Below are 229453 nucleotides of genomic sequence, written 5' to 3'. Positions count from 1 at the left end.
AGACCAAAGTGGTCATCGAGGCCGCGCTGGATCTGGGTCACGTCGTGGTCGGCAAGCAGAAAGAAGAAATCTGCGAGCTGGAACTGGAACTGCGCGAAGGCGAGCCGGCCGCGCTGCTGGAACTGGCCGCTGAACTGGCCGAAACCCTGGCGTTGATGCCGTGTGACATCAGCAAGGCCGAGCGCGGTTATCGTCTGCACGACGCCAACAGCTACTCGCTGAGCCTGCCGGCGCCAGAGCTGACGCCGGAAACCCAACTGGACGATGCCTTCGCCGCGCTGAGCTGGCACTTGCTCGGCAGCAGCCAGCGTCTGGCCGAACAGTATCGCTTCAACGGCCATTGGCGCCTGCTGCTGGACTGGGTCGAGAACCTTGCCGAAATGCGCGCCCTGCTCAGCAGCCTCGGCCAGGCGGCGCCGCGTCAGTCGACCCACGATCTGCGCGTGGCCCTTGATGCCTTGCTGGAAGACTGGCGCCCGCTGGTGCAGGTCGGCATCGAAGACGAAGACGTGCGCAAAGCCGCCCCGGAGCAGTTCCTCGAAGAACTCGAAGACCCGCGCTGGGGACAGTTCTCACTGAACGCTTCGCGCTGGTTGCTGGCCCGCACCTGGACCGTCGACCGTAACGTGCGCGGCAACCGCCAGGGTGGCGCGCAGTTGCACAGCTGGTTGCCGCGCCTGCTGGGCGAAGAAGCCACCGCCCTGCAATTGCAGCGTTATCAGCAGCAGCCGGAAGATCTGGCTGAGCAACTGCCGCGTATCGAGCGTATTCAAGTCTGGCTGCACCATGCGCGCAATGTGCTGGACATCGCGGAAATGGATCGCCTGTACGGCGAACTGAACAAACTGGCGCAACTGGCCAACGAGCCGACCATCACCGACGAACTGCTCGATGCGCGCAAGCAGCAGGCGATTGCGGTGTACCAGAACCGCGCGTGGAAAATGCTCCTGCGCATGTGATCCCCCTGTGGCGAGGGGATTCATCCCCGCTGGGTCGCGAAGCGGCCCCGCTCTTAAAAAAGCGGGGACTGCTGCGCAGCCCAGCGGGGATGAATCCCCTCGCCACACAAGCCATCCGCGCTACACGGGCAGGCTGGTGGTGGACTTGATCTCCGACAGCGCCACAATCGAGTTCACTTCCTGTATCCCCGGCACCAGCGACAGCTTTTCGAAGAAGAACCGCTCGTACGCCTCGATGTCCGCCGCGACAATGCGCAACAGAAAGTCCACCGCGCCCATCAACACATAACACTCCAGCACTTCCGGAAAACCGCGGATCGCCTCGGTGAATTCGGTGAAGTTGGATCGGCCGTGGGCGTTGAGTTTGATCTCGGCGAAGATCTGCGTGTTCAGGCCGATCTTCTTTCGATCAAGCAAGGTCACCTGACCGCGAATGATGCCCTCCTCTTTCATACGCTGAATCCGCCGCCAGCACGGCGATTGCGACAGGCCCACCTGCTCGGCGATCTGCGCGCTCGACAGCGAAGCGTCTTCCTGCAGCAAGGCGAGGATCTTGCGGTCGTAGGCATCCAGATCGCTGTGCATAAAAAAACCTCAAAAGTCGTGTACTGCGAATTATCGCGTTCGATATGTCGCCAATAGCGTGGATCATAGCCAAGAAATACCCCGCACCGAATGTAAAAATTCCTCCAGTAATTTTGGAGACTCGCCATGCCGCACCTTGAAGCCGTGAACAGCACACCGACTCGCGCCGATGTCTGGAATATCAATAACGCGCACTGCCTGGCGCAGTACCGGATTCTCGCCGAGGCCGAGCCGGATCTGCTGGTGCGGGTGCTGAGTCTGTTCGCGCTGCAATGCCTGACGCCGGAGCAGGTGAGCGTGCAGCGGCGCGACGATCTGCTGTCGATCGACTTGATCATGAGCGGCCTGAGCTGGCATCGCGCGCAAGTGATCGCGGAAAAACTTCGTAACCTGATCAGCGTCTGCTCGGTGAATCTGCACAACGCCGACGCGACGTGGGATGCGCCAGCGCAGGCCGCCGGCTGACAAATCCGGCAACGGCTTCGTCGGGTAGTGGCCCAACGGTCAGCAGGGCCACGACTATCCTTTTGTGCATGACGCTCAAAAAGGAAAGCCGCATGTCCGTTCAATTTGTCACTCAGGACCGCTGGCTGGACCTCAACGAGGTATTACGTGAACTGGTCGCCCAAGGCTTCATTTGCCAGGACTCGGCGGAACAGGCGCTCAATGCCCGCCGTCGCCACGCTGCGCACGGCCAGATGCATCCACTGGAATTCATCGCCAGTCAGCAGCTCGACGACCTCAGCCGCCCGGGCAAACACCTTGACCTGGAGAGCCTGACCCTGTGGCTGGCACAACAGGCCGGCCAGCCGTACTTGCGCATCGACCCGCTGAAAATCAACGTCGCGGCGATCACGCCGCTGATGTCGTATGCCTTCGCCCAGCGCCACCGGATTCTCGCCGTCGCCGTAGATCGCGATTCGGTGACCGTGGCCAGCGCCCAGCCTTATGTCAACGGTTGGGAGGCCGATCTGACCCACGTGCTGAAGCTGCCGATCAAACGGGTCGTGGCCAACCCGGTGGATATCCAGCGTTTCAGTGTCGAATTCTTTCGTCTGGCCAAATCGGTCAGCGGCGCCAGCAATGCCGATGCTCAGGGCAGCAACCTCGGCAACTTCGAACAGTTGCTCAACCTCGGCGCCAGTGATCAGGAGCCGGACGCCAACGACGCGCACATCGTCAACATCGTTGACTGGCTGTTCCAGTACGCCTTCCAGCAGCGCGCCAGCGATATCCACATCGAACCGCGCCGCGAGCATGGCACCGTGCGCTTTCGCATCGACGGCGTGTTGCACAACGTTTACCAATTTCCGCCGCAGGTGACCATGGCGATCGTCAGCCGCCTGAAGAGCCTCGGCCGCATGAATGTCGCGGAAAAGCGCAAACCCCAGGACGGCCGGGTCAAGACCAAGACCCCGGATGGCGGCGAAGTCGAGCTGCGTCTATCAACGTTGCCAACGGCATTCGGCGAAAAAATGGTCATGCGGATTTTCGACCCCGAAGTGCTGCTGAAGAATTTTGACCAACTGGGCTTCAGCGCCGACGACCTGCGCCGCTGGCAGGACATGACCCGCCAGCCCAACGGCATCATTCTGGTCACCGGGCCAACCGGTTCGGGCAAGACCACCACCCTGTACACCACGCTGAAAAAACTGGCGACGCCGGAGGTCAACCTCTGCACCATCGAAGACCCGATCGAGATGGTCGAGCCGGCCTTCAACCAGATGCAGGTGCAACACAACATCGACCTGAGCTTTGCCGCCGGGGTGCGTGCGCTGATGCGACAGGATCCGGACATCATCATGATCGGCGAGATCCGCGACCTGGAAACCGCTGAAATGGCGATTCAGGCCGCGTTGACCGGGCACCTGGTGCTGTCGACCCTGCACACCAACGATGCACCCAGCGCCATCAGCCGCCTCCTCGAACTCGGCGTGCCGCATTACTTGATCAAGGCCACCGTGCTCGGGGTCATGGCCCAGCGGCTGGTGCGTACCTTGTGCCCGCACTGCAAGGCGCCGCTGACGCTTGAGGATGAAGACTGGCAAACGCTGACCCGGCCCTGGCAGGCGCCGCTGCCGAGCAATGCGCAGCGGGCGATCGGTTGCCTGGAATGCCGCGACACCGGTTATCGTGGACGCGCCGGGGTCTACGAAATCATGCAATTGAGCGACAGCCTCAAGGCCTTTATCACCCCGGACACCGACCTCACGGCAATCCGCCGCCAGGCCTTCAAGGAAGGCATGCGCAGTCTGCGCCTGTCCGGCGCGCAGAAAGTCGCGGCGGGACTGACCACGGTAGAAGAAGTGCTGCGGGTGACGCCGCAAAGTGAGTTGAAATAAGTCGGCACGGAACTGGATCGGGGGTTGGCAATCCAACGCCGTAGTTAATCCCCCAGGAGTCATCTCATCATGCGTCTCAAAGTTGCTGTCGCCACCCTGGCCCTGCTCTCGCTTCCCGTTGGTTCGGCCATGGCTGACAGCTTTTGGCGTAACGTCATTTCCTCCGGTGCCACCACCGGTTCGACCTACCTGACCTTCAAGGATCACAAGCTGATCGTCGCCGCTCAGGATGATGCCGGCAGCTTCGTAGCCAGTGACGGCGGCATTCGCGGCCCGTATCTGGAAGCGGCGATGCAGAAAGTCCGCGCCGACAACCCGGGCCTGCAGGCATCGGACATGGAATTGGCGAACGCGATTCTGGCGAAAAACGCCGTGGCGACCGAATAATTCGGTCGCACACAAAAATGCCGCTCGATTGAGCGGCATTTTTTTGCCTGCAATAAGCCGGGTTACCCGAGAGCCCTGTGGGAGCGAGCCTGCTCGCGAAGGCTTTCTGGCAGTAACCCATTGCCTGCACCACCGCTTTCGCGAGCAGGCTCGCTCCCACTATGAAAACGGGGCTTTGATGTCGCTAAAGGCTTACTCGCCGATGGCAGCCTTGTAGGCGCCGGCATCCAGCAGTTTGTCCAGTTCGGCCTTGTCGCTTGGCTTGAGCTTGAAGATCCAAGCGCCGTACGGATCGGAGTTCAACAGCTCCGGCGAGCCGCCCAGCTCTTCGTTGATCGCGATGACTTCACCGCTGACCGGGGCATAGATGTCGGACGCGGCTTTCACCGACTCGACCACGCCGGATGGGTCGCCGGCAGCAAACACCTTGCCCACTTCGGTCAGTTCGACGAACACCACATCGCCCAGCGCTTCTTGCGCGTGATCGCTGATGCCCACGGTGACGGTGCCGTCGGTTTCCAGGCGTGCCCATTCATGACTTTCGGCGAAACGCAGTTCGGCAGGGATATCGCTCATCTTTGGTGTCCTCAGCAATCAGGTCAGCGGTCAGGCCCGCCGGGAAAGGTTAGATCAAGGTTTTGCCATGGCGCACGAAGGTCGGTTTGACCACTCGCACCGGGTACCACTTGCCACGAATTTCCACTTCGGCGCGGTCGGCAGTTGCCATCGGAACACGCGCCAGGGCAATCGATTTGCTTAGCGTAGGAGAGAAACTACCACTGGTGATCTCCCCTTCGCCAACATCCGCGATGCGAACAACTTGATGAGCGCGCAAAACGCCGCGTTCTTCCAGCACCAGACCGACCAGTTTGTGCGCCACGCCAGCGGCTTTTTCCGCCTCCAGGGCAGCGCGGCCAATGAACTGGCGGGAGGCCGGTTCCCAGGCGATGCTCCAGGCCATGTTCGAGGCCAGAGGCGAAACGTCCTGATGAATGTCCTGACCGTAGAGGTTCATTCCGGCTTCAACCCGCAGGGTGTCGCGGGCACCGAGGCCGATCGGGGAAATACCGGCACCGACCAGATCGTTGAAGAAGCTTGGCGCCTGGTCGGCCGGTAACGCGATTTCCAGGCCGTCCTCACCGGTATAACCGGTACGGGCGATAAACCAGTCACCGTCGGTGTGGCCTTCAAAAGGTTTGAGTTGCTGGATCAGCGCGGCACGCGACTGGCTCACCAGTTCGGCGATCTTGTGCCGGGCTTGCGGGCCCTGGATGGCGAGCATGGCCAGTTCGGTGCGCTCATGCAGTTGCACGTCGTACTCGCCGAGCTGCGCGTTCATCCACGCCAGATCCTGATCGCGGGTCGAGGCGTTGAACACCAGCCGGTACGCCTCATCGAGACGGTAGACGATCATGTCGTCGACGATGCCGCCGCGCTCGTTGAGCATGGTGCTGTACAACGCTCGGCCGGGACTGTGCAGGCGCTCGACATCATTGGCCAGCAAATGCTGGAGCCAGGCCTTGGCCTGGTGGCCGCAAACATCGATCACAGTCATGTGGGATACATCGAACACCCCGCAATCACGGCGCACCTCGTGGTGTTCCTCGACCTGCGAGCCGTAATGCAGTGGCATGTCCCAACCGCCAAAATCGACCATCTTCGCGCCAAGCGCGAGGTGCAGGTCATACAGAGGCGTACGCTGTCCCATGGGTTTCTCCTTCCGGGCGTGGCGAAGGTGCGGACTGCCGCTGCACGGGCGAAAGCCTTGAATTACAGGCTTTGAGCCGATCCCAGCGAACAGGTCTGTCAGACGAACCGCACCGAATGCCGCGCATTGTAGCCGCATGATTCAGGACTGACGACTAAGTGTTTCGGTGCGCCGAGCGGCGGATCAAACCGATGACTGGCAACAGGCCGACCAGAACCAGGGTCAGCGCTGGCAGCGACGCCCGGGCCCACTCCCCTTCACTGGTCATTTCAAAGATGCGCACGGCCAGTGTGTCCCAGCCAAACGGGCGCATCAGCAGGGTCGCTGGCATTTCCTTGAGTACATCGACGAACACCAGCAATGCAGCGCTCAGCGTGCCGGGCAGCAACAACGGCAGATACACTTTGAAAAACAGTCGCGGCCCACTGACACCCAGACTGCGTGCCGCTTCGGGCAAAGACGGCCTTATACGCGCCAGACTGCTTTCCAGCGGCCCGTACGCCACCGCAACGAAACGCACCAGATAGGCCATCAACAACGCCGCCAGACTGCCCAGCAGCAACGGCTTGCCCGCGCCGCCCAGCCAGGCGGACAGCGGAATCACCAGCTCGCGGTCCAGATAACTGAACGCCAGCATGATCGACACCGCCAGCACCGAACCCGGCAAGGCGTAGCCAAGGTTGGCCAGGCCGACCCCGGAGTCGATCGCGCGGGTCGGTGCCAGTCGCCGCGCAAACGCCAGCAGCAACGCCACGCTGACAGTGATCAACGCGGCCATCGCGCCCAGGTACAGGGTGTGCAGGATCAGTCCGGCATAGCGCTCGTCGAGATCGAAACGCCCGCGCTGCCAGAACCAGACGATCAGTTGCAGCACCGGGATGACGAAGGCACAGGCGAACACCAGACCGCACCAGCTCGTGGCCGCCAATGCCTTGAACCCGCGCAAGTGATACAGCGCCTTGACCCGGGGCCGCTCGTTACTCGCCCGGTTCGCCCCACGCGCCCGGCGTTCGCCGTACAGCACCAGCATCACCACCAACAGCAACAGACTGGCCAGTTGCGCGGCGCTGGGCAGGCTGAAGAAGCCGTACCAGGTTTTGTAGATCGCAGTGGTGAAAGTGTCGAAGTTGAATACCGACACCGCACCGAAATCGGCGAGGGTCTCCATCAGCGCCAGCGCCACACCGGCGCCAATCGCCGGGCGCGCCATCGGCAACGCCACGCGCCAGAACGCCTGCCAGGGCGATTGCCCGAGCACCCGCGCCGCTTCCATCAGGCCTTTGCCCTGGGCGAGGAATGCGGTGCGTGCCAGCAGGTAAACATAGGGATAAAAGACCAGCACCAGCACCACAATCACCCCGCCGGTCGAGCGTACCCGTGGCAGGCGCAGCCCCGCGCCGAACCCTTCGCGCAGCAGGGTCTGCACGGGGCCGGCGAAATCGAGCAGGCCGACAAAGACGAACGCCAATACATAAGCCGGAATGGCGAAAGGCAGCATCAGCGCCCAGTCGAGCCAGCGCCGACCGGGGAATTCGCAGAGGCTGGTGAGCCAGGCAAGGCTGACCCCGAGCAGGGTCACACCGACACCGACACCGAGGATCAGCGTCAGGGTATTGCCGAGCAGGCGCGGCATCTGGGTTTGCCACAGGTGCGACCAGATCTGCTGATCGATGGTCTGCCACGACAGCAGCAGGACACTCAGGGGCAACAGCACCAGCGCGGCGATGGAGAAGACGATGGGATACCAGCGGCGTTGGGCGGGGTGGGCCAAAGAAACGATCTCGTTCAAATGATTGTGCCCACGCTCTGCGTGGGCACACATCCTGTGACGCTCCGCGTCACGCTTTCAGCGGCACGACGCAGAGCGTCGATGGATGCATTCCCACGCAGAGCGTGGGAACGATCAGTGTCGCGTGGCGCAGTATAAACGCCGGGTCAGTTCCAACCCGCCCGATCCATCATCCGGATCGCTTCAGCCTGACGCTTGCCCGCCACTTCCACCGGCAAGGTATCAGCGATGAACTTGCCCCATGCTGCGACTTCTTCCGAAGGTGCCACCGCCGGGTTGGCCGGGAATTCCTGGTTTACGTCTGCGAAGATTTTCTGCGCCTCAGGTGTGGTCATCCATTCGACCAGCGCCTTGGCCGCTTCCGGGTGCGGCGCATGCTTGGTCAGGCCGATGCCCGACAGGTTGACGTGCACGCCACGATCCGCCTGGTTCGGCCAGAACAGCTTCACCGGCAGGTCCGGCTTCTGCTTGTGCAGGCGACCGTAGTAGTAGGTGTTGACGATGCCGATATCACACTGCCCGGCGTTGATCGCCTCAAGCACCGCGACGTCGTCGGAGAACACGTCGGTGGACAGGTTGTTGACCCAGCCCTTGAGAATCTTCTCGGTCTTCTCGGCGCCATGCACTTCGATCATGGTCGCGGTCAGCGACTGGTTGTAGACCTTCTTCGCGGTGCGCAGGCACAAGCGACCTTCCCAGTTCTTGTCAGCCAGCGCTTCGTAAGTGGTCAGCTCGCCCGGCTTCACCCGTTGGGTCGAATAGGCGATGGTCCGCGCGCGCAGGCTCAGACCGGTCCAGGCGTGGCTGGAGGCGCGATATTGCAACGGGATATTGGCGTCGATGGTTTTCGAGGTGAACGGCTGCAGAATGCCCATTTGCTCGGCCTGCCAGAGGTTGCCGGCATCGACGGTGAGCAGCAGGTCAGCGGTAGCGTTCTCGCCTTCGGCCTTGATGCGCTGCATCAGCGGCGCTTCCTTGTCGGTGATGAACTTGATTTTCACCCCGGTCTTGGCGGTGTAGGCGTCGAAGACCGGTTTGATCAGTTCGTCGATACGCGAGGAATAAACCACCACCTCGTCGGCGGCCTGGGCCGTGGTGCTGCCGATCAGGGTCAAGGCCAGTGCAGTCAGAAGACGCTTGGGTGCCAACATGGGAGTGGTCTCTCGGTCGGGAATTGTGAGGCAAATGATAAGGACTCACATTTACCACCACAATCGAACACTTTTTGAAGGCGTTACCAGATGTTGCACAGGCTGAAATGTGCTGTGACTGGACTGGCGCCATCGCGAGCAGGCTCACTCCTACAGGGGAACGCATTCCAATTGTAGGAGTGAGCCTGCTCGCGATGAGGCCATCAAACTCAGTGCATATCTTAGGGCTTGGCGAGGGCCGGAAGATCACCGGTCAAACCGAGGGCCTCACGCACAAACAAAGCCTTCGCCTCGGGCATTTGATCTACCAGTTTCAGCCCGGTATTGCGCAACCAGCGCAGCGGCAGCGGATCGGCCTGGAACAAGCGTTCAAAGCCCTCCATCGCCGCCATCAGCGCCAGGTTGTGCGGCATGCGCCGGCGCTCGTAGCGGCTCAGCACTTTCACATCCGCCAGACGTTCGCCGCGCTCGTGCGCTTGCAGCACAACCTCCGCCAGCACCGCCGCATCGAGGAAACCCAGGTTCACACCCTGTCCCGCCAACGGGTGGATGGTGTGCGCCGCGTCACCGATCAGCGCCAGGCCTTCAGCCACGTAGCGCTTGGCGTGACGCTGACGCAGCGGCACGCACACACGTGGATCGGCACTGACGACCTCACCGAGGCGCCCTTCAAAAGCACGCTCCAGCTCGGCACAGAACGAAGCGTCGTCCAGCGCCATCAAGCGTTCGGCCTCGCTCGGCGTGGTCGACCAGACAATCGAGCACCAATCCTGCTGCCCGTCACGCTCAAGCGGCAGAAACGCCAACGGTCCGTGGTCGGTGAAACGCTGCCACGCGGTTTTGCGGTGCGGCTGGCGGCTGCGCACGCTGGTGACGATGGCGTGATGCAGGTAATCCCATTCGCGAGTGGCGACACCGGTCAGGCGGCGCACCGCCGAGTTCGCGCCATCCGCGGCAATCACCAGCGGCGCGCGCAACTGGCGGCCATCGGCCAGTGTCAGCAACCAGTCATCGCCGGAGCGGCGCATCTGTTCCAGACGGGCGTTGGCCAGCATGCCCAGATCGCAGTCGTGCAGACGGTCGAGCAAGGCGTCCTGCACCACGCGGTTTTCGACGATGTGACCAAGCACATCGGCATGCACGCTGCTGGCCGAGAAATGTATCTGCCCGGTGCCGCTGCCATCCCAGACGTGCATGTCGGTGTAGGGACTGCTGCGGCGCCCGGCGATGCCGTCCCACACGCCGAGGCGTTGCAGAATCCGCTGGCTGGCCGCCGACAAGGCACTCACGCGCGGCTCGAAAGGTGCGGCCGCGTCAAAGGGTTTGACGCTCAGCGGGCTGCCGTCGAGCAGCAGCACTTCCAGCCCGCTGTTCTGTAGCGCCAGCGCCAGGGCGCTGCCGACCATTCCGGCTCCGACAATCAGCAGATCTGCGCGCATTTCCATGCTTTAAGCCTGTCTCGCTTGCGGCTTGCGCCGCACGTAAAGGGTTTTACCGAGCGCGCCAGTTGGCGGCGCGATCCTGAAAATGAAAGTGCCGGTCAGCCACTCAAGCATCCGGACGCGTTCCCAACCCCATGGCCTGCCGGGCAAACCAGCGCTTGGCCGGAGGCAGCAGGTCGAGGCCGAGCAGGCCGATATTACGGCCCAGCGAGACCAATGGCTGCGTGCTGCCGAACAAGCGCGTGACCTGATCGGAGAAGCCGACGGTGAGGTCCTGATCCAGACGCTGCCGCTCGCGATACGCCTGCAACGTGGCAAAGTCGCCCAGCCCTTTGTCGCTGCTCAGCAGCGCGGCCGCCAAGGCATCGGCATCGCGCAGCGACAGGTTGAAGCCCTGCCCGGCGATCGGGTGCAGGCTGTGCGCGGCGTTGCCAAGTACGGCCAGGTGCGAACGCACTTGCTCTTCGGCCTCGACCAGCGACAGCGGATACAGATGCCGCGCGCCGACCTGTTTCAACGTGCCGAGGCGATAGCCGAACACGCCCTGCAATTCGCTGAGAAAATCACGCTCGCTCAACGCCGTCAGACGCTGCGCGTCCATGCCAAGCCGCGTCCAGACCAGCGCACAGCGATTGTCCGGCAGCGGCAGCAGCGCCATCGGCCCTTCGTCGGTAAAGCGCTCGAACGCCATGCCGTTGTGCGCTTCGCTCGGGGTGATGTTGGCGATCAGCGCGCTCTGGTTGTACGGCCGCTGGCGCACGCTGATCCCCAACTGCTCGCGCAGTCCCGAACGACCGCCATCGGCGAGTACCGCAAGGTCGCATTCCAGCGTGGTTTCGTCGTTGAGGGTCAGGCGATAGCCATCGGGCAACGGCTCCATCCGCGTGACCTCGGCCGGGCAGCGCCAACTGATCACGTCTTTGTCGAGGTGTTGCCACAGGCATTGGCCGAGCCAGGCGTTTTCCACCACGTAACCCAGCGCAGGCACGCCCTCTTCCATCGCCGACAGCCGGGCGGTAGAGAAACGGCCACGGTCAGACACATGAATCTGTTTGATCGGTTCGGCGCGGCGGGAGATTTCCTGCCACACGCCCAGGCGCTGGTAAATCTGCCGCGAGCCGAACGACAGCGCTGAGGAACGCGCATCGTAGCTCGGCTGCCAACTGTCGCCGGGGGCGAACGGTTCGATCAGCACGATTTTCCAGCCACGGGCCTTGGCTCCGGCCTGCAAGGCCAACGCCAGACTGGCGCCGACGAGGCCGCCACCGATGATTGCCAGATTGACTCGACTCATGCCGCGTGTGTCCTTGCTTGTGCCATCAACGCTTCGATCTCGGCGACGGTTTTTGGCACGCCGCGGGTGAGAATTTCACAACCGGTTTTGGTCACCACCACGTCGTCCTCGATGCGCACGCCAATGCCACGCCATTTTTTCGCTACGTTCTGGTTGTCCGGGGCGATGTAGATGCCCGGCTCGACGGTCAGCGCCATGCCGACTTCGAGTACTCGCCATTCGCCGCCGACCTTGTATTCGCCGACGTCATGCACGTCCATGCCCAGCCAGTGACCAGCACGGTGCATATAAAACGCTTTGTAGGCTTCGCTGGCGATCAATTCATCAACCCCGCCTTGCAACAAGCCCAGTTTCACCAAACCCGAGGTAATCACTCGAACGGTGGCTTCGTGCGCCTGGTTCCAATGCTTGTTCGGGGCGATTTCGGCGAACGCCGCTTCTTGCGAAGCCAACACCACTTCGTAGATCGCTTTCTGTTCCGGCGAAAACTTGCCGTTGACCGGCCAGGTGCGGGTGATGTCGCTGGCGTAGCAGTCGATTTCGCAACCGGCGTCGATCAGCACCAGATCGCCGTCCTTGAGCAACGCGTCATTCTGCTGGTAATGCAGGATGCAGCTGTTGCGACCGGCCGCAACGATCGAGCCGTAGGCCGGCATCTTCGCCCCGCCCTTGCGGAACTCGTAATCCAGTTCGGCTTCGAGGCTGTACTCATACAGCCCGGGACGGCTGGCCTGCATCGCGCGGATATGCGCCTGGGCCGAGATTCGTGCCGCTTCGCGCATCACCTTCACTTCTGCCGCCGATTTATACAGGCGCATGTCGTGCAGCAGATGATCCAGGGCAACGAATTCATTCGGCGGCTGCGCGCCAAGGTGGGCCTTGGAGCGGATCACGTTGATCCAGTCCATCAGGTGCCGGTCGAATTCCGGGTTGCTGCCCATCGCCGAATACACCCGGTCGCGGCCTTCGATCAGGCCCGGGAGAATGTCGTCAATGTCGGTAATCGGAAACGCATCGTCGGCACCGTAATCACGGATTGCGCCTTCTTGCCCGGCGCGCAAGCCGTCCCACAATTCGCGTTCGGCGTTGCGTTCACGGCAGAACAGGATGTACTCCCCGTGCTCACGGCCGGGCATCAGCACGATGACGGCTTGCGGTTCGGGAAAACCGCTGAGGTACTGGAAGTCGCTGTCCTGGCGGTAGACGTGCTCGACGTCGCGGTTGCGGATAGCCACCGCGGCGGCGGGCAGGATCGCGATGCTGTTGGGTTCCATCTGCGCCATCAGCGCCTTGCGGCGACGGCTGTATTCCGCTTTGGGGATATGGATCATGGGCAGATGGCTTTCCCTGACACGCGATTAATGCAGCGACGGCTTGGCCGCTGGCGGCACGTCGGCTTTCTTGGTTTCCGAGAACAGCAGCAGCGGCGCGACGCGCAGGTATTCCATGACTTCCATGTAGTCGGACTCGCCGTCTTCGGATTCCTCCAGTGCGTCCTGCACCTGAGAAATGGCTGCCAGATCCTGCAGCACTTCCGTTGCTTCAACACTGAGCATGCTGCTGTCGCGGCAGTTCAGGCCGAAGCCGCTGAGGAAGCCCTGACACCATTGGCCCAGTGCAGCGGCGCGCTCGGCCAGCGGTGCATCGTCGGTCGGCAGCAGCAGCACGACGGTGACGTCGTCGCCGGTCAGCTCGCCCTTGACCATCTCTTGCAAGCCGATCAAGGCGTTGCGGACGTTGTCCTGGAGATCGCCTTCGAGCAGTTCGGCGGCGTCGATCAGCCAGCCTTCGTGATCGAAGCCGGCGCCGGCGCAACTGCGTCCGAGCAGCAGGCCATGCAGTTCGGCAGGCGAGACGTTGTGGCCGCTGGTGGTCAGCAGGGTGGCAAAGGCTTGGTACGGAGAATTCTGAATGGGCATGGGCAGCTAGGCGCCAGACGGCGCTATGTCTAGAATGAAGGCCTTGTATCCTACATCGACAGCCCCGCCAAGACCATTAAAGGCTGTCCGCCAGTTCCCACCCATCAGACGAACACGTGGACCCAATGGAAGACACCGACCTGCAAGCGCTGATGGCCAGACTCGAACTGCTGATTGGCCGAGTCGAGCAACTAAAGAGTCAAAACGCACTCTTACTAGCTCAGGAAAAAACCTGGCGCGAGGAACGCGCTCACCTCATTGAAAAAAACGAAATCGCCCGGCGTAAGGTCGAATCGATGATTTCGCGCCTCAAGGCCCTGGAGCAAGACTCATGAGTTCAAGCAATAGCGTCACCGTGCAGATCCTCGATAAAGAGTATTCGATCATCTGCCCGCCGGAAGAACGCAGCAATCTGGTCAGCGCCGCGCGCTACCTCGATGGCAAGATGCGCGAGATCCGCAGCAGCGGCAAAGTCATCGGCGCCGACCGCATCGCCGTAATGGCCGCGCTGAACATCACCCATGACCTGTTGCACAAGGAAGAGCGTCCGGATATCCAGGCCAGCGGTTCGACCCGTGAGCAAGTGCGCGACTTGCTCGATCGTGTCGATCTGGTGCTCGCCGACGAGCAGAGCACCGGCAAGGGCTGATTCGACTGGCGGCTTGAGGTATACTCGCGGCACTCCCTGGGGTGCTTGCCAGTTGACGATGTCCCGGAGCCGATTCGCACTACCCTGGAAGTTGCACGTTGGGCTGGTGTGCATGTCCGCTAGACGGAAAGCCTTAAAGTCTACTGCTTCTTCCACCTTGAACTTTCGGGTTCAAGGGCTGAGTTGACAGCGGTACATCCGGGGAGCCTGATTCGAATCCGATGTCGGTGTATGCCGACATCGGATTTTTTATGCGTACGTTTTTGCATCCACCTGCCGAAGCCGAACCATGACCGAACCCGCGCTGCTGCCCCGCCCGCAACTCCGCCGCCTGCTGCGCAAGGCGCGCCGTGCCCTGACGCCGAGCGAGCAACGCCAGGCCGCCCAAGGCCTGTTCCGGCAACTGGCGCAAGACCCGCACTTTCGCCGGGCGAAACACATTTCCCTGTACCTGCCCACCGACGGTGAAATCGATCCGCGTCTGCTGCTGCGCGAAGCGCAACGCCGGGGCAAGGCGACCTATCTGCCGGTGCTCAGTGCATGGCCTCGGACCAAAATGGTCTTCCAGCGCATCCGCCCCGGCGAAAAGCTCATCCCCAATCGCTTCCGCATCCTTGAGCCACGGGCCAATCTGGCTCGGCAACGCAAGGTCTGGGCGCTGGATCTGGTGCTGCTACCCTTGGTGGGCTTTGACGATGTCGGCGGGCGACTGGGGATGGGCGGCGGCTTTTACGATCGCAGCCTGGCGTACCTGGCGCGGCGCAAAAAGTGGCGCAAGCCGACGCTGCTGGGCCTGGCCCATGAATGTCAGAAGGTCGAGCGGTTGGCGCAGGCAAGCTGGGATGTACCGTTACAAGGCACGGTCACCGACAAGGCGTGGTATTTCGCGGGATAGGACGCCGCGCAGAACAGCGGCGTCGAGCCAGTCGTTTCAGCGTTTGAACGCGGTCGACTGTTGAACCTGTTGCGCCACTTCAATCGGCGCATCGGTCTTGGCGGTCCACAGGCTTTGCGCATAACCGGTGGTTACAACGCCCAGGCCGAACAAAATTACCAAAGTCCATAGCAAATCCGGTTTGCGTTTCATCGATTGCCCCCCTCAAGGCACATCATCACGATGACAGCAGCGGTTTCCATTCGTAGGCCGTGCAGCAGCGTCAAGCTTTAAAGGCCGGCATTTTGCGGCAACGTGAACCCGCGCGCAAATGCTGACGTCAACCGACTGTCGGTTTGTCATAAAATTGCCCGACAACCTGCCCAATGACCGCTTCAGGAGCACACATATGGCTTACTGGCTGATGAAATCAGAGCCCGACGAACTTTCGATCAAGGCTTTGGAGAAGCTCGGCAAGGCGCGCTGGGACGGGGTTCGCAACTATCAGGCACGCAATTTCCTGCGGGCGATGGCGGTGGGCGATGAGTTCTTTTTCTATCATTCCAGTTGCCCGGAGCCGGGGATTGCCGGGATCGGCAAAATAATCGAAGCGGCCTATCCGGATCCGACGGCGCTTGAATCCGAGAGTCATTACTTCGATCCCAAGGCGACGCCGGAGAAAAATGCCTGGAGCGCGATCGATGTGGCGCACGTCGAGACGTTTGCACGGGTGTTGAAGCTCGATTATCTGAAGCAGCAGACGGCGCTGGCCGAGCTGCCGCTGGTGCAGAAGGGATCGCGGTTGTCGGTGATGCCGGTGACGGCGGAGCAGTGGGCGGCGGTGATTGCGCTCAAGCCGTAAGAAATTTCGCGGCTGAAATACAGCTATCGCGAGCAGGCTCACTCCTACAGGGGGAACGCATTCCAATTGTAGGAGTGAGCCTGCTCGCGATGGCGCCAGCCCGGACAACACAAGATTTATTGAATGATCAGGTTGTTGAACAACAGATCCTCAACCACCGGTTTGCCGGTCTCGTCATTCATCACTTGCTGGGTCTGCTTCAGCGCTTCCTGACGCAGTTTTTCCTTGCCTTCGATGCTGCCCATCGCCTCGGTGCTCTGCTGGGTAAACAGCGCCACCAGTTGGTTGCGGATCAGCGGCTCGTTGGCCTTGACCAGTTTGGTCGCCTCATCGCCCGTCACGCGCAAGGCCACATCGGCCTTGAAGACCTTCAGTTTCGTCGTGCCGTCCAGCCCATAGTTGCCGACGAACGGCGGGCTCAGAGTGATGTAGTTGACCTTCGGCGCCGCGCCTTCTTTGGCTTCTTCGGCCGAGGCTGCCAGAGGCAGAGACAGGGCCAGCAACAACATGATCCACGCTTTCACAATTCGCTCCTTATCCGGTTTGCGGCCTAGCATAACGACCCGCCGCGCAAGCACAAGCTTATGGCTGACTATCAGGGCCGGGCATGCTCGTTGACCCGTTGATTCACACACCTACACTTATCGGCCATCACTCCCAAAGGAATAGCCCTGATGAAAGCCGTGCTGTGCAAAGCCTTCGGCCCTGCCGAATCGCTGGTGCTGGAAGACGTCGCCAGTCCTGTCGCCAAGAAGAACGAAATCCTGCTGGACGTGCACGCCGCCGGGGTGAACTTCCCGGACACGCTGATCATTGAGGGCAAGTACCAGTTCAAGCCGCCCTTCCCGTTCTCGCCGGGCGGCGAGGCGGCCGGCGTGGTCCGCGAAGTCGGGGAAAAGGTCAGCCATTTGAAGGTCGGCGACCGGGTCATGGCCCTGACCGGCTGGGGCAGTTTCGCCGAGCAGGTCGCCGTTGCCGGCTACAACGTGCTGCCGATTCCTGAGTCGATGGATTTCAACGTCGCTGCCGCCTTCAGCATGACCTACGGCACCTCGATGCATGCGCTCAAGCAGCGCGCCAACCTGCAAACGGGCGAAACCCTGCTGGTCCTTGGCGCCTCCGGCGGCGTCGGCCTCGCCGCTGTGGAAATCGGCAAAGCCATGGGTGCCCGGGTCATCGCCGCTGCCAGCAGCGCCGAGAAACTCGCGGTGGCTAAAGCGGCTGGTGCCGATGAGTTGATCAACTACAGCGAAAGCAACCTCAAGGACGAAATCAAACGCCTCACCGACGGCCAGGGTGCTGACGTGATTTACGACCCGGTCGGCGGCGACCTGTTCGACCAGGCCATTCGTGCCATCGCCTGGAACGGTCGCCTGCTGGTGGTCGGTTTCGCCAGCGGACGCATCCCGGAACTGCCGGTCAACCTCGCCCTGCTCAAAGGCGCGGCCGTACTTGGGGTGTTCTGGGGCTCTTTCGCCCAGCGCCAGCCGCAGGACAACGCGGCGAATTTCCAGCAACTGTTCGGCTGGTTTGCCGAGGGCAAGCTCAAGCCGCTGGTGTCGCAAGTCTATCCGCTGAGCAATGCGGCGCAGGCGATTGATGATTTGGGCCAGCGTAGGGCCGTAGGCAAGGTGGTGGTGCAGGTGCGCTGATTCCATAGAGCGATCCGGATCAGCGATCCGGATCAGCGACCCGGATCGCTTTAGTCTTTGAGCCTCACTGCCTTCACTCCTTCCTTTTAGTGCGCAGGACTTTTCCCATAAAGCTGCCTTACTTCGATCCGCCAAACCGCAGAATCCCGCCCAGATGATTATTCCCACAACGTCCTCTGCTTATACCTGAGCGACATGTTCATAAAGGAACGCTCGACAGCTCAAATTTCCGCTGTTTTGCCGACGTGAAGCGGTGCTATTTTCGGTAACGAAACTGTAACATTCGCATCCGCAGTCAAAACAAGAAAATTGGAGCTCTTGAATGTTTGCTTTCTTTCGTCCTGCCGCACATCAGGCTCCATTGCCTGAAGAAAAAATAGACAGCACCTACCGGCGCCTGCGCTGGCAGATCTTCGCCGGCATCTTTATCGGCTACGCCGGTTACTACCTGCTGCGCAAAAACTTCTCGCTGGCCATGCCTTACCTGATCGACGAAGGTTACAGCCGGGGCGATCTGGGCCTGGCGATGTCGGCGATCGCCATCGCCTACGGCTTGTCGAAGTTCCTCATGGGCCTGGTGTCCGACCGTTCCAACCCGCGCTTCTTCCTGCCGTTCGGCCTGCTGGTATCGGCCGGGGTGATGTTCGTTTTCGGTTTCGCGCCCTGGGCAACGTCCAGCGTGACCATGATGTTCATCCTGCTGTTCATCAACGGCTGGGCCCAGGGCATGGGCTGGCCGCCAAGCGGACGGACGATGGTGCACTGGTGGTCGCAGAAGGAACGCGGCGGTGTGGTCTCGGTGTGGAACGTGGCGCATAACGTCGGCGGCGGCCTGATCGGCCCGCTGTTCCTGATCGGCATGGGCCTGTTCAACGATTGGCACGCGGCGTTCTATGTGCCGGCTGCCGTGGCGCTGGGCGTGGCGGTATTTGCCTTCATCACCATGCGCGATACCCCGCAATCGGTAGGCCTGCCACCGATCGAGCAATACAAGAACGATTACCCGGAAGGCTACGATGCCAGCCACGAAGACGAATTCAGCGCCAAGGAAATCTTCGTCAAATACGTGCTGCGCAACAAAATGCTCTGGTACATCGCGCTGGCCAACGTCTTCGTCTACCTGCTGCGCTACGGCGTACTGGACTGGGCGCCGACCTATCTGAAGGAAGCCAAGGGTTTCACCGTGGATAAAACCTCGTGGGCCTATTTCTTCTATGAGTGGGCGGGTATCCCGGGCACGCTGTTGTGCGGCTGGATGTCGGACAAGATCTTCCGTGGCAACCGTGGCCTGACCGGCATGGTGTTCATGGCACTGGTGACAGTCGCCACACTGGTTTACTGGCTCAATCCGGCCGGCAACCCGATGGTCGACATGATCGCACTGCTGTCGATCGGCTTTCTGATCTACGGCCCGGTGATGCTGATCGGTCTGCAGGCGCTGGAACTGGCACCGAAGAAGGCCGCAGGCACCGCAGCGGGCTTCACCGGTCTGTTCGGTTATCTGGGTGGTTCGGTCGCGGCCAGTGCGGCGATGGGCTACACCGTCGACCATTTCGGCTGGGACGGCGGCTTTGTGTTGCTGGTGAGCGCTTGCCTGCTGGCGATGGCCTTCCTTGCGCCAACACTATGGCACAAGCAAGTCGCCAGTCAGAGCCGCGAAGCGGTCGCCTGATCGCTGTGTGACTTACAGCGCTTGAGCCGCGCCTCCAGATTGCGGTCTGGCATGGCGTGGCTGCGCAGGGCGTGGGCGGTCTGCTCGACATAATCGCGAGTGGTGCCGTAACGCCCACAAGCGCTTGCGAACACCTGGCTCAGCACATGATCCGGCAAGTTGCCGGCATAGCTGGGCAGGTGTCGCTCCAGAACGAATCCCAAGGCCTGTACCCGAGTACCATCTTCGAGCCGGCAATTGAGCCAGTGCGGGCGATAGGAAGGGAACGGCATTTCACGTTTCCACAGGGCATACAGCGCGGTATCGAGATTGTCTTCCGGCAAACGGTAGGCAAAACCGCTGCAGGAACCGCCGCGATCCAGACCAAATACCAGACCGGGCATTTCCGGCGTACCACGGTGCTCATGGGACCAGAGGTACAAGCCGCGATGATAGCCATGCACACGACCGCGCATGCGCTCGACCGCTGTGCATTCCGGTCGCCAGATCAGCGAGCCATACGCGAACAGCCACACCGGCCCGCCCTTGTGGCGCGCCATGGTCGATTGCATGGAAGCGAGCAATTGTTCGTGCGTCAGCTGCGGCCCAAGATCGAGGCGCGGAGGGTAAGCCAGGTTCAGAATTGCGTTTTCAATGGCGCTCATGGCGAATAGCGTTCAGCTCCCCGCGGGTGAAGAATTACTTAATAGAACGCACCGCTGTAACAGTAAGGCACATATGTTTTAAGGCAAATTAAGTGCCACTGATTAATTGCCTGATTGATATATAACCTAGCGGTATTTATGTAATTACTTAAATACCGATCGGCTATATGCAGAGTTATAACGCATTACCAGCGCTACGCATAAAACCAAGGTGGGAGCGAGCTTGCTCGCGAAAGCGATCGGTCAGTCGACATCAATGGTGACTGATAAACCGCATTCGCGAGCAGGCTCGCTCCCACATTTTCAAGAGCGCGGTGCGTAGGCGAATACGTCAGCGCGCATCTGGTGCGCATCCATTCCCGCTTCGACCAGCGCGTCCAGCGTGCCGTAGACCATGGCGGGCGAACCGCTGGCATAGACGTGCAACGGTTTCAGGTCAGGGAAGTCTTCGCAAACCGCTTCATGCAGCATCCCGCAGCGCCCTTCCCAGCCGCACTGATCGCTGACCACTTTGTGCAGAAACAGGTTGGGCAGTTTCAGCCATTCGTCCCAATGTTCGATCTGGTAGAAATCCTCCGGGCGGCGCACGCCCCAGTACAGATGCACCGGATGCTTGAAGCCTTCAGCGCGGCAATGTTCGATCAGACTGTGAATCTGGCCCATGCCGGTACCGGCAGCGACCAGCACCAGCGGGCCGTCGGGCAATTCGGCAAGGTGGGTATCGCCGAACGGCAGTTCGACGCGCACCAGCGTGTTGCGTTGCAGTTGCTCGATCAGGCTCAGTGCACTGGCTTCGCGCGCCAGCACGTGAATTTCCAGATCGCGCCCGCCATGGGGCGCCGAAGCCATGGAAAATGCTGATTTCTCGCCGCTCTCGCGCTCGATCATCAGGTACTGGCCGGCGTGATAGCGCGGCGGTTTGCCCGCCGGCGCACGCAGACGCACCCGCCAGGTATCGCCGCCGACCTCACGGCATTCAATGACCTGACAGGACAGGCTGCGCACCGGCAACTCGCCCAGCGCCAGCACGCCATCCCAGAGCAGCACGCAGTCTTCCAGCGGCTCGGCGATGCAAGTGTAGAACTCGCCATGATCGTGCACGTTGCCCGCCTGTTCGACGCGGCCTTCCACCAGCAGCGCCGCACACACGTGACAATTACCGTTGCGGCAGCTTTGCGGGCAGTCGTAGCCCAGGCGCCGCGCGCCGTCGAGAATCCGCTCACCGGGCCGTATCTCAAGCACTGCTCCGGAGGGCTGCAAGGTTACACGCATCAATCTATTCCTAATTGATTCCATATGACATCGATCCGCTGGGTAACGGCGTCGTCCTTGACAATCACACGGCCCCACTCGCGAGTGGTCTCGCCCGGCCACTTGTGGGTGGCGTCCAGGCCCATCTTCGAACCCAGGCCGGAAATCGGCGAGGCGAAGTCGAGATAGTCGATGGGCGTGTTATCGATCATCACCGTGTCGCGCTTGGGGTCCATACGCGTGGTGATGGCCCAGATCACATCATTCCAGTCACGGGCGTTGATATCGTCGTCGGTGACGATAACGAACTTGGTGTACATGAACTGTCGCAGAAACGACCAGACACCGAGCATCACGCGCTTGGCATGCCCCGGATACGACTTCTTCATGGTCACGATGGCCATGCGGTACGAGCAGCCTTCCGGCGGCAGGTAGAAGTCGGTGATCTCCGGGAACTGCTTCTGCAGGATCGGCACGAACACTTCGTTGAGTGCCACGCCGAGAATCGCCGGCTCATCCGGCGGACGACCGGTGTAGGTGCTGTGGTAGATCGGCTTGATCCGGTGAGTGATGCGCTCGACGGTGAACACCGGGAAGCTGTCGACTTCGTTGTAGTAACCGGTGTGGTCGCCGTAGGGGCCTTCATCGGCCATCTCGCCCGGATGAATCACGCCTTCGAGGATGATCTCGGCGGTGGCCGGCACCTGCAGGTCGTTGCCACGGCACTTGACCAGTTCGGTGCGGTTGCCACGCAGCAGACCGGCGAAGGCGTATTCGGAGAGGCTGTCCGGGACGGGCGTCACCGCACCGAGAATCGTCGCCGGGTCGGCGCCAAGCGCCACGGACACCGGGAACGGCTGGCCCGGGTGCCTCTCGCACCACTCGCGAAAATCAAGGGCACCGCCACGGTGGCTGAGCCAGCGCATGATCACCTTGTTGCGGCCGATCACCTGCTGACGGTAGATGCCGAGGTTCTGGCGTTCCTTGTTCGGACCTTTGGTGACGGTCAGACCCCAAGTGATCAGCGGGCCGACGTCGCCGGGCCAGCAGGTCTGCACTGGCAGCATCGCCAGATCGACGTCATCGCCTTCGATAACGACTTCCTGGCACACCGCATCTTTGACGACTTTCGGCGCCATCGAGATGATCTTGCGGAAAATCGGCAGCTTCGACCACGCGTCCTTCAAGCCCTTCGGCGGCTCCGGTTCCTTGAGGAAGGCCAGCAGCTTGCCGATTTCGCGCAGCTCGCTGACCGACTCGGCGCCCATGCCCATGGCCACGCGTTCAGGGGTGCCGAACAGGTTGCCGAGCACCGGAATGTCGTAGCCCGTGGGCTTTTCGAACAACAGCGCCGGACCCTTGGCCCGCAGCGTGCGATCGCACACCTCCGTCATCTCCAGCACCGGCGAGACGGGAATCTGGATGCGTTTCAACTCTCCGCGCTGCTCAAGCTGCTGCACGAAATCCCGAAGATCCTTGAATTTCATTGACGATGGCACCCTCAAAATAGGCGTACATCCTACCTGCTCTGACGGGCAAACAGCAGCCCGTCAGTGCCCGGCAGCGCTCAATTTTGGCTTGCGCCCAGCAGCATCGGCGCAAACAGCGGGCTCAGCCGCGCGCTGCCGGCGTCGGAAAGGTGATCGGCGTCCTTGTACTGAGAATGGCCATCGACATCAATCATGCACAGGCCGTCCTTGCACATCAGCGGCGTCGGGTCGATGACGTGCACACCGGCATCCGCTGCATTCATCGAGCCGAACAGCTCAGTGAAGAATTGCTGGCGAGCCAGATGTTCGCCGAGCGGGCGACCAAGGCCTTCTGCCGAACGGCCGACGCGCGCCAGGCTGGTCAGGCGACCGATGTAACTCTTGTGCTGCAGCGGTACTTCCTTGAACAGCCAGACCTGCACGCCAGCCTCGCGCAGCTCGCCGACCTGCGCCTTGATCGCGGCCGCCATGCGCTTCTCGGATTGCGCAACATTGCGCGAAGGATCGAGCAGGAACTGCTTGTCGCCGTCGCCGTCCTCGCGGCCGTAGACATACAAACTCCAGTTTGCCGCCAGCACCACGTCCTTGATGCCCAGTTCGCGGACCAATTGCATGTTGCGCTGGTTGAATTGCTTGCACTGCGGGCGCAAGGCGTCATCGATGATCGGCGGGCATCCCGTGAGGCTGTAAAGCCACACTGGCTGACCGTCACGCTGGCTATTGCCTTCGATGGCCGGCAGCAGCGCAGCGGTATGACTGTCGCCCCAGAACATCTTCGTCGGGGCAATCTTCTGATCGCCGCCCACGCGACACGCCTTGTCCAGCGTCTTGTCCTTGCTCATGTGCATGCATTTCATTTGCCCGGCGTTCCATTCCTGGGACTGCGCATATTCGAGGGCCTTGCCGCTCAGACGCTCAGGCACGCCGTCCGCCGAACGGATGGCCGAGCCGACCACGGCCAGCGCAGTAATGGAAACCAGCCCCCCGACCAGCACCGAGTTACGGCTGGCAAACACGCGCTTCTCGCGAAACGGCAGCTCGACATAGCGCAGGCTCAGCCACGCCAGCGCCACTGCCAGCGCAATCCAGCCAACAGCTTCCAGCGGCTGAATGCCGTCGATAGAGATGGCGTTGGCATACACATAAATCGGCCAATGCCACAGGTACAGCGAGTAGGACAACAGACCGATCCACACCATCGGTCGCAGGCTCAACAGTTGGCCGGCCAGGGTCGGGCCACGTGCGCCCGACCAGATCAATGCAGTCGTACCGAGCACCGGCAACAACGCTGCCCAACCCGGAAACACCGTGGTTTTGTCAAAGGTGAACACCGCCAGCAGCACCGCCGCCAGTCCGGCCAGGCCGACCGTTTGCCGAACCCAAAGCCGCGGCGCGTGCTTTGCTGCCGGCAGTACCGCGAGCATGGCGCCGCAGAGCAGTTCCCAGGCGCGGGTCGGCAGAGAGAAGAAAGCGAATTCCGGACGGCGCTCGATGTAAACGATGTTCAGCCCGAACGACACCAGCAGCACCGCGAACAGCATCCAGCGCCAGTGCCGGACATAACGCATCAACAGCACCATCATTAGCGGGAAGAAGATGTAGTACTGCTCTTCTACCGCCAGCGACCAGGTATGCAGCAACGGTTTCAGATCCGACGCCGGCTCGAAATAGCCGTCTTCGCGCATGAACAGGATGTTGGAAATGAACAGCGACTGGTAACGAATGGTCCGCCCCAGATCGGACAGGTCCTTGGCCGTCAGCAGCAACCAGCCCAACGCTAGAGTCACCACCACGACTAGCGTCAGCGCCGGCAGAATGCGCCGGGCACGACGGCCCCAGAAATCGAGAAAGCTGAAGCGCTGCACAGTGATTTCACGGAACAGGATCGAGGTGATCAGAAAGCCGGAAATGACGAAGAAAACGTCGACGCCGACAAAGCCGCCGCTGAATGTAGTGAATCCGAAATGAAACAGCACGACGGGAAGTACCGCGAGTGCGCGTAAACCGTCGATATCACGGCGATTGCCAAACGTGTGCATGTAAAACCTTACCTGTTCTGGATACAGAGTCCCTTGAAGGCGCGAAGTTAGCAGCCGCGCAAGCTTCAATCCAGATACAAATAAAATCGCAGGCAAAAAAAAGCGCCCCTCGCGGGACGCCCTTTTCAACGACTTGCTGTTATTTGCGCTTCATCGACAAGAAAAACTCGTCGTTGGTCTTGGTCGTTTTCAGCTTGTCGACCAGGAACTCGATGGCGGCGATTTCGTCCATCGGGTGCAGCAGCTTGCGCAGAATCCACATGCGCTGCAGCTCGTCGTCGGCGGTCAGCAACTCTTCGCGGCGAGTGCCGGAACGGTTGATGTTGATGGCCGGGAACACACGCTTCTCGGCGATCCTGCGATCCAGAGGCAGCTCCATGTTGCCGGTACCCTTGAACTCTTCGTAGATCACTTCGTCCATCTTCGAGCCGGTTTCAACCAGCGCGGTGGCGATAATGGTCAGCGAGCCGCCTTCTTCGATGTTGCGCGCAGCACCGAAGAAACGCTTCGGCTTCTCCAGGGCGTGGGCATCGACACCACCGGTCAGGACTTTGCCGGAGCTCGGGATCACGGTGTTGTAGGCACGGGCCAGACGGGTGATGGAGTCGAGCAGGATCACCACGTCTTTCTTGTGTTCGACCAGGCGCTTGGCCTTCTCGATGACCATTTCAGCCACTTGCACGTGACGGGTCGGCGGCTCGTCGAACGTCGAGGCGACCACTTCGCCGCGCACGGTGCGCTGCATTTCGGTCACTTCTTCCGGACGCTCGTCGATCAACAGCACGATCAGATGAACTTCAGGATTGTTACGGGCGATGTTCGCGGCGATGTTCTGCAGCATGATCGTCTTGCCTGCTTTCGGCGGCGCCACGATCAGGCCACGCTGGCCTTTGCCGATCGGCGCGCACAGGTCGATCACACGGCCGGTCAAGTCTTCGGTGGAACCGTTACCGGCTTCCATCTTCATGCGCACGGTCGGGAACAGCGGCGTCAGGTTCTCGAAGAGAATCTTGTTCTTCGCGTTCTCCGGACGATCGAAGTTGATCGTGTCGACCTTGAGCAGGGCGAAATACCGCTCACCTTCCTTCGGAGGGCGAATCTTGCCAACGATGGTGTCACCGGTGCGCAAGTTGAAGCGGCGGATCTGGCTTGGCGAGACGTAGATATCGTCAGGGCCGGCCAGGTAGGAAGCGTCTGCGGAGCGCAGGAAGCCGAAGCCGTCCTGGAGAATCTCCAGCACGCCATCACCGGAGATTTCCTCGCCGCTCTTGGCGTGCTTTTTCAGCAGGGAGAAAATCACGTCCTGCTTGCGCGAACGGGCCATATTTTCTATGCCCATCTGTTCGGCCAATTCGAGCAGTTCGGTAATCGGCTTTTGCTTGAGTTCAGTCAGATTCATATAGGAATGACGTAATCATTTATGGAGGGGGGAAATTAAGCTTTTGGCTTAATGAGGCCGCGCCGCGGAGAAGGCGACAGGATCGCGAACTAATTCGAAAAGGAGTGCGTCGGCGACGGCTAGCAGGGGGCAGTGGAGAAACCAGTGCGGGGCCGAATGTACCACCTGAGTTTCGGAGCGTCTAGCCCTGAATACGCAAAAAGCCCCGCGAATTGCGGGGCTTTTTTTCAGCGTTTTACTGCGACGCTTAGATGTTGGCGTCGAGGAAAGCCGCCAGTTGCGACTTCGACAGGGCGCCGACCTTGGTCGCTTCAACGTTGCCGTTCTTGAACAGCATCAGCGTCGGGATACCGCGCACGCCATGCTTGGCCGGGGTTTCCTGGTTTTCGTCGATGTTCAGTTTGGCGACGGTCAGCTTGCCTTTGTAAGTCTCGGCAATCTCGTCCAGAACCGGTGCGATCATTTTGCAAGGGCCGCACCATTCAGCCCAGTAGTCGACCAGGACAGCGCCTTCGGCCTTGAGTACGTCGGCTTCGAAGCTAGCGTCGCTAACGTGTTTGATCAGATCGCTGCTCATGGAATTCTCCAGGTTGTAAGCAAAAAAACGTGGCCCATCATAGCCGCCCTTCCCTTGTTCAGGAAGTCGCAGATGATTGAGTGTTGCTATGGCCCCTGATGAGTTTCGGTATAGCTCAAATCACCCGGCGACGGGAGCGATGAAGGCGATTCCGGTACGCAGGGCCGCATTGCGCACGTGTTCCTGCATGGCTTTTTGCGCAGCCGCCGACGCACGGCGGGCCAGAGCGCGGAGGATCTTGCGGTGTTCCTGCCAGGTTTCCATGGCGCGCTCGGCGCGGATGAACGGCAGTTTCTGGCTTTCGAGAAAGATTTCGGCGCTGGCGGTGAGGATGCTCAGCATCGCCTGATTACCACTGGCCAGCAGGATGCGCCGATGGAATTCGAAGTCGAGTTTCGCCGCCGCTTCGAAGTCGCCGCCGCGCAATTGCTCGCGCATCGCCGCGACGTTGTCTTCCAGCGCATCCAGATCAAACGTGCTCAACGTGGTCGCTGCCAGCCCGGCGGCAAAGCCCTCCAGCGCGTAGCGCAGCTGGAAGATGTCCAGCGGCGAGGCCTGCTCCGCGAACGGCCAGCCCGGCGCTTCGCCGCGCGGCAGCTCCACCGGCGACTGCACAAACACGCCCTTGCCCGGTTGAATACTGACCACGCCCAACGCGCTCAGCGACGACAACGCCTCACGCAGCGATGCCCGGCTGACGCCCAGTTGAAGTGCCAGATCCCGTTGCGACGGCAAGGCAGCGCCAGCGCCGAAGCCCTGTTCGGTGATCAGTTTGCGGATCGCTTGCAGCGCCACTTCGGGTACGGCGCGGGAGATCGAATTCATGGTTTGCGGACGCGTCAGGGCCAAGGTGCGGCTAGTTGTAAAGCTATTCGCCGAGTCCGGCAAGTCGTGCCCCAGCGGGGTTCGGCGCGCACCATCGATGCGCCATCGCAGTGCGAAATGCGACCTGACTGTTCAGACCAGTAAGACCGAACGAAGCCGCTGATACTGCGGCTTGCGCAGGCGAATGCCACGCGTTGGCACGGCCCATGCTCTGTCCGATCGCAGAAACCACTTCCCGCCGATCCGGAGATTGTCCATGACCCAGCGTTACAGCGCCCTCCTCGCTTCCCTGTTTGCCGGCCTGCTGCTGTGCCAGGCTCCCGCTCATGCCGACGGTCTGGACGACGTGGTCAAACGCGGCACGCTGAAAGTTGCCGTGCCTCAGGATTTCCCGCCGTTCGGCTCGGTCGGCCCGGACATGAAGCCGCGCGGACTGGACATCGACACGGCGAAACTGCTCGCTGACCAGCTCAAGGTCAAACTTGAGCTGACCCCGGTCAACAGCACCAACCGCATCCCGTTCCTCACCACCGGCAAGGTCGATCTGGTGATCTCCAGCCTCGGCAAAAACGCCGAGCGCGAGAAAGTCATCGATTTCTCCCGCGCCTACGCGCCGTTCTACCTCGCTGTGTTCGGCCCGCCAGACGCCGCCATCACCAGCCTCGACGACCTCAAAGGTAAAACCATCAGCGTTACCCGCGGCGCCATCGAAGATATCGAACTGACCAAGGTCGCCCCCGAAGGCGTGACCATCAAACGCTTCGAGGACAACAACTCGACTATCGCCGCTTACCTGGCCGGCCAGGTCGATCTGATCGCCAGCGGCAACGTGGTGATGGTCGCCATCAGCGAAAAGAACCCGAAGCGCGTGCCAGCGCTGAAAGTGAAGCTCAAGGATTCGCCGGTCTACGTCGGTGTGAACAAGAACGAAGCGGCGCTGCTGGCCAAGGTCAACGACATCCTCAACACCGCCAAGGCTGACGGCGCACTGGAAAAGAACTCGCAGACCTGGCTGAAAGAGCCGCTGCCGGCCGATCTCTGATCGACTGCGCGGGAGACCTTCATGGCTTATCAGTTCGATTTTTTGCCGGTGGTGGAAAACACCGACCTGCTGCTGCGTGGCGCACTGTTCACCCTTGAGCTGACCGCCATCGGCGCGTTGCTCGGGGTGGGCGTGGGCATTGTCGGGGCGCTGGTGCGGGCTTGGCATATCCGCCCGTTCTCGGCGATTTTCGGCGTATACGTCGAGTTGATCCGCAACACACCGTTTCTGGTGCAGTTGTTTTTCATCTTCTTCGGTCTGCCGTCGCTCGGGGTGCAGATTTCCGAGTGGCAGGCGGCGGTGCTGGCAATGGTGATCAACCTCGGCGCCTATTCGACCGAAATCATTCGTGCCGGCATCCAGGCGATCCCCCGTGGGCAACTGGAGGCCGCCGCAGCCTTGGCCATGACGCGCTTCGAAGCGTTCCGCCACGTGGTGCTGCTGCCGGCGCTGGGCAAGGTCTGGCCGGCGCTGAGCAGCCAGATCATCATCGTCATGCTCGGTTCGGCGGTGTGCTCGCAGATCGCCACGGAAGAACTGAGCTTCGCCGCGAACTTCATTCAGTCGCGCAACTTCCGCGCCTTTGAGACCTATGCGCTGACCACGCTGATCTACCTGTGCATGGCGCTGCTGATCCGCCAATTGCTCAACTGGTTCGGCCGCCGGTTCATCGCCAGGAGCAGCCAATGAGCGACTTCACTTTCTGGGACATCCTGCGCAACCTGCTCACCGGCCTGCAATGGACGCTGGCGCTGTCGCTGGTGGCGTTCATTGGTGGCGGCCTCGTCGGGCTGCTGATTCTGGTGATGCGCATCTCGAAAAACACCTTGCCGAGCAGCATCGCCCGCACCTGGATCGAGTTGTTCCAGGGCACGCCATTGTTGATGCAACTGTTTCTGGTGTTCTTCGGCGTAGCCCTGGCCGGGATCGAGATTTCGCCGTGGATGGCCGCGGCGATCGCCCTGACCCTGTTCACCAGCGCCTATCTGGCGGAGATCTGGCGCGGTTGCGTCGAGGCGATTCCCCACGGTCAGTGGGAAGCCTCCTCGAGCCTGGCGCTCAATCCGCTGGAGCAACTGCGCTACGTCATTCTGCCGCAAGCGCTGCGCATCGCTGTTGCGCCAACCGTGGGCTTCTCGGTGCAAGTGGTCAAAGGCACGGCGGTAACGTCGATTATCGGCTTCACCGAGCTGACCAAGACCGGCGGCATGCTCGCCAACGCCACGTTCGAACCGTTCATGGTCTACGGCCTCGTCGCCCTCGGCTACTTCCTGCTCTGCTACCCCCTGTCCCTCAGTGCGCGCTACCTGGAAAGGAGACTGCATGCCTCTGCTTAGAATTTCCGCCCTGCATAAATACTACGGCGATCACCATGTACTCAAAGGCATCGACCTCAGCGTCGAGGAAGGCCAGGTGGTGGCGATCATCGGCCGCAGCGGCTCGGGCAAGTCCACGTTGCTACGCACCCTCAATGGTCTGGAGTCGATCAACGACGGCGTGATCGAAGTCGACGGCGAATACCTCGACGCCGCTCGCGCCGACTTGCGCAGCCTGCGGCAGAAAGTCGGCATGGTGTTCCAGCAGTTCAACCTGTTCCCGCACCTGACCGTGGGCGAGAACGTCATGCTGGCGCCGCAAGTGGTGCAGAAAGTGCCGAAGGCCAAGGCCGCGCAATTGGCGCGCGAGATGCTTGAACGTGTCGGCCTGGGGGAAAAATTCGATGCCTTTCCGGACCGGTTGTCTGGCGGTCAGCAACAGCGCGTGGCGATCGCCCGGGCTCTGGCGATGTCGCCGAAAGTCTTGTTATGCGATGAAATCACCTCGGCGCTCGATCCGGAACTGGTCAACGAAGTGCTCAGCGTGGTGCGGCAACTGGCGAAGGAAGGCATGACCTTGATCATGGTCACCCACGAAATGCGCTTTGCCCGGGAAGTGGGCGACAAACTGGTGTTCATGCACCACGGCAAGGTACATGAGGTGGGGGATCCGAAGGTGCTGTTTGCCAATCCGCAGACGGCGGAATTGGCCAATTTCATTGGCACCGTGGAAACCGCCAACTGACGCTGCACATACCTGTGGCGAGGGAGCTTGCTCCCGCTCGGCTGCGCAGCAGTCGTAAAACCCGCCGACCGCGAATGGCCGGGCTGTCGCGGTGAATGGTTTAAGGGCCGCTTCGCAACCCAGCGGGAGCAAGCTCCCTCGCCACAGAGGTTGTACCAAATCAAGGCTTTGCGCCATGTGCGTTGGCGCCAGCGTTTGATCGTGGCACGATGGCGGGGTTATCGACCGAGACCCCCTGACCATGCCGCAATCCCAAGCCAAGAATCTGTCCCTGATCGCCGCAATCGACCTGGGCTCCAACAGCTTTCACATGGTCGTGGCCAAGGCCCAGAACGGCGAAATCCGCATCCTTGAGCGCCTCGGCGAAAAGGTGCAACTGGCCGCGGGCATCGACGACGCGCGCCAGCTCAACGAAGAATCGATGCAGCGCGGCCTCGATTGCCTCAAGCGTTTTGCCCAACTGATCAACGGTATGCCGCTCGGCGCCGTGCGCATTGTCGGCACTAACGCCCTGCGTGAAGCGCGCAACCGCGGCGAATTCATCCGCCGCGCCGAAGAAATCCTCGGCCATCCGGTGGAAGTCATTTCCGGTCGTGAAGAAGCGCGACTGATTTACCTTGGCGTGTCGCACACCCTCGCCGACACCCCCGGCAAACGCCTGGTGGCCGATATCGGCGGCGGCAGTACCGAGTTCATTATCGGCCAGCGTTTCGAGCCGTTGCTGCGTGAAAGCCTGCAAATGGGTTGCGTGAGCTTTACCCAGCGCTACTTCAAGGACGGCAAGATCACCCCCGCGCGCTACGCCCAGGCCTATACGGCGGCGCGGCTGGAGATCATGAGCATCGAACACGCCCTGCACCGCCTGACCTGGGATGAAGCCATCGGCTCCTCGGGCACCATTCGCGCCATCGGCCTGGCGTTGAAGGCCGGCGGACACGGCACAGGCGAAGTCAATGCCGAAGGCCTGGCCTGGCTCAAGCGCCGGCTGTTCAAACTGGGCGACGCCGACAAGATCGACTTCGAAGGCATCAAGCCTGACCGCCGGACCATTTTCCCGGCGGGCCTGGCAATTCTCGAAGCGATTTTCGATGCCCTCGAACTGCAACGCATGGACCACTGCGACGGCGCCCTGCGTGAAGGCGTGCTGTACGACCTGCTCGGCCGCCATCATCACGAAGACGTGCGCGAACGCACCCTGACCTCGCTGATGGAGCGTTACCACGTCGACCTGGAACAAGCCGCGCGGGTGGAACGCAAAGCCCTGCATGCGTTCGACCAGGTCGCGGTGGACTGGGAGCTGGACGACGGCATCTGGCGCGAACTGCTGGGTTGGGCGGCGAAAGTGCACGAAGTCGGTCTCGACATCGCCCACTACCACTACCACAAACACGGCGCCTACCTGATTGAGCACTCGGACCTCGCCGGCTTCTCCCGCGAAGACCAGCAAATGCTCGCCCTGCTGGTGCGCGGCCACCGACGCAACATTCCCAAAGACAAGTTTGCCGAATTCGGCGACGACGGCATCAAGCTGATCCGCCTGTGCGTGCTGCTGCGCTTTGCCATCCTGTTCCACCACATTCGTGGTACTCAGGCGATGCCGCAGGTGGTGCTGCACGCCAATGGCGACAGGCTGGAAGTGGAATTCCCGGAGAACTGGCTGGAAGAAAATCAACTGACCCAGGCAGATTTCGGGCTGGAGGCAGATTGGCTGACGCGGGTCGGCATCGTCCTCACGGTTCACTGATACTGATCGTGGCGAGGGGATTTATCCCCGTTGGGGCGCGAAGCGACCCTTTCTTTGATCAAACCGGGCCTGCTGCGCAGGCCAACGGGGATAAATCCCCTCGCCACAGGTTGAATCAGCGCAATAAAAAAGGCGATCCCGAGGGATCGCCTTTTTTATTGCGCTGCCGGTCAGCTGCTCACCGGCAATATCGGACTGCCCAACCGCTCCAGCAACGTCGCCTGCGCACTGCGCGGGTTCTGGTTGCCGGTTGGCGTGTTGCGGATGTAACGGCCATCCGACTGCAAGCTCCAGCTGTGGGTGTTGTCGGTCAGGTACAGCTCCAGCTCTTTCTTGACCCGGGTCAGCAGCTTCTTGCCCTCGACCGGGAAGCACGTCTCGACACGCTTGTCGAGGTTGCGCTCCATCCAGTCGGCGCTGGAGAGGAACATCTGCTCCTCGCCGCCGTTGAGGAAGTAGAACACTCGGGTGTGTTCCAGGAAGCGGCCGATGATCGAGCGCACGTGAATGTTGTGCGAGACCCCGGCAATGCCCGGACGCAGGCAGCACATGCCGCGCACCACCAGATCGATACGCACGCCCGACTGGCTGGCCTTGTACAGCGCGCGGATGATCTTCGGATCGGTCAGCGAGTTGAACTTGGCGATGATGTGCGCCGGTTTGCCTTCAACGGCGAACTGGGTTTCCCGGGCAATCATGTCGAGCATGCCCTTCTTCAGGGTGAACGGCGCATGCAGCAGCTTTTTCATGCGCAGCGTCTTGCCCATGCCGATCAACTGGCTGAACAGTTTGCCGACGTCTTCGCACAAGGCGTCGTCGGAGGTCAGCAGGCTGTAATCGGTGTAAAGCTTGGCGTTACCGGCGTGATAGTTACCGGTGCCGAGGTGCGCGTAGCGGACAATCTCACCGGCCTCACGACGCAGGATCAGCATCATCTTGGCGTGGGTCTTGAAACCGACCACGCCGTAGATCACCACCGCACCGGCCGCTTGCAGACGGCTGGCCAATTGCAGGTTGGACTCTTCGTCGAAGCGCGCACGCAACTCGATGACCGCCGTGACTTCCTTGCCGTTACGCGCGGCATCCACCAGCGCATCGACGATCTCGGAGTTGGCCCCGGAACGGTACAGCGTTTGCCGTACGGCGAGCACATGCGGATCTTTCGCCGCCTGACGCAGCAGGTCGACTACTGGCGTGAACGACTCGAACGGGTGCAGCAAGAGAATGTCCTGCTTGCTGACCACGCTGAAAATGTTTTCGCTGTTCTGTAGCAGTTTCGGGATCTGCGGGGTGAACGGGGTGTATTGCAGCTCCGGATGACTGTCCAGGCCGGTGATGCTGAACAGACGCGTCAGGTTGACCGGGCCATTGACCTGGTACAGCTCGGTCTCGCTCAGGTTGAACTGCTTGAGCAGGTAGTCCGACAGGTGTTTCGGGCAGGTGTCGGCGACTTCCAGCCGCACTGCATCACCGTAACGCCGCGAGAACAGTTCACCACGCAGCGCGCGGGCCAGGTCTTCGACGTCTTCGGAGTCGAGCGCCAGGTCGGCGTTTCGAGTCAGACGGAACTGGTAGCAACCTTTTACCTTCATGCCCTGGAACAAGTCGTCGGCATGGGCGTGGATCATCGACGAGAGGAATACATAGTTGTCGCCGGGGCCGCCGACTTCTTCCGGTACCTTGATGATCCGCGGCAGCAGGCGCGGGGCCGGAATGATCGCCAGACCGGAATCGCGACCGAAGGCGTCGATACCTTCGAGTTCGACGATGAAGTTAAGGCTCTTGTTCACCAACAACGGAAACGGGTGCGTCGGGTCGAGACCGATCGGGGTGATGATCGGCGCAATCTCGTCGCGGAAGTAGCGGCGCACCCAGGTTTTGAGCTTGGTCGTCCAGTTGCGCCGACGGATGAAGCGCACCTGATGCTTTTCCAGCTCTGGCAGGAGGATGTCGTTGAGGATCGCGTATTGGCGGTCCACATGGCCGTGGACCAGATCGCTGATCCGCGCCAGCGCCTGATGCGGCTGCAGACCATCAGCGCCGGCCTGCTCACGGGCAAAGGTGATTTGCTTTTTCAGACCGGCAACGCGGATTTCGAAGAATTCGTCGAGGTTGCTGGAGAAGATCAGCAGGAACTTCAGTCGCTCCAGCAACGGGTAGGACTCGTCCAGCGCCTGTTCCAGCACGCGGATGTTGAACTGCAATTGCGAAAGCTCGCGATGGATGTACAGGCTGCTGTCATCCAGACCGGGAATGGCGATCGCCGGCACCGCCGCAACCGGTTCGGCCGCCGGCGCGGGTGGCGCAGGCTCCAGTTCCGGCGGGGTTTCGGTGACTTGCTCGACCACCGGCTGAGCTTCTTTTACGGCAACTTCAGTGAGTCCTTCGGTATTCATGGAATGTTCCTGGGAGGGCTATTTCTGCTCTCGTAACAATTGAGCGGCACGAACGGCAAAGTAAGTCAGGATGCCATCTGCACCGGCACGTTTAAAGGCGGTCAATGATTCGAGAATCACCGCTTCGCTCAACCAGCCATTCTGGATCGCTGCCATGTGCATGGCGTATTCGCCACTGACCTGATAGACGAAGGTCGGCACCTTGAAGGCATCTTTGACCCGAAAAAGAATGTCCAGGTACGGCATGCCCGGTTTGACCATGACCATGTCCGCGCCTTCAGACAAGTCCGCGCCGACTTCGTGCAGCGCTTCGTCGCTGTTGGCCGGGTCCATCTGATAAGAGGCCTTGTTCGCTTTGCCGAGGTTCGACGCCGAACCCACGGCGTCGCGGAACGGGCCGTAATAGGCGCTGGCGTACTTCGCCGAGTAGGCCATGATCCGCACGTTGACGTGGCCGGCGACTTCCAGCGCTTCACGAACGGCCTGGATGCGGCCGTCCATCATGTCCGACGGCGCGACGACCTGCGCGCCGGCTTCGGCGTGGGACAACGCCTGGCGCACCAGTGCGTCGACGGTGATGTCGTTCTGCACGTAGCCGTCGGCATCGAGAATGCCGTCCTGACCGTGGGTGGTAAATGGATCGAGCGCCACGTCGGTGATCACGCCCAGTTCCGGGAAGCGCTCACGCAACGCGCGGGTGGCGCGCTGGGCGATGCCGTCGGGATTCCACGCTTCGGCGGCGTCGAGGGATTTCAGTTGCAGCGGTGTGACCGGGAACAGCGCCAGCGCCGGAATGCCCAGCTCGACCCATTGGGCGGCTTCTTCCAGCAGCAGGTCGATGGTCAAACGCTCCACACCCGGCATCGAGGCCACGGCTTCGCGGCGGTTTTCACCGTCGAGCACAAATACCGGCAGGATCAGATCATCGACCGTCAGCACGTTTTCCCGCACCAGCCGCCGCGAAAAATCATCACGGCGATTGCGGCGCAGGCGAGTGGCAGGGAACAGACGATTGGCGGGGGTAAAGCTCACGGCGGACTCCTGAGCCCGCGCAAACGGGCGAGCGTGACAGTTATAGACGGCCATTATGACGAACGGATGACAGTTGTGTGAGAGCTGTGACAGGTAGCCGCATTCCATTCTCAGCGTAGGAATTGTTCACGTCGAGACACATTTCGATACTTTCCTGAATGTGTCCGAAGGGTTAGGCTGCGCGTTCATTTCGCCAGCACCCAGACAATGCTCCAACAATTTCTGCATGACTTCGGCTACTTTGCCCTGTTTCTCGGCACGTTCTTCGAAGGCGAAACCATCCTCGTGCTCGCAGGCTTTCTTGCGTTCCGTGGCTATATGGACATCAACCTGGTGGTGGTCGTGGCGTTCTTCGGCAGCTATGCCGGCGATCAGCTGTGGTACTTCATGGGGCGCAAGCACGGGCGCAAATTGCTCGCGCGCAAACCGCGCTGGCAAATGATGGGCGACCGCGCGCTGGAGCATATCCGCCGGCATCCGGACATCTGGGTGCTGAGCTTCCGCTTCGTCTACGGCTTGCGCACAGTGATGCCGGTGGCGATCGGCCTGTCCGGTTATCCGCCGGGACGCTATTTGCTACTCAACGGCATCGGCGCGGCGATCTGGGCAACGGCGCTGGCGGCGGCGGCGTATCACTTCGGCGCGGTACTCGAAGGCATGCTCGGCAGCATCAAGAAGTATGAGCTATGGGTGCTGGGCGCCCTGCTGTTGCTGGGCCTCGGCCTGTGGCTGCGTCGACGTTTCAAGAATGCCCGCCTGGCCAGACAGGTCTATCAGGACGAGCAAATCGCCAAAACAGCCCAGGCTGAACAATTGCGCGAGGCCGAGTCGGCCAATCCTGCCGAACCAAAGACGCCGGCTGACTGATCGCGGGCGCTTGCGCCCGACAGCCGGCAAATAATGAACACCTCGCCGTCGTTGCGATCCATTTAGAAAGCGCTCTGTCCCGGTGTTGACCGGCGCTTGCCGCTCTGGCAACCCGCAGCAATATAGTGGACATTGAGCGCCATGAATCTGGAGAGAAGCCCATGAGCAAAAAAGTTGCAGTGATCCTGTCCGGCAGTGGCGTCTACGACGGCGCCGAGATCCACGAAAGTGTCATCACCCTGCTGCGCCTGGACCAGCGAGGCGCGCAGGTGCAGTGCTTCGCTCCCAACGTTGCGCAGCTGCATGTGATCAACCACCTGACCGGTGAAGAAATGCCCGAATCGCGCAACGTGCTGGTGGAGTCGGCGCGCATTGCCCGTGGCAACGTCAAGGACATCCGCGACGCCGACGTCGATGACTTCGATGCGTTGATCGTGCCCGGCGGCTTCGGTACAGCAAAAAATCTGTCGAACTTCGCCGTCGAAGGCGCCGGCTGCACCGTGCAACCGGACGTGCTGGCCTTGGCCGAGGCGTTTGCCGAAGCCGGCAAACCAGTCGGGCTGATCTGTATCTCACCGGCACTGGCGGCGAAAATCTACGGACCGGGCGTGACCTGCACCATCGGCAACGATGCCGACACTGCCGCCGCAATGAGCAAAATGGGCGCGACCCACGAAGACTGCGCCGTGACCGAAATCGTTGAAGACAAGGCGCGCAAACTGGTCACCACGCCGGCTTACATGCTGGCGCAGACCATCAGCGAAGCGGCGTCCGGGATCAACAAACTGGTCGACCGCGTACTCGAACTGACCCACGAAAACGACGCATGATCCCTCCTCTCATCTGATCGTTCCCACGCTCCGCGTGGGAATGCATCTTGAGACGCTCCGCGTTCCGGTCTTGCCGCAAATATAACCTTGGGATCATCGGACGCGGAGCGTCCGGGGCTGCATTCCCACGCAGAGCGTGGGAACGATCATTCGTGCAAGTCTCAGGATGTGCGGGTGAGTCTGGTCAGAATCCGGTCCAGCGCATTGGCAAACGCCTGCTTCTCACGCTCGCCAAACGGCGCCGGACCGCCGCTCATCTGGCCCTGTTCTCTCAGGTCAGTGAACAGATTACGCACCGCCAGCCGCTCACCCATGTTTTGCGCATCGAACTCCTTGCCACGCGGATCCAGCGCCGCCACCCCCTTCTTCACCAGCCGGTCGGCGAGCGGAATATCGCTGCAAATCACCAGCTCGCCCGGTACGGCGTGCTCGACCAGATAATCATCCGCCGCATCTGGTCCACTCGGTACCACGATCAGTTTGACGATGGCCAGCCCAGGCTTGATCTGTGGCTGACCCGCGACCAGCACCACCTCGAACCGGCGCTTGAGGGCGAACTTCACCACCAGATCCTTCGCCGCCCGCGGACAGGCGTCGGCATCGATCCATACACGCATGTTCTTGCCTCCAAAAAATTCGCGAGCAGGCTCGCTCCCACAGGATACACACCGACCCTGTGGCAGCGGGCCTGCTCGCGAATGTGAGCGCAGCGAATGCCTTTATGCAGCCGAAGCGCGACGCTTCTCCGCCACCCAACTACGCCCGTACAGCACGATAATCGCCAGAATCGCCACCGCCTGCGCGGTCAGCGAATAGGCATCGGCATGAATCCCAAGCCAGTCAAATTCAAAGAACGCTACCGGCCGCGTGCCGAAGATTCCAGCTTCCTGCAAGGCCTTCACGCCATGCCCGGCAAACACCACCGACAACGCGCACAGCAGCGCGGCGTTGATGCTGAAGAACAGCGTCAGCGGCAGTTTCGCCGAGCCGCGCAGGATCACCCAGGCCAGGCCGATCAGCAGCACCAGCGCCGTCGCGCCGCCGGCCAGCACGGCGTCATGCCCGGCCGGGCCGGCCTGCAACCACAGGGTTTCGTAGAACAGGATTACTTCGAACAACTCGCGATAGACCGAGAAGAACGCCAGGATCGCAAAGCCGAAACGCCCGCCGCCACCGACCAGGCTGCTCTTGATGTAATCCTGCCAGGCAGCGGCATGGCGACGGTCATGCATCCACACGCCGAGCCACAACACCATGACGCTGGCAAACAGCGCCGTCGCGCCCTCCAGCAACTCACGTTGCGAACCACTGACGTCGATCACGTATGCCGCCAGCGCCCAGGTACCCAAACCTGCCAGCAACGCCAGCCCCCAACCCACATTGACACTGCGCACTGCCGATTGCTGGCCGGTGTTGCGCAGGAAGGCGAGGATCGCCGCCAGCACCAGAATCGCTTCCAGGCCTTCACGCAGCAGAATCAGCAACCCGGAAATGTAGCTCAGCGACCAGCTCAGCCCATCGCTGCCCAGCAGGCCGGCGGACTCCTTGAGTTTCGCCTTGGCCGCGTCCAGACGCTGTTCGGCTTGCTCGATCGGCAGACCATCCTGCAGCGACTGCCGGTACGCCATCAGCGATTTTTCGGTGTCCTTGCGTACGTTGGCATCGACGTTGTCCAGCGAGCTTTCGACCAGTTCGAAACCTTCCAGATACGCCGCTACCGACAGGTCATAGGCCTGATCATGTTCACCGGCGCGGTAGGCCGCGAGGCTCTTGTCGAGCGTGGCGGCGGTGTAATCGAGCAACTGCGCCGGGCCGCGTTTAACCTGCGGCGGTTGTGCGCGCTGGGCACGGAACGTTGCCGCGACCTGTGCGCCCTCGACAGTCTGTACTTCGGCCGGCGTCTGGCGCGCCAGATCGGCGATGTTGTAGACCTTGTCGGACTTGGCGGCTGCCGCATCGGCACTGAAGCCGGCGATGTAAGTGGCCAGATCCCAGCGCTGGCGATCATCGAGCTGATCGGCAAACGCCGGCATGTCAGTGCCTTCGACGCCCTGGCCAAGGGTGCTGTAAATCGCGTAGAGGCTCAGGTGATCCATCCGCGCAGCGTCGCGCAGATTCGCTGGCGCGGGCGTCAGGCCAACCCCGGCCGGGCCGTCGCCAGCGCCAGTGTCGCCGTGACACACCGAGCAATTCTGCGCATACAGCGGCGCACCCCGCGTCGGGTCCGGCGTGATGATCGGTGCCTGACTGACTTCATAAGCCACGGCCAGTTTCGCCCCCAACTGGCGAGCCTGACGGGCGACATCGGCGCCCTCCTGCTTCGCACTGATAGCGGCGTGCAAAGATTCGACGCCCTGCTCCAGCGCGGCTTTTTCCGGTTTCGCCGGCAGCGCGGTGATCAAGCCTTGCAGCACCTGCGTGAATTCCAGCTGTTCGCGGTATTCGCCGTCGTCGATGACTTTGCCTGCCGCGACGGTCGGCGGATAGTCGGCGCTGATGTAATCCAGCAGGTGCAGCGCTTGCGGCGCGCCGTCCACGCTATCGGCCAGCAGCGACGAGCTGCTCAGGGCGAATAACGGGAGCAGCAGCCAGGCCAGCAATCGGGACGAGGCAGTCATGAAAGAATCTCAAATGGAAATACGAAGTTACATATTGTTCACTTCGCAGACGTTTCTCTCAAGCTTTGTCGGCGTTTCACCTTGATAGGCAGGACATTCCCGGCAGACAGCAACAACGTCTGTCGCCGAGTATTGCCGCACGGCGCGCTGCCGATTGACCTTGGATGAAGATCGCAGCCATTTGCCATCACCCACCTTATACTGCCCGCCCCAGAGCATTTGCGTGCAAGGAACAACCTTAATGCGGAGTCTTCCGTTCGTTTTGCTGCTTTGCGTGGCTATTCAGTTGAGCGGTTGTGCCGCCTACCGCAACTACGATCTTGAAATGCAGCAGACCACCGAGCAAATGACCCGGGGCAATCTGAACGGGGCTCTGGCACTGGTGGAAATGCACAACCCGTGGGAAGACAAGGATCTGCTGTATTACCTGGAAAAAGGCGCAATACTCAGCGCTGGCAGTGTCCTGCCCGACAGCCAGGACGCCTGGCGCAACGCCGACCGGATGATCTTCCAGCGCGAGGAGGCCAACCCGTCCGGCGCGTTGAAATTACTGGCGCGCTTCGGCGATGAAATGGGCACGATGCTGGTCAACGACAAGTTGCGGCGCTACGAAGGCTACGATTACGAAAAGGTCATGCTGACCACACAGATGGCCTTGAACCAGCTGTCCGTCAATGACTTCGCCGGCGCCCGCGCAGACATCAAGAAGACCCACGAACGCGAAGCATTGATCGCCCGGCAGCGTGAACAGCAATACGAAGCGGCCGAGGAACAGGCCAAAGCCCAAGGCAAGACCCTGCATTACAAGGACCTGGAGGGTTACCCGGTCGCCCTGCTCGAAGCGCCGCAGGTCGTGGAGCTGAAAAACGGTTACCAGAGTGCGTTCGGCCACTATCTGGCCGGCTTCACTTACGAAGCCCTCGGCGAGCGCGCCCTGGCAGCGGCCGGTTATCGTCAGGCGATCGAACTGCGGCCGGACATGCCCTTGCTGCAAAAGGCCCTGCGCAATCTCGACAAACCGCCAGCGAAAGCCGATGAAAGCGATGTGTTGCTGATTATCCAGAGTGGCCTGGCCCCGGCTCGCAGCTCCGTGCAGGTGCCGATCCCGGTTCGTCTGAACGAAACGCTGGTCATCATTGCGCCCATTTCATTCCCGGTGATGGTGCCGGACGCGGTCACGCCCAACTTCAGCCATATCACCGTAGATGGTCGCAAGCAGCCGTTGGTGGTGATCAACAGCGTGACCGACATGTCCATGCGCACACTGCGCGACGACATGCCGGAAATCATCTCGCGCGCGATGTTCCGCGCCAACATGGCCGCCATCGGTCAAGCACAGGAAAACGAGCGCAACCCGGCGAAAGCATCGTTGATCGTCACTCAGCATGATCCGTTCGAAGAAGCCGACACCCGCACATGGCGAGCGCTGCCGGACAAGACACTGGTCGCCCGCCTGCGCCTGAAGAAAGGCCTGCATACCTTCCGTTTTGCGACTGCACCCATCGACCACCCTTTTGAATTACGCGTCGACCAGGATCGCCAGATTCTGCACCTGCGGGTATTCCGGGATCAGGTCTACACCGTTGGATCAGCCTTTGTGCCGAATCACAAACCTGCACCGGATAAACCCGCTTCTGCGGACAGGTGATGGCACAACCTCAGAAAATGCACCCAAAAAGCTATTACATAGCCATCACTCAGCGCTTATAATGCCGCGCCCTCGCCCAGCGAGCCGGCATCAAAGCTCCTCACGCATGAGGAATTGGCAGGAGGCCAGCGCCGCCGCCGATAGGTCACACTAGCCCGACCAGCACAGGCGGCTGTAGTTATCGCTACTCAGGGAAGAAGTACCTCCATGGCATTGCGCACTCCCACTTTGATCGCCCTCGGCGCGGTCACGTTGCTGTCTGGCTGTTCGGCGTTTCGCAACTACGATTCCGAGTTGGCCCAGACCAACCAGCAACTGGCGGCCGGCAATGTCGACGCCGCCCTGACCCTGCTGGAAAAGAACAACACCGGCACCGACAAAGACCTGCTTTATTACTTCGAGAAAGGTGAGTTGCTGCGCGCCAAGGGCGACCTGTCCGGCAGCCAGAACGCCTGGGGCAGCGCCGATCAGGTGGTCGGGCAGTGGGAAGACGCGGTCAAGCTCGACTCGGCCAAGTACCTGGCGCAGTTCGGTAGCTTCATCGTCAACGACAAGGTGCGTCGCTACGAAGGTTATGACTACGAAAAAGTCATGCTGACCACGCAGATGGCCCTGAACCTGCTGGCAGTCAACGACTTCGATGGCGCCCGCACCGCGATCAAGAAGACTCACGAACGTGAAGCGGTGATCGCCGACCTGCGCGACAAGGAATACCTCAGGAGCGAAGAACAGGCCGAGAAAGAAGGCATCAAGACCCAGTACAAGGATTTGCAGGGTTATCCGGTCGCCAGCCTCGACGCCCCGGAAGTGGTCGGTCTGAAGAACAGCTACCAGAGCGCATTCAGTCATTACCTGGCCGGTTTCGTTTACGAAGCCTTGGGCGAAAGAGATCTGGCGGCGCCGGGTTATCGCAAAGCCGCCGAGCTGCGCCCGAACACGCCGCTGCTCGAGCAGGCGCTGGTCAACCTCGACAAGCCTGTGAAGTCTGACGACAGCGACATCCTGATCGTGGTGCAAAGCGGTCTGGCGCCGGCGCGCGACTCGATCCGCGTGCCGCTGCCGCTGCCGATTTCCAACAACGTGGTGATCACCCCGCTGTCGTTCCCGATCATCAAACCGGACACCTCCACCGCGCCGTTCGCGCAGATCGGTGTCGACGGCAAGCAAGTCGACCTGACGGCCCTCAACAGCACCACTGCCATGTCCCGCCGCGCCCTGCGCGATGACATGCCGGGAATCATCGTACGCACCACGGTGCGCGCGATCACCAAGGGCGTGGCGCAGAAACAGATCAACGAAACCAACCCGCTGGCCGGTCTTGCCGTGGGCATTTCTTCAGCGGTGCTCGAAGGTGCCGATACCCGTACATGGCGCACCCTGCCTGACAACACCCAAGTGGTGCGTCTGCGCCTGAAAAAGGGCGAGCATCAGGTCACCCTGCCGAGCGCCGTCGGCGGCTCGGTGGTCAAGGTCACCGTTGATCAGCGTTATCAAGTGGTCAGCCTGCGTGCCGTGGGCAATCAGGTGTTCGCCGGCGGCATTGCCGCGCACGTGATGCCGAGTGCCGGCGCGACCAATGTCGCCAGCCTCAAACAACCTTAAGAACGGAGTCTTTGCAATGCGCTTGAAGATCATCGCCGTGGCCGCCCTCGCCTTGCTGGCAGGCTGTGCCACCCCGCCACCGCCGGAGCCGGGCAGCGCCGCGAGCAAGGTCGTGGCCATGGGCCCCCAGAAACACATCGTTGTCGGCGCCATGCGCGTCGCCCGTGAGAACGGCTTCATGACCGTTAACGTGCAGTTGAGCAACACCCTCAACAGCAACAAGATTTTCTACTACCGCTTCGCCTGGCTTGGCGCCGAGGGTTTCCCGGTGGCCGAAGAAGAAGTCTGGAAAAGCCAAATGATGTACGGCGCCCAGACCAGCTTCATTCAGGCCATCGCCCCGACTCCGAAAGCCGTGGACTTCCGTCTGGAAATCAAGACGCCGTAAGCCCGTCACCCTTTTTCTGATTTAGAGAGCACTCCCATGTTTGCACGCTTTTCCTGCATCGCCGTCATCGCCCTGCTGGCCTCCGGTTGCGCCAATACTTCGCCGACCCTGGGCAGCAAGAACATCAGCTACGGCGACACCAAAGCGGTTGAAACCGTGACCAATGAATTTGGTTCGACCGACCTGCAGATGATCGCTGAATCGATGACCCGCTCGCTGGCCCAGTCCGGCATTTTGCAGGGCCGTCCGGTGGTTCAGGTCTACGACGTGAAGAACAAGACCAGCGAGTACATCGATACCCGCGAAATCACCACCAGCATCAAGACCCAACTGATGAAGACCGGCGTGGCGCGCTTCGCCAGCGACAACACGGCAATGCAGAGCCAGGTCGACCAGCTCAAGCTGCAGAACCAGAGCGGCCTGTACAAGAAGAGCACTGTGGCCAAGACCGGCAACATGATTGCTGCCAAGTACCGCATCGAAGGCTCGATCAGCTCGATCGTCAAGCGCAGCAGCGACTACAAGGACGTCTTCTACAAATTCAGCCTGCAACTGATCGACGTCGAAAGCGGTCTGGCCGAGTGGATGGACGAAAAAGAGATTCGCAAAACCACGGAGCGTTAATCGATGCGCACATGGATTGGCATGATGGCCCTGGCTTGCGCGTTCAGCGTGCAGGCGGCCCCGAAAGTGGCGGTGACGGATCTGGCGTATCAGGAGCGCGTGGAGCAATACATCCACATCGTTTCGGCGCAGAGCAATCACCGCGAGAGTTATTACAGCGCCAGCGGTTCTTCGAGCTATAACGAAATCGAAGCGACCACCAGCTACATCGAACAGGGCGAACTGCGCAAATTCACCGGCGACATCAAGGGTGAAATCCTCCGTACCGGCATGTTCCAGCTGGTGCAGGGCACGCCATACACCGCCTCGTCCAAGGGCGATGTGTATGACGTGATCAAGCGCATCAAGGCCGGCAACTTCAAAGGCGCCGACTACGTGCTGTTCGGCACCGTGTCCGACATCGACTTCACCCAGGACATCAACGAGCTGGCGCACACCGACAGCTATTCGGCGGTGCTGGGCCTGACGCTGGTGGCGGATTTCAGCCTGATCAACACCAAGACTTTCGAGATCACTTCGGCTTTCACGGCGATGGGTGAAGCGCAGGACACCAAACTGGTGAACCACCGCGACATCAAGATCTCGTTGAACCGCCCGCGGGTGGTGCGTGACGTGTCCAAGGCGTTGGGCGAGGACGTTGCCGGGCAGTTGAGCATGCAGCTCGGTGGCGACGGTTACGAGCAACCGCGCGAGGCGCCGCAGCGCAATAACCTGCCGCGCGATACCGCACCGGTAATCCTGCGCTGAGGCCTGGATGAATACTCTGTGGCGAGGGGATTTATCGAAACGTCGCACCGCCCCGCTGGGCTGCGCAGCGGCCCCTTCTTTTAAGATCAAGAGGGCCCGCTGCGCGAGCCAACGGGGCGGTGCGACGTTTCGCTAAATCCCCTCGCCACAATCGAGTTCCAGTCGGATATCTCGCAGGTAATAAAAAAGGCGACCCGCAAAGGTCGCCTTTTTTTGTCTGCCAGGTTTACACCGCTGCTTTACGCAACGTCGCCATAAACGCCGCCGCACCGATGAACAGCCCGGCAAACGTGCGGTTCATGCGCTTCTGTTGTTTCGGTGTGCGCAGCAGGCGCAGCACCTTCGACGCCAGCCCGGTGTAGCCGGCCATGACGATCAGATCGACGCAGATCATCGTCACGCCAATCACCAGATACTGGATCAGCAGCGGTTCATGCGGGTTGATGAATTGCGGCAGCACCGCGAGCATGAACACCAGGGCCTTGGGGTTGCTGATGTTCACCAGAAAACCACGGAACACCAGCGCCAGCGGCTTGCCGATCGGTCGCACCGCTGCGTCATCGCTCATGTCCATGGGCAACGCGCGCCATTGCTTGATCGCCAGATAAACGAGATAGGCCACGCCGAACCATTTGATCGCATAAAACGCCGTGGCCGAGGCGGTGAGGATCGCACCGACACCGGCGCCGACAATGGCAATCTGCACGGCGAGGCCGACTTGCAGACCCAGGGCGTTCCAGTAACCGCGCCAGAAGCCGTATTGCAATCCGCTGGACATCGACGCAATGGCGCCGGCGCCCGGGGACAGACTGATCACCCAGCAGGCGGCAAAAAACGCCAGCCATGTTTGAAGCTCCATCGCACACCTCGACTGATGCTTGTGACAAATGCCTAAGCTAATGCGGCTTCGCGTGGATGACTACCGATTTCTAGCTGAAGGTTGCAGGTGCGGCTAATGGCCCCTTCGCAAGCAGGCTCGCTCCCACAGGAAAACGCATTTCAAATGTGGGAGCGAGCCTGCTCCGGGCGGCGTTCCGACGAAGGCGTCGGAACTGACGCCACGAAATTACTTCTCGAAGCCACTCGACGGAAACACATCCGTCCCGCGCCAGCGCCGCACCGAACGCTGGAAGAACAAGCTGTTCGGCACCTGCACCATCGCGCTACCCGTGCCCAACTCTTCCGCCTCGATCAACGTGGTGTAGAGCAGATTGATCGCCACCACCCGCCCTTTCACGCCCGGCTTGTCAGTGGTGTCTACCAGCTCGACCACGTCGCCCAGGCGAAACGGCCCGACGGTGAAGATCAGAACCGCACAGAGCAGGTTCGACAGCACGCTCCACATCGCGAAGAACGCCACCGCCGCCACCGCGACGAACCCCGACAGCGCCGTCCACAGCACCGTCGCCGACACCCCGAGACGCTCCAGCACAAAGATCAGCGCGCTGCCCATGATCAACCAGCGCAGCACGCCACGCAGCGGCATCAGCAGCTGCGGCGGGAACGAATAGCGCTGGCCCAGGCCGGTCAGGACTCTGGCGACGAAGCGCTGGGCGAGGTAGCCCGCCAGCAGGATCAACAAAATCTGCACACCGAGCCAGATCGGCTCGACCCACATCGCCGGCAGCGGCAGTTTGAAGGCTTCCATCAGGACAACGCCTCCAGCTCCGCCTGCATGCTTTCCAGCGTTTCCAGCGCTTGCATCCACGCCTCTTCCAGCTCGGCTTCACGAATCTTCAGCTTGGCCTGCTCGGCCAGCAGATCACGCAGTTCGTTCTTGCGCGCCGGTTCGTAGATATCGCTATCGCCGAGGCTGGCATCGACCTTGGCGAGTTTTTCGTGGAGCTTGCCCAGTTCGGCTTCAAGCTTGTCGGCCTCGCGTTTATGCGGGGCCAGTTGTTGGCGCAACGCTGCTGCTGCCTGACGCTGAGCTTTCTTGTCGGTCTTGTCCGGGTTGACCGGCGTGTTGCTGACCGGCGCATTGCGCTGACGGTATTCCACCAGCCAGCGTGCGTAGTCTTCGAGATCGCCGTCGAATTCTTCGACCTTGCCATCGGCGACCAGATAGAAGTTATCGGTGGTGCTCTTGAGCAAGTGCCGATCGTGGGACACCACCAGCACCGCGCCGCTGAATTCCTGCAACGCCATTGTGAGCGCCAGGCGCATTTCCAGGTCAAGGTGGTTGGTCGGTTCGTCGAGCAGCAGCAGATTCGGCCGTTCCCAGGCGATCAACGCGAGGGCCAGACGCGCCTTCTCGCCACCGGAGAAATTCAGCACCGGCTCATCGATACGCGCGCCACGGAAGTCAAAGCCACCGAGGAAGTCGCGCAGGGTCTGCTCACGCTCGCCCGGCGCCAGACGCTGCAAGTGCAGCAACGGGCTGGCCTTGGAATCGAGCGAGTCGAGTTGATGCTGGGCGAAATAGCCGACCACGGTGCTTTCGCCACGGGTCAGGCGCCCGGCCAGCGGTTCCAGCTCGCCGGCGAGGTTCTTGATCAGTGTCGACTTACCCGCACCGTTCGGCCCGAGCAGGCCAATCCGTGCACCCGGGGTCAGTTGCAACTTGACCTTCTCCAGGATGGTTTTGTCGCCGTAGCCCAGGCGCGCATCGGACAGATCGATCAGCGGACTGGAGATTTTCGTCGACTCACGGAAGACGAAATCGAACGGCGAATCGACGTGGGCCGCCGACAGTTCTTCCATGCGCTCCAGTGCCTTGATCCGGCTCTGCGCCTGACGGGCCTTGGTCGCCTGAGCCTTGAAGCGAGCGATGTAGCTTTCCATGTGCGCACGTTGCGCCTGCTGCTTCTCGTAGGCCTGTTGCTGCTGGGCCAGACGCTCGGCACGGGCGCGTTCGAACGCGGTGTAGCCGCCACGGTAGAGCGTCAGTTTGCGTTGATCGACATGCGCCACGTGGTCGACGACTTCGTCGAGGAAGTCGCGGTCGTGGGAAATCAGCAGCAAGGTGCCCGGATAGTTTTTCAGCCAGTCTTCGAGCCAGATGATCGCATCGAGGTCGAGGTGGTTGGTCGGTTCGTCGAGCAGCAACAGGTCCGAGGGGCACATCAAGGCTTGCGCCAGGTTCAGACGCATCCGCCAGCCACCGGAGAAATCGCCGACCTGACGATCCATCTGCTCGTTGGTAAACCCAAGCCCGGCGAGCAGCTTGCGCGCTCGCGCGTCGGCGGTGTAGCCGTCGGCGCTGTCGAGTTCGGCGTGCAGACGGGCCAGTGCGGTGCCGTCGTGGGCCTGCTCGGCGGCAGCGAGGTCGCGTTGCACCTCGCGCAGTCGCAGGTCGCCATCGAGCACATAGTCGACTGCCAGGCGCTCGAGGGTGTCGACCTCCTGGCGCATGTGCGCGATGCGCCAGTCGGCCGGCAGCAGGCAGTCGCCCGAGTCCGGATGCAACTCGCCGCGCAGCAAGGCGAACAGGCTGGATTTGCCGGCACCGTTGGCGCCGATGAGGCCGGCTTTGTGGCCGGCGTGCAGGGTCAGCTCGGCGTCTTCTAGCAGACGTTGCGGGCCACGCTGTAAAGTCAGGTTCTGAAGTCGGATCATAATGGCGGCGGAGTCTACCAGCTTCGCTCACAACTGGCGCGAGTAGCACGATGTCCTCTGACCTGTGGAGCTTTGCCCTTAATGTCTACGCCCGGCCGGGCGTCGAAAATGCTTGCCTGCAACTGCAAACGGCGGGGGCCAACGTCTGCCTGCTGTTGTGCGGCTTGTGGCTGGAACACCGTGGGGTCGCTTGCGATGAACAACGCGTGCGCCAGCTTCAGGCGCTGACCGAGCCCTGGGATCGCGACGTCGTGCAGCCACTGCGTGCAGTGCGCCTGCAATGGAAAGCCGCAGCCTCGAAAGATGCGCTGTTGCAAGGCATGCGCGAGCAAATCAAATCACTCGAACTTGAGGCAGAACGCGCGCTGCTGTCGCGGCTTGAGGGGATGGCGCAGGGGTGGGCGCGAAACGCCAGTGGTTCAGTGACCTGGCTTGAAGGCCTGGCCGGCGCTGCGGCCAGCCCGAACCGCGACGCGCTGCAAGTGCTGCGCGTCGCGGCGACCGGCACTTAGGAAGCGCTGGCCGGGGTGCTGCTGACGCTCGACACAGCGGCTGGCGCTGGCGCCGGGGCAGTAGTCGAGTTGGCGGCGGGAGCCGGTGCTGCGGTCGAAGCCGAAGGCGCCGCAGTGGCTGGCTTCGCGGCTGGAGCCGGTTTGGCGGCTGCTGGCTTGGCAACCGCCGGCTTTTTCACGGCAGGCTTCGCGGCGGGTTTGGCTGCTGGCTTGGCGGCAGGTCTTGCCGCAACAGGCTTGGCGGCAGTCGCTGGTTTAGCCGCGGCGGCCGGTTTCGCGGCGGGCTTGGTTGCCGGTTTCGCGGCTGCTTTCACGGCGGGTTTTGCGGCTGGCTTGGCAGCGGGTTTTGCCGCTGCTTTTGCGGCCGGTTTGGCGGCAGCAGGTTTCGCAGCGGGCTTGGCCGCAGCGGTTTTCGCAGCAGGTTTTGCGGCGGGTTTGGCAACCGCTTTGGCGGCCGGTTTGGCGGCTGCGGCTTTCGCCGGGGCTGCTTTGGTAGCAGCGGGTTTAGCCGCTGGCTTGGCCGCGACAGTTTTGCTGGCCGGCTTGGCGGCAGCGGGTTTTGCAGCGCTTGCAGCAGCCGGTTTTTTCGCCGCCGGTTTGGCCACGGTTTTAGCCGTCGGTTTTGCCGCCACTTTCACCGGTGCCTTGGCAGCAGGCTTGGCCGCAGCCGTCTTCGCTACAGGCTTGGCAGCAGCCGGTTTGGCCACGGCTTTCTTCGCCGGTGCCGCCGCCGGTTTGGCCGAACGGGCGGACAATACTTTGCCCACGGCTTCTTGCACGCGGCCAACACCCTGGGCCAGTTTCAGGCTTTCCTGGGCATCGCGCTTGAGTTGCAGAATGTAGCTGCGCGTGTCGGACTGACGATCCTTCAGGGCATCGAGCAGCTCTTCCAACTCCTGCACGGCGGCCTTGGCTTTGTTCTGTGCCTTGGCTTTACCGGCGGTGGCTGCATCCTGCAATTTGGTGCGCGACTTGTGCAGTTTTTCTTGCGCCTTGCCGCGTTGCTTTTCCAGTTTGGCGAGCAGTTTTTCAGCATCAGCCAAGGCTTGGGAGCAAGCGTTTTCCAAATGCTCGAGCAGGCTGCCCGAGAGTTGTTGGAGTAAGTGCAACGGAGTATTTACAGGCTTCTTGGTGGCCGACATGGTTTACCTCCTGGCTGACGTGGGTGCGGCTCATACTAGACCTCTGCTGATACCGCCGCTAGGGCATCTTGACAGTATCGAAACCGTTGCGTTGCACCGAAGCGAAAATGTCATGCGCGAAAACAAAAGCAGTTCACCGTTGCAGCCGTTCGCGCTGGCATAATCCAGCGCATCTCAGGACGGAGAGTGCCGATGTCGCGCTACTTTTTTTTAACCCTCTGCCTGGTTTTTTCGGCGGCCCACGCCACTGAAAAAACCACGGCCAACGATGCTCACGACCTGGCTTACAGCCTCGGGGCCAGCCTCGGTGAGCGCCTGCGCCAAGAGGTCCCGCAGCTGCAGATCCAGGCGCTGATCGAAGGCCTGCAACAGGCTTATCAGGGTAAGCCACTGGCATTGAGTGAAGCGCGCATCGAACAGATTCTGGCCGAACATGAATCGCAAAATGCCGAACAGTCATCGCGCTCTTCAAGCGATGCGGCGATGGCAAACGAGCAACGTTTTCTCAGCGCGGAAAAAGCCAGACCCGGCGTGAAGGAACTGGCCGATGGCATCCTGCTGACTGAGCTCGCTCCGGGCACCGGCGCCAAGGCCGGCCCCGACGGAAAAGTGCAGGTGCTGTATATCGGCAGGCTGCCGGACGGCACTGTCTTCGATCAGAACACTCAGCCACAGTGGTTCAATCTAGACAGTGTGATCGCCGGCTGGCGCACCGCATTGCAGAACATGCCGGTGGGCGCCAAATGGCGACTGGTGATTCCTTCGGATCAGGCGTATGGCGCCGACGGTGCCGGCGACTTGATCGCGCCGTTCACGCCTTTGGTGTTCGAAGTGGAATTGCGCGGCGCGACCCATTGAGCAGGCAATAAAAAACGGTGCGCCTGGGGCGCACCGTTTTTTTTTGATCAGGGTTCGGATCAGGCCTGAACCGCCGCTTCTTCCTTGTGCGCGTTATGCAGCACCTCAATCAGGCAGTCTTCGAGCTCGAAGCGCTCGTGCAGCAGTCCGCCCAGCTCCTTGAACTTCTCGGCAACGCATTTGCCTTCTTCGCACAGATCGTTGAAGGCGAGCAGCTTCTCGGTAATCACATCGATACGTGGATAAATCGTATCGGCGAGTTCCAGGCCGCGCTTGTCATTGAACGCCTTGGCTTCGCCGGTGAGCTGTTCGTAGATTTCGAAGTGGCCGGCCGAGACGTAATCGACCAGCACACCGCAGAATTCCAGCAAAGGCTTGCGGCTCTCCGACAGTGCCTCAGGCTTGTCACCGAGCAGGTCATAGACCCTGATCAGTTCTTCACGCTCCTGTAACCAGCGGTCGATCAGCAGATGAACTCCACCCCAACGTTCCTGAGCATTCTGACAACTTTCGAGCATGGCGATCTCTCTTCCCTTGTGGGTCATGCTGCTCTACACCCGCGTCCCGCTTCTGATTTTGGCTTGTGGGGATGGTCGGGCAGAGCGTCATCGAGCAACATAATTCCAATGACACGTGCCGGCCAGATTATGCCCGCACGCCTATGGCTTCAAGGTACGCAGGAGATAAAGTTCATACAAGTGTTTAATCCCTCAGCAGCACCGGGTGCGACGCTTCGCCGCTGAACGGGCGTTGTAGAGCATTCCAGGCCAGCCGCAACAATTGGTACACCGCGAGTATCGAGACCGCGACAAAGAACAACAGGCTCCACTCCGGAATGCTCAGGTCAAACAATGTCCAGGAAATTTCCGCGCAGTCGGCACCGCCGTTAAACATCCGTTGCAAGGCGCACACCCACGGCAGGGCACTGAACAGCGGCTCGGCGGCGGGTGTGCATTTGACCATCTGCAACAGCGGATCACTCTGAATCAACACTTGCCGCCAGGCTGCCGTGGTCCCGCCAAGGCTGGCGCCCAGCGCGCACAGCCAGTAGAGCCCAAGACCGGCACGCCGGGGGCCGTGCACCGCCGCCACGCCACAGCAAATGCACAGCAGCGTAAGAAACAGGCGCTGCACCAGGCACAGGCTGCACGGCGTCAGACCGACCGTGTATTCAAGGTAATAAGAAGCTCCCAGAGCAAAGGCTCCTGCAATGAAAGCCATGAAGAACAAGGAGCGTGAGCAGGCCAACGACATGGCTTTTCCGTAACAGTAGAGACAGAGGGTTACGGTAGAGGAAAGCGTGTCAGCCTTTCAAGGCGAGGCCCTGCCGACAGTTCACCAGAGGTGTAGGGAAAACCCGACAGGTTCAAGGGGAATATGGGTAACGCGCCGTAGGACTTTTTACCGAGCGCGCGACGAAGTTAAAAAGAATGTACGAGGGAGCCGCCTCCCTCGTCACTTCAGATGCGCGCGGAAACCGGCAGTGGCGCGGCCAGCAGGCGCTCATCCAGCAGACCCAGACCTTCCTGGAACAACTGATTGCTGCGTTCGGTATCGCCCAGCTGCGCCAGTAAGCGCGCCAGCTCCGCACAGGTCTCAGGATTGCGCTGCAACTGCAAGCTGCTCTCCAGATAGTCTCGCGCCTTGCCCCACAGACTGGCTTGCAGACACAGGCGTCCCAGGGTCAGCAGCAGGCTCGGATCGGCCGGGTGCTCCTTGAGCCAGCCTTCGGCGGTTTGCAGTTGGCGTACCGGGTCGCTGCCACGGACCAAGCCGTAGAGACGCGCCAAATGGCTGTCGTACTTGCGTTTGAGGGCCGTACGAAGCACTTCTTGCGCCTCGACCTGAGCACCCAGCTGACGCAATTGTTCGGCATAGGCCAACACCAGCGGCGGCTCTTGACGCTGCGCCGCGGTGAGCTGCTCCCAGGCGCGTTTCAGCGATTGCAGACCCACCGTGCCATCGTCTTCACGCTGCGCCGCCAACGACAGGTTTTCACCCCAGGCGCGACGCTCCAGCTCGGCCAGTTCAGCCGGTGGAAGCACTTTGTCCTTGCGCAGCTCCGGCAGCAGGCGAATCACCGCCGACCACTCACCCCGCTGCTGATACAGCCGCTGCAACTGACGCAAGGTCTGTGCGCTGCGCGGGTGCCGCTCATGCATGGCTTGCAGCGTCACCAGTGCGCCATCGGTATCGCCGCGATCGGTTTGCAATTGTGCATGGCTCAAGGCAATCGCCAGTTCAGCCTGAGGCTGACGCTCCAGTGCGCGTTCGAGCAGGCGGTCGCATTCTTCGTAATGACCTTGCTCGTTGGCCGCACGGGCCGCACCGAGGTAAAACAGCAGCGGCTGCCGCTCGGCTTCCGCTGCACGGGTCAGATGCCGCTGCGCACTGGCCCAGCGCCCTTCCGCCAGATCCAGCTGACCGTGTTCGATTGCCACCTGCACGCGACGACTGCGGTTGCGCCGCGACCATGGATTGACCACGCCGGTGGAAGTCATGATCAGCTCGACCAGCGCCTTGATCCCCCAGAACAGCAGCCACAGCACCGCGACCACCGCCAGTGTCGCCCACAGGCTCGACTCGTAGCGGAAACTCTTGTACGCCACCAGCACGTAACCGGAATGCTCGGCAATCGCCAGGCCCAGCGCCGCGGTGGCGGCGATCACCAGAAACACGATCACATACAGGCGTTTCATGGCGTCGCCTCCTGCGCGGTATTGCCGGCAGGTCTGGCAAACGGTTTCACCGATTCTTCGGCGTTGACGTTACGTCGCTCCAAATACGCTTGCACCGCACTCAGGGTGCCAGCCAGATCGGGGGTGACGACTGTGACCGGCTCCTTGCTCAACTCGCCGACCTGCTCAAGCATCACTTTGCTTTGCGCATTGTCCGGATTGAAGTTGCCCTTGAGCACATCACGCGCCTCGGCCAGCGCCTGGGTGTAGACCGCCGCCTGACCGTTGAGCGCCGCCCACTGCGCCTGCTCCAGCGCCAGGCTCAGGGCCAGACGGACCTGGCTCAGGCTCTGCCCGGCCAGCAGCGGCCGTACATTCTTGTCCGCGTTGAAGTCGATACGGATGTAGCGCGAAACCTGATCCCACCACTGCGCCCAGCGACTGGCGCCATCACCGTCAGCCGTCAAGCCCAGCAGCGACTCACCGCGGTCCTTGTACTCCGGAGCCAGTTCGGTGAGGTCGATAACCTGATCGCGCAGCGCACCGAGGCGCAGGAATAATCCGGTCCGGTCCGGCTGCTCAGTGCTGCGCAACGCGACAAGGGTTTTCGCCACTTGCTCACGAGCGGCGAAGGCGCCCGGATCGTTCTGTTCGCGGAGAATTTCGTCGGCGCCCTGCACCAGTGCCTGAGCGCTGCTGATGTCCTGCAACGCCGACAGACGCAGACTGGCGAGGCGCAACAGGTGCTCGGCCTCGGCCAGACGCCAGTCCTTGCGACTGGCCCCCAGGACCGTTTCCAGACGCTGATTGAGGCGCTGCTGATCACCTTGCAGTTGCGTCACCAGACGTTGGCGCTCGGCAAGCTCGTCGGCTCCGGGCAACTGCGCGAGGCGCTCGGTCAGGCGCTGCTCGTTGAGCTTCAGACTCTGCGCCTGATCGTTCAAGGCCTGCACCTGAGCGGACTGCTGTTGGGTATTGGTTTGCAGGTGGCGTACCTGCCAGACACCCCAGCCGCCGATCGCCACGCCAGCGGCGCCGAGCAGCACGGCGACTATGGCCAGTCCATTGCCCCGGCGCGGTTCTTTGGCCGGCACTGGCGTTTCAACCTGGGCATCGGTCACAGGTTGCACATCATCTTTAGGCAAGGCTGTTTCGCTCACGTATCCATCCTTTGCATCAGAAAACGGGCGCGGGATGTTCCCGCAACGCCGTCAGCAAAGCCGCGGCACTGGCGCCACGACAATCCACAACTGTCTGGGCCCCGGCGGCACATGCCAGCTCGGCCACCCTGGGGCTTGGTACAAACAACGGCAACCGCGCAATCGTCGGCCAGACCTCGCCGGCCATTTCGCGCAGGTGCTCGAAACCCTGTCCACTGCTGACCACCAGCCCGTTCAAGCGTTCCGCTTCGATCCGCCGTGGCAGCTCGTTCGGGGCGTAGGCTGGCAGGTCGCGCCGGTACAACTCCAGATACTCGACACTAGCACCAAGCGCGCGCAGGCGCTCGGCGAGCAGTTCACGCCCGCCCTCGCCGCGCAGGATCAACACCTGCGCACCGGGCTGGCTGATCGCCTCGCGCAGATGCGGCAGTTGCAGCAAGGCTTCGCTGTCGTCGCCGTCCGCCGGGAAGCTCACATCGAGACCATGCTCGCGAAGAATTTCTGCGGTCGCCGCGCCGACACTGAACCACGGCATCGCCAATGACGACGTGCCAGCGGACTTAAGCAGATCCACTGCGATCCGCGCCGCCGGCTTGCTGACCACAATCACCGCGTCGCAAGCCGGCAGCCGCGCCATCGCCTGACGCATTGTGGCAGAGACCGGCAACGGAGCAATTTCCAAAAGCGGCAGGCAACTGCTGAAAATCCCCTCTGCGGCCAACGTCGCAGCCAGCGCCGCACAGTCATCCGCAGGGCGCGTCAGCAGCAGGCGCCAGCCCGTCACTCGTGACCTGCCTCGCCGTAAACCGCTTTCAGGATGTCGTCGGCACCCTGGCTGAGCAAGGCTTCGGCAACCTTCACGCCCAACGCTTGGGCATCGACCCGCGGCGCCCGGGCTTCGGCGCTGAGCAGCTTGCCGCCGCTGGGCTCGCCGACCAGACCACGCAACCACAACTGCTCACCCTCAAGCACGGCGTAGCAGGCGATCGGCACTTGGCAGCCGCCATTCAAATGTTTGTTGAGGGCACGCTCGGCGGTGACGCGCGAGGCGGTATCGGCGTGATGCAGCGGTGCAAGCAAGGCGTGGATGTCTGTATCGGCGCTGCGGCACTCGATGCCGACCGCGCCCTGACCACCGGCCGGCAAGCTGTCATCGACACTGATTGCCGAGGTGATGCGGTCTTCGAACCCCAGGCGAATCAGCCCCGCCGCGGCAAGAATGATCGCGTCGTATTCGCCAGCATCGAGTTTGGCCAGGCGGGTGTTGACGTTGCCGCGCAGAAAGCGGATTTGCAGGTCCGGACGGCGCGTCAGCAATTGCGCCTGACGGCGCAAACTGGAAGTGCCGACGATGGCGCCGGCCGGCAACGCGTCGAGGCTTTCGTAAGTATTGGAAACGAAGGCATCGCGCGGGTCTTCTCGCTCGCAGATGCAAAAAAGGCCGAGGCCTTCAGGGAAGTCCATCGGCACATCTTTCATCGAGTGCACGGCAATATCCGCTTCATTTTCCAGCAGCGCGGTTTCCAGCTCCTTGACGAACAGTCCCTTGCCGCCAATCTTCGACAGCGGTGAGTCGAGCAGCTTGTCACCGCGACTGACCATGGGCACCAGTGTCACCAGCAAACCCGGATGGGCTGCCTCAAGACGGGCTTTGACGTATTCGGCCTGCCAGAGGGCCAGCGCACTTTTACGGGTGGCGATGCGGATTTCGCGAGAGGACATGGATCAATCCGTACTGAATAGATACGGCGGATAATAACAGCTCAGCCAAATCCACTTTGACTTGAATCAGAAATGGCGTGGCCTCCCTGGCCTGAAATGCCTGATGAACAGTCGCAAGCGCCCCCGGCAATGACCGGAGTTACAGGCCCTGCATCATTTTGCGCACACCGGCCACATGCCGACGGCTGACGATCAGCGCATCGCCATTGAGGCCTTTGAGGAATAACTGGAAATGGCCCAGCGGTGTGCGTTGCAGGCGCTCGATACGGTCGCGGGCGACCAGCGCATTACGATGGATACGCACGAAGCGTTCGCCAAACTCGTCCTCCAGCGCCTTGAGCGGTTCATCCAGCAGCACTTCACCGGCTTCGTGGCGCAAGGTCACGTATTTGTGGTCGGCGATGAAGTAGACCACCTGATCCAGCGGGATCAGTTCAATACCTTTGCGGGTGCGGGCGCTGATATGGCTGCGCGGACCGTTGCCACTTTCGGCAGCGGGCCGGGTCAGGGCGGAGAGTTGCGCCCGGTTGGGACGGTCGGCCCGTTTCAGGGCGTCCTGCAAGTGTTCGGTTCGCACGGGTTTCACCACATAGCCCACGGCGCTGGCCTGCAGGGCTTCCACGGCAAATTCATCGGGACTGGTGCAAAACACCACGGCGGGCGGCGTTTCTCGTTCGCACAGTCGGGCAGCCACCTGCAGGCCATCGAGGCCCGGCATGCGGATATCGAGCAAGACGATATCCGGCTTATGGCTGTCAATCAGCGCTAACGCCTCCTCGCCATTCGTGGCGCCGGGCTCCAGGACTGTATAACCCTCAAGCTCGCTCACCATTCGGCTGAGGCGCTCGCGAGCCAGGGGTTCGTCATCAACGATCAGGACATTCATATTGCGCTGGATTCCTGCGTGAGTCTCGCACAAGGATAGCGTAGACAGGTGAAGTGACGTCCGTCACCGCGATCCACGCTAAGACTAGCCCGAGCGCCAAAAAGTGCCGTACGTCGGCCAGCAATATTTGCCAGTGTCCGGGTCGTACCGCTCAGAGCCCGCTGTTTCCTGCGTTTCTCACGGGGTTGACGCAAGGACAACTCACCCGCCCCCTCTTTTTATAGTCAGTGGCCAGACCTTCACATGATCCGCATTCGCACCGACCCTTCTGTCCACTGTAGACGTTCGTCGGAACGATATTGCTCAATCGAAAAATATCCTTTCGTAAATTCTTCGCAGGCAGCGCCGGACATGCCTGACACATTGCGAAAAAACCTGTCGACCGGTGTCAGCGACAGGATTGGCAACCCTGTTATTATCCGCGCCAGCGATTCACGCCTTCTTTCTTCAAGCCGATACGAGCGAATTCATGAGCACTGACAAGACCAATCAGTCCTGGGGCGGCCGCTTCAGTGAACCCGTCGACGCCTTCGTCGCCCGCTTCACCGCCTCCGTCACTTTCGACCAGCGCCTGTATCGCCACGACATCATGGGTTCGATCGCCCACGCCACCATGCTGGCCAAGGCCGGCGTGCTGACCGATGCCGAGCGCGACAGCATCATCGATGGCCTGAACACGATTCAGGGCGAAATCGAGGCGGGCGAGTTCGACTGGCGTATCGATCGCGAAGACGTGCACATGAACATCGAAGCGCGCCTGACCGATCGCATCGGCGTCACCGGCAAAAAGCTGCACACCGGACGCAGCCGCAACGACCAGGTCGCTACCGATATCCGTCTGTGGCTGCGTGACGAAATCGACCTGATCCTCGCGGAAATTACCCGCCTGCAAAAAGGCCTGCTGGAACAGGCCGAGCGTGAAGCGGCGAGCATCATGCCGGGCTTCACTCACCTGCAGACCGCGCAACCGGTGACCTTCGGCCACCACATGCTGGCCTGGTTCGAAATGCTCAGCCGCGATTACGAGCGTCTGGTCGACTGCCGCAAGCGCACCAACCGCATGCCGCTGGGCAGCGCTGCGCTGGCCGGCACCACCTACCCGATCGATCGCGAATACACCGCGCAATTGCTGGGGTTCGACGCCGTTGGCGGCAACTCGCTGGATAACGTCTCCGATCGCGATTTCGCCATTGAATTCTGTTCGGCCGCGAGCATCGCGATGATGCACCTGTCGCGCTTCTCCGAAGAGCTGGTGCTGTGGACCAGCGCGCAGTTCCAGTTCATCGACCTGCCCGACCGTTTCTGCACCGGCAGCTCGATCATGCCGCAGAAGAAAAACCCTGATGTGCCGGAGCTGGTGCGTGGCAAGACCGGTCGCGTGTTCGGCGCGCTGATGGGCCTGCTGACCCTGATGAAAGGCCAGCCGCTGGCCTACAACAAGGACAATCAGGAAGACAAGGAACCGCTGTTCGACGCCGCCGATACCCTGCGTGACTCGTTGCGCGCCTTTGCCGACATGATCCCGGCGATCAAGCCAAAACACGCGATCATGCGTGAAGCGGCCCTGCGCGGTTTCTCCACCGCGACCGACCTGGCGGACTACCTGGTACGCCGTGGCCTGCCGTTCCGCGACTGCCACGAGATCGTTGGTCATGCGGTGAAATACGGCGTCGACACCGGCAAGGACCTGGCGGAGATGAGCCTGGAAGAACTGCGTCAGTTCAGCGACAAGATCGAGCAGGACGTGTTTGCCGTGTTGACCCTGGAAGGCTCGGTGAATGCCCGCGACCATATCGGCGGGACTGCGCCGGCGCAGGTCAAAGCTGCTGTGGCGCGCGGTCAGGCGTTGATCGCCAGCCGCTAAAAGCATCGCGAGCAGGCTCACTCCTACAGGGGAACGCATTCCAATTGTAGGAGTGAGCCTGCTCGCGATAGCTTTTTTCAGTCCAACGCAAATCTCACTTTTTGGCAGCAACCATCGCCAAAAACGCCGGCATCGCCGCATCCTTGTCCGCGGCAATCTTCTGCACATGTGGGTGCTGCTCAAGCCGTTCCAGCAGCGCTTTCGCCTCTGGCATTTCGGCGAGCAAGTCGATCCCGAACAGCTTCTGCCCGACCGCACAGGCCAGCGGCACGCTGTAGAGGAAATACAAATCGGCAATGCTCAGGCTGTCGCCCGCCACATACGGGGCGAATTTGCCGTGACGGCCCAGCGCAGCAAAGCCCAGCAGCAATTCGGTTCGGGTCTTTTCCTTGATCGCCTCCGGCAGGGTCATGCCGAAGAACGCCTCGCCATAACAGGCACGGCCCGGCAGTTCGATGTACAGCTCGATCTCCTTGGCGATCGCCAGCACTTGGGCACGAGCGAACGGATCGCTCGGCAACAATGGCGTGCCTCGCTGGGTCTGCTCCAGGTATTCAAGGATGATCGCCGTCTCGTTGATGAAGCCGGCATCGACGCCCAGCACCGGAACCTTGCCGCGCGGGCTGATGGCCAGTGATTCCGGGGTTTGCGTCGGGTAAAAGGTCACCTCTTCGAAGGGCAGGCCTTTTTCCAGCAGCGCCAGTTTGACCATGTTGTAGTAATTGCTGACAGCGAATCCGTAGAGCTTGAACATCACAGAGCCTCCAGGCCGTGCGGGGTGGGCAGTGCCTGTTTATAGATCGCGACACCGATTCCCGCCAGCAGCATCACGCCGCTGAATGCAGGTAAACTGGCGCCCTTACCTAAAGGAGCCTGCCATGAGCGAGCCGACAGACATCGTCAATGATGATGACGAAGAACAATTTGCCGAGACCACGCTGATCCAAGCGATCGAAAACCAGATCGAAAGCGGCAACCCACCAGCGGCCAAGGCGACCTTCAACAAGCTGACCCTGGTGGGCATGGAGCGCGAGGATATCCTGAATTTGATGGCGCATGTGCTGGCAGTGGAAATCGACGCAATCCTCGAAGAAGACCGCCCGTTCAATACCGAATGGTATGAAGCGGCGCTGCGTGCTCTACCTGAGCTGCCCCCGGAAAAACAGTAACGCCCCCGATCCCGTAGGAGTGAGCCTGCTCGCGATTACGTTCTTTCAATCACATCACCGTCGACTGGAAGAATGCAATCGCGGGCAGGCTCACTCCTACAAGGTTTGTTACGCATCCCTCCAGCCATCTCCTGCCGCCGGACTACACTGGAATCCGCCTCAAGACAAAATCCCTGAGCTGAGCACTGGACATGCCGCACCAGCGGGTTCACCTTAGGGGCGCTGTCGTCCAATTCCTAGAAAGTCTGGAGTCCTTATGTCGCTTACCCCTGAGTTGGTTGCCGAACTGGAAGTCCTTGCACTCTTTCCCCTGGACAGTTCCCAGGAAGGTCTGAAAATTCATCAGACCGCTGCCCCTAAACACATCGCCGCTGCCCAGCGCCTGTTTGATAAAGACCTCACCGATCAGCCCGATGGCGGCTATCTGACCAGCCTGGGTCGCGATGCCGCGCAAAACGTGCAGACCGTGCTGACGATTCTGAAAGAGCAAGAAACCGCCTGATCTCCCTGACTTTGCCCACGGGAACTCCTGCCACGGGATTTCCGCGGGCCCGCTTGGTCTGTGCGGGAAAAATCTGACAGCAAAAACCAAATTCAGCTTAAACGTCCCGCTGTGCTAAGGCTAAACTGCCTTCCATTCCGAGACCCTCTACGTCCGAGCCTGCGAGCCGGTTTGAGCTGACATGACGCGCACCCACGAAATCCGCCCCGACCTGGACGAGGGAATCGACCGCAAGGTACTCAGCCAGCTGCGCGCGCGTTTTCTCAAACTCAATGAAGGTCGCCTGGGCCGCGCGCTTGAAGGCTTGTCGACGCGCCAGCAAAGCGTGTTGACGCTGCTGCCGCTGTTCTTCCACGTCAATCATCCGCTGCTGCCGGGCTATGTCTCGGGCAGTACGCCGGCCGGCCTGTCGAATTACGAGCCGGACGCCGACACGCTGGCCGAAGCCCAACGCCTGACCCGTTCATTCGCCTACAAACCACGCCATGGCAGTAATCCGCCGCGGCCGATTCACGGTCTGTTCCTGATGGGCAGCCTCGGCACTCTCGCCCAGGCGGATCAGAGCGACATGGACGTGTGGGTGTGCCATGCGCCGGACCTGAGCGACAGCGAACTCGCCGAGCTGAGCAAGAAATGCCAGTTGCTCGAAAGCTGGGCCGCGAGCCAGGGCGCCGAAGCTCACTTCTTTCTGATCGATCCAGCGCGCTTCGTCAAAGGCGAACGCGACACCCAGCTCAGTTCGGAAAACTGCGGCAGCACTCAGCACTATCTGCTGCTGGACGAGTTCTATCGCACGGCAATCTGGCTCGCCGGGCGCACACCGATCTGGTGGCTGGTGCCGGTTTATGAAGAAACCGCCTACGACGCCTACACCCACACCCTGCTGTCCAAACGCTTTATTCGCGCCGACGAAACCCTCGACCTCGGGCCAATGGCGACGATTCCGCCGGGGGAGTTCATCGGCGCCGGTTTATGGCAGTTGTTCAAGGGCATCGAGTCGCCCTACAAGTCGGTGCTCAAGCTGCTGCTGACCGAGGTCTACGCCAGCGAGCATCCGCACGTGCAATGCCTGAGCCTGCGCTTCAAAAAAGCCGTGTTTGCCAATCAGCTCGATCTCGATGAGCTGGACCCGTACATGGTCGTGTACCGGCGTATCGAGGAATACCTGATTGTCCGCAACGAGCCGGAACGCCTGGAGCTGGTGCGCCGCGCGCTGTATCTGAAGGTCAACCGCAAGCTCACCGGCAATAGCCGCAGCCAGGGTTGGCAACGCGCGTTGCTCGAGCGTTTGGCCAGCGAATGGCATTGGGATCAGCGGCAACTGACGCTGCTCGACAGTCGCAGCCAGTGGAAAGTCCGCCAGGTCAGTGCCGAGCGCCGCGCGCTGGTCAACGAACTCAACTACAGCTATCGCTTTTTGACCCAGTTCGCTCGCAGCGAGCAGACCGTCAGCCTGATCAACAAGCGCGACCTCAACGTCCTCGGCCGTCGCCTCTATGCGGCCTTCGAGCGCAAGGCCGACAAGGTCGAGTTCATCAACCCGGGCATTGCCCCGGACCTTGCCGAAGACACCCTGACCCTGGTGCAGTCGCGCAACAAAAAGGAACCGGGGCAAACCCAGTGGGGCCTGTACAACGGCAGCCTCACCGCGCTGGAGTGGGAACACTTCGCGCCGATCAAGCGCAGCCGCGAGCTGCTCGAACTGCTGACCTGGTGCCACCGCAACGGCGTCATCGACAGCAGCACGCGCCTGGCCCTGCACCCCGGCACCAGTGACTTGAGCGAATTCGAACTGTTCAACCTGCTGGGCAGCCTGCAACAGTGCATCGCCCTGCCCTTGCCGACTGTTGCCGAAGAGGCACTGCTGCGGGCGGCCGTGCCCAGCGAGGTGCTGATGCTGATCAATGTTGGCGTCGACCCACTCAAGCATCACCGCGACTTGAACATTTTGATGACCACCGAGCGCACCGACTCGCTGAGCTATGCCGGCGTGCGCGAAAATCTGGTGCTGACGCTTGATCAGGTCACGCTCAACAGCTGGAACGAAGTGCTGGTCAATCGCTTCGACGGCCCGCACGCCTTGCTCGACTGCCTGCGCGACTACCTCAACAACTTGCCGCGCGGGCCGTTGCAACCGTCACTGAAGGTGCGTTGCTTTTGCCACAACCGTGCGCAATTCATTGCGCGCCGCGTCGAAGAAATCGTCGACACCGCGCAGACCCTGTTACTCAGTGATTTGAATCATCGTTATCTGATTCAGGTACAGCAGCACTATCACGTGCTGGAACTGGTGCCCGGCCAGGTCAACCATGTCGCCCTCGCCACCCTGCCGGCGCTACTCGATTATCTGGGCGAAGAACAGCCGCGCTACAGCCCGCTGCACCTGGACCCGATGGCGCTGGAAGATCAAGACATTGCGCTGATCCTGCCGATGGGCCAGCCCGAATGCATCCAGGTGTTCTACCGAACAACCGAGCAGCAGGCCGAGCTGTACGTGCTGGATGAGTTCAATGCGCTGTGGCAACAGCGACTGCCTTACCACGACGAGCAGAGTCTGCTGGTGCCACTGCAGCGCTTCCTGCAATCGATACAGTTCCGCCGCGAAGCCGTGCTGCCGATGGAGGCCGGCCCGGAGGCCAGGCTGGAGACTTTGTATTACCAGTTGTTGCCATCCGGCCCGGGACGGGCACGGCGGGTCGAAGCGCGACCGGCGCCACAGACACCGGTGAACAAGCCGTTCTATGACGTGCAGGCAATCATCGGTAAAGCCGCACCGGGAAACGTGCAGGTCACCTTGTATTGCAATCAGCGGGAATTCAGCGAGCTGGAGCATGGCGACCAGCTGTTCAGCGTGGTCGCCCGCGAGATCGTCGAGCAGCGCCGTGAAGCCGAACGTTATCGCTGCTACATCACCGATCTCGACCTGTCGGGCCTGCTCGGGGACGGGCAAAGTTCGAGCAATCTGTATTTGCGCTACAAGGCGGACCTGGAGCGCTCGTTGAATGAAGCGCTCGAACAGGTGTGAGGCAGGGGTTTACTCGGGAAAGGCGCCGCCGTTGACCGGTTGCGATTCCACTTCCAGCAAGGTCAGTTTCAACGACTTGCCGCCCGGAGCCGGCCAGTCGATGTGCTGACCGACCTTCAGGCCCAGCAACGCGCTGCCGACCGGCGCCAGAATCGAAATCTTGCCTTCGTCGGCGTTGGCGTCTTTTGGATAAACCAGCGTCAGGTGGTAATCCTTGCCACTGCCTTCTTCACGGCAATGCACGCGAGAATTCATGGTCACGACATCAGCGGGCACTTCATCGTGGCCGACCACGGTATCGGCGCGGTCCAGCTCGGTTTGCAGCGCAATCACGCCCGGCGCAGCCTGGTCTTTCTCGCTCAGGCTGTCGATCAGGCGCCCCAGACGTTGCACGTCCAGACGGGTAAGGGTGATGGAAGGTGCGGTCATGATCCGGGCAGACTCCTTTCTTCTGCACAAAAAAAGCAAAACCCCGCCAAAAAAGACGGGGTTTTCACCGTGCCTCGGTGGTTTGAGGCGTCTGCGGACACTATCACAGCTCAAAAAATATACAAGCCACGCACTTTCAGGCTGTAGATATAACCCCCGTGGCGAGGGGATTTATCCCCGTTGAGTCGCGTAGCGGCTCCAAAAATCCTGACGACTGCTGCGCAGCCGAACGGGGATAAATCCCCTCACCACAGGATAGAGTCAGGCTTGAGATTTTCGTTGCGCAGCCTGCTGGCAGATCACGCGCCGGCGCTGGTCGTCAGCCGAGCGCCATTCACGAATGTCTTCGACATGACGGAAACAGCCCTGGCAAACCTTCTGCTCATCCAGCCGGCATACACCGCTGCACGGCGACGGCACCGCCGGGCTGACGTTGCTGTAGAGCGGCTTGGGTGGCCGAACAGGAGCGGCGTCAGTCAGCAACTCACAGGCCCTCGAAATCGAATTCGACACCGGCCTGCTGTTTGACGATGCGCTCAAGCATCTCGCCCAATTGCTCCTCGCTCTTGTCGCACATCCAGCGCTCGCTTTCTTCGTCGTAGTCGAAGTGAAAACCACCGGACACCGCCGCCAGCCACAGCTGCCGCAGCGGCTCCTGGCGACTGAAGATCAACTGGCTGCCGTTTTCGAATTTGACGGTCAGCACACCGGCCGAGCTTTCCAGATCAATGTCCAGATCGCTTTCATCAAAGATGTCTTCCAGTTTTTCCTGGGTTTCATCGACCAGATCGTGGAAACGGGCTTCGGACAAACTCATTGCGGCAACCTCAAAAAATGTCTGATCAGGCTCAAGCAGCCGAAAGATACGGACGCTGCCGGCCGATTGCAAAGGATTACGACCGGGTGCTTGCCCCACTCCAAACACAACCCCTGTAGGAGTGAGCCTGCTCGCGATTGCATTCGTCCAGTCGACGGTGATGTGATTGAAAGAGCCTAATCGCGAGCAGGCTCACTCCTACAGGGGTTTGCGCGAGCGCCGCCGGACGGGAGGGCCATCACATAGGCAAGCTGCCGGGTGGCCGGTATACTCCGGCGCAATTAACGCATTTTCAAGGATTTCGCCATGAAGCGCCTGATCTCGTCCCTTGCTGCGCTCGTCGCGGTTGCCTGCCTTGTATCGGCCTGCGGTCAAAAAGGCCCGCTTTACCTGCCCGACGACAGTCAAGACCCGGCCGAACAAGCCCAGTCTTCGCAGAAACAACCGTCCAAAGCACACAAGCACGACGTTTATTAAGGGATCGCCATGGACGCTTTTAACTACCGTGGCGGCGAGCTGTTTGCCGAAGGCGTGGCACTGTCCGCCATCGCCGACCGCTTCGGCACGCCCACCTATGTCTACTCGCGCGCACACATCGAAGCGCAGTACCTGGCCTATGCCGATGCGCTGGCCGGCATGCCACACCTGGTGTGCTTCGCGGTCAAAGCCAACTCCAACCTCGGCGTACTGAATGTCCTGGCCCGTCTCGGCGCCGGTTTCGACATTGTTTCCCGTGGCGAGCTGGAACGTGTTCTGGCCGCTGGCGGCAGTGCCGACAAGATCGTCTTCTCCGGTGTCGGCAAGACCCGTGACGATATGCGCCGTGCGCTGGAAGTCGGCGTGCACTGCTTCAACGTCGAATCCACCGACGAGCTCGAGCGCCTGCAAGTGGTCGCCGCCGAGCTGGGCGTTCGCGCCCCGGTTTCGCTGCGCGTGAACCCGGACGTCGATGCCGGTACCCACCCGTACATTTCCACCGGTCTCAAAGAGAACAAGTTCGGCATCGCCATCGCTGACGCCGAAGACGTGTACGTACGTGCCGCGCATCTGCCGAACCTGGAAGTCGTCGGAGTCGACTGCCACATCGGTTCGCAACTGACCACGCTGCCGCCGTTCATTGATGCACTGGATCGCTTGCTCGATCTGGTTGATCGCCTCGGCGACTGCGGCATCCACCTGCGCCACATCGATCTCGGTGGTGGCCTGGGCGTGCGTTATCGCGATGAAGAGCCGCCATTGGCCGCCGACTACATCAAAGCCGTGCGCGAGCGTCTGAACGGTCGCGATCTGGCGCTGGTGTTCGAACCGGGCCGCTTCATTGTCGCCAACGGCGGCGTGCTGCTGACACAGGTCGAGTACCTCAAGCACACCGAACACAAGGATTTCGCCATCGTCGACGCGGCGATGAACGATCTGATCCGCCCGGCGCTGTATCAGGCCTGGATGGACGTCACGGCGGTCAAACCGCGCGACAGCGCTGCGCGCCACTACGACATCGTCGGCCCGATCTGCGAAACCGGCGACTTCCTTGCCAAGGACCGCGAGCTGGCGCTGGAAGAAGGCGACTTGCTGGCGGTGCATTCGGCCGGCGCCTACGGTTTCGTCATGAGTTCCAACTACAACACTCGCGGCCGTGCCGCCGAAGTGCTGGTGGATGGTGATCAGGTTTTTGAAGTGCGTCGCCGCGAAACCGTGGCCGAGCTGTTTGCCGGCGAAAGCCTGCTGCCGGAGTAACCCATGCTGCTGCGTTTTACCAAAATGCACGGCCTGGGCAACGATTTCATGGTCCTCGACCTGGTCAGCCAGCACGCGCACATTCAGCCCAAGCACGCCAAACAATGGGGCGACCGGCACACCGGTATCGGTTTCGACCAGTTGCTGATTGTCGAAGCACCGAGCAACCCGGACGTGGATTTCCGCTATCGGATCTTCAACTCCGACGGTTCCGAAGTGGAGCAGTGCGGCAACGGCGCGCGCTGCTTTGCCCGTTTCGTGCTCGACAAACGCCTGACCGCCAAACGTCAGATGCGCGTCGAGACCAAGGGCGGCATCATCGAACTGGACGTGCGTAACGACGGCCAGATCGGCGTGAACATGGGCGCGCCGCGTCTGGTGCCGGCGGATATCCCGTTCGAAGCGCCAGCCCAGGCCAGCAGCTATCAACTGGAAGTCGATGGCACCACGGTCGAACTGGCCGCCGTGTCGATGGGCAATCCCCATGCGGTCATTCGCGTGGACGACATCAACAGTGCACCGGTGCATGAACTGGGGCCGAAGATCGAACACCATCCGCGCTTCCCGGCGCGGGTCAATGTCGGGTTTCTTCAGGTCATCGATCGGCACCGTGCGCAATTGCGCGTCTGGGAACGCGGCGCCGGGGAAACCCAGGCCTGCGGCACCGGCGCCTGTGCCGCCGCGGTTGCCGCCATCACTCAGGGGTGGATGGATTCGCCACTGTTGATCGACCTGCCTGGCGGGCGTCTGTCCATCGAGTGGGCAGGCCCGGGCCAACCGGTGTTGATGACCGGTCCGGCAGTGCGTGTATATGAAGGACAAGTGCGTCTTTGAGCGAGCGAAAATCATGACCGACAAGCCTCAGGTACCCGCCCGACAGACCGACGAATCAGCGTCCGAAAGCCTGGAAGCGGCAGCGGTTGCCGCCTACCTGGAGGCTCATCCGGACTTTTTCGTCGAACACGAAGAACTGCTGCCATCCCTGCGCATTCCGCATCGGCGCGGCGACACCGTGTCGCTGGTCGAGCGACAGATGACCCTGCTGCGCGACCGTAACATCGAGATGCGCCATCGCCTTTCGCACCTCATGGACGTGGCCCGTGACAATGATCGCCTGTTCGAAAAAACCCGCCGCCTGATTCTCGCGCTGATGGATGCGTCGAGCCTGGAGGACGTGGTGATCAGTGTCGAAGACAGCCTGCGCCAGGATTTCCAGGTGCCTTTTGTCAGCCTGATCCTGCTCGGCGACAACCCGGCTCCGGTCGGCCGTTGGGTGACCCATGCCGACGCGCAAACCGCCATCGGCGGCCTGCTCGCCGAAGGCAAAAGCGTCAGCGGCAGCCTGCGCGAGCATGAGCTGGATTTCCTCTTTGGCGAAGAACAGCGCCAGCAGATCGGCTCGACGGCGGTCGTTGCCGTCAGCCATCAGGGCATCCATGGCATTCTGGCCATCGCCAGCCGTGATCCGCAGCACTACAAGAGCTCGGTCGGCACCCTGTTCCTCAGCTACATCGCCGAGGTCATGGGCCGCGTGCTGCCACGGGTCAACAGCTCCCTGCGCTCGGTGCGCTGAGCATGGAACGGCAACTGGACGCTTACTGCGAACACCTGCGCAGTGAGCGCCAGGTGTCGCCGCACACGCTGTCGGCGTATCGCCGCGACCTCGACAAGGTCCTCGCCTGGTGCATCAAGCAGAACATCGGCAGCTGGGCTGCGCTAGACATCCAGCGTCTGCGCAGCCTGATCGCTCGGCTGCACGCACAAGGCCAGTCCTCGCGCAGCCTCGCCCGCCTGCTCTCAGCGGTGCGCGGGCTTTATCACTATCTGAACCGCGAAGGCCTTTGCGACCATGATCCGGCCACGGGTCTGGCGCCGCCGAAAGGCGAACGTCGCCTGCCGAAAACCCTCGACACCGACCGCGCGCTGCAACTGCTCGAAGGTGCGGTCGAGGATGATTTTCTTGCCCGGCGCGATCAGGCGATTCTGGAGTTGTTCTATTCTTCGGGGCTACGCCTGTCCGAGCTGACCGGACTCAATCTGGATCAACTGGATCTGGCCGACGGCATGGTCCAGGTACTTGGCAAAGGCAGCAAAACCCGGCTGTTGCCCGTTGGCAAAAAAGCCCGGGAAGCGCTTGAGCATTGGCTGCCGTTGCGCGCTCTGACCAACCCGGCCGACGACGCCGTGTTCGTCAGCCAGCAAGGCCGGCGCCTGGGCCCACGGGCGATTCAGGTGCGGGTCAAACTCGCCGGCGAGCGCGAACTGGGGCAGAACCTGCACCCACACATGCTCAGGCACTCCTTTGCCAGCCATTTGCTCGAGTCTTCCCAAGACCTGCGCGCGGTGCAGGAGTTGCTCGGCCACTCCGACATCAAGACCACGCAAATTTACACCCACCTCGATTTCCAACATCTGGCGGCGGTCTACGACAGCGCCCACCCAAGGGCCAAACGCATGAAAGGCGACGATTCATGAGCATTCAGTTGATCACCTTCGACCTCGACGACACCCTCTGGGACACCGCCCCGGTGATCGCCAGCGCCGAAACCGTGCTGCGCGAATGGCTGAGCGACCAAGCGCCGAATCTGGGCGCGGTGCCGGTGGAACATCTGTGGGCGATTCGCGAGCGCGTGCTGGCGGGCGAGCCGGGCCTGAAGCACCGCATCAGTGCGCTGCGCCGGCGCGTGCTGTTTCATGCACTGGAAGATGCCGGGTATAAGCGCGACGAGGCGTCAGCCCTGGCGGACAAGGGTTTTGACGTGTTTTTGCATGCACGGCATCAGATCGAAGTGTTCCCCGAGGTCGAGCCGCTGCTGGAGGGTCTCGCCAATCACTACGCCCTCGGCGTTGTCACCAACGGCAATGCCGATGTGCGCCGGCTGGGGCTGGCGGATTATTTCAAATTTACCTTGTGCGCCGAAGACATCGGCATCGCCAAGCCGGATGCGCGGCTGTTTCACGAGGCCTTGCAGCGTGGCGGGGTAAGCGCCGAGGCGGCGGTGCATGTCGGCGATCATCCCGGCGATGACATCGCCGGCGCGCAGCAGGCAGGCTTGCGTGCGGTGTGGTTCAACCCGGCGGGCAAGGTCTGGGAGGCAGAGCGCTTGCCGGATGCCGAGATTCGCAGCTTGATGGAATTGCCTGCCGTCCTCTCGCGCTGGAATGCCACCTCGAATTAACACACGTCCCCTGTAGGAGCGAGCCTGCTCGCGATAGCGGTGTGTCATTCAATTAGATGTATCTGACACACCGCTATCGCGAGCAGGCTCACTCCTACCAGGGAGATTGCGCTGGCTTTGCGGGCATGAAAAAGCCCGCAGCGACGGCGGGCTTTTTCAGCAAGCGAGCGACACGCCTCAGATAGGGCGGCTGCCGTACTTGTTGTCCGGCTTCTTGGGCGGATCGGCGACCACATTGGCCTCCACTTCCTGCACCTTGCCGCCGCGCGCAAGGAATTCTTCCATGGCCCGGGCCAGGGCGTCACGTTCCTTGTTCTTGGCCTCGATACTCGGCAAATCGTCGACCGATACCGCAGCCTTGGCTTTGCCTTTGGCAGCCGGGGCCGGCGTGTCTTCACCGCTATCGTCTTCGGCAACGTCTTCCGCTGCCGCTTCCAGGCCTTCCTCGGCCTCGTCTTCGTCGCCTACTTCGAGGTCGTCGTTTTCCAGATCATCGTCGCTCATGTTCTACCTCATGACTTGCCAAAAGCAGATTAGTTATAGACCAGCTTTGGCGACTGTCGTAAGCCGCCGTTAAAAAATCTTCCGCCGCTGCTGATCAGCGGCTTATGCCCCTTCACCGTGCAAGGTGGCGAGGACTTTACGGGCACCGCCATGATCTCGGTGCTCGCCCAGATAAACGCCTTGCCAGGTGCCCAGTGCCAGGCGACCCGCCGAAACCGGCAGGCTGATCTGGCAGCCCAGCACGCTGGCCTTGAAGTGCGCCGGGAGGTCGTCCAGGCCTTCGTCGTTGTGCTCATAGCCGTCTGTTCCTTGTGGGATCAGACGATTGAAAAATCGTTCGAAGTCGCGACGAACTGCCGGATCGGCGTTCTCGTTGATGGTCAACGACGCCGAGGTGTGCTGCAGCCACAAATGCAACAGACCGACCCGACAGGTCTTGAGTTCAGGCAAGCCGGCAAGCAGCTCGTCCGTTATCAGGTGAAAGCCCCGGGGCCTTGCCCGCAGGGTTATCAGAGTCTGTTGCCACATACAGTTCTCCGCTCGTTCGGGGCGCATTCTAGCGCGCTCTGAAAAAAAACAAAGGCCCTAATATTCCTGCAACGGTGTAAGCCATTGCCCGCAGAAAAACCTCAGCTGTAAAGACGACAAAAGCCGTAAGAAAAATCCTTTCAGCCGCCCTCTGACTGACAAATCGCAGGCAAAAAAATGCCCGGCAAGCCGGGCATTTTTTTTCCTGCGCGAGCTTACAGGTTGTAGCCGCGCTCGTTGTGTTGTGCCAGATCGAGGCCGACCGACTCTTCTTCTTCGGTTACGCGCAGACCCATGACAGCGTCCAGCACCTTGAGGATGACGAAGGTGACGATCGCGGTGTAGATCACCGTGAAGCCAACGCCTTTGATCTGAATCCAGACCTGCGCGCCGATGTCAGTCACGGTGCCGAAGCCGCCCAGCGCCGGTGCAGCAAACACACCGGTGAGGATCGCGCCGAGGATACCGCCAATGCCGTGCACGCCGAAGGCATCCAGGGAATCGTCATAACCGAGTTTGCGCTTCAGGGTAGTGGCGCAGAAGAAGCACACCACGCCTGCAGCCAGACCAATCACCAGTGCGCCCATCGGGCCCACGGTACCGGCGGCCGGTGTAATCGCTACCAGACCGGCAACCACACCCGAGGCAATGCCCAGTGCGCTTGGTTTGCCGTGGGTGACCCACTCGGCGAACATCCAGCCCAGTGCCGCAGCGGCAGTTGCAATTTGAGTCACCAGCATCGCCATGCCCGCAGTGCCGTTAGCGGCTGCAGCGGAACCGGCGTTGAAACCAAACCAGCCCACCCACAGCATGGCCGCGCCCATCAGGGTGTAACCGAGATTGTGCGGCGCCATTGGCGTGGTCGGGAACCCCTTGCGCTTGCCCAACACCAGGCACGCGACCAGACCGGCGATACCGGCGTTGATGTGCACCACGGTGCCGCCCGCAAAGTCGAGCACGCCCCAGTCCCACATCAGGCCGCCGTTACCGGACCAGACCATGTGCGCAATCGGCGCATAAACCAGGGTGAACCAGATGGCCATGAAGATCAGCATCGCGGAGAATTTCATCCGCTCGGCGAACGCACCGACGATCAGCGCCGGGGTGATGATCGCAAAGGTCATCTGGAAGGTAATGAACACCGCCTCGGGGAACAGCGCCGCCGGGCCGGTAATGCTCGAAGGCGTGACACCAGCGAGGAACGCCTTGCCCATGCCACCGAAGAACGAGTTGAAGTTGACGACGCCCTGCTCCATGCCGGTGGTGTCGAACGCAATGCTGTAGCCATAAATGACCCAGAGAATGCTGATCAGACCGGTAATGGCGAAGCACTGCATCATCACGGAAAGAATGTTTTTCGAGCGAACCATACCGCCGTAAAACAGCGCCAGGCCCGGAATGGTCATGAACAGCACGAGGGCTGTCGAGGTCAGCATCCAGGCCGTGTCGCCGGAATTGAGGACTGGCGCGGCCACTTCGTCTGCCGCCATGGCAAGGCCGGGCATTACGATGGACAACAGGGCGCCTAGCCCTGCGAATTTACGCAGAGTCATATTGTTTTCTCCTGGGGCGTTGGGTTTGTGGCGGCGCTTAGATCGCGTCGGTATCGGTTTCGCCGGTACGGATACGAATCGCCTGTTCCAGATTGACCACGAAGATCTTGCCGTCACCGATCTTGCCGGTGTTGGCAGCCTTGGTTATCGCCTCGATAACCCGATCCAGATCCTTGTCGTCGATGGCCACGTCGATTTTCACCTTGGGCAGAAAATCGACCACATATTCCGCGCCGCGATACAGCTCGGTGTGACCCTTCTGCCGGCCGAAGCCTTTGACTTCAGTAACGGTAATGCCCTGCACGCCGATTTCGGACAGCGACTCGCGCACGTCGTCCAGCTTGAACGGCTTGATGATGGCAGTGACTAGCTTCATGAAACTCTCTCCCGATTTGGTGGACTTGCCCCAGGAAAACAAACCCGTCTCAAGTCTAAGCGCAGTGCCTGGCTTTGTAACGCATCGTTGACGCCAGCTAACCGCATCAGACGAAACTCCCCGCTTCGTCTGCCGCACTGCATTCGTCACAGCGACTGCATCAGTGCATGGGTCGAAGGTGACTAAGCAGAAACCTTGCCATCTCGACAAAATCCTCTGATTTCAATCCCTTGGCCGCTGTCGCACGCAGTGCCGTGCCGAAGGCACTGCGGTTACGCACAACAACGGTGCGCGGGTGCCCGTGCGCTTGCGCGAAAAGCGTGCATCTGGCTGCGGGATTGACTATAGACACTGCGTGATACACTGCCGGCCATTGTTTTCAGGACATTCACCATGCTCGCACCCAAAGACTTCCTCGACGCCCTGAGCGGCACCGCCTCCCGCCTTTTCAGCGGCGACACCCCGCTGCCGAAAGCCGAAATGGAAAGCCAGTTCAAAATGCTGCTGCAAAGCGCCTTCAGTAAACTCGATCTGGTCAGCCGGGAAGAGTTTGATAGTCAGATGGTGGTGCTGGCGCGTACGCGTGCACGGCTTGAGAGTCTTGAAGCGAAGGTGGCGGAGATGGAAGCGAAGCTGAATCCGCCGGCTGAATAACGGCCCAGTTCCCGGATATTGAGTTTGGTTAGTAAAAAAGGCGTCGAATAGACGCCCTCAAAGTGCCTCCCCCGGGCCGGTCTTCAGCCTCGGTGTACTGCCCGGATACGGAATCATGCGCAATGTGCCAGCCGCTCTACCTGATCACGGATTGCAGCTCCTCTTTCAATTTCAGCTTTTCGCAGATCGTACGTCGATTGCAGGTTCAGCCAAAATTCAGGAGTGGTGTCCAGACAGATAGAAAGTCTTAAAGCCATGTCAGCGCTGATGCCTCGGCGCTGTAGAACGATATCGTTCACCGTCGGAGTAGACACATTCAATGCTCGCGCCAACGCAGCGGCTGTCAGGTTCAGAGGCTCCAGATACTCCTCTTTGAGGATCTCGCCGGGATGGACCGGACGCATACCATTCTTGGTCATACTCACCTCAGTGATAATCGACGATTTCAACATCCTCGGGCCCATTCAGCCCCCAGACGAAGCAAATTCGCCATTGGGCGTTGATACGAATGCTGCATTGCCCCTTCCGATCGCCTCCCAAGGTCTCGAGCCGATTTCCGGGAGGAGATCGGAGATCAGCCAACGCAGCTGCTGCATCAAGCATCGTCAGCTTACGTTCCGCGACACTCAATATGGCTGACCAGAAACGGGTTTTACCGCTTCGGAACAGGTATTCGGTTTCAGAACATCTGAAGCTGATCATAATTTAAAGCTTAACGTTATGCATTAACCTTGAGTGTATTCGTGAAGATCATTGATGCAAACAGGTGATCCTGCGATTTCGGTGTTCTTTCAGGGCTTTCAGCAATGGACTACGCGTGGTGGCTAATCCTTACTGAACCCGTCGCTATTTCCTACACAAACTCTCCCTATTTCTGCTTGCGATGCCTTGCCGATTTCCTGGCGTTTCTTGCAGCAACATCCTGAGAAGTTTTTGCGCGCCACCCGCCCCACTAAAACGACTATGCCCTACTACCCTTCAAAAACCCGCAGGAAGCGGCCCCCGACTCAGCTCAAGGAACGACCATGTCCCTCTCCATCGTCCACAGTCGCGCCCAGATTGGCGTGGAAGCCCCCGCTGTCACCGTCGAAGTCCATCTGGCCAACGGTCTGCCGTCGCTGACCATGGTTGGCCTGCCCGAGGCGGCGGTGAAGGAGAGCAAGGATCGGGTGCGCAGCGCGATTATCAATTCCGGACTGCAATTTCCGGCGCGGCGGATCACCTTGAATCTGGCGCCGGCGGATCTGCCCAAGGATGGCGGGCGCTTTGATCTGGCGATTGCCTTGGGGATTCTTTCGGCGAGTGTTCAGGTGCCGTGCCTGACGCTGGATGATGTGGAGTGTCTTGGCGAACTGGCGTTGTCCGGTGCGGTGCGGCCGGTGCGTGGCGTGCTGCCGGCAGCGTTGGCGGCGCGCAAGGCCGGGCGGGCGTTGGTGGTGCCGCGGGCGAATGCCGAAGAGGCGTGTCTGGCTTCGGGGTTGAAGGTGTTTGCGGTGGATCACTTGCTGGAGGCAGTGGCGCATTTCAACGGGCATACGCCGGTGGAGCCTTACGTTTCCGATGGATTGATGCATGCTGCCAAACCCTACCCTGACCTTAACGAGGTGCAGGGGCAGACAGCCGCCAAGCGCGCATTGCTGATTGCGGCGGCGGGCGCGCACAACTTGCTGTTCAGCGGGCCACCCGGGACAGGCAAGACGTTGCTGGCCAGCCGCCTGCCCGGATTGCTGCCGCCGCTTTCCGAATGCGAAGCCCTGGAGGTCGCAGCGATTCAGTCAGTCGCTAATGGCGTACCGTTAACTCACTGGCCACAGCGCCCCTTCCGTCAACCGCACCACTCCGCTTCCGGGCCGGCACTGGTCGGCGGCAGTTCGAAACCGCAACCCGGCGAAATCACCCTGGCGCATCATGGCGTGCTGTTTCTCGACGAATTACCCGAGTTTGATCGCAAGGTTCTGGAGGTACTGCGCGAGCCGCTGGAGTCCGGGCATATCGTGATTGCCCGGGCCAAGGATCGCGTGCGTTTCCCCGCGCGGTTCCAATTGGTGGCGGCAATGAATCCGTGTCCCTGTGGATATCTTGGCGAACCCAGCGGCAAGTGTTCGTGCACGCCGGACATGGTTCAGCGCTATCGCAATAAACTGTCGGGGCCGCTGCTGGACCGAATCGATTTGCACCTGACCGTGGCGCGAGAGGCAACAGCATTGAATCCGGCAGCGAAGCCCGGCGAGGACAGCGCCAGCGCTGCGGCGTTGGTAGCCGAAGCGCGAGAGCGCCAGCACAAACGTCAGGGCTGCGCCAACGCCTTTCTCGATTTGCCGGGATTGAAGCGCCATTGCCGGTTATCCACAGCCGACGAGAAATGGCTGGAATCGGCCTGCGAGCGACTGATCCTGTCGCTGCGCTCGGCCCATCGTCTGCTCAAGGTCGCGCGCACGCTGGCGGATCTTGAGCAGGTCGATGCGATCACCCGCGAGCACCTGGCCGAGGCACTGCAATACCGACCGGCGACACCTTAATGCTGGGTCAGATCAACCAATGGCGCTTGCCGCACTTCGGTTTCCCGCCCGGCCTGAATCTCGCTCACGCGCTTCAAGGCGTTATCCACAGCACCTTTGTCTGCGAGCAGGCTGTAGCTGATCTGGAACTGTTTATGCTCCTTCGGTGCAATGGTCGGCACCAGATTCAGCGGGCGCTGGTAGCGGCGGTTGTAGGAAAAACTGGTGCCCGGCTCAAGCCCCGTCACGTAGCCCTGCCCTTGGGTGTCGGTATTCTTCCACAGGGAGAACACCGGCAACTGCTGAGTATTGAAGCCCACAGAGACGCCCAGGCTACCGGCCTTGTTATGCAGCACCGTCAAGGTTTCGCCCTTGGCATCCGCATAAGGCACGACGTTGTACACCGTTTCGTCGTAGTCCTTGGTCGGCGCCCGGTAAGTCTGCCAGTCGGCCAGATCGCCCTTGGCCTTGTCGTTGAATGGCGATACCTGCTTCACCGGCGCGGCAAACTTTGCGCCTTGCTCAAGAAACGGCGTGCTGAAGTTGCTGTGATACAGCGCCTGATATTCCTTCGGATAGTCGCCGTTGTTGGTCAGGGTGTCGTTGAGGGTGAAGCTTGCGCTGCCCGGCTCGGTGACCAGTTCGGTCGCTACCGAGAAATCGACTTTCTTGAACGCCTGCTCTTTCAGCTCGCCACGCAAGGTAATGGCATAGGGCGGTTTTTCATCGATGTGCAAAGTGACGGTGCTGGCCGGAATGTTGGCGGCGCGACCGTGCAGTGTCAGCAGTTCACCGTTGTCCATGCCGGGATGGCCTACCCATTCGTAACCGCAACGGGTGACCAGTTCGTTGAAGCCTTCGAGCCAGCCCAGGCCACCGCGTCCGTTGAGTTCGATGAAGGCCGGATTGACCACCTCCTGCACCGGCGAGTCCCAGCCCATGCGGACATTGCCCACCGAAGCTTGCAGCACGTTCATGCCACGGGTCGGTACCACCGAAAGCTTCATCGCGCCGTTATCGATGTCGACAACGCTGACACCCTCCTGACGACCGCCGTGCAGGGTGCGCAAGGTCACGGAAAACGGTTTGGCGGTTTTCACACCAAGCTGTTCACTGGTGATCGTCCAGTTTTTCGCGGGAGTATGGGTATCGAGCAAGACGTAGTCCCAGGCCATGGCATGGGAAGCAGCGGAGAATGCGCCGAGGGCGACAAAGAGTTTGAGCAGGGTCATGGCAGCAGCCTTTATTGGAGTTGTGCCATTTTTATAGCGCTGCGGAAACGTTTCAGCAAGTGCAAAGAGGCTGAGGGTCACAAGCTTTCGCGAGCAGGCTCGCTCCCACCGGGTTTTCGGATCTTCACAACATTTGTGAATCACACCGAGAACTGTGGGAGCGAGCCTGCTCGCGATAGCTATTTCAAAGACGCATCAACGGAAGCGATCAACCTCGGAACGCAGATCCGCCGCCAGCTTCTCCAGCTCTTTAGCCGTCACCGCCAGGTTCGACACAACCTCACGCTGCTCACTGTTAGCCAGGGCAATGCTCTGCAAGTTGCTGCTCAGCAATGTCGCGGTGCTGCTTTGTTCCTGCGTCGCAGTGGTGATTGCAGCAAATTGCTGGCCTGCCGAACGGCTCTGCTCATCAATGCGCGCCAGCGCCGAGGCGACATTGGCGTTGCGCGACAGACCTTCTTGCATCAGCACGTTGCCCTGCTCCATGGTGCTGATCGCGTTGCCGGTTTCCTGCTGGATGCTGTGGATCATGCTGGAAATCTCGTCGGTCGCCTGACGGGTGCGCGAGGCCAGACTGCGCACTTCGTCAGCCACCACGGCAAAGCCGCGACCTTGTTCGCCGGCGCGCGCCGCTTCGATCGCCGCGTTCAGGGCCAACAGGTTGGTCTGCTCGGCGATAGAGGTGATCACGCCGACAATGCCGCCAATTTCCTGCGAGCGCTGGCCGAGGGTGTTGATCACGCTGGCGGTGCTGTTCAGCGCGCCGGCGATTTGCTCCAGCGAGGACGACGCTTCTTCCATCGAGCTGCGACCGATCTGTGTTTGCTGGGCGTTTTCCTGCGCGAGGCGCTGAGTGGCCCCCATGTTGTCGGCGATGTCCAACGACGTGGCGCTGAACTCTTCGACAGCGCCGGCCATGCTGGTGATTTCCCCCGACTGCTGCTCCATGCCCTCATACGCACCGCCGGACAAACCGGACAGCGCCTGCGCACGGCTGTTGACCTCTTCCGAAGCGCGGCGGATGTGCTCGACCATGGTCGACAGCGCCTGGCTCATCTGGTTGAAGGCGCGGGACAGCTGACCGATCTCATCGTGGCTCGATACGTTCAAGCGCACGCTCAGATCACCAGCGCCCAAGGCCTCGGCCTGACGCACCAGATCACCCAGCGGAGCGAGTTTGCTGCGCAGCAACCAGACCACGGAGCCAACGGCCAGCAACATCGCCAGCAGGCTGCCGATAGCCAGTTGCGTACCGACGCTCCAGGTCACCGCGCGGATCTCGGCTTTCGGCATGCTCGCCACTACCGACCACGGTCCGCCCTCGAACGGCACCGCGACGCTGTAGAAGTCTTCGCCTTTATCGTTCCAGAACTCACCCTTGCCCGGGGTTTTCACCAGACCGTTGATGGCCGGGACGGCCTGGTCCAGCGACTCGACGCCGGCAATCGGCACCAGCCATTTGTTCTGCTCGTCAAGCAAGGCCAGCGAGCCGGTCTTGCCGATGCGGAAGCGCTTGAGATTGGCAAACTGGGCGTTTTGCGCATCGGTGTAATCGAAGCCGACGTACAGCACGGCGATGATCTTCCCGCCCGCATCGCGAACCGGGGTGTACTGCGACATGTAATAGCGTTCGAACAACAGGGAACGCCCGACAAAGCTCTGGCCCGCCATCAGCTTCGCGTAAGCCGGGTTGGCGTGGTCGAGCACGGTGCCGATGGCGCGGGTGCCGTCCTGCTTGGTGACGTTGGTGCTGACACGAATGAATTCTTCGCCGCTGCGCACGAACACCGTAGCCACGCCGGCCGTCATCTGCTTGAACTCGTCAACTTCCTTGAAGTTGTTGTTCAGCACTTCGCTGCCCAGACGCAGTCCCGGCGTCTGTACGCCGGCCACGGTGACCGGCTCTTCCGGATGAACACTCAGGCCGCTACCGAAGCGTTTCTCGAACAAGCCGCTCAGGCGCAAGGTGCTTTCGCGCAGCGTGCCGTGGAACGTGCTCAGCTGGTCGGCCAGCAGCCGCGCCTCGCTGGCCAGATGTTCTTCACGGGTGGCGAGGTTGGCCGAATCCAGCGAACGCAGAGCGAACACCGTACTGCCACTGATGACAATCGCCAGTATTACAGCGAGCGCGAGGCCCAGCTGCGAGGCGATCCGAGCGCGAGGTTGAGACATGGACAGCTCCTGGCCGAGCTGCGGGATCCTCCTTGATCTCGACTCGGATTATTTTCTAATAGTGGGGGGTGAACCGTAAAAACCGGCACGACGGTTCCACTTGCTCATAGTCGGCGGTAAATCCGAATACTTGAGCGCCTGACAGGGGTATGGCACAAGGCCGGCATTGTGCCGGCTCGAACGTTTCAGCTCAAGCGTGTCACCGCCGGCAGTTCCATGGCGCGGACCTCGCTTTGCAGGAAGTCGCTGAGACGGCGCAAACGTTCACCTCCCGGTCGGGTTTTTGGCCACACCAGGTAGTAATTCAATCCGCTGGCGACGGCGGTTGGCCACGGTAGGCTGAGACGTCCCTGGGCGACATCTTCGGCCACCATCAACAGATCGCCCATCGATACACCGTAACCGCGCGCCGCCGCGATCATGCCCAGCTCGAGGGTATCGAACACCTGTCCGCCCTTGAGCGACACCTGATCGGCCAGCCCCATGTGCTCAAGCCAGCTGCGCCAGTCACGGCGGTCCGGGGTCGGGTGCAGCAACTCGGTGGATGCCAGCCGCGCGACGTCCCACGGCTGGTCATTGAGCAGGTTCGGCGCGCCAACCGGGATCAGTTCTTCGGCAAACAACAGGCTGGCCTCCCAGTCCGGCGGGAAATGCCCGTCACTGAGCAGCACCGCGCAATCGAACGGCTCATCGTTGAAGTCCACCGAATCCACGTCCATCCACGCGCTGGTCAGTTGCACTTCGTTACCTGGCTGCAAATGCCGAAAACGGCTGAGCCGCGCCAGCAACCAGCGCATGGTCAGGGTCGATGGCGCTTTCATACGCAGAATGTCGTCTTCGGCACGCAAGGTATTGCAGGCCCGCTCCAGGGCTGTGAAGCCCTCGCGGATGCCAGGCAATAGCAGGCGGGCCGCCTCGGTCAATTGCAGATGACGGCCGCTGCGATGGAACAGCCGACAAGCGAAATGCTCTTCGAGCGTACGAATGTGCCGGCTCACCGCGCTCTGGGTGATCGAAAGCTCTTCGGCCGCGCGGGTGAACGAGCTGTGCCGGGCGGCCGCTTCGAATGCGCGCAGGGCATACAGCGGAGGAAGTCGACGGGACATGCACAAGCTCCTGGGGCGGGATGCAGCCAACTTAGCAGAAAGTGCTCAGGATGAGTTTTAATCATGCCACCCATCCTTTTTATCCCTTTGTGCAAATCCCTCCACGCACCGAGAATCGACGGTCTCCTGTTCCCTCTGCAAATTGAGTGGTGATGACTATGCAACATCCTGTGCGTACCGAACTCTGGGCTATTCTGCGGCTGGCGGGGCCGTTGATCGCTTCACAGTTGGCGCACATGCTGATGGTGCTGACCGACACGCTGATGATGGCCAGGCTCAGTCCCGAGGCGCTGGCCGGTGGCGGCCTCGGCGCTGCGACCTACTCGTTTGTGTCGATTTTCTGCATCGGCGTCATTGCAGCGGTCGGCACGCTGGTGGCGATTCGTCAGGGTGCCGGCGATATTCTTGGCGCAGCACGCCTGACTCAGGCCGGATTGTGGCTCGCCTGGCTGATGGCGCTGGGCGCAGGGCTGTTGCTGTGGAATCTGAAACCGGTGCTGTTGCTGTTCGGCCAGACCGAAACCAACGTCAACGCGGCCGGGCAATTCCTGATCGCCCTGCCCTTCGCCCTGCCCGGCTACCTGAGCTTCATGGCCCTGCGTGGTTTTACCAGCGCGATTGGCCGGGCCACGCCGGTCATGGTCATCAGCCTCGCTGGCACCGTGGCCAACTTTCTGCTCAATTACGCGTTGATCACCGGCCTGTTCGGCCTGCCGCAGCTCGGCTTGACGGGCATCGGTCTGGTCACGGCGATTGTCGCCAACTGTATGGCGCTGGCGCTGGCCTGGCACATTCGCCGACATCCGGCGTATGACGCCTATCCCTTGCGCGCCGGCCTGTCGCGGCCCAACCGGCAGTACCTGAAAGAACTCTGGCGGCTGGGCCTGCCCATCGGCGGCACCTACGCGGTGGAAGTCGGGCTGTTCGCCTTTGCGGCGCTGTGCATGGGCACCATGGGCAGCACACAAATGGGTGCGCATCAAATCGCTCTGCAGATCGTTTCGGTGGCATTCATGGTGCCGGCCGGGATGTCTTACGCCATCACCATGCGCGTCGGCCAGCACTATGGCGCCGGACAACTGATCGATGCGCGCATGTCCGGCCGTGTTGGCATCGCCTTCGGCGCGGTGGTGATGCTCGGCTTTGCCTTGGTGTTCTGGCTGTGGCCGAATCAGTTGGTTGGTCTGTTCCTTGATCATAACGACCCGGCGTTTGCCGAGGTGATCCGCCTGGCAGTGAGCCTCCTGGCAGTGGCGGCGTGGTTCGAATTGTTCGACGGCACGCAGACGATTGCCATGGGCTGTATTCGTGGTCTGAAAGATGCCAAGACCACCTTTCTGGTCGGGCTCGGTTGCTACTGGCTGATCGGCGCGCCGGCGGCGTGGTGGATGGCCTTCCACCTCGATTGGGGGCCAACCGGCGTCTGGTGGGGACTGGCGCTGGGCCTGGCCTGTGCGGCGGTGAGCCTGACGCTGGCGTTTGAATGGAAGATGAAGCGAATGATTCGGCGCGAGCCGCAGGCTAAAGGTTTCAACATCCCTCAGGCCGAATGAGATCCCCTGTAGGAGTGAGCCTGCTCGCGATAGCGGTGTATCAGTCAATGCAAATGTTGACCGTTGGAAAGCTATCGCGAGCAGGCTCACTCCTACAGGGGGTGGTGTTCAGCCGACGATCTCCAGAGCCGGCTGCTGGCTCGATCCCGACGTCAGGTATTCCACCAACTCCGCCAACGGCAACGGCCGGCTGATCAGGTATCCCTGCACCTGATCGCAGTCATAGCCGCGCAGCAGATCCAGTTGCTCCGGCGTCTCTACGCCTTCGGCCACTACTTCCAGTTGCAGGTTGTGCGCAAGGTTGATCATCGCGTGTACCAGCTTGCGGTTCTCTTCGCGCTGTTCCATGCCACCGACAAAACTCTTGTCGATCTTCAGCAAGGTGATCGGCAGGCTGTTGAGGTGTACGAACGATGAAAACCCGGTGCCGAAATCGTCCAGCGAGAACCGCACGCCAAGGCGGCCGAGGGCGTCCATGGTCTGTTTGACCAGGTCGCTGCGGCGCATCACGGCGGTTTCGGTGAGTTCGAATTCCAGCCACTGCGCCTCGACACCGCGCTCGGCAATCAGTCGGCTGAGCGTCGGCAGCAACTGACTGTCCTGAAACTGCCGGAACGACAGGTTGATCGCCATGTGCAGCGCGGGCAGGCCGCGTTCGCGCAGATCCTGCATATCGCGCAGCGCCCGGGAAATCACCCAATACCCCAGCGGCACGATCAAACCGCTCTGTTCGGCCAACGGCACGAATTCGCTGGGTGGCAGCAAACCGCGTTCGCCATGGCGCCAGCGCACCAAGGCTTCGAGGCCGACGATCTGACCGTCGGCAAGGTTCAGGCGTGGCTGGTAGTGCAGTTCCAGCTCATCACGGCGCAAGGCCCGGCGCAGCTCGCTTTCCAGATCGGCCATGCTTCGCGCGTTGCGGTTGATGCGTTCGTTGAAGATATGAAAGGTGCAACCCTGCGTGCTCTTGGCCTGCTGCATGGCGATATGCGCGTGCCACATCAGCGGATCGGCACCGCCCTGCGCACGGGCATGGGCGATGCCGAGGCTGGAGCCGATCAGCAGGCTTTCACCATCGACCCAATACGGTTCGGACAAGGCCTCGGTGATGCGCTCGGCCATCCATTCGGCCCGCTGCGGCGCGCGGCGGGTGTCAATTAGCAGGGCAAACTCGTCGCTGCCCAGGCGCGCCAGTTGATCACCGGCCTCCAGCTGGCTTTTCAGCCGGGCGACGACTTGCAGAATCAGCCGGTCGCCCGCCTGATGGCCGAGGGCATCGTTGGCGTGACGGAAGTTATCCAGGTCGAGATGCCCGAGGGCCAGACCGCGCCCGTCGCCTTCCGCGAGACGGGCGGCCAGCAAGGTCTGGAAGCCCTGGCGGTTGGCGATGCCGGTCAGCGGGTCCTGTTCGGCAAGACGCTGCAAGGTGTTTTCCAGCACGCCGCGCTCGCGCACATGGCGCAGGCAACGGCGCAGCATGCCGGCATCGAGCGCGTCGAACGCCAGCCAGTCACTGACCCCGTCTGGCGCCGTGGCCGGTTCGTGATCCAGCAGCAATACCGTCGGCAGGCTGCAACGGCCCGGTGCCGGTTGCAACGCCGGGATGGTCAATAACACCGCATGGCGATTGTCTTCGAACAGACTGCTGACCGACTCCCAGCTCGGCGCGCTGATCAGCACCGCCGCACTCCCCAACGGAGCCAGACACTCGCGCAATAACGCTGTCCACGCTGGCTCTTCGGCCAGTAGCAGCAAACGCAAGGGTTCGACAGGCGTAGACAAGCTGACTCCCTAGACTCTGCAATGATGTGGGCGGCGGGCATTATGCCGTTGCGCTGGGCAATGACCAATGACAACGGTTATCACAACGTTATTTTGTGTCACGAACGAGAACATTAGCCGCAAAATCCTTGCGCATCCTGCGTGAAAGTAACAAAACCGGCAAATCTGAATCGCGTGGTACGTCACAAGTCGGACAGAGCAGCACAATTCGCTGAGCCTGTTAAAATGCCGGCCCATTTCGTCAACGACTCCCGAATCTTCGTATGTCCCGACTCAATCCCCGGCAGCAAGAAGCCGTGAACTATGTCGGCGGCCCTCTATTGGTGCTCGCCGGTGCTGGCTCCGGCAAGACCAGCGTGATCACGCGCAAAATCGCGCACCTGATCCAGAATTGCGGCATCCGCGCCCAGTACATCGTCGCCATGACCTTTACCAACAAGGCCGCGCGCGAGATGAAAGAACGGGTCGGCAGCCTGCTGCGTGCCGGCGAAGGGCGCGGCCTGACCGTCTGCACGTTCCACAACCTGGGCCTGAACATCATCCGCAAGGAACACGCGCGGCTGGGCTATAAACCCGGTTTCTCGATCTTCGACGAGACCGACGTCAAAGCCCTGATGACCGACATCATGCAGAAGGAATACGCAGGCGACGACGGCGTCGACGAGATCAAGAACATGATCGGCGCCTGGAAAAACGACCTGATCCTGCCGCCCCAGGCCCTGGAAAACGCGCGCAATCCCAAGGAACAGACCGCCGCCATCGTCTACACCCACTACCAGCGTACGCTCAAGGCGTTCAACGCGGTGGACTTCGACGACCTGATCCTGCTGCCGGTAAAACTCTTCGAGGAACACGCCGATATTCTCGAAAAGTGGCAGAACAAGGTGCGCTACCTGCTGGTCGACGAATACCAGGACACCAACGCCAGCCAGTACCTGCTGGTAAAAATGCTCATCGGCAAGCGCAACCAGTTCACTGTGGTCGGCGACGACGACCAGTCGATCTACGCCTGGCGCGGCGCGCGGCCGGAAAACCTGATGTTGCTCAAGGACGACTATCCGTCCTTGAAAGTGGTGATGCTCGAGCAGAATTACCGCTCCACCAGCCGCATCCTGCGCTGCGCCAACGTGCTGATCTCGAACAACCCGCACGAATTTGAAAAACAGCTGTGGAGCGAGATGGGCCACGGCGACGAGATCCGCGTGATCCGCTGCCGCAACGAGGACGCCGAAGCCGAGCGCGTGGCCATGGAAATCCTCAGCCTGCACTTGCGCACCGACCGTCCGTACAGCGATTTTGCGATCCTCTACCGCGGCAACTACCAGGCCAAGCTGATCGAATTGAAGCTGCAACACCACCAGGTGCCGTATCGCCTGAGCGGCGGCAACAGCTTCTTCGGCCGTCAGGAAGTAAAGGACCTGATGGCCTACTTCCGCCTGATCGTGAATCCGGATGACGACAACGCCTTTCTGCGGGTGATCAACGTGCCCCGCCGGGAAATCGGCTCGACCACCCTGGAGAAACTCGGCAACTACGCCACCGAACGCAAGATCTCGATGTACGCCGCCACCGACGAAATCGGTCTGGGCGAACATCTCGACAGCCGCTTCACCGATCGCCTGTCGCGCTTCAAGCGCTTCATGGACAAAGTCCGCGAACAGTGCGCCGGCGAGGATCCGATCTCGGCCCTGCGCAGCATGGTCATGGACATCGACTACGAGAACTGGCTGCGCACCAACAGCTCCAGTGACAAGGCGGCGGACTATCGGATGGGCAACGTCTGGTTCCTGATCGAGGCGTTGAAAAACACCCTCGAAAAGGACGAAGAAGGCGAAATGACCATCGAGGACGCCATCGGCAAACTGGTCCTGCGCGACATGCTCGAGCGCCAGCAGGAAGAAGAGGACGGTGCCGAAGGTGTGCAGATGATGACCTTGCACGCCTCCAAGGGCCTGGAATTCCCCTACGTGTTCATCATGGGCATGGAAGAGGAAATCCTCCCGCACCGCTCCAGCATCGAAGCCGACACCATCGAAGAAGAACGCCGTCTGGCCTACGTGGGCATTACCCGCGCGCGCCAGACTTTGGCGTTCACCTTCGCCGCCAAGCGCAAGCAGTACGGCGAAATCATCGACTGCGCGCCGAGCCGCTTCCTCGATGAGCTGCCGCCGGACGATCTGGCCTGGGAAGGCAACGACGACACTCCGACCGAAGTCAAAGCCGTGCGTGGCAACAACGCATTGGCCGATATACGCGCGATGTTAAAGCGCTAGAATTGACCACTTTTTTTCAAAGCCTGGCGCGCACCACGCGCTGAACGAGGACAGCTTCATGGAAGCACTGCACAAAAAAATCCGCGAAGAAGGCATCGTGCTTTCCGATCAGGTCCTGAAAGTCGACGCCTTTCTGAACCACCAGATCGACCCGGCCCTGATGAAGCTGATCGGCGACGAATTCGCCACGCTGTTCAAGGACTCGGGCATCACCAAGATCGTCACCATCGAAGCCTCAGGTATCGCCCCGGCGATCATGACCGGTCTGAACCTCGGCGTGCCGGTGATTTTCGCCCGCAAGCAGCAGTCCCTGACCCTGACGGAAAATCTGCTGTCGGCAACCGTGTACTCGTTCACCAAGAAGACCGAAAGCACCGTGGCGATTTCCCCGCGTCACCTGACCAGCAGCGATCGTGTGCTGATCATCGACGACTTCCTGGCCAACGGTAAGGCCTCGCAAGCGCTGATCTCGATCATCAAACAGGCCGGCGCCACCGTTGCCGGCCTGGGCATCGTCATCGAGAAATCGTTCCAGGGCGGCCGCGCCGAGCTGGACTCGCAGGGCTACCGCGTCGAGTCGCTGGCCCGGGTGAAATCGCTGAAGGATGGCGTCGTCACCTTCATCGAGTAATTCAGCCACACCGCAGCCCCCTGTAGGAGTGAGCCTGCTCGCGATAGCGTAGTGTCAGTCGAAATAATCTTTGGCTGATCCGGCGCTTTCGCAAGCAAGCCCGCTCCCACAGTTCAGTTTCAAGCCTTCGACAAGTCCATCCTGTACCCCGCTCCCGGTACCCCCTCATGCATTGCAGCCTGAATTTGCGCGTACAAGGCATTCGCCTCGCCGGTAGTAATTGAGCGGGAACAATCACGCAGCACGACATGCAACAGCACGTTTTCCTGACCCGGCAGCATCCCGAGTCGCTCAATCGCTTGCGCGGGCAGGTCGTCCCCCCGCCACCGCCCCTTGATTCGCATCTCCTCAATCCAGTGGGAGCAGTCCCCTGCCGCCTGCAACATCCGCTCGGTCAGTACTTCTTCACTCAATCCCGGCGATACCGCCAACGAAATATCACGCGCGATCGACGGTAGACGAGATACCGCAGCCCAGGGATTCAAATCATGCATCTGCGCTCGTACCCGATCATTCGGATCACGCAGCAAGCGAATATCCGGGATACCTTTGCGCAACATGGTCAGGCGATCCAGCCCCATCCCAAGGGCCAGGCCACCGTGACGCAGCGGGTCAATCTGCAAGCGCTGCAACAACGTCTTTGCAATACGGCCGCATTCCAGCACCTCGACAGGTACATTGTCATTCAGCACATTCACCTCAATTCCACCTTCGGTGTAGTGATGTGGGCTATCGCTATAGACCCAGGACCTGTCGGGGACGGCTGACTGCAAAATATCGCCTACAAGACGCAACAAATGCTCATGCGAGGCCAAATCGGGATCGCCGAGTAGCCAAATATCCATTTGATGCGGCTCAGCGCAATGCCACCGGTCTCGACTGTCACGCCTGAACGTTATTCCCGGCGCTGCCAGCAAGACGGTTTGCCCCGGCTGCCGACGCTCCGCTGCCTGCTGAAGCGCTGCAGGGATTTGGCTGGTGGTCTGTGTTCGCAGCAGCGAGTGCTCATCGACCCAACGTGTGTGCTCACTGCCGAGCGTAATTTCCGCCGGGTCGTAGCCAAGCAAACCGTAGTTTTCTTCCGCCGACACGATCCTCGGTCCTAGTTGCAATTGCGCTTGGGGCCAGCCCTTTTTTGCAAGTCCTTCAAGAACCTCATTCAGCAGCAATCGGACCGCGTGGTCGGGTTGGTTTTTTTCGGTCAAATCAGTCAGGAGCAATGCTTGATGGACAGACGCGTCTGTCAGATATTTTTTTGATGTTTGCACTGTTTGCCCCTGTAATTATGGTTGGCATGAGCCATTAAAAAATCAAAGCCCATAAATAAAACCTAACCGGACAGAGCGTACAGCCACAACCTATCAATTCTAAACTTACAACTTTCAGAAGAGGACTACAGACGTCAACCCCTCAAATAACCGAACCACACAACCAAGAAAACCTACAGAGGAATTGATTCTTAAAACAAGCAAATAATTATTTAATCGATTACGTATCCGTGCATTAATCCGCTCACTCCCACGCAAGAGGGAGCCAATAACAGAATCCAAAAGGAAAATAAAAATGAAAATTGAACAAATCGTCAAAGAAAACCTTAATCGTATCGTTTCCGACCCGAACAACTTTGGGTGGGCACCTCTGGCTTGGGCGTATACAGACGATTAAGCTCTGGTAGCGCGCGGCAACCTTCGTTGCCGCGCACCGCAAGCAAGGAGGGGTTATGTCTCCATCAAATAGAATTTCGGCATTCTTTGACGATCAAAGCTTTGCGATTATTGCTGACTCGGATGACTTCCTTAGAGAATGCGCACGCATGGGCTTCAACGTGGCAAATATCTCTCAGCTAAAGGAATTCCCAAAAAACAGTATTGTTTTTTCTTTCAGTAACGAAGCTGCAAAAAAGACCTTTGAGATTGCAAAAGAAACCGAGTGCAAAAAAATCATTTTCTGCGCGACGCAGGTGTTCGAGCCCTCGGTAAAAGCTGCACTTTACAGCCTCGATCTTTTGCTCAAGAGCGATTTTGCGCAGTCACTCTCTGCGCAACGATCAGTATTGAACATGCTCAACTCAAACCAGACATTCTCGGTGTCTGGCAATGAATCAAATGCAACCGTGTCCGTTCTTCCCGGTGCACAGCCGTATGCACTGCTCGATGAGGATGTGCGCGGAAGCTTTGTGCAATCTGTCGCAGAATTTTTTGAAGTTCATTATGCTCATATGAACCCACTGGAGCCGTGTCCTTTTGAGTTTTCTGGGACCCTGAAAATCTCGGGAATATTGACCGTACTCCGAAAACCCAACGTTGAACTTCCTGAGGGTTTAAAAACTTCATTGAAATGGCTTAGCGACCGGATATCAGGCGAGGGAGCACTACTTACGGTCAGGAAAAATAACTTAACCTCATTTTCAGTAAATAACGCGGAGCACCTAAAACTTCTTGATCTCGCCGCAGGCACTCGTGGACTGAAGCTCACGGAATTCGCCATTGGCGTGAACGAATCGATTTCAAGCGCTATTGATTACAAAGTTAATTCTCAACTGAATGAAGGTATCAGCGGGTGCACTTGGCTATCGGAGACGGTTCATCTGGTTACCATATAGACTTTCTCAGTCCTGGAGTAACCGTCAAACCTGTCTATTCGCGTGTATGTATTTGACGTGGGGGAGCGAGCCTGCTCGCGATAGCGTAGTGTCAGTCAATCATTTCGGTGACTGATGCACCGCGATCGCGAGCAGGCTCACTCCTACAGCTGGCTCTGGGGTGGTCAGTTATTGCGCGGTGGCTTTCAGGCCAGTGAGCAGAAGCCGTTGGAACAGTTCTTCTTTCAAGCCTTCCGGATTTGTAAGCTGCATCCGCTCAAGATGTTCCGGAAACGCCGAGGCCTCCGGCGCATCCAGCGCTGCCTTGCCCAGCTCCAGAATCTCGGTCAGCTTGAACTTGCTCTTCAACCAGTTCAACGCCCGCAGCAGATCCCGTTCAATCGCGGTGAAATCACACCCCAGCGGATATTCTGGAAACAGGTTCGGATGCCGCGCGGCGATGGCTTGCAGACGTTGCGGTGTGTTGTCGGCGAAGCGCGGGTCGAGGCGGAAGTCCTTGGGCAGCTTGCCGACTTTCTGCGCCTGTTCGATCAGTCCCGGCTGGAAGCGTGAGTCGCTGATATTGAGCAGTGCTTCGATCACGGCCGAGTCAGACTTGCCGCGCAGGTCGGCGATGCCGTATTCGGTGACGACGATGTCACGCAGATGCCGCGGAATCGTGCAGTGGCCATATTCCCAGACGATGTTGGAACTGACGTCGCCGCCCGATTCGCGCCAGCTGCGCAGGATCAGCATGGACCGCGCGCCCTCCAGCGCATGGCCCTGGGCGACGAAGTTGTATTGTCCGCCGACGCCGCTGAGTACGCGCCCGTCTTCGAGCTGATCGGCTACGCCGGCGCCGAGCAGGGTCATGGTGAACACGGTGTTGATGAAACGCGCATCGATGCGCTGCAAGCGCTTGAGTTGCTCCTGGCCGTACAGCTCGTTGATGTAGCTGATGCGGGTCATGTTGAATTCGCGCAGCTTGCTCTGCGGCAACTCACGCAGCCGTTCATAGAAACTGCGCGGGCCGAGAAAGAAGCCACCGTGCACGCAAATACCGTCAGGCTGTGCGGCTTCGTCGAGGGTGCCGGCGTTGGCCTGCTCTTGGGTCGGCACGTCGGGGTAGACCTTGCGCCGAATGATCCCGGCATCCGCCAATACCAGCAGGCCATTGACGAACATTTCGCTGCAGCCATACAAGCCTTTGGCGAAGGGCGCGGTGCCGCCCTCGCGCTGGATCAATTGCGCCCACTGGCTGAGGTTTATGTCGTCGAGCAACGCCTGATACCCGGCGTTATCGGCTTGGCGGGCAAGCAACGCGGCGGTCAACGCATCGCCCATCGAGCCGATGCCAATCTGCAATGTGCCGCCGTCGCGCACCAGCGTACTGGCGTGCAGACCAATGAAATGATCCTGAAACCCCACCGGCATGTTCGGCGTGGAGAACAGCGTGCTGCTGTCCTTTGCATCGATCAGCAGATCGAAGGTGTCGATGTCGACCTCGGCATCGCCGGGCATGTACGGCAGCTCGGTGTGCACCTGACCGACCAGCACGATGGTCTCGCCTGCTTCACGACGCTTGGCGATCATCGGCAACAGATCGAGGGTGATGTCGGGGTTGCAGCTCAGGCTCAGGCGATCCGGATGCTCGCTGCTGCTGGCGAGCAGCTGAGCCACCAGGTTCAGCCCGGCGGCATTGATGTCACGCGCGGCGTGGCTGTAATTGCTGCTGACGTAATCCTGCTGGGCCGGCGCGCTGTTGAGCAGGCTGCCGGGCTGCAGGAAGAACTGTTCGATGCGAATGTTGGCAGGCAGGCTGTCACGGTGCAGATCGGCGAGGAAATCGAACTCTGGGTAATCACCGAACACGCGCTCGACGAAGGGCTCGATCAAGCGTTTCTGCAAGCCATCGCCCAGATCAGGCCGACCGAGGCACAGCGCGGTGTAGATCGTCAGCTGCCGCTCGGGCAGGTCTTTGATCCGCCGGTACAGCGCGTTGACGAAGTGATTGGGTTTGCCCAGCCCCAGCGGCAGGCCCATGTGGATATGCGCCGGCAACCGCGCCAGCACGTCGTCCACGGCCTGTTCGATCGAACACAACTGCACCATCTGAAGCCTCCCGCCCGTTCCGTTGATAGGGGTAGACCGAGATTGCCGCTAGTTTGCTGCAAAGAACAGCCCGGTCGCAAAATAGCAGGCACAAAAAAACCGTCCGAAGACGGTTTTTTGTCGAGATAGCCGCCGATTACAGACCGGACATCTCTTTGATCGCGCCCTTGAGCTCTTCATCGGAGCAATCGGCGCAGGTGCCTTTAGGCGGCATGGCGTTGACCCCGGTGATGGCTTTGGCGAGGATGCCGTCCAGACCGCCCTGATGGTCGGCGCGCTCTTTCCAGGCGGCCTTGTCGCCGATTTTCGGCGCGCCCAGCAAGCCGGTACCGTGGCAAGCGTTGCAGTGCTTGGCGATCACGTCTTTAGGTGCCTTCGCACCACCGCCGCCGCCAGCCGTTGCGGCCACTTCCATACCCTTGCATTCCTGCCCCTGAACACACACCTGGCCGACAGGCTCGAGGCGTTTGGCAATGTCGTCATTCGTCGCAGCTTGAGCGCTGACAGCCCACAGGGCCAGTACGGTTGCTGGTGCAGCCAGCATTTTCATAATTAGGTTCACGCGTTCACCCTCAATGGTGGCTATTCACGCCTGCGGCCACGGTTCGCAGGCGGGCGCAAGTATAGCGGGTAGCCCGCCACACTGAAACAACCCCATGGTTAAAGGGGTCTTGTTGCGCATCGGTGAAACGGTTCGGGTGCCTTCGCCGTATTGGCTTGGCGCCTCTTGCTTAGAAATTCGCCGGCGTGGCTGCGCTGATTAGTCGCGCTGGCAAGTCGAACGGATTCCGGAAACGATGCGGCTTGGTACTTTCAAAATAGTAGCTGTCGCCTGCTTCGAGGATAAAAGTTTCCAGACCCACGACCAGTTCCAGTCGGCCTTCCACCAGAATCCCGGTTTCCTCGCCTTCGTGAGTGAGCATTTCTTCGCCGGTGTCGGCACCCGGTGGGTAGATTTCATTGAGGAAAGCGATGGCGCGGCTCGGGTGCGCGCGGCCAACCAGTTTCATGGTCACGGCGCCGTCGGAGATGTCGATCAGCTCGTTGGCCTTGTAGACGATCTGGGTCGGTTTTTCCTGCAGGATCTCTTCGGAAAAGAATTCGACCATGGACATGGGAATGCCGCCCAGAACCTTCCTCAGCGAACTGATCGAAGGGCTGACGCTGTTCTTTTCGATCATCGAAATGGTGCTGTTGGTGACGCCCGCGCGTTTGGCGAGTTCACGCTGGGAAAGCCCTTTGAGCTTGCGGATCGATTGCAGTCGTTCACCGACGTCCAAGGCGGGAGCCTCCTGATGTTGTAAGAATATTGAGCGTTATCATGGCGACAGCGTTCAGTATTTACAACACTTGCCCCCCGCAGCGCCGTCAGCCCTCGGAATAGAGCCTTGGCACCCGGCGCAGGTTGCAGAAAATCTGGTAGGGGATGGTGTCGGCGCATTTCGCCACGTCGCTGGCGAGGATGTTCTTTCCCCATAACTCGACGGTAGAACCGAGCCCCGCCTCAGGCACATCTGTGAGGTCGATGCACAGCATGTCCATCGACACACGCCCCAGCAGACGGCTAAGTTTGCCGGCCACCAGCACTGGCGTGCCCGTTGGCGCCTGACGCGGATAGCCGTCGGCGTAACCCATGGCAACCACGCCGATGCGCATCGGCTTGTCGGTGATGAATCTGGCGCCATAGCCAATCGGTTCGCCGGCCGGCAGTTCGCGCACGCTGATGACTTTCGATTCCAGGGTCATCACCGGTTGCAGGCGTTCGGCGACAGCGTTGGCTTCTTCGAACGGTGTCGCGCCGTAGAGCATGATGCCCGGGCGCACCCAGTCGCTCTTGATCTCTGGCCAACCCAGCACGGCTGGCGAATTGCGCAGGCTGACCTCCGCGGCCAGGCCCTGACGCGCCGCCTCGAACACCGCCACCTGCTCGGCGCTGCTCTGCGCGTGCAGTTCATCGGCGCGGGCGAAATGACTCATCAGCACAATTTCCGCCACTTTGCCGCTGGCCAGCAGACGCTGGTACGCCGCCGGGTAATCTTTCGGATGCAGGCCGACTCGGTGCATGCCGGAGTCGAGCTTGAGCCACACGGTGAGCGGTTTGCTCAGCGCCGCCTGCTCGATCGCTTCGAGCTGCCACAGCGAATGCACCACGCACCACAAGTCGTGCTCGACGATCAGCGCCAACTCGTCGGCCTCGAAGAAGCCTTCCAGCAGCAACACCGGCGATTGAATCCCGGCAGCGCGCAGCTCCAGCGCTTCTTCGATGCAGGCCACGGCAAAGCCATCCGCCTCGGCTTGCAGCGCCTGGGCGCAACGCACCGCGCCATGACCGTAAGCGTCCGCCTTGATCACCGCGAGCGCCTTGGCGCCGGTGACTTCGCGGGCAATTCGGTAGTTGTGGCGCAGGGCTTGAAGGTCGATCAGGGCACGGGCAGGACGCATGGCGGCAGACTTCTAGGCGTTCATGGGAAGAAAAACCGGCGCCGCCTGACGAGGTGAACCGCCAACAGCGCCGGGAGAGGGATCTTTTGAAACGTTACGGCAGCGCGGCGACGATGGAGATCTCCACCAGAATGCTCGGCTTGGCCATCTTCGCTTCGACGGTGGCACGGGCCGGCGCGGCGCCTTTGGGCAGCCATTGATCCCACACGGCGTTCATCCCGGCAAAGTGCGCCTCGATGTCGTTCAGGTAAATGGTCGCCGACAGCAAATGCTGTTTGTCCGTCCCGGCCAGATCGAGCAAACGTTCGATGTTGGCAAGCACGTCACGGGTCTGCTGCTCAATTCCGGCGTTGAAGTCGTCCCCGACCTGCCCGGCCAGATACACAGTGCCGTTGTGGCTGACGATCTGACTCATGCGCTCATTGGTGAGCTGGCGCTGGATTGACATGTTTTGCGGACTCCTGGGTCTTGTTGCCGTAACGGGAAATATCGAGGCCTTCGGCACTGATCTGCGGCTTTTTCTTCGCCATCAGGTCGGCCAGCAAACGGCCGGAACCGCACGCCATGGTCCAGCCGAGCGTGCCGTGACCGGTGTTGAGGAACAGATTCTTGAACGGCGTGGCGCCAACGATCGGCGTGCCGTCCGGCGTGGTCGGACGCAGACCGGTCCAGAAACTGGCTTCGGCCAGATTGCCGCCCTGAGGATAAAGGTCGTTGACGATCATCTCCAGGGTTTCGCGCCGCCGCGGGTTGAGCGACAGGTCAAAACCGGCAATTTCGGCCATGCCGCCGACGCGGATGCGGTTGTCGAAACGGGTGATCGCGACCTTGTAGGTCTCATCCAGAATGGTCGACGTCGGTGCCATGTCCGGGTGGGTGATCGGCACGGTCAACGAGTAACCCTTGAGCGGGTACACCGGGGCCTTGATGCCCAGCGGCTTGAGCAGTTGTGGCGAGTAGCTGCCGAGCGCAAGCACGTAGCGGTCGGCGGTTTCCAGCTTGCCGTCGATCCACACGCCGTTGATGCGATCACCGGCATAGTCGAGCTTCTGGATGTCCTGACCGAAACGGAATTCCACGCCCAGCTTGCGCGCCATTTCGGCGAGACGCGTGGTGAAGATCTGGCAGTCGCCGGTCTGATCGTTCGGCAAGCGCAGGGCACCGGCGAGGATGTCGGTGACGCCGGCCAGCGCCGGCTCGACGCGGGCAATACCGGCGCGGTCGAGTACTTCAAAGGGTACGCCGGACTCTTTCAGCACAGCGATGTCTTTGGCGGCGTTGTCCAGTTGCGCCTGAGTGCGGAACAACTGAGTAGTGCCGAGGCTGCGGCCTTCGTAGGCAATACCGGTTTCGGCGCGCAGTTCGTCGAGGCAGTCGCGGCTGTACTCGGACAGCCGCACCATGCGCTCCTTGTTCACTGCGTAACGGCTGGCGGTGCAGTTGCGCAGCATTTGCGCCATCCACAGGTATTGGTCGATGTCGGCAGTGGCCTTGATCGCGAGCGGCGCATGGCGTTGCAGCAGCCACTTGATGGCCTTGAGCGGCACACCCGGCGCGGCCCACGGCGAGGCGTAGCCCGGCGAGACCTGGCCGGCGTTGGCGAAACTGGTCTCCATGGCCGCGGCTGGCTGCCGGTCGACCACCACCACTTCAAACCCGGCACGCGCCAGATAGTAAGCACTGGCGGTACCGATGACGCCGCTACCCAAGACCATGACGCGCATTTTCAATCCCTCATCGCGGCTTTCCGCCGAGCTGTGTTGTTAGAGCAATGATGGGCGCAGTGTAAAAAAGAAATGCCAGTGCTTTTCACTATATAAGCGCCTATATTTGGCGACAATTCTCGGCAAAAACCCTTTTCACGGAGGCGCATCCCCTATGCGTACCAACACTCAGACCAAACGTGAGCTGGACAAGATCGACCGCAACATCTTGCGGATCCTGCAGGCGGACGGGCGAATCTCCTTCACCGAACTGGGGGAAAAGGTCGGCCTCTCGACCACGCCGTGCACCGAGCGCGTAAGGCGTCTGGAGCGCGAGGGGATCATCATGGGCTACAACGCCCGGCTCAATCCGCAACACTTGAAGGGTAGCCTGCTGGTGTTCGTCGAGATCAGCCTCGACTACAAATCCGGCGACACTTTCGAAGAGTTCCGACGCGCGGTGCTGAAATTGCCGCATGTGCTGGAATGCCATTTGGTGTCAGGGGATTTCGACTATCTGGTGAAGGCGCGGATTTCCGAGATGGCTTCGTACCGCAAACTGCTTGGCGACATTCTGTTGAAACTGCCGCATGTGCGCGAATCCAAGAGCTATATCGTGATGGAAGAAGTGAAAGAGAGCCTGTGTCTGCCGATTCCGGATTGAGATTTTCGGTGCCCGACCCGGCCCTATCGCGAGCAGGCTCACTCCTACAAGGGTACGCATTCTAAATGTAGGAGTGAGCCTGCTCGCGAAGGGGGTCGACTCGGTCTGAAGTGAACGCAACCGCTAAACCAACACCTGCCGATTCGCCGCCATATATTCGAAAATCTGCTGCTCCACCCGCGGATGAATCAACTCCACCGGCCGCCGCTCGTTCGGGCATGGCAAGGTCTTGGTCGTGCCAAACAACCGGCAGATCAACGGCCGCTCTTCATAGACCGTGCAGCCGTTCGGCCCCAGATGCACACAGTTGAGTTCTTCCATCGCGGCATCCTGCTCGGCGCGGGTCTTGCGCGGCAGGCGCGCCATTTCTTCCGGCGAGGTGGTCACCGGGCCGCAGCAGTCGTGGCAGCCGGGGACGCACTCGAACGAGGGAATCTGCTGACGCAGGGCGCGGATTTTCTGGCTGTTGCAGCTCATCGAAACGGTGACCGAATGGGAACAGGCGATAATTGTGCCGCAAAAGCCGCGATGCAGACACCGCAGGCCAGCCGGGTTGCCCACTTTCGGGCGAGCGGCTTATGCTCCGTCAAATTTTCTCGACACTCAGCCGTTGGATGATGCCCATGACCGCCCGCGCCCAGACCACCGCGAGCCAACCCCACGTTGCCTCTTACTACGCCGCCAGCAGCCTGCCGCAGCCTGACCATCCGGTATTGCAAGGTGAGGTAGTGGCCGATGTCTGCGTGGTCGGCGGCGGCTTTTCCGGGCTGAACACGGCACTGGAACTGGCCGAGCGTGGTTTGAATGTGGTCCTGCTGGAAGCGCACAAGATCGGTTGGGGCGCCAGCGGGCGCAACGGCGGGCAACTGATTCGCGGGGTCGGCCATGGTCTCGATCAGTTCGCCAATGTCATCGGTGCCGAGGGCGTGCGCACCATGAAACTCATGGGCCTTGAGGCCGTGGAAATCGTCCGCCAGCGCATCGAGCGTTTCCAGGTTGCCTGTGACCTGACCTGGGGCTATTGCGACCTCGCCAACAAACCCTCCGACCTCGAAGGTTTTGCCGAAGACGCCGAGGAACTGCGCGGCCTCGGCTATCGCCATGAAACCCGTTTGTTGCAAGCCGATGAGATGCACACCGTGGTCGGTTCCACGCGCTACGCTGGCGGCTTGATCGACATGGGCTCGGGGCATCTGCATCCGCTGAATCTGGCCTTGGGCGAAGCGGCAGCGGCGCAGCAGCTGGGGGTAAAACTCTTCGAACATTCGGCGGTGACGCGCATCGACTACGGCCCGCAAGTGAAGGTAAATACAGCGCAAGGCTCGGTGCGGGCGGAAACGCTGGTGCTGGGCTGCAACGCTTACCTCAATGAGCTCAATCCGCAACTCAGTGGCAAAGTCCTGCCGGCCGGCAGCTACATCATCGCCACTGAACCGTTGAGTGATGATCTGGCGCACAGCCTGCTACCGCAGAACACGGCGGTCTGCGATCAGCGGGTGGCGCTGGATTACTACCGGCTCTCGGCGGATCGGCGCTTGTTGTTTGGCGGCGCGTGTCACTACTCAGGGCGCGATCCGAAAGATATTGCCGGGTACATGCGGCCGAAAATGCTCGAGGTTTTTCCGCAGCTCGCTGGGGTGAAGATCGATTATCAATGGGGCGGCATGATCGGCATCGGCGCCAACCGTTTGCCGCAGATTGGCCGGCTCGCCGAGCAGCCGAACGTGTATTACGCCCAGGCCTATTCCGGGCACGGGGTGAATGCCACGCACCTGGCGGGCAAGTTGCTGGCCGAGGCGATCAGCGGGCAACACAGTGGTGGCTTTGATCTGTTTGCCAGGGTGCCGCACATCACCTTCCCCGGCGGCAAGCATTTGCGCTCGCCATTGTTGGCGTTGGGGATGTTATGGCATCGGCTCAAAGAATTAGTCTGACAGACCGAGATCGTTCCCACGCTCTACGTGGGAATGCATCCAGTGACGCTCTGCGTCACAGCGGACGCGGAGCGTCCGGGGCGGCGTTCCCACGCAGAGCGTGGGAACGATCTATGGTTTCAGATCCTCCAGAACGGCTTCACCCCTTCCTCCCGCGCCTGCTCCCGGGTCAGCCCGACATCCTTGAGCTGCTCCGGCGTCAGCGTCAGCAAGGCCTTGCGCGTGTGCCGACGATGCCAGAACAGACCCCAGAGGCTCAGGCCGGACGGCGCGCTGCGCATCAGATTGCGCGCATCGTTGCGCTGCCCTGCCGCCAGTTCCTGACTGTGTAACGTCAGCCGCACATCGCTCAAGCCGTTCATTTTCGTAGCTCCTGTTTACTTGGGTAGCAAGAGATTCCATGATGCGCGGGCGAGCAAAACCATTACAGACGCAAACAAACTGTATTAACCCCATACAGATTTGCCGATTTGGTGACTGAATGATCGATTTTTGCCGCATCTGTACTGGTTTTAAGCCAACCCGCACCGAGGCTGTGATGACTCTGTATGTAAACCTCGCCGAATTGCTCGGCACCCGCATCGAACAAGGCTTCTATCGCCCAGGCGATCGCTTGCCGTCGGTGCGAGCCTTGAGCGTCGAACATGGCGTCAGCCTAAGCACGGTGCAGCAGGCCTATCGCATGCTCGAAGACAGCGGCCTGGCCACGCCAAAACCCAAGTCGGGCTACTTTGTGCCGGTCGGTCGCGAACTGCCGGAACTACCGGCCATTGGCCGCCCGGCGCAGCGGCCGGTGGAGATTTCGCAGTGGGATCAGGTACTGGAATTGATCCGCGCCGTCCCGCGCAAGGACGTCGTGCAGTTGGGTCGTGGCATGCCCGATGTCGGTTCGCCGACCATGAAGCCGCTTTTGCGCGGTCTGGCACGGATCAGTCGCCGGCAGGACATGCCCGGTCTGTATTACGACAACATCCACGGCAATCTCGAACTGCGTGAACAGATCGCGCGCCTGATGCTCGATTCTGGTTGCCAGTTGAGCGCCAGCGAGCTGGTCATCACCACCGGTTGTCACGAAGCGCTGTCCACCAGCATTCACGCGATCTGCGAGCCGGGCGACATCGTCGCGGTGGATTCGCCGAGTTTTCACGGCGCCATGCAGACGCTGAAGGGGCTGGGCATGAAAGCCCTGGAAATCCCCACCGATCCCCTCACCGGCATCAGCCTCGAAGCGCTGGAACTGGCGCTTGAGCAGTGGCCGATCAAAGTCATTCAGCTCACGCCGAACTGCAACAACCCGCTCGGCTACATCATGCCCGAGTCGCGTAAACGCGCTCTGCTCAACCTGGCGCAGCGCTTCGACGTGGCGATCATCGAAGACGATGTCTACGGCGAACTGGCCTACACCTACCCGCGTCCACGTACGATCAAATCGTTCGACGAAGACGGCCGGGTGCTGTTGTGCAGTTCGTTTTCCAAAACCCTGGCGCCGGGGCTGCGCATCGGTTGGGTCGCGCCGGGGCGATACCTCGAGCGCGTGCTGCACATGAAATACATCAGCACCGGATCGACCGCGCCGCAACCGCAGATCGCCATTGCCGAATTCATCAAGGCCGGGCATTTCGAACCGCACTTGCGGCGCATGCGCATGCAGTACCAGCGCAATCGTGACGCGATGATCGACTGGGTCACCCGCTACTTCCCCGCCGGCACCCGCGCCAGCCGTCCGCAGGGCAGCTTTATGCTGTGGGTGGAACTGCCGGAAGGCTTCGACACCCTGAAACTCAATCGCGCGCTGCACGACCAGGGCGTACAGATTGCTGTCGGCAGCATCTTTTCCGCTTCGGGCAAGTACCGTAATTGCCTGCGCATGAACTACGCGGCGAAACCGACAGCGCAGATCGAAGAGGCCGTGCGCAAGGTGGGCGCAGCGGCGATCAAGCTGCTTGCCGAGAACCCCGCCTTCTGACGCCGGAACACCTCAGCGCAGGACAAACTTCAGTTCGCTGTCGAACCGGGTCAGGTCACTGACCCGCGTGTCGGCTGACGCAACGCCGGCCTCAAACTCCAGCTCGATTTCCATGCGCTGGCCTTCAACGCCTGCGCCCGCAATCGCTGGCACCAAGCGAACGCCCGGGCGCCAGACGCGCGCGTCGGGATCTTCCCCCTGTCCTTCGCTGAGCCATTGCACCGCTTTGCCATCGAGCCGCACCGCCAGCACCCGCACCTGAAGCGTTCCGGCGCCGAAGCGGTAATGCCCGGCGTCGGCTGCCGCACCCACCAGCTCCAGACGCATCAAGCGGCTCCGCTCGCACTGGACATGAGCCTGGGCCCGCCGCAGACCAAAACTCAACGGGTCACTGTGCACTGATTGCGCCAGCAATTGCCCGCGCGTCGTCGAGCCAAAATCGATGGCCGCCGGGCCGAGCCTGACCGTGCATTCGGCGTGCGCCGGCGCTGGAAAAACGAACATCAGCAAGCTCAACGACAACCCGCTCAACGCAACGGCTTTCAATCCTCGCATGGTGCTTTTCCCTTTTCAGACAGTGCGGCAGATGGCTGTGGCGGATTCATAGAGCGTGTCGAGGTCACGCGCCTCGTCCATGGCGAACTCAAGGTTGCACCGTTGGCCGTCCGCCAACAGCACGTGCAATTGCAGGTCTGGCTGCACGTCCGACAGAAAAATCCGCCCGGCCTCCAGCACGCTGGTGACGTATTGCCCCTGCTCATCGAACACGCCGACACCCTTCTGTATCAGTACGTTGTCTGCCGTGCGCGCTTGTAGAAGCACACGTCGCGCGGTGACGATGTCGAAGGCCAGATGTGCCACCGCGTTACGTCCGATCTCGATTTCCTGATAGGCGTTGTGCACGTCGACATTTCGCCCAAGGCTCGCCGTATCGAGTTCCACCCGCCCCTTGCTGTAGGCCGGCAGACTGGCCGCGACGGCATGGCCGGCGTAGTCCGTCCACACCGGGCCGCGCGGGGTGTTGAGCTTGATCCCGGCGCTGTCGCCAGCCTTGAGCAAGGCGAAGGTATCGCGTAAAGAATAGGGCGACAGCGTCACGCCTTGAGCATGTAGCAGCACCCCGCCACGCAGGCCCACGTCATAGCTCTGGTCGCCCGCCCCGCTGTGCGCGTAGCCGATGTCCAGTTGACTGTAACGTGGCAACAGACTGACCCGGGCGTTGTAGCCGACCCGGCCGTGATCCGGTCGCTCGGCGCCGACGCTATAGGCCAGGTTATCGCTCAATTGCTCATTGAATCGCAGACCGCTGCGCGTGCCGCTGAGCTGATCATTGCGAACGTAGCCGCGCATGGCCTGGCGAGCACCCAGTGGCAGGCTGACGCTCAGGTAGGCCGCCATCCCCCGCGCATCGTCCTCGGAGTCCGCGACATCGCGCTCTAAGGTCAAGGACACGCTGGCCCGGCGCACTAGCTGCGACCAGGCCAGCGCCACTCTGGAGGTGGTCGAGCCGTCGAACATGGCCATTCGTGAGTAGCTCCCGGACAACCCGCCCAGCGCATGGCTGCTGACACTCAGGCTCGCCGTCAGCTGATCGCGTACCCGTTGCGAGGGCTGATCATGGCGCGGATCCCAAGTGGTGTCCGACAACGTGCGGAAATCCCGGGTCTGGCGGGTCATTGCCAGGCTGGCCGACAGCGCTTCGCCGAGCAGACCGTTGGCCGTCCAGCGCATCTGCGTCCCAGCCAGCGCCTGATCTTGCACCCGGGAGACCACTTGCCGCCCGCCCAGCACCAGACGATCGCCGACGGCTGTTTGCACGGCCCAGCCCACGGCCTCATACCCCGTACCGAACATGGCTCCACCCGTGGCCTGCCAACGTGGACCCAAGCGCCAATCCTTACTTGCGGCGACAAATGACGGCGCATCACGCTCGTCCCCCGAATAGCGTCGGACTTGCCCGGCGGCCAAGCCATAACCCGCCGTCCGCCCCGGCAGCGCACCGCGCAGTTGCGTTGCCGGCACAATAAAACGCCGCTGCTGGCCGCTCTCCTCGTGCACCGTGACTTCCAGATCCGCGTTCTGACTGAGCAACGGCAGCCCCACCAGGGTAAACGGCCCGCTGGGCACCACGGTGGTGTAGATAAGCGCGCCGCTCTGGGTGACTTCGATCCGGGCGGAGGAATAGGCAATGCCCTCGACTCTGGCACCGGCGCTGTCCTCGTCCAGCTCCATCAACGCCAGCTCCGGCTGCAATTGCAGGCCGTTGAAAGACTCTGCGGAAAACAGCGGCGAGAGCATGTTCAGTTGCCCTAATTGCAGGTTTGCCTGGTAACGTTCAAAGGTGTGCGAAGCATAGGCATTCAAGTGCTCGACGCGCCCCTCGCCGCCGGACTCGCTATACCCTTGGCGGCTTCGAAACGCCCAATCTGCGGTGTTCAGGCCCAACTCGGCATTGAGGCTACGGTACTGCGAGGATTGCCCGGCATAGCGGCTACCGAGCATCAATGCATCGTAATTGATGAGACCCGCCGTACCGCCATTGGCAAAACTGCGCCGCGTCGGGCTATCAGGCAACAGGGCATCGGTGGGCACCAGCAGTTCGACGTGGCCACGGGCGGGATCGGCCTGCACAACGGCGTGGGTAAAACGCCGGGCAAACAGCTCGCAGCCCGGCTCGGTTATTGCGCCGACGCGATCCAGCTGGCGGATGCCGCCACGCTCGAGCAACAAGGACGAAAAACACAACTCGCCCTCGGCATCGAACGTCACCTGCAACCGCCCCTTGGGCACGCCATTGACCGCCAGTGTCACCGTCTGCGGGCCTTCACGAAAGCGCGGCGCCTGACTGAAATACTCGGCCAGGCGCGGATCCAGCCCGCGCGACCTGAGCAGATTCTGATCGAACTGCACGCTAGCCGGCGCCGCACTGCCCATCGATGAATAACCCAATGTGCCCGCCAGCAAGAGCCCGGCACAGCAATTTGGTCGCATCAGTCCGGTCCCAACGGGGCATCAAAGTGCGAAACGGCGAAACCGTAAGTGGTCACCGGGTACAGACGTACCTTCGTCTGCACCTGATCCGGCGCGGCAGGCCCGGTCAATGTCAGGGTTTCACCGGGCAGGACGTAAGTGCGCCCCAAGTCCATCGCTTGCGGTTCCGGCAGCAACGTCACCGAGTGTCGCAGGCGTACGACATACGGACTGGGATTGCGCACCTGGATCTGCTCGCCCTGGCGCGACCAGCGCAAATGCTTCCATGGCTCGCGTTCGACCGGCAGGTTCGCCGGCCGCAGAATCGCCGGGATATTCTGCCGCACGCTCAGATCCACCCGCGCCTTGCCCGTCGAATCCTGCGGCGCGATCCCTTCGAAGACCACACGTTTGAGACGCTCGGTCTTCAACGGCTCGGCGCTGCGCAGGATGAATCGCACCCGCTGGGTGGCGCCGGGTTCAACCCGGGCTACGGGCGGTGTGAGCAATAACAGGGACTCGGTGTCCTGCGGTACATCTTGGACCGATGTGTGCAGCAACGCCGGGTGTGACTCGCTGTTGGTGACATTGATTGCCGCCTCGCCCACTCCTTCCTCCAACACCATGACCGGTGTTTCCGGAACCATTCCCGCCGCCTGGCTCGCACCCGGCAGCCATGAAACCGCCAGCAGCACGCTGGCAATGACGTTGCGCACGAAGGCGTTCATCTCGTTTCCCACAGGCACGCGCAGCCGACATCGATGCCGGGCCACGGGCCAATTCGTTGTTTTGATTGAACGTAACAGGTCCGGAAAAACCCGGCGCCCGTCGAAAGTCACTGCGGTTTTTCAGCACTGCCAACCAAATGCATGGCAGCAGTGCGCGTCACGTCAGAGGTAGAGCAGCTCGAATGTCGCCGAACCGTTGAGGGCGATTTCGGAGGTGATCGGAAGGTCCTGCGAGGGCCCGATGACCGGCACCAGCGTCATGGGAAAGATGTGCACGACACCCGGTGTCGGGCCTGCAGCGAGGGAAGCGCCCCATGAGTAGCGAAGATTGCCTCCCTCGGCGTTCTTGCCCACCAGTTTAGCCGTCTCGGGGCTGGTCCAGTTGTCCATACCCCCTTGCTTGTACATGACCATGGAAGGCTGACCATCAACAGTGGGTGTACCGAAGCGCAAACCGTAGCCACCGATCTTGGCGCCGGCCACTTCGCCAATGCCGTAGATGTACATCGCCCAGTCCGTACCATCGACAACAATCCCGGGCAGCTGCGTACTCGCCTGGTTGTCATGCACTTTGATTGCCATGGGCGCGTTTGCCGAGCAATTGACGCTAAGCGTGATGTTGTGGTTTTGCAGCTCGGTCTGCCGGTCACGGTTCAGCGAACTGGCGGGAATATTGCCCAGCTCCACGGTATTTCCCCCGGAAAATCCGGGGATGCATGAGGTCGGGATGATGGTCCCGGTGATCGACAGATCCGCACTATCGGCCATGGCCAGTGTCGGTATCAGGGCGCTTGCGACAGCAATTGCACGAAAGGTTTTGCGCATGAAAATTCTCACTCCATAAGAATCGAAAGATGACAACCAAGTGGATTTCTTCTGCATGAAAAACGGAAATGTCCTTCTCTGCGTGGTCATTATTCCGATTACTTGCGCCCAGCGATGTAAGAGGAGGTAACAATGCATGTTGGAAAAATCGCTGCAACACGTAGCTGATCAGAGCCGGAAAATTCGTCAGTTTGTTGAATACCCTGCATCCGACCGACAGTCACAGACTACAAACCGCTCTGCCCTGCCCCACGGATCGACTGCCCTCGCCGCGAACAACACTTCATCACCGGCGTGCCATACTCCAGGCCCCACCCCTGAGCGGAGAAACCTGACTTGAGAATCGGACTCCCCCAGCCGCTGGTACCGTTGCTCTTGCTGCTACTTGCCGGTTGCGCGACTGTTGATATCCCTCGACAACCCAGCCAGGCTTTGCCGGCGAAAGAGTCAGCGTTCGGCCGTTCGATTCAGGCGCAGGCTGCCCCCTACAAAGGGCAATCGGGGTTTCGCCTGCTCTCTGACAGCGGCGAGGCGTTTACCGCCCGGGCGGAGCTGATTCGCCATGCCCAGGTCAGCCTCGATTTGCAGTACTACATCGTCCACGACGGCATCAGCACGCGGATGCTGGTGGATGAAGTGCTCAGGGCTGCCGACCGCGGCGTGCGAGTCCGCATTTTGCTCGATGACACCACCAGCGATGGCCTCGATCAGATCATCGCCACGCTGGCGGCGCATCCGCAGATCCAGATTCGCTTGTTCAATCCACTGCACCTGGGGCGCAGCACCGGCGTCACGCGGGCGGCGGGACGGCTGTTCAATCTGTCCGTGCAGCATCGGCGCATGCACAACAAACTGTGGCTGGCAGATAACAGCGCGGCCATCGTCGGCGGGCGCAATCTGGGCGATGAATATTTCGACGCCGAACCCAATCTGAACTTCACGGATATCGACATGCTCAGCATCGGCCCGGTGGCCGAGCAACTCGGGCACAGTTTCGACCAGTACTGGAACAGCGCGCTGAGCAAACCGATCGACGAATTCCTCTCCAGCCAACCCACCGCCAGGGATCTGCAGAACACGCGTACACGCCTTGAGGAGTCGCTGGAAGAAACCCGCAAGCAGAACCACGCGCTGTATCAACAACTGATGAAATTCACCACCGACCCGCGCATGGACATCTGGCGCAAAGAGCTGATCTGGGCGTGGAATCAGGCGTTGTGGGACGCACCGAGCAAGGTGCTGTCAAAGGGCGAGCCGGATCCGCACCTTCTGCTGACCACGCAGTTAGGCCCGGAACTGACCGGGGTGAGCAAAGAGCTGGTCATGATTTCGGCGTATTTCGTGCCGGGCCAGCCAGGGCTCGTCTACCTGACCGGGCGCGCCGATGCCGGGGTTGCCGTGAGCCTGTTGACCAATTCGCTGGAGGCCACCGACGTGCCTGCGGTGCATGGCGGCTATGCGCCCTATCGCAAGGCATTGCTCGAACACGGCGTGAAACTGTTTGAGCTGCGGCGTCAGCCTGGGGATAACTACGGCAGCGGCCCGCGAGTCTTCTACAGCCGCTCGTATCGCGGCTCGGATTCCAGCCTGCACAGCAAGGCGATGATCTTCGATCGACGCAAATCGTTTATCGGCTCGTTCAATTTCGATCCGCGCTCAGTGCTGTGGAACACCGAAGTCGGCGTCCTGGTCGACAGCCCGGAACTCGCCGAGCATGTGCGCGCACTGGCGCTGCAAGGCATGGCGCCGACCTTGAGTTATCAGGCAAAACTCGAAAACGGCCAGGTCGTCTGGGTCACCGAGGACAACGGCCAGATGCATACGCTGACGAAAGAACCGGGGAGCTGGTGGCGGCGCTTCAACTCATGGTTCAGCACCCGCGTAGGCCTGGAGCGGATGCTGTAATCAGACAGGGGACTAATTGTGGCGAGGGAGCTTGCTCCCGCTGGGCTGCGCAGCTGCCCCAAAGATCTTGTGAGCGCTGCGCACTCAAGCGGGAGCAAGCTCCCTCGCCACATTGTTTATCCGAAACGCCGTATCAGGCAGGCTCGGTCATCGGGCCGAAAGCGCCTTGGCGCAATAACAGCAGCACCAACCCGAACGCCCCCACCGCCATCAGCAGCGGCAACGCATGCCCGTTGATCCACTGACTCCCCGCCCCCGCCGCCAGCGGCCCGACCAGACAACCAACGCCCCACAGCTGGGCAATATGCGCATTGGCCCGCACCAGCGCGTCGTCGCGATAACGCTCGCCAATCAGGATCAGCGAAAGGGTAAACAAGCCGCCGGCACTCGCACCGAACAACACCCACAATGGCCAGATCAGCAGCGTATCGAGTAACGCCGGTATCGCCAGACTCGACAGCATCAACACCACCGCACAACCGGCAAACAGCGTGCGTCGCGACAGATAATCGGCCAGGGCGCCAATCGGCAACTGCAGCAGCGCGTCGCCGACCACCACGGTGCTGACCATCGCCAAAGCGATGTCCGCCGTGAAGCCCTGTTGCAGGCAATACACCGGCAACAAGGTCAGGATCATCGCTTCGAACGCGGCAAACAACGACACCGCCCAGGCAATCGCCGGCAACTCGCGGGCAAAGCCCCACAGCTCGCTGAAGGTTACGCTGCTGGCCTCACTGCTGGGCGCGCCACTGCGCCCCAAGAGCAACAACGGCGAGACCGTCAGCAGACCGACCCCCACCCAAAAGCCGTAATCATGCTCAGTGCCGAGCGCCCCCAGCAGCAGCGGACCGGACAGTTGGCTCAACGCGTAGCTGCTGCCATACAAAGCAACCAGCCGCCCGCGCCAGTTTTCGACCACCAGTTGATTGATCCAGCTTTCGCCCAGAATAAACACGATGGTCAGGATCACGCCGATCATCAGGCGCAGCACCAGCCAGATCGGGTAACTCGGCAACAGCGCCAGCAAGCCGATCGACAATGCCCCGGCCCACAGGCAAAGGCGCATCAGGTTCGCCGTGCCGAAATACGCGGCGAGGTGGCTGGAAACCTTCGCGCCCAGTAGCACCCCGATCGCCGGCATCGCCGCCATCACACCGATGGCGAACGAGCCATAACCCCAGCCCTCCAGGCGCAACGACACCAACGGCATGCTGACCCCAAGGGCCAGACCGACACTCAAGACAGACGCCAATACGGCGAAATACGTCGCCCACCGCATGTTCCACGCTCCTGTGGATATTCTTTTTGTGTTCACCCAAAACACTGTGGGAGCGAGCCCCTGTGGCGAGGGGATTTATCCCCGTTGGGTCGCGCAGCGGCCCCAAAACCTGCAATCACGATGTACCAGGTACACCGCGTGCAATGGTTTAGCGACTGCTTCGCAGCCGAACGGGGATAAATCCCCTCACCACAGAGGCTCGCTCCCACAGGGGATCTCTGTTTGGTCAGGAAGCCCGGAGTGAGCGGGCTCCCGTCAGCGGCTTACAGCTTGATCCACGTCGCCTTCAGCTCGGTGTACTTGTCGAACGCGTGCAGCGATTTGTCGCGACCGTTGCCCGACTGTTTGAAGCCACCGAACGGTGCGGTCATGTCGCCGCCGTCGTACTGGTTGACCCACACGCTGCCGGCGCGCAAGGCCTTGGCGGTCAGGTGCGCCTTGGAAATATCCTGAGTCCACACCGCTGCGGCCAGACCGTATGGCGTGTCGTTGGCAATCTGGATGGCTTCTTCGGCGGTATCGAAAGCAATCACCGACAGCACCGGGCCGAAAATTTCTTCCTGAGCAATCTTCATGGCGTTGCTCACGCCGTCAAAAATCGTTGGCTCAACGTAGGTGCCACCGGTTTCCTGAAGGATGCGCTTGCCGCCCGCGACAAGTTTGGCGCCATCGCTGTGGCCGGATTCGATGTAGGACAGCACAGTGTTCATTTGCTGGGTGTCGACCAGCGCGCCGACGTTTGTCGCCGGGTCCAGCGGGTTACCCGGTTTCCAGGTTTTCAACGCCTCGATCACCATCGGCAAGAATGTGTCCTTGATCGAACGCTCGACCAGCAGACGCGAACCGGCGGTGCAGACCTCGCCCTGGTTGAAGGCGATGGCGCTGGCGGCGGATTCGGCGGCAGCTTGCAGGTCCGGCGCGTCGGCGAAGACGATATTCGGGCTCTTGCCACCGGCTTCCAGCCAGACGCGCTTCATGTTCGATTCGCCGGCGTAGACCATCAGTTGCTTGGCGATTTTGGTCGAACCGGTGAACACCAGGGTATCGACATCATTGTGTAGACCCAGCGCCTTGCCGACGGTGTGGCCATAGCCCGGCAGCACGTTGAGTACGCCTTTCGGAATCCCGGCTTCAACGGCCAACGCAGCGATGCGGATAGCGGTCAGCGGCGATTTTTCCGACGGTTTGAGCACCACCGAGTTACCGGTCGACAGCGCCGGACCGAGTTTCCAGCAAGCCATCATCAGCGGGAAGTTCCACGGCACGATGGCAGCGACCACGCCCACCGGCTCACGCGTCACCAGACCCAATTGGTCGTGCGGGGTCGCCGCGACTTCGTCGTAAATTTTGTCGATCGCTTCACCACTCCAGCTCAGCGCCTGCGCTGCGCCCGGTACGTCGATGTACAGCGAATCGCTGATCGGCTTGCCCATGTCGAGGGTTTCGAGCAGCGCCAGTTCTTCAGCATGCTGTTTCAGCAGGCTGGCGAAGCGGATCATGGTGGCTTTGCGTTTGGTCGGCGCCAGGCGCGACCAGACGCCGGAATTGAAAGTGGCGCGGGCGTTTTCCACGGCACGGTCGGCGTCGGCGGCGTCACAGCTGGCGATTTTGCCGAGCAGACGGCCATCGACCGGGCTGATGCATTCGAAGGTTTCGCCGGAGACGGCGTCGGTGTATTCGCCATTCAAAAAGGCGCGACCTTCGATTTTCAGATCGCGGGCGCGTTGTTCCCAGTCGGCACGAGTCAGGGTGGTCATTCGGGTGTCCTCCTCTTATTGAATACAAGCGCTGCGGCGCTCTTCAAGAATACTGCCCGGCCAGCCTGCACTTTCGGCCCAAGGCACCCGCCACCCTAAACCAGCGGCCGGGTTTGTTTCAATATATTTGACATAAGCCAGCGATACGGCCTTGCGGTGTTCATTTTAATAAACATAGACTTTGGCCCATTCCAGCCAACGCGCCGTCATTACGGGAGAAAACAACAATGAACATCCAGAACGTCGTCGACATCAGCCTGGCCAGCAGCGAAGCCGAGCGCTATCGCCCGGGCCCGACCAAAGTGCTCAAGGGCGACCCTGAGCAGGCGGTGTTTCACCAGTACGACAGCCCATGCGGGCAGATGGGTGTGGGCGTGTGGGAAGGCGCGGTGGGTCAGTGGACGGTGAACTACACCGAGCATGAGTATTGCGAAATTCTTCAGGGGGTCTCGGTGCTGCGTGACAGCGACGGCAATGCCAAGACCTTGCGGGTGGGCGATCGCTTTGTGATTCCGGCGGGGTTTCGCGGGACGTGGGAAGTGCTGGAGGCTTGCCGCAAGGTTTATGTGATCTTCGAACAGAAGACTTGAGAGGTGTGTTGGTTGATCTGACCCTATCGCGAGCAGGCTCACTCCTACATTTGGAATGCGTTCCCCTGTAGGAGTGAGCCTGCTCGCGATGAGGCCCCACCAGACACCGCATAATTCAAGGGCAACAAAAAAGGCCCGCATCTCACGATACGGGCCTTTTTCGCAGTCAGGAAAAATCAATTACTTGATTTTGCCTTCCTTGTACATCACGTGCTTGCGAACAACCGGATCATATTTCTTGATCTCGATTTTGTCCGGGGTAGTACGCTTGTTCTTGTCGGTAGTGTAGAAGTGACCAGTACCGGCGCTCGAGATCAAACGAATCAATTCACGCATGATTAGCTCCCTTAAATCTTGCCATCGCGGCGAAGTTCGGCGAGCACGACAGTGATGCCACGCTTGTCGATGATACGCATGCCTTTGGCAGATACGCGCAGACGCACAAAACGTTTCTCTTCTTCAACCCAGAAGCGGTGATGCTGCAGGTTCGGCAGGAAACGACGACGGGTTTTGTTGTTTGCGTGGGAAATGTTATTCCCAGTCACCGGACCCTTACCGGTAACTTGACATACTCTCGACATGCCTCAGCCCTCTAAAACCACATGCCCAACCCGGCATGGGTTGGCCGCTTAATCTCTCAGTCATTTGGCGCCAGGCGCCGCGTTTCTTTAGAGGTCTTACCGGCTACACCTACAGTGAAGGAACCGGGCCCCTAGAAAAGAGCGCTGCTTTATACCAGAAAGACCGGGGAGCAACAACAATCGGTGTGCAATCAATCGGCAAAAAGGCGTTTTTCCCCGCTGCGAGCGCCTTGGACAAAGGCCGCAACCGATTTTGACCACTCGTCGCAGAAATCCCATCCTACAGGGGATTCAGACTTTTCATCACGCCGTTATCGAGCGGAACCGCATCAGCATGCCCCTGAAAATGCAAAAAGGGGATAGTCATTTGCAATCCAGAGCTCTAGGGTAGGACTTTTCCAGACTGCACTTGCAGATGGGCCTTCGATCTGTAAAGGAAACCGACCATGCGCCTCGCTGCCCTACCCCTGTTGCTCGTCCCGCTCCTGCTCAGCCCATTGGCCCAGGCCGCCGCGTTGAGCGTCTGTACCGAGGCCAGCCCTGAGGGGTTCGATGTGGTGCAGTACAACTCGCTGACCACCACCAATGCCTCGGCTGACGTGTTGATGAACCGCCTGGTGGATTTCGATACCGCCAGTGGCAAGGTCGTACCGAGCCTGGCCGACAGTTGGGAGATCAGCAGCGACGGCCTGGCCTATGTCTTCAAGCTGCGTCCAAAGGTGAAGTTTCACACCACCGATTACTTCAAACCGAGCCGCGAGCTGACCGCCGAAGACGTCAAATTCAGTTTCGATCGCATGCTCGACCCGGCCAATCCTTGGCACAAAGTCGCGCAGAGCGGCTTCCCCCATGCGCAGTCGATGCAACTGCCTGCGCTGATCAAGAAGATCGATGCGCTCGACCCGCTGACGGTGCGTTTCACGCTTGATCACCCGGACTCGACTTTCCTCGCGACGCTGAGCATGGGTTTCGCCTCGATCTATTCGGCCGAATACGCCGACAAGCTGATCAAGGCCAACGCCACGGACAAGCTCAACAGCCAGCCGATCGGCACCGGGCCGTTTGTGTTCAACCGGTTCCAAAAAGACGCGGCGATCCGCTACAAGGCCAACCCGGATTATTTCGGCGGCAAGCCCTCGGTCGATCCGCTGATTTTTGCCATCACCCCGGACGCCAACGTGCGCCTGCAAAAGCTGCGGCGCAATGAATGCCAGATCGCCCTGTCGCCAAAACCATTGGACGTACAGGCGGCGCTGAAAGAGCCGACGTTAAAAGTCGAAAAGACTGACGCATTCATGACTGCGTTCGTCGGCATCAACAGCCAGCACCCGCCGCTGGACAAGCCGGAAGTACGCCAGGCCATCAACCTTGCATTCGACAAGGCCAACTACATCAAAGCAGTGTTCGAGGACACCGCCGAAGCAGCCAACGGCCCTTACCCGCCGAACACCTGGAGCTACGCGAAGAACCTGCCGGGCTACCCGCACGACGTAGCCAAAGCCAAGGCGCTGCTGGCCAAGGCCGGTTTGAAGGATGGCTTCCAGACCACCATCTGGACGCGTCCGTCAGGCAGCCTGCTCAACCCGAACCCGAGCCTCGGCGCGCAGATGCTGCAGTCGGATCTGGCCGAGATCGGCATCCAGGCGGAAATCCGCGTGATCGAATGGGGCGAGCTGATTCGTCGCGCCAAGGCTGGCGAGCATGACCTGCTGTTCATGGGCTGGGCCGGCGACAACGGCGACCCGGACAACTTCCTCACGCCGCAGTTTTCCTGCGCGGCGGTGAAGTCCGGCACCAACTTCGCGCGGTACTGCAACGCCGACCTGGACAAGCTGATCAGCGCCGGCAAGACCACCAGCGAACAAGGCGTGCGTACCAAGCTGTATGAACAGGCACAGGCGCAGATTCAGCAGCAGGCGTTGTGGCTGCCGTTGGCGCACCCGACGGCGTATGCACTGACGCGCAAGGATGTTCAGGGTTACTCGGTGAGCCCGTTTGGCCGGCAGGACTACTCCAGGGTCAACCTCAAATAACCTGCCCTGCACAAAACCTGTAGGAGTGAGCCTGCTCGCGATAGCAATCTTCCAGTCACCGCATGGGTTGACTGAAATACCGCCATCGCGAGCAGGCTCACTCCTACAGGGGACCGCGTTGCCTTCGAGAGCTACATCCAGCCACACTCCGCCATCGACAGCGGCTCGCCATCGCCAATGATGAAATGATCGAGCACCCGCACATCGATCAGCTCCAGCGCCTTTTGCAAGCGCTTGGTCAGCAGACGATCCGCCTGACTCGGATCGGTGTTCCCGGACGGATGGTTATGACAGAGAATGACGGCCGCCGCGTTATTGGCCAGCGCCCGCTTCACCACTTCTCGTGGGTGCACACTAGTGTTGTCGATCGAGCCGCGAAACAGCGCTTCGAAGTTCAACACCTGATGTTTCGAATCCAGAAACAGGCAGCCGAACACCTCGTGCGGCTCATGCCGCAGCATGGCCTTGAGGTAGTCGCGTACGACCTGAGGGTTTTCCAGCGCGGGTTTCTGCCGCATTCGTTCTGCCAGATGCCGCCGCCCCATTTCCAGCACCGCCTGTAACTGCGCATATTTCGCCGGCCCCAGGCCCAACTGCTCGCTGAACGAGCCAAGATCGGCATCGAGCAGTACACGCAGGCTGCCGAATTGGCTCAAAAGGTGTCGCGCCAGATCCACAGCGCTTTTGCCGGAGACTCCGGTGCGTAGAAAAATCGCCAGTAATTCGGCATCCGAAAGGCTTCCCGAGCCCTGTTCCAGCAGTTTCTCCCGCGGCCGTTCCGCCGCTGGCCAATCGCGAATACTCATAGCACCTCCCTGTCTGTGGGCGCCGCTGTTCCGTAGCGGTCGCTGTGATATCTTAGCCCATCTTTTTTGCGGTCGATTCAACCCTGGGGAGGGGCATCGCACTGCAGTCATCAACGAAATGAAAGGCAGACCTATGCAGCGGCTGTATCGGAAACGCATCGTTCTGGGCGTCGGCGGCGGCATTGCGGCCTACAAGAGCGCCGATCTGGTTCGCCGCCTGATCGACCAGGGCGCCGAAGTGCGCGTGGTCATGACCCATGGCGGCGCCGAATTCATCACCCCGCTGACCATGCAGGCCCTGTCCGGCCACCCGGTCCATCTGGACTTGCTCGACCCGGCCGCCGAAGCCGCCATGGGCCATATCGAACTGGCCAAATGGGCCGACCTGGTGCTGATCGCCCCGGCTACCGCTGACCTGATCGCCCGCCTCGCCCAAGGCATCGCCAACGATTTGCTGACCACGCTGGTGCTGGCCACCGACGCCGTCGTCGCCGTTGCGCCGGCAATGAACCAGGCCATGTGGCGCGACCCGGCGACCCAGGCCAACCTGCAAGTCCTCGAAAGCCGTGGCCTGAAGACCTTCGGCCCGGCCTCGGGCAGCCAGGCCTGCGGCGACGTCGGCATGGGCCGCATGATGGAAGCCACCGATCTGGCGCTACTCGCCGCCGATTGCTTCCAGCGCCTGGCCCTGACCGGCAAGCATGTGGTCATCACCGCCGGCCCGACGCAGGAAAACATCGACCCCGTGCGCTACATCACTAACCACAGCTCCGGGAAAATGGGTTTTGCCCTCGCCGAAGCGGCTGTGGAGGCCGGCGCCCGCGTCACCTTGATCAGCGGCCCGGTGCATCTGCCGACCCCGGATCGCGTTACGCGCATCGATGTAGTCAGCGCCCGCGACATGCTCGCCGCCTGTGAGTCGGCGATCCCCTGCGACGTCTTCATCGCCTCCGCTGCGGTGGCGGACTACCGCCCGGAAGTCGTCGCCCCGCATAAACTCAAGAAAGATCCTACGAGCGGTGACGGCTTCGTCCTGCAAATGGTGCGCAACCCGGATATTCTCGCCACCATCGCGACCCGTCCCGACCGTCCGTTCAGTGTCGGCTTCGCTGCCGAGACCGAACATCTGCTCGACTACGCTGCACGCAAGCTGAAAGACAAGAATCTCGATCTGATCGTCGCCAACGACGTGGCCAACCCGAGCATCGGTTTCAACAGCGAAGAAAACGCCTGCAGCGTCATCGACCGTGAGCTGCACGCCACGGTTTTCGCCCAGACCAGCAAGAGCAAGATCGCTCGCCAACTGGTCACTTTTATCGCCGAACGTCTGAACCAGGTTTAATTTACATGCACGCTTTGCAAGCCAAGATCCTCGACCCACGCATCGGCACCGAATTCCCGCTGCCGCAATACGCCACCCCGGGCTCCGCCGGCCTCGACCTGCGCGCAATGCTGGAACAGGACATCGTGATCAAACCGGGTGAAACCGTGCTGATTCCCACGGGCCTCTCGGTGTACATCGGCGACCCGAACCTCGCGGCACTGATCCTGCCGCGCTCGGGCATGGGCCACAAACATGGCATCGTCCTGGGCAACCTGGTCGGCCTGATCGACTCCGATTATCAAGGCCCGCTGATGGTGTCCTGCTGGAACCGTGGCCAGAGCGATTTCACCATGACCGTCGGCGAACGTCTGGCGCAACTGGTGCTGGTTCCGGTGGTGCAGGCGCATTTTGAAATGGTTGAAGAGTTTGTCGAGACCGAGCGCGGCACCGGCGGTTTCGGCCACACCGGCACCAAATAACCGGATAGAAATTATTGTGGTGAGGGGATTTATCCCCTCGCCACAAAAAATGCGCTATATCGGCAGCAGGTTTTAACACCGCAAATCAAGGTTTTGCCGGCCGCAAGCCACGCCAGCCGAGGCGTCATGGCCCTTTCATACCACGAACTCTCTGTGGAAAACGCCGTCATACCCTTCAGTTTGAGCCTGCCGTCGAACGTTTCGCCGGTCTGTCCCGCCCTTTCGAGATGGAGCATTTCCGCAGATGAGCACCCCCGCCAAGATTGCCCCGAAGCTGCCTGACAGCATTTTCCGCGCCTACGACATTCGCGGCACCGTGCCGGAATACCTCAACGGTGAAACCGCCTACTGGATCGGCCGCGCCATCGGCTCGCAGAGCCTGGCCCAGGGCGAGCCGAACGTGTCGGTCGGTCGTGACGGCCGCCTGTCCGGCCCGGAGCTGGTCGCGGAACTGATCCGCGGGATCGCCGAAAGCGGTTGCCACGTCAGCGATGTCGGCCTGGTGCCGACGCCGGCGCTGTACTACGCCGCCAATGTGCTGGCCGGCAAGTCCGGGGTCATGCTGACCGGCAGCCACAATCCGTCGAACTACAACGGCTTCAAGATCGTGATCGCCGGCGACACCCTCGCCAACGAGCAGATCCAGGTGCTGCACGAGCGCATCAAGAACAATGACCTGAGCAGCGGCCAGGGCAGCGTCACTCAGGTCGAAATCCTCGACCGCTACAACACCGAAATCGTCCAGGACATCAAACTGACCCGCCGCCTGAAAGTCGTGGTCGACTGCGGCAACGGCGCGGCCGGCGTGATTGCTCCACAACTGATCGAAGCGCTGAATTGCGAAGTGATCCCGCTGTTCTGCGAAGTCGACGGCAACTTCCCGAATCACCATCCGGACCCGGGCAAGCCTGAGAACCTCGTCGACCTGATTGCCAAGGTCAAGGAAACCAACGCCGATATCGGCCTGGCCTTCGACGGCGACGGCGACCGCGTCGGCGTGGTGACCAACACCGGCAGCATCGTCTACCCGGATCGCCTGCTGATGCTGTTCGCCCGCGATGTGGTGGCACGCAATCCGGACGCGGAAATCATCTTCGACGTCAAATGCACCCGTCGCCTGGTGCCGCTGATCAAGGAATACGGCGGTCGGCCGCTAATGTGGAAGACCGGTCACTCGTTGATCAAAAAGAAAATGAAACAATCCGGCGCGCTGCTGGCCGGTGAAATGAGCGGGCACATCTTCTTCAAGGAGCGCTGGTTCGGTTTCGACGACGGCATCTACAGCGCCGCACGTCTGCTGGAGATCCTCAGCAAGGAAAAATCCACCGCGGAAGAGCTGTTTGCCACCTTCCCGAACGATATTTCCACGCCGGAAATCAATATCCATGTGACCGAAGAGAGCAAATTCAGCATCATTGATGCACTGCACGATGCTCAGTGGGGCGAAGGCGCCGACCTGACCACCATCGACGGCGTGCGGGTCGATTACGCCAAAGGCTGGGGCCTGGTGCGCGCCTCCAACACCACACCGGTGCTGGTGCTGCGTTTCGAGGCCGATGACGAGGCTGAATTGCAGCGCATCAAGGATGTGTTCCACACCCAACTGAAACGCGTTGCACCTGATCTCCAACTACCGTTCTGATCCACCCGGAGCCCTGAATGACCCTCGAACGCGAAGCCGCCGCCAACACTGCCAAGGTCCTGTCCGAAGCGCTGCCTTATATCCGACGCTATGTCGGCAAGACCCTGGTAATCAAATACGGCGGCAACGCGATGGAAAGCGAGGAGCTGAAAACCGGCTTCGCCCGCGACATCGTGCTGATGAAAGCCGTGGGCATCAACCCTGTGGTCGTGCACGGCGGTGGTCCGCAGATCGGTGATCTGCTCAAGCGCCTGTCGATCGAGAGCCATTTTGTCGACGGCATGCGCGTCACCGACGCGGCGACCATGGACGTGGTGGAAATGGTGTTGGGCGGTCAGGTCAACAAAAGCATCGTCAACCTGATCAACCGCCACGGCGGCAGCGCCATCGGCCTGACCGGTAAAGACGCCGGGCTGATTCGCGCCAAGAAGCTCACCGTTACCCGCCAGACCCCGGAGATGACCCAGCCGGAAATCATCGACATTGGTCATGTCGGCGAAGTGGTCGGGATCAACACCGAGCTGCTGAACCTGCTGGTCAAAGGCAACTTCATCCCGGTGATCGCGCCGATCGGCGTGGGTGAAAACGGCGAGTCGTACAACATCAACGCCGACCTGGTGGCCGGTAAAGTCGCCGAAGCCCTGAAAGCCGAGAAGCTGATGCTGCTGACCAACATCGCCGGCCTGATGGATAAATCGGGCACCGTGTTGACCGGCCTGAGCACGCAGCAGGTCGACGACCTGATCGCCGACGGCACGATCTACGGCGGCATGCTGCCGAAGATCCGCTGTGCGCTGGAAGCGGTACAGGGCGGTGTTGGCAGTTCGTTGATCATCGACGGTCGCGTACCGAATGCGATCCTGCTGGAAATCTTCACCGACACCGGTGTGGGCACGCTGATCAGCAATCGCAAGCGTCCATAAGCGCCAGCGCCAACAAAAAGACCCCGCTCAGTCTGACTGAGCGGGGTCTTTTTTGCACCGCGATCCCTGTGGGAGCGAGCTTGCTCGCGAAGATGGCGGCACATTCAACATTGACGCAAGCTGACCCACCGCTTTCGCGAGCAAGCTCGCTCCCACAGGTTTATCACAAGGCCATCAGACGCCGAACTGGGCGCGGTACGCTTCCACGGCCGGCAAGTGCTGCTTGAGCTGCGGATCGTCGGCGAGGAATTCCAGCACCTGATTCAGCGAAACAATGCTGATCACCGGGATACCAAAATCGCGCTCCACTTCCTGGATCGCCGACAGCTCGCCGTTGCCACGCTCCTGACGGTTCAGAGCGATCAGCACGCCGGCGGCCTTCGCGCCGTCCTGGGAGGCGATGATCTGCATCACTTCACGGATGGCGGTACCGGCGGTGATCACGTCATCGATGATCAATACGTCACCGGCCAGCGGCGCGCCGACCAGGCTGCCGCCTTCGCCGTGGGCCTTGGCTTCTTTGCGGTTGAAGCACCATGGCAAGTCACGCCCATGATGTTCGGCCAGCGCAACGGCAGTGGTCGCTGCCAGCGGGATGCCTTTGTAGGCCGGGCCAAACAGAACGTCGAAAGGGATACCGCTTTCGGCGATGGCAGCGGCGTAGAAACGCCCCAGTTGCGCCAGGGCCGAACCCGAGTTGAACAGGCCGGCGTTGAAGAAGTAGGGACTGGTGCGTCCGGACTTCAGGGTGAACTCACCGAAGCGCAAAACCCCGCGATCGATGGCAAAACGAATGAAATCGCGCTGATACGCTTGCATGAAAAAACCCCAAATACCACGGATTTAGCTAATTAGCTTGACGCCGTGTATCATACACGCACGCGATTTTTGGGGCCATTTATGCGGATCATCAGTGTGAACGTCAATGGTATTCAGGCTGCAGTCGAGCGTGGTTTGCTCAGTTGGCTGCAAGCACAGAATGCCGACGTCATCTGCCTGCAGGACACCCGTGCCTCCGCCTTTGAACTGGATGACCCAGCCTTCCAACTGGATGGCTACTTCCTTTATGCCTGCGATGCTGAAGTCCCTGCCCAAGGTGGCGTGGCTTTGTATTCGCGGTTGCAACCGAAGGCTGTCATCAGCGGTCTCGGTTTCGAGACGGCCGACCGCTACGGGCGCTACCTGCAAGCAGATTTCGACAAAGTCAGTATTGCCACCTTGCTGTTTCCCTCCGGGATGAACGGCGATGAGGACTTGAACCAGAAGTTCAAGCTCATGGACGACTTCGGCAAGTACCTGGACAAACAGCGACGCAAACGTCGCGAGTACATCTACTGTGGCTCGCTCTACGTTGCGCAGCAGAAGCTCGACATCAAGAACTGGCGCGACAGCCAGCAATCTCCAGGCTTCCTGGCGCCGGAACGCGCCTGGATGGACGAGATTGTCGGCAACATGGGCTATGTCGATGCGTTGCGCGAAGTCAGCCGTGAAGGCGATCAGTACAGCTGGTGGCCGGATAACGAACAGGCCGAGATGCTCAACCTGGGTTGGCGTTTTGATTACCAGATCCTGACGCCAGGCCTGCGCCGCTCGGTGCGCAGCGCACGTCTGCCGCGCCAGCCGCGGTTCTCGCAGCACGCGCCGTTGATCGTCGATTACGACTGGACGCTGACCATCTAAGTCGTATCGCAGCCATAAAAAAGCCCGCACCGTAAGATGCGGGCTTTTTCATGCGCCTCGTACTAGACGGCGGCAAAAAATGGCAAGGTCAGATAAAGCTTGATCACGATAACGTTAATGATGTCGATGAAAAAGGCGCCCACCATCGGCACCACCAGAAACGCGATCTGCGACGGCCCGTAGCGCTGCGTCACCGCCTGCATATTGGCAATCGCTGTCGGCGTAGCCCCCAGACCAAAACCGCAATGCCCCGCCGCCAGCACAGCCGCATCGTAGTTACCGCCCATTACCCGGAACGTTATAAAAATCGCGAACAGCGCCATGACCAGCGCCTGCACGGCCAGAATAATGAAGATCGGCAATGCCAGCGCCGCCAGATCCCAAAGCTTGAGCGACATCAGTGCGATCGCCAGAAACAGCGAGAGGCTGACATTGCCCAGCACAGAGACTTCACGTTCGAATACCTGATACAAGCCAAGCGCTGATAGCCCGTTACGCAACACCACGCCTACAAACAGAACACAGACAAAGGTCGGCAATTCGAAGACAGTACCGTGAAGCAAGCCATTCAACAGGTTGCCCGCGAGCAGGCTGACGGCAATCAGCGCCAGCGTTTCAACGAAGGAAAAGGGCGTGATCGAACGTTCCTTGTTCGGCTGCTCAAAACCTCTTGGTAGTCGCGGCACTTGTTGCGGACTGCAACCCGGCACTTGCACGCGCTTGATCAGCAACCTGGCAACGGGCCCACCGATGAGACCACCCAGGACAAGACCGAACGTCGCCGAGGCCAGCGCCAGTTCCGAAGCCGAGGCCAAGCCATATTTCTCGCTGAATACCGTGCCCCATGCAGCGCCGGTACCGTGGCCGCCGGCAAGCGTGATCGAGCCCGTCAGCAAGCCCATCAACGGATCGAGCCCGAGCAGGGTTGCCAAGCCGATTCCCATGGCATTCTGCACCACCAGCAATCCAATGACCGCCAGCAGGAAGACCCCAACAATGCGGCCACCCTTTTTCAGACTGGCAAGGTCCGCACTCAATCCAATCGTGGCGAAGAAAGCCAACATCAACGGTGTTTGCAAGGACGTATCGAAGCGCACCTCAATATCAAAGGTGCGCAATATCAACAGGAGCAAGGCAACCACCAGGCCGCCCGCTACCGGTTCAGGAATATTGTAACTTCGCAAAAAGCCAACACGCGTAACAAGTCCGCGCCCGAGCAGTAATACCAGAGAAGCGGCCACGAGCGTGCCGTAAAAATCGAGCTGAATCATGTGGATTATTCTTTGCTGAATATTCACGAGGCGAGCGTTTACCTGAGCTCGACCGGTGAATTGGCTGATTGTCTCAACACTGATTTCCGGGAAATTCAATAACCGTCGATGGCTTGAACATATCGAAATGTTTCAATCGAAACATCGCACGAACAACTTTAACAACCCTCTCACGCTAATAACAAGGACAGGCATAAGCACTTGCTCGTTCAGTTGTGACCAAAGGTGTAATGGCGAAACATGGATTAATAATTAGCAAACCGCACATCGCCAAGAGATTATTCCTACAACAAAAAACAATTATTCAGTTGCACAAATAAAAATACCCCGACAAAGTCTGGGGCATTTTTAATATTACAAATCAGCGGACCGTTACTTGATCAATCGCCAAGTGAACGGATATCGGTAAGGGAAACCTTCGTTGGCTTTGACACCTGCAATAATTGTCAGAACCAAAGCAGCAATCGCGAGCAAACCAAACAGGAAGAAACCAATGATCAAAAGCATGAGCAGGAAGCAGATCATCGAAGCAATCGCGACAGTGATCTGAAAATTCAGCGCTTCTTTGCCCTGCGCATCGATGAACGGATCTTTCTCGCGCTTCATCTGCCACAGAATCAATGGCCCGATCAGATTGCCGAACGGAATCCAGATCCCCAGCAAGGCGGACAAGTGACAAAACATCGCCCACTGGCGAACCTCTTGGCTCGGCTTGGGCAGTAACTCTTGCTCATCACTCATCGCACTCTCCTTGTAGACGTGAAAACTGCTCAGTCAGCCAGCGCCGCCTTTTGCAGTTCAAAGATCTCGTTCATGCCTTTTTTCGCCAGTTCCAGCATCGCGTTCAAGTCTTCCGGCTGGAACGGCGCGCCTTCAGCGGTGCCCTGTACTTCGATGAAACCACCAGTGCTGGTCATCACCACGTTGAGATCGGTCTCGGCAGCGGAGTCTTCCAGGTAATCCAGATCCAGTACGGCTTCGCCCTGGTACATGCCGACCGATACCGCGCCAATCATTTGCTTGAGCGGGTCGCCGCCTTTAAGGCCGCCGCGCTTCTTGATCACTTTCAAGGCATCAACCAGCGCAACCATGGCACCGGTGATGGACGCGGTGCGGGTGCCGCCATCCGCCTGGATCACGTCGCAATCGACGTACAGGGTCACGTCGCCGAGCTTCGACATGTCCAGCGCCGCGCGCAGCGAACGGCCGATCAGGCGCTGGATTTCCAGCGTGCGGCCGCCCTGCTTGCCACGGCTCGCTTCGCGCTGGTTACGTTCGCCAGTGGCGCGCGGCAGCATGCCGTACTCGGCAGTCAACCAGCCCTGACCCTGGCCTTTGAGGAAGCGCGGCACGCCGTTTTCGACGCTGACGGTGCAGATGACTTTGGTATCACCGAATTCGACCAGTACGGATCCCTCGGCGTGTTTGGTGTAGTTGCGGGTGATGCGGATCGAGCGGAGCTGATCGGCAACGCGACCACTTGGACGTTTCATAGGGACACCTGTACTGAGGACGGAAAACTGCCAAGCATTATAGAGCGCTGCACCGCGCCTGGGCACTTGTTAAAAACGCTGGCCGACGGCCGAAGGCCCTGAGTCGCGCATAACCGACGGGCTGCAGCGCTTTGTCACACCGTGTGTTTGGGCGCATTCGCCGCACTGCGCTACAATCCTGCGCCTTTGCTGCCAGTCGGCTTAAATTCACTGAAATCGCGCCTGCGGAACACCCTGCTGCGCCGATCTGCATTGCGAGGTCACCGCCATGGTGCACAGCATGACCGCCTTCGCCCGCGTCGAGAAAGCCGGCGCTCAGGGCACCCTGAGCTGGGAACTGCGCTCGGTCAACAGCCGCTATCTGGAACCGCACCTGCGCTTGCCGGAGTCGTTTCGCGACCTGGAAGGCTCGGTGCGTGAAGCGCTGCGCCAGGGGCTGTCGCGGGGCAAACTGGAGTGCACGCTGCGCTTCACCGAAGAAAGCACCGGCAAAACCCTGCAAGTCGATCGCGAGCGCGCCGCGCAACTGGTCGACGCCGCGGAAACCGTCGCCGGGCTGATCAGCAATCCCGCCGCACTGAATCCGCTGGAAGTGCTGGCCTGGCCCGGCGTGCTGGTGGGCGATGCGACTGACCCGCAGGCATTGAACGCCGACGCGCTGGCCCTGTTCAATCAAGGCCTCAGTGAGTTGAAGGCCGGCCGCGAGCGCGAAGGCTCGGAGCTGGCACGGCTGATCAATGAGCGCCTGACCTCCATCGAAGCGGACGTCGTGACGCTGCGCGAACTGGTGCCGCAGATGCTTGCCACTCAGCGCCAGAAAGTCCTCGACCGCTTCGCCGACATGAAGGCCGAGCTCGATCCGCAGCGCCTGGAACAGGAAATGGTCATGCTCGCGCAAAAGAGCGACGTGGCCGAAGAACTGGATCGCCTGAGCACCCACATCATCGAAGTTCGCCGGGTGCTCAAATCCGGCGGTGCGGCCGGGCGACGCCTGGACTTCCTGATGCAGGAGCTCAATCGCGAAGCCAACACCCTGGGCTCCAAGGCCTTCGACCCGCGCAGCACCCAAGCCGCCGTCAACCTCAAAGTGTTGATCGAGCAGATGCGCGAACAAGTGCAGAATATTGAGTAAGGCTACCCTGACATGAACCACCACACCGGCACCCTGTACATCATTTCCGCGCCATCGGGCGCGGGCAAAAGCAGTCTGGTCAAAGCGTTGACCGACGCCAATTCAGAGATCCGCGTTTCGGTCTCGCACACCACCCGCGCCATGCGTCCGGGCGAAGTGGACGGCGTCAACTATCACTTCGTGACCCGCGAAGAGTTCGTCAAGATGGGCGAGCACGGTGACTTCCTCGAACGCGCTGAAGTCTTCGGCAACTTCTACGGCACCTCGCAGAGCCGCCTGCAACAAACGCTGGACGAAGGTCACGACCTGATCCTGGAAATCGACTGGCAAGGCGCCGAGCAAGTGCGCAAGCTGATGCCGCAGGCGCGCTCGATCTTTATCCTGCCGCCGTCGCTTCAAGCCCTGCACCAGCGCCTGACCAACCGCGGCCAGGACAGCGACGAGATCATCGACGGCCGGATGCGCGAAGCCGTCAGCGAGATGAGTCATTATGTCGATTACGACTACCTGATCATCAACGACGATTTCGCCCACGCGCTCGACGACCTGAAGGCGATTTTCCGCGCCAATCAGCTGCAACAGAAACACCAGCAGGTACGTTTCGGCAAATTGCTGGCCGAATTGCTCGGTTAAAACAGCACTTCCCAAAATGCCTGCAAGCGCTTTACATTGGTGCTTGCAGCGCGTTGAAGGGCTTGGTCAAAAAATCAGCGCTTCCCTAATCGCTGGTGATTTTTTAAACTGCTCAGTCCGCTCGCCCAACCGGGCAGCGCGCATATTGCATTCGCTCCGAGGAATACCATGGCCCGCGTAACCGTTGAAGACTGCCTAGAACACGTGGAAAACCGCTTTGAGCTGGTCATGCTCTCTACCAAGCGTGCCCGTCAACTGGCCACCGGCGGCAAAGAGCCATTGGTCCAGTGGGAAAACGACAAGCCGACCGTTGTCGCGCTGCGTGAAATTGCTGAAGGCCTGATGAGCTACGAGTTCATCGCCGAGCAGGAAATCGTCCAGGATGAACCGCTGTTCGCAGCGTTCGAGGACGAGTCGAACGAGGCCGTCTAAGCCTATGCCTGGTCGACGTAGCACGGCGCGGGGTCAAAGCTTTCGGCAGGAATCATCATGCCGAGCATAGACGCCCTCGCCGATCGCTTATCGACCTACCTCGGCAACGACCAGGTCAACCTGGTCCGCCGAGCGTACTTCTACGCCGAACAAGCCCATGACGGTCAACGCCGTCGCAGCGGCGAGGCGTACGTCACGCATCCTCTTGCGGTGGCGAATATTCTTGCCGACATGCACATGGACCATCAAAGCCTGATGGCCGCAATGCTGCATGACGTGATCGAAGACACCGGGATCGCCAAGGAAGCGCTGCAAGCGCAGTTCGGCGAAACCGTGGCCGAACTGGTCGACGGGGTCAGCAAACTGACCCAGATGAACTTCGAGACCAAGGCCGAAGCCCAGGCGGAAAACTTCCAGAAAATGGCCATGGCCATGGCGCGCGACATTCGCGTGATCCTGGTCAAACTCGCCGACCGCCTGCACAACATGCGCACGCTGGAAGTGCTGTCCGGCGAAAAACGCCGGCGCATCGCCAAGGAAACCCTCGAAATCTACGCGCCTATTGCCAACCGGCTGGGCATGCATGCGATCCGTATCGAATTCGAAGACCTCGGCTTCAAGGCCATGCACCCGATGCGTTCCGCGCGGATCTACCAAGCGGTCAAGCGCGCCCGGGGCAACCGCAAGGAAATCGTCAACAAGATCGAAGAATCCCTCGGCCATTGCCTCGCCATCGACGGCATCCAGGGCGAAGTCAGCGGTCGACAAAAACACCTCTACGGCATCTACAAGAAAATGCGCGGCAAGCGTCGGGCCTTCAACGAAATCATGGACGTCTACGCGTTCCGGATCATCGTCGACAAGGTCGATACCTGCTACCGCGTTCTGGGTGCTGTACATAATTTGTACAAACCGTTGCCGGGGCGCTTCAAGGATTACATCGCGATTCCCAAGGCCAACGGCTATCAGTCGCTGCACACCACGCTGTTCGGCATGCACGGTGTACCGATCGAGATCCAGATCCGCACCCGCGAAATGGAAGAGATGGCCAACAACGGCATCGCCGCCCATTGGCTGTACAAATCCAGCGGCGACGAGCAGCCCAAAGGCACTCACGCCCGCGCCCGGCAATGGGTCAAAGGCGTGCTGGAAATGCAGCAACGTGCCGGCAACTCGCTGGAATTCATCGAGAGCGTGAAGATCGACCTGTTCCCGGACGAGGTCTATGTGTTCACGCCCAAAGGCCGGATCATGGAGCTACCGAAAGGCTCTACGGCGGTCGATTTTGCCTACGCGGTGCACACCGACGTCGGCAACAGCTGCATTGCCTGCCGGATCAATCGCCGCCTCGCACCGCTGTCCGAACCGCTGCAAAGCGGCTCCACGGTAGAGATTGTCAGCGCCCCCGGCGCACGGCCGAACCCGGCATGGCTCAACTTCGTGGTCACCGGCAAGGCGCGTACGCACATCCGCCACGCACTGAAACTGCAGCGCCGCTCGGAGTCCATCAGCCTCGGCGAGCGCCTGCTGAACAAGGTCCTCAATGGTTTCGACAGCGCGCTGGAGCAGATCCCGGCCGAACGCGTCAAAGCGATGCTCACCGAATACCGCCTCGAACTGATCGAAGACTTGCTCGAAGACATTGGCCTGGGCAATCGCATGGCCTACGTTGTCGCCCGCCGCCTGCTCGGCGAAGGCGAGCAACTGCCAAGCCCGGAAGGTCCGCTGGCGATCCGCGGCACTGAAGGTCTGGTGCTCAGTTACGCCAAATGCTGTACGCCGATCCCGGGCGACCCGATTGTCGGTCACCTGTCGGCGGGCAAAGGCATGGTCGTGCACCTGGACAACTGCCGCAACATCAGTGAAATCCGGCACAACCCGGAAAAATGCATCCAGCTCTCGTGGGCCAAGGATGTCACCGGCGAATTCAACGTCGAACTGCGCGTCGAACTGGAGCACCAGCGCGGCCTGATCGCCCTGCTGGCCAGCAGCGTCAACGCCGCCGACGGCAATATCGAGAAAATCAGCATGGACGAACGCGATGGCCGCATCAGCGTCGTGCAGTTGGTGGTCAGCGTCCACGACCGTGTGCACCTGGCTCGCGTGATCAAGAAGCTGCGCGCCCTGACCGGAGTGATCCGCATCACTCGCATGCGTGCATAACTCAAACCTAACAAGGAGTCCTACATGACCAAGACTGTTATCACCAGCGACAAGGCCCCGGCCGCCATCGGCACTTACTCCCAGGCGATCAAGGCAGGCAACACCGTTTACATGTCGGGGCAGATTCCTCTGGACCCCAAGACCATGGAACTGGTTGAAGGCTTCGAAGCCCAGACCGTCCAGGTGTTCGAGAACCTCAAAGCCGTGGCCGAAGCCGCTGGCGGTTCGTTCAAGGACATCGTCAAACTGAACATCTTCCTCACCGATCTGAGCCACTTTGCCAAGGTCAACGAGATCATGGGCAAGTACTTCGACCAGCCCTACCCTGCTCGCGCCGCCATTGGCGTGGCTGCCCTGCCGAAGGGTGCGCAGGTTGAAATGGATGCCATTCTGGTCATCGAGTGATGCGCACGGCGCGGCCTTCAACCGTCGCGCCGACTGCTGCAAGAAAAGGTTTTGAAAGGATTCCACCATGCGCAAAGCGCTAGCTCTCTCGCTGCTCGCCCTCTTCCTTGGCGGCTGCGCCAGCGACCCTGCCGACCGTGACATCAGCGGCACCTGGATCAACCAGGTGGCGATCGATGCCGCCGCCAAGGGCGGCCCCCTGCGCGAAGCGCTGCAGGCCTACGGCCCGAACCTGGAGTGGGACGTCAACACCAAGGCCGGTCAGGCCCGCTACACCAACGGTTTTGAAAACGTCGAAGGACGGCTGCTGGGCGAACAGTCCGGTGCCTGGAAAGTCGATTTTTACGGCAGCTCTGCCAGCGAATTGAAACGCGACGGCAACCACCTGCAGCAAGCCGCGAGCGACAACGAACCAGAACAGCTGTTCGACCGCGCGCAGATCCCGGTGCCGGAAGGCGCGCCGATCGGTGCCAGTTTCGAACGAGCGCTGTACTCGGCGTATCTGGGCGGCAACTGGACCATCGCCAGCGGTCAGGGCGAAGGCGGCACCGTGCAGTTCCAGGCCGACGGGCAAGTGACCGGCCTGCCGGGCGCGGATCGGTATGCCTTGTGCCTGGCCGGTGACTGCGCGTCGATGAGCAATGGCAACGACAGCATGTGGCTGCAGCTCAATGGTCAGGGCAATAACTGGATCTTTGTGCGCAAGGGCAAGGAGCTGGAAATCCTGCAAGCAGTCAATACCGCGCTGGCGGATGAGCAGCCGCAGTTTGCGGCGGGTGAGCGCAAGTGGTTGCTGGAGAAGCAGTAACCGTCTCTGAATTCGCAGAAATCCCCCAGTAGGAGTGAGCCTGCTCGCGATAGCGGTGTATCAGTCAATATCGATGTGTCTGATACACCGCTATCGCGAGCAGGCTCACTCCTACTGGGGTTTTGCGAGGCCAGAAAGTCAGCAGCGACCTTCAAGAATCGCTGCGTAACCTTCCCGGTAACTCGGATACTTCGGAGTCCACCCCAACGCTTTCGCCCGCGCATTGCTGCAGCGCTTGCTGCCGGTGCGCCGTACGCTGGCGTCTTCCCCCCATTCAGTCACACCCAGGTATTCACGCAACCAGCCCACCACCTCAGCCAACGGCGCCGGCGCATCGTCGACACCGATGTAGCATTGATCAAGCGCCACACCCTGCCGATCTTTCTCCAGCAGAAACGCCAGCAACCCCGCCGCGTCATCGGCATGAATCCGATTGCCATACAGCGGCGGCTCGACCGCCACGCGATAACCGCGACGCACTTGGGTCAGCAGCCATTCGCGGCCCGGGCCGTAGATACCGGTCAGACGCAACACGCTCGCCGGGATGCCGCTGTTGAGCGCGACCTGCTCGGCCTCGAGCATCAAACGCCCCGAATAACCGGCCGCGACAGTCTCGGAGGTCTCATCGACCCACGCGCCGTCCTGCTGGCCGTACACACTGCTGCTGGAGACGAAGACCAGGCGCTCAGGCACTTGCCCATAGTCGCCAAGCCAACTCAGCACATTCTGCAAGCCTTGAACGTAAGCCTTGCGGTAGCCCTCTTCATCGTGATCGGTCGCCGCAGCGCAATAAACCACATGATCAACGGCGCCTACCGGCCAGGTCGCCGGGCATTCTTCGTTGAACAGGTCCCCGGCAACGCCGATCACACCCTCCGGCAGCCTGGAAACATCCCGGCGCAGGCCGTAAACGTCCCAACCGGCTGCCAGCAATTGCGTGGCCAGACGACTGCCGACATCACCACAACCGGCAATCAAAACAGAAGGCGCGGACATCAGAAAACTCCCATCAGAAAGGCACAGACTAGCGCTGGCGCAGGACGAGCGGCTAGCGATCAAGGAAAAAAAGTTACTCTATTACTTTTGTTAACAAGAATTACTTGCAATAATGCACGCCACTTTTGTTCTCGGCCTCACGAGGCCTGGAAGAGCAATAACGTTTTTCAATCTCAGGTCCGGCCAGCATGACACGTAATCAAACTCCCGCTTCGCCAACCATTCGACCTCGCGCCTGGAGCGCTGTCGCGGCTCTGTTGCTCAGCCTGATGCTGGCACCGACCGCCGCCTTCGCCGACGCCCAGGCACCCGCGACACCAGCCGCCACCGAACAGAGCGCACCGGCTGCTGCACCGGCGGCCACCGATCCGGTGCAGGCTGTCGATGCGGCCGACGCACCTGAAGTCCTTGAAGCCGACAACACCTTAGGTATGGCCCACGACTTGTCGCCATGGGGCATGTACCAGAACGCCGACATCATCGTGAAAATCGTGATGATTGGTCTGGCCATCGCTTCGATCATCACCTGGACCATCTGGATTGCCAAAGGCTTCGAGCTGATGGGCGCCAAGCGTCGTCTGCGTGGCGAGATTGCCGCACTGAAAAAAGCCACCACCCTCAAAGAAGCCAGCGCCACCGCGGGCAAGGAAGGCACTCTGGCCAACCTGCTGGTGCACGACGCGCTCGAAGAGATGCGCCTGTCGGTCAACAGCCGCGAAAAGGAAGGCATCAAGGAACGCGTCAGCTTCCGCCTCGAGCGCCTCGTCGCTGCCTGCGGTCGCAACATGAGCAGCGGCACCGGCGTCCTCGCTACCATCGGTTCCACCGCGCCGTTCGTCGGTCTGTTCGGTACCGTATGGGGTATCATGAACTCCTTCATCGGCATTGCCAAAACCCAGACCACCAACCTTGCCGTCGTAGCGCCGGGTATCGCTGAGGCGTTGCTGGCCACTGCCCTGGGTCTGGTTGCAGCGATCCCTGCCGTGGTCATCTACAACGTCTTTGCCCGCTCCATCGCCGGTTACAAGGCGCAGGTCTCCGATGCCTCGGCAGAAGTCCTGCTGCTGGTCAGCCGCGACCTCGACCACCAGCCTGAGCGCAGCTCGCAGCCGCACATGGTTAAAGTGGGGTAATCGGCCATGGGCCTGCATTTGAAAGAAGGCGCAGACGACGATCTGGCCGAGAACCACGAAATCAACGTCACGCCGTTCATCGACGTGATGCTGGTGCTGCTGATCATCTTTATGGTGGCCGCGCCGTTGGCCACTGTGGACATCAAAGTCGACCTGCCGGCCTCGACCGCCAAACCGGCGCCGCGGCCAGAAAAACCGGTGTTCCTCAGCGTCAAGGCTGATCAGCGTTTGTACATCGGTGACGACGAAGTGAAAGCCGAAACCCTTGGTGCAGTGCTCGACGCCAAGACCCAGGGGAAGAAAGACACCACCATCTTCTTCCAGGCCGACAAAGGCGTGGATTACGGTGATCTGATGAGTGTGATGGACAAATTGCGCTCGGCCGGTTACTTGAAGGTCGGTCTGGTCGGACTTGAGACGGCAGCCAAGAAATGATCACGACGCGCCATAAGCTGACGCGTTACAGCGGTAGCCTGGCCGTGGTGCTGGGCGTTCATGCGCTGGCCATCGCGCTGGCGCTGAACTGGACCAGCCGCCCGCCCATCGAGTTGCCCCCACAGGCAATGATGGTCGAGCTGGCTCCGGTGCCTGCCCCGCCACCGCCGGCTCCGCCGAAAGTCGTCACACCGCCGCAGCCACCGGCTCCGGTTGAAGAATTGCCGATTCCGAAACTGGCCGAAGCACCAAAAGCGGAAATCGCGGTACCGAAACCCAAGCCGAAGCCCAAGCCCAAACCGCCGAAGCCAGTGGAGAAGAAGCAGCCCGAGCCGCCGAAGGAGAAGCCTTCCGAAGAGAAACCGGCCGACACCCAGCCGACCCAGGCACCCACGGAGAAATCCGCCCAGCCTGCGCCGGGTCCGTCGCCAGCACAAGTGGCGGCCAAGGCCAGTTGGCAAGGCACCCTGCTCGCGCATTTGGCCAAGTACAAAAAATACCCGGCCAGCGCTCAGGCACGGGGCAAGGAAGGCTTGAACCGTCTGCGCTTCGTGGTCGATGCCGAGGGTAACGTGCTGTCGTTCGAACTGGTAGGCCGCTCCGGCAACGCCGATCTGGACCGGGCGACCCTGGAAATGATCCGCCGCGCCCAACCGCTGCCCAAGCCGCCGGCTGACATGCTGAACGACGGCTCGATCGAAATTGTTGCGCCGTTTGTTTACTCGCTCGAACGCCGCCGCTAATGCGACACAAAACACTGTAGGAGTGAGCCTGCTCGCGATAGCGGTGTGTCAGATGATAATTTTCTGTCTGATACACCGCTATCGCGAGCAGGCTCACTCCTACAAGGGATCTCTGCAAGTCCGGAGACAGTATAAAAGGCACCGAAAGGTGCCTTTCGCGTATCTGCCAGCGGCAAACCGACCTCGGCAGGTGTCGCACTCAGCCCTCAGTCTGATAACGTGCGTCTATCGATTGCAGCCGGTATGCTTGGCGCGCATCTTCATGGACGCTTGCTATGACCCTCACAGAATTACGCTACATCGTTACCCTCGCCCAAGAGCAGCATTTCGGCCACGCGGCCGAGCGTTGCCACGTCAGTCAGCCGACGCTGTCGGTGGGCGTGAAGAAACTTGAAGACGAACTCGGTGTGCTGATTTTCGAGCGCAGCAAAAGCGCCGTGCGCCTGACCCCGGTGGGCGAAGGCATCGTCGCTCAGGCGCAGAAGGTCCTCGAACAAGCCCAGGGCATCCGCGAACTGGCCCAGGCTGGCAAAAACCAGCTGACCGCACCGCTGAAGGTTGGCGCCATCTACACGGTCGGCCCATACCTGTTCCCGCACCTGATTCCGCAACTGCACCGGGTCGCCCCGCAGATGCCGTTGTACATCGAAGAAAACTTCACCCACGTGCTGCGCGACAAACTGCGCAACGGCGAGCTCGACGCGATCATCATCGCCCTGCCGTTCAACGAAGCCGATGTGCTGACGCTGCAGCTCTACGACGAGCCGTTCTACGTGTTGATGCCGGCCCAGCACCCGTGGACGCAGAAAGAAACCATCGACGCCGGCCTGCTCAACGACAAGAGCCTGCTGCTGCTCGGCGAGGGTCACTGCTTCCGCGATCAGGTGCTCGAAGCCTGCCCGACCCTGACCAAAGGCAACGACGGCGCCAAGCACACTACGGTCGAATCCAGCTCGCTGGAAACCATTCGCCATATGGTCGCGTCCGGTCTGGGCATCTCGATCCTGCCGCTGTCGGCAGTGGACAGCCATCACTACGCCCCGGGCGTGATCGAAGTGCGTCCACTGTCAGCCCCCGTACCGTTCCGCACTGTGGCGATTGCCTGGCGTGCGAGCTTCCCGCGGCCCAAAGCCATCGAAATTCTCGCCGATTCCATTCGCCTGTGCTCGGTGGCCAAACCCGCCGCGCCGGTTAAAGCCGGTTAAGCCACGGTCATGACGGAGCTGTCGCAAGTGTCGGTGACGGCACTCAAGGGTGTCGGCGAGGCCATGGCCGAGAAACTGGCCAAGGTCGGCCTGGAGAATTTGCAGGACGTGCTGTTTCACCTGCCGCTGCGTTATCAGGATCGCACCCGTGTGGTGCCGATCGGCGCGCTGCGGCCGGGGCAGGACGCCGTGGTCGAAGGCACCGTCAGCGGCGCTGACGTGGTCATGGGCCGCCGCCGCAGCCTCGTTGTGCGTCTGCAAGACGGCACCGGCGGCCTGAGCCTGCGCTTCTACCATTTCAGCAACGCGCAGAAAGAAGGCCTCAAACGCGGCACGCGGGTGCGCTGTTACGGCGAAGCCCGGCCCGGCGCCTCAGGTCTGGAAATCTACCACCCGGAATACCGTGCCATTACCGGCGACGAACCACCGCCGGTAGACGAAACCCTGACCCCCGTCTACCCGCTCACCGAAGGCCTGACCCAGCAGCGCCTGCGCCAGTTGTGCATGCAGACCCTGACCCTGCTCAAACCGAGCACCCTGCCCGACTGGCTGCCGACCGAGCTGGCCCGCGACTACCAACTGGCGCCGCTGGCCGACGCGATCCGCTACCTGCACAACCCGCCCGCCGATGCCGACGTCGATGAACTCGCCCTCGGCCATCACTGGGCGCAGCATCGTCTGGCCTTCGAAGAATTGCTCACCCATCAGCTATCGCAACAGCGTCTGCGTGAAAGCCTGCGTTCGCTGCGCGCGCCGGCGATGCCGAAAGCCACCAAACTGCCGCCGAAATACCTGAAGAACCTCGGCTTCAACCCGACCGGCGCTCAGCAGAGAGTCGGCAACGAAATTGCCTACGACCTCAGCCAGCACGAACCGATGCTGCGGTTGATTCAGGGTGACGTCGGCGCAGGTAAAACCGTGGTCGCCGCCCTCGCCGCGTTGCAAGCGCTGGAGGCCGGTTATCAGGTCGCGCTCATGGCGCCAACCGAGATTCTTGCCGAACAGCACTTCATCACCTTCAAGCGCTGGCTCGAACCGCTGGGCATTGAAGTCGCGTGGCTGGCCGGCAAGCTCAAGGGCAAGAACCGCGTCGCCGCGCTGGAACAGATCGCCAGCGGCACACCGATGGTGGTCGGTACACACGCGCTGTTTCAGGACGAAGTGCAGTTCAAGAATCTCGCACTGGTGATCATCGATGAACAGCACCGTTTCGGCGTGCAGCAGCGTCTGGCGCTGCGGCAGAAAGGCGTTGGCGGGCGCATGTGCCCGCATCAACTGATCATGACCGCCACACCGATTCCGCGGACGTTGGCGATGAGTGCCTACGCCGACCTCGACACCTCGATCCTCGACGAACTGCCGCCCGGTCGTACGCCGGTCAACACCGTGCTGGTCACCGACACCCGCCGCGTCGAAGTCATTGAACGGGTACGCGGCGCCTGCGCTGAGGGTCGCCAGGCCTATTGGGTGTGCACGCTGATCGAAGAATCCGAAGAGCTGACCTGTCAGGCCGCCGAAACCACGTTTGAAGACCTCACCGCCGCCCTCGGCGAATTGAAAGTCGGGCTGATCCACGGGCGCATGAAACCGGTCGAGAAAGCCGCCGTCATGGCCGAATTCAAGGCCGGCAACCTGCAACTGCTGGTCGCAACCACGGTGATCGAAGTCGGCGTCGACGTGCCCAACGCCAGCCTGATGATCATTGAAAACCCCGAACGCCTCGGCCTCGCGCAACTGCACCAGTTGCGCGGCCGGGTTGGCCGAGGCAGTGCGGTCAGTCATTGCGTGCTGCTTTACCACCCGCCGCTGTCGCAGATTGGTCGCCAGCGTTTGGGCATCATGCGCGAGACCAACGACGGTTTCGTCATCGCCGAAAAGGACCTCGAACTGCGCGGCCCCGGCGAAATGCTCGGCACCCGCCAGACCGGCCTGCTGCAATTCAAGGTCGCCGACCTGATGCGCGACGCCGATTTATTGCCGGCCGTGCGCGACGCCGCGCAAGCATTGCTGGAGCGCTGGCCGACCCACGTCAGCCCGTTGCTCGACCGCTGGCTGCGGCATGGGCAGCAATATGGCCAAGTGTGAGCACGGTCGCAGTTTCTGACAGAACCTTCCGAGCAAGCTGGTTATACTCCTGCCATTGTTTCAAAAACGGATACAGACCATGACTGACGCAGCTCTCGCCCCCGAATCCCCGCACGCGCCGTCTGTTATTCGGCTGTTGCTCGGCAAGCTGGGTATCGCCTACGAAGAAGTGCTGGAGCACCACGGCCTCAACGCCTCGCGCAAGGTGCAAGCGGTGTTGCTGGACGATGCCGTGGGCGCGCTGATGGTGCTGTTTCCGCAAAGCCAGTTGCTCGATCTCAATCGCCTCGCCGAGCTGACTGGCCGTCGTCTCACTGCAGTGTCCACCGAGCGCCTGGAAAAGATGCTCGGCAAACACAACCTGAGCCTGCTGCCGGGCCTGCCGGCGCTGACCAGCTCGCCGTGCCTCTATGAAGAAAGCCTGCTGCGCGAGCCGAAGCTGCTGATCAACTCCGGCGAGCCGGGCCTGTTGCTGGAGATCAGCAGCGAAGACTTCAAGACCATGCTGACCAAGGCCAGCGCCGCCAACTTCGGCGAAGCCCTGAGCAGCATTCGTCCCAACCTCGACCGCCCGGACGATGACCGCGAGGAAATCACCCAGGCCGTGCAGGCGTTCACCGCGCGGCGCATCCAGCAGCGACTGGAAGCAACCATCGAAATTCCGCCGCTGGCTGAAACCGCACAAAAAATCATCAAGCTGCGCGTCGACCCCAACGCCACCATCGACGACATCACCGGCGTGGTCGAAACCGACCCGGCGCTGGCCGCGCAAGTGGTGAGCTGGGCCGCATCGCCGTACTACGCCTCGCCGGGCAAGATTCGCTCGGTGGAAGACGCGATCGTCCGCGTGCTCGGTTTCGATCTGGTGATTAACCTGGCGCTGGGCCTGGCCCTCGGCAAGACCCTGAGCCTGCCCAAAGACCACCCGCAGCACACGACGCCGTACTGGCAGCAATCGATCTACACCGCCGCCGTCATCGAAGGCCTGACCCGCGCCATGCCGCGCGCCCAGCGCCCGGAAGCCGGCCTGACGTATCTCGCCGGTCTGTTGCACAACTTCGGTTATCTGCTGCTGGCCCACGTGTTCCCGCCGCACTTCTCGCTGATCTGCCGTCACCTGGAGGTCAACCCGCACCTGTGCCACAGCTACATCGAGCAACACCTGCTGGGTATCAGCCGCGAACAGATCGGCTCGTGGCTGATGCGCTACTGGGACATGCCGGATGAGCTGGCCACCGCCCTGCGCTTTCAGCACGACCCAAGCTACGACGGCGCCTACGCCGAATACCCGAACCTCGTCTGCCTGGCCGTGCGCCTGCTGCGCAGCCGCGGCATCGGCTCGGGGCCGGATGAAGATATCCCCGATGCACTGCTCGAACGCGTCGGCCTGAGCCGCGAAAAAGCCAACGACGTCGTCAGCAAAGTGCTTGAGGCTGAAGTGCTGTTGCGGGAACTGGCCTCGCAGTTCAGTCAGGGCTGAATGCAAAGCGGGCAAGCAACGCCTTTTGGAGCGAAGCTTGCCCGCGATGTGCCAACCGGCGCGGCTTATGCCGACTTGTCCAGATAACGAATCACCCAGCCTTTCTCATATCCCGTATCCGTGAAGAACACTCCGCCCACCACGATGCGCCCGTCGTCCATTACGGCCATGCCGTAAGGGTATTCAAAACCGTCGTTTTCATTGAAAACGGTGAATCCCGTGCCGAAGAATGAGGTGTCTCGGGAACCATCCGCCAGGAAACGGGCGGTGACTGCAGTGAGATCACCGTCAATTGCGCCGACACCACTGCCGCCGCAGACAATGATTGAGCCATCCGCTCGCGGCACGCAGTGCAGCCATCTGACGCCTTGGGGAACAGGTGAATTAATCAGTGGTTGACCACCATTGAATACAAGGTTGTACTCGCCGCTGAAATTCAGCACAGCAACCAGCCCCTGGATGACGCCCTGCTCCTGCGTACCGCCGGCCACAACGATTTTGTCACCGACTATTGCCGCAACGTCCAGGCTGATCCATCGATCCTGGGGGATATCCACCACACCGTGTTTTCCGAAACCTGTGTCAACCTGACCTGAAGTGTTGAATCGAGTAACGTAGCCGCCGTTAGCACTCGCGGCGAAATAATAACCGCAGACCACCACACCACCGTCGGTTTGGGCTGCCAAGGATTGCCCGACGGTGTCCGCAGACGAAATGCCTGCAAGCTCCACGAAAGCAAAGCCTGCACCATTGAATGTCGTGTCGGGTAAACCGTTCGAATCGAATCTCAGAACGATACCTTTAGCTCGGCCTGCAACATCCTCAACAGTACTGACGACGACAATTTTTTCGTCTGCTTGTTGAGCGACAGTCCCTGCTGTGCCAGTCGCCGCAGCAGCGCTTGGAGATTCTTCCGCCAATCCGGTATGTCCGCCGCCTCCCATCTCCTCGTAAGCCAAGTAAAGCACACCTTGTTCTGCGAAAGACGTCTCCAATTGCCCGTCCTCGCGCTGCCTGACTAGCGCCAGGCCCGCTGAGTAATTTTCGCCTTCCGCGGTGTACTGAGCCACAACCAGCCAGCCGCCATCGCTAAGTGGCGTAAAGCCGAGGATGCGGCTCATGAAGAAGTCATCTTTCAGCCTGATCTCGACATAGCCGCTGGTCTGCCCGCCGAAGGCTCTGTCGAGTGCACCGTTTTCAAGCAGACGGACGATTTGCGTAGGCGCGCCGGCCGTCGAGAGGCGAACGGCAACCAGCAGTTTTTTTTGCGGCAGCGCCAGCAGCGCCCGCACGTCGTACCCTGTGAACCCGGGAAATGGAAATCTCAGGATGCCGCCGTCGCCGAACGTCGGGTCGTTGCTTCGAGTCGCGGAGCCGGCCAGGTAGCGCACGACCCGTCCTTTCACTATGGATGGATCAGCAAAATTCGACAGCCCGATACAGACGACGATCCGACCGTCGTCCAGCACTGCCAGACCTCGCGCACCGGCGTCCCCTGCGCTGTCTTCAAACAGCGCATGTCCCGTACCGTTGAAGGCCGTGTCTGGTTTTCCGTCAGCGAGAAAACGCGCCGTCACCACGGCCGTTTCACCCTGACCGACAACGATGATCGAACCACCCAGTTGCGAGCATTGCGCCCACGCCAACCCTTTTACCAACGGTGAAAAAACCGGTTTGCCACCATTGAACACAAGATTGGCAGCACCGCTGGCGGTAAATGCGGCGCTCAGGCCACCGCGGACACCGTTACGCAAGGCTTGGCCTGCAACAACGATCCGGCCATCGCTTTCACGCACCGAGACAGATTGCAGATAGTTCTCGCCCTCGTCGTCGGGAATCAGCACAGCCAGGCCATTGTTGAATTGATTGTCCAGCGTGCCACTCGCATCCAGACGCGCCACAAAAATTCCGTTGCCTCCCGATCCGTCCCGATATGAACCGCAGAGCAGCACTTTGCCATCGGCTTGAACGGCGATGCCGCTGGCGGTGTTCGAGGTGGCGCCGATATCCAATTCGACATAGCCGGTACGATTGAAAGATTGATCGAGCAAGCCATCCGCCAGCAGGCGTATGACCATAGCCACTGGCAATTGCGACTCATCCTTGAACACGGGATGGAGCAAGATAATCGTGCCATCCGCCTGCACGATCACTGCCTGCGACGATGCCTGCGCAGTCTGAGAGGACCTGGTGCTCAGGTGACTCGCCTCGCGCGGCATGCTGGCGGGTTGGGGAACGCCATAATAAGAGATAAACCGCACGCCTTCGGTGCCAAACGACTTGTCCGGTTCACCGGTATTTTTCAGGCGGACCAGTGCCAGGCCAACGTCATTTGAAGTGTTCGAGAAATACTGAAGGTGCAGCAGCCAATCGCCACCCTCAAGCGCCTCGAGACCCGATACATGACTGATTCGAGCACCATTCAACGCTATTTCAACGAAACCTTTGCCTGCTGTACCGAACGTCGCGTCCAGCGAGCCATCCTCATTCAGTTTTGCAATGGCAACCGGAGCATCCGCTCCGGTGACAGGTATCGCAACCAAGAGTTTTTTATCGGGGAGCGCTAGAACGGCCCCCGCTTCGTCGCCCGTGATGCCAGGTAGCGGTAAGGCCAACACGCCGTCCTGAGCAAATGTCGGATCAAGGGACTTGGGGGTCGAAAAACTTTTTGCCAGTGCCATGAGCTAGCTCCATCAAGTCAGTAAAGTCCCTGTGCGGGAACCGGAACCTGAGTAGAGCATCGCTATCGCAGGCAAAACACCTGACAGAAATGACAGTTCGAGCGTCTTTACGAGCCTGAATTATGGCTTCACGAGACAAAGCACGCTGTCACTCAGGACGCATGCCTGGACTTGGTCAATCCATTTCTTACGCTTTCGCCTTCCTCGGCTTCAAATACTTCATCAATCCCTGAAACCACATCACCAGCGCCGGGTTGCCCTTAAGCTGAATCGACTTGTCCTGAATCCCCTGCATAAACGCCAACTGCTTGTTCTTCGCCTGCATCGTCGCAAAGCCATAACCCGCATCTTTAAACGCAATCGCAAACGCCGGCTCCGCCACCACGCCGGACTTGCTGATGATGCGCTGATCCTTGACCACGAAATGCCGTGCCACTTTCCCGTCCAGCGTCTGTAGCTGAAACACCAGATCCTTGTCACCCAACTGCTGCTGGAACGCCGGATTGGTCCGGCTGGCCTTGGCCATCAACAAACCCATCATCCACAGAAGAAAACGAAATTTCATGCGCACAGCCTCAAAAGGAAAATGAACGGCCGGGGCAGTGTAAGGGATTCGGACGATAACGCCAGTATCTGCCGCTGTTGGAAGAGGATGCGGACCAATACCCGCACGATGACCGCCAAGTCACGATTAAACGTTCCCCCCTGATCGTTCCCACGCTCCGCGTGGGAATGCATCCCGAGACGCTCTGCGTCTCACCATCCACCTTTCCTACACCTGTTGAAACACATCCCTGTAGGAGCTGGCGAAGCCTGCGATCCTTTGATCTTCCCGCCCGCGAATCCATGGGAAATTTCCTGCAAAGTGCCGGGCTGTCCGTGAACTAGGCGGGATTGGTCATGAGGGATAGGCTTTGTGTGTCGCCGCAAAATCGGCGATACGGACGTGCAAGTCCGACGGGAGTACACATTGGTTATGGCAATTCGCCGAGCGTTTTCCTATGCTCGCGGATCGTTATGGCTGCTGTGTATGGGAGGCCTTCGGGTCTGCCGGGTGACTCCACCGGTCTTGCACACCTATGCACAGCTGCCACCCCTTTCGAAGTGCGAGCGAAACGGTGCCAGCTCCTGAAACTGGAGTAAGACCGAATGAAGAAACCAACACCCAATCCCCCGGAAACCCCGGACATATCGCCCTACGAATCTCTGGAATCAAAGAAATTCCACGAAGCCGCCGAGCGCGCCCTCGACCACCACTTCAAACCGCCCACCGAACCGCACCCCAAGCGCGAAACCGGCCTCTTCAAACTCTCCCCCGGCACCGACGCCGAAGCCCTCATGGCCAACGCCTCCGAAGACCTCCTGTCCATCAGCGTCATCGCCTGCGACCTGGCTGACGATCTGCACGGCTCACGCCGCTCAGTTGCACTGGCCCTGAGCAGGATGGCGGACGGGGTGCGATTGATGGTGGAAGGGACGCTTGATCATATTGAGGTGAAGAGCGCGGCGGCGAAGCCGTAGCGGGATTGATGGTTGAAAAAAGGGGACGTTGAGTCCCCTTTCTGCAGTCTTCTTCGCTATCTCAAGTCTTCAGCGCTTTTAGGCAGTGCCTCTATACCCTGACGGGCAACGCGACTAACAAATGAATAACCACCCGCGCTACAGAACTGCCGGAACACCACCTTGTCATCCTTGAGCACCGTCAAAAAACTCACAAACGCCTGATTAACGAGGTAGGTATACAGGCCCTTTTTGAATTTGATGTTGTTCAGGTTAACGCTGCCTTCCGACGCATCCACTACGAAGAACTTGCCCTTGGGAGGCACGCTCTTCTGCGGATAGAACATTTCTATCTTTCCCGGAACACCGTAACGGTATTGAACGTATCCGGCAGTGGGCTTGTTATTCCCTTGCGCGCAAACAGAAACCGTTTTACCTCCTGTCAAAGGACAGCTGAAGTAGATGTCTTCCTCGGCGGAACACAACGTTCCATCCTGCCCGCCCTGCAATGGCGCTGTTTCTTGCGAGACGCGTTCTGATATTTGAGTGACATCGGCGCAATTGGATAAACACACCAGCTTCGAAAGATCCGGAACATCGATTTCAGTAAACAGGTACGTCGCTGAACCATCACGGTTGCGAGCGTGGTAAACGGGGACACTGACAGCCAGCCCCCTGGCTGATACGGGCACTGCCTTATCTTTCCCTGAGACCACCCGACTTTCAGCACCACCGCACAACGCCTCCAAAGCCACGTCACTGAAGGGTTCTTTTGTAGGCACTGCCAACGGCTGGGCATCACCTCGACAGTCATAGCCGTGCCAGTACGGTCCGGTGTTCGGGTCAATGTCTATCGAGAAAATATAGGCGCCGTCGAGTACTACTTTTCCGCCGTTGTAAGTAAAAACCAGCCAACGACGCGTCTTTGCCTGGGAGTAGTTTTCGTTCTCCAGAATGTAACGCTCGCCATCTCGATACAGCCAGAAACCACTCATTGCTCCGGCCGATTCCGCCTCGTCAGAGAGACGTTGCCCGGATTTTGCGTCCACCAGAAGGTTTTCTTTCAACGCCAACGCACAGCCGCTGTCGGCCTCCATGCATGACTTGAGGGACGGGAACATTGGCCCCGCAGCCACAGAGAAAGAGCACAGCAATAACGCGACCAAAGCTAATCTTTTCAACTCGCCTCCCCGCTGATGATTCAAGAGCCTGATTGAATATGAAAAAAGGGGCGTTAAGCCCCCCTACGTGAGTATTCCCTGTCTCACCACTGGCAACCTGTTTCAGGTTTCGAATCCACGTCGTAATCATTTTCAAACGAATACTTCTTTGCAGATTTGTAATTTGTATACGTCATCGCATCAACCCGGCCACCCTGAGTGACCATCTGATACTCACCTGTCAGTGCACCATCAACTACTTCAACCCAAGTTGTCGTGTACTGGTAAGGCCGGCCATACACGAGTTCTTCTTGTTCAGTACTGCGATGAACCAGCCCGATAGCCTTTTTCGACTTACTGTACTTGACGCCAGCACCGCTCCATTTGGCGACAGAATCGTAATAGGTTCTGAATTCAAAATTTATAGGTTTGCCTTCGTAGGAGCGGAAGCAAAAAACCTCAGTCGTGACCTCGCTATGAGCCGCCAGAGGAACGAAAGCGAGCAACGCGGAAAACAATGCAGACGAAAATTTCAAACCGAACATTCCTTTAGCGGTTCATGGGTAATTGAAAGCGCATCCTCACCACGCAGTAGGCGACGTCTTCACGCAACAGACGGCTAGCCATCTGGCAGTGCCCTTCTGCGTACTTCTTCCAAAGCGGATCATCGAATTGATCCCCTCCCAGCCGCTCGATTGAGGCCGCTAAATTTCTCTCACGATCCTTCCCTGCAATCGCGGATGCCGCTTTGTAAAAACCATCCAGCGGTAAACCCGTCTGTAGAGCGACCAACTCTCCCAGCCGAGCATTGGTCGTCTGCACCAGACACCCAAGCTTTTCGATTGGCGCTTCAGCGCCCGGCAACGCGGCTTCATAAAGCTCTTCGCAAAACGATTCTTTGAAGCGCACCCAGTTCTTTTGCACATCTCTCAGATGGCTTTGCTCCGCAGGAGCCAGAGTCGACAGCGCTTTTTTGTATTGCTCGTTCAGGACACCATCTACCTTCTCGAAAGATTGCTGGCCGCAGGTGATCAAGTCCGGGTTGGACAAACTGTCTGGGTTGCACGCTTCTCCAGCAAACAATGCGGATGAAGCAGCAGAGAGCAAGCAACCGAGAAGAATCGAAAATACTTTCACGCTGTTACTCCTTCCCTTGACGGTCATGCCTGTACAGCCAAAACAGCGGCGGCAACAACACCAGCAACGCAAAACCATCGAGCCACACGTGCGACCAGACCTGTTGTTGCGCCGAGAGCCACATATCCTGCGGCGCCCATAATAGGATGCCCGCGATCAACCAACCCCAGACTGCCGCGACTTTCAAGCGATTGCCCAGGTGCACCAGCGCGAACATGTACAGCGAATAACTTTGCAACGTCCCGCCGAACAGCGCGAGCCACCAGACTTGTTGTTCGTGGCCGGCGGTGGGAACCGCATCGGCACCCCAGAACGACAGTTCGAGGACTTGCAGGTAGCCATCGAGCAAGCCGGAGTCACCGGCCCAGGTCAGGGTAAGACCGGCGAGGATATGCGTGATCGCAGCGGCATATAGCCAAAGCACCAACGCTGGGCGAAGCGAGGAAGAAGGGGCTGGCATTCCGTGTCCTGAGCGCGTTCCTTGGGGGTGGGGAGTTTAAAGGAAAATCGGGGTCGTCAGATGCTCAAGCGTTAAACGTTTTAGCGTAGGGGATTCAGAAAAAACTTGTGCAAAACCGCCTCAAACAGCCCCTCGAAACTCAAATGCAGTGGCTGACTTTGATCGGCGCCGTGGCTGACGATCCCAATCGCCCCACGTTGAAGACGCCCAACTGGTCACCTTTGTCAGCCGCCATTTGATAACAGGCTAACGCCCGCGATATATCCTTCGTTCCTAACTCCCCACCCTCAAAGGTAGAGGCCAGGTAATTCATCGCGTCCGTGGAGCCCATGGTAATCGCCCGAATAACCTGCTCTTCTGCCTGCTTGGGATGAAGGCAAGGGCCGTTATAGTCAGTGGAGTTTCCTGAACAAAGAAACTTCGCATAACCCATCGCACCCTTTGGTATTTTCGAAGCCGCTTTGAACAAAGCCTCAACCTTAGGGGTTTCTAACTGAGGTGCCATTTGCGAAAGACTAAGGCTCGCCGCCGACAGGCTTGCCTGCGCATCACCTGACTCTGCAGCGCAAACAAAGTTATCCAAGGACGCTTCAATCAACTCCGCAGTCAGTCGGTATTGCTCAAGAAACCCTAGCCCGCCCAACGCTTCTGCACGCTGATAACAGAAGTTCTCAGCGCGGCTCATTCCCGGGTTCTCTGTCGCGACAAGATCCTTCTCACTGATCGACCAATCCTCAATCCCCTCAAGCACCCAGCACGCCTGACGAGAGAAGTTGAAGATCTTGATATTGCTGTTGCCCGCTCGCTTATCCACCACGTTGACGTGACTGTCGTCGACCTCTTCGATCTCGACCCCAGGTGTCTTGCCGGGTGTGATTGCAGCCATCAGCGGATAGGTGAACGTTGTTCCACTAACACCCGAGGTCGAAGGCTCAAAGGTACTTCGATCCTTCCCAGCTACCGGTTTCAACACCAGGGACTTGACCGTCATTGCAGTGAGGCGGCGTTGTGATTCGCTGTTGGCGGAAAACGTAGTCAGGAAAGGCGCGAACTCCTCCAAGGGGCAAGCGTCTCTGGTGGGTGCCGTCGAAGTGCTCTTGTCGGATGCAAGAGCAGGGACGATCTTGTCCAGATATGCCGAGCGCTCGCGACTCATTCTGGCGATACACGAGTTAACGGCAAACACATGCGCTGGCATCCCCGTCTCGATTTCGAATGCCTCCAAAGGGCAATTCGCATCGCGCAATTTCAGCCACGCACGTTGCGATTCTTTAACCTTCGCCGCGTACTCCGCGCCCAACGCCGGATCTGTTCGATAGTCAGACTCAAGCCGCGTCATCAACTGCTTGTAGCTGACGTTCAATTGCGCATCGGCAGCCTTCTTCGCCGCCTCCGAGCAGGGCACCATTTCCAGGCTTGAGGTGACATGGCTGCAGTCGTTCTGCGCATAGGCCGCTGAAACTGGCAGCAGCAGCGCGGCTAGCAGGGTTAAAACAAAACGGTTCACTGTTCATCCTTGAGTCATTCAGACTTTGCGTTTGGTGAATCGGGTGATGCATTGCTTGGGGATGTTCATTTCCCAGTAAGTGCTGAGCAACGCTTTGCGTTTTTTGTCGACGCGCAGGTTAACGAAGTCGTCGCCGCAGTCCGGCTGTAACTCTTCGAAGGTGCCGGTTTTGACTTGGTAAATGAACACACGGTAGTAGTCGTGAAAAAAGGGGACAGACCATGTTGTCGCGTTGTCGGGCAATTACTAAAACCGTGGTCTGTCCCCATTTCACCTTAAAGGTTTTCTTTCAGCTCTGTGCAGTCACTCGCAACGGCGAGGATTTTACGCGTACCATCATTAAGGACACACACAGGTTTTTCAAAGCTACCTCGCATTTTCTGACAAACAGCGTCACCTGCTTTCTTATAAACACACTGTTCGCCGGAAATGATTAACTCCTTCCCTGGCATCAAAGTAATAACTTTAGAACCATCAACACGGTAGATATTCTCGTAGATTGAATCACCAGCCTGCTGAATATCTTGATAATTTCCATCCTTTAGTTCTGAAGCACCAGCAGGAATATCTCCGATATAGTGGGCTTCTCCGCCATTAGCTGGAGCAGCAAAAATCATTATTTGAGCATTTAAGCCCATATCGTCACCCGTCGGATAAGAAAATATGATCGACTCATTTTCCGTTCCTTGCGCTTGTCTAACGACATAATCTGACCGACATCCGCGATCAGTGTTGTCAAGAAAAAAGATTTCCTCTTCAAACGAAAGAGTCAACCTAGCCGCGTCAGAACTCTGACCAGGTTCTTTGCATAATAGGCTATGCTCAGCTGAGCCAGAATAAGCGGCGCCACTATAAACAGACAAAAGCAATATAATTAATCGAATCATCCGGCTGACCTCAGAAACGAAAAAAAGGGGACAGACTACGTTTTTCGGATAATCGTGGTCTGTCCCCATTTCCGCGGGACGGATTCAGCTCAAAGTGAACCGCCCCGTTTTCTCTATTGGCGCGCACACAACTTTTAATGTTTTTTGTCCTGCAAGCTAAAGTAATTTTTAATGCTCGCCGCATCTTTATAAGCACAGACCACTTTATTTCCCCTAACCAGATCTGCTCCCTCCATACAATTATCTAGAGATGGGTCAGGCAAATCGCCACTAAAATGAAGCAAGGATACACGTCCACCATCTCTCCTTATTGGAAGCTCCATTACCGAATAAGCAAAACCGTCAAATGCCGAGTTCGACAATTTTCTTTTTGTCAACACAAACATAGATTTTCCGGCTCTCGCAGGGGACTTCCACTCGTAGAAAAATACAGAAGCGATCTGATCCCCCTCAACCTTCCATACATAGTTTAGAGAGGGTTTACCGGAGCTCAATGATGAGTAATATATCTCAGCATCGGCAACATGCTCTTCTTTAGCTATCGCCTTCAGACTATTTTTCAAAAAAAATACAGCGATCTTTTCTTCGCCCAAAGAGGCTACCACCGTAGGATGGAATTCACCTATTGTGGGTGCGGCATCCGCAAACACATTGGACGCTACGAAACCAAAAACTACATACGGAATAAAATGCCGCTTAAATAGAGTTAAATATTTTTTCAACTTTATATATCCTTTTGAGGAAAAAATGGAACAGACGACGTTTTTCGTGGCAAATACTAAAACCGTGATCTGTCCTAATTTCACCCTAAGAGTTGCCCGCGGGACGGACTAAAAAAATAAATCCGTCCCTTTTATTACGATCGCTCTAAAACTCTCCTGGGAATTTTCATGGCTTTTCCCGACTGCTGCATCATAGAGATATATTTTTTATAGTTCTCTGCAGCCAAATCTTTTTGGCTCAACCCCCAATATGCATCAGCTATATTCAAGTAAGCGACAGTTCTCTCTGGGTTTTCAGAAATCACCTTTCTTAGTAGTTCAACCGATTCTGAATAATATCCTGCCTCAGCAAACAAAAATCCGAGATCATTGGACCAACCCACCTTGTCAGGATAGAAATACGCTTCAGCTATGTAGCTTTCAGGTGCACACGACTCACTACTGCCCCCATCGGCAACAAGATAACCCATAGATTCTATGAGCTTATTTTTATCATTATTTTTGTATGCAACGAGTGCTTGGTCTGCCGTCAAGACAACAAAGGATGACATGAGTTTTTCACCTTTCACCCGCCCCGCCTGAATGTCCAAATTTAACTTTTGAAGATATTCAAATGCAGTCGCACCGTCGAAATCTTCAAGTGATTTAGAAATCAAAACATTCAGAGGTAAAATATAAGCACTCTTAAGAGATCTATCGCACGATTCATTATTAACCGTATAGACAACCCGGCTAACTGCCACACTTTTGCGAGGAGCATCATATTCAAATTGAACATTAAAATTCTGCGACGTTTGGTCTTCTTTTTTTGTAATCAAATTCAAAACATCTCCCACAACGTGAGCGTCTGAATTGAAGGTGTATATTTCCCCTTGAGAATCCACAACACCTATAGTTTTATCGACGCCTTTAACAACAGAAACATTGAAGCCGTCATAACTTTTAGGCGAATAAACATTATTAATTTTCGCCAATGCGGATTTTGCGCTCAATATAACCGAGTCTTTCCCAGACACCTCAGCAACCAAGACTAGTTTGTCGGGAAGTGCAGCATCTTCATTTTTTACGACCAGGAGTCTTGGAGACTTTAATCCAGGAACCAAACCAACATCAAACTGTTTCTTCACCATTTCTGCAAGAGGAAGACTATCGTTTGCAGTACCAAGTGAAGACTGGCCAGCAAAAAAAATAAATAAAAAAATCTGTAGACACCAAAATTTTTTTAAAAAAATCATTTATTAAGCTCCTGATAAATAGCTGTAAAATTAGTCCTGCGCTCCGCATAACTATCAGTATGCTTATTAACTACTTCTGTAATTTTATTAGTAGAGTCCGTATTTGGCGCGACTAGATTATTTATATTATTTACATCCCAAAACCCCATAGCCGATAATAATCCTATTTTTGTATCCAGCAACTGGTCTGGATTGGAAACCATTTCAATGGTTTCCTCAGGTATTTTTTGCTTTAAGCGGTCCTCTACCGCCTGATAGTTTGATTTCCACGTCAGCTGAATAAAACCTTTGCCTTTATACTTCTTACCTTCTTCACAGCCACCCGCAGTCAATACAAATCCACCTTGAACTGAGTTGCAGCAATAAATACGCTTCGCGATCTCGTCTTCATTTGGGAATTGAGAATATGCTTTATTTTTACGAATCGTATAGGCGCTCTTTGCCGCAGGGCTTAGTGCATTATACTGCGCCATTGTAATGCGTTTATATCCATACAGTTCAGCTTCCGCAGGATATGTGTTGAAATACCTTCCAAACTTAGACCTGAGAGCTTCAGCTGAATACCAAAGATCTTCTACCTTACCTACCAACGCGCTACCAACCTCGGTCTTCACTTGAGCAAAAAACTGAGCCATTTTCGGCGCGGTATTAATTTCAAATCGATCAGCATACTTATTAAATAACCCCCTTACCTCCTCACGCTTTTGATCGGTAGAGTCTGGGAACATTTTCTTCATTTGATCGAAAGAGATCAGTTCCGCGGCCGACGAAGTAAACCCAGCTATGAACTCTATCGGATGAAAGTGCCAAACTAGACTGGATTCAACTGACGCTTTTCCAGATAGCTCATCCCAGAAGATAAATTTATCTATCCTCTCTTTTTCATGAGCCTTTAATTTTGGCGAATGCTCTAAAATATCATCCAGCCGAGCCCATTTTGGTTGATTAGCTCTATCTTTCCATTCCGTTGGATGCTTGGCGACAAGCTTTGACCATTGAGAGCGTGTGTCAGTATCCTTCAATGCGTCGGCCAACTCTGATGCGTCTATCTCTTTATTATTATCTTTATCGATTTTTTCAAACAATCTTTTGAAGAAAACGGGCATATCGTTTGGATCGAGAAATCCATCAGCAGCAGCGTTTGACTCCTCCACTATCTGAAAGCCCAGCTTCGCCCAATCATGCTGCGATATTAAAGTGGCGCCAGCCTTACGTACTAAACCGACCACGTTTTGCCCTTCGTCTATTACATTGATCTCATACCACTCTTGTGTATCTTTATAAATCGGCGCTTTGCTTAACTCTACAACATGCAGTTCTTTCAGAGAAACTTCCCCAGTGGCTGGGGCCTTTAACTTAACCAGAGAATTTTTGGCTAAATACAAATACTGTCTGCCAACTTTTAAGGCAGCAGTATTATTCAAAAAGTCTTCTATACCTGTATCAGCGGTAAAAATTTCTATATGGGCTTGAAACTTACTACTAACCTCCCCAGCTTCAGTGACATTCTCCATTTGCCCAAGGTAACCGACAGGATCTCCCGCCTTAATTCCAACTCCTATGTTCAAAACAGTGTCAACAGATGCCGGTTCAGCTAAACTCCATTTTAGAACATTATTTTCCGAAGTATTTTCAACACACGCCCAGAATGTCGGTGGCACATTTCCTGTGGCGACCGGACCACCACTCACCAGCGTGCATTCGGCCATACGCTGCAGGGATGGCCCGACAACTAAATTCAAAACTTTTTGACTATCAAAAGCTACGACGCTGTTCATCATCAACTGCAAGGCACCGAGCGAAGCACCCGCTGGCTTGCCATTAGTAGGATCTGACGGTGCACCGAAAAGGGGAAGCTTATTAACTACTGTCCCATGAACCTTGCCCTGCCAATAGGTTGGCCGCTCTCGCTCTGGTAACTTTTCTTCCAACCAAACTCTATCACCGGCGTTGTTTTTATAGGGTTCGCCGGCCTTTAAGTACGCAAACCAGACTTCACTCCCTATTTCTCGTGTCTTTTGTGAGTTCAGCTGCACACTTCCAGATATGATTTTACCTTTAGCATAAATTCGGTCTGTACCCGCGACCGGACTTTGATCTAAGATTTCAAGTTTCGAGTCTTTGTTTAACTTACCCACAGACACAATACTAGATGACACTGGCAATTCGTCATATGCTTTAAAATCATTGACCTGCATTGTCACTTTCGGCTTAGGCGCTTCCTCAGGAGGTATAGGATAACGATCAAACGGTAGCAAATGCATATATAGGCTGTAGAATGTCAGCTTATTTTGCTTCCCCTTATTCGCCCCTTCTTCTGGATTAGGTGCAGACTTATACTCGTGCCGGACCAGACAGAAAGAATTCGAATACTTTAATTTTTTTGAACTCCCACCTGCATCAAATGGTGATTCTAGATATTCTTTATTCAGGCGATAAGCAACGACTTCACCATCAGCCATACACCGTAATGGTTCATCCAATACACATTGGGGAGCGCTTGCATTGCTAACATGTAATCCGCCATGCCAGAATTTGTTACTACCTAACAAATAATGACCAGATACTTCGCTCTCTAGTACCTTATATACTTCGTCAGCCCCAGTGAACTGCTTGCCATCTGGTTTACGGAATGGATATTGGAAGCTCATCAGCGGAGCTGGGCCTGCCGGTGCAGGGGCCGGCGCAGGATTAGGTGCGGGTGCTGGTTGTGCGCCTCTGAATTGGGGCCTCGGGCGTAAAAACTTTTCAGGCATTGGCCAGTAACCACTGCCCGCCCCATATTTGGCAGATTTCGGTCCGTTTGAAGACTGTGAACCGAAGAAATTCCCCCGATCTCGAACAGGCGATCCGGAGATGTCTTCGATGACCCCAGTGTGCCCATGAAAGTTTATCCACAGCGCAATATCGCCAGGCTGTACTTCCGCGAGTGGGATCACATCAAAGTAAGTAGTGTCGGTATTTAACCCTGATGTTGTGAGGTAAGGGATCGTATATCCAGCATCCTTAAGCATTCGATACAGAAGCCCGGAGCAGTCAATTTCCTTCTTGCCATTGTTATCATGGTCAGTCTCGCCCTTGAAAGGGCCATACTCATAACCAGTGCGATATTGCTGCCTTTGCTCAAGTAGTCCTGTGCTCATCAAAAGCTTCCTGCTTCAAAACATTGAATAGAGTTATCGCTGACGACGCCTCGGGCTGCCAAGCGCTCAACCAACGCGGTAGCCGTGTTAGGATCGGTTTTCTGGATCTTTCGGTAACACGCCATCGCGCGAGGCAAGTCAGCCGCTACGAGGGCTCCCGCTTCGTACACTTCGCCTAATCGAATCAGTGCGTTAGTCGAACCTAGGCGGGCGGCACGCTCCAATGTCGCTATTGATTCTCTGGGATTAATACAACCGTGACTTTCGTCGTATTCACCTTCGTCGCAATAAAAATCTGCGAGAGTCAAGCCGGCATCCGGTACTTGCTCTGAAGCTTGAATCAATAACGCCACGATTCTGGAATTCTCCAAGCGTGGCGCCTGCCCAGAAAGGCTGATTCCCGCAGCAGCAAATGCTGCTTGCGCCGAACCCTTCCGGGCACCCTCTAAATAGCTATCCAATGCCGCGGCGTATAAATAGATTCCTGATTCGGGAGACGCTTTATTGACCAGCCTGTCAAATATGACGCCTTTTTTGAGTTCCATCTCACCGGGCGTTAGTTTCTCAGACTGAGTGATCTCTTCCATGACCGCATCGATTGCCCAATCCTCCACTCGACTCAGAGTCCAGCAATCACCATGTTTGAAGACGAAAATTTTTAAAAAATGGCCCGCCTCATCACGCACGACCACCCTGTCAGGCACCTTGGTCTCAATAGTGAGACCCAATTTGGCAGCATTTTCCGGAAGCAGCACCTTCAACTCATCGGCGGAAATCGAGCCCAAGCTCCGTTCGACAACCTTCGGTATTTTCCCATCAGCTATCACGTGAATATGCTTCAGAGGAGACGCAATAAACGCTTTCTGTGTCTCTGGCTCAGATGCAAATACTTTTACGAAATCAGCAAAATTGCCGCTTGGGCATTGGGCGGTGCTGGACGAAGAGGCAAAGGCCCCCGAAGTCATCCCCCAGCACAACAAAACAATCGAAAACCACTTCATCTGCCTTACGTACCTGTTTGTTGTCATCACGACACTCATCACTCAGAAAACACAAAAAAAGCCTTCGGCTTAACCTTCTCAGGCGGTGCATTCAACAACGCCTGATCCATCAAACTCCCCGCCTTATCCTTATCCGCCGCCCCCGGCAGCACCGGCGGTTTAATCCCGATCCCTGTGCCGGAGCCAGCCGAGCCACCCGCATTGATCTTGATCACCGGCCCAACCACCGTCACCCCACCGCCATCGAGCTTGATAAAGCTCCCACCCCCAAGGATGGTCAGCTCCGTCCCCGCCTCGATAACAATCTTGTCCCCAGCCTTGAGGTGAATCTCTTTCCCCACACTGGTGAGCTGCGCAGTCCCCAACTTCACATGCTGGTTCTGCCCAATCGTCAAATGATCATTCAGCTTCGCCTCTACCTTGCGGTCGGAAATCGTGGTGCGATGTTCTTCAGCCTTCAGCTCGGTGTAGCTGTTCTTAACCACCGTGTCATGACGTTCATTGCCGACCCGAATTTTCTGGTCATGCTCAACGTTCTCATCCCAATCGCGCTGCGCATGGATGTAGATCTGCTCCGCACCTTTCTTGTCTTCAATGCGCAGTTCGTTGTAACCACCGCCGCCCGGTGAGCTAAGCGTTTTGAACACGCTGCGAGTCTTGTTCGCCGGCAGGGCGTACGGCACCGGGTTTTCCTTGTGGTACAGGCAGCCGGTGACGAGGGGTTGGTCGGGGTCGCCTTCGAGGAAGGTGACGAGGACTTCCATGCCGATGCGCGGGATGGAGATGGCGCCGTAGCGGTCGCCGGCCCAGGAGCTGGAGACGCGCAGCCAGCAGCTGGTTTTGTCGTCGGCGAGGCCTTCCCGGTCCCAGTGGAATTGCACTTTGATGCGGCCGTATTGGTCGCAGTGGATTTCTTCGCCTTTGGGGCCTGTGACCATGGCGGTCTGGCTGCCGAGCACGCGCGGTTTCGGGTGTTCGAGGGCTGGGCGGTAGAACACGTCCCACGGCGTGGCGAGGAAGCGGTTGCGGTAGCCCTGGTGGAAGTCGTCTTTTTCGTCGGTGGTGTCGCTGGTCACGCCTTCTTCGAGCACTTGCGGCTGTTTGCCTTCGTGGAAGATCTCGGTGAGCAGCCACAGGTCGTTCCACTCGCTGCGCGGGTGGTCGGACATTTCCATGAAGTGGCCGCTGACCAGTTTGGTCTGGTCGCCGCGACCTTCGGCCTGGCGGTAGTCGGCGCGGTGGCGTTCGAGTGCGCGCTGGCTGAGGAACTTGCCGCGCGCGCGGTCGATGAAGCGGCCTGGGTAGTCGTAGTCTTCCAGATCCGGTTCAGCGCTGTCGCCGTCGGGTTTGTACGCGGCTTCCATTTGCAGGCGCGGTTTTTCGAAATCGTAGTCGCGGCGCGTGGTGCGGCTGGTGCGGGTTTCCAGGCGCAGCTTGAAGGCTTTGATCACCGGCTCGTCGGCGACCATGCCGCTGCCCTGCACATAAGCAGTTGGCTGCCCGAGGTTCTGGAACACGGTCTGGTCGTCGCCGAATACCAGCAGGTGAGCTTTTTCGCTGTGCTGGAAGTGGTAGTGGATGCCTTCTTCTTCGCACAGGCGCTGGACGAAGTGCAGGTCGGTTTCGTCGTACTGCACGCAGTAGTCGCGATCCGGGCACGGCTGGCTGAGCTGGAAGCTGTAGGCGTTGCCTTTGATGCCATGCTCTTCGAGGATCAGCGCAATGATTTTCGGCGCCGACATCTGCTGGTAGATGCGCTGGTTGGTGCGGTGATGCAGGTATTGCAGTTGCGGCACGATCGAGACTTTGTAGCGGGTCAGGCGCTTGCCGGCATCGCCCTGGGCGACGCGGTAGATCTGCCCGTGAATGCCCGAGCCTTGTGGATCGAATGCGAGGAACGCCTGCTTGTGCAGCAGTTGCTCCAGATCCAGGTCAGGATTTTCGCTGACCAGTTCGAGGTCGAAGCGATACGCCTGGCTGATGCCTTCGGTGCCGGTGAACGACAGCACTTGCAGGTCGCCGACGTAGTCTTCGACCTTGAGGCTGAAGTGGGTTTCGTTAGCTGAGTTGAACATCGTGTGCTCCCTGTTCGAATGTCATCCGTTACGCCCGAAGTCGCAGACGTTGCAGCCAGGACGAAGTGGCGCCCAAGGCGTCACGCAATTGTGCGGCAGTGATGTTGCGCTCTGCCGGATTGAAGCTCAGCGCGGTCTGCAGCGCTGACCAGCCGTGTTTCGCTAGATTTTTCGGTGCGTGCAGCTCGCGCTCCAGGTGCTCGTCGCGGGCCTGGGTCGAGGGCAGGCGGCGGAACGGGTGTTTGCCGCTCGCCAGCTCGTAGATCACGCAGGCCACGCCGTATACGTCCGCGCTGGCCGACAAGGGTTGGCCTTCAAGCAGTTCGGGGGCGGCGTAGCCCGGGGTCCAGGCGTTGAAACGCTCGCGGCTCAGGTGCGGCAGGCCGGGCAAGGCGCCCTCTTCTGCCTGCCCCAGGCCGAAGTCGAACAGGCGCAAGCCGTCTTCGCTGAGCATGACGTTGCTCGGCTTCAGATCACCGTGCAGCACGCCGCGACGGTGGGCGTAGGCCAGCGTATCGAGCAGCGGCAGGACGATGTCGCGCAGTTCCTTCCACGGCAGGCCGAGGGGCCGCTCGCAGAGCAATTTGTCCAGGGTCAAGCCACGCATGTATTCCATGGTGATGAAGGCCCGCTGGCAGTCGGTGTCGACTTCAAAGGTGTGCGCACGCACGACGTTGTCGTGGCGCAGACGCCGGGTCAGGGCGAACTCGCCGTAGAGCAAGGCACTGGCGTCCGGCGATTCGGCAAATTCTTCGCTGAGAATTTTCAGCGCAATGTAAGGATCGGGATCGCCGAACTGTTCGTGCAGCAGATCCCGCGCCCGGTAAACGGCGCCCATGCCACCGGCCCCGAGCAAGCGCTCGAGGTGGTAGCGACCGGCGAGTACATCCGGCAGCGCACCGATGCTGGCCTTGGTCGGCGCCAGCAGCGGTTCGGCCTTGTTGCCCTTGGCGAAGGCGAAGTAGGTCAGGTTATTGGCCTGTTCTTCGCTGATCAGCAGGTCATCGATGGGCGATTCGAGTTCACTCATTGGCGGATCACCACGGCAGTCAGGTTGTCACGCGCAGCGCCTCGCAGAGCGCCGTCGAACAAACGTTCCAGCGCCACGTGCGGCGCGCTGAGGCTGAGGGCGTTGCCGAGGGCATCGCTGCTCAGGCCCTGATACAAACCATCGCTGCAGAGCAAAAACGCATCGCCCGGATAGACCTCGAGTTCGAGTACATCCAGAGTCAGCGTTTCGGCGGCGCCGACCGCTCGGGTCAACGCCTGAGCCGCCGGGTGCGCTGCCGCTTGCTCGACGCTCATTTGCTGCTCGTCGATCAGTTGCTGTTGCAGCGAATGGTCCTTGGACAGCTGATACAGCCGCTGCCCACGCCACATGTAGCAACGGCTGTCGCCGGCCCAGATGCAGGCCGCGCGATTGCCTTCCACCAGCAATGCCACGACGGTGCTGCCCATGATGCTGTCGTGGCGTCCGGCGGTGACCGTCAACTCTTGCCCCAAACGCCGGTTCAGCCAGTGCAGGCACTGGCGGATGGCTTTGAGGCGCTCGTCGAAGTCCTCGTGTTGCGGCAACTCAGCCAGGCTGGCGACGATCAACTGGCTGGCGATATCGCCACCCTGATGACCGCCCATGCCGTCCGCGACCACCCACAGCCCATGCTGCGGGGAGTCAAGGAAGGCATCTTCGTTGCGCGCCCGCACCTTGCCCGGGTCGGTACGCGCCGCGCTGCGCCAGGGACTGGCCACGAGCATCAGAGCTGCACCGGCATACGGAAGGTGCGCAGCACGCCCAGGTCAAACGGGTTCGGCGAGCGCTGGCTGGTCAGCAGGTAGTTGGCGCGCAAGCCACCTACGTCCGCCTTCAGCACCAGCACGTCGCGACCGGTCAGGTACTCGGTCTGCATCAGATCGAACAGACGGAACAGCGACCAAGGGCCAGAGTTCTTCTCGATACCGATCGGGCGTCCGGCCATCTTGTCCATGACCAGGCTGGTGCGACCGTCTTCAGCATCGGTCGGCCACTTGAAGGTCATTGGCAGGATCGGGCCGTGACGGTATTCCATGGTCTTGTCGCCGAACTTGAATTCGGAACGGCTGACCGCCGGATCGAGGGTGTACGGCTCAAGCTTGAACTGCACGGTCGGCTCGGCCGGGTTGATCGAGAAGAAGCTCTGACGAATCGTCAGTGCGGCGGCCATCTGGTCGAGGTAGACCTTCGACACCGGCAGGCTGTGACCGTCGACGCTGCGCATGCGGTAGTTGCCCGGATCGCCGCTGACGAACGGACGCATGTAGCTGTCGAAGAAACGGTCGACAATGCCCTGCGCCTTGAAGAACTCGCGGAAATCGCTGATCGAAACATCGCTGGTGCTGCTGGCGCTGAACGGATAACGCTTGCTGATGGTTTTGCCATACACGCTGTACAGCTCGTTCTGATAACGACCGTTCAGGTATTGGTAGGCATCGTTGAGCACCAGGCGCCACGAGTCTTCGGCCAGCACGTTGAACCACACGCTCAGCGGACGCGGCAGGCGACCGGAAGCATTGCGCAGGTTGGTCAGCGCATCACGCTGGCCGCTCATGCGCGTCTTGGCCATTTCAAACGCAGCCTGTTCCGGCGTGCTGGAACGGGCCAGACCGGCCAGTTGCAATTGCAGGTCGTTGAGCGCGTTAAACGCTGGCGTCAGGTCAGCGCCCGGGCCGTTGTTGTCATCAAGCAAACGATGCAGCGGCTCGAAGCGACGTTGCAGGGATTTCTTCGCGGTGTCCGGCAGGTTTTTCGCCACGTTCAGCGCCGAAGCCTTGTCGGCGGCAGCAGCGGCGAGTTTGCCGACCTTGCCCAGTTTGCCTTTCTGCCCGGCCAGCGCATCGGCCGCTTCGCCGGCTTCATCGACCGGATCGGCCGCGGCTTCGAAGCGAGTGTTTTCACGCACTTCGGTGAGCAACGCGAGTACCGGCGAGTTGGCCGAAGTCAGGCCCGCCAGTTGTTCGGCGCCTTCGCCGGCGTCGCTGATCGGTGGCAATGCGACCTGGCCAACGGCTTCGCTCCAGTAGTTGGCGTAGTCGCGGAAGTACAGTTGCTCCAGCTCGACCATCAGGCGACGCAAGTCCATGTCGCTGATGCCCGCGCCTTCGCCCAGCACCCAGTTGTCGCGCAGGATATCGGTGACCAGCGCCGCGCCCTGTACCGAGAAATACTGCTGATAACCCTGCTGGGTGTAGAACCCCGGTATCACGTATTCGGTGCCGATGAACAGCGAGCCTTGTGGGCCCAAGTGTTGGCTGAAGCGATAGTCCGGCAGGTTGCGCGCCTGCTCGCGGAGCATGCGGTAAACCACGTTGGCCAACGATTCGCTGCGCAGAACCTGACGTGCCTGTGTCACCAGTTGGTCGTTCAACGGATAAATGAACGGCTGCTTGAGCAAGCGCTCGAGGTGAGTGTTCAGACCGTTCTGCACCGCGGTGTTGCCGGTGTAGCGCTGCGACCAGTCAGTGGCGATCCAGTCCTTGAGCCACGCCGCATCGCGACGGTCCTTCATGTTCAGCATCAGGTACGCGCGCAGGCTGTTGAGCAGGCGATCGCGGTCCTTCATGTTGGCGCGGATCTGCCCTTCGAGCAGGGTCGCCACCCGTGGCAGCAACTGCGCTTCAAGCTCACGCTCGTAAGCAGTCTTGACCACCGGATTGATGTCTTCGCCCTGATACAGGCCGCCACGCTCGTGGTACGACACGTCGCTTTTGCTCGGGAACACCTGGGTCGCGGCGTAACTCGTATCCAGAACTTTCAGCACGCCCATGGCGTCATCGCGCGGCGAAACGGCCGAGCGTTGCTGGGTCCAGTTCTGCGCCAGCGTGCGCAGGTTTTCCAGACGCTCGTAGTTGGCCGAGAAACCACCGGCCCAGAGCATGCCGAACAAGGCCAATGCCGCCAGTGCGCCAACGTACAGCGCGCGCTGGCCCCAATGAATGCGGCTGCGCTCGCGCTTGTCCAGACCGGCCAGATCGGCTTCGGGGAAAATCACCTGGCTGAGCAAGTGGTGGATGAAACGCGAACGGCCGCTGCGCAGGGTCGGCAGCACACCGGCGTTCATGCCGAGACTGGCGCCGATGCCGGCGGTGGTCGAATCCATTTCCTGGGTCAGGTGTGGCGCGCTGGTCAGGTAGAAACCGCGCAGTTGCGTGGCCCGCTGATAACGGTTGCCAGTGAACGCCATGTCGACGAACAGGCACAGGCGCTCGCCGATCTGCCCGAGTTGATGCGGGAAGTCGAGGATGCGCCCACGGCGCTGAGTGTCGCGCTCGGAGTGCATGCGCATGATCACTTGGCTGTTCAAGCGTCGCAGCAGCTCTTCGAACTCGTTGCGCAGAACCGCCACGTCGGTGCCGACCTGATCCTTGCGGAAGCTGGTGCCGAGCACCTGATCGCTTTCTTCGCGGGTCAGCTGATCGAAGAACTCGTCGAAGCCCAGCAGCTTGTCAGCCTTGCTCAGCACCAGATACACCGGCACATCGACGTGCAGTTTCTGATGCACATCCTGCAGACGGCTGCGCACTTGGCGCGCCAGCGTATCGATGTCCTGCTCGCTGCCGCCGGTGAGGGTTTCCACCGGAATGGTCACCAGCACGCCGTTCAATGGACGACCGCGACGGCGCTTGCGCAGCAGCTCGAGCAAGGTGGTCCAGGCGTTGCCGTCGACTTCGGCGTCCGGCTGAGTGGTGTAGCGCCCGGCAGTGTCGATCAGCACACCGTGGTCGGCGAAATACCAGTCGCAATGACGAGTGCCGAGGGTGTCGCGGGTCAGCTTGCGGTCGATCTTGTTGATCGGAAATTCCAGGCCGGAAAAATCCAGCAGGCTGGTCTTGCCCGAAGCCTGCGGACCGATCAGCAGGTACCACGGCAAATCACTGCGCCAGCGCTCGCTGCGGCCGCGATACAGACTCGACGTTTTCAGGGTTTTCAGTGCGTCCTTGAAACGCGCCTTCAACTCCTTCTGCTCTTCGTCGATCAGCTCTTCGCGGCGAATGCGGTCCTGGCCATCCTCGCTTTCTTCCTCGGCTTTCTTGCGGATACCGGCGCGCCAGCTGACGAAGACCATGGTCAGGCCCCAGATCAGGAACAGCACGCTGATGGTCAGCAGGCGCGAGGTCGCGCTTTCCCAGAACTTGTAATCATCGACCGCCAACAACGGGCCGACGAACCACACCAGCAGCGCCACGAACAGCACCAGCAGCAAGGTCCAGACCCAGGTCTGGCGCAGGAAGGCGCCGACTTTCTTGAAAAACTTTTTCATCACACGTCCCTGTTTTACGGCTGCGCCTGCGGTTGCACCGCGGCTGGATCAAGCGGCTGATAAGGTTGCAGAACGGTGTCGCGCTGCTCGCCCAAGACCCAGGCGAAGCCCGAATACATCACCACCAGGCAGACCAGTGTGAACAGCACCACCATCCACGCCGGCACGATGCGCACCAGATTGCGGCGCTGATCGTTGAGGCCTTCCCAGTGCGGCGACAACTCGCGCGGCACGTCGCCACGCAGTTGACGAATCTGCCGATACAAGGCGTCGCGGATGCCTTCGAGCTCAAGCATGCCGCGCGCCTGGACGCGGTACTTGCCCTCGAAACCGAGGGACAGGCACAGGTACATCAGTTCGAGCATCGGCAAGTGCTTGACCGGGTTTTTCGACAGCCGATCGAGCAGCTGGAAAAACTTCTCGCCGCCGAAGGTTTCGTTGTGGAAGCTGCTCAGCAGGCTCATCTGCGACCACTCGCTTTCGTTGCCCCACGGCGTGGTCACGACAGCTTCGTCGACCACGGTGCAGAGCACGTAACGCGCGGCCATCACCTGGCTGCTTTCGGCGCCGTTGTGCAAGGCGCGCACTTCGAACAACTTCAGCCCGGCGGTCAGGCGCTCGTTGAGCGCATACAGATCTTCGCGGGTTTCGCTGTGCTTGAGGCGCACCACTTCCGAGAGCAGTTCGGACGAGGCCGCGACCAGCGAATTGAGGCTGATGTTGAACGCCTCTGCCGGGCGAAGGCGCGCGGCGTAGATCATGCGTTCTTCCAGTTGCTCGAAACGCGGCGGCGCGGCGAAGTCGGTCAGCGGACTCGACGCCGGCCCGTGGCCCTGACGGTCGAGCAGGACGGTTTTGTCGTCCTGGTTGTAATCCGTTTCCTTGATCATGTCGGTCAGTTCCTGATGGCCCAGAATTTCAGTTCAAGCTCGGCGAATTCGCCGGACACGTGGAACGCGAAACCGCCGGAGCGCTCGAGTTGTGCCAGGTCTTCGGAACTGAGTTCGAGGATGAAATAGGTTTTGTTCGAGTGGAACGCGATCTGCCGTGGGGCCACCGGCAACGGTTTGACCTTGATCCCCGGCAGGTGCAGGTTGACCAGTTGGCGGATGCGCTCCACCGGGCCGACCTTGAGGTGCGCCGGCAAGCGGTGGCGCAGTTCTTCGGAGTCGCAGTTGGCACTGGCTGCCAGCACGAACGAGGCCGAGCCGAGCAGTTTGTGGTCGTGCAACGGCGACACAATGATGCCGTACTGACGCGCCTGCAGGATCAGTTCGATGGCGTGCTGCTCGAGCACCATCGACAGCACCTGCCGGATCGCTTCCATCAGTTTGCGGAAACTGCCGCCCTGGTCCGCGTGGGAATAGCGGCTGTCCAGACGCGGGCGTTTGCTCTCGCCGGAGAAGGTCGCCAGATCGCCGAGCATGGTCAGCAGCGTGCGGTACAACTCTTCGGGATGCACCTGCTCAAGGCCGAGGTAATGGCGCAGCAGCAGTTCGGTGCGGTTGATCAGTTGCAGCATCATGAAGTCGCCGACTTCGGCACCACCAACCTTGCCGTTGGAGCGAATCCGCTCGGCAATGGTGTCGCCGCGGTGGCTGAGCATGCTGATGACTTCTTTCAGGCACGACAGCAGATAGCTGGAAGCGTGGGCCTGAATGTAGGTCGGCACAAAATCCGGGTCGAGGCTGATGACACCGTCGGGCGTGGTGTCGAGCACGTCGCAGATCTTCAGCTTCACGTAGGCCTGATCGCTCTGCTGCTCGCCGAGCAACAGTTTGAAGTCCGGGCGCCCACAACTGACCTGACTGGCGGAGTCGTCGCCGGCGTTGGAATCAGCCACCTCGGCGTCATACGCTGTGTAACGCGCCAGCACGTCGGATTGCTCCGGGCGACGGGCCTCGATGTGGTTGCCGGTGACCAGTGGCAGCGCCAGATAGATCGGCGTGTTGCCGGTGTTCGGCGGCACGTCCAGCGCCAGCGGTTCGGTGTTGCCGCCGAGTTCGAACAGGCTGCCGTCCGGCAGAATCCCCGAGGCTTCACTGATCACCAGTTTGCCCATGTTGAGGAATTGCAAGTCGATCTCCAGATTGAGAAAACCCCAGGTGTAGCCACCGAGCAACTGGGTGCGGGTTTTCATCTGGTGATCGTAATAACGATCGTTGTGCTGGAAGTGCTGCGGTCGCAGCAGCATGCCTTCCTGCCAAATGACTTTATGGGTGTTCATGATCAGTCATCCGCCTTGGCGAGCACTTGTTGGGTATTGCGGATACCGGCCTGATCGAGGGTCAGATCAGCCTCGGTGAGTTCCAGCGGAGTGATCTGCACGGTGTAGCGCCATTGCGTTTCCGGCAGGTCACGGTAGGCAGCGAGGACGCCCACGTAACGGCTGCCCTCCTCCACGCTGAGCTTCATTTCCACGGTTTCACCCGGGCGCAGTTCGAGTTCTTCGCTGGCCACCAGATCCGGGTTGAGGGATTCCTTGGCGCGCTCGTAGAGGCTGAAGAAGTCAGCATTTTCGAAGGTCACCGGGTGCTTGAGTTCGAACAGGCGCACGACAATCGGCGACGGACGACCGTTGAGGTCCGGGTTGAGCTGATCGCTGCCGGTCAGCTTGAGGTTGAGCTTGGTCACTTTCGAATACGGCGACAGCGACGAGCAACCGGCAAGCAGCACCAATAAGGTGAGCGCAGTCAGCGTCTTGAAAAAAGCGGTCGAGCGGCGAGACATGCGCATCATCCTTGGTGGTCGGTGTGGAGGGTGGAGATCAGGCGGATCTGTTCTTCGTAGGCCTGGGCGAAGTCGCGAGCCAGCAGACGCTCGCTCCAGTCATCGTCCTGACGCAGGGCCTGGTGATAGCGGCCGAACGCTCTCCAGCGCCCGCCCGAGGTAGCGATCAACGGCTTGTTGTCGCGCTCGAAACGCAGGGTCAGTTGCTCTGGCGAAAAATGCTCCAGAGTGCCGCGTACGGCGGCGCGGCTGGCGGTCAGCAAGGCCACTTGGTGCGCCTGCAAGTCGCGGAACGCGCGGGAAATCGCTTGCTCGGCCGGCAGGTGCCCGGGCTTGCTTGGCTGCAACAGAATCTCCAGTGCTTCACTCGGATCAACAGCGAATTTCAGTGGATTCTTGTTGGTGCCTTGTACGGTGGTCTGGGCCAGACGCAATTCGTTTTTCAGCTCCGAGCGGGTGCGCAGGCTCTGCTGCAAACCACCGATGCTCTGCCGCAGCAGACGCGCGGCGTTGAGCGCCAAGGCTTCGCGTTCGTCGTGGCTGAGGCCTTTGACGTCCACGCCCAGCGCCGCACCGAAATGCTCCCAGAAACCTTCACTCTGGCGCTCAACGGCTTTGGGCGCCGGAGCAGGCTCAGGTTCGACGGGGGCAGCGATCAGCTCCGGCACCATCAGGCTTTCCATGTCGATGCGTGCGTAATCGGCGCGCTGACGGGAGTCTTCCGGCTTGGTATTGGGCGCCAGCAGCTCGTCAATTTCCGAGTACACGCGCTCTTGCTGTTCGAGGGCATTGAGCGGGTCGAGGTCGAGGAACGCGTCGTCCGGAATGATGCTGCCGGCAGGCCGCGGGCGACCGACCTCGCCGTCAAAGGTGGCTGGATCGCGCACCAGTCGCGCGCGTATCTCGAAGTCGCCGAGAACGTAAGTGCTGCCGTGCTCGATGCGCACCGGCTCGCCCTTGTGCAGGCGCGCGCCGCTGCCGCCGTCCTGGACACCGTTGCTGCTGGTGTCGGTGAGGAAGAACGAGCCCTCGCGGTAACTGACAATCGCGTGGTGGTTGGACAGGTGACGCTTGCGGTCAGGGATGATCCAGTCGCAGTCCTCGCCCCGCCCGATCACGCCGCCGGCCTGTTTGAAGGTCCGCTGGCACGACTCGGTGGGCACGAACTGCTTGGTGTTCAGCATTTCGAAAACCAATTCCATGTTTGATGCTCCTTGCGGTCACTTGCCGCGATTGACCGCTTGCGGATCACCCAACGGGCGATAGTCGTTGTCGTTGAATTTGTAATTGCCGCTACAGCCGCCAAGGCCGCATAGAACGACGAGGGTCAGCAGGACAGCGTGCCAGTGACGAACAGACATCAGAGGGTCTCCAGGTGTAGACAAAGCACAAAGCGCCGACCCTTGCGGGCGGCGCTGAAATAAGTTTTTGAGGTGGGCTCGAAGGCTCTACATCGCGGCCTTGAGCCATAGCCTGGAGGTACGGCGACCTCCTGTGGCGAGGGGACTTGTCCCCGTTGGGGGGCGCAGCGCCCCCAAAACCTGCCAGCGCGGTCTCTCAGTGAAACCGTATTTACCGGACTGCGACTGCTGCGCAGCCGGACGGGGATAAATCCCCTCGCCACAGGGTATGTGTTGGGTTCGAAGAAGTGCTGTAGCTCAACCATCGAAGTCACCCAAATTGATATTCAGGCGCCCGAGGCGGTACAGCAGTGTGCGCCGCGGCAGGCCCAGTTCGCGGGCGGCGAGGGTCTGGTTGCCGTCGTTCTTGCGCAGGCAATCGAGTAGCAAAGTGCGCTCGACCTGCTCCAGCCGTTCGCGCAGATTCAGGCCGCTGTTGTCCTCGGGCATCGGTTCCAGACGCAGCGAGAAATGCTCGGCGAGCAACTCGCCGCCTTCGCATAAAAGCACCGCGCGTTCGACCAGTGCCTTCAGCTCGCGGACGTTGCCGGGGAAGGTGTAGCCGCACAGGTGTTCCAGCGCGGCGTCCGACCAGCGCACCGGATCGCGTTGCAAGAAGGTGCAGGTTTTCTCGGCGAAGTGACGGGCCAGATCGAGGATGTCGCCTTCGCGCTGACGCAGGGCCGGTAGCTCGATCGGGAATTGCGCGAGGCGGTAGTACAAGTCCTCGCGGAATTTGCCTTCGCTGACCAGCACCGCCAGATCACGGTGCGTCGCGGCGATGATGCGCACGTCGATCTTGTGCGTGTCGTTGGAGCCCAGCGGACGGATTTCGCCTTCTTGCAACACGCGCAAAATCTTCGCTTGCAGCGGCAGCGGCATGTCGCCGATTTCATCGAGCAGCAGCGTGCCGCCATTGGCCGCGTCAAACAGCCCGGCGCGATCGCGATCGGCGCCAGTGAAGGCGCCTTTGCGGTAGCCAAACAGTTCGCTTTCCAAGAGGTTTTCCGGGAACGCCGCGCAGTTCTGCACGATGAACGCCTGAGAACGACGCGGGCCGCAATCGTGAATCGCCCGCGCAACGACTTCCTTGCCGGTACCGGTCTCACCGCGCAACAGCACGGTGTATGGGCTGTGCAAGACTTTGCTGATCAGCGAGTAGGTCTGGCGCATTGCCGCGCTTTTGCCGATCAAACCGTAGCCACTGATGCTCGGCACACTGCGCGTGACCGTGGCCGATTCAGCCAACGGCTGGCGCAGGCGTTGCAGCAAATGCAACTGACCGAGCACGAACGAGCCGAGCTGGCCGAGGGAATAGGCAAAGCCTTGCAGGTCGGTGCGACGGTGGCTGGCGCACAGCAACAGACCTTCAACCGCCTTGTGCTGATTGACCAGCGGCACGCACAACAACGACTGCCACGGCGCGGTCGCCGCCGGCAGGAAACTGGTCTCGTGCAGGCTGGCGCTCAGGTCATCAAGGCACACCACGCGGTTCTGGCACAGGGCGAATTGCAGCAGTTGCTCACCGTTGTAATCCGCCGGCAGACTCGCCGCCTGGCGCGGTTGCAGCGCGCCGTCGAGGCACTCGGCGTTCATCCCCAGGCAGGTGTGAGTGGCGTCGAGCAGGTACAGCTGAGTCAATTCGCAACCGCTCAGTTCAGCCAGACCTCGGACGAATTCACCCAGCAACGCAGCACCGTCCGCCGCCCGCGACAGACTGGCGAACTGCGCCAGCAACGCTTCGGCGTAGACCAGTGGCTGCGGCACCTGAGTGAACATCACGCCCACCTCAGGCGAACTCGCACATCACGCTGGCGTTGCCGTCGAGCGTGGCATGCACACGCTTGAGACTTTCGCCGGTCGCCATGGCATCGAGCAGACGATCGGCCACCAGCGGCAGCACGTGCTGATCGAGCAGATGGTCGATCAGGCGCGCGCCGCTTTCGCTTTGCGTGCAGCGCTCGGACAGATGATCGACAAGGTTCTGGCACCAGCTGAAATCCAGCTGGCGACGGTTCAGGCGCTCGCCGAGACGGCCGAGTTTGATCTCGATCAGCTCGCGCAGCACCGGGCCGCCCACCGGGTAGTACGGCACTACTTTCATCCGCGCCAGCAGCGCCGGTTTGAAGTGCTTGCTGAGCACCGGGCGAATGGTTTCTTCGAGCACTTCGGCGGTTGGCCGCGCGCCGTCTTCGCAGAGGTCGCTGATCTTGTCGCTACCCAGATTCGAGGTCATCAGGATCAGCGTGTTGCGGAAATCGATCTCGCGACCTTCGCCGTCGTTGGCCACGCCCTTGTCGAAGATCTGGTAGAACAGGTTGAGCACGTCCGGGTCAGCCTTCTCGACTTCATCAAGCAGTACCACCGAGTAAGGCTTCTGGCGCACGGCTTCGGTGAGCATGCCGCCCTCGCCGTAACCGACGTAGCCCGGCGGTGCACCGATCAGGCGCGAGACGGTGTGCTTCTCCTGGAACTCGGACATGTTGATGGTGGTGATGAAGCGATCGCCGCCGTACAGCAGGTCAGCCAGGGCCAGCGCGGTTTCGGTCTTGCCGACGCCGCTCGGGCCGACCAACAGGAACACACCGACCGGTGCGTCAGGCTTGTTCAGACCGGCAGCGGTGGCGCGCATCGAGCGATCCAGTGCGTGCACGGCTTGTTCCTGACCACGGATACGCGTGCGCAGATCGGTAGCGAAACTGGCGACCTTGGCGTTGTGCTCGCGGGCCAGTTGCGCCAATGGCACGCCGGTCCAGGCGCTGATCACTTCGGCGACCAGACGCGGGCACACTTCGAAACTGACCAGACGTTCTTTGACTTGCGCAGCGGTCAGCGCGGCGTGGGTTTCATGCAGCTGAGCTTCCAGCGCTTCGACGCTTTGGTCTTCTTCGACTTCGGCGACCACGGTCTCAATCACAGTGCCTTCGGCGTCTTCTTCAACGCTGACGGTCGGCTCGACGGCTGCGGCTTCGCGGGCCTTGGCCAGTTGCTGACGCAGCTCCAGCAGGCGCTCGGCCAAAGCTTTCTGCTCAGTCCACAAGGTTTCCAGCGCGACCATTTCGTTTTCGGCTTCGTCCAGCCGCGCTTCCAGTGCGTCCAGCGCCTCGTGGTCGATCAGCAGACCAGCCTCGGCATCGCGACGCAAGGCCTGGCGCTGACGGCCACCTTCAGCCAGTTCCCCGCGCAGGCGCTCCAGACTTTCCGGAGCAGCCGCGAGGCTGATGCGTACGCGGGCACACGCGGTGTCGAGCACATCGACGGCCTTGTCCGGCAGTTGCCGACCGGCCAGATAACGCGCGGACAATTCGGCGGCGGACACCACCGCGTCATCGCGCAGGTAAATGCCGTGGCTCTTCTCGTAGACCTGGGCCAGACCACGCAGAATGGTCACCGCTTCGCTGACGGTGGGTTCGTGCAGTTGCACTGGCTGGAAACGACGGGCCAGTGCCGGATCTTTCTCGAAGTATTTCTTGTACTCGGCCCAGGTGGTCGCGGCGATGGTGCGCAGTTCGCCACGGGCCAGCGCCGGTTTCAGCAGGTTGGCCGCGTCGGAACCGCCAGCGTTGCCGCCAGCGCCGATCAGAGTGTGGGCTTCGTCGATGAACAAAATGATCGGTTTCGGCGAAGCCTTGACTTCGTCGATCACGCCTTTCAAACGGCGCTCGAACTCACCTTTGACGCTGGCGCCGGCCTGCAACAGGCCCATGTCCAGCGACAGCAATTCGACACCCTTAAGCACCTGCGGCACTTCACCGGCAGCGATGCGCGATGCCAGACCTTCGACAATGGCGGTTTTACCGACACCGGCCTCACCGACGACGATCGGGTTGTTCTTGCGACGACGGGCAAGGATGTCGACCATCTGCCGGATCGCACCGTCACGGCACAGCACCGGGTCGAGTTTGCCGTCGCGGGCCTGTTGGGTCAGGTTGTGGGTGAAGCGCTGCAACAGTGATTCGCCCTGTGCGGCCGGTTTGCCATTGGCCGCCGGTTGCTCCTGTTGCGACAGGGCAAATTCTTTCAGGCGATCGATGTTCAGCTTGGCGAGCAGCGGCTGATAACGGCTGCCGGCATAACGCATCGGGTTACGCAGCAAAGCCAGAATCAGCGCGGCGTCTTCAACCTGGGTCTGGCCCAGCTCAAGGTTGGCCACCAGCAGCGCATCTTGCAGCCATTGCACCAGTTCCGGGGCGAACACCGGGTTGCGCGAAGCGCTGTGCTCGACCCGCGATTGTAGTGCAGCGGTCAGTTCACCGGCATCGACGTCAGCATCTTGCAGGGCGCGGCTGAGCAAGCCGTTCGGACGCTCCAGCAGGCCCAGCAGCAAGTCCTCGACAAGAATCTTGCTGCCGCCACGGGCGACGCAACGCTCGGCCGAACGTTCCAGATCACGACGGGTTTCGGCGTCCAGCGCCTGGATGAGTTGTTGCAGGTCTACGTTGATCATGGCTCACGTCCTTAATGAATTTTGCTGCCCAGGGTCACCACGCCGTCCGCTTTTTCGCGGCCCAGCCAACTGGTCCAACCGAGGCGACAGGCGTTCTGCTCACCGATGCGCAGTTCGCGGATTTCTTCCTGGCGCAGAACCAGGCGAATGTCGTAGTCGAGCGGGTCACGCAAGGTGAACCGCACCAGTGCGCAGAGCGGCTGGTAGCCGAAACCGATGGGCAGGAATTCATGGAATCGCTGCCAGTCGAGTTCAGTAATGTGGATACGGAATTTGCCGCTGCGGTCGCGCACGTGTTCGCCCAGCACCAGGTCTTCGCCGAGCAGGCTGTTGGCGCGGCCCAAACGATTGCGCTGCTCCTCGAGAATTTCCACGCGGCGCTCGATGCACTGCTCGATGACCAGGTCTTCGTGCTTGAAGTAGTAACGCAGCACGGCTTCGATCAACGCGGCCGAGTGCGCCCGCAGGCTGAGCAGGCCGAGGTACGGCAGCAGGCGTTTCCAGTTGAGTTCCTTGGCCTTGCGGATCTCGTCGCCGCCCAGGCCGATCAGGGCAAACAGCTGCGCGGAGAACGGGTCGATCGCGCCGCTCTGGAAGCTCGCGCGGTAACGGTACTTGCGCCAGATCGGCAGCATCAGCCGTTGCAGGCGATGATGGAACAGATCAAGGAAATTGCGCGTCGGGTTGCCGTCCTCGCTGTCGCCCAAGGCCTGCTCGCCGTAGAACGCCGGCAACGGCGAACCGGAGCCGACCAGGCCGATCAGGTTGAAACGCACGCGCGCGCGCATCTTGCCGTGCTCTTCGAAAAACTCCACGCGATCGACGTCGCTGCGCGGAAAGCCCAGGCTCGGGTTGGCCTGGAACTCGACCTGGTCGTACAGATCGTCTTCGCTCAGATGCGGGTGGGCCTCGCGCAGCCGGTCGATCACCAGCAGCACGGCCTGAAACAGCGAGTACTCGCGTATTACCTTGGTCAGCCCGCTTAAAGCAGGGGCTGCAGGCCCATACGTGGTGTCCATTGGTACACCTCTCCCTGTGTGCTTTTTACCCGCAGCTCATGGAATGAATTGAGACTGGCGTAAAGCGCGAAAAACTCGTTGAGAACCGAAGCGAAGACGAACAGATCGCCCTCGCCGATATAGCCTTCCGGGTCGATGGTCAGTTCGGTGCGCAAACCGCGCACCGGCAGACCGCGATGCAGCCGGTCGACGTGATGATGTTTGATGTGCTTGAGGCCGCCGAGCAGGCGCTTGCTGACCTTCTCCGCGTGCTGGTCGTAGTAGCGCGGCAGGTCGTAGGTTTCCAGAATCACCTTCAACGCATTGACGTCCGCCAGCGACAGATAGTTAAGCGACATGTTGCTGATCAGCTTCCACAGGAAGTCACGGTTCAGCGGCGGCGCGAAACTCGGGGTGGCCGGGGTGATGTTGCGGAAACTGAGGAATTCCGGGGTCTGCTCGCTGGCCATGCAGATGTCGCCGAGCTTGAGCTTTTTCGGCAGGTTCTGATTCGTGCACATCAGCTCGATCGACAGGGTTTCGTGGGCTTCGGTGTGGCGGATGCCGAAGCTCAGGTAAGTGTCGAGGCCGTCGTGCAGCAAGGACGAACGCTGGCGGATGCTGTAATGCGGACGGCTGTTGGGCACGTCGAAACTCGGGTCGTGCTCGAAGGACTCGAACGGCACGTATTCCTGATAACCGAGACCGCCGGGCTTCCAGCCAGTGACGGTTTCCACCGAGAACACGCCGCAGTTTTCCAGATCGAACTCCGCCGGCAGCAGCAGGTATTCGTCCTGCTTGCCGTCGAGACGGATCGGCAATGCGTCGTGCTCGAACAGGTTCACAATCGGCGTGCAGAACAGCTTCACGTTGTCCAAGGTCGGACGCATGCGCATGATGCCGCTCTTGCGAATGTCGAAGCGCAATTCAAGGCCGCGCATTTGCTTGAGCGTGTCTTCCGGCAACGCCTTGAGGATGTCGAGGCCGTTGACGTCGACGAACAGGAATTTGTCCTGGAAGGCGAAGTATTCCTGCAAATAGCGATAGCCACGGAAGGTGTTCAGCGGATACGGGATCAACGCCTCTTCTTCGGCAAAACCCACCGGTTTCACTCGGTCGCCGGGGATCTTGAACGCCATTGGCTTGCCGCTGACGCCATCGATCGGCTTGCCTGCGCCGTCGAGCGGGATCAGCTCGATGCCGTCGAGGTTGCGCAGCAGGCTCAGGTACAACATCTGGCTGATGTAGCGCTCGCCGGCAAAGTGCAGGCGCAGTTTGCTCAGTTCCAGCTCACCGAGATGGCCGTCAGCGCTCATTTCCAGACGCAGGCTGAGCAGCGAGCCGTCGCCCTTCACCGAGTAGTTCAGCGCGGCCAGATCCAGTGGCAGCACTTCGGTCGGGTAGCAGGTGCGGAAGCGGCAACGCACGTCTTCGATCGGCTTGCTCTCGATCGGCGTATCGCGCTCAACCAGCAGCGCCGGCCCGGAACGCTTGAGCGGATCGAACTGCAAAATACTGAACGCCGGCAACGGGCGCATGTAGTTCGGCCACAGCAACTGCATCAGCGAATGGCTGAGCTCCGGCAGTTCGTCATCGAGCTTCTGGCGCAAACGCCCGGTCAGAAACGCAAAGCCTTCGAGCAACCGCTCCACATCCGGATCCCGCCCGGCCTGCCCCAGATACGGCGCCAGCGCCGGACTACGCTCGGCGAAACGGCGACCGAGCTGGCGCAGTGCGGTGAGTTCGCTTTGGTAGTAGTGGTTAAAGGACACGGGTTACCTGCCTGGTAGTGGAACTCATCAAAAAAAAATCCTGTAGAGCGCGACCGTCACGCCGGCACAGACATAGCCGCCAATCAGCAGGAACGGCACAACCGAGATCCAGCCGTACGCCATGTAAGCATCACTCAGCGGACGGACGATCAGACTGAACAAGCCATACAGCATCCAGGGCACGGCATAGAACGGGATGAACTTTACTGGCGCCCACCAAACCATCCGCAATGCCTGCTGCTCATTTCGGCGCTGCGCCGATCGGGACATCCACAGCGAAAAGCCCAGAAGCCCGGGAACTCCCCACCACAAGAGGTACTGCCAATAAATCCCGGACGACTCGGAGGTTAAATACTCGCCACTCCACAGGTCATAGGAAGTAATCGCCAACACCGCCAGCAGTGGCAGCCACAATGCAGCCATGAAGAAGCTAAGTTGTGCGCGGCTAAGCATGGGTAGGGCTCACAAGCGACTTGCGTCGCATCAGCACACATTTTTCCCAACGCAATTCGATGACCTGCGTGACCAGAATCGCCAACAAAGTAACTCCGCCTTGGGCCACGGTGTAGAACAGCGCACGTAGTGGGTTGTGGGGCACTGTTATGAACAAAATCCAGGCAACCATCAGAGCGAGCAGACCGAGCTTGGCCCATAGATTCGGGATAATTGCGGCCAATGCGTTCACCCCGAAAAAGATGTAGATGAACATATAGTGGGCGATACCGTATGCCACACCACGGGACGTGAATCCGCCGTTGAATGCCTTGTAGGCTACAACCACTGCGTTATTCAGAAACACGTAGGCCACGCAGCCCGCCGCATGGATCGCCAAGCAAAGTGCAAGGCGCAAGTAGATATTCATCGCTGCCCAACTCCCTGTTTTTGCGGCGTGATCGCCACACCCGTATAGATATAGAGCTCTTCACCGCCGTAGCCACCAATGGCCGCAGCGCTGAGTGGATGGCTATCCCGGGTGCCGTATCGAACCCAACCCTCAGTCCACATCCCACCATTCTGGTGACGAATTTCCACGTAGTAGTCCGGCGCTTCGTGCTTCGTAATCTCGACGAATACCCCGCCATCCTCGGCCCCAACCCACAATGCATTTGGATGCGCGAACAGCTTTGGTTCGGTCGAGCTTTCCATTCGCAACAGCACAGCGAAGCCGACCAGAATCGTCAGCAAACCGACCGAAGATAGGAAAGCGCCAAGGCATTGCCACGCTCTGATTTTCATTGAGCTGTTCCGCAAAAAAAAATCATGGGTAGATCGTTGTCTCGCCGATCATCTCTTCGCGCCTTGTTTCGCACTGCACCATGTTTTGAAATTCAAGCGATCAAATCCCTGGCAAACATTGGCTTTGGAAATAAAAATATAAGGCGCAGCCGCGTCATAAGAAAAATAATAATAATTCTCACCGTCCTGGCCGTAGATCCAATAAGAGGACGACCCTTGATTTATTTCATAGGGTTCGAAGGCGAGGATTGAAGATTCCGCAGGAATAAAATTAACGCGGTCCATCAACAGCATCAGCGAGTTAGAGAAAATATTAGTCAACAAGACGCCCCCCAAAACCAAAACTCCGGCAACAAGCGCAATAGAGGTAGACGTCGACAGTTTATTTTTCATAAAAATACAACCACGCAGTGCCTGCTTTCGCTGCGTCTAACAACGCCATCGCATCGCTTGAATACTTTTCGGCAAGCGGGCCCGAACCGTTGTAGGAAGCAATGACTTTTTTCAGTTGATCTGCGGACAATGCCCCGGAATGACAACGAGTCCCGGTAGCCCGGTCAATCAGTTCACGTAGATGGCCGGCGCAATAGTAGAGGTCTGCCTTCCAGTCATCACCCGGGATTCGCGTGTCCTGATTCCAACCAAAAATCCGGTACTGAACGTCTTCGGGCAATGGTTTCTTGCAGTAATAGTTCTCTGTGTATTTAACAGAGTTCTGCAATGTTGCGCGGCTCATGTTGGCAAAACCGCTGGAGCCCCCAGCCAACTTGTCCGGCACGGCGTCAAAAGCCATATTGTCGACAATCGCTAACAGAGTGGTCAGCGAGCGTTCGCCGAACTGCATAGTTTGCAGAAATTTACTACCCTTAGGTCCATTCTCCTGCTGAAGAATAACCGCAAGCAAAATATGCGGGATCCCATAATATTCAGCCGCCTGCTTAATCCAGACTCGAATTTCTGTATCAGAGAAACTCGCCTTGAGCATTTCTTTGGTTTTTGGCACATACCACATTATTTGCAACGGAGAAGGCAGCTCACCGGTATAGCTAGGGACACTGTCGTAGCCAGTCAGCGTTGTGACTTCCTTTCCATTACAGCGGCAAACTTGCAACTCTACTGGCGCAACATCAGAGGTTTTCGTGCTCGCGGCCGCGCCCGCTGGCACATATTCCTGCCCATCCTTACTGATTTTTTCAGCCTCGGCCATGAACGAGTACTCCCTCAGCTCTCAATAAAAACTTCAATTTTTTCGGAGGCTGTGTGTGCCTTCACGCGGTGAGTCAGACCCAACTCATTGGTGATTCCGCTTTCGAGAGATCCATCCGCTCGGCGTAGTAAGTACTTGGTATCCGCTAGCGGGTTCCCAAGGCCGTTTTTGAGTTGGAATTGAGCATCAAAGCCCGGAATGATCAAAGGCAACGGCGGAACAAACGGCGCCGGCGTATGCGAATTGCCAATAATCACCGTTCCGGATCCAGCCGTGACCTTGTTGCCGTGAGATCCAACCGAACCTACGGTCGCAGCCGGTTTGCCGTTGATCAAAACGGTAGTGGCAAGGTCGCCGACCATCGCACCACCACACGCCGAGGCATCGCCTTGGCGGGCGGCCGCGAGGCCGTCGAAGAACACGTCGCCGGAACCGGCGGCGATCGGGTTGGTACCGTGGCCTGGAAGTGGGCAAGCGGTAGGGTCGGATACGCGTGCTGCGGGTTTGCCAGACATCGGGGATCTCCTTAGGTGACCTTGACTTGACCGCTGCCATCCAGGCGCGCGGAAAAACTGACCTGACGCTTGAAACCCTCGATTTCCAGCAGGCCTTCGATACTGAAGGCCAGGCGGAGCTGATCGTGGTCACGCGGCAGGGAAATGACACGCACGTTGCTCAGGCGCGGCTCGTAGGCTTCGATGAAGCTTTCGATGGCCAGGCGGGCCTGACTCAGGGAGTCGTGCAGGCTCAGGCGCATGTCATTGAGATCGGGCAACCCGTAGTCGGCCAGCGTTTGCACGCTGCCGGCCCGGGTGCTGAGCATTTTTGCCAGATGGGCAGCCACCGACGCCATGGCGCAAACCTCGAGGCTCTTGCCATTGCGTAGTTGCGCGTCGCCGTTGAGGCGTTCGAACAGGCTGCCGTATCCGTCCATGAGTCGCTCTTACTCTTTATCCAGCTTGCCAACCAGCGACAGGGTGAAATCGGCACCCATGTACTTGAAGTGCGGACGCACGTTCAAGCTCACGCGGTACCAGCCTGGCTCGCCTTCAACGTCGCTGACGATCACTTGCGCAGCGCGCAGCGGACGACGGCCACGCACTTCGGCGCTCGGGTTTTCCTGGTCGGCGACGTACTGACGGATCCACTTGTTCAGTTCCAGCTCGAGGTCGGTACGTTCTTTCCACGAACCGAGTTGCTCGCGCTGCAGCACTTTCAAGTAGTGAGCCAGGCGGTTGACGATCATCATGTACGGCAGTTGGGTGCCGAGCTTGTAGTTCAGCTCTGCCGCCTTGCCTTCTGCGCTGATGCCGAAGAACTTCGGCTTCTGCACCGAGCTTGCGGAGAAGAACGCCGCGTTGTCGGAGCCTTTGCGCATGGTCAGGGAAATGAAGCCTTCCTCGGCCAGTTCGTATTCACGACGGTCGCTGACCAAAACTTCGGTAGGAATCTTGGTTTCGATTTCGCCCATGCTTTCGAAATGGTGCAACGGCAGGTCTTCAACCGCGCCACCGCTCTGCGGGCCGATGATGTTCGGGCACCAGCGGAATTTGGCGAAGCTGTCGGTCAGCTTGGTGCCGAACGCGTAGGCAGTGTTGCCCCACAGGTAGTGCTCGTGGCTGTTGGCAACGGTTTCCTTGTACACGAACGATTTGACCGGGTTTTCTTCCGGGTCGTACGGGTTACGCAGCAGAAAACGCGGAACGGTCAAACCAACGTAGCGCGAGTCTTCCGAGGTACGGAAGCTCTGCCATTTGGCGAATTGCGGGCCTTCGAAGTGGTCTTTCAGATCTTTCAGATCCGGCAGGCCGGTGAAGCTTTCCAGACCGAAGAATTTCGGGCCGGCAGCAGCGATGAACGGCGCGTGGGACATGCACGAAACGCTGGCCACGTACTGCATCAGCTTGACGTCTGGCGAGCTTGGCGACATGTAGTAGTTGGCGATGATCGCGCCCACCGGCTGACCACCGAACTGGCCGTATTCAGCGGTGTAGATGTGCTTGTACAGGCCGGATTGCATGACTTCCGGCGAATCTTCGAAATCGTCCAGCAGGTCTTCTTTGGAGACGTTGAGGATTTCGATCTTGATGTTTTCGCGGAAATTGGTGCGGTCGACCAGCAACTGCAGACCACGCCACGACGATTCCAGCGCCTGGAAATCCGGGTGGTGCAGGATCTCGTCCATCTGACGGCTGAGCTTGGCATCGATCTCGGCGATCATGCGGTCAACCATGGCTTTCTTGACCGGCTCACCGTTGTTCTGCGGTTTGAGCAGCTCTTCGATGAACGCCGACACGCCACGCTTGGCGATGTCGTAGGCTTCGTCGTCAGGCGTCAGACGGGTTTCGGCGATGATGCTGTCGAGAATGCTGTATTCGCCGCTGGCGGCGCTCTTCTCTTGTGCTGCGCTAGTGCTCATTGTGTTGGCTTCCTTGGCTACTGGAGTCTCAAGCGTCCGGGGCTGCGGCGTTCAGGCCCAGCTCACCGAGTACGCGACCGCGGGATTCGTCGTCGGCGAGCACGCCTTCGATGGCTTTACGGAACGCAGGTGCGTTACCCAGCGGGCCTTTGAGGGCCACCAGCGCATCGCGCAGTTCCATCAGTTTTTTCAGCTCAGGCACTTGCTCGACCAGGCTGGCCGGGTTGAAGTCCTTCATCGAATTGACGCGCAGTTGCACGGCCAGCTCGTCGGCCTCGCCATCTTCCTGCAGACGGTTCGGCACGCTCAGCGTCAGACCCAGCTCTTGCTTGGCCAACACTTCGTCGAAGGTCATCTTGTCGATGCTGATCGGCTTGCGATCTTCGATTTTGCGATCGTCCTTGCGGTGGGTGTAGTCACCGATTGCCAGCAGCTTCAGCGGCAGTTCAATCTCTTCCTGAGCACCGCCGGTGGCGGGTTTGAAGGTGACGTTGATGCGTTCCTTGGGGGCTACCGAGCCTTCTTTGGCCATGGCTTTTCTCCTTGCGGTTGTGGCCCTGGGGCCTATTCGAGTACCACTTCGAGGTCGAGGTGGCACAGCCTGCGATAAATCTCTTCCTTGCGTTCACGTACGGCATGGTTCTGCGGCAACAACTCGCAGCAACTGTGCAGCAGGTGCAGCACTTGCAATGCAAGATCGGGCTCCCAGGCGTGCAGGCCTGAGTCCAGTAATGTCTGATCGAGGGTTTCCAGCTGGTTCTTGGCCAGTTCGTATTTCTTGGCCAGGAAGCACAGCCGCGCGAGCGCGAACTGCCAGAAGAAGCGTTCGCGGCCACCGTGGGCCGATTGCAAACCCTGCTTGAGGATCTGCACGGCAGGCTTCAAACCTTCCTTGCGCAGAATCGGCTGGACTTCCTCGACGGCTTTTTCCCAGGCCGGCTGGGTTTCGACGTTCTCGCTTTCGACCTTGCGCGGCGCGCTGGCGCTTTGCAGGTGCGGCATGACGTTGGCGGCGATCCACGCCCGTGTGGACGGATCGGCAAACGGCGCGCCGTCATGGAAGCGCAACTCGATGATGCCCGGCAGGCGCTGAACCAAAAGCGCGAAGTGGATTTCCACTTCGCGCATGGCCAGCTCGGCGTTGAGGTTCTGGAGACATTCCCAGACCATCCTCTGGCCATCGAACCAGAACGGCGCCTTCGCCAGGCTCGCCTCCAGTTCCACCAGCAGGTCGGCGTATTTGCCCTGATCGAAACGGTCCTGATAGAGCTTGAGCTTTTCCAGCGGCAGGCCGCGCAACACGGTGATCTGCTCGGCGTTGCGCTCGGGCACCGCGTCGATGGTCATCCACAGCAGCGTACGGTTCAGGCGCAGGGCGCGCAGGTCGGTGGCCTTCTGCTTCAGCCACCAGGCACACAGTGGGCGGGCGCTCTCCTGCTGGGCGCGCAGGGCTTTGTGCGCGTCTCGCTCGTTGTCGATCGGCGCGCCGGGGGTGAGCAACTGGCTCGCTGCCTGCTTGACCTGCGCTACCGCCGCACCGACTACGCCGGGGGCCGGCTGGTTGTCGGCGGCGCGCTGGATCATGGTCTTCAGGCGGCGGGAGATCGGCAGCAGCAGCGGCGCGTCATCGCCCAGATGTTCAGTACACGCCGCCTCGAGTCCGGCCAGGTGCTCGGAGAGCTGCCGGAACATCGGCAACTGCTCTTTGATCGCAATGTTTTCGGTGATGACCTGCTCGAGACGCGGCACCAGCCAGCCGATTGCGGCGGCACGGGTGCGGGATTTGAGCGGGTGAACGTCGGCCCAGTGATTTTCCGACAAATGGTGCAGCAGACCGAGGCCAGCGAGCAGCCCGGGGAAGGATTCACGCTGGTACAGCGACCAGGTCAGCCAGGCGCCGACACGCAGATCCTTGGACTGGGTACGCAGCAGATTTTCGCTGTTTTCGCGGATTTTCAGCCAGTCGATCTGCCCGCTTTCGTGCATCGACGAAGCCTTGGCCAGCTCACTTTCCAGCGCCTCGAATTCGCTCGAAAAACGAACGTCTTCGCCCGCGAAATTCTCTTTGGAAACAGAGACTTTGGCGAGTTCGAGGTAATGGGCGGAAAGTTTGCTTGAGTAGGACATCCATGGCCTTTATTAAGGATTACAGTCATGCGCGCAAATGGAGTTGCAGCGACGCGGGACAGTATCGAAGAGCAGTTATGCGACTCATCCAATTGAGATGTGCTCTTTCAAGTGGGCGCATCGTAATCACAATGATGGCCACTAGCAAGCATCTGATTAAACAACAAGACGAAGTGTTCTTTGAGGTGTGTAGGAGATCGCCCTATATGTCACAGGGGTTTCCCTGATGCCGGTTAATCATCGGCGCATTTTCGCTGCTCCCATCAAACCTTTGATCCAGAGCCTCCCGCCGAAGGCAGGCGCGTTTGCCGAACACGGCTACCTCTCGGGCGACGCGCAGCATGACAAATCCAGAAAAAAATAGAAGTAGGACACTTCCGAAAATGGCGGATTTCTATCAACAACTTTCCGGCGACAACGATCAACGGAAAAAGTGCCACTACAATGATGGCATTTCATATTTCTGAAACTTCCAAATCCCTACAAACATTGCGATCTCGATAGTTATCGAAGCCCCCTCCTACAGACACTTCGTTCATTCCAGCCAACACTTTCACACCCGGAATAGTCTGACAAACGTCAGGGATCCTTCTTACATCTATTAGTTTTCCGCGCCGCTAGCTTGCCTTGGCAACTTTTTATGCGCGGCGATCAGGGAGGAACGGCGTCGCGCTCTGACTCACTTTGCTTAAGGACAAGCCCATGTTCGGCAAAGGCCACCGCGCGCCATTCTCACTGCACATCCCGGCCATTCGTCACGACTTCAAGGTGCTCGCGTTCACTGGCACAGAAGCGATCAGTCAGCTGTACGCATTTCGCATCGAGTTGGTGAGCGAGCACGTGGACTTCGATCTGGAAAACCTCCTCAGCCAGCCCGCGTTTCTGCAGTTCGGATCCGCGGGCGAGGGCATCCACGGGCGGATCGAAAACGTCATGCTTGGCGAATCAGGCAAGCGCCTGACCCGTTATGAGCTGACACTGGTACCAGCGCTGCATTATCTGCAGCTGAGCCACGACCAGCGGATTTTTCAGCAGCTGACAGTGCCGCGCATCATCGCGCAAGTGCTCAAAGGGCATGGCGTCCAGGCCGATGACTTCACATTCAATGTCGCCGCCGGCGAGGCACGTGAATACTGCACGCAGTACGGAGAAAGCGACTTCCTGTTCATCCAGCGCCTGTGCGCCGAAGAGGGTATTGCCTGGCATCACCAGCATTCGGTCGACGGACATTTGCTGGTGTTCAGCGACAGCCCGGTGTTCGCACCCAAATTGGGTACGACAGCCTTTCGGGTTGATAGCGGCATGGTCGCCGAACACCCGGTGGTCAACCACCTGACCATGGGCTTCAACACACGCACCAGCACGGTCACCCGCCGTGACTATGACCTCAAGCGTCCAAGCCTGCTGCTGGAAAGCCGCTTCACCGCCGAATTCACGCCGGCTCTCGAGGACTATCGCTATCCACTGCTGATGAAGTCCGAGAAACACGGCAAACAGCTGGCGCGTCAGGCTTTGGAGCGCCATCGCAGCGACTATCAATGGATTGAAGGCAAAAGCAATCAGGCGATTTTGCGCAGCGGTCACCTGTTCGAGCTGAGCGAACATCCAAGGGCCGACTGCAACGGGTTGTGGTTGCTGCTCAGCCTGACGCACGAAGGCAAACAACCGCAGGTGCTCGAAGAGGCTTTCAGCAGCGAGGCGAAACCTGCCGATGGTTTTTCCCAGGGCTACCGCAATACCTTCAGGGCCATTCCCGCAGAGGTGGTTTACCGTCCACCGTTGCCCGCGCCGAAACCCTTGCTGGTCTGCCAGACCGCACGCGTTACCGGGCCACCCGGAGAAGAGATCTTCTGTGATCAATACGGCAGGGTTCGTGTCGAATTTCCTTGGGATCGCGCTGAACGCAACAGCGAAAAAAGCAGCTGCTGGTTACGCGTAGCTTCCAGTTGGGCAGGTGACGGATTCGGGGCGGTGAGCATTCCCCGCGTCGGCATGGAAGTGGTCGTGACCTTCCAGGAAGGCGACCCGGACCAACCGCTGATTACCGGCTGCGTCGCCAACAAGGTCAATGGCGTTGCTCATCCCTTGCCGGCGAGTCAAACCCGAACGGTGCTGCGCAGCCAGAGCACCCCTCGCAATGGCGGCTACAACGAACTGTCGATCGAGGATCGCGCCGGGCAGGAGAAAATCTACCTGCGCGCGCAACGCGACCTCGAGCAACTGATCCTCAACGACAGCCGCAGCCTGATAACTCGCGACCGCCATGAGCATGTCGGCAATGACAGCACCAGCCTCATCGAAGGCAGGGATTCGCGCACTCATCATGGGCTGCGCAGCACCGTGATCAACGCCGATGACTTGTTGCAGGTCAGCGGTACCAGCAGCCAGACCTTGGGCGCACTGGTGATTCAGGCCGGTCAGCAGGCGCATGTCACGGCAAGCAATGTGGTGATTAATGCCGGCATGAGCCTGACGCTGTCGGCGGGCGGTCATCACATCGTGGTCAATGCCGGCGGCATCTTCAGCAGCGTGCCCATCGTCCACGGCGGCGCGCCACTGCCGGGCCTCGCGCCGCTACAGCCGCTGCAGGTTGAGGCCGGCCGGCCTGCTGTGATCAACGCCACGCCGCTGTCGATCCTCAGCAGTGCCCGACAGCGGGCAGCGGATTTTTGCCCGCTGTGCGAAGCCTGCGCGGCAGGTCAGTGCGCGCTGGGAGATGTCGCATGAGCCCGGTCGAACAGTGGCTGCACACCCAATCCCGCGCTGGCTGCGAACTGTATCTGATGCTCGACACCGACGGCCAAAGCGCAGAGCACGCTGCGTTGACCCGCGACCTCGGCACCGAGCGGTTTCGTCCGTTCTACAGCGGCACGCCGGCCGAGTCGCTGGTGCCGACCGGCCCGCTACTGTTGCAGATCGATACGGCGCAGCATCCCGCCCTCCAGACCTTGCTTGCCACGCCCGAGCGCAATTGGGGCTGGCTGGCCAGCGCCCTTCACGTCGGACTTGATCTGCTGGCCGCGCATTGGCGCGAACGCCTGATCACCGGCGAACGCCCGAATCAGGCGGTGTACCGCGTGCATGACAACCGTGTTCTGGGCCGTGCGCTGGCGCACCTGCAACCCGAGCACCGCGCGGCGTTTCTCGGGCCATTCAACAGCGTCTGCTATTGGCACGCAGAACGATGGAACGCCATCGACAACCCGGACCCCGGCCACCACCCGCTGCCGATGGATCCGCCGTGGCTGCACACGCCGACCCCGGAGCTGATCTACGCCAACGTGCTGTTCGACAACACCCGCCGTTACCTGGTCGGCGAACACACCGAAGCCATGGCCGAGCTGGCCGAACAACTGGACGTCGATGAATGGTTGTGGGGCCTGATTCAACTGACGCACTTGTGGGGCTGGCAACAACCGGAGCAAGTGCATTTCTTGCTGACCCGCAGTTTGCAGTTACCGGGATATCGGCCAGGCAAATCATGGCTGCCCAAACCCGGTGAAGATCCGGCGATGCATTTTGAGCGGGTATATCAGGAAGCGTTGTATTGGCAGGGAGAGGTAGGTCGATGAGGAACTTGAAACGAGGGTTGCTGCTGAGTGGTTGCCTGGGATTGCTGGTGGGTTGTACGACGGTGAAGACCCCGAACACCTTTATGTTTGTTCCGGATTTTCCACCTGGATTCAAATATGAGCTGAAGGCTATCTACCTGCCCGCAGCGGGTGAAACCTGCCGCGTGCCAGGAAAGCCGGATTTCTGGGTGAGCTTCAATAAACCCACCATGGAATATGTAAGCACTGCGGAAATCGAGTTGTACAAAACCGTCAGCGATTGTCCGTTGGCGCTCAACAAAGTGGAAATCAAGCTCATCGGTTTTTATGGAAAAGGCCGAAGCAACTTCAGCATGGACTACGCCTCGATTTTCGTGCGTCCAGAGTTGCTGGAACGACTAAAGGGCACTTTCAACGAGGACGGTGCAGGGGAGTTTTATGGTGAATGCAGGTGGTCATTCCGCACCGTCGGTCCACATCGTTTCCTGATCAAACTGCTCACCTGCAAAAACATGGATGCACAGGGAAACGTGCTGCGAACGAGACCTTCCACGGCGTACACATTGACTCAACTTGAAGGCAAAACGGTGACGCTGAAGGTCAGGCTGGCAAGTGAAGAACTTCCAGCCATCGGCGATACCTGGATCAAAGTACCCCGCGGCTGGAAGCGCTGTATGGGTGACAACTTCGAGGATCAATACGCCTTTTGCTACGGCAACGACAAAGATATCAGCACTTTCAAAATGGCCGATGGGCGGGTTTGCACCATCTATCCGGGATGCACAGAAAACACGGAAGAAAAGCCATGAACGACCGGAAAGAATTCAATCGGCGGCAAACGCTCCCGCGTATCAAACGAGTTCTGTCCACCAGTACTCTCGGCGGTGTTCTCGCTCTGACTTCAGGCTGTTCGACGGTAGACAAGCCAAACTCCTTCACCTTTATTCCGGACTTCCCACCTGATTTCAAATATGAGCTGAAGGCTATCTACCTGCCCGCCGCGGGTGAAACCTGCCGCGTGCCAGGAAAGCCGGATTTCTGGGTGAGCTTCAATAAACCCACCATGGAATATGTAAACACTGCGGAAATCGAGTTGTACAAAACCATCAGCGATTGTCCGTTGGCGCTCAACAAAGTGGAAATCAAGGTCATCGGCTTTTATGGAAAAGGCCGAAGCAACTTCAGCATGGACTACGCCTCGATTTTCGTGCGTCCAGAGTTGCTGAAACGAATAAAGGGCACATTCAACGAGGACGGCCTGGGTGAGTTTACAGGCGAATGCATGTGGTTTTTTCGGACAGTCAGCCCCAAGCGTAACCTAATAAAAATGTTGAGATGTAAAGGAATGGATCAAGAAGGAAATGTAGCCCGGAGCCGCCCTCATGGCGCGTACACACTGGATCAACTCCCAGGAAAAACCGTGAGGTTGAAAATAAACCTAGCGAATGAAGAGCAACCTGGTTGGGGGGACACTTGGGTCCAGGTTCCTGGTGGCTGGAAGCGCTGTATGGGGGAAGGCTATGAGGACCAGCGTGGTTATTGCAATGGAAATTATGAAGACTTCAGCACCTTCAGAATGGTGGATGGACGGATTTGCACCATCTATCCAAGTTGCAACGAAAACACGGACGAGACTCCATGAACGCTGAATCCTTACCGACAAGCGTTACCACCTTCATGCAAGGTGATATCCACGCCTGCCCGATGCGCGGGCATTCGACCAGTTTTCAATTGGTGAATGAGTTCGGAGATGGCACACCCTACGCCGGCTTGGCATATGAGATCACCGACTACGAAGATACCGTTCATACTGGAAAACTGGATGCGAAAGGCTGGGCAAAGGTAAACAACCACCATTGTGGCCCGGTAGTGCTCAAGCTGAATAAGCCTTTTCAAGGAGCAGAAGCGCTGTATCGAGACTTGAGAAAAAGACTGGACTACCCCCTTCCCATCACCGAACTCCAAGTCCGCGCCGAAAAAACCCGCTTCTTCCACAAAACAGGCACTCGCACCCAGGCAAACCCCGCCAGGGACCTGCCCGAAACCGACGCGTACTGTCAGGTCGAAGTCAGTGAACTGGTAAAGCACATCGCCCACCTGCCACCACTGGTTGCTCGTCGCGACCCTCCGAAGAGGGCGGCGCACAAGCTCATGCGATCGGCGGCGAAGTCCAGAGACTTCACGCTCGCCGATAAAACTTCTGCGGATGGCGGACTGCACACAATCTTGAGTCCGGCGGAAATGGCCACCGTCGAGTTGGGGTTTTCCCCGCCACCGCCCAAGGGCGTTGCGCTTCTGCCGAACAAGCACCATGTGCTGGAAGTACGCCCGATGAGAGCGCTACGGCCAATGCTGTCGACAGGCGACGCGTTCTGCGCGCTCAACCTTTATCAGCTATCGGTGATGGCGACGCTGAGCTACACCGATTTCGGACAGGAACCCAACACTCAACCGGTGCAGACCGACACGGTAAGCTTTCCGGTACAGCCCAGCAACGGCAACTGGTTCGGCCACGCGCTGCCGCAGTTCGATGAGTTGTGGAAGGTCGATGGCTCGCAAACGCGAAAGTACTACCCACTGTACGAAGACGTACCGTATTCGAAACGCCTGGAAGTGGTGCCGTTTGACCCGAATCTTTACCCCGAAGTGAATGACCCGGCGTTGGGCGACGAGCAGGAACACCCGGCCAAGTTGCACTGTCTCGATGACCGTAACAAAGACAACAGTACTGATACCCAAGCTTTCATCTGCCACCACGACGAGTTGATCCTGATCAGCGTGCGGGGTACCAGTGAATTCTGGCCCGACGGCTTGCGTGACGGGGATGCCTATCAGGTTCCCTTTGCCGAAGGCGACGGCAAAGTGCACCGCGGTTTCTACGGTGGCGCTTTGGCGGCTTATCCATTTATCGTGACTTATCTGGAAAAATTCTACAGCGGGCAAAAGCTGCTGATCACGGGTCACAGTCTGGGCGGTGCAGTTGCACTGATCCTGTCCGAGATGCTGAGACGCAACCTGGAGTTCTCCCCGCAAATCGTGCTCTACACCTACGGCGCCCCCCGCGCCGGCGACACCACCTTCATCGAAAGCGCCCAGTCGCTGGTGCATCACCGCATCGTCAATCAGAACGATCCAGTACCGAGCGTGCCGGCGACCTGGATGAATACCTTCGCCAAACCCGCACCGATGTACGGAGCCAACGCCGTAGTGTTGGGCCTCATTCCGGTCGCCGGCCTCGGCCTGCTGATCTGGGGAATCACCAATTTCTTCGGCGACGACTACGGGCATCACGGTGCATTACGCCATTTCATGCCCGTTGAGTTCGACAAGGACCACCGATCCTCCCTTCTCTGGGAACCGGGCTGCAGCACGATCATTGATCACGGCTGCGCCAAGGCCTTGCGCGTTACCAACGGTTTACCCGAGCGCGGATCGTTTCTGCGGCAGTTGTTCGACAAGGGTCATCACTCAATGGTCGACAGCTACATCCCCGGCTGCTGGGCCAGCTTGCGCCGTTGGCAGGAAGCACTGCAGCTCAAACGGTCGCTGGTGACCAACCGCGAGTTCGAGTGGATCAGCAGCGCGCTGGAGAATATTCAGCAACAGCTGCGGGCCGTTAAGCGTGATCTCGAAATCAACCACCGCTCTTACGTGCGTGAGCAGGAACTCGCCCACAAAACGCTGATGCTCAATGAAGAAATAGACAAGATCAGCATGACCCAAGCCCGCCTGACCGCACTGCACGGACAGCGAGTCACCGAGGCCGACGTTTACGGCAGCTTCGCCGACCAGCCCGAATGGGTCGAGGAAAGTCTGCTGCGCTGGAACGCCAACCCGGAAAACCTCATTCAGGAACAATTGGCGATGACTCCGCCCGCCGCCGCAGACCACGATGCCGTAATCGCCGCGATGACCGGAGGGCATGCGGTTGGCGCGCCGTTTCATCTGGATATTGATTCGATTGTGTAGCGCCTGAACAACGGGCGGACAAACCATGGCTGTGCCAGAATCCAACGCTCGAAAATCCGGTCTCTCTATTACTGCTGCCAAGGAGCTTCATTTCATGGAACTGAAACCACTGTTTTTCGCCGCGCTCATGTGGCTGCCCATCACCCACGCGTCAGCGGAAACCCCACCATTGGACGGCCATTACTACCTGACCGGTGCGATGGAAATGGGCGCCGAGTTGCTCTTGCGCAAGGACGGCACCTTTGACGCCGGAGTGGCGTATGGCAGCGCCGACGGCTTCGCCAAAGGCAACTGGAAGGTGGAAAACCAGACAGTGTTGCTGAAAAGCCAGACCAAGCCGACGTCCAACAGCGATCTGGGCGGACTGTTCCAGGACTTGCAATTGGCGATCGAGCCAAACTGCCTGGCCGTGGACTTCGGCAACGGCAAGGCCTGCTTCCGACGCCAGTAAGCCAACAGACAGCCACAAAAAATGGGCACCCGACCGCAATCGGTGTGCCCATTTTTGTGATCGCGGTTCTCCCCGTCATTCAGGGGAGTACGCCGCAATTATGGATTAACGCTGTCTTTCAACGATTTGCCTGGCTTGAACGCCACGGTGTTGCTGGCCTTGATCTTGACCGGTTCGCCGGTTTGCGGGTTTTTGCCGGTGCGGGCACCGCGGTGGCGTTGCAGGAAGGTGCCGAAGCCGACCAGCGTCACGCTGTCCTTGCGGTGCAGGGCGCCGGTGATTTCTTCGAGGACGGCGTTGAGGACGCGGTTGGCCTGTTCTTTGGTCAGGTCTGCTTTTTCAGCGATTGCAGCGGCGAGTTCTGGTTTACGCATTAGTGAAGCCCCTTTGACGGTTTTTTGTTGTTATGTCCGTGCTGTTCTCGTTGGAACAGCGCCCAAGGCGCCGCAGGCTCTACTCTGCGGCAGACGGGAGTGAGAATGGCACGCCGCCAACGGCGGCGCCAGTCTCCCCACGACCTTTGTCGGGGCAAAAGAGCGGCGATTGCGACAGAACGGCTGGTATTTACGCCAGCAGCGGCGGAAGCTGTTTGTTCAGGGCCAGTTTTTCCATGACCGCTGCACCGGTCAGGGCATAACCGAGCAATTGTCCGTCGGCGCTGTGGCACAGAACCTTGATATCGGCGCCCCGCCCTTCAACGCTCCAGACGCCTTCGCTGCCCCGTGGCGGCGGCGACACCACCAGCGGACACACCGGGGTTTTCACGGTGATCGGCATCGGGCCGTAGTTCACCGCCGTAGGGTTTCCCGCCAGGGTTTGCGCCAGCGCTCGTGCGCAGCTCATCAGCGGCATCACGTAGAGCAGATTGAGCCCGTCGACTTCGGCGCAATCGCCCAAGGCGAAGATGTTGGCGTGGGAAGTCTTCAGGTAGCGATCAACCACCACGCCCCGATTGACCTGCACGCCGGCCGCCGCTGCCAGATCAATACGTGGACGCAGGCCGATCGCCGAGACCACCACGTCGCACGGGATGACCTGACCGTCGGACAGATGCGCTTCCAGACCGTCGGCGACTTTCTGCAGCCGGGTCAGCACCGGGCCGAGGTGAAACTTCGCCCCGATACTTTCCAGCCCGGCCTGCACGGCCGCCGCCGCAGCGGGATGCAGCAGCATCGGCATGACTTGTTCGCACGGCGCGACCAGTTGCACCTCGTAGCCACCGAGAATCAAGTCATTGGCGAATTCACAGCCGATCAGCCCGGCCCCGAGCAACAGCACCCGGCGCTTACCCGCCGCTGCAGCACGGAAGCGCGCGTAATCTTCAAGATCGTTGATCGGGAACACCCGGTCAGCGCCGTCGCCTTCGATCGGCACGCGTACGGTTTCCGCGCCCCAGGCAAGAATCAGGTCGCGATAAGGTACGGCTTCTTCGCCGATCCACAGGCGTTTGTGGCCGGCGTCTATGCCGCTGATGCGCGTGTGCGTGCGTACTTCGGCGTTCAACTGCTCGGCCATTGCACCGGGTTCGGCCATGCTCAGGCCGTCGGCGTCCTTGTTCTTGCCGAAACCGGTGGAGAGCATCGGCTTGGAGTAAGAGCGGCCGTCATCGGCGGTAATCAACAGCAGCGGGGTTTCGCTGTCGAGCTTGCGAAACTCCCGGGCCAGGTTGTAGCCCGCAAGCCCGGTGCCGATGATGACGACTGGTGCGCTCATGCCTTACTCCTCTGTTTTGCTTAGTTGATTTCGATCATTTCGAAGTCCATTTTGCCGACGCCGCAGTCGGGGCACAGCCAGTCTGCCGGTACGTCTTCCCAGCGGGTGCCCGGCGCGATGCCGTCATCCGGCCAGCCGTCGGCTTCGTTATAGATCAGGCCGCAGACGATACATTGCCACTTCTTCATTCAGGTACTTCCTCAGGGTTCAGGCGTAGTGCCGGCGCGGACGGTCGATGGGTGTTGCGCTGCCATCCGGCTCAGGGCGTTTTGTACTGAGGGTGCCGGGCAGATGCAAGCCTGTTCGGCGCAATGGCGGCCGGCGCCGATCAATATCGTGATCTGCCATGGTAAGCTCGCCGCCTCATTTGCGGCCAATAATGACTCATTGTGCAACATTCACATGCCTGCCCCGCCCCGCTCTGGCTGACCCAAAACCGCCTGACGCCCTGCCCCGATTCGTTGACCCTCGACTGGTTGTTCGACGAAGGTTCGCTGACCCGTCGCCTGACCCGTTTGTCCAACGATAGCTTCAGCGTGTCGCCGTTGTTTGAAGGCTGGGACACCCTGCGCGCCGATGAATGCGCAGCGCTGGAACTGGCCGAAGGCAGCGAAGGCTGGGTGCGCGAGGTGTATTTACGCGGTCATGGCGAGGCTTGGGTGTTTGCCCGCAGCGTCGCTTCACGCGCGGCCTTGCAGGGCGACGGCCTGCACATGGACGAACTGGGCAGCCGATCGCTGGGCGAATTGCTGTTTTGCGATCAGGCGTTCCAGCGCCGCGCCATCGAAGTTTGCCACTACCCTGAACAATGGTTGCCGCCCGCCGACCGAGCACCCGAGCTGTGGGGCCGGCGTTCGCGTTTCGACCGTGGCGCGCTGAGCGTCCTGGTCGCGGAAATTTTCCTGCCGAGCCTGTGGCGCGCCGCCCGCGCCCATCCGGAGAACTGCTGATGTATCAGAGCCTGCTCAAGTCGCTGAACCGCTTGAACCCGCGCGCCTGGGATTTCATTCAGTTGACGCGCATGGACAAGCCGATCGGCATTTATCTGCTGCTGTGGCCAACGCTGTGGGCGCTGTGGATTGCCGGCAAAGGCTCGCCGTCGCTGGCCAACGTTGTCATCTTCGTCCTCGGCGTGGTGCTGACCCGTGCCGGCGGCTGCGTGATCAACGACTGGGCTGATCGCAAGGTCGACGGCCACGTCAAACGCACCGCGCAACGGCCGTTGGCCAGCGGCAAGATCAGCTCGAAGGAAGCACTGGTGTTCTTTGCCGTGCTCATGGGCATCAGTTTTCTGCTGGTGTTGTGCACCAATGCACCGACCATCTGGTTGTCGCTGGGCGGGCTGGCGCTGGCGTTCACCTACCCGTTCATGAAGCGCTACACCTATTACCCGCAGGTGGTGCTCGGCGCGGCGTTTTCCTGGGGCATGCCGATGGCGTTCACCGCCGAGACCGGCGAGCTGCCGGCGGCGGCGTGGCTGCTGTGGATCGCCAACCTGCTGTGGACGGTGGGTTACGACACCTATTACGCGATGACCGATCGTGATGACGATTTGAAGATTGGCGTGAAGTCCACGGCGATTCTGTTCGGCGAGGCGGACCGGGTGATCATCCTCACCTTGCAGGCGCTGTCGCTCGGCTGCCTGATGCTGGCGGGGGCGAAGTTCGAGCTGGGCATGTGGTTCCACCTCGGCTTGCTGGTGGCGGCGGGCTGTTATGTGTGGGAGTTCTGGTACACGCGAGATCGCGACCGGATGCGTTGCTTCAAGGCGTTTTTGCACAACCACTGGGCGGGGTTGGCGATTTTTGTCGGGATTGTGCTGGATTACGCACTGCGCTGAACGCAATCCTTGTAGGAGTGAGCCTGCTCGCGATAGCGGTGTATCAGTCGGCATTTTCGTTAGCTGACATACCGCTATCGCGAGCAGGCTCACTCCTACATGGGTGTGTGGTTATTTGGCTTTGGCGACTTTCCAGGCACCGTCCATTTTGCCCTCGCCGGTCATGTCGCCGGCTTTCTTGTCCATGACGAAGGTGTACAGCGGCATACCCTGATAGGCCCACTGCATCGAGCCGTCGTCGCGCTTGACCACCGTCCAGTCGCCCATCGATTTATCACCTGCCTCAGCCTTCAGCGGTGGCCAGTTCGCCGCGCATTTGTCGTTGCAGGCAGACTTGCCAGCGGCGTCCTTGGCGAATGTGTACAGGGTCATGCCCTTGTGGTCGGTGAACATGCCGTCCTTTTCCATCGCCGGATCGGCCGCCATGGCCAGTCCAGGCAGAGCCAGCGCAGCCGCCAGCAACAGTGCTTTCAAGCAAACAGTCATCTGAGTCATGGAAACCTTCCGGGGTGGTTGTCAGGTTCGGACTTAGAGCTTAGCCCAGAATCCCGATAATCGCCGCCCGACTAAAATACTGTCACACGACTGCAATAATTCCGTTATCTAATGCGGCGCAAGACAGTTAAATGACAAGAGGATTAAGGCATGGTTGGCAGGAGCATTCTGATCGTCGACGACGAAGCGCCCATTCGCGAAATGATCGCCGTTGCATTGGAGATGGCCGGCTATGACTGCCTCGAGGCAGAGAACTCGCAGCAGGCCCACGCCATCATCGTTGATCGCAAGCCGGACCTGATCCTGCTCGACTGGATGCTGCCCGGCACTTCGGGCATCGAGCTGGCCCGGCGCCTCAAGCGTGATGAGCTGACCGGCGACATCCCGATCATCATGCTCACCGCCAAGGGCGAAGAGGACAACAAGATTCAGGGCCTGGAAGTCGGCGCCGACGATTACATCACCAAACCGTTTTCCCCGCGCGAGCTGGTCGCCCGCCTCAAAGCCGTGCTGCGCCGCGCCGGCCCGACCGATGGTGAAGCGCCGATCGAAGTCGGCGGCCTGTTGCTCGACCCGATCAGCCACCGCGTGACCATCGACGGCAAACCCGCCGAGATGGGCCCGACCGAATACCGTCTGCTGCAATTCTTCATGACCCACCAGGAACGCGCCTACACCCGTGGCCAATTGCTCGATCAGGTCTGGGGCGGCAACGTCTATGTTGAAGAACGCACCGTCGACGTGCACATCCGCCGCCTGCGCAAGGCCCTCGGCGATGCCTACGAAAATCTGGTACAAACCGTGCGCGGCACCGGTTATCGGTTCTCTACAAAGGCCTGATCCGCCCGCCAGACTCGCTGACAAGGACCGTATCGAACGTGAATCAAAACTGGCATGGCACTCTGATTCGCCACATGCTGTTGCTGGTCACCGCCTGCCTGGTGGTCGGCCTGATCAGCGGCTATTACGGCTGGAGCCTCGCCGCAGGTCTGGGTCTTTACCTGGCCTGGACGCTCAAGCAATTGCTGCGTCTGCATGAATGGCTGCGCCAGCACCAACCCGACGAAGCGCCGCCCGATGGTTACGGCCTGTGGGGCGAGGTGTTCGACAGTATTTATCACCTGCAACGCCGCGACCAACGCGTACGCGGGCGTCTGCAAGCGGTGATCGACCGAGTGCAGGAGTCCACCGCCGCGCTGAAAGACGCGGTCATCATGCTCGACAGCGACGGCAACCTGGAATGGTGGAACCGCGCCGCGGAAACCCTGCTCGGCCTCAAGACCCCACAAGACAGCGGCCAACCGGTGACCAACCTGGTGCGCCATCCGCGCTTCAAGGAATACTTCGAGCAGGACAACTTCGCCGAACCGCTGGAAATCCCCTCGCCGACCAATGATCGCGTGCGCATCCAGCTGTACCTGACCCGCTACGGCAACAATGAACACTTGATGCTGGTGCGCGATGTCACGCGGATCCATCAGCTGGAACAGATGCGCAAGGACTTCATCGCCAACGTTTCTCACGAACTGCGCACACCGCTGACGGTGATCTGCGGCTATCTGGAAACGCTGCTCGACAATGTCGAAGAAGTGAATCCGCGCTGGAGCCGCGCCTTGCAACAAATGCAGCGACAGGGCGGGCGCATGCAGACGCTGCTCAATGACTTGTTGCTGCTGGCGAAACTGGAGGCCACCGATTACCCGTCGGACAACCAGCCCGTGCAGATCGACACGCTATTGCAGTCGATCACCAGCGACGCGCAGCAATTGTCCGGCGCGAAGAACCAGCACATCACGCTGCAAGCCAGTGCCGGCGTGCTGCTCAAGGGCAGCGAAGCGGAGTTGCGCAGTGCGTTTTCCAACCTGGTGTTCAACGCGGTCAAGTACACTCCGGCCGAGGGCAACATCCGCATTCGCTGGTGGGGCGACGAGCAAGGCGCGCACCTGAGCGTGCAGGACTCCGGGATTGGCATCGACAGCAAGCACCTGCCGCGCCTGACCGAACGCTTCTACCGCGTCGACTCGAGCCGCAACTCCAACACCGGCGGCACCGGCCTGGGCCTGGCCATCGTCAAACATGTGTTGCTGCGCCATCGTGCACGCATGGAGATCAGCAGCGTGCCCGGTCACGGCAGCACGTTCACCTGCCATTTCGCCCCGGCCCAGGTGGCCAGCGCAAGGGCTATCAGCGCCGCCGAGTGATGCCGCCCGGCACACGCCACTAGGCAATTGCCCGGTCAGCCGCTACATTGGCTGACTTGTGCCTGCCTTTCAGGCGCTTTTTCCCCTTACTTTCGAATCACACGGAACCCGCAAAACTCCATCATGGACCCTTCCCCTGGCTTGTCCCTCGCTACGCTTTTCGCCGATTTCGGCATGATTCTTTTTGCTCTGATCCTGGTGTTGCTCAACGGCTTTTTCGTTGCGGCAGAATTTGCCATGGTCAAACTGCGCTCGACCCGGGTCGAGGCCATCGCTGAACAACACGGCTGGCGCGGGCACATCCTGCGCACCGTGCACAGTCAGCTCGATGCCTACCTGTCGGCGTGCCAGCTCGGCATCACCCTCGCCTCCCTTGGCCTGGGCTGGGTCGGCGAACCGGCGTTTGCGCACATCCTCGAGCCGCTGTTGAGCGCGATCGGCGTCGACTCGCCCGAGATCATCAAAGGCGTGTCGTTCTTCACCGCGTTTTTTATCATTTCGTATCTGCACATCGTGGTGGGTGAACTGGCGCCGAAGTCGTGGGCGATCCGCAAACCCGAGCTGCTGTCGCTGTGGACGGCGGTGCCGCTGTACCTGTTCTACTGGGCGATGTACCCGGCGATCTATCTGCTCAACGCCAGCGCCAACGCCATCTTGCGCATCGCCGGCCAAGGCGAGCCCGGCCCGCACCATGAGCACCATTACAGCCGCGAAGAACTGAAACTGATTTTGCACTCCAGCCGTGGCCAGGATCCGAGCGATCAGGGCATGCGCGTATTGGCCTCGGCGGTGGAAATGGGCGAGCTGGAAGTGGTCGACTGGGCCAACTCCCGGGAAGACCTGATCACCCTGGAATTCAACGCGCCGCTGAAGGAAATCCTGGCGATGTTCCGTCGCCACAAATTCAGCCGTTATCCGGTGTACGACAGCGAGCGTCAGGAGTTCGTCGGCCTGCTGCACATCAAGGATCTGTTGCTGGAACTGGCCGCCCTGGATCACATCCCCGAGTCGTTCAACCTGGCCGAACTGACCCGCCCGCTGGAGCGCGTATCGCGGCATATGCCGCTGTCACAACTGCTGGAGCAGTTCCGCAAGGGCGGCTCGCACTTCGCCGTGGTCGAGGAGGCTGACGGCAACATCATCGGCTACCTGACCATGGAAGACGTGCTGGAAGTGCTGGTCGGCGACATCCAGGACGAACACCGCAAGGCCGAACGCGGCATCCTTGCCTATCAGCCGGGCAAACTGCTGGTGCGCGGTGATACGCCGCTGTTCAAGGTCGAGCGCCTGCTCGGCATTGACCTCGATCACATCGAAGCCGAGACCCTCGCCGGGCTGGTCTACGAAACCCTGAAACGGGTGCCGGAAGAGGAAGAAGTGCTTGAAGTCGAAGGCCTGCGCATCATCATCAAAAAGATGAAAGGGCCGAAGATTGTGCTGGCCAAGGTGTTGATGCTGGATTGATCAGGATTGCGGGGCAGCTTTTGTGGCGAGGGGATTTATCCCCGATGGAGGGCGCAGCCCTCCCTAAGCCGGTGAATGCGATTCGTCAGGTGAGGTGCGGTTGTAGGATTTGGGACGGCTGCGCCGTCCAACGGGGATAAATCCCCTCGCCACAGATAAATCCCCTCGCCACAGATACATCCAATCGCCACAGTTGATCGCATTACTTTCACTGTTTGCCCAACGCAAAGTTGGGCAACGCCCCCAGTGGCTGGTTGAACTGATACGGAATCGACACCAGCCCTTCCCCGGTATTGCGCTGCACCACAAAGTGCAGGTGCGGGCCGCTGCTGTTGCCGGTGTTGCCCGACAGCGCCAGCGGGCTGCCAACCTTCACGCGCTGACCTTCGCGCACGCTCACCGAACCCTGTTTGAGATGCAGGTACACGCCCATGGTGCCGTCATCGTGCAGGACCCGGACGAAATTGCCGGACGCATCGGTGCCGCGCCCGCTCTGTGAATTCTCGGTCTTCACCACCACCCCGGCCCGCGCGGCGATGATCGGCGTGCCCACCGGCATGGCGATGTCCATGGCATAGCGGTTCTTCGGCCCGTAGTGGCTGTACTGGCCGTTGGCGCCCTGGCTCAGGCGAAACGGTCCACCACGCCAGGGCAGCGGATAGCGATAGCTCTGCGCGGTGCCTGAAGGGTCACCCAGCGAATATTGGAACTGCGGCGAATACACCAGCGGCTTGTCACCGCTAATCGCCGTCAGCAGCGCCAGACGGGTATTGCTGCGCGCCGGCAGCACCCGGCGAATCGTTTTGGCCGGTGCGCCACGCACGTTGCTCATGCCGATAAAGGCCAGGGCAACCTCGACTGGCGCATACAGATCGTTGCGCGCAAACACCACGTCGACGCCTTTTTGCTTCTTGATGTCCAGATACACCTGTCGCTCCAGGCGTTCGACCATGCGGTCCTGGAACACGAACACTTTCGCGCCTTTGCTCGGCTGGTCACTGTACGAGACCACGCCGTTGGCATCGGTGGATTTGTAGATGGTCATGGCCACCGCCAGTTGGGAGACCAGGCAGAGACCACAGAAAAACAGCAGGCGCGCGAGCATGGGCAAAAGTCTGTCGAAGGGAGGCCTGGGAATCAGCCTAGCAGCTGAGACAGACCAGGCTAGTCGACAGATGTTTCAAATTGGCCAGCGCAGGAGATGCGCGGTGTTCTTTGACGACCCCTTCGCGAGCAGGCTCGCTCCCACATGTGAAATGCATTCCAGGGTGGGAGCGAGGCTGCTCGCGAAAACGGTGTGTCAGGCGACGAAGGTCAGGCGCCCGGCACGAAGTGCTTCTGAGCCGTGCCACGGGCGATCAGGCGCGAGATGTAGTCGAGCTTCTGCGCGTCCTGGTCGACAAAACGGAAGGTCAGTTGCAGCCAGTCGCTGTCGGCTTTTTGCTCGTGGGCGACGATGGCATGCAGGTAACCATTGAGGCGGGCGATCTCGGCATTGTCGCCCTGCTCCAGATCGAGCACAGCGCTGTCGAGGATCTGCGGCAGGGTCTCGGTGCGTTTCACCACCAGCAGCGCTTCCTTGATGCTCAAGGCCTTGATCACGCATTGCTGAGTACCGCTCGGCAGGCGCAACTGGCCCTGACCACGACCACCGACTGGCGCTTTCGACGTGCCAGGCGCCTGCACCGGCGGGCTGTTGAGCAGACCGCGCGATGGCGCTGCGGCAGGGGCTGGCGCCGCCGTAGCGGGCTTGGCGAACGGATTGGCAGCCGCTGCGCCGACCACGGCAGGCTTGCCGCCAGTCAGTGCGCTCAGGGAATCATTGCCGAACGCCGAATTCATTTTGGTCGGTGCGCTGTTCATCAAGGTGTCGAGCTTGCCGACCTTGTTCAGCGCCTGCTTGACCTTGGTCAGCAACTGCTCATTGGTGAACGGCTTGCTGACGTAGCCGGAAACGCCGGCCTGGATCGCCTGCACGACGTTTTCCTTGTCGCCACGACTGGTGACCATGATGAACGGCATGGTCTTGAGGTTGTCCTGCTCGCGGCACCAGGTCAGCAGTTCGAGGCCAGACATTTCCGGCATTTCCCAGTCGCACAGCACCAGGTCGAAGGCCTCTTTGGCCAGCATGGCCTGGGCCTTTTTGCCGTTGATGGCGTCCTCGGTGCGGATCCCCGGGAAGTAATTACGCAGGCACTTTTTCACCAGGTCACGAATGAACGAAGCATCGTCCACGACCAACACACTGATCTTGCTCATCCAACACCCCTAAAAAAAATCCCGGCAAGCATAACGCTTGAATGATGGCACTTTGCCAAAACTTTTCAGTCACGCCGGGACTTTTCGTTCGCGGGTGCTGCTTTTCAATACAAAAGCCGTAAACAAAAACGCCCGGCCAAAGGGCCGGGCGCTTTTCTCAGGCAATCTTACTTATCGTCAGCTTCGCCCGGAACATTAGCGGTTTCACCGCTTGTGCCTTCAACTTCTTCCTTCATGCGCTTGAGGCCCATGTGCCGCACGTCGGTGCCGCGTACCAGGTAAATCACCAGTTCGGAGATGTTGCGTGCGTGATCGCCGATGCGCTCCAGCGAACGCAGGACCCAGATGATGCTCAGAACCCGCGAGATAGAGCGCGGGTCTTCCATCATGTAAGTCGCCAGCTCACGCAGCGCGGTCTTGTATTCGCGGTCGATGATCTTGTCGTACTGCGCGACCGACAACGCCAGATCGGCGTCGAAACGGGCAAATGCATCGAGCGCATCGCGAACCATGTTACGCACCTGGTCGCCAATGTGGCGAACCTCGACATAACCGCGCGGCGCTTCGCCTTCTTCGCACAACTGGATGGCGCGGCGGGCGATCTTGGTGGCTTCGTCGCCGATGCGTTCCAGGTCGATCACCGACTTGGAAATGCTGATGATCAAGCGCAGGTCAGATGCCGCTGGCTGGCGACGAGCGAGGATGCGCAGGCATTCTTCGTCGATGTTGCGTTCCATCTGGTTGATCTGGTCGTCGATCTCGCGGACCTGCTGAGCCAGACCGGAATCGGCCTCGATCAGCGCCGTGACCGCGTCGTTGACCTGCTTCTCGACCAGCCCGCCCATGGCCAGCAGGTGGCTGCGCACTTCTTCCAGTTCGGCGTTGAACTGCGCGGAAATATGATGAGTAAGGCCTTCTTTGGAAATCATTCGTTCGCTCCGCGAAAGTTGCAAGCTTCAAGCCGCAAGCTTCAAGCAGTTATGTGTTAGTCCTGTCAATCACACCGTTTCAAACTTGCCGCTCGCAGCTCCAGGCTTGCGGCTCTACGGTTAGCCGTAGCGACCGGTGATGTAGTCTTCGGTCTGCTTCTTCGCCGGATTGGTGAACAGGGTATCGGTATCGCCGAATTCCACCAGTTTGCCCATGTACATGAACGCGGTGTAGTCGGACACCCGCGCCGCCTGCTGCATGTTGTGGGTCACGATGACGATGGTGAACTTGGATTTCAGCTCGTAGATCAGCTCTTCGACTTTCAGTGTCGAGATCGGGTCGAGGGCCGAGCACGGTTCGTCGAGCAGCAAGACCTCCGGCTCAACGGCGATAGTGCGGGCGATGACCAGACGTTGTTGCTGACCACCGGACAGGCCGAGCGCCGACTCATGCAGACGATCCTTGACCTCATCCCACAGCGCCGCGCCTTTCAGTGCCCACTCGACGGCTTCGTCGAGAACGCGCTTTTTGTTGATGCCCTGGATGCGCAGGCCATACACCACGTTTTCATAGATGGTTTTCGGGAACGGGTTAGGCTTCTGGAACACCATGCCGACGCGACGGCGCAGCTCGGCAACGTCCTCGCCCTTGCGATAGATGTTGTTGCCGTACAGGTTGATCGCGCCTTCGACGCGGCAGCCATCAACCAGATCGTTCATGCGGTTGAAGGTACGCAGCAGCGTGGACTTGCCGCAGCCGGACGGGCCGATGAAGGCGGTCACGCGCTGTTTCGGGATGTTCATGCTGACGTCGAACAGTGCTTGTTTGTCGCCGTAGTACAGGCTCAGGCCCGGCACTTCGATGGCAACGGTTTCCTGCGCCAGGTTCAGGCTCTGCTTGTCGCGGCCCAGGGCAGACATGTTGATGCCGTGGCTGTGTGTTTCGTGCTGCATGGGAGGCTCCCTGTGCTGACAAATTCGGTTCGGAACACTGCTTTTGCAGCTTCCATCAATGTTGCGACGGACGCAGTTCAATGTGGGAGCGAGCTTGCTCGCGAAGGGGCCGGTGCGGCCGCCAAAAGCTTCGCGAGCAAGCTCGCTCCCACAGGGTTTGCGTCATCCTCAGCTATCCAGTGCTTTGTATTTTTCGCGCAGGTGGTTACGGATATACACCGCCGACAGGTTCAACGTCGCGATCACCAGCACCAGCAGCAGCGCCGTGGCGTACACCAGCGGGCGGGCCGCTTCGACGTTGGGGCTCTGGAAGCCGACGTCATAGATGTGGAAGCCCAGGTGCATGATTTTCTGGTCCAGGTGCAGGTACGGGTAGTTGCCGTCCACCGGCAGCGACGGCGCCAGTTTCACCACACCCACCAGCATCAGCGGCGCCACTTCACCGGCGGCACGGGCGACGGCGAGGATCATGCCGGTCATCATCGCCGGGCTGGCCATCGGAATGACGATCTTCCAGAGCGTTTCCGCCTTGGTCGCGCCCAGTGCCAGCGAGCCTTCACGCACGGTACGCGGAATCCGCGCCAGACCTTCTTCGGTCGCGACGATCACCACCGGCACCGCCAGCAGCGCCAGGGTCAGCGACGCCCAGAGCAGGCCGGGCGTACCGAATGTCGGCGCCGGCAATGCTTCAGGGAAGAACAAACGGTCAACCGAGCCACCCAGCACGTAAACGAAGAAGCCCAGGCCGAACACGCCGTAAACGATCGCCGGTACGCCGGCAAGGTTGTTCACGGCGATGCGGATGATGCGGGTCAGGGTGTTCTGTTTGGCGTATTCACGCAGGTACACCGCCGCCAGTACGCCGAACGGGGTCACGATCATCGCCATGATCAGCGTCATCATCACGGTGCCGAAAATCGCCGGGAAGATCCCGCCTTCGGTGTTCGCTTCACGCGGGTCGTCCGACAGGAACTCCCAGATCTTGCTGAAGTAGAAACCGATTTTGGTCAGGGTGCCCATGGCGTTCGGCTGATAGGCGTGAACCACTTTGCCCAGGCCGATTTCGATCTCTTTGCCGTTGGCATCGCGAGCCGTCAGGGCATCGCGGTTGAACTGGGCATGCAGGTCGGCCAGGCGCGCTTCGATGTCTTGATAGCGGGCATTGAGCTCGGCGCGCTCGGATTCCATGTCCGCTTGTGCGGTGGCGTCGAGTTTGCCTTCCAGTTCCAGTTTGCGGCCGTGCAGGCGGATGCGTTCGAGACCGGCGTTGATCGCGCCAATGTCGACTTTTTCCAGCGTCTTGAGCTGAGCGGCGAGATCGTTCACACGATTGATCCGCGCTTGCAGCTCAGGCCACGCGGCTTCGCCTTCAGCGATAACCTTGCCGTCCTGTTTGACGTTGACCAGGTAGCCGTAGAAGTTGCCCCATTCGCGACGCTCGATCGCCATCAACTCGGGCGGCGTGGTCTGGTTGGTCAGCCACTCGCCGACGATCCAGGTGAAGTCGTTGCCGTTCAGATCACGGTTGCCGACCTTGATCAGCTCGCGTGTCATGAATTCCGGGCCTTCGTCAGGCACCGGCAGGCCGGCACTCTTCAAACGCGCGCGGGGCACTTGTTCTTTCTGCACCACTTCGCCGACGACCAGGTGATTGGCCTGGCCCGGCACGTCGTAATGCGCATGGATCAGGTCCGCCGGCCAGAAGTGACCGAGACCGCGCACGGCAATCACCGCCAACAGGCCAATGGTCATGATGACCGCGATGGACACCGCGCCACCGCTGATCCAGACGCCCGGGGCGCCGCTCTTGAACCAACCTTTCAGGGAGTTCTGTTTCACAGACTTCTACCTTTGCTTAAAGCGACGAGTATTTCTTGCGCAGACGCTGACGAATCAGTTCTGCCAGGGTGTTCATGACGAAGGTGAACAGCAGCAACACCAGCGCCGAGAGGAACAGCACACGGTAGTGACTGCCGCCGACTTCCGACTCGGGCATTTCCACCGCGACGTTGGCGGCCAGGGTGCGCAGGCCTTCGAACAGGTTCATCTCCATCACCGGGGTGTTGCCGGTCGCCATCAGCACGATCATGGTTTCGCCGACCGCACGGCCCATGCCGATCATCAGCGCCGAGAAGATGCCCGGGCTGGCGGTGAGGATGACCACACGAGTCATGGTCTGCCATGGCGTGGCACCGAGGGCCAGCGAACCCAGGGTCAGGCCGCGCGGCACGCTGAACACGGCGTCTTCGGCGATCGAGTAGATGTTCGGGATCACCGCGAAACCCATGGCCAGACCGACCACCAGAGCGTTGCGCTGGTCGTAGGTAATGCCCAGGTCGTGGGAGATCCACATGCGCATGTCGCCGCCGAAGAACCAGTTCTCCATGAACGGGCTCATGTACAGCGACAGCCAGCCCACAAACAGGATCACCGGGATCAGCAGCGCACTTTCCCAGCCGTCCGGGACTCTCAGACGGATCGACTCAGGCAAGCGGCTGAAACCAAAACCGGCGACCAGGATGCCGATCGGCAACAGCATCAACAGGCTGAAGATGCCCGGCAGGTGGCCTTCGACATACGGCGCAAGGAACAGACCGGCGAAGAAACCGAGGATCACCGTCGGCATCGCTTCCATCAGCTCAATCACCGGTTTGACCTTGCGGCGCATGCCCGGGGCCATGAAGTACGCGGTGTAGATCGCAGCGGCGACAGCCAGAGGCGCAGCCAGAAGCATGGCGTAGAACGCGGCTTTCAGAGTACCGAAGGTCAGCGGCGACAGGCTCAGCTTAGGTTCGAAATCGGTGTTGGCGGCGGTCGATTGCCAGACGTATTTAGGCTCATCGTAGTTCTCGTACCAGACCTTGCTCCACAACGCGCTCCAGGAAACTTCCGGGTGCGGGTTGTCGAGCAGCAGTGGTTGCAGCTTGCCGCCGGCCTCGACAATCACTCGGTTGGCGCGTGGCGACAGACCGAACAGGCCTTGGCCCTCAACGACTTGATCAACCAGCAAAGTGCGATGCGCAGTGCTGTGGAACACACCAAGCTTGCCGCTGGCATCAAGGGCCAGGAAACCTTTGCGGCGCTCTTCGGCAGCGATTTCGACGATTGGCGTGGTGCCCATCTGGAAGGTGCGAATCTGCTTCAGACGCTGCTCACCATCGGTGTCGCGGGCCATGAACCACTGGGCCAGACCACCCTTGGAATCGCCAACGATCAGTGAGATGCCACCGACCAGTTGCGTCGTCGCGGTGACTTCGGCGTCGGCATTTTCCAGCAGCTTGTAGCGACCATTGAGGCTCTTGTCGCGCAGGCTGAACACGTCGGCCTGGGCGCGCCCGTTGACCACGTACAGCCACTGCTGGCGCGGGTCGACGAAGATGTTTTTCACCGGCTCGGTCATCTGCGGCAGATCGATGCGCTTCTGCTCGTTGGTGACTTCGCCGGTCATCATGTTTTCTTCGCTGGTCAGCGACAGCACATTGAGTTGCGAACCGGTGGAGCCAACCAGCACCAGGGTCGAGTCGGTGGCGTTGAGGCTGACATGCTCCAGCGCGCCGCCGCTTTCGTTCAGCGCGATCGGCGCCTCGCCATACGGGAATTCAATGGCCGGGCTGATGGTTTTCTTGCCATCGGGGTAGGTGACTTTATAGGTGTGACGGAACACCAGCGCCTGACCGTTGGACAGGCCCACGGCCACCAGCGGATGACCGGGCTGGTCTTCACCAATGGAGGTCACGGTTGCGCCGGCCGGCAATGGCAGATCGACGCGCTTGAGTTCAGCGCCACTGTCGACCTCGAAGAACAGCGCCTGGCCCTTGTCGGACACGCGCATCGCCACCTGATTCTGCTCTTCGAGCGAAATCATCAGCGGCTTGCCGGCGTCCTGCATCCAGGCCGGGGTGATCGAGTCTTTCGCGGTCAGGTCGGCACCCTGGAACAGCGGCGCGACCACATAGGCGAGGAAGAAGAAGATCAGGGTGATGGCTGCCAGCACCGCCAGGCCGCCGACGAGGACGTACCAACGGGTGAAGCGATCCTTGAGCGCGCGAATGCGGCGCTTGCGTTGCAGCTCAGGCGTATTGAAATCAATGCGCTTGGGAGGGGAAGTCGTAGTCATTGGGGAATTGGCCAGATCATTCATGCGCACACCCTAGCGATCCTGTATGACAGAAAGATGACAATGCAGTGACGCAGCAAATCCGCCACCGGGGAGGTCCGGCAGCGGAGTCGAAAATTTGGTGGTTGTGGGAGCGAGCCTGCTCGCGAAAGCATCGGGTCAGTCACATGAATGGTGCATGTGGCGTCCCCTTCGCGAGCAGGCTCGCTCCCACAGGAGTCCGGTTTCAGGCCGGACTCAGGGTGTTACTTCTTGGCGACAGCGCCGCCTTCCTGCAGACCGAGGTCAGCCAGTGCTTTTGCAGCAACCTTGGCTGGCAGCGGGATGTAGCCGTCCTTGACCACGACTTCCTGACCCTGTTTGGACAGGATCAGTTTGACGAACTCGGCTTCCAGCGGGGCCAGAGGCTTGTTCGGTGCCTTGTTCACGTAAACGTAGAGGAAGCGCGACAGCGGGTACTTGCCGTTCAGGGCGTTTTCTTCGGTGTCTTCGATGAAGTCAGTGCTGCCTTTCTTGGCCAGCGCTACGGTTTTCACGCTAGCGGTCTTGTAACCGATGCCCGAGTAACCCACGCCGTTGAGCGAGGAGCTGATCGACTGCACGACCGAGGCCGAACCGGGTTGTTCGTTGACGTTTGGCTTGAAGTCGCCTTTGCACAGGGCTTCTTCTTTGAAGTAGCCGTAGGTACCCGATACCGAGTTACGACCGAACAGCTGAACCGGCTTGTTTGCCAGGTCGCCGGTCACGCCCAGGTCGCCCCAGGTTTTCACGTCGGTTTTGGCACCGCACAGGCGAGTGGACGAGAAGATCGCGTCGACTTGCTCCATGGTCAGGCCCTTGATCGGGTTGTCCTTGTGCACGAACACGGCCAGGGCATCCACAGCCACCGGGATCGCGGTTGGCTTGTAGCCGTATTTGGTTTCGAAGGCCTGCAGCTCGTTGTCCTTCATCTTGCGGCTCATCGGGCCCAGGTTAGCGGTGCCTTCCGTCAGCGCCGGTGGCGCAGTCGAAGAACCGGCGGCCTGAATCTGGATGTTGACGTTCGGGTATTCTTTTTTGTAGTTCTCGGCCCACAGGGTCATGAGGTTGGCCAGGGTATCGGAACCGACGCTGGACAGGTTGCCCGACACACCAGTGGTCTTGGTGTAGCTCGGGATAGCAGGGTCAACAGCGGCAACCGCGTTGGCAGTCGCAACGCCAGCAGCGACAAAAGTCATTGCCGCCATCAAACGCTTCAGTTTCATGCCTTACTCCTAGCAGATAGGGTGTGTTAAGTCGGGGCCAAGTATCAGCAGGCCGTGTGAACACTCTATGGCTGAAATATGACAATTGGATGAAAGGCCAGCATGTCGCGACAGATCGTTCCCACGCTCTGCGTGGGAATGCCGCCAGGGACGCTCTGCGTCCGCTTCGAGAGGTGACGCAGAGCGTCACGAGATGCATTCCCACGCGGAGCGTGGGAACGATCAGGCGCCAATCAGCGACCTTTTTTCCATAGCCACGCGCCGACCAGCATCCCCACCCCGCACAACACCGCGACATAGTAAGCCGGGCCCATCGCGCTTTCCTTGAGCAGCAGGCTCACCACCATCGGCGTCAACCCGCCAAAGATCGCGTAAGCCACGTTGTACGAGAACGACAAGCCGCTGAAACGCACCACTGGCGGGAACGCCTTGACCATTACGTACGGCACCGCGCCGATGGTGCCGACCAGCAGACCGGTCAGCGCGTACAGCGGAAACAGCCAGTTCGGGTGATCGGCAAGGCTGTGATAGAAGGTCCAGGAACTGATCAGCAAGCCCAGGCAACCGAACACGAATACACGACCGGCGCCGAAGCGATCGGCCAGTGCGCCGGCGCCGATGCAACCGAGGCTGAGGAACACGATGGCCAGGCTGTTGGACTGCAACGCGGTGGTTGGCGAGAAGTGATAAACCGTCTGCAGCACCGTCGGGGTCATCAGAATGACCACGACCACGCCAGCCGAGAGCAGCCAGGTCAGCAACATCGAAATGGCGATCGCACCGCGATGGTCACGCAGCACCGCGCGCAACGGCACTTCTTCGGCCAGCGCCTTGCGCAGTTGCAGTTCGGCGAACACCGGGGTTTCGTGCAGCCAGCGGCGAAGGTACACCGAGAACAGGCCGAACACGCCGCCGAGCAGGAACGGGATCCGCCAGGCGTAATCCGACACTTCTGCTGGCGTATAAAGGCTGTTGATCGCCGTGGCGACCAGCGAGCCGAGCAAGATACCGGCCGTCAGGCCGCTGGTGAGGGTGCCACAGGCATATCCGATGTGCTTTTGCGGAACGTGTTCGGAAACGAAGACCCAGGCCCCCGGCACTTCACCGCCGATCGCCGCACCCTGGATGACCCGCATCAACAGCAACAGGATCGGCGCCCAGATGCCGATCTGCGCATAGGTCGGCAGCAGACCCATGATCAGGGTCGGCACGGCCATCATGAAAATGCTCAGGGTGAACATTTTCTTGCGCCCCAGCAGGTCGCCGAAATGCGCCATGACGATGCCGCCCAGAGGACGCGCCAGATAGCCGGCGGCGAAAATGCCGAAGGTCTGCATCAGGCGCAGCCATTCGGGCATGTCGGCCGGGAAGAACAGCTTGCCGACCACGGTGGCGAAGAAAACGAAGATGATGAAATCGTAGAACTCCAGCGCGCCGCCCAGGGCGGACAGCGACAGGGTCTTGTAGTCATTGCGGGTCAACGGTCGTGCGGGTTGCTCGGGCTGCGCGAGGCTCGAAGGCGCTGAGGTCATGGCAAGGGCTTCTCTTATAGTCGAATCTGTCGCCACAACAACGCTGGCAGTGGCTCGGACAGGTTCGGCACCATAGCAAATTGTTCGAAAAAGCACATAGAGGCGCGTAATTGACGGTCGAAATCAGAACCGGTGGTCGTCGTGGCGTCTGTCGACCGATATACTCGCCCCCTGCGCAGGCTTTGTAGGAGGTTGCTGTGCGAAAACGTTGTTGGCCCGTCCTTTGCTCGGGATTTAGCCTTTTTCGCAGAGTTTCCCTTTAGGCGCCTGATGGAAAACGTGACGAACGTAGTATGTTCGGTGTTGAATCGTTTTTCGCGAAGACGGCTACCACCCGCATTACCCACGAAGAGTCACGGGTCAGAGGCCCCCCGGCATGATAGAGCTCGAACAAGAAGATCCGATCCCACAGGGCGACCTGGCCCTGCAAATCACCGCGCTGCCGCGCGAAACCAACGGCTTTGGCGATATTTTCGGCGGCTGGCTGGTGGCGCAGATGGACCTGGCCGGCACCGCGATGGCCAGCCGTGTCGCCGGTGGCCGCGTCGCCACGGTTGCCATCGACCGCATGGCGTTCCTGGTACCGGTCGCCGTTGGCGCACAGTTGTCCTTTTATACCCAGACCCTGGAAATCGGCCGCAGCTCGATCCAGATGATGGTCGAGGTGTGGAGCGACGACCCACTCTCCAGCGAATGGCGCAAGGTCACCGAAGCGGTCTTTGTTTTCGTCGCCATCGACGGCAGTGGTCGCACGCGCTCGGTTCCGCCACGCGCGCGTTAAACCTCGCGGCCGTTTCGCGGTCGATAGTCGTCCCCAGTGTCTGATCGAGAGTTGCCCATGAACACGCCAAACGTTGAAGCCGTGAAACTGGATGAACTGAACTGCTGGCGCATCCGCCACGGCAAGGCTGAAGTGCTGGTGGCCCAGCAAGGCGCGCACATCCTCAGTTATCAGATCGACGGACAGCCGCCGATCATCTGGCTGAACGACAAGGCCGACCTGAAAACCGGCAAGAGCATTCGTGCCGGCGTGCCCGTGTGCTGGCCGTGGTTCGGCAAATTCGAACGCAACCCGCAGAGCGTGCAGAACATGTACGTCGGCGAGCAACCGGCCCCCGCGCACGGTCTGGTGCGAGCGATGGACTGGGAGCTGGGCGGCATCGAATCCGAGGCTGACGGCATCAAGGTCGAGTTCAAGCTGCCCTGCCCGGAAGGTGGCCTGCCGGGCTGGCCGCATGAAGTCGACCTGACCCTGACCCTGCATCTCTCGGATAAATTGCATTACAGCCTGACCAGCCATAACCGCGGCGCCGACAGCGTGACCCTCAGCCAGGCGCTGCACACGTATTTCGCCGTCAGTGACGTGCGTAACGTGCATGTCGACGGCGTGGCCGGGCTGGATTACATCGAGACCCTGGACGACTGGAACATTGCCAGCCAGCAAGGCGATCTGCAGTTCACCGGCGAGACCGATCGCATCTACCTCGACGTACCGCCGCAGTTGAGCATCATTGATCCAACCTGGGAACGCCGCATCGTGTTGACCTCAACGGGCTCGCGCACCGCCGTGATCTGGAATCCGTGGATCGACCGCGCCGCCGCACTGCCCGACATGGACAACGACGGCTGGCAGCGCATGCTGTGCATCGAGACGGCGAATGTGATGGATGACATCGTCACCCTGGCGCCGGGGGCGAGCCATACCATGGGTGTCAGCGTAGCTGCTACGCCGCTCTAAGCTCTAGCGCCATACAAAAGGGCAAAGAGCCCTGTGGCGAGGGGATTTATCCCCGCTGGGTCGCGCAGCGGCCCCCGCTTTATTTAAATCAAAAGCTGGGGCCTGCTGCGCAGTCCAGCGGGGATAAATCCCCTCGCCACAGATAAATCCCTTCACCACAGATAAATCCCCTCACCACAAAGGCTCGCTCCTAAATTTATGTGCGGCGCGCTTTAGAGGTCAGCCTCCTGCACCACCCGCACCTTCTCCGCCTCCAGCGCATACGCCGCATCGGCCAGGTCATTGCTGACCTTTTCGATCTTCAACGTGCCCGTTACCCACAGCGGTGTGTAGATGTCATCCAGCTTCAGGCCCTTGGGATAGCGCACCAGCACCAACTGATTTGGCGGCGGTGGCGGCACGTGAATGCACGCGCCCGGGTACGGCACCAGGAAGAACAGTGTGCTGCGGCCCTTGGCATCGGATTCCAGCGGCACCGGGTAACCGCCGATGCGGATGTGCTTGTCGTTCATCGACGCTACGGTTTTGCTTGAATACATCACCGCCGGCAAACCTTTGGCCTGCTTCATCCCGCCTTTCTCGGTGAAGGTGCCGCTGGCTTCGGGAGAGTTGTGGTCGATTTCCGGCATGGCCTCGAGGGCCTTTTGGTCCGACTTGGGCATCAGGTCGAGCCAGTCGGTTTCCGGCAGTTCGCCGGCGTGGGCCAAGCCGCTGCCCAGCAAGAGGAGAGTCAACAGAAGATGGCGCATGAGGTGCTCGGTATGAAAGAGAGAACAGTGAATCGCCGAGCATTCTAGCCCTCCCTGCCGCGATGGCAGAGAGGACTTTGTCGCTTTGGATCAGTTCTTTTTGATCAGGCCGTAGATCACCAGCAGCACGACCGCGCCAACCAGCGCGCCGAGGAAACCGGCACCCTCGCCAGCCTGATAAATACCCAGAGCCTGGCCGCCATAGGTGGCCGCCAGCGAACCGCCGATACCGAGCAGGATAGTCATGATCCAGCCCATGCTGTCATCGCCCGGTTTCAGGAACCGCGCCAGCAGGCCGACGATCAAGCCGATAAAAATGGTTCCGATAATTCCCATGACATTTCCCTCTGATTGATTGGCTATAGCCTAGCCAGACTTTGGCATCCTGCCATCAGAGAACGGCGGGCCCTGAATGGTTCCGCCGCTGCCACATGAAACTGTTTTACTCGGCAATCAACGCTTCGACCTTGACGATCTGCGCTTGCAGCGTGGCCATGTCGGCGCAGCGCAGGTTGGCGTGACCGACCTTGCGCCCGGCCTTGAAGGCTTTGCCGTAGTGGTGCAAATGGCAGTCCTGGATGGCGATGACTTTTTCAACCGGCGGCACAACACCGATGAAGTTGAGCATCGCGCTCTCGCCGACCTTGGCGGTCGAGCCCAGCGGCAGGCCGGCCACGGCGCGCAGGTGGTTTTCGAACTGACTGCACTCGGCGCCTTCAGTGGTCCAGTGTCCGGAGTTGTGTACGCGCGGGGCGATTTCGTTGGCTTTCAGGCCGCCGTCGACTTCAAAGAACTCGAAGGCCATCACGCCCACGTAGTCGAGGTGCTTGAGTACGCGGCTGGAATAGTCTTCCGCCAAAGCCTGCAACGGGTGATCAGTGCTGGCGACGGACAGTTTGAGAATGCCGCTGTCGTGAGTGTTGTGCACCAGCGGATAGAACTTCGTTTCGCCATCGCGAGCGCGCACAGCGATCAGTGACACTTCGCCGGTGAACGGCACGAAGCCTTCGAGCAGGCAGGCGACGCTGCCCAGTTCAGCGAAAGTACCGGCGACGTCTTCCGGCTTGCGCAGGACTTTCTGACCCTTGCCGTCGTAACCCAGAGTGCGGGTCTTAAGCACGGCCGGTAGACCGATCGAAGCGACAGCAGCGTCCAGATCGGCTTGCGACTGGATGTCGGCGAAGGCCGGGGTCGGAATGTCCAGATCCTTGAACATGCTCTTTTCGAACCAGCGATCACGGGCGATGCGCAGGGCTTCGGCGCTTGGGTACACCGGCACGAATTGCGAGAGAAACGCCACGGTTTCGGCCGGGACGCTTTCGAATTCGAAGGTCACCAGATCGACTTCATCGGCCAGTTGGCGCAGATGATCCTGATCGCCGTAATCGGCCCGCAGGTGTTCGCCCAGCGCGGCCGCGCAGGCGTCCGGCGCAGGGTCGAGGAAAGCGAAGTTCATGCCCAGCGGAGTGCCCGCCAGGGCCAACATGCGGCCCAACTGGCCGCCACCGATTACACCGATCTTCATCTCAACAACCTCAGGCAATACGTGGGTCTGGATTGTCCAGGACGCTGTCTGTCTGCTCGGCACGGAAGGTTTTCAGTACCGCGTGGAACTGCGGGTGCTTGGCGCCCAGAATACTCGCCGAGAGCAGCGCGGCGTTGATCGCGCCAGCCTTGCCGATGGCCAGGGTGGCAACCGGAATGCCCGCAGGCATCTGCACGATCGACAGCAGCGAATCGACGCCCGAGAGCATGGCCGACTGCACCGGCACACCCAGCACCGGCAGGTGGGTCTTGGCCGCACACATGCCAGGCAGGTGGGCCGCGCCGCCAGCACCGGCGATAATCACCTCGATGCCGCGGTTTTCAGCCTCTTCGGCGTACTGGAACAGCAGATCCGGGGTGCGGTGGGCGGAAACCACCTTGACCTCGTACGGGATGCCGAGCTTTTCCAGCATATCGGCGGTGTGGCTAAGGGTGGACCAATCGGACTTGGAGCCCATGATCACGCCAACCAGTGCACTCATCGTCGCGCCTCTTCTCTCTGGAGCGCCCGCAGGCGCGTCATAAAACAACAAGCCACGCAGGTTGCGTGGCTTGATTGTACGAAAAATGGCCGGACGTGCCGGCCGAAGGCCGCGCAGTATACCGCAAAGAAAGCAATAAACAGCCCCCGGAACGACCATCTGTCAAATGAGCGAAAGGCCCGGTTTTATTGACCTTTAGGTCAGCGCACAATCCTTGTAGGAGTGAGCCTGCTCGCGATAGCGTCGGCACGTCAAGCATCAATGTGACAGACACACCGCCATCGCGAGCAGGCTCACTCCTACAGTGGATTTGTGGTGGGTCAGGAGGATTGTGCAGCACCACCTTCGAGCTTGCGCCACAGCAAGCGCACGTTCGCCTTGCGCACCAATGCGCAGCGGTAAAGACGAATCTCCAGCGGCACATGCCATTGCGGGCCACCACACACCACCAGTTCGCCGCGCGCCAGTTCGGCACGTACGCTCAACTGCGGCACCCAGGCAATACCCAGGCCTTCCAGCGCCATGCTTTTCAGGCTGTCGGCCATAGCCGTTTCGTAGACCGTGGTGAAGCGCAACTGACGCTGACGCAGCAAACCATTGACCGAACGGCCGAGAAACGCCCCGGCGCTGTAGGCGAGCAACGGCACGCTGGCGTCACCTTCCAGATCGAACAGCGGTTTGCCCTCGGCATCCGCCGCGCACACCGGGAGCATTTCGGTCTGGCCCAAATGCAGCGACGGGAAGATCTCCGGGTCCATCTGCATCGCCGCATCGGGGTCGTAGAACGCCAGCATCAGATCGCAACCGCCCTCGCGCAACGCATGCACCGCATCGCCGACGTTGGTCGCCACCAGACGTGTGGCGATGTTCAACCCTTCGTTGCGCAACTGGGCGATCCAGCGGGGAAAGAAACCCAGCGCGAGCGAGTGAGCCGCAGCGACTTGCATCACTTCGCCCTGCCCGCCTTCCAGATGATGCAGGTGGCGCAGCACTTCACCAAGTTGTTCGACCACGGTGCGCGCGGTAACCAGAAACAACTGCCCCGCCGCCGTCAGTTCGACCGGCGTGCGCGACCGGTTGACCAGCGTCAGGCCCAGCGCCGCTTCGAGGCTGCGGATCCGCCGACTGAACGCCGGCTGAGTCACGAAGCGCCGTTCGGCGGCCTGCGAGAAGCTGCGGGTGGCGGCCAGAGCACTGAAGTCCTCGAGCCATTTGCTTTCCAGATTCATCACGTCCTCCCGGACACGCACCAAAACAGGTCACACGTCTGCCGCACAGGCGGCGTCACATCGGCATTATGCCGAATGTGCATAGGGCAGTGCTGAACAGCATTGGCCCAAAAATTCCTACAAGCCTAGCATTCGCAGCGTTCCGGCACAGACCGGGTCCTTATCGAGATGATTTCTATCATGTCCTCCGCTGCATCTTTCCGCACAGAAACCGACCTGCTTGGCGCCCTCGAAGTACCCGCTCAAGCGTATTACGGCATCCAGACCCTGCGAGCGGTGAATAACTTCCGTCTCTCCGGCGTTCCGATTTCGCACTACCCGAAACTGGTTGTCGGCCTGGCGATGGTCAAACAGGCCGCCGCTGACGCCAACCGTGAGTTGGGCCATCTGAGCGAAGCCAAGCACGCTGCCATCAGCGAAGCCTGTGCACGATTGATCCGCGGTGATTACCACGAAGAGTTCGTGGTCGACATGATTCAGGGTGGCGCCGGTACGTCCACCAACATGAACGCCAACGAAGTGATCGCCAACATTGCTCTCGAAGCCATGGGTCACCAGAAAGGCGAGTACCAGTACCTGCACCCGAACGACGACGTGAACATGGCGCAGTCGACCAACGACGCCTACCCGACCGCGATCCGTCTGGGTCTGCTGCTGGGTCACGACACCCTGCTGGCCAGCCTCGACAGCCTGATCCAGGCGTTCGCGGCCAAGGGGAAAGAGTTCGACCACGTCCTGAAAATGGGCCGTACCCAACTGCAAGACGCCGTGCCGATGACCCTCGGCCAGGAGTTCCGCGCGTTCGCCACCACCATGGGCGAAGACCTCGCGCGTCTGAAGACACTGGCTCCGGAACTGCTGACCGAAGTGAACCTGGGCGGCACCGCGATCGGCACCGGCATCAACGCCGATCCGCGTTATCAGGCGCTGGCGGTTCAGCGTCTGGCGCTGATCAGCGGTCAACCGCTGGTTCCGGCGGCCGACCTGATCGAAGCGACCTCCGACATGGGCGCCTTCGTGCTGTTCTCCGGCATGCTCAAGCGCACCGCGGTCAAGCTGTCGAAGATCTGCAACGACCTGCGCCTGCTGTCCAGCGGCCCACGTACCGGCATCAACGAAATCAACTTGCCGGCGCGTCAGCCAGGCAGTTCGATCATGCCCGGCAAGGTCAACCCGGTGATTCCGGAAGCCGTGAACCAGGTGGCCTTCCAGGTCATCGGCAACGATCTGGCGCTGACCATGGCCGCCGAAGGCGGTCAGTTGCAACTGAACGTGATGGAGCCGTTGATCGCCTTCAAGATCTTCGACTCGATCCGCCTGCTGCAGCGCGCCATGGACATGCTGCGCGAACACTGCATCGTCGGCATCACCGCCAACGAAGCGCGCTGCCGTGAACTGGTCGAACACTCGATCGGTCTGGTCACCGCACTGAACCCCTACATCGGCTACAAAAACGCCACGCGCATCGCCGGCCTCGCCCTTGAAAGCGGCCGCGGCGTGCTGGAACTGGTGCGCGAAGAAGGCCTGCTCGACGAAGCCATGCTCGCCGACATCCTGCGCCCGGAAAACATGATTGCCCCGCGCCTGGTTCCGCTCAAAGCCTGAACCGACGCACTTGTAGCACCGCTCACCAGGTCGAGGGACTAGACACCTCTCACCTTTTGAGGGCTTGGGGATTTTGTCCCCGAGCCCTTTTTTTTAACCGTTTGATCCTGAGACCCGAATGTAGAGGACTGAACAATATGGAGGTGAACCCTTGTGGCGAGGGGATTTATCCCCGTTGGGTCGCGAAGCGGCCCCGATACCAGGAATAAGGATGTATCAGAAACACCGCGTGCAACGGTTTACGACTGCTTCGCAGCCGAACGGGGATAAATCCCCTCGCCACAAGGTGTTTCAAAGCTTCGTTTCATCGCTTGCACCACAACCGTGCAGACGGGCGCGCCACTGATCGGTATAGTGCCGCCCCTCTTCGCGTGAGCGGTCGTCGGTAACGAGGCCCAAACCCATGCGAAACCCGAACTAATAACAAAACCCGCGATATGGATCCGGGACGAAACCTTCGCCTCACCCGTCGTGCCGCGCGCAGACCGGTGTAACACGATGTTTCTCCGATCCAGCATTTGCACCCACAAAAAACAGCGAGGAAAAATCCATGCTCGAAGTCATCAACGACTTCCTCTCAGGGAAAGTACTGATCGTGCTCATTGTCGGGCTCGGTAGCTACTTCACGATTCGCTCGCGTTTCGTTCAATTGCGGCATTTCTTCCACATGTTCGCGGTGTTCCGCGACAGCCTCAAAGGCAGCGCCGGACAGCTCAGCTCGTTCCAGGCCTTGATGCTCAGCCTCGCCGGCCGCGTCGGTGCCGGCAACATCGCCGGTGTCGGCATCGCCGTGACCCTCGGTGGTCCGGGTGCGGTGTTCTGGATGTGGGTGACCGCGCTGGTCGGCATGTCCAGCAGCTTCTTCGAATGCACCCTGGCTCAGGTCTACAAGCGCGCCGATGGCGACGGCCTGTACCGTGGCGGCCCGGCCTACTACATCCAGCACGGGCTCAAGCTCAAGGGCATGGCAATAGTGTTCTCCGTTCTGCTGCTGGTCACTTACGGCTTCGCCTTCATTGGCCTGCAGTCCTACACCGTGACTCACTCGCTGCAGAACGCCTTTGACTTCAACCCACAGCACACCGGCATTGTCCTGGCGGTGCTGCTGGCCATCACCTTCATCGGCGGTATCAAGCGCATCGCCTCGGTGTCCGACCTGCTGGTACCGATCAAGACGCTGGCCTATATCGGCGTGACCCTGTACGTGATCGGTACTCAGATCGAGCACGTGCCTGCCATGCTGGAAACCATCTTCAAGAGCGCCTTCGGCCTTGACCCGGCCTTTGCCGGTCTGCTCGGCAGCGCCATCGTCATGGGCGTGAAGCGTGGCGTGTTCGCCAACGAAGCGGGTCTGGGCAGTGCACCGAACGTCGCCGCCGTGGCCGCCGTGAAACACCCGGGCGCGCAGGGCGTGGTCCAGGCTTTCAGTGTGTTCCTCGACACTTTCGTGATCTGCACCTGCACCGCGCTGCTGATCCTGCTGTCGGGCTTCTATACGCCAGGCTTCGAAGGTGACGGCATTGTCCTGACCCAGAACTCGCTCGCCGCCGTGGTCGGTGACTGGGGTCGCATGTTCGTCAGCGTCGCGCTGTCGCTGTTCGTCTTCACCTGCATTCTCTACAACTACTATCTGGGCGAGAACAGCTTGCAGTTCCTCAGTCGGAACCGCGCCCTGCTGATGCTTTTCCGCGGCCTGGTGCTGGCGCTGGTGGTATGGGGTTCGATGCAGGACCTGTCGACCGTGTTCGCCTTCGCCGACATCACCATGACCTGCCTGGCCTTCGTTAACCTGGTGGCCCTGGCCATGCTGTTCAAGGTAGGCCTGCGGGTGATGCGCGACTACGACGAGCAGCGCCGCGCCGGCGTCAAACAGCCAGTGTTCGATTCCAGCAAATTCGCCGATCTCGATCTGGATCGCAACGCCTGGCCGGTCAACCCGCCGGCAGTTGAGGGCAACACTGAAACTGCGCCGCAAGGCGTACCTGCTGCGCAACGCTGACAGGTAAATGACGGGCGCATCCCCTGCGCCCGTCGGTTATTGTGGTGCAATAACTTGTAGGAGCGAGCCTGCTCGCGATAGCTGTCTTTCAGCCAACATCAATGTTGAATGATGAACCGCCATCGCGAGCAGGCTCACTCCTACAATGTCATCTCTTGTGGAGATCTCAGATGATTGCCAATTCCTATCCCGCCGCTCAACACGTCATGGTGCTCTATACCGGTGGCACCATCGGCATGCAGGCCAGCGCCAACGGTCTGGCTCCGGCGTCCGGTTTCGAAACACGGATGCGCGACTATCTGCACAGCCAGCCTGAACTCGTCGTGCCGCAGTGGCGTTTCCGCGAGATGTCGCCGCTGATCGACAGCGCCAACATGACCCCGGCCTATTGGCAGCAACTGCGCGAAGCGGTGGTCGATGCCGTTGACGTACAAGGCTGCGACAGCGTGCTGATCCTGCACGGCACCGACACGCTGGCCTACAGCGCGGCCGCGATGAGCTTCCAGTTGCTCGGCCTGCACGCCCGGGTGTGTTTCACCGGCTCGATGTTGCCGGCGGGCGTGACCGACAGCGACGCCTGGGAAAACCTCAGCGGCGCGCTGGTTGCTCTCGGTCAGGGCCTGGCACCGGGTGTGCACCTGTATTTCCACGGTGAGTTGCTGGACCCGACCCGTTGCGCGAAAGTGCGCAGCTTCGGCCGCCATCCGTTCCAACGCCTGGAGCGTCAGGGCGGCGGAGCGAAAGCCGCTTCGATCCCTGCCTCTCTGAACTACAACCAGCCCAGGCAACTGGCGAACGTCGCGGTGCTGCCGCTGTTCCCCGGCATCAGCGCCGAAATCCTCGACGGCCTGCTCGACAGCGGCATTCAAGGTCTGGTGCTGGAATGTTACGGCAGCGGTACCGGGCCGAGCGACAACCCGCAATTCCTCGCCAGCCTTGGCCGCGCACGGGATAACGGCGTGGTGGTGGTGGCAGTGACGCAATGCCAAGAAGGTGGGGTCGAGCTGGATGTCTACGAGGCTGGCAGCCGCTTGCGGGGTGTTGGCGTGTTGTCCGGTGGCGGCATGACGCGCGAGGCGGCGTTCGGCAAGTTACACGGTCTGATCGGTGCAGGGCTTAACACACAGGAAGTTCGTCAACTGGTTGAGCTCGACCTGTCTGGCGAGCTTGTCTGACCAGCGCTGGCCAATACAGTTGTCGTCATAAATAAACCTTCCTGCAAAATGGATGCAGGAAGGTTTAAACAATCAATCCAATGTAACTTCAAATTTTCCGGCGGTGAGTTTGGAGTTACCGTCTCTATCGCCCTGCACATTATCCAGCAATCCTGCGATTTTTTTACTGCCCTCTTGCCACTCCACTCGAATCCAGCCCTCGATCGCCACCCACTCTTGCACAGAATCCTGAAATAACAAATAAACAGGGTCGCCGTGCCCTACAAACTCCACTCTCTTATTCAAATAAGCTTTGCCGATTACCATGCCAATAATATTATTGCGGCCCGGATCTCCGCCGCTCATCTCGAAGTCCAAAAAAATGTCGTTTGCACGGACTTCGGCGTGAATGACCGGAAACTTTTGCTGTTGACCGTCAACCTCCACAGTGATTTGGCCTTGAAGTGCCTTCTTGCTGCCTTCGAAAAATTCCAGCGAAAATTCTTTAGATTGTGAATGGCTCATTTTAAAGCTCCTTGGCGATACATTAAGTCAAAGTTCATATTTACTGAAAAATCGCAACGTCCACTGGCAAACTAGACCCGACTTATGGAGCTGTCAAAAAAAACACTTATAAATAAAAATATTGGACAAACGGTTAACATCGGGCCAAAAACCTGTAATTTCTGACAGTAGACCAAGCGCAGCTTAAACCTTAAAATTGGCATGCCTCTTGTACCACTCGAATCACTTACAGCTTTAGCGTTAACTTTAGAAACCATGAATTTTTAAATTTATAATCTCTATCCAGCAGCTGAAAGTTTCACTTTCAATATACTCTCAACATTACAAATTATTTTGAGCGGCACATAAATTGCTGGGGTATCCCCATCCAAGTTCGGGAAACCTCTTATGCTGCACTCTCACCTCACCACCCTCAACGCCGTCTCGCTGATCCTCAACACGTTCAAGGCAGAAGGCCTGTCGAGCGAGGCGCTGTTGGCCGGCAGCGGCATCGTAGCGGCGGATCTGCAGCGTGCCGACACGCGTATCACCACCCATCAGGAAATGCAGGTCTGCACCAACGCCGTCGCGCTCAAGCGTGACATCGGCCTCGAACTGGGCCGGCGCATGCACGTGTCCTGTTACGGCATGCTCGGATATGCACTGCTGACCTGTGCCACCTTCGGTGACGCTTTGCGTTTGGCGATCCGCTATCCGGCGCTGTTGGGAACACTTTTCGAACTGAGCGTGGAAGACGCTGGCGAACAGGTCTGGTTCGTCGCCGCCGATTATCGCGAAAGCCCGGCCATGGCCGTGTTCAATGCCGAATTTTGCCTGGTCTCGCTGAAAGTCATCTGTGACGACTTGCTCGGCCATCCGCTGCCGCTACGCGCCACGCGTTTCGAACATGCCGCGCCGGACTACCGGGACAGCTATGCCGACCCCTTCGACTCGCCCTTGCACTTTTCGGCCAAAGACAACGCATTCGCTTTTGACCGTCACTGGCTGGATCAACCGTTGCCACTGGCCGACGCCATTACCCATCAAGCCATGGCTGAGCGCTGCCGCAAGCAGAATCTGGAATTCACCGGGCGCCAGGCCTGGCTGGGGCGGATTCGGCAGTTGCTCGGCGCTCAGTTGAATGCTGCGCCGGGGCTGGAAGGTTTGGCGCAGCAGATGAAATGCTCGCCGCGTACCTTGCGCCGACATCTGAAAGACATGGGCAGCAGTTATCAGGAACTGCTCGATGAGCTGCGCTTCGAGCGGGCCAAGCAGATGTTGTGTGAGGATCAACTGCCGATCTATCGGATTGCCGAGACGCTGGGTTTCAGCGAGACCGCGAGTTTTCGGCATGCGTTTGTGCGCTGGAGTGGTGTGGCGCCGAGTCAGTTTCGCCCGCATTGATATCCCTTTGTAGGAATGAGCCTGCTCGCGATAGCCATTTATCATCCAACATTTTTGTTGGCTGACAGACCGCTATCGCGAGCAGGCTCACTCCTACAAGGGTTCGTATTTCACCCCTCAGCCTGCGTCAACGAGGGGCGAATTGCGGTCACAGGTTTTGGCCATATCGATCCCCTTTTGGCCGCTCCCGACGTTCTCCGATTCGCCGTGCGCCGCAACACTGAGGTCAACTGAATCAGCCTTGCGGAGAACAACAAATGCTGACGATCTACTCAGACGATCACCACCTGCACCATGGCCGCTGCGAACTCATCGATGGCCAGCTCAAACCGTGCTTCGAGATGCCGTCGCGTGCCGACCATGTGCTGCAACGCGTACAGCAGCAGAACCTCGGTGCGGTCCAGGCGCCGAAGGATTTCGGTCTGGAGCCAATCGCGCGCATTCACAGCCGCGACTATCTGGAATTTTTCAAAGGTGCCTGGGATCGGTGGGCCAAGTTCAACACCGACGGCGATTTGCTGCCGTATACCTGGCCGGCGCGCACGCTGCGCGCAATAAAACCGACCAGCCTGCATGGCCAGCTCGGTTATTACAGCTTCGATGGCGGCGCGCCGATCACCGCCGGCACCTGGCAAGCGGCATACAGCGCGGCGCAGGTGGCGCTGACCGCGCAAGCGCACATCCAGGCCGGTGCACACAGTGCCTTCGCCCTGTGCCGTCCGCCGGGGCACCACGCCGCCAGCGATTTGATGGGCGGTTATTGCTACCTCAACAACGCCGCCATCGCCGCTCAGGCCTTCCTCGACCAGGGCCACAAAAAGGTCGCGATCCTTGACGTCGACTACCACCACGGCAACGGCACTCAGTCGATTTTCTACGAGCGCAGCGATGTGCTGTTCACTTCGATCCATGGCCATCCGGAAGCCGAGTTTCCGTTCTTCCTCGGTTATGACGATGAGCACGGCGAAGGCGCTGGCGAAGGTTTCAACTTCAACTATCCGCTGCCGGCCGGTTCCGGCTGGGATGCGTGGAGCGCGGCGCTGGATCGGGCCTGCGACAAGATCGACCGCTATGGTGCTGACGTCATCGTCGTCTCACTCGGTGTTGATACGTTCAAGAACGACCCGATCTCGCAGTTCAAACTCGACAGCCCGGATTACCTCGCCATGGGCAAACGCATCGCCGCTCTTGGCAAGCCGACGCTGTTTGTCATGGAGGGTGGCTATGCGGTGGAAGAAATCGGCATCAACGCGGTGAACGTGCTGGAAGGTTTTGAACAATGAAAAAAGCGACTGATCACCTCGGCGCTGTGCGCGGCCATGCTGAGCTCTGGCGCCCACGCCGAAGAACGCACCCTGCGCGTCTAAAACTGCGTGGACTTAAAGATGACGCGATCACTGTGACGAGGGCTGCCTCGCCACAGTGATCGCGCGTACGGGCTTTTTTGGCCGGCGATATTTATCTACCGCACGACCTTTCCACGGCCGCTTTAGCCTGCTCCGATTCCGCGCCTTCCGGCGCTCCAATCAGAGCAGGTAGTGCCCATGTCCGAAATGCCCACACCCAGTGCCGTTGATGTCGTAACCCAACTGGTCACTGGACCGTCGTTGCGCGAGGTCGCCTCGAAGACCCTGCGCCCGGCACTCGAGACGCTGTATCCGCAACTTGATCTCGATCCGCAACTGACCCTGGTGGTGACACCTGCCTGGGTTGTCGTCGGCGAGCGGGTCATCCCCGGAGACAATCAAATCGAGTCCCTGACCGGCGTTCTGGTACGGCTCGCCCTGTCTGGCTCCAGCGTGACCTACATCGATGGCGAACATTTCCTGGCCCGGGAGGCCGAGCTGCTCTCGCCCATTCATCTGCCGGTGAAAATCGCCGCCATCGGTTGCCTGCTCAACGAACTGGCGCCGTTACTGTTCATTGCCTATCAAGAGCAGCAGGTTGACTACTGGGACGATTTCACCTACCCGGGTCAGCCGCGCTGGCAGCAAATGTCAGATGCCTTGCGCAATGTGTGGAATGTCGATGCAAGCCTTGGCTGGGATGCCGGCCAGCGCGCCATGGCCCAGGCTGTTTTCAACCACCCGGACAAGCTTCAGCGAGTCGCGGACCGATACCAGACGCGCGCCTGCCTGATCGACATCGACCAGGACGAGGGTACTGACCGCCGTCACAGGATGATGCTCGATACGGCGGTCCTTATCGGGACGGTTGAAAAACGTACATTGATCGTGACCCACTCGGTGGTCAACGGCTTCCAGCGCTTCGATTCGGTGGAGGACATCGCCAAGGCGTTGCCGCGCCGCTTTCGGCAAGGCACCCCCGGCGCCAGCTTCAAATGGCGCCTGGTCGAGCCCCAAGGCCATTTTTTCGACCATCAGGCCTGCACCTTGATTGCCCTTGAGGCCGACGCCCTCGGCGCGATCAATTTTTTCGAGGGTTCGACCCTCTCCAACCTGTTCCCTCATTCCGGCGCAACCGGCAATCCTGATCGCCCGACACCACGTCTGGAGCCGCACATCGAGCGCCTGCGCCCGTTGCTGCCCGACTGGCTGAGCAACGCTCCGGCGGCCGACCAGACCCGTTACAGCCGCCATCTGCTGGATCTGACAACCGTCCAGCATGAACACAACGGCAAGACCTTTCAGAGCGAACTGGCCAGCCTGCAAACGTTTACCCGCGATGCCCTGACACAACAAATACGCAAGGACCATCCCACCGCCAGTGAGGTAAACCTTGATGACATCGAAATCAGTATTACCAGCCTGCAGGTCTGGGGCACGTTCGTCTGGCCAGGCAATACCCAGACCCAAACCCTGTCGCTGATGGATCTGGCCCTGCAAAACCTCGCGGGACAGCCGTTGGGCAACAAGACCGTCCGCTACAAAGACGCCAGCGCCGTCCCGGACTGGATGACCGTGGCCTATGTCGAATCGCTGGTGAATACGGTCAATATTGGTGAAACCTACCCGGCATACTTGAAAAAGCGCTTGGTCGATGACTCCCGGCAGGCCACTTCGCTGCAAGCGCTGTACACCAGCCAGTTGGCTATCGAACTGCCGCTGCTGGCGTTGCAACACAAGATTCGGGCCCGCGCCGGCATCGATGAGCTGGGTTACCGGTATGTCGTCGCAGCATTGGCCAATACCCACGGCGCGCGCCACGTCGATGGCCATGAGATCGTCATCCGTGAACTGGCATTCGTCGCCCATCGCAGCACGTCGCGGGCCGATAAGGTCGCCAACATGTATGTCATCGGCCCGCGGGAAACGGACAAAGGTCCCTGCGTGCTCTATCAGCCGTTGTTCGAGCAGACGCTGCTGCAGTACCCCAGCCACGCCAACCTGCTGTATGCCATTGAGCATTCACGGCAACTGCGCGAATCGGTACTCGCCTGGCTGCCGGATGACGTGCGATTCAACTACAGCCAGTTCGTGTTCACGGCCAGCCTGCCTTCGGTCTGGACAATCCCGCAATTGCTCGTCAACCCAAGTACGGCCCTCGACATGTCGGGGCCGGTAGCACTGGGCACCCCAGCGATCGAAAGCGATGTGCTGACGACACTGCACAAGGCCAATGTCCAGGCCATCATCGCCCAGGCTGACCGCCAGTCAGTGTCCAATGCCGAAGCGCGCTGGGCCTCGCTCAAACGTGGCGGCTGGGCAATGTTCAACGCAGCCCTGCCGTTTCTCGGGCGCAGTGTCGGCACGGCCGCCTGGATCTGGCAGATCCTGGATGACCTTCAGGAAGTCAGCGACGAGGCCAATCAGCAACCCGGCAAGGTCGCCTGGAGCGCCATCGCCGACATTCTGCTGGCGTTGGGCATGGCGCTGGCCCACCGCGCAGCCGTGGGCAACAGGCCGTTACCCGAGTCGAAACCGGCAACGATAACGGAAGAGATGACGCCACTCCCGACAGCACCGCTAAAACTCATCGAGCCGCTACGCTTGCCCGATATCACCGGCACGGAGCTGTCGGCCAATCATGAAGCATCGCTCAACGGTGTCGCGGCATTGAAACGTTCGCCCGTGGCGCTCAACGAATTACTCGACCGCTTCAAGATTGACAAACCCAAGGCACTCGGCACAGCCGCCAGCACAGGCGCGCATCGTTTTCTCCATGCGCATCAAGAGCGCTGGTACGCGCCGGTTGGCGAGCGTTGGTTCGAGGTGATGCTCAATGAGCACGGGGATGTGCAGATCATCGACTCACGCCAGCCTCCCCCTCGTGTCGGACCATTGCTCAGCCGGGCCGGCGGTGCGCAGTGGGTGATCGATCTGCGCTTGCGTCTGCGCGGTGGCGGGCTGTCCGCACGCCGGCGCAAGGCAAGAGAAAAACGCAGCACGCATATCGAGGCACTGAAAACCGACATCACAGCATTCGACCAAACGATGCAAACCAAGGAAACACGTCTGCAGGAAGACCGTCAGGCCTTGCAAACAGCCCTCCCGGCAACACGTGCGCAGGCACGCGAACGCTACCTGGCTACCCTCGTCTCGCAAAGTCAGGCGTACGAGGCGATCATCGAAAAGATCAAGGCATTGCAGCTGGAAGAATCCATTCCCAATTATCGTACGGTCATGATCGAGCGGCTGGAGATGCAGCTGTTCCTGGGGCAAGAGTGGCTGAGTCAAAATATCCCGGAGTATCAGCAACAGCTGCAATCGGTGATGGCAATGATGGCCAGTGGAACCAGCGCCGACGACCAGGCGTACATTCAGGCCCAGGAAGTCACGACCGACCAGACCCAAAAGATCATTGAAAAAATCGAATTCGCCCAGACACGCTTCGAAGAACTGGAACGACTGGGGAAGGAAGCCGTCGAGGTCCGTCTTACCTACAGCGAGGCACTGCCGGGCTACGAGTTGCACGATCTCAAGCTGCTGCAAATCAGCCTTGCGGAAAATATTTGCCTCAAGACCGGCACTACCGCAGCCCATGCCGATGCGAGAAAGGTCCTCGCCGAGCTCATCGAAGATGCTGCGCTGAACATTCAGAGTTCGCTGAGCCTCATCGAGGACGAAAGCCTGAGCGATCTGCGTGAACGGATTGATGCGCTGAGCAACGTTTGCGAACAATTCAGCGCGGTCGATCAACGCTTCGCCGACTTCGCCGAAGAATATCCAGAGCAGATCAACACCGAGCGGTTGGCACACGTGCGCAAACGGGTGGTCGAGTTCAAGGCACGCAGCGACGTACGACTCGCCGACCTGCTGCGCAACAAGCACGTACTGGAGCCGTTACCGGGTCCCTCCAGGCCAGCACCAGCGGCAGGGAACCGAAAGATCATCAAAACCCGCTTCAAGGGGACATTGGTTGGCGAACGGAAAAAAAGCCTCAACGGCGAGGACACCGATCTGGTCGAGGTGCGCACCCAACTGACCGGCGTCATCGCCACCTTTCATGAAAAATCACCTGGGGAATGGGTCGAACATGTCACCTCGACTCCGACGCCTGCCAAGACCGTACCCAGTGTCGAAGAAAGCGTCGCGTCAGCGACGGCACTGGTGGACGGCTTAGCGCAGTTTTATCGACAGAACGAGGCTCACATCAAGCGAGGCGCGCGGATCCCGGTGGAGATCGAAGAAATCTACCATCAACACGCGGCGCGTTTACGCCGCGCTGGCGATGCCATCGATGCGGCACTGACCGCGGCGAACCAAAGTGCAGACTCGACAGGATCAGCCGAGAGGCTTGGGCATTCGCTCAGTGAAGCGGCAACCGCGCTTTATGAAAAAGGTACTGCGGCGCGCATCCAGCTGATCAAGCAGCAGCCGCCGACGGCCGCTCGGGTGCAGTGGTTGAAAAGTCGCAACGACGTGCGCATCGCCAAGACCGTTACCCGACGCCGGCTCAAGGGTTCGCGACGGGACTATATGGACGAATACGAAGTCCGCGATAAAGACGGCGGGGTGCTGTGGTACGCCCATTTCCATTATGCCAACGCCGACGACGCGGTCAGTGCGTTCACCGCTGGGCACATGAAAACCGCCGCCCAACGGCGTTTGGGCCGAGCGTTCTGTCAACAAGGCAAAAGCAACGAAGAGCTCATCGAAATTTACCGCAGCAAAATTGACAGCACCCTGGCGCAAGCGTTGTTCTTCAGCCCTGCCACGCCTGGCGCAAGCGCGCCAGTGCAGCGCTGATGGCCGCTTCGGGCACGGCAGCGAACCCCAACACCAGTCCGGCGCGCTGCAACAGGGGCGTCGCCGAGTCGGCTAGCCAATAACTGCTCAAACCGTTGATTTCCACGTCCGCGCGAGCGGCCAGTTCGATCAACTGCTGCTCGCGCTCGATGCTGTCCACCGCCACGGTCAGGTGCAATCCGGCCGAGACCGCGGGCAGACTGCCCACACCGGCAATCGCCGCCGGCCAACCGGCAAGCAGCGCATTGCGCCGACTCAGCGCCGCACGGCGCATGCGCCGGATATGCCGTTGGAAATGCCCGGCAGCCATGAACTCGGCCATGACTGCTTGCGTACTGACTTCCGAATGCCGGACGTCGACCGCCCGGCGTTGCGCAAACGCATCCACCAGCCCCGGCGGCAAGACCAGATAGCCGAGGCGCAGCGCCGGGAACGCCACCTTGCCGAAAGTGCCGACATACAGCACGCGCCCCTGCCGGTCGAGCGCGGCCAAGGGCGCCAGTGGCGCACCGGTGTAACGGTATTCGCCGTCATAGTCGTCTTCGACGATCCAGCCATCGGTGCGCTCGGCCCAGGCGAGCAGCTCCAGGCGTCGGGCCAGGCTCATGACCACGCCGGTCGGGTATTGATGGGAGGGCGTCACGTAGGCCACACGACAGTCGCTGAGGCGGGCCATTTCGTTGCAATCGATGCCTTCGCTGTCGACACGGATCCCATGCAAGCGCGCACCCGCCACGGCAAAGGCATGACCTGCCGCACGGTAGCCAGGATTCTCGATTGCCACGCCGCTTCCCCGCTCGACCAGCAACTGTGCACAAAGGCTGATGCCCTGCTGCGCACCACTGGTGATCACTATTTGCTCAGCGGCACATTGCATGCCACGCGAGCTGCGCAAATAGGCCGCGATCATCGTGCGCAGTCGCGCATCACCCGCCGGATCGCCGTAACAGAGTTGCTGCAGATCCGGTTTGCGCCAGAAAGCCGCATTCAGCTTGGCCCAGACCTCGAACGGAAACAGATCAAACGCCGGAACGCCAACCCGAAAAGCCCGCGGCGGACCGCTCGGCGGGCGAGGCAAATGGTGTTTTTCGATGCGGAAAAAACCACCACTGTGGATAACTTTACTGGATGAAATTACAGGTAAATCCAACGATTCTGTGGATAAGGTTGTGGGTAAGCCTGTTGACAAAGCTGTGGATGGTTTTGTGGATAATTTTTTCGTCGGAATCAACGCAGGGGTCAATCGGGCGACATAGGTGCCATCGCCGACACGCCCTTCGATAAACCCCTCGGCATATAACTGATCGTAGGCGCGTACGACACTGTTGCGCGAAATACCCAGGGCCGCCGCCAGATCACGACTGGCCGGTAACCGTGTGCCACTGGCCAGACGCCCATCAAGCACACGCAGGCGCAACGCCTGATAGAGCTGGCGGCTCAAACCTTGGCGGCGATCGAGGGCTATGCCGGCCGGATTGAAGGGCATCGACAACGGTGGCGAAGCAGGCATGGCAATGGACCTATGAAATTGGCCATCAATGGCTCTTACAACAGACCAATAGCCTGCCTAGGATGCAGGCATTCGCCAAGGAAAATCTGCTCATGTACACGCCACGCGCCTTTGCCATCGAAGAGTTGTCCCAACTGCACGAACTGATCCTCGCCACGCGCCTGGCCATTCTGGTCAGCCACGGCGAAAACGGTCTGCAAGCCAGCCATGTGCCGGTACTGCTGCATTGCGAGCAAGGCGAGTACGGCACGCTGTACGGGCATCTGGCCAAGGCCAATCCGCAGTGGAAAGACCTGCGTGACGGCGCCGAGGCGATGCTGATTTTTGCTGGCCCCGACGCCTACGTCAGCCCCGGCTTCTACCCGAGCAAGGCCGAGCACGGCAAAGTCGTGCCGACCTGGAATTATGTCGCCGTGCATGCCTATGGCCACGCCGAAACCTTCAGCGACGGCGGGCGCCTGCTCGACATCGTCAGCACTTTGACCGATCGCCATGAAGCGGGCCGCGCTCAGCCCTGGTCAGTCGACGACGCGCCGGCCGATTACATTGACGGGATGCTCAAAGCCATCGTCGGTTTCGCCATCCCCATCGACCGTCTCGAGGGCAAGCGCAAGCTCAGCCAGAACCGCAGCGCCGCCGACATTGCCGGCGTGCGTGATGGCCTCGCCGCCAGCCCGGACGCCCACGATCAAACCCTCGCCCGCTTGATGCGCTAAGGAAAAATCACCATGACCCGGATCGACATTCGCACGGTCAGTGCCGCTGATCACGCCGCGTGGCTGCCGCTGTGGCAGGCCTACCTGCGCTTCTACAACACCGACCTGCCGGAGGCCGTCAGCGAGAGTACCTGGCAGCGCTTTCTAGACCCGACCGAACCAACGCATGCGGCGCTGGCCTGGGCCGATGGCAGGGCGCTGGGCATGGTGCATTACATTTATCACCGCTCGAACTGGAGCATCGAAAACTCCTGCTATCTGCAGGATTTGCTGGTGGTCCCCGAGTCGCGTGGCACCGGAGTCGGTCGTCTGCTGATCGAACATGTCTATGCGACCGCCAAGGCTGATGGTTGCTGCAAAGTCCATTGGCTGACGCACGAAACCAACGCCACGGCGATCCAGCTCTACGAGCGCATCGCTGAACGCCCGGGCTTCATTCAGTTTCGCAAAGCCCTTTAAGGAGATGCGCATGACCGCTTCACTCGCTGACTGGAAAGGCGTACCCGCCCCTTCCGCCACCCTGCTCGAGGGCCGCTTCATTCGTCTGGAAAAACTCGATCCGGCGCGTCATGCCGACGAACTGTACGCCGCCCTCGAAGGCCCCGGCGCTGATCCGAAACTCTGGGATTATCTGCCTTACGGCCCGTTCGCGCAGCGCAGTGCGTTCAACGCCTGGCTGAACAACCACGCGGCCAACAGCGACCCGTATTTTTTCAGCGTCATCGACAACGCTACGGGTCAGGTGCAGGGCATTCTCAGCCTGATGTCGATTGTCCCGGCGCAGGGCCGTATCGAAATCGGCCACGTCACCTTCGGCGCACCGATGCAGCGTTCACCCAAAAGTACCGAGGCGGTGTATTTGTTGGCCAAGTACGCGTTCGAACTCGGCTACCGTCGGCTGGAATGGAAGTGCAACAACGGCAACGCCCGCTCCCGATACGCCGCCGAGCGTCTGGGCTTCAGCTTCGAAGGCGTGTTCCGTCAGCACATGGTGGTCAAGGGACAGAACCGTGATACGGCGTGGTTTTCGATGCTGGATTCGGAGTGGCCGGCGATCGGCGCAGGGTTTGAGCGTTGGCTGTCAGAGGCGAATCAGACCACGTCGGGGCAACTGAAAACCTTGGCCGATTGCCGTAGCTGAATCTGACAATACCTCACTGTGGGAGCGGGCTTGCTCGCGAAAGCGATGTGTCAGTCACTGCAAACACTGACTGAGCAGCCGCCTTCGCGAGCAAGCCCGCTCCCACATTTCGGATTTGTATTTGCTCAGCTACCGAGTTTTTGCGCCAGCACCGCAATATGTTCCGGCCCGATCCCGCAGCAGCCGCCCAGATGGCTGGCGCCGCGCTGTTGCCAGTCCAGCGCCCAGTGCAGATAACCCGGCGGATCGAGATCATCGCGCAACGGATCGAGTCCGTCGTTGGCCGTGGCTTCCTTGGGCTGTGGTGGAAAGGCGTTGGCGTAAGCGCCAATATTGATAGCCACCCCAAGACGCTGGAAAGTGTCGCGCGCCGCATCAATCGCCGCACCAATCACTTCCGGCTGGCTGCAATTGAACAGCAGCGTCTGCACACCCAGTTCCGCCGCCGCAGCAGCCGCTTCGACCACAGGCTCACCGGAGCGCAAGCGCGGCACTTCATCGGTGTCTTCATCTTTGAGGGTGAACGACAGCCAGAATGGCTTGCCATCCTTCGGCAGACCGGCGTGGATGGCGCGCGCCTCGACGATGGAACTCTGGGTCTCCGCCAGCCATAGATCGACGTGGGGAGCCAGCCCCTGGACCAGCGGCGTCAGCAGCTCGGTCACGCGATCCGCTTCGAACAGGTCCGGACGGTACGAGCCAAACAGCGGCGGCAACGAGCCGGCCACTCGCACGGCTTTGCCCGACGCCTGCACCGCACGCTGCGCCAGCTCCCCGGCCAGCGCCGCCAGCGCCTGGCCTTCAGCGGCAAATCGTGCCTCGCCAATGTGAAACGGCACCACCGCATAGCTGTTGCTGGTGATCACGTTGGCACCACTGGCGATGTAGGCGGCATGCACGGCCTCGACCGCTTGCGGCGCCTCGCTCAGTGCCAATGCCGACCACTCGGGCTGGCGGAACGGCGCACCCGCGCGTTGCAACTCTCGGCCCATGCCGCCATCAAGAATGACCGTTTCTGCTGCGCCCATATGCTTTTCACTCATATGCTTATGAAAATAACTCACTATCAGAGTCGTTCTTATAACTATTTAATACGCACCACTCGGTTAATAACAACCTCTTTTTTCAACAGGGATCGACTGTGAAATTCCAACCGCTATTGGCCCTGGGCCTGACGATACTGGCCGCCTCTACCCAAGCCTTCGGCGGCGCGACGCTGGATCGCATCGAGGCGAAAAAAGAGCTGGTCGGCGTGCTGATGGAAAGCTATCCGCCGTTCTCGTTTCTCAACGAGCAGAATCAGCTCGACGGCTTCGACGTCGACGTGGCGAAAGCCGTGGCTGACAAACTCGGGGTCAAGTTGCGCCTTGAAACACCGTCCTGGGACGTGATTGCCGCCGGCCGCTGGAGCGGGCGCTACGACATCTGCATTTGCTCGATGACCCCGAGCAAGGCCCGCGCCGAAGTGTTCGACTTCCCCGTCGAGTACTACGCCTCGCCAGCGGTGATCGTGGTCAACGCCAAGGATGAGCGCATTCACAGCGCCAAAGACCTGAGCGGCAAGAAAGTCGGCCTGACCAGCGCCTCCAGCTATGAAAGCTATCTGAACAAGAACCTGGTCATCGAAGGCGCCGAGGACACGCAACTGCAATATCCGTTCGAGGATGTGCAGATCGCGCCTTACGACACCGACAACGTCGCCTTCCAGGACCTCGGCCTGGGCGCCGGGGTGCGGCTGGATGCGATCCTCACCAATCTGGTCACCGCGCAGCCGCGTCTGAACCAGGACTCACGCTTCAAACTGGCCGGCGAATCGCTGTACTCCGAGCCAAACTCGGTGGCCATCGAAAAAGGTGATCCACAGTGGGACGGCAAAGTGCGCGAGGTGTTTGCCCAGCTCAAACAGGACGGCACGCTGAGCAAGCTTTCGCAGAAATGGATCGGCGCCGATATCAGCCGATGACTTCTTTTCCGCCCCCGCCACAGCCACCGCAACCGGTGGCTGAGTCACGCCTGCAACGGCTGTTCGGCTTTCGCACCCGGCTGTACCTGACCTGGTTCGCGCTGTTCTGCCTGTTTGCCGGATTTTTTCTGAGCTTCGATCTGAAGTTTGCGATCATCCTCGACAAGCTGCCCAATCTTGTCGGTCTTAAACTGGCGCCTAATGGCTTTCTGCAAGGCGCAGCGCTGACGCTGTTCCTGTGTGCCTGCTCAATTATCGCTTCGTCACTGCTGGGCTTCGTCACCGCTCTGGCGCGTCTGTCGAACAGCGCCGTGGCGTTCGGCATCGCCAGTTTCTACACCTCGTTCTTTCGCGGCACGCCGTTGCTGATCCAGATCCTGCTGATCTACCTCGGCCTGCCGCAACTGGGCATCGTGCCCGGCGCGATTGTCGCCGGCATCATTGCCCTGTCACTGAACTACGGCGCCTACCTGAGCGAAATCTTCCGCGCCGGCATCGTTGGCGTGGACCACGGCCAACGCGAAGCGTCGCTGGCGCTGGGCCTGCGTGAAAGTGTGATCTTCTGGCGCATCACCCTGCCCCAGGCCATGCGCACTATCATTCCCCCCACCACCAACCAGTTCATCTCGATGCTCAAGGACTCCTCGCTGATCTCGGTGATGGGCGTCTGGGAAGTGATGTTTCTCGCACAATCGTATGGCCGTTCGAGCTATCGCTACATCGAGATGCTGACCACCGCGGCGATCATCTACTGGCTGATGTCGATCGGGCTGGAACTCATCCAGGCGCGGATGGAGCGGCACTACGGCAAGGCGTATGTGCGGCGCAGCTGAGGGCGGCGACGCGGTTCAAAGGTTGTCCCGGCGAATCCGCACAACGCCCATTTTCATGCCGAATGGGCGGAACACGGCGTTCAGTGATTTCAGGGTCTGATTGCCTTCGCCGTGTTCGATATGTACCAGGGTGCGGACAGAGATCTTGCACATCCTCGCGAACTGGGTCTGATGCAAACCAGTGACTTCCACGCGCAAGCGGCGCACGGCGTCACCGATTTCCAAGGTACCTTGGGCCAGCGATTCCTGAATGCTTTCGATGAGCGCCGTGCGCTCGAGGACGGTCAGGCTCATTGCAGGTCCCACTCTTTCAAACGTTGCTCGAGGTTTT

216 protein-coding genes, 1 other RNA gene and 1 pseudogene (2 of these 218 only partly in view) are annotated in these 229453 nt (G+C 59.9%); 89 read left to right on the top strand and 129 right to left on the bottom strand.

Annotation, left to right across the window (positions count from 1 at the left end; genetic code table 11):
• A protein-coding gene (locus tag HU739_RS19145) for a CYTH domain-containing protein (protein ID WP_186549568.1) crosses the window boundary here: on the top strand, positions 1-959 show its 3' portion. It extends 412 nt beyond the left edge of the window; the window shows 959 of its 1371 coding nt (coding positions 413-1371); its start codon lies off the left edge, out of view; it ends in the stop codon at positions 957-959.
• A gap of 120 nt (positions 960-1079) precedes the next feature.
• On the opposite strand, the gene HU739_RS19140 is transcribed toward HU739_RS19145, so the two are convergent.
• On the bottom strand, positions 1080-1544 hold the full coding sequence (locus HU739_RS19140) for an Lrp/AsnC family transcriptional regulator (protein WP_186549570.1): 465 nt from the start codon (positions 1542-1544) through the stop codon (positions 1080-1082).
• A gap of 126 nt (positions 1545-1670) precedes the next feature.
• Here HU739_RS19140 and HU739_RS19135 point away from each other — a divergent pair, with 126 nt between their 5' ends.
• The 3 genes from HU739_RS19135 to HU739_RS19125 all read left to right on the top strand — a co-directional run bounded on the left by HU739_RS19135 (position 1671) and on the right by HU739_RS19125 (position 4273).
• Positions 1671-2009, top strand: coding sequence for a hypothetical protein (locus tag HU739_RS19135; RefSeq protein WP_186549572.1), 339 nt, complete (start codon positions 1671-1673; stop codon positions 2007-2009).
• Between the two features lie 92 nt (positions 2010-2101).
• A complete protein-coding gene (locus tag HU739_RS19130) occupies positions 2102-3886 on the top strand; it encodes a GspE/PulE family protein (protein ID WP_186549574.1) in 1785 nt (594 codons plus the stop codon).
• A 69-nt stretch (positions 3887-3955) separates the two neighbouring features.
• Positions 3956-4273 (top strand): DUF2388 domain-containing protein, encoded by a 318-nt coding sequence (locus HU739_RS19125; RefSeq protein ID WP_189684481.1) that lies wholly within the window; start codon positions 3956-3958, stop codon positions 4271-4273.
• Between the two features lie 192 nt (positions 4274-4465).
• Here the strand turns inward: HU739_RS19125 and gcvH are convergent, their stop codons facing one another.
• The 8 genes from gcvH to HU739_RS19085 all read right to left on the bottom strand — a co-directional run bounded on the left by gcvH (position 4466) and on the right by HU739_RS19085 (position 13576).
• Positions 4466-4849 carry a glycine cleavage system protein GcvH gene (gcvH, locus tag HU739_RS19120; protein ID WP_186549576.1) on the bottom strand — a complete coding sequence of 128 codons (384 nt, stop codon included), beginning with the start codon at positions 4847-4849 and terminating at the stop codon, positions 4466-4468.
• Between the two features lie 49 nt (positions 4850-4898).
• A complete protein-coding gene (gcvT, locus tag HU739_RS19115; protein WP_186549578.1) occupies positions 4899-5981 on the bottom strand; it encodes a glycine cleavage system aminomethyltransferase GcvT in 1083 nt (360 codons plus the stop codon).
• 154 nt (positions 5982-6135) lie between these two features.
• Entirely contained in the window at positions 6136-7752 is a 1617-nt protein-coding gene (locus HU739_RS19110) for an ABC transporter permease (protein WP_186549580.1), read from the bottom strand.
• A gap of 164 nt (positions 7753-7916) precedes the next feature.
• Positions 7917-8921 carry an extracellular solute-binding protein gene (locus tag HU739_RS19105; protein WP_186549582.1) on the bottom strand — a complete coding sequence of 335 codons (1005 nt, stop codon included), beginning with the start codon at positions 8919-8921 and terminating at the stop codon, positions 7917-7919.
• A 221-nt stretch (positions 8922-9142) separates the two neighbouring features.
• On the bottom strand, positions 9143-10360 hold the full coding sequence (locus HU739_RS19100) for a 2-octaprenyl-3-methyl-6-methoxy-1,4-benzoquinol hydroxylase (RefSeq protein WP_186549751.1): 1218 nt from the start codon (positions 10358-10360) through the stop codon (positions 9143-9145).
• Positions 10361-10469: 109 nt separating this feature from the next.
• A complete protein-coding gene (gene ubiH, locus HU739_RS19095) occupies positions 10470-11657 on the bottom strand; it encodes a 2-octaprenyl-6-methoxyphenyl hydroxylase (protein WP_186549584.1) in 1188 nt (395 codons plus the stop codon).
• Positions 11654-12988: a Xaa-Pro aminopeptidase gene (pepP, locus tag HU739_RS19090; RefSeq protein ID WP_186549586.1), complete on the bottom strand. Its 1335-nt coding sequence runs from the start codon at positions 12986-12988 to the stop codon at positions 11654-11656. Before pepP ends, ubiH begins: the two co-directional genes overlap by 4 nt.
• A gap of 27 nt (positions 12989-13015) precedes the next feature.
• Positions 13016-13576, bottom strand: coding sequence for a YecA/YgfB family protein (locus HU739_RS19085; RefSeq protein WP_186549588.1), 561 nt, complete (start codon positions 13574-13576; stop codon positions 13016-13018).
• Positions 13577-13701: 125 nt separating this feature from the next.
• On the opposite strand from HU739_RS19085, the gene HU739_RS19080 reads away from it, so the two are divergent.
• From HU739_RS19080 to HU739_RS19065, 4 genes are all read left to right on the top strand, one after another.
• Complete coding sequence (locus tag HU739_RS19080) at positions 13702-13911, top strand: TIGR02449 family protein (protein ID WP_007911197.1); 210 nt, start codon at positions 13702-13704, stop codon at positions 13909-13911.
• On the top strand, positions 13908-14225 hold the full coding sequence (locus HU739_RS19075) for a cell division protein ZapA (RefSeq protein ID WP_186549590.1): 318 nt from the start codon (positions 13908-13910) through the stop codon (positions 14223-14225). Before HU739_RS19080 ends, HU739_RS19075 begins: the two co-directional genes overlap by 4 nt.
• 30 nt (positions 14226-14255) lie before the next feature.
• A non-coding RNA gene (gene ssrS / locus HU739_RS19070) (6S RNA) lies at positions 14256-14434 on the top strand.
• 80 nt (positions 14435-14514) lie between these two features.
• A complete protein-coding gene (locus HU739_RS19065) occupies positions 14515-15120 on the top strand; it encodes a 5-formyltetrahydrofolate cyclo-ligase (protein WP_186549592.1) in 606 nt (201 codons plus the stop codon).
• Between the two features lie 36 nt (positions 15121-15156).
• Here the strand turns inward: HU739_RS19065 and HU739_RS19060 are convergent, their stop codons facing one another.
• Complete coding sequence (locus HU739_RS19060) at positions 15157-15312, bottom strand: hypothetical protein (protein WP_186549594.1); 156 nt, start codon at positions 15310-15312, stop codon at positions 15157-15159.
• A 196-nt stretch (positions 15313-15508) separates the two neighbouring features.
• Between HU739_RS19060 and HU739_RS19055 the strand changes: the two genes are divergently transcribed.
• Entirely contained in the window at positions 15509-15961 is a 453-nt protein-coding gene (locus HU739_RS19055) for an EVE domain-containing protein (RefSeq protein ID WP_186549596.1), read from the top strand.
• 116 nt (positions 15962-16077) lie between these two features.
• Here the strand turns inward: HU739_RS19055 and HU739_RS19050 are convergent, their stop codons facing one another.
• Positions 16078-16485 carry a flagellar basal body-associated protein FliL gene (locus tag HU739_RS19050; RefSeq protein WP_186549598.1) on the bottom strand — a complete coding sequence of 136 codons (408 nt, stop codon included), beginning with the start codon at positions 16483-16485 and terminating at the stop codon, positions 16078-16080.
• Positions 16486-16635: 150 nt separating this feature from the next.
• Here HU739_RS19050 and HU739_RS19045 point away from each other — a divergent pair, with 150 nt between their 5' ends.
• Both HU739_RS19045 and glpT read left to right on the top strand, forming a co-directional pair.
• Positions 16636-17613, top strand: a complete 978-nt coding sequence (locus tag HU739_RS19045; RefSeq protein ID WP_186549600.1) for an NADPH:quinone oxidoreductase family protein — start codon at positions 16636-16638, stop codon at positions 17611-17613.
• A gap of 322 nt (positions 17614-17935) precedes the next feature.
• Positions 17936-19285 carry a glycerol-3-phosphate transporter gene (glpT, locus tag HU739_RS19040; protein WP_186549602.1) on the top strand — a complete coding sequence of 450 codons (1350 nt, stop codon included), beginning with the start codon at positions 17936-17938 and terminating at the stop codon, positions 19283-19285.
• Here the strand turns inward: glpT and HU739_RS19035 are convergent.
• From HU739_RS19035 to HU739_RS19005, 7 genes are all read right to left on the bottom strand, one after another.
• The gene (locus HU739_RS19035; protein WP_186549604.1) at positions 19261-19929 is read right to left on the bottom strand and encodes a gamma-glutamylcyclotransferase; all 669 of its coding nucleotides are present in this window, start codon (positions 19927-19929) and stop codon (positions 19261-19263) included. The genes glpT and HU739_RS19035 overlap by 25 nt on opposite strands.
• Before the next feature lie 303 nt (positions 19930-20232).
• The gene (locus HU739_RS19030) at positions 20233-21201 is read right to left on the bottom strand and encodes a CDP-6-deoxy-delta-3,4-glucoseen reductase (protein ID WP_186549606.1); all 969 of its coding nucleotides are present in this window, start codon (positions 21199-21201) and stop codon (positions 20233-20235) included.
• Complete coding sequence (gene ubiD, locus HU739_RS19025) at positions 21201-22667, bottom strand: 4-hydroxy-3-polyprenylbenzoate decarboxylase (protein ID WP_186549608.1); 1467 nt, start codon at positions 22665-22667, stop codon at positions 21201-21203. Before ubiD ends, HU739_RS19030 begins: the two co-directional genes overlap by 1 nt.
• 80 nt (positions 22668-22747) lie before the next feature.
• The gene (locus HU739_RS19020) at positions 22748-24709 is read right to left on the bottom strand and encodes an acyltransferase family protein (protein WP_186549610.1); all 1962 of its coding nucleotides are present in this window, start codon (positions 24707-24709) and stop codon (positions 22748-22750) included.
• 139 nt (positions 24710-24848) lie between these two features.
• A complete protein-coding gene (gene rho, locus HU739_RS19015) occupies positions 24849-26108 on the bottom strand; it encodes a transcription termination factor Rho (RefSeq protein ID WP_057712815.1) in 1260 nt (419 codons plus the stop codon).
• A 247-nt stretch (positions 26109-26355) separates the two neighbouring features.
• Positions 26356-26685: a thioredoxin TrxA gene (gene trxA, locus HU739_RS19010; RefSeq protein WP_003206727.1), complete on the bottom strand. Its 330-nt coding sequence runs from the start codon at positions 26683-26685 to the stop codon at positions 26356-26358.
• 120 nt (positions 26686-26805) lie between these two features.
• Entirely contained in the window at positions 26806-27510 is a 705-nt protein-coding gene (locus tag HU739_RS19005; protein WP_186549612.1) for a FadR/GntR family transcriptional regulator, read from the bottom strand.
• Between the two features lie 256 nt (positions 27511-27766).
• Here HU739_RS19005 and HU739_RS19000 point away from each other — a divergent pair, with 256 nt between their 5' ends.
• From HU739_RS19000 to ppx, 5 genes are all read left to right on the top strand, one after another.
• Positions 27767-28552, top strand: a complete 786-nt coding sequence (locus HU739_RS19000; RefSeq protein ID WP_186549614.1) for a transporter substrate-binding domain-containing protein — start codon at positions 27767-27769, stop codon at positions 28550-28552.
• Between the two features lie 21 nt (positions 28553-28573).
• The gene (locus HU739_RS18995; RefSeq protein WP_042607088.1) at positions 28574-29242 is read left to right on the top strand and encodes an amino acid ABC transporter permease; all 669 of its coding nucleotides are present in this window, start codon (positions 28574-28576) and stop codon (positions 29240-29242) included.
• On the top strand, positions 29239-29889 hold the full coding sequence (locus tag HU739_RS18990; RefSeq protein ID WP_016772621.1) for an amino acid ABC transporter permease: 651 nt from the start codon (positions 29239-29241) through the stop codon (positions 29887-29889). Before HU739_RS18995 ends, HU739_RS18990 begins: the two co-directional genes overlap by 4 nt.
• On the top strand, positions 29876-30613 hold the full coding sequence (locus HU739_RS18985) for an amino acid ABC transporter ATP-binding protein (RefSeq protein ID WP_186549616.1): 738 nt from the start codon (positions 29876-29878) through the stop codon (positions 30611-30613). The genes HU739_RS18990 and HU739_RS18985 overlap by 14 nt, the downstream gene beginning before the upstream one ends.
• Positions 30614-30854: 241 nt before the next feature.
• Complete coding sequence (gene ppx, locus HU739_RS18980; protein WP_186549618.1) at positions 30855-32357, top strand: exopolyphosphatase; 1503 nt, start codon at positions 30855-30857, stop codon at positions 32355-32357.
• Positions 32358-32527: 170 nt separating this feature from the next.
• On the opposite strand, the gene ppk1 is transcribed toward ppx, so the two are convergent.
• Positions 32528-34753: a polyphosphate kinase 1 gene (ppk1, locus tag HU739_RS18975; RefSeq protein ID WP_186549620.1), complete on the bottom strand. Its 2226-nt coding sequence runs from the start codon at positions 34751-34753 to the stop codon at positions 32528-32530.
• Positions 34754-34771: 18 nt separating this feature from the next.
• Positions 34772-35785, bottom strand: a complete 1014-nt coding sequence (gene hemB / locus HU739_RS18970) for a porphobilinogen synthase (RefSeq protein WP_186549621.1) — start codon at positions 35783-35785, stop codon at positions 34772-34774.
• Positions 35786-35992: 207 nt separating this feature from the next.
• Here hemB and HU739_RS18965 point away from each other — a divergent pair, with 207 nt between their 5' ends.
• Together HU739_RS18965 and elbB are read left to right on the top strand one after the other, a co-directional pair.
• Positions 35993-36652: a DedA family protein gene (locus HU739_RS18965; protein ID WP_186549622.1), complete on the top strand. Its 660-nt coding sequence runs from the start codon at positions 35993-35995 to the stop codon at positions 36650-36652.
• 161 nt (positions 36653-36813) lie between these two features.
• Positions 36814-37482 (top strand): isoprenoid biosynthesis glyoxalase ElbB, encoded by a 669-nt coding sequence (elbB, locus tag HU739_RS18960; protein ID WP_186549624.1) that lies wholly within the window; start codon positions 36814-36816, stop codon positions 37480-37482.
• Positions 37483-37643: 161 nt separating this feature from the next.
• Here the strand turns inward: elbB and HU739_RS18955 are convergent, their stop codons facing one another.
• Together HU739_RS18955 and HU739_RS18950 are read right to left on the bottom strand one after the other, a co-directional pair.
• Entirely contained in the window at positions 37644-38099 is a 456-nt protein-coding gene (locus HU739_RS18955; RefSeq protein WP_186549626.1) for a YaiI/YqxD family protein, read from the bottom strand.
• 102 nt (positions 38100-38201) lie between these two features.
• The gene (locus HU739_RS18950) at positions 38202-40100 is read right to left on the bottom strand and encodes an FTR1 family protein (RefSeq protein ID WP_186549628.1); all 1899 of its coding nucleotides are present in this window, start codon (positions 40098-40100) and stop codon (positions 38202-38204) included.
• Positions 40101-40341: 241 nt separating this feature from the next.
• Between HU739_RS18950 and HU739_RS18945 the strand changes: the two genes are divergently transcribed.
• The 5 genes from HU739_RS18945 to HU739_RS18925 all read left to right on the top strand — a co-directional run bounded on the left by HU739_RS18945 (position 40342) and on the right by HU739_RS18925 (position 45109).
• Positions 40342-41748, top strand: a complete 1407-nt coding sequence (locus HU739_RS18945; protein WP_186549630.1) for a COG3014 family protein — start codon at positions 40342-40344, stop codon at positions 41746-41748.
• Positions 41749-41955: 207 nt separating this feature from the next.
• Entirely contained in the window at positions 41956-43350 is a 1395-nt protein-coding gene (locus HU739_RS18940) for a COG3014 family protein (RefSeq protein ID WP_186549632.1), read from the top strand.
• A gap of 16 nt (positions 43351-43366) precedes the next feature.
• Positions 43367-43738 (top strand): YcfL family protein, encoded by a 372-nt coding sequence (locus HU739_RS18935; protein WP_016772611.1) that lies wholly within the window; start codon positions 43367-43369, stop codon positions 43736-43738.
• Between the two features lie 36 nt (positions 43739-43774).
• The gene (lpoB, locus tag HU739_RS18930; RefSeq protein WP_186549634.1) at positions 43775-44362 is read left to right on the top strand and encodes a penicillin-binding protein activator LpoB; all 588 of its coding nucleotides are present in this window, start codon (positions 43775-43777) and stop codon (positions 44360-44362) included.
• 3 nt (positions 44363-44365) lie between these two features.
• A complete protein-coding gene (locus HU739_RS18925) occupies positions 44366-45109 on the top strand; it encodes a penicillin-binding protein activator LpoB (protein WP_186549636.1) in 744 nt (247 codons plus the stop codon).
• Positions 45110-45335: 226 nt separating this feature from the next.
• Here HU739_RS18925 and rhtB read toward each other — a convergent pair whose 3' ends face one another.
• The 3 genes from rhtB to HU739_RS18910 form a co-directional block, all read right to left on the bottom strand.
• Positions 45336-45968 carry a homoserine/homoserine lactone efflux protein gene (rhtB, locus tag HU739_RS18920; protein ID WP_186549638.1) on the bottom strand — a complete coding sequence of 211 codons (633 nt, stop codon included), beginning with the start codon at positions 45966-45968 and terminating at the stop codon, positions 45336-45338.
• Between the two features lie 207 nt (positions 45969-46175).
• Positions 46176-46757, bottom strand: coding sequence for a mechanosensitive ion channel family protein (locus tag HU739_RS18915; protein ID WP_186549640.1), 582 nt, complete (start codon positions 46755-46757; stop codon positions 46176-46178).
• Positions 46757-48667 (bottom strand): ATP-binding cassette domain-containing protein, encoded by a 1911-nt coding sequence (locus HU739_RS18910; RefSeq protein WP_186549642.1) that lies wholly within the window; start codon positions 48665-48667, stop codon positions 46757-46759. Before HU739_RS18910 ends, HU739_RS18915 begins: the two co-directional genes overlap by 1 nt.
• A gap of 50 nt (positions 48668-48717) precedes the next feature.
• On the opposite strand from HU739_RS18910, the gene HU739_RS18905 reads away from it, so the two are divergent.
• On the top strand, positions 48718-49179 hold the full coding sequence (locus HU739_RS18905) for a TIGR02444 family protein (RefSeq protein ID WP_186549644.1): 462 nt from the start codon (positions 48718-48720) through the stop codon (positions 49177-49179).
• On the opposite strand, the gene HU739_RS18900 is transcribed toward HU739_RS18905, so the two are convergent.
• Positions 49176-50321 (bottom strand): AlgP family protein, encoded by a 1146-nt coding sequence (locus HU739_RS18900; RefSeq protein ID WP_186549646.1) that lies wholly within the window; start codon positions 50319-50321, stop codon positions 49176-49178. The two genes, HU739_RS18905 and HU739_RS18900, sit on opposite strands and share 4 nt — an antisense overlap.
• Positions 50322-50513: 192 nt before the next feature.
• On the opposite strand from HU739_RS18900, the gene HU739_RS18895 reads away from it, so the two are divergent.
• A complete protein-coding gene (locus HU739_RS18895; RefSeq protein ID WP_186549648.1) occupies positions 50514-51179 on the top strand; it encodes an FKBP-type peptidyl-prolyl cis-trans isomerase in 666 nt (221 codons plus the stop codon).
• A gap of 59 nt (positions 51180-51238) precedes the next feature.
• Here the strand turns inward: HU739_RS18895 and rsd are convergent, their stop codons facing one another.
• The 7 genes from rsd to HU739_RS18860 all read right to left on the bottom strand — a co-directional run bounded on the left by rsd (position 51239) and on the right by HU739_RS18860 (position 57625).
• Positions 51239-51697 (bottom strand): sigma D regulator, encoded by a 459-nt coding sequence (gene rsd, locus HU739_RS18890; RefSeq protein ID WP_186549650.1) that lies wholly within the window; start codon positions 51695-51697, stop codon positions 51239-51241.
• Between the two features lie 184 nt (positions 51698-51881).
• Positions 51882-52433: a disulfide bond formation protein B gene (locus tag HU739_RS18885; RefSeq protein WP_186549652.1), complete on the bottom strand. Its 552-nt coding sequence runs from the start codon at positions 52431-52433 to the stop codon at positions 51882-51884.
• A gap of 206 nt (positions 52434-52639) precedes the next feature.
• Positions 52640-53878, bottom strand: a complete 1239-nt coding sequence (locus HU739_RS18880) for a heme biosynthesis protein HemY (protein WP_186549654.1) — start codon at positions 53876-53878, stop codon at positions 52640-52642.
• Positions 53875-55017 (bottom strand): uroporphyrinogen-III C-methyltransferase, encoded by a 1143-nt coding sequence (locus HU739_RS18875; RefSeq protein ID WP_186549656.1) that lies wholly within the window; start codon positions 55015-55017, stop codon positions 53875-53877. Before HU739_RS18875 ends, HU739_RS18880 begins: the two co-directional genes overlap by 4 nt.
• 16 nt (positions 55018-55033) lie before the next feature.
• Positions 55034-55801 (bottom strand): uroporphyrinogen-III synthase, encoded by a 768-nt coding sequence (locus HU739_RS18870; protein WP_186549658.1) that lies wholly within the window; start codon positions 55799-55801, stop codon positions 55034-55036.
• Positions 55798-56739, bottom strand: coding sequence for a hydroxymethylbilane synthase (gene hemC / locus HU739_RS18865; protein ID WP_186549660.1), 942 nt, complete (start codon positions 56737-56739; stop codon positions 55798-55800). Before hemC ends, HU739_RS18870 begins: the two co-directional genes overlap by 4 nt.
• Positions 56740-56878: 139 nt before the next feature.
• Positions 56879-57625: a LytR/AlgR family response regulator transcription factor gene (locus HU739_RS18860; protein WP_186549662.1), complete on the bottom strand. Its 747-nt coding sequence runs from the start codon at positions 57623-57625 to the stop codon at positions 56879-56881.
• 469 nt (positions 57626-58094) lie between these two features.
• On the opposite strand from HU739_RS18860, the gene argH reads away from it, so the two are divergent.
• Positions 58095-59489 carry an argininosuccinate lyase gene (gene argH, locus HU739_RS18855; RefSeq protein ID WP_186549664.1) on the top strand — a complete coding sequence of 465 codons (1395 nt, stop codon included), beginning with the start codon at positions 58095-58097 and terminating at the stop codon, positions 59487-59489.
• Between the two features lie 94 nt (positions 59490-59583).
• Here argH and HU739_RS18850 read toward each other — a convergent pair whose 3' ends face one another.
• Positions 59584-60243 (bottom strand): glutathione S-transferase family protein, encoded by a 660-nt coding sequence (locus tag HU739_RS18850; protein WP_186549666.1) that lies wholly within the window; start codon positions 60241-60243, stop codon positions 59584-59586.
• Positions 60244-60367: 124 nt separating this feature from the next.
• Between HU739_RS18850 and HU739_RS18845 the strand changes: the two genes are divergently transcribed.
• From HU739_RS18845 to HU739_RS18835, 3 genes are all read left to right on the top strand, one after another.
• A complete protein-coding gene (locus tag HU739_RS18845) occupies positions 60368-60658 on the top strand; it encodes a hypothetical protein (protein ID WP_186549668.1) in 291 nt (96 codons plus the stop codon).
• Between the two features lie 256 nt (positions 60659-60914).
• Positions 60915-61160 (top strand): TIGR02647 family protein, encoded by a 246-nt coding sequence (locus HU739_RS18840; RefSeq protein ID WP_186549670.1) that lies wholly within the window; start codon positions 60915-60917, stop codon positions 61158-61160.
• A 181-nt stretch (positions 61161-61341) separates the two neighbouring features.
• On the top strand, positions 61342-64185 hold the full coding sequence (locus tag HU739_RS18835; protein WP_186549672.1) for a class I adenylate cyclase: 2844 nt from the start codon (positions 61342-61344) through the stop codon (positions 64183-64185).
• Positions 64186-64194: 9 nt separating this feature from the next.
• Here HU739_RS18835 and rnk read toward each other — a convergent pair whose 3' ends face one another.
• From rnk to cyaY, 3 genes are all read right to left on the bottom strand, one after another.
• Positions 64195-64614: a nucleoside diphosphate kinase regulator gene (gene rnk, locus HU739_RS18830; protein WP_186549674.1), complete on the bottom strand. Its 420-nt coding sequence runs from the start codon at positions 64612-64614 to the stop codon at positions 64195-64197.
• Positions 64615-64875: 261 nt separating this feature from the next.
• Positions 64876-65094, bottom strand: a complete 219-nt coding sequence (locus HU739_RS18825; protein WP_186549753.1) for a DUF1289 domain-containing protein — start codon at positions 65092-65094, stop codon at positions 64876-64878.
• A 4-nt stretch (positions 65095-65098) separates the two neighbouring features.
• Positions 65099-65431, bottom strand: coding sequence for an iron donor protein CyaY (gene cyaY / locus HU739_RS18820; protein WP_047596732.1), 333 nt, complete (start codon positions 65429-65431; stop codon positions 65099-65101).
• A gap of 306 nt (positions 65432-65737) precedes the next feature.
• Between cyaY and lptM the strand changes: the two genes are divergently transcribed.
• The 6 genes from lptM to HU739_RS18790 are packed head-to-tail and all read left to right on the top strand — an operon-like array spanning position 65738 to position 70344.
• Positions 65738-65908, top strand: coding sequence for an LPS translocon maturation chaperone LptM (gene lptM / locus HU739_RS18815; RefSeq protein WP_186549676.1), 171 nt, complete (start codon positions 65738-65740; stop codon positions 65906-65908).
• Positions 65909-65917: 9 nt separating this feature from the next.
• Positions 65918-67165: a diaminopimelate decarboxylase gene (lysA, locus tag HU739_RS18810; protein ID WP_186549678.1), complete on the top strand. Its 1248-nt coding sequence runs from the start codon at positions 65918-65920 to the stop codon at positions 67163-67165.
• A 3-nt stretch (positions 67166-67168) separates the two neighbouring features.
• Positions 67169-67999 (top strand): diaminopimelate epimerase, encoded by an 831-nt coding sequence (gene dapF, locus HU739_RS18805; protein ID WP_186549680.1) that lies wholly within the window; start codon positions 67169-67171, stop codon positions 67997-67999.
• 13 nt (positions 68000-68012) lie between these two features.
• The gene (locus tag HU739_RS18800) at positions 68013-68738 is read left to right on the top strand and encodes a DUF484 family protein (protein ID WP_186549682.1); all 726 of its coding nucleotides are present in this window, start codon (positions 68013-68015) and stop codon (positions 68736-68738) included.
• Between the two features lie 2 nt (positions 68739-68740).
• Positions 68741-69640 (top strand): tyrosine recombinase XerC, encoded by a 900-nt coding sequence (xerC, locus tag HU739_RS18795; protein WP_186549684.1) that lies wholly within the window; start codon positions 68741-68743, stop codon positions 69638-69640.
• The gene (locus HU739_RS18790; protein ID WP_186549686.1) at positions 69637-70344 is read left to right on the top strand and encodes an HAD family hydrolase; all 708 of its coding nucleotides are present in this window, start codon (positions 69637-69639) and stop codon (positions 70342-70344) included. The genes xerC and HU739_RS18790 overlap by 4 nt, the downstream gene beginning before the upstream one ends.
• Positions 70345-70521: 177 nt before the next feature.
• Here the strand turns inward: HU739_RS18790 and sutA are convergent, their stop codons facing one another.
• The 4 genes from sutA to glnK all read right to left on the bottom strand — a co-directional run bounded on the left by sutA (position 70522) and on the right by glnK (position 73305).
• Positions 70522-70848, bottom strand: coding sequence for a transcriptional regulator SutA (gene sutA / locus HU739_RS18785; protein ID WP_186549688.1), 327 nt, complete (start codon positions 70846-70848; stop codon positions 70522-70524).
• Between the two features lie 102 nt (positions 70849-70950).
• A complete protein-coding gene (locus HU739_RS18780) occupies positions 70951-71376 on the bottom strand; it encodes a secondary thiamine-phosphate synthase enzyme YjbQ (protein WP_186549690.1) in 426 nt (141 codons plus the stop codon).
• Positions 71377-71591: 215 nt separating this feature from the next.
• Positions 71592-72929: an ammonium transporter gene (locus HU739_RS18775; RefSeq protein ID WP_186549692.1), complete on the bottom strand. Its 1338-nt coding sequence runs from the start codon at positions 72927-72929 to the stop codon at positions 71592-71594.
• A 37-nt stretch (positions 72930-72966) separates the two neighbouring features.
• Positions 72967-73305, bottom strand: a complete 339-nt coding sequence (gene glnK / locus HU739_RS18770) for a P-II family nitrogen regulator (protein ID WP_002555808.1) — start codon at positions 73303-73305, stop codon at positions 72967-72969.
• A gap of 393 nt (positions 73306-73698) precedes the next feature.
• On the opposite strand from glnK, the gene HU739_RS18765 reads away from it, so the two are divergent.
• Positions 73699-73959 carry an accessory factor UbiK family protein gene (locus HU739_RS18765; RefSeq protein WP_186549694.1) on the top strand — a complete coding sequence of 87 codons (261 nt, stop codon included), beginning with the start codon at positions 73699-73701 and terminating at the stop codon, positions 73957-73959.
• Positions 73960-74072: 113 nt separating this feature from the next.
• Here the strand turns inward: HU739_RS18765 and HU739_RS18760 are convergent, their stop codons facing one another.
• Both HU739_RS18760 and HU739_RS18755 read right to left on the bottom strand, forming a co-directional pair.
• Positions 74073-74378: a HigA family addiction module antitoxin gene (locus HU739_RS18760; RefSeq protein ID WP_186549696.1), complete on the bottom strand. Its 306-nt coding sequence runs from the start codon at positions 74376-74378 to the stop codon at positions 74073-74075.
• Positions 74379-74385: 7 nt separating this feature from the next.
• Positions 74386-74664, bottom strand: a complete 279-nt coding sequence (locus tag HU739_RS18755; protein WP_186549755.1) for a type II toxin-antitoxin system RelE/ParE family toxin — start codon at positions 74662-74664, stop codon at positions 74386-74388.
• A 320-nt stretch (positions 74665-74984) separates the two neighbouring features.
• Between HU739_RS18755 and HU739_RS18750 the strand changes: the two genes are divergently transcribed.
• On the top strand, positions 74985-76478 hold the full coding sequence (locus tag HU739_RS18750; protein WP_186549698.1) for a YifB family Mg chelatase-like AAA ATPase: 1494 nt from the start codon (positions 74985-74987) through the stop codon (positions 76476-76478).
• Here HU739_RS18750 and HU739_RS18745 read toward each other — a convergent pair.
• The 3 genes from HU739_RS18745 to HU739_RS18735 form a co-directional block, all read right to left on the bottom strand.
• Positions 76475-77689, bottom strand: coding sequence for an aldose 1-epimerase family protein (locus HU739_RS18745; protein ID WP_186549700.1), 1215 nt, complete (start codon positions 77687-77689; stop codon positions 76475-76477). The genes HU739_RS18750 and HU739_RS18745 overlap by 4 nt on opposite strands.
• A gap of 195 nt (positions 77690-77884) precedes the next feature.
• Positions 77885-79861 (bottom strand): methyl-accepting chemotaxis protein, encoded by a 1977-nt coding sequence (locus HU739_RS18740; RefSeq protein ID WP_186549702.1) that lies wholly within the window; start codon positions 79859-79861, stop codon positions 77885-77887.
• A 185-nt stretch (positions 79862-80046) separates the two neighbouring features.
• A complete protein-coding gene (locus tag HU739_RS18735; RefSeq protein WP_186549704.1) occupies positions 80047-80967 on the bottom strand; it encodes a LysR substrate-binding domain-containing protein in 921 nt (306 codons plus the stop codon).
• 158 nt (positions 80968-81125) lie between these two features.
• Here HU739_RS18735 and HU739_RS18730 point away from each other — a divergent pair, with 158 nt between their 5' ends.
• The gene (locus HU739_RS18730; protein ID WP_186549757.1) at positions 81126-82520 is read left to right on the top strand and encodes a NorM family multidrug efflux MATE transporter; all 1395 of its coding nucleotides are present in this window, start codon (positions 81126-81128) and stop codon (positions 82518-82520) included.
• Positions 82521-82628: 108 nt separating this feature from the next.
• On the opposite strand, the gene HU739_RS18725 is transcribed toward HU739_RS18730, so the two are convergent.
• Entirely contained in the window at positions 82629-84302 is a 1674-nt protein-coding gene (locus HU739_RS18725; protein WP_186549706.1) for a putative bifunctional diguanylate cyclase/phosphodiesterase, read from the bottom strand.
• Between the two features lie 263 nt (positions 84303-84565).
• Between HU739_RS18725 and rep the strand changes: the two genes are divergently transcribed.
• Positions 84566-86575, top strand: a complete 2010-nt coding sequence (rep, locus tag HU739_RS18720) for a DNA helicase Rep (RefSeq protein WP_186549708.1) — start codon at positions 84566-84568, stop codon at positions 86573-86575.
• Positions 86576-86633: 58 nt separating this feature from the next.
• Positions 86634-87206 (top strand): xanthine phosphoribosyltransferase, encoded by a 573-nt coding sequence (locus HU739_RS18715; protein WP_186549710.1) that lies wholly within the window; start codon positions 86634-86636, stop codon positions 87204-87206.
• 119 nt (positions 87207-87325) lie between these two features.
• On the opposite strand, the gene srmL is transcribed toward HU739_RS18715, so the two are convergent.
• A complete protein-coding gene (srmL, locus tag HU739_RS18710) occupies positions 87326-88474 on the bottom strand; it encodes a PheS-related mystery ligase SrmL (protein ID WP_186549712.1) in 1149 nt (382 codons plus the stop codon).
• 452 nt (positions 88475-88926) lie between these two features.
• Here srmL and HU739_RS18705 point away from each other — a divergent pair, with 452 nt between their 5' ends.
• Entirely contained in the window at positions 88927-89808 is an 882-nt protein-coding gene (locus HU739_RS18705; protein ID WP_225922745.1) for a hypothetical protein, read from the top strand.
• Between the two features lie 168 nt (positions 89809-89976).
• Here the strand turns inward: HU739_RS18705 and HU739_RS18700 are convergent, their stop codons facing one another.
• The 6 genes from HU739_RS18700 to dadA form a co-directional block, all read right to left on the bottom strand.
• A complete protein-coding gene (locus HU739_RS18700; RefSeq protein WP_186549714.1) occupies positions 89977-91899 on the bottom strand; it encodes an acetyl-CoA hydrolase/transferase family protein in 1923 nt (640 codons plus the stop codon).
• A 136-nt stretch (positions 91900-92035) separates the two neighbouring features.
• Positions 92036-92449 carry a c-type cytochrome gene (locus HU739_RS18695; RefSeq protein WP_186549759.1) on the bottom strand — a complete coding sequence of 138 codons (414 nt, stop codon included), beginning with the start codon at positions 92447-92449 and terminating at the stop codon, positions 92036-92038.
• Positions 92450-92630: 181 nt separating this feature from the next.
• Positions 92631-93179, bottom strand: a complete 549-nt coding sequence (locus HU739_RS18690; RefSeq protein ID WP_166221791.1) for a cupin domain-containing protein — start codon at positions 93177-93179, stop codon at positions 92631-92633.
• Between the two features lie 88 nt (positions 93180-93267).
• Positions 93268-94341 (bottom strand): alanine racemase, encoded by a 1074-nt coding sequence (alr, locus tag HU739_RS18685; protein WP_186549717.1) that lies wholly within the window; start codon positions 94339-94341, stop codon positions 93268-93270.
• Positions 94342-94435: 94 nt separating this feature from the next.
• Positions 94436-94789: a RidA family protein gene (locus tag HU739_RS18680; RefSeq protein ID WP_186549719.1), complete on the bottom strand. Its 354-nt coding sequence runs from the start codon at positions 94787-94789 to the stop codon at positions 94436-94438.
• A complete protein-coding gene (gene dadA / locus HU739_RS18675) occupies positions 94761-96065 on the bottom strand; it encodes a D-amino acid dehydrogenase (RefSeq protein WP_186549721.1) in 1305 nt (434 codons plus the stop codon). The genes HU739_RS18680 and dadA overlap by 29 nt, the downstream gene beginning before the upstream one ends.
• 154 nt (positions 96066-96219) lie before the next feature.
• Between dadA and HU739_RS18670 the strand changes: the two genes are divergently transcribed.
• Positions 96220-96708: an Lrp/AsnC ligand binding domain-containing protein gene (locus HU739_RS18670; RefSeq protein ID WP_010465173.1), complete on the top strand. Its 489-nt coding sequence runs from the start codon at positions 96220-96222 to the stop codon at positions 96706-96708.
• A gap of 123 nt (positions 96709-96831) precedes the next feature.
• Here HU739_RS18670 and HU739_RS18665 read toward each other — a convergent pair whose 3' ends face one another.
• Positions 96832-97185 carry a YkgJ family cysteine cluster protein gene (locus HU739_RS18665; RefSeq protein ID WP_186549723.1) on the bottom strand — a complete coding sequence of 118 codons (354 nt, stop codon included), beginning with the start codon at positions 97183-97185 and terminating at the stop codon, positions 96832-96834.
• A gap of 146 nt (positions 97186-97331) precedes the next feature.
• Here HU739_RS18665 and HU739_RS18660 point away from each other — a divergent pair, with 146 nt between their 5' ends.
• Complete coding sequence (locus HU739_RS18660) at positions 97332-98642, top strand: NAD(P)/FAD-dependent oxidoreductase (RefSeq protein ID WP_186549725.1); 1311 nt, start codon at positions 97332-97334, stop codon at positions 98640-98642.
• A 119-nt stretch (positions 98643-98761) separates the two neighbouring features.
• Here HU739_RS18660 and HU739_RS18655 read toward each other — a convergent pair whose 3' ends face one another.
• Entirely contained in the window at positions 98762-99004 is a 243-nt protein-coding gene (locus HU739_RS18655; protein WP_186549727.1) for a DUF1127 domain-containing protein, read from the bottom strand.
• A 176-nt stretch (positions 99005-99180) separates the two neighbouring features.
• Here HU739_RS18655 and HU739_RS18650 point away from each other — a divergent pair, with 176 nt between their 5' ends.
• Positions 99181-100608: an aminotransferase-like domain-containing protein gene (locus HU739_RS18650; protein ID WP_186549729.1), complete on the top strand. Its 1428-nt coding sequence runs from the start codon at positions 99181-99183 to the stop codon at positions 100606-100608.
• 12 nt (positions 100609-100620) lie between these two features.
• Here HU739_RS18650 and HU739_RS18645 read toward each other — a convergent pair whose 3' ends face one another.
• The 4 genes from HU739_RS18645 to HU739_RS18630 form a co-directional block, all read right to left on the bottom strand.
• Positions 100621-101163: a DUF1120 domain-containing protein gene (locus tag HU739_RS18645; RefSeq protein WP_186549731.1), complete on the bottom strand. Its 543-nt coding sequence runs from the start codon at positions 101161-101163 to the stop codon at positions 100621-100623.
• A 15-nt stretch (positions 101164-101178) separates the two neighbouring features.
• Positions 101179-103557, bottom strand: coding sequence for a fimbria/pilus outer membrane usher protein (locus HU739_RS18640; RefSeq protein ID WP_186549733.1), 2379 nt, complete (start codon positions 103555-103557; stop codon positions 101179-101181).
• Between the two features lie 41 nt (positions 103558-103598).
• Positions 103599-104306 carry a fimbria/pilus chaperone family protein gene (locus HU739_RS18635; protein WP_186549736.1) on the bottom strand — a complete coding sequence of 236 codons (708 nt, stop codon included), beginning with the start codon at positions 104304-104306 and terminating at the stop codon, positions 103599-103601.
• A gap of 162 nt (positions 104307-104468) precedes the next feature.
• Complete coding sequence (locus HU739_RS18630) at positions 104469-105131, bottom strand: DUF1120 domain-containing protein (protein WP_186549738.1); 663 nt, start codon at positions 105129-105131, stop codon at positions 104469-104471.
• Between the two features lie 342 nt (positions 105132-105473).
• On the opposite strand from HU739_RS18630, the gene HU739_RS18625 reads away from it, so the two are divergent.
• Positions 105474-107036 (top strand): phospholipase D family protein, encoded by a 1563-nt coding sequence (locus HU739_RS18625; protein ID WP_186549761.1) that lies wholly within the window; start codon positions 105474-105476, stop codon positions 107034-107036.
• Positions 107037-107169: 133 nt separating this feature from the next.
• Here the strand turns inward: HU739_RS18625 and HU739_RS18620 are convergent, their stop codons facing one another.
• The gene (locus tag HU739_RS18620; protein ID WP_186549740.1) at positions 107170-108315 is read right to left on the bottom strand and encodes an MFS transporter; all 1146 of its coding nucleotides are present in this window, start codon (positions 108313-108315) and stop codon (positions 107170-107172) included.
• A gap of 263 nt (positions 108316-108578) precedes the next feature.
• Positions 108579-110072 carry an aldehyde dehydrogenase gene (locus tag HU739_RS18615; protein WP_186549742.1) on the bottom strand — a complete coding sequence of 498 codons (1494 nt, stop codon included), beginning with the start codon at positions 110070-110072 and terminating at the stop codon, positions 108579-108581.
• 227 nt (positions 110073-110299) lie between these two features.
• Here HU739_RS18615 and HU739_RS18610 point away from each other — a divergent pair, with 227 nt between their 5' ends.
• Positions 110300-110662 (top strand): cupin domain-containing protein, encoded by a 363-nt coding sequence (locus tag HU739_RS18610; protein ID WP_186549744.1) that lies wholly within the window; start codon positions 110300-110302, stop codon positions 110660-110662.
• 180 nt (positions 110663-110842) lie between these two features.
• On the opposite strand, the gene rpmG is transcribed toward HU739_RS18610, so the two are convergent.
• Together rpmG and rpmB are read right to left on the bottom strand one after the other, a co-directional pair.
• Complete coding sequence (gene rpmG, locus HU739_RS18605; protein ID WP_016772554.1) at positions 110843-110998, bottom strand: 50S ribosomal protein L33; 156 nt, start codon at positions 110996-110998, stop codon at positions 110843-110845.
• An 11-nt stretch (positions 110999-111009) separates the two neighbouring features.
• Positions 111010-111243, bottom strand: coding sequence for a 50S ribosomal protein L28 (gene rpmB, locus HU739_RS18600; protein WP_007920377.1), 234 nt, complete (start codon positions 111241-111243; stop codon positions 111010-111012).
• A gap of 446 nt (positions 111244-111689) precedes the next feature.
• On the opposite strand from rpmB, the gene HU739_RS18595 reads away from it, so the two are divergent.
• Positions 111690-113276 (top strand): ABC transporter substrate-binding protein, encoded by a 1587-nt coding sequence (locus tag HU739_RS18595; RefSeq protein ID WP_186549746.1) that lies wholly within the window; start codon positions 111690-111692, stop codon positions 113274-113276.
• Between the two features lie 131 nt (positions 113277-113407).
• Here HU739_RS18595 and radC read toward each other — a convergent pair whose 3' ends face one another.
• Positions 113408-114082 (bottom strand): RadC family protein, encoded by a 675-nt coding sequence (gene radC / locus HU739_RS18590; RefSeq protein WP_186546011.1) that lies wholly within the window; start codon positions 114080-114082, stop codon positions 113408-113410.
• Between the two features lie 133 nt (positions 114083-114215).
• On the opposite strand from radC, the gene coaBC reads away from it, so the two are divergent.
• The 4 genes and pseudogenes from coaBC to argB all read left to right on the top strand — a co-directional run bounded on the left by coaBC (position 114216) and on the right by argB (position 118450).
• Positions 114216-115424 (top strand): bifunctional phosphopantothenoylcysteine decarboxylase/phosphopantothenate--cysteine ligase CoaBC, encoded by a 1209-nt coding sequence (gene coaBC, locus HU739_RS18585; RefSeq protein WP_186546334.1) that lies wholly within the window; start codon positions 114216-114218, stop codon positions 115422-115424.
• 5 nt (positions 115425-115429) lie between these two features.
• Positions 115430-115885 carry a dUTP diphosphatase gene (gene dut / locus HU739_RS18580; RefSeq protein ID WP_016772550.1) on the top strand — a complete coding sequence of 152 codons (456 nt, stop codon included), beginning with the start codon at positions 115430-115432 and terminating at the stop codon, positions 115883-115885.
• 238 nt (positions 115886-116123) lie between these two features.
• Positions 116124-117527: pseudogene (locus HU739_RS18575) on the top strand (phosphomannomutase/phosphoglucomutase); the annotation flags it as partial.
• Between the two features lie 17 nt (positions 117528-117544).
• Complete coding sequence (argB, locus tag HU739_RS18570; protein ID WP_150593448.1) at positions 117545-118450, top strand: acetylglutamate kinase; 906 nt, start codon at positions 117545-117547, stop codon at positions 118448-118450.
• A gap of 174 nt (positions 118451-118624) precedes the next feature.
• On the opposite strand, the gene pyrE is transcribed toward argB, so the two are convergent.
• Entirely contained in the window at positions 118625-119269 is a 645-nt protein-coding gene (pyrE, locus tag HU739_RS18565; protein WP_186546015.1) for an orotate phosphoribosyltransferase, read from the bottom strand.
• A gap of 81 nt (positions 119270-119350) precedes the next feature.
• Here pyrE and HU739_RS18560 point away from each other — a divergent pair, with 81 nt between their 5' ends.
• Complete coding sequence (locus HU739_RS18560) at positions 119351-120130, top strand: exodeoxyribonuclease III (protein ID WP_016772543.1); 780 nt, start codon at positions 119351-119353, stop codon at positions 120128-120130.
• A gap of 62 nt (positions 120131-120192) precedes the next feature.
• On the opposite strand, the gene gltS is transcribed toward HU739_RS18560, so the two are convergent.
• The 3 genes from gltS to rph form a co-directional block, all read right to left on the bottom strand.
• On the bottom strand, positions 120193-121401 hold the full coding sequence (gltS, locus tag HU739_RS18555; RefSeq protein WP_186546017.1) for a sodium/glutamate symporter: 1209 nt from the start codon (positions 121399-121401) through the stop codon (positions 120193-120195).
• A 372-nt stretch (positions 121402-121773) separates the two neighbouring features.
• Positions 121774-122142, bottom strand: coding sequence for a DUF4870 domain-containing protein (locus HU739_RS18550; RefSeq protein ID WP_016772541.1), 369 nt, complete (start codon positions 122140-122142; stop codon positions 121774-121776).
• A gap of 29 nt (positions 122143-122171) precedes the next feature.
• Positions 122172-122894, bottom strand: a complete 723-nt coding sequence (gene rph / locus HU739_RS18545) for a ribonuclease PH (RefSeq protein ID WP_122594509.1) — start codon at positions 122892-122894, stop codon at positions 122172-122174.
• Positions 122895-123162: 268 nt separating this feature from the next.
• On the opposite strand from rph, the gene HU739_RS18540 reads away from it, so the two are divergent.
• The 6 genes from HU739_RS18540 to HU739_RS18515 all read left to right on the top strand — a co-directional run bounded on the left by HU739_RS18540 (position 123163) and on the right by HU739_RS18515 (position 128467).
• Positions 123163-124026, top strand: a complete 864-nt coding sequence (locus tag HU739_RS18540) for a YicC/YloC family endoribonuclease (RefSeq protein WP_186546019.1) — start codon at positions 123163-123165, stop codon at positions 124024-124026.
• 12 nt (positions 124027-124038) lie between these two features.
• On the top strand, positions 124039-124659 hold the full coding sequence (gmk, locus tag HU739_RS18535; protein ID WP_186546022.1) for a guanylate kinase: 621 nt from the start codon (positions 124039-124041) through the stop codon (positions 124657-124659).
• Positions 124660-124827: 168 nt separating this feature from the next.
• A complete protein-coding gene (gene rpoZ, locus HU739_RS18530) occupies positions 124828-125091 on the top strand; it encodes a DNA-directed RNA polymerase subunit omega (protein WP_008030604.1) in 264 nt (87 codons plus the stop codon).
• Positions 125092-125148: 57 nt separating this feature from the next.
• Entirely contained in the window at positions 125149-127254 is a 2106-nt protein-coding gene (gene spoT / locus HU739_RS18525; protein WP_007954439.1) for a bifunctional GTP diphosphokinase/guanosine-3',5'-bis pyrophosphate 3'-pyrophosphohydrolase, read from the top strand.
• A 24-nt stretch (positions 127255-127278) separates the two neighbouring features.
• Positions 127279-127659 (top strand): RidA family protein, encoded by a 381-nt coding sequence (locus tag HU739_RS18520; RefSeq protein WP_014340863.1) that lies wholly within the window; start codon positions 127279-127281, stop codon positions 127657-127659.
• 67 nt (positions 127660-127726) lie between these two features.
• On the top strand, positions 127727-128467 hold the full coding sequence (locus tag HU739_RS18515) for a hypothetical protein (RefSeq protein ID WP_186546024.1): 741 nt from the start codon (positions 127727-127729) through the stop codon (positions 128465-128467).
• Positions 128468-128605: 138 nt separating this feature from the next.
• On the opposite strand, the gene HU739_RS18510 is transcribed toward HU739_RS18515, so the two are convergent.
• The gene (locus tag HU739_RS18510) at positions 128606-129463 is read right to left on the bottom strand and encodes an SDR family oxidoreductase (RefSeq protein ID WP_186546026.1); all 858 of its coding nucleotides are present in this window, start codon (positions 129461-129463) and stop codon (positions 128606-128608) included.
• A gap of 188 nt (positions 129464-129651) precedes the next feature.
• Here HU739_RS18510 and exbB point away from each other — a divergent pair, with 188 nt between their 5' ends.
• The 6 genes from exbB (at position 129652) to HU739_RS18480 (ending at position 136544) form a co-directional block, all read left to right on the top strand.
• The gene (exbB, locus tag HU739_RS18505; RefSeq protein ID WP_186546028.1) at positions 129652-130596 is read left to right on the top strand and encodes a tonB-system energizer ExbB; all 945 of its coding nucleotides are present in this window, start codon (positions 129652-129654) and stop codon (positions 130594-130596) included.
• Between the two features lie 6 nt (positions 130597-130602).
• The gene (gene exbD / locus HU739_RS18500; RefSeq protein WP_007920333.1) at positions 130603-131031 is read left to right on the top strand and encodes a TonB system transport protein ExbD; all 429 of its coding nucleotides are present in this window, start codon (positions 130603-130605) and stop codon (positions 131029-131031) included.
• The gene (locus HU739_RS18495) at positions 131028-131774 is read left to right on the top strand and encodes a TonB family protein (protein ID WP_186546030.1); all 747 of its coding nucleotides are present in this window, start codon (positions 131028-131030) and stop codon (positions 131772-131774) included. The genes exbD and HU739_RS18495 overlap by 4 nt, the downstream gene beginning before the upstream one ends.
• Before the next feature lie 275 nt (positions 131775-132049).
• Positions 132050-132979, top strand: a complete 930-nt coding sequence (locus HU739_RS18490) for a hydrogen peroxide-inducible genes activator (protein WP_186546032.1) — start codon at positions 132050-132052, stop codon at positions 132977-132979.
• Positions 132980-132988: 9 nt separating this feature from the next.
• Positions 132989-135064 carry an ATP-dependent DNA helicase RecG gene (gene recG / locus HU739_RS18485; protein WP_186546034.1) on the top strand — a complete coding sequence of 692 codons (2076 nt, stop codon included), beginning with the start codon at positions 132989-132991 and terminating at the stop codon, positions 135062-135064.
• A gap of 79 nt (positions 135065-135143) precedes the next feature.
• Positions 135144-136544 (top strand): aminoacyl-tRNA deacylase and HDOD domain-containing protein, encoded by a 1401-nt coding sequence (locus HU739_RS18480; protein ID WP_186546036.1) that lies wholly within the window; start codon positions 135144-135146, stop codon positions 136542-136544.
• 65 nt (positions 136545-136609) lie between these two features.
• Here HU739_RS18480 and HU739_RS18475 read toward each other — a convergent pair whose 3' ends face one another.
• Positions 136610-139225 carry a hypothetical protein gene (locus HU739_RS18475; RefSeq protein ID WP_186546038.1) on the bottom strand — a complete coding sequence of 872 codons (2616 nt, stop codon included), beginning with the start codon at positions 139223-139225 and terminating at the stop codon, positions 136610-136612.
• A 187-nt stretch (positions 139226-139412) separates the two neighbouring features.
• Complete coding sequence (locus tag HU739_RS18470; protein WP_186546040.1) at positions 139413-139790, bottom strand: helicase; 378 nt, start codon at positions 139788-139790, stop codon at positions 139413-139415.
• A gap of 584 nt (positions 139791-140374) precedes the next feature.
• Between HU739_RS18470 and HU739_RS18465 the strand changes: the two genes are divergently transcribed.
• A complete protein-coding gene (locus HU739_RS18465) occupies positions 140375-140746 on the top strand; it encodes a DUF6124 family protein (RefSeq protein WP_093096920.1) in 372 nt (123 codons plus the stop codon).
• A gap of 56 nt (positions 140747-140802) precedes the next feature.
• Here HU739_RS18465 and HU739_RS18460 read toward each other — a convergent pair whose 3' ends face one another.
• From HU739_RS18460 to tssA, 34 genes are all read right to left on the bottom strand, one after another.
• The gene (locus tag HU739_RS18460) at positions 140803-141906 is read right to left on the bottom strand and encodes a hypothetical protein (RefSeq protein ID WP_186546042.1); all 1104 of its coding nucleotides are present in this window, start codon (positions 141904-141906) and stop codon (positions 140803-140805) included.
• An 83-nt stretch (positions 141907-141989) separates the two neighbouring features.
• On the bottom strand, positions 141990-142430 hold the full coding sequence (locus tag HU739_RS18455) for a hypothetical protein (RefSeq protein ID WP_186546044.1): 441 nt from the start codon (positions 142428-142430) through the stop codon (positions 141990-141992).
• A 4-nt stretch (positions 142431-142434) separates the two neighbouring features.
• On the bottom strand, positions 142435-143022 hold the full coding sequence (locus tag HU739_RS18450; protein ID WP_225922744.1) for a lysozyme inhibitor LprI family protein: 588 nt from the start codon (positions 143020-143022) through the stop codon (positions 142435-142437).
• Between the two features lie 4 nt (positions 143023-143026).
• Positions 143027-143482 carry a cell division protein gene (locus tag HU739_RS18445; RefSeq protein WP_186546048.1) on the bottom strand — a complete coding sequence of 152 codons (456 nt, stop codon included), beginning with the start codon at positions 143480-143482 and terminating at the stop codon, positions 143027-143029.
• Between the two features lie 139 nt (positions 143483-143621).
• Positions 143622-144989 (bottom strand): lysozyme inhibitor LprI family protein, encoded by a 1368-nt coding sequence (locus HU739_RS18440; RefSeq protein WP_186546050.1) that lies wholly within the window; start codon positions 144987-144989, stop codon positions 143622-143624.
• Between the two features lie 18 nt (positions 144990-145007).
• Positions 145008-145178: a hypothetical protein gene (locus HU739_RS18435; RefSeq protein ID WP_225922743.1), complete on the bottom strand. Its 171-nt coding sequence runs from the start codon at positions 145176-145178 to the stop codon at positions 145008-145010.
• Between the two features lie 86 nt (positions 145179-145264).
• A complete protein-coding gene (locus HU739_RS18430; protein WP_186546052.1) occupies positions 145265-145876 on the bottom strand; it encodes a hypothetical protein in 612 nt (203 codons plus the stop codon).
• A 134-nt stretch (positions 145877-146010) separates the two neighbouring features.
• The gene (locus HU739_RS18425; RefSeq protein ID WP_186546054.1) at positions 146011-146598 is read right to left on the bottom strand and encodes a hypothetical protein; all 588 of its coding nucleotides are present in this window, start codon (positions 146596-146598) and stop codon (positions 146011-146013) included.
• A 134-nt stretch (positions 146599-146732) separates the two neighbouring features.
• On the bottom strand, positions 146733-147833 hold the full coding sequence (locus tag HU739_RS18420) for a tetratricopeptide repeat protein (RefSeq protein WP_186546056.1): 1101 nt from the start codon (positions 147831-147833) through the stop codon (positions 146733-146735).
• Positions 147830-150976, bottom strand: a complete 3147-nt coding sequence (locus tag HU739_RS18415) for a hypothetical protein (protein WP_186546058.1) — start codon at positions 150974-150976, stop codon at positions 147830-147832. Before HU739_RS18415 ends, HU739_RS18420 begins: the two co-directional genes overlap by 4 nt.
• Positions 150976-151977, bottom strand: a complete 1002-nt coding sequence (locus tag HU739_RS18410; RefSeq protein WP_186546060.1) for a sel1 repeat family protein — start codon at positions 151975-151977, stop codon at positions 150976-150978. The genes HU739_RS18415 and HU739_RS18410 overlap by 1 nt, the downstream gene beginning before the upstream one ends.
• Before the next feature lie 38 nt (positions 151978-152015).
• The gene (locus tag HU739_RS18405; protein ID WP_186546062.1) at positions 152016-154052 is read right to left on the bottom strand and encodes a type VI secretion system Vgr family protein; all 2037 of its coding nucleotides are present in this window, start codon (positions 154050-154052) and stop codon (positions 152016-152018) included.
• Positions 154053-154080: 28 nt separating this feature from the next.
• A complete protein-coding gene (locus HU739_RS18400) occupies positions 154081-155082 on the bottom strand; it encodes a serine/threonine-protein kinase (protein ID WP_186546064.1) in 1002 nt (333 codons plus the stop codon).
• Positions 155079-155807 (bottom strand): PP2C family protein-serine/threonine phosphatase, encoded by a 729-nt coding sequence (locus tag HU739_RS18395; RefSeq protein WP_186546067.1) that lies wholly within the window; start codon positions 155805-155807, stop codon positions 155079-155081. The genes HU739_RS18400 and HU739_RS18395 overlap by 4 nt, the downstream gene beginning before the upstream one ends.
• A complete protein-coding gene (gene tssM / locus HU739_RS18390) occupies positions 155807-159346 on the bottom strand; it encodes a type VI secretion system membrane subunit TssM (protein ID WP_186546069.1) in 3540 nt (1179 codons plus the stop codon). The genes HU739_RS18395 and tssM overlap by 1 nt, the downstream gene beginning before the upstream one ends.
• 14 nt (positions 159347-159360) lie before the next feature.
• On the bottom strand, positions 159361-160236 hold the full coding sequence (gene icmH / locus HU739_RS18385) for a type IVB secretion system protein IcmH/DotU (RefSeq protein WP_186546071.1): 876 nt from the start codon (positions 160234-160236) through the stop codon (positions 159361-159363).
• Between the two features lie 5 nt (positions 160237-160241).
• Entirely contained in the window at positions 160242-161573 is a 1332-nt protein-coding gene (gene tssK, locus HU739_RS18380; protein WP_186546073.1) for a type VI secretion system baseplate subunit TssK, read from the bottom strand.
• Between the two features lie 2 nt (positions 161574-161575).
• Complete coding sequence (tssJ, locus tag HU739_RS18375; protein WP_186546075.1) at positions 161576-162076, bottom strand: type VI secretion system lipoprotein TssJ; 501 nt, start codon at positions 162074-162076, stop codon at positions 161576-161578.
• Between the two features lie 5 nt (positions 162077-162081).
• Complete coding sequence (gene tagH / locus HU739_RS18370; protein ID WP_186546077.1) at positions 162082-163278, bottom strand: type VI secretion system-associated FHA domain protein TagH; 1197 nt, start codon at positions 163276-163278, stop codon at positions 162082-162084.
• A gap of 18 nt (positions 163279-163296) precedes the next feature.
• A complete protein-coding gene (locus HU739_RS18365; RefSeq protein ID WP_003229566.1) occupies positions 163297-163437 on the bottom strand; it encodes a hypothetical protein in 141 nt (46 codons plus the stop codon).
• A gap of 297 nt (positions 163438-163734) precedes the next feature.
• Positions 163735-165255, bottom strand: a complete 1521-nt coding sequence (locus HU739_RS18360; RefSeq protein ID WP_186546079.1) for a sigma-54 interaction domain-containing protein — start codon at positions 165253-165255, stop codon at positions 163735-163737.
• A gap of 10 nt (positions 165256-165265) precedes the next feature.
• Positions 165266-167923 (bottom strand): type VI secretion system ATPase TssH, encoded by a 2658-nt coding sequence (gene tssH / locus HU739_RS18355; protein WP_186546081.1) that lies wholly within the window; start codon positions 167921-167923, stop codon positions 165266-165268.
• Between the two features lie 11 nt (positions 167924-167934).
• Positions 167935-168942, bottom strand: coding sequence for a type VI secretion system baseplate subunit TssG (gene tssG, locus HU739_RS18350; RefSeq protein WP_186546084.1), 1008 nt, complete (start codon positions 168940-168942; stop codon positions 167935-167937).
• Entirely contained in the window at positions 168906-170693 is a 1788-nt protein-coding gene (gene tssF / locus HU739_RS18345) for a type VI secretion system baseplate subunit TssF (protein ID WP_186546086.1), read from the bottom strand. The genes tssG and tssF overlap by 37 nt, the downstream gene beginning before the upstream one ends.
• A gap of 27 nt (positions 170694-170720) precedes the next feature.
• The gene (locus HU739_RS18340; RefSeq protein WP_186546088.1) at positions 170721-171146 is read right to left on the bottom strand and encodes a hypothetical protein; all 426 of its coding nucleotides are present in this window, start codon (positions 171144-171146) and stop codon (positions 170721-170723) included.
• A complete protein-coding gene (locus HU739_RS18335; protein WP_186546090.1) occupies positions 171139-171555 on the bottom strand; it encodes a hypothetical protein in 417 nt (138 codons plus the stop codon). The genes HU739_RS18340 and HU739_RS18335 overlap by 8 nt, the downstream gene beginning before the upstream one ends.
• Positions 171552-171929, bottom strand: a complete 378-nt coding sequence (locus tag HU739_RS18330; protein ID WP_186546092.1) for a hypothetical protein — start codon at positions 171927-171929, stop codon at positions 171552-171554. The genes HU739_RS18335 and HU739_RS18330 overlap by 4 nt, the downstream gene beginning before the upstream one ends.
• Positions 171930-171977: 48 nt before the next feature.
• Positions 171978-172322, bottom strand: a complete 345-nt coding sequence (locus tag HU739_RS18325; protein ID WP_186546094.1) for a hypothetical protein — start codon at positions 172320-172322, stop codon at positions 171978-171980.
• Positions 172312-173136, bottom strand: a complete 825-nt coding sequence (locus HU739_RS18320; RefSeq protein ID WP_186546096.1) for a hypothetical protein — start codon at positions 173134-173136, stop codon at positions 172312-172314. The genes HU739_RS18325 and HU739_RS18320 overlap by 11 nt, the downstream gene beginning before the upstream one ends.
• Before the next feature lie 14 nt (positions 173137-173150).
• Complete coding sequence (locus HU739_RS18315) at positions 173151-173651, bottom strand: PAAR domain-containing protein (protein ID WP_186546098.1); 501 nt, start codon at positions 173649-173651, stop codon at positions 173151-173153.
• A gap of 11 nt (positions 173652-173662) precedes the next feature.
• Positions 173663-174070 (bottom strand): type VI secretion system baseplate subunit TssE, encoded by a 408-nt coding sequence (gene tssE / locus HU739_RS18310; RefSeq protein ID WP_186531084.1) that lies wholly within the window; start codon positions 174068-174070, stop codon positions 173663-173665.
• Between the two features lie 9 nt (positions 174071-174079).
• Positions 174080-175555, bottom strand: coding sequence for a type VI secretion system contractile sheath large subunit (gene tssC / locus HU739_RS18305; protein WP_016772499.1), 1476 nt, complete (start codon positions 175553-175555; stop codon positions 174080-174082).
• Between the two features lie 28 nt (positions 175556-175583).
• On the bottom strand, positions 175584-176087 hold the full coding sequence (gene tssB / locus HU739_RS18300) for a type VI secretion system contractile sheath small subunit (protein ID WP_003229587.1): 504 nt from the start codon (positions 176085-176087) through the stop codon (positions 175584-175586).
• A 32-nt stretch (positions 176088-176119) separates the two neighbouring features.
• Entirely contained in the window at positions 176120-177682 is a 1563-nt protein-coding gene (tssA, locus tag HU739_RS18295) for a type VI secretion system protein TssA (protein ID WP_186546100.1), read from the bottom strand.
• Between the two features lie 702 nt (positions 177683-178384).
• On the opposite strand from tssA, the gene tssI reads away from it, so the two are divergent.
• From tssI to HU739_RS18265, 6 genes are all read left to right on the top strand, one after another.
• Complete coding sequence (gene tssI, locus HU739_RS18290; RefSeq protein ID WP_186546102.1) at positions 178385-180409, top strand: type VI secretion system tip protein TssI/VgrG; 2025 nt, start codon at positions 178385-178387, stop codon at positions 180407-180409.
• Complete coding sequence (locus HU739_RS18285; protein ID WP_186546105.1) at positions 180406-181254, top strand: DUF4123 domain-containing protein; 849 nt, start codon at positions 180406-180408, stop codon at positions 181252-181254. The genes tssI and HU739_RS18285 overlap by 4 nt, the downstream gene beginning before the upstream one ends.
• On the top strand, positions 181251-182042 hold the full coding sequence (locus HU739_RS18280; protein WP_186546107.1) for a hypothetical protein: 792 nt from the start codon (positions 181251-181253) through the stop codon (positions 182040-182042). Before HU739_RS18285 ends, HU739_RS18280 begins: the two co-directional genes overlap by 4 nt.
• A gap of 41 nt (positions 182043-182083) precedes the next feature.
• On the top strand, positions 182084-182875 hold the full coding sequence (locus tag HU739_RS18275) for a hypothetical protein (protein WP_186546335.1): 792 nt from the start codon (positions 182084-182086) through the stop codon (positions 182873-182875).
• The gene (locus tag HU739_RS18270; protein ID WP_186546109.1) at positions 182872-185202 is read left to right on the top strand and encodes a lipase family protein; all 2331 of its coding nucleotides are present in this window, start codon (positions 182872-182874) and stop codon (positions 185200-185202) included. Before HU739_RS18275 ends, HU739_RS18270 begins: the two co-directional genes overlap by 4 nt.
• 94 nt (positions 185203-185296) lie before the next feature.
• Positions 185297-185653, top strand: coding sequence for a hypothetical protein (locus HU739_RS18265; RefSeq protein ID WP_186546111.1), 357 nt, complete (start codon positions 185297-185299; stop codon positions 185651-185653).
• 98 nt (positions 185654-185751) lie between these two features.
• On the opposite strand, the gene HU739_RS18260 is transcribed toward HU739_RS18265, so the two are convergent.
• The 4 genes from HU739_RS18260 to HU739_RS18245 all read right to left on the bottom strand — a co-directional run bounded on the left by HU739_RS18260 (position 185752) and on the right by HU739_RS18245 (position 187714).
• Positions 185752-186027: an HU family DNA-binding protein gene (locus tag HU739_RS18260; RefSeq protein ID WP_003213368.1), complete on the bottom strand. Its 276-nt coding sequence runs from the start codon at positions 186025-186027 to the stop codon at positions 185752-185754.
• A gap of 190 nt (positions 186028-186217) precedes the next feature.
• Entirely contained in the window at positions 186218-187366 is a 1149-nt protein-coding gene (locus HU739_RS18255) for an NAD(P)/FAD-dependent oxidoreductase (RefSeq protein ID WP_186546113.1), read from the bottom strand.
• A 20-nt stretch (positions 187367-187386) separates the two neighbouring features.
• Entirely contained in the window at positions 187387-187554 is a 168-nt protein-coding gene (locus HU739_RS18250; RefSeq protein ID WP_003177199.1) for a rubredoxin, read from the bottom strand.
• Positions 187555-187573: 19 nt separating this feature from the next.
• On the bottom strand, positions 187574-187714 hold the full coding sequence (locus tag HU739_RS18245; protein WP_186546115.1) for a hypothetical protein: 141 nt from the start codon (positions 187712-187714) through the stop codon (positions 187574-187576).
• Positions 187715-187755: 41 nt separating this feature from the next.
• Here HU739_RS18245 and HU739_RS18240 point away from each other — a divergent pair, with 41 nt between their 5' ends.
• Positions 187756-188316 carry a chorismate--pyruvate lyase family protein gene (locus tag HU739_RS18240; protein WP_186546117.1) on the top strand — a complete coding sequence of 187 codons (561 nt, stop codon included), beginning with the start codon at positions 187756-187758 and terminating at the stop codon, positions 188314-188316.
• Positions 188316-189206 (top strand): 4-hydroxybenzoate octaprenyltransferase, encoded by an 891-nt coding sequence (gene ubiA, locus HU739_RS18235; RefSeq protein ID WP_186546119.1) that lies wholly within the window; start codon positions 188316-188318, stop codon positions 189204-189206. The genes HU739_RS18240 and ubiA overlap by 1 nt, the downstream gene beginning before the upstream one ends.
• Before the next feature lie 111 nt (positions 189207-189317).
• Here the strand turns inward: ubiA and HU739_RS18230 are convergent, their stop codons facing one another.
• Positions 189318-189701 (bottom strand): COG4315 family predicted lipoprotein, encoded by a 384-nt coding sequence (locus HU739_RS18230; RefSeq protein ID WP_186546122.1) that lies wholly within the window; start codon positions 189699-189701, stop codon positions 189318-189320.
• A 150-nt stretch (positions 189702-189851) separates the two neighbouring features.
• Between HU739_RS18230 and phoB the strand changes: the two genes are divergently transcribed.
• From phoB to HU739_RS18215, 3 genes are all read left to right on the top strand, one after another.
• Positions 189852-190541 (top strand): phosphate regulon transcriptional regulator PhoB, encoded by a 690-nt coding sequence (gene phoB, locus HU739_RS18225; RefSeq protein ID WP_007896474.1) that lies wholly within the window; start codon positions 189852-189854, stop codon positions 190539-190541.
• A gap of 74 nt (positions 190542-190615) precedes the next feature.
• Positions 190616-191902, top strand: coding sequence for a phosphate regulon sensor histidine kinase PhoR (gene phoR, locus HU739_RS18220; protein ID WP_189684374.1), 1287 nt, complete (start codon positions 190616-190618; stop codon positions 191900-191902).
• 123 nt (positions 191903-192025) lie between these two features.
• Positions 192026-193366 (top strand): hemolysin family protein, encoded by a 1341-nt coding sequence (locus tag HU739_RS18215; protein WP_186546126.1) that lies wholly within the window; start codon positions 192026-192028, stop codon positions 193364-193366.
• A gap of 208 nt (positions 193367-193574) precedes the next feature.
• Here the strand turns inward: HU739_RS18215 and HU739_RS18210 are convergent, their stop codons facing one another.
• The 8 genes from HU739_RS18210 to HU739_RS18175 all read right to left on the bottom strand — a co-directional run bounded on the left by HU739_RS18210 (position 193575) and on the right by HU739_RS18175 (position 204401).
• Positions 193575-194471 (bottom strand): peptidoglycan DD-metalloendopeptidase family protein, encoded by an 897-nt coding sequence (locus tag HU739_RS18210; RefSeq protein WP_186546128.1) that lies wholly within the window; start codon positions 194469-194471, stop codon positions 193575-193577.
• Positions 194472-194680: 209 nt separating this feature from the next.
• Complete coding sequence (locus tag HU739_RS18205; RefSeq protein WP_186546129.1) at positions 194681-195625, bottom strand: response regulator; 945 nt, start codon at positions 195623-195625, stop codon at positions 194681-194683.
• Positions 195626-195792: 167 nt separating this feature from the next.
• Positions 195793-196554 carry a phosphate signaling complex protein PhoU gene (phoU, locus tag HU739_RS18200; protein ID WP_186531114.1) on the bottom strand — a complete coding sequence of 254 codons (762 nt, stop codon included), beginning with the start codon at positions 196552-196554 and terminating at the stop codon, positions 195793-195795.
• Between the two features lie 120 nt (positions 196555-196674).
• Positions 196675-197508: a phosphate ABC transporter ATP-binding protein PstB gene (pstB, locus tag HU739_RS18195; RefSeq protein ID WP_186546130.1), complete on the bottom strand. Its 834-nt coding sequence runs from the start codon at positions 197506-197508 to the stop codon at positions 196675-196677.
• Positions 197509-197676: 168 nt separating this feature from the next.
• Complete coding sequence (pstA, locus tag HU739_RS18190; RefSeq protein ID WP_186546131.1) at positions 197677-199347, bottom strand: phosphate ABC transporter permease PstA; 1671 nt, start codon at positions 199345-199347, stop codon at positions 197677-197679.
• Between the two features lie 16 nt (positions 199348-199363).
• Positions 199364-201397, bottom strand: coding sequence for an ABC transporter permease subunit (locus HU739_RS18185; RefSeq protein WP_186546336.1), 2034 nt, complete (start codon positions 201395-201397; stop codon positions 199364-199366).
• Positions 201398-201870: 473 nt separating this feature from the next.
• A complete protein-coding gene (locus tag HU739_RS18180; protein ID WP_042561820.1) occupies positions 201871-202869 on the bottom strand; it encodes a phosphate ABC transporter substrate-binding protein PstS in 999 nt (332 codons plus the stop codon).
• Between the two features lie 233 nt (positions 202870-203102).
• Positions 203103-204401 carry an MFS transporter gene (locus tag HU739_RS18175; protein WP_186546132.1) on the bottom strand — a complete coding sequence of 433 codons (1299 nt, stop codon included), beginning with the start codon at positions 204399-204401 and terminating at the stop codon, positions 203103-203105.
• Between the two features lie 376 nt (positions 204402-204777).
• Between HU739_RS18175 and HU739_RS18170 the strand changes: the two genes are divergently transcribed.
• Together HU739_RS18170 and HU739_RS18165 are read left to right on the top strand one after the other, a co-directional pair.
• Positions 204778-205182, top strand: a complete 405-nt coding sequence (locus HU739_RS18170) for an acyl-CoA thioesterase (protein ID WP_003229628.1) — start codon at positions 204778-204780, stop codon at positions 205180-205182.
• Between the two features lie 57 nt (positions 205183-205239).
• Positions 205240-206139, top strand: coding sequence for a D-hexose-6-phosphate mutarotase (locus HU739_RS18165; protein WP_186546133.1), 900 nt, complete (start codon positions 205240-205242; stop codon positions 206137-206139).
• Between the two features lie 212 nt (positions 206140-206351).
• On the opposite strand, the gene HU739_RS18160 is transcribed toward HU739_RS18165, so the two are convergent.
• The 5 genes from HU739_RS18160 to HU739_RS18140 all read right to left on the bottom strand — a co-directional run bounded on the left by HU739_RS18160 (position 206352) and on the right by HU739_RS18140 (position 210144).
• The gene (locus HU739_RS18160; RefSeq protein WP_186546134.1) at positions 206352-206888 is read right to left on the bottom strand and encodes a DUF3299 domain-containing protein; all 537 of its coding nucleotides are present in this window, start codon (positions 206886-206888) and stop codon (positions 206352-206354) included.
• A gap of 90 nt (positions 206889-206978) precedes the next feature.
• Entirely contained in the window at positions 206979-207224 is a 246-nt protein-coding gene (locus HU739_RS18155) for a GlsB/YeaQ/YmgE family stress response membrane protein (protein WP_016772475.1), read from the bottom strand.
• A gap of 106 nt (positions 207225-207330) precedes the next feature.
• Positions 207331-208413 (bottom strand): 5-(carboxyamino)imidazole ribonucleotide synthase, encoded by a 1083-nt coding sequence (locus HU739_RS18150; protein WP_186546135.1) that lies wholly within the window; start codon positions 208411-208413, stop codon positions 207331-207333.
• A gap of 10 nt (positions 208414-208423) precedes the next feature.
• Complete coding sequence (gene purE / locus HU739_RS18145) at positions 208424-208915, bottom strand: 5-(carboxyamino)imidazole ribonucleotide mutase (protein ID WP_186546136.1); 492 nt, start codon at positions 208913-208915, stop codon at positions 208424-208426.
• A 320-nt stretch (positions 208916-209235) separates the two neighbouring features.
• Positions 209236-210144 (bottom strand): LysR substrate-binding domain-containing protein, encoded by a 909-nt coding sequence (locus HU739_RS18140; protein ID WP_186546137.1) that lies wholly within the window; start codon positions 210142-210144, stop codon positions 209236-209238.
• 180 nt (positions 210145-210324) lie between these two features.
• On the opposite strand from HU739_RS18140, the gene aspA reads away from it, so the two are divergent.
• The 3 genes from aspA (at position 210325) to HU739_RS18125 (ending at position 214923) form a co-directional block, all read left to right on the top strand.
• A complete protein-coding gene (aspA, locus tag HU739_RS18135) occupies positions 210325-211749 on the top strand; it encodes an aspartate ammonia-lyase (RefSeq protein WP_186546138.1) in 1425 nt (474 codons plus the stop codon).
• Positions 211750-212299: 550 nt separating this feature from the next.
• Positions 212300-213748, top strand: a complete 1449-nt coding sequence (locus HU739_RS18130) for an alanine/glycine:cation symporter family protein (protein WP_186546139.1) — start codon at positions 212300-212302, stop codon at positions 213746-213748.
• A 170-nt stretch (positions 213749-213918) separates the two neighbouring features.
• Complete coding sequence (locus HU739_RS18125; RefSeq protein WP_186546140.1) at positions 213919-214923, top strand: asparaginase; 1005 nt, start codon at positions 213919-213921, stop codon at positions 214921-214923.
• Positions 214924-214995: 72 nt separating this feature from the next.
• Here HU739_RS18125 and HU739_RS18120 read toward each other — a convergent pair whose 3' ends face one another.
• Entirely contained in the window at positions 214996-215427 is a 432-nt protein-coding gene (locus HU739_RS18120; protein WP_186546141.1) for a hypothetical protein, read from the bottom strand.
• Positions 215428-215814: 387 nt separating this feature from the next.
• Between HU739_RS18120 and HU739_RS18115 the strand changes: the two genes are divergently transcribed.
• From HU739_RS18115 to HU739_RS18105, 3 genes are all read left to right on the top strand, one after another.
• On the top strand, positions 215815-216810 hold the full coding sequence (locus tag HU739_RS18115) for an AraC family transcriptional regulator (protein ID WP_186546142.1): 996 nt from the start codon (positions 215815-215817) through the stop codon (positions 216808-216810).
• 257 nt (positions 216811-217067) lie between these two features.
• A complete protein-coding gene (locus tag HU739_RS18110; RefSeq protein ID WP_186546143.1) occupies positions 217068-218093 on the top strand; it encodes a histone deacetylase family protein in 1026 nt (341 codons plus the stop codon).
• Positions 218094-218354: 261 nt separating this feature from the next.
• Positions 218355-222959: a dermonecrotic toxin domain-containing protein gene (locus HU739_RS18105; RefSeq protein ID WP_186546144.1), complete on the top strand. Its 4605-nt coding sequence runs from the start codon at positions 218355-218357 to the stop codon at positions 222957-222959.
• On the opposite strand, the gene pdxR is transcribed toward HU739_RS18105, so the two are convergent.
• Positions 222916-224469: a MocR-like pyridoxine biosynthesis transcription factor PdxR gene (pdxR, locus tag HU739_RS18100; RefSeq protein ID WP_186546145.1), complete on the bottom strand. Its 1554-nt coding sequence runs from the start codon at positions 224467-224469 to the stop codon at positions 222916-222918. The genes HU739_RS18105 and pdxR overlap by 44 nt on opposite strands.
• A gap of 92 nt (positions 224470-224561) precedes the next feature.
• Here pdxR and HU739_RS18095 point away from each other — a divergent pair, with 92 nt between their 5' ends.
• Genes HU739_RS18095 through HU739_RS18085 form a run of 3 tightly spaced genes read left to right on the top strand, consistent with a single transcriptional unit; the run spans position 224562 to position 226326 of the window.
• Entirely contained in the window at positions 224562-225185 is a 624-nt protein-coding gene (locus HU739_RS18095; RefSeq protein ID WP_186546146.1) for an FMN-binding negative transcriptional regulator, read from the top strand.
• 12 nt (positions 225186-225197) lie between these two features.
• Positions 225198-225644, top strand: a complete 447-nt coding sequence (locus HU739_RS18090; protein ID WP_186546147.1) for a GNAT family N-acetyltransferase — start codon at positions 225198-225200, stop codon at positions 225642-225644.
• A 10-nt stretch (positions 225645-225654) separates the two neighbouring features.
• Entirely contained in the window at positions 225655-226326 is a 672-nt protein-coding gene (locus tag HU739_RS18085; RefSeq protein ID WP_186546148.1) for a GNAT family N-acetyltransferase, read from the top strand.
• A 125-nt stretch (positions 226327-226451) separates the two neighbouring features.
• Here HU739_RS18085 and HU739_RS18080 read toward each other — a convergent pair whose 3' ends face one another.
• Positions 226452-227354 (bottom strand): homocysteine S-methyltransferase family protein, encoded by a 903-nt coding sequence (locus tag HU739_RS18080; protein ID WP_186546149.1) that lies wholly within the window; start codon positions 227352-227354, stop codon positions 226452-226454.
• Positions 227355-227467: 113 nt separating this feature from the next.
• Here HU739_RS18080 and HU739_RS18075 point away from each other — a divergent pair, with 113 nt between their 5' ends.
• Both HU739_RS18075 and HU739_RS18070 read left to right on the top strand, forming a co-directional pair.
• Positions 227468-228289, top strand: coding sequence for an ABC transporter substrate-binding protein (locus tag HU739_RS18075; protein WP_186546150.1), 822 nt, complete (start codon positions 227468-227470; stop codon positions 228287-228289).
• A complete protein-coding gene (locus HU739_RS18070; RefSeq protein WP_186546151.1) occupies positions 228286-229122 on the top strand; it encodes an amino acid ABC transporter permease in 837 nt (278 codons plus the stop codon). The genes HU739_RS18075 and HU739_RS18070 overlap by 4 nt, the downstream gene beginning before the upstream one ends.
• A 15-nt stretch (positions 229123-229137) precedes the next feature.
• On the opposite strand, the gene HU739_RS18065 is transcribed toward HU739_RS18070, so the two are convergent.
• A complete protein-coding gene (locus HU739_RS18065; RefSeq protein WP_186546152.1) occupies positions 229138-229416 on the bottom strand; it encodes a helix-turn-helix domain-containing protein in 279 nt (92 codons plus the stop codon).
• Positions 229413-229453, bottom strand: partial view of a HipA domain-containing protein gene (locus HU739_RS18060; protein ID WP_186546153.1) — the 3' portion only. Its footprint extends 1309 nt past the window's final position; 41 of the gene's 1350 nt are visible here — the last part of the coding sequence; its start codon lies beyond the right edge, outside the window — the gene reads right to left on this strand; the stop codon is at positions 229413-229415. Before HU739_RS18060 ends, HU739_RS18065 begins: the two co-directional genes overlap by 4 nt.

The sequence above is a fragment of the Pseudomonas hamedanensis genome, assembly GCF_014268595.2.
GTDB lineage: Bacteria > Pseudomonadota > Gammaproteobacteria > Pseudomonadales > Pseudomonadaceae > Aquipseudomonas > Aquipseudomonas hamedanensis.
The sequence above is the reverse complement of the archived record's forward strand: the minus strand, read 5'-3'. Positions and strand labels throughout refer to the sequence as shown.

Bases quoted from the DNA above. Each gene is read 5' to 3' on its own strand.
- HU739_RS19055 (WP_186549596.1), top strand. From the start codon at position 15,509: ATGGCTTACTGGCTGATGAAATCAGAGCCCGACGAACTTTCGATCAAG.
- dut (WP_016772550.1), top strand. From the start codon at position 115,430: ATGCACGCTTTGCAAGCCAAGATCCTCGACCCACGCATCGGCACCGAA.
- ubiA (WP_186546119.1), top strand. From the start codon at position 188,316: ATGTATCAGAGCCTGCTCAAGTCGCTGAACCGCTTGAACCCGCGCGCC.
- HU739_RS18085 (WP_186546148.1), top strand. From the start codon at position 225,655: ATGACCGCTTCACTCGCTGACTGGAAAGGCGTACCCGCCCCTTCCGCC.
- HU739_RS18540 (WP_186546019.1), top strand. From the start codon at position 123,163: ATGGTGCACAGCATGACCGCCTTCGCCCGCGTCGAGAAAGCCGGCGCT.
- icmH (WP_186546071.1), bottom strand. From the start codon at position 160,236: ATGATCAAGGAAACGGATTACAACCAGGACGACAAAACCGTCCTGCTC.
- coaBC (WP_186546334.1), top strand. From the start codon at position 114,216: ATGCAGCGGCTGTATCGGAAACGCATCGTTCTGGGCGTCGGCGGCGGC.
- ubiH (WP_186549584.1), bottom strand. From the start codon at position 11,657: ATGAGTCGAGTCAATCTGGCAATCATCGGTGGCGGCCTCGTCGGCGCC.
- HU739_RS19135 (WP_186549572.1), top strand. From the start codon at position 1,671: ATGCCGCACCTTGAAGCCGTGAACAGCACACCGACTCGCGCCGATGTC.
- HU739_RS19100 (WP_186549751.1), bottom strand. From the start codon at position 10,360: ATGCGCGCAGATCTGCTGATTGTCGGAGCCGGAATGGTCGGCAGCGCC.
- tssK (WP_186546073.1), bottom strand. From the start codon at position 161,573: ATGAACACCCATAAAGTCATTTGGCAGGAAGGCATGCTGCTGCGACCG.
- lysA (WP_186549678.1), top strand. From the start codon at position 65,918: ATGGACGCTTTTAACTACCGTGGCGGCGAGCTGTTTGCCGAAGGCGTG.
- HU739_RS18205 (WP_186546129.1), bottom strand. From the start codon at position 195,625: ATGAGCAAGATCAGTGTGTTGGTCGTGGACGATGCTTCGTTCATTCGT.
- rpmG (WP_016772554.1), bottom strand. From the start codon at position 110,998: ATGCGTGAATTGATTCGTTTGATCTCGAGCGCCGGTACTGGTCACTTC.
- HU739_RS18680 (WP_186549719.1), bottom strand. From the start codon at position 94,789: ATGTCAATCCAGCGCCAGCTCACCAATGAGCGCATGAGTCAGATCGTC.
- HU739_RS18905 (WP_186549644.1), top strand. From the start codon at position 48,718: ATGTCCTCTGACCTGTGGAGCTTTGCCCTTAATGTCTACGCCCGGCCG.
- HU739_RS18845 (WP_186549668.1), top strand. From the start codon at position 60,368: ATGAGCGAGCCGACAGACATCGTCAATGATGATGACGAAGAACAATTT.
- HU739_RS18900 (WP_186549646.1), bottom strand. From the start codon at position 50,321: ATGTCGGCCACCAAGAAGCCTGTAAATACTCCGTTGCACTTACTCCAA.
- hemC (WP_186549660.1), bottom strand. From the start codon at position 56,739: ATGTCCTCTCGCGAAATCCGCATCGCCACCCGTAAAAGTGCGCTGGCC.
- HU739_RS18665 (WP_186549723.1), bottom strand. From the start codon at position 97,185: ATGAGCTGCAACAGCCAGAAAATCCGCGCCCTGCGTCAGCAGATTCCC.
- HU739_RS18835 (WP_186549672.1), top strand. From the start codon at position 61,342: ATGACGCGCACCCACGAAATCCGCCCCGACCTGGACGAGGGAATCGAC.
- tssM (WP_186546069.1), bottom strand. From the start codon at position 159,346: ATGAAAAAGTTTTTCAAGAAAGTCGGCGCCTTCCTGCGCCAGACCTGG.
- HU739_RS18985 (WP_186549616.1), top strand. From the start codon at position 29,876: ATGCCTCTGCTTAGAATTTCCGCCCTGCATAAATACTACGGCGATCAC.
- HU739_RS18950 (WP_186549628.1), bottom strand. From the start codon at position 40,100: ATGACTGCCTCGTCCCGATTGCTGGCCTGGCTGCTGCTCCCGTTATTC.
- glpT (WP_186549602.1), top strand. From the start codon at position 17,936: ATGTTTGCTTTCTTTCGTCCTGCCGCACATCAGGCTCCATTGCCTGAA.
- HU739_RS19045 (WP_186549600.1), top strand. From the start codon at position 16,636: ATGAAAGCCGTGCTGTGCAAAGCCTTCGGCCCTGCCGAATCGCTGGTG.
- HU739_RS18635 (WP_186549736.1), bottom strand. From the start codon at position 104,306: ATGAACGCCTTCGTGCGCAACGTCATTGCCAGCGTGCTGCTGGCGGTT.
- argB (WP_150593448.1), top strand. From the start codon at position 117,545: ATGACCCTCGAACGCGAAGCCGCCGCCAACACTGCCAAGGTCCTGTCC.
- HU739_RS18760 (WP_186549696.1), bottom strand. From the start codon at position 74,378: ATGACCAAGAATGGTATGCGTCCGGTCCATCCCGGCGAGATCCTCAAA.
- HU739_RS18430 (WP_186546052.1), bottom strand. From the start codon at position 145,876: ATGATTCGATTAATTATATTGCTTTTGTCTGTTTATAGTGGCGCCGCT.
- HU739_RS18245 (WP_186546115.1), bottom strand. From the start codon at position 187,714: ATGGCAGATCACGATATTGATCGGCGCCGGCCGCCATTGCGCCGAACA.
- HU739_RS18695 (WP_186549759.1), bottom strand. From the start codon at position 92,449: ATGAAAATGCTGGCTGCACCAGCAACCGTACTGGCCCTGTGGGCTGTC.
- HU739_RS19005 (WP_186549612.1), bottom strand. From the start codon at position 27,510: ATGAATTCGATCTCCCGCGCCGTACCCGAAGTGGCGCTGCAAGCGATC.
- HU739_RS18330 (WP_186546092.1), bottom strand. From the start codon at position 171,929: ATGAAAATCAGAGCGTGGCAATGCCTTGGCGCTTTCCTATCTTCGGTC.
- HU739_RS19125 (WP_189684481.1), top strand. From the start codon at position 3,956: ATGCGTCTCAAAGTTGCTGTCGCCACCCTGGCCCTGCTCTCGCTTCCC.
- HU739_RS18925 (WP_186549636.1), top strand. From the start codon at position 44,366: ATGCGCACATGGATTGGCATGATGGCCCTGGCTTGCGCGTTCAGCGTG.
- HU739_RS18325 (WP_186546094.1), bottom strand. From the start codon at position 172,322: ATGAAAAATAAACTGTCGACGTCTACCTCTATTGCGCTTGTTGCCGGA.
- HU739_RS18490 (WP_186546032.1), top strand. From the start codon at position 132,050: ATGACCCTCACAGAATTACGCTACATCGTTACCCTCGCCCAAGAGCAG.
- phoB (WP_007896474.1), top strand. From the start codon at position 189,852: ATGGTTGGCAGGAGCATTCTGATCGTCGACGACGAAGCGCCCATTCGC.
- HU739_RS18095 (WP_186546146.1), top strand. From the start codon at position 224,562: ATGTACACGCCACGCGCCTTTGCCATCGAAGAGTTGTCCCAACTGCAC.
- HU739_RS18595 (WP_186549746.1), top strand. From the start codon at position 111,690: ATGCGCCTCGCTGCCCTACCCCTGTTGCTCGTCCCGCTCCTGCTCAGC.
- HU739_RS18745 (WP_186549700.1), bottom strand. From the start codon at position 77,689: ATGACCCTGCTCAAACTCTTTGTCGCCCTCGGCGCATTCTCCGCTGCT.
- HU739_RS18420 (WP_186546056.1), bottom strand. From the start codon at position 147,833: ATGATTTTTTTAAAAAAATTTTGGTGTCTACAGATTTTTTTATTTATT.
- HU739_RS18160 (WP_186546134.1), bottom strand. From the start codon at position 206,888: ATGCGCCATCTTCTGTTGACTCTCCTCTTGCTGGGCAGCGGCTTGGCC.
- HU739_RS18520 (WP_014340863.1), top strand. From the start codon at position 127,279: ATGACCAAGACTGTTATCACCAGCGACAAGGCCCCGGCCGCCATCGGC.
- HU739_RS18645 (WP_186549731.1), bottom strand. From the start codon at position 101,163: ATGCGAGGATTGAAAGCCGTTGCGTTGAGCGGGTTGTCGTTGAGCTTG.
- HU739_RS18915 (WP_186549640.1), bottom strand. From the start codon at position 46,757: ATGGAAGCCTTCAAACTGCCGCTGCCGGCGATGTGGGTCGAGCCGATC.
- HU739_RS19130 (WP_186549574.1), top strand. From the start codon at position 2,102: ATGTCCGTTCAATTTGTCACTCAGGACCGCTGGCTGGACCTCAACGAG.
- HU739_RS18955 (WP_186549626.1), bottom strand. From the start codon at position 38,099: ATGCGTGTATGGATCGATGCCGACGCCTGTCCGCGGGCGGCGAAGGAT.
- HU739_RS18610 (WP_186549744.1), top strand. From the start codon at position 110,300: ATGAACATCCAGAACGTCGTCGACATCAGCCTGGCCAGCAGCGAAGCC.
- dapF (WP_186549680.1), top strand. From the start codon at position 67,169: ATGCTGCTGCGTTTTACCAAAATGCACGGCCTGGGCAACGATTTCATG.
- HU739_RS18475 (WP_186546038.1), bottom strand. From the start codon at position 139,225: ATGGCACTGGCAAAAAGTTTTTCGACCCCCAAGTCCCTTGATCCGACA.
- rho (WP_057712815.1), bottom strand. From the start codon at position 26,108: ATGAATCTGACTGAACTCAAGCAAAAGCCGATTACCGAACTGCTCGAA.
- HU739_RS18800 (WP_186549682.1), top strand. From the start codon at position 68,013: ATGACCGACAAGCCTCAGGTACCCGCCCGACAGACCGACGAATCAGCG.
- pyrE (WP_186546015.1), bottom strand. From the start codon at position 119,269: ATGCAAGCGTATCAGCGCGATTTCATTCGTTTTGCCATCGATCGCGGG.
- HU739_RS18250 (WP_003177199.1), bottom strand. From the start codon at position 187,554: ATGAAGAAGTGGCAATGTATCGTCTGCGGCCTGATCTATAACGAAGCC.
- gcvT (WP_186549578.1), bottom strand. From the start codon at position 5,981: ATGGGACAGCGTACGCCTCTGTATGACCTGCACCTCGCGCTTGGCGCG.
- HU739_RS18660 (WP_186549725.1), top strand. From the start codon at position 97,332: ATGACCGCCCGCGCCCAGACCACCGCGAGCCAACCCCACGTTGCCTCT.
- HU739_RS18410 (WP_186546060.1), bottom strand. From the start codon at position 151,977: ATGAAGTGGTTTTCGATTGTTTTGTTGTGCTGGGGGATGACTTCGGGG.
- HU739_RS18185 (WP_186546336.1), bottom strand. From the start codon at position 201,397: ATGCAGGACGCCGGCAAGCCGCTGATGATTTCGCTCGAAGAGCAGAAT.
- tssH (WP_186546081.1), bottom strand. From the start codon at position 167,923: ATGATCAACGTAGACCTGCAACAACTCATCCAGGCGCTGGACGCCGAA.
- HU739_RS18415 (WP_186546058.1), bottom strand. From the start codon at position 150,976: ATGAGCACAGGACTACTTGAGCAAAGGCAGCAATATCGCACTGGTTAT.
- HU739_RS18515 (WP_186546024.1), top strand. From the start codon at position 127,727: ATGCGCAAAGCGCTAGCTCTCTCGCTGCTCGCCCTCTTCCTTGGCGGC.
- ppx (WP_186549618.1), top strand. From the start codon at position 30,855: ATGCCGCAATCCCAAGCCAAGAATCTGTCCCTGATCGCCGCAATCGAC.
- radC (WP_186546011.1), bottom strand. From the start codon at position 114,082: ATGAGTATTCGCGATTGGCCAGCGGCGGAACGGCCGCGGGAGAAACTG.
- HU739_RS18740 (WP_186549702.1), bottom strand. From the start codon at position 79,861: ATGTCTCAACCTCGCGCTCGGATCGCCTCGCAGCTGGGCCTCGCGCTC.
- HU739_RS18990 (WP_016772621.1), top strand. From the start codon at position 29,239: ATGAGCGACTTCACTTTCTGGGACATCCTGCGCAACCTGCTCACCGGC.
- HU739_RS18175 (WP_186546132.1), bottom strand. From the start codon at position 204,401: ATGACCTCAGCGCCTTCGAGCCTCGCGCAGCCCGAGCAACCCGCACGA.
- HU739_RS18840 (WP_186549670.1), top strand. From the start codon at position 60,915: ATGTCGCTTACCCCTGAGTTGGTTGCCGAACTGGAAGTCCTTGCACTC.
- HU739_RS18780 (WP_186549690.1), bottom strand. From the start codon at position 71,376: ATGTGGCAACAGACTCTGATAACCCTGCGGGCAAGGCCCCGGGGCTTT.
- HU739_RS19075 (WP_186549590.1), top strand. From the start codon at position 13,908: ATGAGTTCAAGCAATAGCGTCACCGTGCAGATCCTCGATAAAGAGTAT.
- pepP (WP_186549586.1), bottom strand. From the start codon at position 12,988: ATGATCCATATCCCCAAAGCGGAATACAGCCGTCGCCGCAAGGCGCTG.
- HU739_RS18270 (WP_186546109.1), top strand. From the start codon at position 182,872: ATGAACGCTGAATCCTTACCGACAAGCGTTACCACCTTCATGCAAGGT.
- HU739_RS18940 (WP_186549632.1), top strand. From the start codon at position 41,956: ATGGCATTGCGCACTCCCACTTTGATCGCCCTCGGCGCGGTCACGTTG.
- trxA (WP_003206727.1), bottom strand. From the start codon at position 26,685: ATGAGCAGCGATCTGATCAAACACGTTAGCGACGCTAGCTTCGAAGCC.
- phoR (WP_189684374.1), top strand. From the start codon at position 190,616: ATGCTGTTGCTGGTCACCGCCTGCCTGGTGGTCGGCCTGATCAGCGGC.
- lptM (WP_186549676.1), top strand. From the start codon at position 65,738: ATGAAGCGCCTGATCTCGTCCCTTGCTGCGCTCGTCGCGGTTGCCTGC.
- HU739_RS18885 (WP_186549652.1), bottom strand. From the start codon at position 52,433: ATGTCGTTGGCCTGCTCACGCTCCTTGTTCTTCATGGCTTTCATTGCA.
- HU739_RS18860 (WP_186549662.1), bottom strand. From the start codon at position 57,625: ATGAATGTCCTGATCGTTGATGACGAACCCCTGGCTCGCGAGCGCCTC.
- HU739_RS18615 (WP_186549742.1), bottom strand. From the start codon at position 110,072: ATGACCACCCTGACTCGTGCCGACTGGGAACAACGCGCCCGCGATCTG.
- gmk (WP_186546022.1), top strand. From the start codon at position 124,039: ATGAACCACCACACCGGCACCCTGTACATCATTTCCGCGCCATCGGGC.
- HU739_RS18620 (WP_186549740.1), bottom strand. From the start codon at position 108,315: ATGCGGTGGGCGACGTATTTCGCCGTATTGGCGTCTGTCTTGAGTGTC.
- alr (WP_186549717.1), bottom strand. From the start codon at position 94,341: ATGCGTCCTGCCCGTGCCCTGATCGACCTTCAAGCCCTGCGCCACAAC.
- tssE (WP_186531084.1), bottom strand. From the start codon at position 174,070: ATGGACGGATACGGCAGCCTGTTCGAACGCCTCAACGGCGACGCGCAA.
- HU739_RS18560 (WP_016772543.1), top strand. From the start codon at position 119,351: ATGCGGATCATCAGTGTGAACGTCAATGGTATTCAGGCTGCAGTCGAG.
- ubiD (WP_186549608.1), bottom strand. From the start codon at position 22,667: ATGAAATTCAAGGATCTTCGGGATTTCGTGCAGCAGCTTGAGCAGCGC.
- HU739_RS19105 (WP_186549582.1), bottom strand. From the start codon at position 8,921: ATGTTGGCACCCAAGCGTCTTCTGACTGCACTGGCCTTGACCCTGATC.
- HU739_RS18510 (WP_186546026.1), bottom strand. From the start codon at position 129,463: ATGTCCGCGCCTTCTGTTTTGATTGCCGGTTGTGGTGATGTCGGCAGT.
- rnk (WP_186549674.1), bottom strand. From the start codon at position 64,614: ATGACCGCACCTTCCATCACCCTTACCCGTCTGGACGTGCAACGTCTG.
- ppk1 (WP_186549620.1), bottom strand. From the start codon at position 34,753: ATGAATACCGAAGGACTCACTGAAGTTGCCGTAAAAGAAGCTCAGCCG.
- HU739_RS18125 (WP_186546140.1), top strand. From the start codon at position 213,919: ATGATTGCCAATTCCTATCCCGCCGCTCAACACGTCATGGTGCTCTAT.
- HU739_RS18340 (WP_186546088.1), bottom strand. From the start codon at position 171,146: ATGCTTAGCCGCGCACAACTTAGCTTCTTCATGGCTGCATTGTGGCTG.
- HU739_RS18655 (WP_186549727.1), bottom strand. From the start codon at position 99,004: ATGAACGGCTTGAGCGATGTGCGGCTGACGTTACACAGTCAGGAACTG.
- rhtB (WP_186549638.1), bottom strand. From the start codon at position 45,968: ATGGAGCTTCAAACATGGCTGGCGTTTTTTGCCGCCTGCTGGGTGATC.
- HU739_RS18910 (WP_186549642.1), bottom strand. From the start codon at position 48,667: ATGATCCGACTTCAGAACCTGACTTTACAGCGTGGCCCGCAACGTCTG.
- HU739_RS18775 (WP_186549692.1), bottom strand. From the start codon at position 72,929: ATGACTCTGCGTAAATTCGCAGGGCTAGGCGCCCTGTTGTCCATCGTA.
- HU739_RS18705 (WP_225922745.1), top strand. From the start codon at position 88,927: ATGTCTCCATCAAATAGAATTTCGGCATTCTTTGACGATCAAAGCTTT.
- HU739_RS18315 (WP_186546098.1), bottom strand. From the start codon at position 173,651: ATGTCTGGCAAACCCGCAGCACGCGTATCCGACCCTACCGCTTGCCCA.
- HU739_RS18700 (WP_186549714.1), bottom strand. From the start codon at position 91,899: ATGGTGCAGTTGTGTTCGATCGAACAGGCCGTGGACGACGTGCTGGCG.
- HU739_RS18400 (WP_186546064.1), bottom strand. From the start codon at position 155,082: ATGAGTGAACTCGAATCGCCCATCGATGACCTGCTGATCAGCGAAGAA.
- HU739_RS18335 (WP_186546090.1), bottom strand. From the start codon at position 171,555: ATGAATATCTACTTGCGCCTTGCACTTTGCTTGGCGATCCATGCGGCG.
- pdxR (WP_186546145.1), bottom strand. From the start codon at position 224,469: ATGCCTGCTTCGCCACCGTTGTCGATGCCCTTCAATCCGGCCGGCATA.
- HU739_RS18765 (WP_186549694.1), top strand. From the start codon at position 73,699: ATGCTCGCACCCAAAGACTTCCTCGACGCCCTGAGCGGCACCGCCTCC.
- HU739_RS19080 (WP_007911197.1), top strand. From the start codon at position 13,702: ATGGAAGACACCGACCTGCAAGCGCTGATGGCCAGACTCGAACTGCTG.
- HU739_RS18730 (WP_186549757.1), top strand. From the start codon at position 81,126: ATGCAACATCCTGTGCGTACCGAACTCTGGGCTATTCTGCGGCTGGCG.
- HU739_RS18120 (WP_186546141.1), bottom strand. From the start codon at position 215,427: ATGAGCCATTCACAATCTAAAGAATTTTCGCTGGAATTTTTCGAAGGC.
- purE (WP_186546136.1), bottom strand. From the start codon at position 208,915: ATGAGTGCACTGGTTGGCGTGATCATGGGCTCCAAGTCCGATTGGTCC.
- HU739_RS18285 (WP_186546105.1), top strand. From the start codon at position 180,406: ATGAGCCCGGTCGAACAGTGGCTGCACACCCAATCCCGCGCTGGCTGC.
- HU739_RS18150 (WP_186546135.1), bottom strand. From the start codon at position 208,413: ATGAAGATCGGTGTAATCGGTGGCGGCCAGTTGGGCCGCATGTTGGCC.
- HU739_RS19035 (WP_186549604.1), bottom strand. From the start codon at position 19,929: ATGAGCGCCATTGAAAACGCAATTCTGAACCTGGCTTACCCTCCGCGC.
- argH (WP_186549664.1), top strand. From the start codon at position 58,095: ATGAGCACTGACAAGACCAATCAGTCCTGGGGCGGCCGCTTCAGTGAA.
- HU739_RS18650 (WP_186549729.1), top strand. From the start codon at position 99,181: ATGACTCTGTATGTAAACCTCGCCGAATTGCTCGGCACCCGCATCGAA.
- tagH (WP_186546077.1), bottom strand. From the start codon at position 163,278: ATGGAATTGGTTTTCGAAATGCTGAACACCAAGCAGTTCGTGCCCACC.
- HU739_RS18130 (WP_186546139.1), top strand. From the start codon at position 212,300: ATGCTCGAAGTCATCAACGACTTCCTCTCAGGGAAAGTACTGATCGTG.
- HU739_RS18365 (WP_003229566.1), bottom strand. From the start codon at position 163,437: ATGTCTGTTCGTCACTGGCACGCTGTCCTGCTGACCCTCGTCGTTCTA.
- pstB (WP_186546130.1), bottom strand. From the start codon at position 197,508: ATGCAGCACGAAACACACAGCCACGGCATCAACATGTCTGCCCTGGGC.
- HU739_RS18360 (WP_186546079.1), bottom strand. From the start codon at position 165,255: ATGTTCACTCAGGTGCCGCAGCCACTGGTCTACGCCGAAGCGTTGCTG.
- lpoB (WP_186549634.1), top strand. From the start codon at position 43,775: ATGTTTGCACGCTTTTCCTGCATCGCCGTCATCGCCCTGCTGGCCTCC.
- HU739_RS18395 (WP_186546067.1), bottom strand. From the start codon at position 155,807: ATGCTCGTGGCCAGTCCCTGGCGCAGCGCGGCGCGTACCGACCCGGGC.
- phoU (WP_186531114.1), bottom strand. From the start codon at position 196,554: ATGATTTCCAAAGAAGGCCTTACTCATCATATTTCCGCGCAGTTCAAC.
- rsd (WP_186549650.1), bottom strand. From the start codon at position 51,697: ATGCTCGAAAGTTGTCAGAATGCTCAGGAACGTTGGGGTGGAGTTCAT.
- HU739_RS18630 (WP_186549738.1), bottom strand. From the start codon at position 105,131: ATGCGCAAAACCTTTCGTGCAATTGCTGTCGCAAGCGCCCTGATACCG.
- HU739_RS18445 (WP_186546048.1), bottom strand. From the start codon at position 143,482: ATGCCAGCCCCTTCTTCCTCGCTTCGCCCAGCGTTGGTGCTTTGGCTA.
- HU739_RS18170 (WP_003229628.1), top strand. From the start codon at position 204,778: ATGATAGAGCTCGAACAAGAAGATCCGATCCCACAGGGCGACCTGGCC.
- HU739_RS18165 (WP_186546133.1), top strand. From the start codon at position 205,240: ATGAACACGCCAAACGTTGAAGCCGTGAAACTGGATGAACTGAACTGC.
- HU739_RS18670 (WP_010465173.1), top strand. From the start codon at position 96,220: ATGCGTACCAACACTCAGACCAAACGTGAGCTGGACAAGATCGACCGC.
- HU739_RS18995 (WP_042607088.1), top strand. From the start codon at position 28,574: ATGGCTTATCAGTTCGATTTTTTGCCGGTGGTGGAAAACACCGACCTG.
- HU739_RS19140 (WP_186549570.1), bottom strand. From the start codon at position 1,544: ATGCACAGCGATCTGGATGCCTACGACCGCAAGATCCTCGCCTTGCTG.
- HU739_RS19030 (WP_186549606.1), bottom strand. From the start codon at position 21,201: ATGCGTGTAACCTTGCAGCCCTCCGGAGCAGTGCTTGAGATACGGCCC.
- HU739_RS18935 (WP_016772611.1), top strand. From the start codon at position 43,367: ATGCGCTTGAAGATCATCGCCGTGGCCGCCCTCGCCTTGCTGGCAGGC.
- HU739_RS18080 (WP_186546149.1), bottom strand. From the start codon at position 227,354: ATGGGCGCAGCAGAAACGGTCATTCTTGATGGCGGCATGGGCCGAGAG.
- HU739_RS19085 (WP_186549588.1), bottom strand. From the start codon at position 13,576: ATGCCCATTCAGAATTCTCCGTACCAAGCCTTTGCCACCCTGCTGACC.
- HU739_RS19020 (WP_186549610.1), bottom strand. From the start codon at position 24,709: ATGCACACGTTTGGCAATCGCCGTGATATCGACGGTTTACGCGCACTC.
- recG (WP_186546034.1), top strand. From the start codon at position 132,989: ATGACGGAGCTGTCGCAAGTGTCGGTGACGGCACTCAAGGGTGTCGGC.
- HU739_RS18180 (WP_042561820.1), bottom strand. From the start codon at position 202,869: ATGAAACTGAAGCGTTTGATGGCGGCAATGACTTTTGTCGCTGCTGGC.
- HU739_RS18260 (WP_003213368.1), bottom strand. From the start codon at position 186,027: ATGCGTAAACCAGAACTCGCCGCTGCAATCGCTGAAAAAGCAGACCTG.
- spoT (WP_007954439.1), top strand. From the start codon at position 125,149: ATGCCGAGCATAGACGCCCTCGCCGATCGCTTATCGACCTACCTCGGC.
- HU739_RS18065 (WP_186546152.1), bottom strand. From the start codon at position 229,416: ATGAGCCTGACCGTCCTCGAGCGCACGGCGCTCATCGAAAGCATTCAG.
- HU739_RS18405 (WP_186546062.1), bottom strand. From the start codon at position 154,052: ATGTTCAACTCAGCTAACGAAACCCACTTCAGCCTCAAGGTCGAAGAC.
- HU739_RS18070 (WP_186546151.1), top strand. From the start codon at position 228,286: ATGACTTCTTTTCCGCCCCCGCCACAGCCACCGCAACCGGTGGCTGAG.
- HU739_RS18735 (WP_186549704.1), bottom strand. From the start codon at position 80,967: ATGTCCCGTCGACTTCCTCCGCTGTATGCCCTGCGCGCATTCGAAGCG.
- cyaY (WP_047596732.1), bottom strand. From the start codon at position 65,431: ATGAGTTTGTCCGAAGCCCGTTTCCACGATCTGGTCGATGAAACCCAG.
- rpoZ (WP_008030604.1), top strand. From the start codon at position 124,828: ATGGCCCGCGTAACCGTTGAAGACTGCCTAGAACACGTGGAAAACCGC.
- HU739_RS18790 (WP_186549686.1), top strand. From the start codon at position 69,637: ATGAGCATTCAGTTGATCACCTTCGACCTCGACGACACCCTCTGGGAC.
- HU739_RS18850 (WP_186549666.1), bottom strand. From the start codon at position 60,243: ATGTTCAAGCTCTACGGATTCGCTGTCAGCAATTACTACAACATGGTC.
- HU739_RS18090 (WP_186546147.1), top strand. From the start codon at position 225,198: ATGACCCGGATCGACATTCGCACGGTCAGTGCCGCTGATCACGCCGCG.
- HU739_RS18230 (WP_186546122.1), bottom strand. From the start codon at position 189,701: ATGACTCAGATGACTGTTTGCTTGAAAGCACTGTTGCTGGCGGCTGCG.
- HU739_RS19065 (WP_186549592.1), top strand. From the start codon at position 14,515: ATGACCGAACCCGCGCTGCTGCCCCGCCCGCAACTCCGCCGCCTGCTG.
- HU739_RS18480 (WP_186546036.1), top strand. From the start codon at position 135,144: ATGACTGACGCAGCTCTCGCCCCCGAATCCCCGCACGCGCCGTCTGTT.
- HU739_RS18455 (WP_186546044.1), bottom strand. From the start codon at position 142,430: ATGTTCGGTTTGAAATTTTCGTCTGCATTGTTTTCCGCGTTGCTCGCT.
- xerC (WP_186549684.1), top strand. From the start codon at position 68,741: ATGGAACGGCAACTGGACGCTTACTGCGAACACCTGCGCAGTGAGCGC.
- tssG (WP_186546084.1), bottom strand. From the start codon at position 168,942: ATGGACACCACGTATGGGCCTGCAGCCCCTGCTTTAAGCGGGCTGACC.
- HU739_RS18945 (WP_186549630.1), top strand. From the start codon at position 40,342: ATGCGGAGTCTTCCGTTCGTTTTGCTGCTTTGCGTGGCTATTCAGTTG.
- rph (WP_122594509.1), bottom strand. From the start codon at position 122,894: ATGAAACGTCCAAGTGGTCGCGTTGCCGATCAGCTCCGCTCGATCCGC.
- HU739_RS18895 (WP_186549648.1), top strand. From the start codon at position 50,514: ATGTCGCGCTACTTTTTTTTAACCCTCTGCCTGGTTTTTTCGGCGGCC.
- HU739_RS18105 (WP_186546144.1), top strand. From the start codon at position 218,355: ATGTCCGAAATGCCCACACCCAGTGCCGTTGATGTCGTAACCCAACTG.
- gcvH (WP_186549576.1), bottom strand. From the start codon at position 4,849: ATGAGCGATATCCCTGCCGAACTGCGTTTCGCCGAAAGTCATGAATGG.
- sutA (WP_186549688.1), bottom strand. From the start codon at position 70,848: ATGAGCGACGATGATCTGGAAAACGACGACCTCGAAGTAGGCGACGAA.
- HU739_RS18550 (WP_016772541.1), bottom strand. From the start codon at position 122,142: ATGAGTGATGAGCAAGAGTTACTGCCCAAGCCGAGCCAAGAGGTTCGC.
- exbD (WP_007920333.1), top strand. From the start codon at position 130,603: ATGGGCCTGCATTTGAAAGAAGGCGCAGACGACGATCTGGCCGAGAAC.
- dadA (WP_186549721.1), bottom strand. From the start codon at position 96,065: ATGCGCGTCATGGTCTTGGGTAGCGGCGTCATCGGTACCGCCAGTGCT.
- HU739_RS18965 (WP_186549622.1), top strand. From the start codon at position 35,993: ATGCTCCAACAATTTCTGCATGACTTCGGCTACTTTGCCCTGTTTCTC.
- HU739_RS18115 (WP_186546142.1), top strand. From the start codon at position 215,815: ATGCTGCACTCTCACCTCACCACCCTCAACGCCGTCTCGCTGATCCTC.
- tssI (WP_186546102.1), top strand. From the start codon at position 178,385: ATGTTCGGCAAAGGCCACCGCGCGCCATTCTCACTGCACATCCCGGCC.
- HU739_RS18495 (WP_186546030.1), top strand. From the start codon at position 131,028: ATGATCACGACGCGCCATAAGCTGACGCGTTACAGCGGTAGCCTGGCC.
- HU739_RS18470 (WP_186546040.1), bottom strand. From the start codon at position 139,790: ATGAAATTTCGTTTTCTTCTGTGGATGATGGGTTTGTTGATGGCCAAG.
- tssJ (WP_186546075.1), bottom strand. From the start codon at position 162,076: ATGTCTCGCCGCTCGACCGCTTTTTTCAAGACGCTGACTGCGCTCACC.
- HU739_RS19000 (WP_186549614.1), top strand. From the start codon at position 27,767: ATGACCCAGCGTTACAGCGCCCTCCTCGCTTCCCTGTTTGCCGGCCTG.
- HU739_RS18215 (WP_186546126.1), top strand. From the start codon at position 192,026: ATGGACCCTTCCCCTGGCTTGTCCCTCGCTACGCTTTTCGCCGATTTC.
- elbB (WP_186549624.1), top strand. From the start codon at position 36,814: ATGAGCAAAAAAGTTGCAGTGATCCTGTCCGGCAGTGGCGTCTACGAC.
- HU739_RS18465 (WP_093096920.1), top strand. From the start codon at position 140,375: ATGAAGAAACCAACACCCAATCCCCCGGAAACCCCGGACATATCGCCC.
- glnK (WP_002555808.1), bottom strand. From the start codon at position 73,305: ATGAAGCTAGTCACTGCCATCATCAAGCCGTTCAAGCTGGACGACGTG.
- exbB (WP_186546028.1), top strand. From the start codon at position 129,652: ATGACACGTAATCAAACTCCCGCTTCGCCAACCATTCGACCTCGCGCC.
- HU739_RS18255 (WP_186546113.1), bottom strand. From the start codon at position 187,366: ATGAGCGCACCAGTCGTCATCATCGGCACCGGGCTTGCGGGCTACAAC.
- HU739_RS18155 (WP_016772475.1), bottom strand. From the start codon at position 207,224: ATGGGAATTATCGGAACCATTTTTATCGGCTTGATCGTCGGCCTGCTG.
- tssC (WP_016772499.1), bottom strand. From the start codon at position 175,555: ATGAGCACTAGCGCAGCACAAGAGAAGAGCGCCGCCAGCGGCGAATAC.
- HU739_RS19060 (WP_186549594.1), bottom strand. From the start codon at position 15,312: ATGAAACGCAAACCGGATTTGCTATGGACTTTGGTAATTTTGTTCGGC.
- gltS (WP_186546017.1), bottom strand. From the start codon at position 121,401: ATGATTCAGCTCGATTTTTACGGCACGCTCGTGGCCGCTTCTCTGGTA.
- aspA (WP_186546138.1), top strand. From the start codon at position 210,325: ATGTCCTCCGCTGCATCTTTCCGCACAGAAACCGACCTGCTTGGCGCC.
- HU739_RS18210 (WP_186546128.1), bottom strand. From the start codon at position 194,471: ATGCTCGCGCGCCTGCTGTTTTTCTGTGGTCTCTGCCTGGTCTCCCAA.
- HU739_RS18715 (WP_186549710.1), top strand. From the start codon at position 86,634: ATGGAAGCACTGCACAAAAAAATCCGCGAAGAAGGCATCGTGCTTTCC.
- rep (WP_186549708.1), top strand. From the start codon at position 84,566: ATGTCCCGACTCAATCCCCGGCAGCAAGAAGCCGTGAACTATGTCGGC.
- HU739_RS18880 (WP_186549654.1), bottom strand. From the start codon at position 53,878: ATGAAACGCCTGTATGTGATCGTGTTTCTGGTGATCGCCGCCACCGCG.
- HU739_RS18110 (WP_186546143.1), top strand. From the start codon at position 217,068: ATGCTGACGATCTACTCAGACGATCACCACCTGCACCATGGCCGCTGC.
- HU739_RS18750 (WP_186549698.1), top strand. From the start codon at position 74,985: ATGTCCCTCTCCATCGTCCACAGTCGCGCCCAGATTGGCGTGGAAGCC.
- rpmB (WP_007920377.1), bottom strand. From the start codon at position 111,243: ATGTCGAGAGTATGTCAAGTTACCGGTAAGGGTCCGGTGACTGGGAAT.
- tssA (WP_186546100.1), bottom strand. From the start codon at position 177,682: ATGTCCTACTCAAGCAAACTTTCCGCCCATTACCTCGAACTCGCCAAA.
- HU739_RS18140 (WP_186546137.1), bottom strand. From the start codon at position 210,144: ATGAATCTGGAAAGCAAATGGCTCGAGGACTTCAGTGCTCTGGCCGCC.
- HU739_RS18280 (WP_186546107.1), top strand. From the start codon at position 181,251: ATGAGGAACTTGAAACGAGGGTTGCTGCTGAGTGGTTGCCTGGGATTG.
- HU739_RS18265 (WP_186546111.1), top strand. From the start codon at position 185,297: ATGGAACTGAAACCACTGTTTTTCGCCGCGCTCATGTGGCTGCCCATC.
- HU739_RS18320 (WP_186546096.1), bottom strand. From the start codon at position 173,136: ATGGCCGAGGCTGAAAAAATCAGTAAGGATGGGCAGGAATATGTGCCA.
- tssB (WP_003229587.1), bottom strand. From the start codon at position 176,087: ATGGCCAAAGAAGGCTCGGTAGCCCCCAAGGAACGCATCAACGTCACC.